Genomic DNA, 191,640 nt, shown 5'->3' with positions numbered 1-191,640 from the left:
TTAACCTGAGATCTGGTTAAGCCAACATTAGATTATTACTCTCTAAAATTTCAAGTTCTTGCGATGTTAAATCTAATGACGGCTTTTCCTCTTTTAGGCAATAGGCAATTAATCCACCAAGTAAATTTAGCATAAAGCCATGCATACTGCGGTGTCTAGAGTGTTCAATGTAAGAAATGTTTTTCAATTGATCATTCACCGTTTCGATTATAAATCGTTTTTTCAATAAAGCCCTGTCCCACAATGAAACAAATTTTTTCTTCATATTCTTTCGAACCGTCGTGATCAACTCGACACCTTTTTCTAGTAACTCACCAGAGAGCGCTTTGCTGATATAACCTTTGTCGCCATAGAGTTTTCCGAAGATAGAGTCCGCCATATCAGAAACAGGCTCTCGATCATCCACATTGCCCGTTGTGAGCTTTAGCGCCACAATCTCACCTAAATGATTAATTATTAAGTGTAGTTTGAATCCATATGACCAACCCATAGTGCCTTTTCCATGATGAGCAACGCCTTCAAACACTTTATTTCTTTTAGCTCTGATGATGTGACACACTTCTATTTTAGTGGAGTCAACAAATTGTATACCTGTGGGCTTGCCAAGTTTTGATGTGAGGTAACTGCACATCGGAACCACCACACTAGGCATAAGCGCGAGAAACCTTGCGTAACTCAGCAACTCTGGAAAATAGGCTTTAAGTTGACGGCAAACATAGTGAAGGTAGTAGTTTTTGAAATCTCTGTAATGTGACTGGTGAAAATGGATGATAATAGTCATCACCTCTGACGGAGATAAGCGGCATGCTCTTCGACGTTTAATTTCACCATTTTCGAGCAATATACGCTGCCAGCTTGGGAAAAATAACTTTGAAAAATCATCGACATCACAGTACGTTTCAACTAACTTGTTCATGCTCGTTCCTTTTTGTTCTAATCACTCTTGGTCGAATGATCGGATCATGGAACGAGCATTTAGTTCCTTTAAATTAGTAATTTCTTATCCGAAGCTCAGGTTATTTAATATAACCCCAAAGCCACAAAAAATGCGAGTGTAAAAGTCATTTTAAATGGGTTTATAAAGGGCAATAAAAAGGCGAAATGCATTACACATTTCGCCTTTGATTATCATTAACACATGTTAGAAAGTATAGGTTGCTTTAGCGTAGTAAAAGCCACCATTAATTCCGTATGGAGATGTTTCGTAGTACTTACCACCCCAGTTGTTATTTGGTGCCACTGTGAAATCAAGTTTTTCTGCTTCCTGATCCAGTAAGTTTTGTGCACCCAATGAGAAGCTAATTGAGTCATTCATGAAGTAAGTGACTTCAACATCTAACGTCATAGCTGCGTCAGCCATTTTAGCTGTTTCATCATAATCTACATGAACGCCTTGGTATTCGCCAAAGTAGTTAAGGCGAGAAAATGCTGAAAAGCTTTCCCATTGTTGTGCCCAGCTCAGTGTTGCACGGTGATTAGGTAAGTCATTTTCAAGACGGCTTACTTTAAATGCACCAGTTATATCACTTGAGCGGGTTACTTCTGTTTCATTCCAGTTGTAAGCTAAGCTAAATGTCGAGCTACCACTGAACAATTCAGCTGAGTAGTTAGCAACTAAGTCAACACCTTGCGTTGTGGTGTCAAAGTCATTGGTAAAGAAACTAACTTGCGCTAGGTTTTGTACGTTAGGTACGCCCGCAGCTTCAAGGGTGTCTTTATCTGCTTGGCTAAGTTCGATTTTATCTGATTGGCTAATACGATCATCTACTTGGATGTTGTAGTAATCAACTGTTAAGAATAAATCGCCAATGGTGTATACCGCGCCAAAGGTGTAGCTTTGTGATTCTTCAGGCTCAAGTTCAGTACCGCCTAATTGAATAGCAATTGGGTTTGTAGGTGGTAACAAGGCTGAGTCTACTAATACACCGCTGCTTAAGTTAGTTTGTACGTTACTAACATTCGCTTGGCCTACGGTAGGTGCACGGAAACCAGTACTAATTGAACCACGAATATTCAGATCATCAGTAAGGTGGTATTGACCCATTAACTTATAGTTAGTGGTTGAACCAAAGGTATCGTAATCTTCGTAGCGAAGCGCTAAGCCCATTAAGAACTCTTCAGTGAATGGCGCCTCAATATCAATGTAAGCTGCATAGTTTCGACGGTCGTATTCGCCTGCATCTGATGGTTTAAATCCAGGGAAACCGTTAGAACCAATACCAAAACCTTGATCAGTTAGTGGGCCAGCTATAAACGAAGCTTCATCGCCTGATACCACGGTAAAGGTTTCTTCATGCCACTCTAAACCACCGGCAATGTTTACATCGTAAGCTAAGTCAAAGTCAAAACCCTTTGAAATATCAAAATTAAAGTTTTTCTCTAATTGTTCATATTTACCTGGGCTAAAATCACGCGGGCTATCTGGACCCAACGATGCATTGATTGTGTCGTATATAAAGTAGCGAGATTCGTTGTAACCTACAGTACCGCTTAAATCATAGTAAGCGCCTTCTAAAAAGCCGCCAGTAAACTCACCTTTAGTACCAATAGTGAGTGACGTATCTGTGATATTACCACCAAAGTTTGGTGTAAAACCGCCCGGAAGCATTTCGTTAAATGCGAAACAATCAGGGTTGTTTGCTACACCATTAATGTAGTCAGGGTTATCAAGAACGTTGTCATCAATCATGATTGTTGGACAATTACCGCTCATATCGCCGGTTAAATCACCAACAAGGAGTGTTTCGCCACCATCGTTTGAGTATGCACCAGGGCGAGTATGTGGGTTACGGTAATAAAAACCACCACGTACATCACGCTCAGAATAGTTACCAAACATATAAAATTGTGAGTCATTAGTTAGCTCTAAACCAACATTACCAAAGATAGAGATGTCGTCATCAACCTCTGGTGCACCCCATACTTGGGTGAACGGAGCAATGTCTGGAACGCCTGCAGCATCAAGTGCTGTGGCATCGGCTCTTTGTACTGAACGGCTGGTCGCATCGGCTGTTTTGTACTGAAAACTTAAATTTGCAAAACCGCTATCGGTAAATGGTAAGCCCACATTACCTGAAATTTGGGTTGTATCGCCGTCGCCTTCGTAATATTCGCCTTTGCGAACTTCGAAAGATCCGCCTTCCGAGGCATCTTTAAGTTGGAAGTTTAAAACCCCAGCAATCGCATCAGAACCATATTGTGCAGCGGCACCATCACGAAGTACTTCTACTTGTTTCAGTGCAATACTTGGAATTACTGAAATATCAGCACCTTGCGCACCATCGTTAATACCACCACCTAAAAAGGCGATAACTGAAGCACGGTGACGACGTTTACCGTTAAGTAAAATTAGTGTGCTATCTGAAGGTAGTCCGCGTAAGTTTGCAGGGCGCACTAATGAAGCAGCATCACTGATTGGCATTGAGTGTACGTTTAAAGAAGGAATAGCCCCTTTTAATAGCTCTAGCATATCAGTGTTACCTGATTTACTTAGCTCTTCACCACCAATAATATCGATAGGTACAGGAGAGTCACCAATAGAACGAGGCGCAGAGCGCGTACCTACTACGGCAATTTTTTCTACATTTTTGTTAACTTTAACTTCGGTTTGCTCTTCTTGAGCAATTGCTGAACCAGAAACAAATAAGCCTGCGGCTGTTGTTGCTAGAGCAAATTTGATGGCCTGTTGAAGCGCATTGCTTTTTAATTTCATTCTAAATATCCCCAGTTAGAATTGATTTGTATAGTCTATTTAATGACTTTATTGTGGACGGTTCACATTCAATGGGGAGCAGATATTGCTAACTCACTCCTAAAAGCTTAATAAACTAAGCGCACCTCCTGTGAGTCCTCGAAATAGACTATAGATAAAAAAACTAAAGAGGGCAATGGGTAATTAACCACTATTTAACAAGTTGAAACAAATGATTTATCTAAAAATAACGCAGAGTTAATCATAAGTAGGGCAGGGAAAAGGGGTAAAAGCAGGCATTGATACATAGTTATTAATTAAATAAGCTATTTTAGCTACTTTCTATTATTGAATTAAACTGACCTGCTATTGATATTTTCACCATGATGTTTTTTCCACTGTGCAAGTTTTTCTTTGTACTCATCCCATACACATGGACAGCAACTACCGCCGCCGCAGCACTCATCAGATTTTGGCCTTTCGGGTTTAGTGTTGGGTATGTTTTTTTGCATGTTTTTAATTAAAACTGAGGAAAATGAACTTTAAGAATAAATGATTGAATAAAGCGTGTAAATTATTCTTTGTGAACTGAAAGCGCTGTGTGAGAATACAGGCTATGCGATTATATAAAGTTATCCATCGTGCACCCTGGCGGGTTGCTAAAATAAGTAAAAAGCGGCAACAACTACGCTTTCGTCGTGCTATGGTCGCGCTTAAAATTGCGCTTGCCCAAGAAAGGCAAGAAACCAAAGAAATGCTAATAATTTACAGGCGTTATACCCAAGGGCAAACAAATAAAGCAGAACTAAAACGCGCCAACGAGCAGTTTGTTGATATATTAAAAGGACTAGGGCTAGGCGTTTTTGCGTTATTACCGTTTGCACCATTAACTATTCCACTGGTTGTTAAACTAGGGCAGTTAGTAGGTGTTGATGTATTACCGAGTTCTTTTAGTATGAATAAGCCGATTAAAGAAATTGATAAAGAAATTGCTCAACAAAACCAAGAGCAAGACTCAACGCCCTCAAAGAAGAAGTAAGCTAGCAGAACATAATTAGCTATACCTTTTAATAGTGCTTATTGTTATGCTAAGGCATCATTTTCTATTATGTGAGTCATTTAATGAGTGCTTTACTTCGTCATACCTCTTCAGGAATTCCTCTATCTTTTATCGTTAAAAACGAACTAACCGATTGGCTTACGCAGCAACCGAGTTTTGTACAGCGCTGGCTAGCAAACACAGATTTTGAAAAATCAGGACTCGCACTAGTACCAAACCCAGAAACGGGTGAACTAAGTCAGGTATTTTGTGTAATGCAAAGCACTGATGATTTTTGGGCTGCTGGCGAGCTTGCCAGTAAATTACCTGCGGGTTGTTATCAAATTCAAGGTGATGAGTCTTTAGTTGCTCAACTTGCTTTAGGCTTTGTGTTAGGTGGTTATGAGTTTAGTGAGTACAAGCAAAAAGCCACAGCAAAAGCTCAGCTTGGCATTGCTGATAAAACATTATATGAACAAGTAAAACAACAAGCGGACGCCATTAATTTAGCACGCGATTTAGTTAATACCCCAGCTGCTGATATGATGCCGCAGCATTTATCGCAGGTAATGAGTGACCTAGCAGATACATTCGACGGTGAATTTTCGCAGTGGATAGGTGATGAGTTATTAGAGCAAAATTACCCAACTATTCACATGGTAGGGCGCGCGAGTGAAAATAAACCACGATTACTTGACTTGAAATGGGGGGCAGTCGATGCGCCACAAATTACGTTAGTCGGTAAAGGCGTGTGTTTTGATTCCGGTGGACTGGATTTAAAACCTAGTTCAGGCATGCGCAACATGAAAAAAGACATGGGTGGGGCCGCGCATGTTATTGCCCTGGCTCAGCTAATTATGGCCGCTAACTTACCAATACGCCTTCGTGTTTTAGTGCCTGCGGTTGAAAATGCTGTTTCGCGTAATGCATTTCGCCCTGGCGATGTAGTAAAAACCCGTAAAGGTATTATGGTCGAAATAGACAATACCGATGCAGAAGGGCGACTAGTGCTGTGTGATGCACTAAGCGAAGCACAAAACGATGATCCTGAATTAATCATTGATTTTGCTACACTAACTGGTGCGTGCCGTATTGCGTTAGGTACGGAGTTACCGGGGTTTTTCTCAACGGATCGCGCTGTAGCAAATGCCATTATGGACTCGGGAATGCAAGTTAACGACCCTGTTTGGCAATTGCCGTTATTCGAACAATACAAACCATTTTTGAAAAGCGATGTGGCTGATATGGCTAACTGTGCAAGTACGCCATTTGGTGGCGCAATAACCGCTGCGCTTTATTTGAAAGAGTTTATAGAGCCAAATACACCATGGGTTCACTTTGACGTAATGGCATGGAATTTACGTGCATTACCCGGGCGTCCAGCTGGTGGTGAAGCACTGGGTATTCGTGCAGTATTTACTTACCTACAAAATCGATTTAACTAACCTGAACTTGGATTAAGGTTTACCTTGAGTTATTTGATGTTAAAGTGCATATAACTCAAGGGGTAAGCCATCTGGATCGGCAAAAAAGGTGAATTTTTTGCCGGTTATTTCATCTTCTCTAATATTTTCGACGATGACATTGTGTGACTCTAAATAATGTTTAGCAGTATTAATACACCCAACTTTAAATGCTAAATGTCTAAGTCCTTGTGCTTCGGGGTAGCTTGGTCTACTTGGCGCATCATTAAACGAAAATAATTCTAACTGACTACCATCAGGTAAAGCTAAATCGAGTTTGTAAGACTGACGCTGTGCACGATAATGCTCATTAATAATCGTGAGTTTTAATATTTCACTATAAAAATGTTTAGAGCGTGGGTAGTTGCTACAAATGATGGCTACATGATGAATGCCTAGTAGTTGCATATATTTTCCTTAAAAAGCAAAAAGCGCACTAAAAGCAGTGCGCTGTTTATCAATACATGTGCATGTTTATATATTAGCTTTTAGCTAGGCTCTGCGTCTTTACACGCTTTTACAGCCGGTGCAACAAGCTCTAAACCCGTTTTATCACACGGTGGAAGCTCAGCATCACTAACAGCAATAGGCGTTACTCGCTCGCCCCATTTTATATAGCTTGCCGCCCAAGTAAGGCCAGCCCCAAATGCCGCCGACATAATGTTTGCATGCGGTTTAATTAAGCCTTGCTCAACGGCTTCACACAATGCAATTGCAATGGTGGCAGCAGAGGTGTTGCCATATTCACCAATATTGACCATTACTTTTTCGTCATCCACTTTTAAGCGATTTTGAATAGCTTGAATAATGCGTAGATTGGCTTGATGCGGAACTAGTACATCGATATCGTCTAACTTAAGATTGGCTTGTTCAAGCACGTCGTCACAGGCTTCACTCATGCCTTTAACGGCACGTTTAAATATTTCACGGCCTTCAAATAAAAGGTCTGATGGACCAATTGGCTCATATTTATTTAAATCACTGCCAAAATTAGTAATGTGTAAAATATCACGATCTTCGCTGTCACAACCGGTTTTAGTCCCTAATAAGCCTGCAGGAGTTTCTGCTGCTTCAAGCACAACGGCACCGGCACCATCACCAAATAATACTGCGCTGTCGCGTCGTGCCCAGTTTACATACCACGTCATGCGCTCAGCCGCGATAACGACAGCTTTTTTGATCATGCCAGCTTGAATTTGCGCTGTCGCAGCTTGTAAAGCATATAAGAAACCAGAACATGCCGCGTTGGTGTCCATGGCTGCAGCGCCTGTGGCACCAATATTTTTTTGTACTAATGAGGCGGTGTTTGCGACTACTGTTGAGGGGGTGCACGTTGCTAAAATAACTAAATCGATATCTTTTGCATCTACGCCAGCACAAGCAATGGCATGTTTTGCAGCCACACTAGCAAGTTCAGCAGTACTTACATGGCTAACTCTTCGTGCCTTGATACCTGTGCGTGTGGTGATCCACTCATCGGTTGTATCTACAATTTCACTTATTTCGTCGTTGCTGATGCTTGCTGGTGGAATGCATTTACCCCAACCAGTGATATGTGCGTAAGGCATAGTGTGTTCTCTTAAAAGTGGTATGACGTGTTCGTCTAATGAGGACGTTATATCAAAAATTAGCTGTTAACACTAGTTTAAAGCATGGTTTGCTTAGTAATTACTGCTATTTTACGGACTATTTGCTGCATTTTTGTTTAAAGGTAAGTGGCTTGTTTTTATTGTGTTAATTAAATGCTTTTAATGATTTTGCGTGTTTTACACGATAGCTCATAGGCTTTCTAAGCTTAATAGAATACGAATACTTTGTTGACCATATATGCTTGAGTGCGGCTGAGTGAGCAGCTAATATGGGGCGCATATTATGAAATCATTACTTAAAAAGCATTACTTAAAAAGCATTACTTAAAAAGCATTATTTATAATGGATAACAAAGCAATGTATATTCAGTCAGGTGAATCTTATTGTGTTAATTAAAACCGATCCTGCTATTAGCCGGTTATTAATGCTGCGCAGTGGCGCCATTGCTGTGCAGCTTATTGCGGTGTTAAGCGTTTATTTTTTATTAGAGCATCAAATTGCGCTCATGCCGTTGCTAGCCGTTATTACGCTTGAGGCGGTTTTTCAGTTAGCAAGTATCTTTGCTTATAGAAATGTTAGCCAAGCAAAGCCAGTTGGCATGCTGATGCAACTGACCGCTGACGTACTTTTTTTAACTATTTTGTTGTCTTTAAGTGGCGGTGCAACTAACGCATTTGTGTCGTTATTATTGTTACCTATTATGATAGCGGCAATTACATTGAGCGCTCGTGGGCTTGCCTATATTGCTGTGCTGGCTATCGCTGCCTACAGCATGCTACTGATTAAAATGCCAGAGCATAGCATGCACCAAATGAACATGAGTGGCCACTTTATTGGCATGTGGGTTAATTTTGTTATCAGTGCCTGCGTGATTGCGTTGGTTATTGGTGCAATGAACCGTGCTTTACAACAACGTGAGCGCACTATTGCCAAAGTTAGAGAGAAACAGTTGCGTAGTGAACAACTGGTTACTCTCGATGGCGCAGCGGCGCAAATTACTCATCAATTAGCAACGCCTATTGCTAATTTACAATTATTGTTTGAAGAGCTTGTAGAAGAGTATCCCAACAATGAAATTATTCAGCAAATGCAATCACCCTTGCTGCAATGCCGCACTCAGCTTAATGATTTTAGAAAGCTCTCTATGCAGCTACGAGATAAAAACACGCAAACACCTATAAAAGCAGAGCAGCTGCAAAATCAAATTCATGATACGTTGCTATTACAATACCCTAATCAACAAATAAACTGGCTTAATGAGGCGCCTAAAGCCACATTAAAAAGTGATGCCATGCTGCTACCTGCTATTTTAAACTTATTACAAAATGCAGCGCTTGCTAACGAAAAAAAAGGCCAAATGCAATTAGAGTTGAGTTGGCAACAGCCAGATGCGCAAAGTATTGCGTTAATTATTCGGGATTTTGGCGCTGGTTTTTTATCCTCAGAGTTAGCGGAGTTAGGCGGGCAGCTCATGCCCAGCGAGCAAGGCATGGGAATAGCGGTTATGCTATCAAATGTCACGTTTGAGCGTTTAAATGGTTCGTTAACTGTTTATAATCACCCCGATGGTGGGGCGGTGGCCAAGATACAAATGCCACTATTAATAACCGAGTCGGCGCTATGAAGCTGCTAATTATTGAAGATGACATTAACCTTGCTACCACTTTGGCAAGGCGCTTAACAAAACACAGCTTTAACTGTGAGGTTGCACATAACCAAACAGAGGCTTTACTTAGGGCTCGCCAGCAGCAACCTGATTGTATTTTATTAGATATGAAGTTAGCAGATGAAAATGGGCTGGCGCTTATTGCACCGCTGCGCCATTTACTCACACATGCTCATATTGTATTGCTTACCGGCTTTGCAAGTATAGCTACAGCCGTAGAGGCGATGCGCTTGGGCGCTAATGACTATTTAACTAAGCCTGTCGATATGGCAAGCTTATTAAAAGCGCTAAAAGTAGAGCCGGTATCGACAGTAACCGAAATTCCTGAAGAGGTTATGTCACCCGAGCGTTTAGAGTGGGAGCATATTCAACATGTATTACACAGTAACAACGGTAATGTATCAATGACTGCAAGGCAGCTTAATATGCATAGACGCACTTTGCAGCGCAAGCTACAAAAAAAACCTGTGCAGCAATAAGCCCTCACTTGAGCAAGCAATTAATGACTCATACCGCCGCGCTAATAAAAAGCCAAAAAATTATACTGTTCGACGCCCAGTGCAAGCTTTGTAGTGCGTGGTGTAATTTTATTATTGCTCACGATCCTCAGGCCATGTTTAAACTGTGCAGTGTACAATCGCCAAAAGGACAACAAATATTAATGCACTTTGGCTATTCGACAACTGATTTTGCCTCTATGGTTTACATTGAAAACGCTCAAGCATTTATACAAAGCCATGCATTTTTTGAGGTGATTAAACAGCTAGGCTATCCGTGGAAACTTAGTGGTATATTTAGTGTGTTGCCAAATCGTTTTAACAATTGGCTTTATGATAAAATTGCATCAAATCGATATACCTTATTTGGTAAATATCACTATTGCAGGATCCCTTCAAAGCAAGACCAAGCCCACTATTTATAAGTGCTTTAATAGATGCCTGAATGTATTGGCTGTGCTAAAATCGCGGCGTTTAAATTTAAGCATTAAAAAGGCACTTACATGGCAAATACGGCGCACGCACTGCATATTTTAGTAAAACATAAAGAGATTGCAGAAGACATCATCAAGCAATTAGGCAAAGGCGCAAAGTTTCAAACTTTAGCTAAAAAGTATTCGTCATGCCCATCGGGTAAAAAAGGCGGTGATTTAGGTGAGTTTAGACGAGGCCAAATGGTTCCACAGTTTGATAAGGTGGCCTTTAGTGGTGCAATTTTAGAACCGCATTTAGTAAAAACGAAATTTGGTTGGCATGTGATTAAGGTGCTTTATCGTACATAAACTAACGCAATTTTAAGTTGCCGCTATACTTATCATTTGTTTAGTTTGTTACATTGCTAAAGCAACTTGGAATAACTATGAAGCTTATTATTTTATGCTGCAGTTTAATTTTAATGGCAGTGTCATTTTTTGCCAGTAGCACTGAGCAAACGATCACCCTTAAGCTTGGCAAACCAAGCACCCAAGACATACCAAAAAACCACTATATTTTAACATTATTAGAAAAGAGCTTTGCAAAGGTTAATGTAAAGCTCAATATTGCTTATAGTCTTGAGCCAATGAATACTAAAAGAATTTTAGAAGAGCTCACACGTAACGATGATGTTAATTTAGCTTGGTTAACTTTGCCAAACTCCCTTGCAGAGCAAAGACATTTAATCCGCACAAGTTATCCTATTTATAATGGGCTGCATTCAAAGCGCTTGCTCATGGTTAAACAAAGCCGGTTGGGCGAATTTTCAGATATAAAAACCCTTAAACAACTAAAGCCGTTCATAGCCTTACAAAAGCAAAGTTGGTCTGATTATTATGTATTAAAGAACAATGGCTTAACAGTTAATGGTGATTTGAGTTATGAAAGCATGTTAAAAGCGTTAGATGAAGGACTTGGCGATTATTTTCCGCGTTCAGTAACTGCTATAAAAGCCGAAATACGTAAACATCCTCAGTATAACTTTGTTATTGAGCCTCATATTATGCTGCAATACGATAATTACTATTATTTTTACGCAAACGAAAATAACAAAGCAATCATTGAGTTATTAGAGCAAGGCTTAACAAAGTTAGCAGATAGCGGCGAGTTAAATGCGCTTTATGAGCACTATTATCGTGATGTTGAGGACGGGCTTAATTTAAACAACAGACAGGTGTTTAACTTAAAAAATTAATAAGGTTAGGCCGCAAAATGTAGCCTAACCCTAAAAATTATTGCTCCTGCTTGGCTTCTTCTTCACTTATTTGCTTAAGTGCTTGAATAAACGATTCACTCGGTTGCCCACCGGTAAGCGCGTACTTATCATTTATAATGAAAGTAGGTACTGAGGTTATTCCCATTTGTTTAAAGTTATTTTGCTCTTGGCGTACCGCTTGTACGTATTTATCTGAGTGTAAAATTTCTCTGGCTGTGTCTTTGTTAAGGCCGACTTTTTCTACCACATCCAGTAACGCATCTTCTTGATTTAAATATTTTAAATCGGTGAAGTGTGCTTCAAAAAACGCCAATTTCAGCTCAGTTTGTTTGCCTTCTTCACGCGCCCACATTAGCAAGCGGTGTAGATCAAAGCTGTTGATCATGATGCGTTTACCGTCAAAATTAAAGGTAAACCCAGCTCGTTCACCCGCATCCGCCATGTTTTGACGATTTCGCGCGCTTTCTTCTTCAGTTAAACTGTATTTTTGCTGCAAGTGCTCGTTTAAGTCTTGTCCTTCAAGTGGCATATCTGGATTAAGCTCAAAAGGTTGCCATGTAATATCCGCACTCATTTCGTCTTTTAATTCTGCCAATGCGGTTTCTAAGTTTTTATACCCAATAATACACCACGGGCACATTACATCTGAGACGATATCAATTTTTAAGTTTTTCATAGGGATCCTTGAAGGATTGCTTTTTTAATAACAATGGATATTGGGATGAAGTTTAGTTTATCAATCATTGAACATAAAAAGAGCAGCGAAAGTGCTGCTCGTTTATTGAATGTTTTCAGGTTAGCTGTTTAAACCAAATGGGTCGTCAATGCTGTGGCTTGGCTGGGTAAACCAACGCGGGCCGTCATCTGTCATGTAAAAGTGATCTTCTAATCTAACCCCAAATTCATCTGGAATAACCAGCATTGGCTCGTTACTAAAACACATGCCTGTGGCAAGCGGGGTTTTATCGCCGCCCACTAAGTATGGCCATTCATGAATGTCTAAGCCAATACCATGGCCTGTGCGGTGTGGGCAACCTGGTGTTTGGTATTCAGGGCCTAAGCCTTGAGCTGCTAAGTAGCTGCGAGCGGCTTGATCAACCGATTCACAGGTTTCGCCGAGAGCGGCTTGATTGAAAGCTGCTAATTGTGCCGCTTTTTCAAAATCCCAAAATAGGCGTTGGCGGCTGGTTGCTTCACCAAATACATAAGTACGCGTAATATCAGACAGGTAATCGTGCACTTTACATCCAGTATCGATAAGCACCATGTCGCCTTTTTTCAAAATTTGTGGATCTTTTACACCATGTGGGAATGAGGTAGCAAGGCCAAACAATACAATACAGAAGTAATTTCCTGGGGCACCTACTGTTTGATGCGCTTTTTTTATAAATTCTTCGACTTCTACTGTGCTAATACCTTCATAAAGCATACTAGCGGTGGCTTTATGAACCGCTAAAGTCATATCCATGGCGCATTGCATTAATGCTAATTCATTGGCTGATTTATGCATTCTACAATGTGCGGTTACAGGTTGTGCGTTAACTAGTTTTAATCCTGAACTGGCTTTATTGATGCCATCAAAAATAAAAAACTGTGCGCTTTCATCAATGCCCACGGTAGCGGTGTCGCTAATATTAAGCTGTTTCAGCACTTTAACGAATAGCTCAAAAGGGTTCTCGTGTTCTTGCCAGCCGTGTATTGGGCCATCAATGACTTTAAAGCCATTTAAAGAGCCAATTTCAAAGTGGGGGGCAATGTATTGCACCTCACCCATGGCGGGTAAAATAGCGCCGACTAGTCGTTCACTGGCGTACCATTTCATACCGGTAAAATACGTTAAGTTGGTACCTGCATTTAAATATATCGCATCAATATTATTAGCTTGCATATAAGCTTGCGCTTTGGCCATACGCACTAAATACTCATCGGCCTGAATTGGCGTTACTGAGTGGGTCATATTGCTTAAACTAGCAAGTGCTTGTTCGGGTGTGTGTGTACCAATACCAACTGTGGTCATATATTTCTCCTACAAAATTTTGCATAGTGTGTAGGCTAAAGGAGTTCAATTCAAATTAATTGCGATTAGTGAACAAGGGATTGAACAAATAGGGGGAGTTATCAAGTCCCTCATTCCCAAGGACTTGATAACCTTGGGCTATTTTTTCGCGTAGGGTAAACGATTGAGCTTATTCGCCGTGTGGTAGCTATCTAATCCGGTTACTGCAACGGTATCGATGGCTTGTAAGTCTAAAAAGCCATCACTTTGGAGTGCTGATTTATCTACATAAACATCCATTATTTCGCCAATAACCAGCTCAGTGCCATTAACAGCTAAATGCTGATTCTCGACAAATTTTACTGCGTATTTTAGTCGGCTTTGTGCAACAAAAGGCGCTTTAAAGTCGTTTAAGTACTCTGTTTTTAAACCCGTTGCATCAAACTCAGACTCATCTTTAGCGTAACGTGCCGATGTTTGGTGTGCCTGCTGGTAAATATCACTATTTACTTGGTTAATAGTATAAACGCCTGTTTCTATAATATTTTCGAATGTATGCCTTGGTACGCTGTGCGGGCGCATTATCATGCCTACTAGCGGTGGGTGTGCGCCTAAATGAATAACTGAACTGACAATGGCTAGATTAGTATTACCTTGTAAGTCTTGTGTGCCAATTAAGTTTGCACTTTTAAACCCTGAAAGTGAGTTGATAAAGTGTGTACGGGTATGTTTTTCAAGTGCGGCTATGCGGTCTTTCGAAAAATGCATGTGTTTGTTCCTTACCATTTTATGGTGTTTCCTTGCCAATCTAGGTAGGCAGGTTCGCCGTTGAGTTCTAGCTGTGGGTTTTCGTAAGTAAATTTAAATAATTGCTGAGCAACAAAGTCAGGGGTAAACAGTTTATCTGCGGGCACATTTTTTTGAAATGGCTTAGAGAGCTGTGTATCTGTAGTACCCGGGTGAAATAAAACAAGTTTGGTATTTTTAGCGCGACGAGCAAGTTCAATGGCGGCTGTTTTAAATAACATGTTCAGCGCAGACTTAGATGCGCGATAGGTATACCAGCCACCCAATTTATTGTCGTTAATACTGCCTACACGAGCGCTCAAAGCAGTAATTGAGCAGTGAGTTTTATGATTAAGCAGCGGCACTATACTTTGCAAACACAGCAGGGGTACAAGCGTATTAGAGTGCATAAGCTGCATAAAATAATCACTGTTGATTTCTTCAAGCTTTTTTTCTGGCATGTGCTGGTCGTTATGTAATTGACCATTAAATATTATTACCTGAGCAAGCTCAATTTGTTGTGACTTTAACGACTGGGTTAGCTCATTTAGGCTTTGCGCCGAGTAGTCGCTGTGGAAATAGGTTACCTTGTCATCATTATGCTCAATATTCGATGAGCTGACACAAATTATATTAAATTGTGTTGCTTGCTGATTTAAATGATTTACGTAGGACTGTGCAATGGCGCTACTGGCGCCAAATAAAATCACTGTTTTCATTTTTCACCTTTAGATTTCATATTGCATTGACCATTACTACACTGCGCATTGGGCATTAAAAAACGGCTAATGTGGTGACGATATTTTGCAAAAAAAGTGTAAGCATGATCGGCAAAAAAGCGAATTACTGGCAAACGAATTATTTTAAGCCAGCGGTATTTTCCAACGATGCGCCAAGCTTGATAAGTGACGTCTAAGCCGTAAATCATCTGCCCCTTATCAGTTTGGGCGTGCAATAAATCCATGGCATTTTGTTTATCGATTGCAGGAAAACGCTCACTAAAATCATCCGCATTTAAATCTTCTAGTGTAATTTTATGATCAACATCGGCACGTTTTAAATGTTGCATTTCTGCATTGCAAAGGGGGCAATTACCATCGTAAAAAATGATCATGTCATCGCTTTGTGTTTATTTTACATATGCTTTTTTACGACAAGGCGATGCAAATGGATCTATTAAATATTCCCGCTTAATGATATTAATAGGTCTCCAAGAAACGAAGGAGAGCTAGAAATGAGTGAACAATATGCCGCCTTGCGAGGTAATGTTAGTCTACTTGGTCAATTATTAGGACAAACTATTAAAGATGCCCAAGGCCAAGAGATTTTAGATAAAGTAGAAGAAATTCGGGCTTTATCAAAATCATCTCGCAGTGGCAATGAAGCCGATCGCCAAGCGTTAATTGATGTACTCCATGCGCTTAGTGATGAGGAGCTTTTACCGGTTGCCCGTTCATTTAATCATTTTTTAAACTTAGCTAATGTTGCTGAGCAGTTTCATACCGTATCACGTTTTAATGATGTTGGTTTTTGCCAACTAAATCCTCTCACTCAAACATTAAAAACGTTAGCAGCAAAGGCCGAACAAGGTCAGCTTAATCATAATCATTTAGCCGACACACTCTCAAAACTCCACATAAACTTAGTACTAACCGCTCACCCAACCGAAGTGACTCGACGTACTATTATTAACAAACATGTTGAACTAAGCGATTGTTTAGCATCACTTGAGCGCACCGACAACCTTGCGCAGGAGCGCGAAGCGATATTAAATCGAATTGCGCAGCTAATTAGCCAAGCTTGGCATACTGACGATATTCGTCGTTCTCGCCCAAGCCCAGTTGATGAAGCTAAATGGGGCTATGCGGTAATTGAAAATAGCTTATGGGATGCCGTGCCACGTTTTTTACGTGAGTTTAGCCAGCATGTTAAACAGCATTTGAGCCTTGAGCTACCAGCTAACTACAGTCCGATAGAATTTACGTCATGGATGGGGGGGGATCGAGATGGTAACCCGTTTGTAACCGCCGAGGTGACTAAGCAAGTACTCGATCATGGCCGTTGGATGGCGCTGGATTTATACCAGCGTGATTTAGAAACTTTGTGTGCTGAACTTTCCATGTCTGATGCCAGCGATGAGCTTATTAAGCTGGCAGGGCAAGAGTTTGAACCTTATCGAGCCGTGCTCAAAGAGCTTAAAAATCAAGTGGCTGAAACAGTGATGTACTTAAGCGCTAAAATTAAAAATAAGCGTACAGAATCACAAGATTTAATTACTGATATTAACCAAATTAAGCACCCAATTGAGGTGTGTTATCGCTCATTGTTAAAATGCAATATGCAAGTGGTTGCTGATGGCTTGCTATTAGATGTGATCCATCGTGTAAATAGCTTTGGTTTGCGTTTGGCAAAACTGGATGTGCGACAGGATTCGTCAAGACACAGCGATGTGTTTTCAGAATTAACTCGTCATTTAGGTATTGGCGATTACAATCAATGGGAAGAGCAAGACAAACAAGCTTTTTTACTGACAGAGCTAAATTCACGTCGTCCGCTTATTCCTAGGCATTGGCAACCAAGTCCAGAAGTGCAAGAGGTGCTTGATACCTTTGATGTTATTGCACAGCAAGATGAAAAAACCTTTGGTTTATACATTATATCTATGGCACGAACCGCCTCTGACATATTAGCAGTGCAGCTATTACTTAAAGAGTCTGGCTGTGGTTTTGAACTGCCTGTGGCGCCTTTATTCGAAACCTTGGATGACTTAAACGATGGCCACAACGTCATCACTACGCTTTTAAATAACGAGTGGTACCGTGGACACATCAAAAACACCCAAAATGTAATGATTGGCTATTCAGACTCAGCCAAAGATGCAGGCATGATGGCTGCTGGTTGGGCACAATATGAGGCAATGGATAAGCTCGTACAACTAGCGGATGAACGCGGTATTGAGCTTATTTTATTCCATGGACGTGGTGGTACGGTTGGACGTGGTGGTGCGCCTGCTGCACAAGCATTGCATTCTCAGCCGCCGGGGTCGTTAAAAGGCGGGCTTAGGGTAACAGAGCAAGGTGAGATGATCCGCTTTAAATTTGGCCTGCCTAATGTTGCATTACAAAGCTTAAATATTTATGCAGGTGCGGTACTACAAAGTAATTTATTGCCACCACCAGAGCCTAAATCACAGTGGCGCGAAGTAATGGCATTAATTAGCGATGTGTCGTGTGAGCATTACCGTAATGTGGTGCGCCACGATGAAAACTTTGTACCTTACTTTAGAATGGCGACACCTGAATTAGAACTGTCAAAACTACCGTTAGGCTCAAGGCCTGCAAAACGAAATCCAAATGGAGGGGTTGAGAGCTTACGTGCTATTCCATGGATTTTTGCGTGGAGTCAAAACCGGTTAATGTTACCTGCATGGTTAGGTGCATTAAGTGGACTTAAAGCCGCGCTTGAAAAATATGGGATTGAAACCTTAAGCGAAATGAGTTTGCAATGGCCGTTCTTTAGAGCACGTTTAGAAATGCTAGAAATGGTATTTAGTAAAGCGGATAGCTGGTTGAGTGAGCATTACGATAATGCGCTGGTGGAAGAGATGTATAAGCCTTTAGGTGTTGCCTTGCGAGAGGAACTTGGTGAGGCGATGACGTTAGTGCAATCATTAAGCCCACAAAAAAGCTTATTGGCTGATCAGCCTTGGATCAAAGAGTCTATTGGGCTTAGAAACCCATACACCGACCCGCTTAATGTATTACAAGTTGAGTTATTACGTCGTTCTCGTGGCGATGATAAAGGCAATGAAAATGATATAGACAATGCCTTGATGATCACTATGACCGGTATTGCAGCGGGTATGCGTAATACAGGTTAATCCAAAACTAGATTAGTTTTAGAGGGAACACACGACGTGTTCCCTTTTTTTACGTTGAATAGGCTGGTATTTAGTTTGCCAACCTTTTACACTACTTGGCCATTGAACAAATAAAAACTATTATGGCTTCAGCAACTTTTAAAGTGCAACATAATACAGCACTTAGCAATTCACACATTTCTCTAAACGTAGCGCAAACGCAAGCTCTACGCAGTCAATTAAAAACTCAACGCGGTATTTTATATTCAAGCGATATTAAAGCGCTTTGCACCGAGCTTAATGTTAGCGACGATGCATTATTACAAGGCTTAGTGCCTATGGCTTCAGAGTTTTCCGTTGCACCTATTTCCAAATTTCATGTCGGCGCAATTGTAAAAGGGCTCGATTCACAAGGAAACACTACTTTTTACTTTGGCGCTAACGCTGAGTTTGACCATCAAGCACTTAGTTTAGTGGTGCACGGTGAGCAATCTGCAATTAATAATGCCTGGTTAAATGGCGGTAAAAAAATTCTTAAAATAGCGATTAGTGATGTCCCATGTGGGTACTGTCGTCAATTTATGAATGAACTCGCTGATGCGAAAGAGCTTGATATTTTACTGCCAGCACAAAACTTTAAATTGGCAGAGTTATTACCTCATTCATTTGGACCAACCGATTTAGGCAATGAGCACAGCTTATTTAACCCAGCAGAGCAAACTAATTGTTTTGAAAACAAACAACTTGATGAAAAGCTGATGAGCTATGCTTTAGCGGCTTATGTGCCATACAGCCAAAATTACAGTGCAGTAAAAATAAGTACGTTTGAAAACGGTGATTTTTATGGCAGCTATGCAGAAAATGCAGCGTACAGCCCGAGTTTATCGCCATTACAAAGTGCTGTGAGTCAGTTGTTTTTAGCAGGACTGAGCTTTGATAAGCAAACAGTTAAATCAGTTACGTTATTAGAAACGGCTGGTCATGAAAACCAATCAGGGGTGGCAAAAGCCGTGTTAGCAAGCTTTACTGGCTTGCCAACACTTGAGGTTATTAGCGCAACATTAGCCAAGTAACACTTTAGCGGCTTCAAGTACCACGGCAACCGATTTTTTCTCAATCTCGCCGTGGTCTACGTTAGGAATTTCTTGACGTGTTCTATTTACTAATACACCTGCAACACAGGCTGCTTGTAGGCCAAGAGCGGCACACATAGTAAATAAAGTAGCCGATTCCATTTCGTAGTTCATCACGCCTAGTTTTTGCCATTCTTCACAGCTACCCTGTAATGACTTAGGAACATAACCAGAATGCGTATCGTAACGCTCTTGTCCTGGGTAGAAGGTATCGCTTGAAGCGGTGATACCGATATGAAAATCGATGTTTAGGTTTTCACAGGCTTTTACCATCGCTTGAGTGGCAAAAAAATCAGAAACAGCAGGGTAGCACAGCGGTGCAAAATGCTGACTCGCGCCATCCAAACGAACTGAGGCTTGGCTAATTAAAATATCGCCTTCGTTAATGTGCGGCTGAATCGCGCCTGTTGTGCCAATGCGAAGAAAGCTACGTACGCCAAGTTGAGCCAGTTCTTCAACCGCAATTGACGTTGAAGGGCCGCCGATACCGGTTGAACATACAACCACTGAGTGGCCGTTTAATTGGCCTAAATAAATGTGAAACTCACGCGTTTGAGCAAGGCAGGTTGGATTATCTAAGAACTGTGAAATGCGTGCTGCACGATCTGGATCCCCTGGAACAATAGCCAGTTTTGCACCTTTTAAATCATCAATACACAGTCCTAAGTGAAATACCTTTTCCATAACTAAGCCTTTTTAATAAGAGTTGTTGTCAATTTAACATGATTACGAGAAACCTAAATGAAGTACAGGACGGATGTCCGTATTGATTTATTCATCAACTCTGAATATTCAATCAATGGCTAAAATTACTAACAAAATGAGCCAGTTGACTTGTTTGCTCAGACACTATATTCATACCTCAGAGCAAACCAGTAGCTAGCCAAAAGAGTTGTTAGCTAAATTTTAAATTGTTTATATTCATAAGGTTAGTTAGTAGGTTTTGTATTGTTTTGCCACTGACCTAACCTCGCAAAACACAACGTTCAGTGATTTTTATAACCACATACAATTAATTTTTAATTTATTCAGCGTTCGTCGTTTTGCATAACTACTCAATAATAGACAAGATATTCAGATTGAAAAAGGGTTTACAATGAGCACACAATTTCAAGCATTTAAAAATAAAGTTGAACACTGTTTATGTGCACCTGGCGACGGTGTATTTACGGTTAATACGGCAAAAGAACGCAAAGCAGCACTCAGAAATAAATTATATGGTCAAACTGAAAATGTCGATGCTTTATGGCGTGACTCGCTAAATGAATTACCTAACTCACCCCACAAAGCGGTTATGCTGGGGATTAGCTCTGATTGTGGTGGTGGTATTTTACGCGGTGCAAACTGGGGGCCTTTATTTTTACGTTCAGCTTTAATTGACCAGCAAACACAGTGTCGTTCATTTGACTTAGGTGATGTGCGCGTAATACCGCATTTATTACACGATAAATACTTAAACGAGGCAACAATTACCAATTGCCAAAAAGCGCTTTATGGCAATGACAATAACGACCATTTCGTAAGTCCACTGTCTATTACCGAAGATGTATGTGACAGCTTTTATGCAACATTCCAAGATAAAGGCATTTTTGGCATTGGTGGCGATCATTCTATTAGTTACCCGCTGACAAAAGCGTACTTAAAAGCAAAGCGTAGCCAAGGTAAGCGTACGGCTATTATTCATTTCGACGCCCACACCGATTTATTGGTTGAGCGTTTAGGCATCGATTTATGTTTTGGCTCTTGGTGTACCCATATTTTAGAATTTTTACCCGCGCCACATCATTTAATTCAATTTGGTATTCGCTCAAGTGGTAAGCCTAAATCACATTGGGAAAGTACCTTTGGCGTTAAACAGCACTGGGCTGCTGAAATTATTGAGCGTGGCGCAGCCGCTGTTGCTGCCGATACAATCGCGCAACTAAAGGCTGACAAGGTTGATGAAGTGTATGTAAGCTTTGATATTGACGCACTAGATGCTCAATTTGCCTCAGCAACAGGTACACCTGAAGAAAATGGATTAACACCACAGCATGCGCTTGATATTTTGTCAGCCATTGCCGATGAGTTTCCAATAACCGGTGCAGATATGATGGAAATCGCGCCGTTTACCGACAGCTCATTAGTGGGTCAATCAAGCTCAGAGACGACGCTTAGAGAAGGCGCTAAAATTTCAGCATTCTTAATTGCAGCAATGAATCGTTAATCCTAAAGGTCAAAATTGGCTATTTGTAAATAATCCGCTATATTAAATTTGCTTTTATCAAAAAAGTAACATCTTAAATTTTATATAGTGGGTTATTGTGACTAAGTGGTATTGTGTATTATTGTTCATTGTAAGTCATCATTGTACGGCTAAACTTATTGTTGTGACAGAGAACTTTGCGCCTGCGCAGTATCTGGACGCGAATAACAATTTAGTAGGTGATGCTGCCGATAAAGTCCGATTAGTGCTTGATAGCGTAGGTATTGATTATTCAATTTCTGTAAACGATTGGAGTATGGCTTACAATATTGCACTGAGAGATCCCCAAACCTGTATATTTTCTATTTCTCGTTCGCCTGAGCGGGAACATAATTTTATTTGGTTTGCTAAGCTTGCCCAATTTGACACTAATTTTTACTCCCTTAAAAGCAAAGGTATTTCCTTAACTAATTTAGAGCAGGCAAAGCAATACCGTATTGCGGTTTTAAAAGATAACTACAGCCATCATTACTTACTTTCAAAGGGCTTTAAAGAAAACGAAAATTTAATGCTGTTTAGTAGTTTTGATAATATTTTTAAGATAATCCAAACCCGAAGTTCGAGTATTGATTTAGTTGTTATACCAGCGCAGCGAATAAACCATGAACAATCTCATTTATTAAATAAATTACAACTCGAATTACTCATGCCCATCAATGCCCATCAAGCCCCTTTATATTTCGCCTGTAATAAAAATCTACCCGATAACGTAAAGCAACAACTTAGCGCGGCTTTTTCTTCATATGAGTCTAAACTATAAATATTAAGCTTTTGATTTTTATTAGTTATTAATATTATTTAAATATCAATTGCCCTGTCTATAAAAGCGTCTATAATCCAGCTGCTTTTGCTTGTAAAAGCGATTATTTTGGAGTTATAAATGGGTGATTTAATCGGGATTGCGTTATTAATCTTGATGAGTGCGTTATTTGCGATGTCAGAAATTTCGATTGCCGCTTCACGCAAAATTAAGTTAAGAGTAATGGCGGACGAGGGCAATGTGCACGCTTTGGCTGTTTTAAAGTTGCAAGAGCAGCCAGGGGCTTTTTTCGCCATGATCCAAATTACGCTCAATGCGATTGCGATATTAGGCGGGATTGTTGGCGAGCAAGCATTGTCTCCTTACATGCAAGAAATACTACAGCTGTTTTATCAAGGTCCATTACTTGGGCAAATTAGCTTTGTATTATCGTTTTTAATTATTACCTCGTTATTTATTTTATTTGCCGATTTACTCCCAAAGCGTTTAGCGATGATTTTACCTGAGGCCGTTGCCGTGAGGGTGGTGACAATTATGCGCTGGGTTACTTTTGCGCTCACGCCACTGGTATTATTTTTTAATGGCTTAACCAATATTGTTTTACGGGTGTTTAAAGTGCCCAGTGAACGTGAAGATATTGTGACCACTGAAGATATTGTTGCGATGATGGATGCTGGTGCTGAATATGGCAGTTTACAGCAACAAGAGTATGATTTAATAGGAAATGTATTTGATTTAGAAGCGCGTTTCTTATCAAGCGTTATGTCACCGCGTGAGCAAATTGTTTATTTTGATATTGATGAATCTAGCGACGATATAGCAAATAAAATTATAGATCACCCGCACAATCACTTTTTAGTGTGCAAAGGCAATCTTGATAAGTTAATTGGCTCTGTTGAGTCTAAAGATATTTTACGCCAAGTACTCAAAGGTGAGGCGGCAAATATTAACGATGACATGCTTGATAAAGATATTTTTTACTTGCCCGAAACATTGAGTTTATCTGAAGCGTTAAATGCGTTTAAAACCGCTGTGCATCCTTTTGCGGTGGTAGTTAATGAGTATGCTTTGGTGGTTGGGATTGTTACGGTTAAAGATTTAATGAAAGGTTTTATGGGCGATTTAATTACTCATCAAAGTGAAGAGTTAATTATTGAGCGCGACGCCAGTTCTTGGTTAGTGGATGGCTTAACACCGATTGTTGAGCTGGCGAAGGTACTTGAAATTGATGAATTTCCTGATCAAAATCATTATGAAACCGTGGCCGGATATTTAATCTATACCATGAAACATATTCCTAAACGCGCAGAGTTTGTTTTATTTGCAGGTTTTAAATTTGAAGTTGTGGACGTGGAAGGAATTCGTATTGAGCAGTTACTAGTCTCTAGAGTTAATACTGACAGCGAATAATAACAGCCAACATAGCTTAAGAGCAGCCAATGAAAGTTCATTGGCTGCTTTTTTATGGGTGTTACTTAAATAACTCAGCTATTGTTTGTGTTACTTATCTATTCAATTGTAAAAATGTGTAAATGTTGCTCAGTGGCTATTTTTAATTGCTGTACTATAGTTTAGAATGATCGTTCATTCTAAACTAAAAGGTATTTGACATGCAGCGTTCCCGCATCGCTTTTTTTGTATTTTCGGCCCTCGTTGGTTCTGTTGCTTTAAGTGGTTGTGATCAGGTAGCTGAACAACCTAAGGCTTCTGCTCCTGCAGCGACACCTGTTGGTGTGGTCACCTTAACAAGCCAAGCTATTACACTTAAAAAAGAATTACCAGGGCGTGTTAGTGCGTTTCAAATTGCTGAAATTCGTCCTCAAGTCAGTGGTATTGTTCAATCTCGCTTATTTGAAGAAGGCACACAGGTTGAGCAAGGCCAAGCGCTTTATCAAATTAATCCTGACATTTTTGAAGCAGAACTCGCAGCCAGCAAAGCGGCCGTTGCGCGCGCAGAGGCTAGTATTGCAAGCAGTAAATCTAAAGCGTCGCGTTATAAAGAATTGCTAGAAATTAAAGCGGTAAGCCAGCAAGACTTTGATGAAGCCGATGCAGCATACAAGCAAGCATCTGCAGAACTATTAACGGCAAAAGCACAGTTACAAAGCGCGCAAATTAATCTTGATTATAGTCATGTTTCTTCGCCAATTAGCGGCCAAATTAGTAAATCAAGTGTCACTGTCGGGGCACTAGTTAGCGCAGCTCAAACCACAGCATTGGCAACCGTTACTCAGCTTGATCCAATTTATGTAGATTTAACCCAATCAAGCAATGAACTAACCAAGCTAAAAAGAGCATTGGCATCGGGTTCTTTAGGGGTTGATTCAACCACTCAAACAGATGTTGAACTTATTATGGAAGATGGCTCTGCGTATCCTCATAAGGGAACATTACAGTTCTCTGAAGTGACGGTTGACCCAAGTACGGGCTCGGTAACGTTACGCGCTAAGTTTCCAAACCCTGAAAAACTATTGCTCCCTGGTATGTATGTACGTGCTGAGGTTGTTGAAGGAGTGAAATCTAATGCAATACTCGCTCCTCAACGCGGTGTTAGTCGCAATACTAAAGGCGAACCTACAGCTATGGTTGTTAGCAAAAACAACACCGTTGAAAGCCGTGTATTAAAGGTAGAGCGTACTTTGGGCGCTAACTGGTTGGTAACCGACGGTTTAGCTGATGGCGATCAATTGATTGTGGAAGGGCTACAGAAAATTCGCCCAGGCGCACCGGTTGCTGCATCACAAGTACAGTCATCAGCAAATAACAGCCAATAACGGAGAATTTCATGTCACGATTTTTTATCGACAGGCCTATTTTTGCATGGGTACTGGCTATTGTGGTGATGCTTGCAGGTATTATTGCGGTTAAAAGTTTACCCGTTGCTCAGTATCCGTCTATTGCACCGCCTGCTATTATGATTACTGCTAACTACCCTGGTGCTTCTGCGCGTACTTTAGAGGACTCGGTGACTCAGGTTATTGAGCAAAAAATGAAAGGTTTAGATGGCTTGTTATATATGTCATCGACCTCTGAATCAAGTGGTTCAGCAACATTAACTCTTACCTTTGATGCAGAAACTAACCCTGATATTGCACAAGTGCAAGTGCAAAATAAACTAGCAACAGCTACGCCATTATTACCTGAAGAAGTGCAACGACAGGGCGTTGTGGTTGCTAAGTCATCGTCTAGTTTTTTACTCGTTGTTGGTTTTGTATCGCAAGATGGCAGTATGACCAACATTGACATTGGTGATTACGTATCATCAAACGTACAAGATATTGTTGCGCGTGTTGATGGGGTGGGCGAAGTACAATTGTTCGGCTCTCAATATGCAATGCGTATTTGGCTCGATCCGGCTAAGTTACAAAGTTATAAACTAACGCCAAACGATATCTCTGCGGCAATAAAAGCACAAAATGCGCAAGTGTCGGCAGGTCAGCTCGGTGGTATGCCGTCATTGGCTGGTCAACAGCTTAATGCAACGGTGACGGCTCAAAGCCGATTACAAACACCTGAGCAGTTTAAAGATATTTTAGTTAAAACCAACAGCGATGGCTCGGTAGTGCGTTTACAAGATGTTGCTGATGTGGAACTCGGTGGTGAAAACTACGGTGTTGTAGCGCGCTTTAATGGTAAACCGGCATCGGGTTTAGGGGTTAAATTAGCCAGTGGCGCAAACGCTTTGGATACAGCACAAGGTGTAAAAGATGCACTTGAAGAACTTAAACCATTTTTTCCAGAAGGTTTAGAGGCGGTTGTGCCTTATGACACCACTCCTTTTGTTGCATTATCAATCGAAAAAGTAGTACATACCCTAATCGAAGCGGTCGTTTTGGTATTTGTTGTAATGTACTTATTTTTACAAAACTTCAGAGCAACTATTATTCCAACCATTGCGGTGCCTGTCGTATTGCTAGGTACGTTTGGTATTCTATTTACCTTTGGGTATTCCATTAATACCCTCACGATGTTTGCGATGGTACTGGCCATTGGTTTACTCGTAGATGATGCGATCGTTGTTGTCGAAAACGTTGAGCGTTTAATGACCGAAGAAAAGCTCTCTGCGGTTGAAGCAACGCGAAAATCGATGGATGAAATTAAAGGAGCACTGGTAGGTATTGCGATGGTGCTGTCGGCTGTATTTATTCCGATGGCATTCTTTAGTGGCTCTACAGGGGTTATTTATCGTCAGTTCTCTATTACCTTAGTGTCGGCGATGGGGCTGTCGGTACTGGTTGCGCTTATTTTAACTCCCGCACTGTGTGCTACGTTATTAAAGCCTAGCCATGTTCACACCGATGGTAGCTTTATTGGTCGTTTTTTCTCAGGCTTTAACCGTGGTTTTGATAAAACCAATAAAGGTGCGCAAGGTTTTGTTGGCCGCATGATCAAACATTCTAAGCGCTACTTGCTTAGCTATGCATTAATTGTAGGCGGCATGGTGGCTATTTTTTCAAACTTACCAACGGCATTTTTACCTGATGAAGACCAAGGTATTTTGTTTAACCAAGTAATGCTTCCTGCAGGCTCTACTACAGAGCAAACGCTTGAAGTGGTTAAAAAAGTTGAAAACCACTATTTAGAAGATCAATCTGAAGCCGTTAGTTCAATTTTTACGGTAACAGGTTTTAGTTTTGCAGGCTCTGGACAAAACTCAGCAATTGGCTTTGTTAGCTTAAAGCACTGGGATGAGCGCCAACGTGACGACCTATCAGTGGGCGCCGTTGCAGGAAAAGGCATGGGGTATTTTTCAACGATTAAAGAGGCTTTTGTATTTGCATTTCCACCTCCGGCGATTGTTGAACTTGGAACCGCAAATGGCTTTAATATGTTTTTACAAGACCGTGTCGGTTTAGGTCATGATGAGCTACTAAAAGCGCGTAATCAGTTATTGGGTATGGCGAGTCAAAGTCCAATATTGGCAGGTGTTCGCCCTAATGGGCAAGAAGATATGCCTGAGTTACAGCTGAATATTGATCTTGCAAAAGCAGAAGCGCTTGGTGTGTCGCAAGGTGATATTAATAGTACGCTTTCGACAGCATGGGGTAGTAGTTATGTAAATGACTTTATCGACCGTGGTCGCGTGAAAAAAGTATATCTGCAAGGTCAAGCCGATGCGAGAATGGTGCCTGAGGACTTAAACAAATGGTATGTGCGTAATAAAAACGGCGATATGGTGCCATTTTCAGCATTTGCTAGTTCTTATTGGTCTTATGGTTCGCCTCGCTTGGAAAGGTATAACGGCTTTTCAGCAATGGAAATCCAAGGCAGTGCAGCGCCAGGCTACAGTACAGGTCAAGCCATGGATGAAATGGAGCGTTTAGTTAAGCAGTTACCACAAGGTATTGCTTCTGAATGGACTGGTATTTCATATCAAGAGCGATCAAGTGGCGGTCAAGCGCCGTTGTTATATGGATTATCACTGTTATTTGTATTTTTATGTTTAGCTGCGCTTTATGAAAGTTGGTCAGTACCATTTGCAGTAATGATGATTGTGCCACTGGGTATTTTTGGTGCGATTGTAGCCGCCTTTATGGGTAACTTATCAAACGATATTTACTTACAAGTGGGTTTATTAACCACCATAGGTTTAGCCTCTAAGAATGCCATTTTAATCGTTGAGTTTGCGATTCATAAAATGGAAGAAGGCTTAAGCTTAGTTGACTCGGCGATTGCCGCTGTACGCCTTCGCTTACGTCCTATTTTAATGACCTCAATGGCCTTTGTGTGTGGTGTGCTTCCATTAGCTATTGCCTCAAGTGCTGGTTCAGGTGCACAAAATGCATTAGGTATTTCAATTATTGGTGGAACACTTGCCGCCTCGTCATTGGTTGTTATTTTTGTACCGTTGTTTTTTGTTTTAGTACGTAGACTGTTTTCAGGAAAAGCTAAAACCACCTCCGAGGAGGAAGTATAATGAGTTTAAGAGCAATCAGTTTTAGTGCTTTTACTTTAGCAATTTTATCTGGATGTCAGTTAGCTCCTCAACAAGAAGCGCTAAATTTACCTGTCCCTGATGCGTATGCATCAGAGACAGGGGATGAGCAGGTGTCCTCGTTAAAATGGCAGCAGTTTTTTAATGATGAAAAACTTAAAACACTGATATCACAAAGTCTTGAACATAATAAAGACCTACAAATAGCTGCTTTAAATGTTCAGCGCGTGCGTGGTTTGTATCAGATTGAAGATTCAGCGTTATATCCATCACTGGATTTTAATGCATCAGGAAGTCGTCAGCGTTTACCCAGCGATTTATCAGCAAGTGGTCAACCACAAATAAGTTCTCAATACAGTGCAACGGTAGGCATGACGGCTTACGAGTTAGATTTATGGGGTAAAGTACGCAATCAGTCAGAGCAAGCATTACAAACGCTTTATTCAACTCAGCTGAGCCAATACACCATGCAAGTGTCGTTAATTGCAGAGCTTGCTAATGCTTGGTTAAATTACGCGACCGATCAACAGTTGTTAGCGTTGGCACAAGAGACGTTATCATCGCAGCAAGCATCCTTATCATTAACCCAAAAAAGTGTTGATTTAGGTGCCGCTTCTAAAATTACGCTGGAACAACTTAAAAGTACGGTAGCCACCGCGAAAGTTGATATTGCTAAATACCAACGTTTAGTGAAACGCGATAAAAACGCGCTTGATTTATTAGTAGGTAAAACGGTAGGTGAGGATTTACTGCCAAGTAAGTCATTAAATTATTTATTAGACTTGCCTAGTGTGCCTGTGGGTTTACCTTCTGATTTACTAACGCAGCGACCAGATATAAAAGCAGCAGAGCATCAGCTGTTAGCCGCTAACGCTAACATTGGTATTGCCCGTGCAGCGTTTTACCCGAGCATTAGTTTAACTGCCAATGCAGGAACTGCATCACGTGATTTAAGTAATTTATTTGATGCAGGCTCAGGCACATGGAGCTTCATGCCATCGGTAAATTTACCTATTTTTAATATGGGTCGAAATCAAGCAAATTTAGATGTCGCTAACGCAGAGCAACAAGTTGCTGTAGCAACGTACCAGCAAAAAATACAGCAAGCATTTCGTGAAGTTGCTGATGTACTTGCGGATAGAGAAGGCTATAACGCACAGTTAATGGCTCTTGAGGAGTTATTACAAAGCCGAAAGACAACCTTTGAATTATCGCAGGCGCGCTACGACAAAGGGGTTGATAGCTTTTTACAAGTGCTTGACGCTCAGCGAACTTGGTATAGCGCAAGGCAGCAATTGATCACGGGCCAACAAGCTGTGCTTGCAAGCCAAATCAATTTATACAAAGCGGTTGGCGGTGGCTGGCAGACCACTACTTCAACCGTTAAGTAAATTAGTACGCATAAAGCCTGTTAACAATAAAAGGTTTTATGCGTGATTAAAGTAATGCCCGTTTAGCGTTTATTTTTTGTGATCAAAGCAGTAAACGCTAAATATTTCGAGTTGAGAGACTCGATACTGGAGTTTCAAATGAAACCTAAAAATAAAAAACACCTAGATCCGGTGCAAGCACAAGCGCGTCGCGAGCAGGTATTAACCGCCGCTGCTGATTGTTTTCGTCGCAAAGGCTACCATGGCGCAGGTATGGCAGAAATAGCTAAAACAGCCGGGATGAGTGCCGGCCATATTTATAATTACTTTGAAAGTAAAGAAGCCATAATTGAAAGTATTATTGAACAAGATATGGAAGAAATGTTTTCCATATTTCAAGAGTTTGAAGATCAACCTGGCGATATTTTAACAGTGTTACTTGATGGCTTACACCATGGTGTGCAGCGTCATATGGACACGGGGGCCTGCGTAGTTGACTTAGACATGATGGCAGAGGCCAGTAGAAACAAAAAAGTCGCTTTATTACTACGCGAGGCTGATACGCAAGCACGTAACAGAATGCGTGATTTATTAGTCAGTGAAAGTAGTTTAATAAAATCACATTCAGAGCAAGAACTCGAAAGCCGCATTAATGTGATTTTCTCAGTGATGGCCGGACTGCTATTACGAAAAATGTTATTTCCTGAATTGACCGAGGAAACCGTATTGATTGCACTGCGCCCAGCGATGAAAACATTACTTATGCCATTTGATAAATAATAAGTTGAAGCATTAAATAACTATGAATATTTGACTGATATTGTTGTAAATATGAAAGAGTTATATCAATTTAGCTGCTTTTATTTAAGCGTAATCAATAAAAACTGAGTACGATGTTTTAGCGTGAAGTTATAACTTTTTATATTAAAAAAGCTATTATTAACAGCGGGTTATGGTTAAGTGATGTGGTTTCAACACCGGTGGTGCAGTGGCATCAAACAAGATAAATTGCTTTTTTGGCGTATTATTTGCAAGTTAGGACTATATTAAAGGCGCTAATATGGCGCTGCCAACTTAAAGGAGAGCACATGTGGGCTGCAGTCAGTTATCTTGTAACAGCATTAGTATTTATAGTACTGGGATTGAAGGTTAATTCTGTTTACTTCGCGGTTGCATTTTTTTGGACGGCGCTGTCGCTGATATTGGTCAGCGGTGCTTATTTTTTTAATGCGGGAAAAATATTCAGAAAGCGAGAAAATGGCGTTATCCCTTTTTACATTCGTTGGGCATTTGTTCCTTTTTTGTTAGGTGCACAAATTTATAATGCATGGTCACGCAAACACGATAAGGTACCCCCAATCCAACAAATAAACGATAATTTATTTTTAGCATGTCGTTTGTTTCCCTCTGATATAGATACATTAAAAGAAAATGGCATTACCGCTATTTTAGATGTGACTTGTGAATTTGATGGACTTGAGTGGACATCTACCCAAGAAAATATCAGTTATTTAAACATTCCTGTTCTTGATCATAGTGTGCCTACACATTCACAGTTAAACCAAGCCATTAACTGGATCCATCACCATATAAAGAAAGACCGTCGTGTTGTGGTGCATTGTGCATTAGGTCGCGGACGTTCGGTGTTTGTTATGGCAGCGTATTTATTGAGTCAAAATAAAGAAGCTGATGTACATGACATTCTTGCTCAAATCAAAGAAACACGTGAAACAGCCAATCTTAATAAACGCCAATTACGCCATTTAGTTAAGCGCCATCGCAGGGGGGAGCTACTGATAAAAAATAAAGCATATTTAATTGCTAATCCTGTATCAGGCACTAAGTTATGGTCTGAAAAAGAGCATTTAATCGTTACACGTTTATCTGCTTATTATGATTTAACCATTTTAAAAACTACACCGGAACAAAACGGCATTACATTGGCTAAACAAGCTATAGAGCACGAGCCTGATATTATAATTGCCTGCGGTGGAGATGGTACAGTCACTGAGGTTGCGAGTGTTTTAGTGGGTACGTCTTGTCGATTAGGAATTATACCGTTGGGGACAGCTAATGCGTTGGCCCATGTGCTGATGGGAATAAAATCTAAATTTATTCCTGTTGAGCAAGCGTGCGATTTAATAATTGATGGTCAGACAAACCTGATCGATACCGCATATTGTAATAACGATTTGATGTTATTGCTAATTGGCATTGGCTTTGAGCATGCAATGATTGAAAAAGCAGATAGAGAGTCGAAAAATAAATCTGGCCAGCTTGCTTATTTAAATGGGTTTTTACATTCCTTTGGCGAGAATAAAGCGCAAAAGCTGATGGTTAAATTAGATGATAATGAGCCTGAAGCTATTAATACAAATAGCTTTATTGTCGCTAATGCTGCCCCATTTACAACCCTTTTAGCCCAAGGTGGGGGACAACCCGACCACCGTGATGGATTATTAGATGTAAACTGGTTAACGCCAAACAAAGATAATGAAACGACGGTATTGAGTATTGCTGAGCTAATGTTTAGCAGTATCACGCAAACGCATTTTGCTATTAACTCGCATTATACTAACGCAAAACGTGTAGAGATAAGCGCAGATAAAACGCTAGATTATGTAATTGATGGTGAGGTTAAATCTGCCGATAAAGTGGTAGTGAGTATTCACCCTGCTTCATTGAATGTAATATGCCAAGAACAAAACTAACTGACTAAAAATGGCGTAAATATTACGCCATTTAGCACTCATTTATTTTTTAATAGAGGGCCATACAAAATCTGATGTATCAGGTTGCGTGGGCTCTGTTGGTTTTGGTTTATTTCTGGGTTTTCGTAGCGGTTTATTACTCATGGTATGAATATAAAGTGCTTCTACTTTATCTCTTGCCCATGGGGTTTTACGTAAAAATTTTAAGCTTGATTTGATACTCGGAGAATCAGTAAAGCATTTTATGTTTACTTGTTCACCCATTGCTTTAAAGCCTAAACGTTGCTCTAGTTCTACAAGAATTTGCTCTAAAGTTATCCCATGTAGCGGGTTTTTTGGTTGATTATTCATAGTCACACTGCTTTTTTAAACTGCATATATTGTAACGTATCCCACCGCATCTTAATAGTTTGGAGATGGCTGGCAGATTCCAGATTGTTAATCTTGATTAATTTACAGTAATAGTTGCAGGCTTCTTGGGGTAAATAAGGTTACCTTGCTTATCAAGCTTTAGCCAAATCAATTGACTGTTGTTATGTTGGGGGTACTTTGCAGCACAAATAAGCGTAACTGAGTGAACCTGAAGTATAGCTCCTTCGCTGTAACGTTTATTATCATACCAGCACTCAGTGCTAGTGTTTATAAGCTGGGTAGCATCAACAATAGGAAGCGTTTTTATTGTGCTAGCGAAGCTTAAAGCTGAAAAACACAAGCATAAAACAGTAATAAACGAAGTAAAATAATAACGCATCAAAAACCTCCAGTGTTTAAAATAAGTACACTTAGCAAAAAACATGCTAGGGTAAGTAAGACAACATAAGTAAAACACAGAACAATAAAAAGGTGAACAGATATGCTATTTAATCAAACAATGATTGACGAATTTACACTACTAGCAAAATTTCCACGCGAGAGCAAAATGCAGGGAATTAAACTTCATTCTGATGCTGAGCCGGCTTTGTTAAGTGCTGCACAGCGTTTGTTTAATAAGGGAGTGATAGACAGCCCAGATGGTGGCTATTTAACCGAACTGGGCTTAGATTTAATTGAGCATGTGACGGTAATACACAGTGCACTTAAAAGTTAATTTACTCTATTAGTTTGCATCAGGTTGATTTTCAGGGGCTGCATCAATAAAGGCTGCCAACTCATTACAACGCTGATATATGGCTGCTATTTTAGGGTAGGCAGCCATATCTACTTTAAAACGAATGGCATTAAATACCTGCGGTACTAAACATACATCAGCTAAGCTTGGCGACTCGCCTGCGCAAAATGTATTTTTACTATCGAGCATGCGTTCTATTTTTTCAAAACCCACTTCAACCCAGTGGCGGTACCATTTATTTTTTGCTTCATCATCAACATTGAGTTCACTACTTAAATACTTAAGCACACGTAAATTATCAATCGGGTGAATATCACACGCAATTGCATAACTTAAATTGCGAATATGTGCTTTTTGCCATGCATTACCAGGCAGTAATGGTGTTTCAGGGTATTGCTCTTCAAGGTACTCTAAAATTGCTAGAGATTGACCTAATACGCCGTCTTCCGTTTCTAAAGCAGGTAAAAGTCCTTGGGGGTTTTTCTGTAAGTAATCTGTGCTTTGTTGCTCTGATTTTAGTAAGTTTACCGGCACCAACTGGTGATCAATATTTTTGAGATTTAATGCGATGCGCACACGATACGCTGCAGATGAGCGAAAATAAGTATAAAGCTTCATAATCTAATTACCCTTGATTGCCGCTAAAGTGTTTTTTAATTGTGCGCCAGCAGTCAGTGTAATTAGCTTGGCGCTCTTTACCTTCTAATGCGTATTTAGTTGGCGATATTACATAACGTGACTCAAACATAAACGCCAGCGTATTATCGTAGCGTTGTGGTTCTAAGTCCGCGTTTGACGCTTTTTCAAATACATCCGCCTCAGGACCATGCGGCGACATACAGTTATGTAAGCTCATCCCTCCAGGTACAAAACCATGCTCTTTTGCATCATAAACGCCTTCAATTAAACCCATAAACTCACTCATAATATTACGGTGATAGTAAGGCGGGCGGAAGGTGTTTTCAGCCACCATCCAACGCGGTGGGAAAATAGCAAAATCGATATTTGCAACGCCTTCAGTGCCTGATGGCGAGGTTAGTACCGTGAAAATTGATGGATCGGGGTGATCAAAGCTAACGGTATTCATGACATTAAAGCGAGCTAAGTCGTATTTGTAAGGCGCACTATTGCCTGTCCAAGCAACAACATCAAGAGGAGAATGACCAATATCACAACGAAACATATTGCCATTAAATTTAGCAATCAGTTCAAATTCGCCTTCGATGTCTTCAAAAGCCGCTACTGGATATTGAAAGTCGCGGTCGTTAGCGTAACCATTTGCGCCAACAGGACCGCGCTCAGCAAGAACATAAGCATGGCCGTAGTTTTCACAAATGTACCCACGGGCTGTGTCAGTTAATAATTGAACCTGAAACTTAATGCCGCGCGGAATGACCGCAATTTCACCGGCTTTAATACTTAAATGCCCACACTCAGTTTTAAGTAATAACTCGCCGTGTTGTGGTACAAATAACATTTCGCCATCGGCGTTATAAAAAAAGCGTTTGTCCATTGATTTGTTGGCGACATAAACATGAATGCCAATACCGGCTTGCCCATTGGCGCTGCCATTTGCAGCCATAGTGATTAAGCCATCAATAAAATCAGTAGGTGCTGCTGGTATATCAATGGGATCCCAACGAAGCATGGTGGGCGGCGTTGGCACTTCAGTAATAGGCGCTGTTCTAATTAAGCCATTGTCTATGGCTGTGTAATCGCCTTGTACAACTGATGGACGAATACGGTACATCCACGTGCGGCGATTATCGGCGCGCGGAGCAGTAAATGCAGTGGTACTAAATTGCTCTGCGTATAAATCGTATTTTACTTTTTGCGGGCTAAATTGCCCAATCGGTAATGCACCAGGCAGCGCTTCGGTTTCAAATTCATTACCAAAGCCGGTCATATAGTTTAATTGTGTCGCCATTACTGACTCCTATGAAAGTGGGGGAGTGTTATATTTTTGTTATTTACGCTAAGATACTCTCAAGTGAGACTAATATCAAACACACTGATTATGACCCTTGTAAATAAAAGTGAACAAATAAAAGTCGTATGTAAATAAATAAGTGATTCAATATGAAAATAGATTTAACGACATTTTTGCCTTACCAATTAACACACTTAGCAACACTGGTAAGTAATGATTTTTCGAGTATTTATAAAAAAGAGTTTGATTTAACTATTCCTCAGTGGCGAATAATCGCTAATTTAGCACAATCTGGGCAAAGCACAGCAAAGCAGCTATGTACTCAAGCGGATATGGATAAGTCGACAGTATCAAGGGCAGTAAAAACGCTAATTGATGAAGGGCTTATTTATAGCGAGTTAAATAAGCATGATAAGCGCGCTGCATTTTTGATGCTAAGTGATAAGGGCATGGCTTTATATGAAAAAATAACGCCACAAGCATTGCAGTGGGAGCGTGCATTATTAAGCTGCCTGTCGGATGCTGAACAGCATCAGCTAATCGCAATTTTTGATAAATTAAAAAATAAATTACAGGCATAAAAAAGCCCACAAAGTGGGCTTTTAAATACACTAATTTAATCAATCAAATTAGAACGTGTAACGAACACCTACACGCATTTCCCATAAAGACGCATCGCGTTGTACAGACTGTTCAGCACTACGTGCACTGAAGTTTGAGTAAACGTATTGACCTTGGTCATTAATATTTACTTCAACCATCTTATTACCCACGAAAGAGCCTTTTCTTAATACACCCCAATCATCGTTTAACATATTCGTTAAGTTATCGATTACGAAGAATGCTTCACCTTTATGGCCATCCATAAAGCCAGGTACTTCTTGAGTGATTTTAAAGTTAAATTTAACGAACCAATCAGAGTTCTGTTGATTACGACCAGTGATTTCACCACGTTTAAGACCTTCAGATGCGATAAAGTCATTAAACTCATTGATTTCATCAGCACTCATGTTGTAGACAACGTTTGGATCATTTTCAAGTGGTACATACAATAATTGACGCGCGCCATTAGAGTTTCTATCACCAAATTGAATATCGCCCGCACCGGTGTCACGATTACTCTTGTAAGTAAAGCTATATGGTAAACCTTTGTATGCTTCACCAAATAGGTTAAAGCGGGTGTTATAACCATCGAAGAACTCGTGCTTATAACCTAGATTTAATGTAAAGCGATGTGGAATTTCGTAATCAGATGATGCCACGCCAGGGTTACCTGGGTTTGATGTTGCTAGGTTACCGTAGTTTGAGCTGGCTACAGAGCTAGTCATTGGGTTTACATCATCTGCATCAGTGTAAGCGTATGAGAACTGAACGCTAACGCCATTATCAAATGCTTTACTTACTGCAGCAGATATAATTGAAGACTCACCACTATCACCATTCACATTTGTTAGTAATAGTTCACCACTACGATATTTACCTGGATTTAATGGATCTTCTTTTCTTTCATAGATAGGACGACCATCAAAAGTAGTTTTACCAGAATCTTGTAAAGCAATATCTACAAGAGTCGCTGCATCTCGCTTCTTAGTGTAAAGATAATCCAAAGCAATAACATAGTCGTTTTCTGTAGTATATGTAGCACCTAAAGAGTACTTCCACTCTGATGGGATTTCAAAGTTAGGATCTACCGCGTTTGTTGTAGCATCACCCGAACCAATTTCAGTATTTGCTACTTTATCAAACATATCTTGTGGAACGTCGTAACCTGGAGTACCACCATTTACATTTGGCGTATCAAATAGGTCAACTAGAGTGACTTCATCATCACCAGAACCAACTTTATAAGAATTACTGATATCGCTGATATAAGCACCAATATTGGTGATACCATCATTTGAATATGAGTTAGACAACCATACATTAGGGTTACCGCCTGAGAACAAACCAACACCCGCACGTACTTCTAGTGCATCGGTTGCATACCACTCAAAACCTACGCGTGGTTGAATTAAATCAATACCGTCAAACGTTGACTGATTGCTAAAACCGTAACGATTAGTGAAATTCTGATTTAATGTTGGTTTGTCATCGCTTGAATAGCTGTCGTAACGAAGACCAAATGTTAATGATGCATCGATATCTGAAAAGCTGTATTCATCTTGTACATAAAATGTATTTTGTGAATAAGCAAAGTTAGCAGCTGCATCATTTGGGTTATTCGTACTTGCAGAGTTATTATAATAAACTGCATTAGCAATCCCATTTCTGTATGCGTCAATCGAAGCAAAACGCCATTCACCTTCAGTATGTTGTACGAATTGGTTAAATACTTCTAACTTTTCATACTCAAAACCAGCGGTAATCGTGTGCTGATCAAGGTAGTAGGTACCTGAGAATTTAGCTGTTGTGGTATCGTAGTTTAAATCATTTGATTGACGAGAGTCATCAGGACCAACGTACACCGTGGCATTATCTGTGCTGATTTGGAACTCACCAAAACCGCTTGCTGCGTCTAAAGATTGAACGCGAGCGTCAAGCTCTGATTTACCTAAACGAACTTCAGTTGAAAAGTTGTCATTCCAATCAGAGTAAAGTGATGCAACGATTGAAGTGAACTCTGCGCCTTGCTCATAAAAGTGGCTGTCAAATGCGAGCTCATCACCATCTGCATCTGATTGCGATAAAGTAAAGCCATCATTGTAGTTATAAATTAGGTTAGCACGGTGGTCATCGTTGATGTTCCAATCTAGCTTCACTAAGATTTTTTCATCTTCTACTGGTGAGCTAGCTGGTGTTGCACCGGCTTCGTAACCATAAACATCACGTGTAATTTGTTTAATTTCATCAATTTCTGCAGAAGACACTAAAGATGAATAGTTAAACTGTTTAACACCTTCAAGTTTTTCGTAAGAAGTGAATAAGAAAAGCGTGTCATTAATTAGCGGTAAACCAACATTAAAGCCATAACGTTTTTCACTGTAATCGCCGTTATCAACGTCATTACCTTCAATCTTATCGCCTTTCATCGAATCGTTAGTGTAATCGTAGAATACACCACCGTGAATGTCGTTGCCGCCAGATTTGGTAACTGCATTGATGTTACATGATGTAAAACCACCATATTGAACATCAAAAGGGGCTAATTCTACCGCTACTTGCTCGATTGAATCAAAAGAGAATGGAGCGCGAATAGTAGGGTAACCGTTTGAGCTTAAACCAAAGTTATCGTTCATACGAACGCCATCAAGGGTTAAGCTGTTAAAACGTGGATTACCACCACCACAGTTGATTGAACCACGGCTATCATCGATAGCAACGCGAGGGTCAATACGAATAATATCTTTTAAATCACGGTTAATAGCTGGTTGATTTTCAAGATCGCTTAACGTAAATGTTGAAGCAGGGCCCGTACCACCAGACATAGTGCTAATAGGGCGACCAGTTACTACGATTTGTTCAACATCTGAGATATTTTCAAGTGAAGTATTAACAGGGTAGTCGCTACCAATGTTCAAGATAATATTATTGAACTCTTGGTCAGCATAGATGTCTGAGTCTACGATTACTTTGTAAGGGCCGCCAACACGAAGACCTTTAGCAGTAAAGTAACCAGCGTCATTTACTTCAGTTGTTTTAACAGAGCCTGAAGGAACGTGTAAAATAGTAATTTTAGTTCATGCAGCAGGGTTACCGTTAGGACCCTTTATTTGACCTTTAATTGCAGAGGTTGTTTCGTTTGCAATTGCAGCACCACTCACACCAACACATGCTGCTATAGCAAGTGATAGAGCTGTTTTGCGAAGTTGAATTTTCATTTTATTTTCCCGTGTAGTTAAATAAACTTTTAATAGCTTTTTTATTTTAATTTTGGATTAAGCGACCGCAAAATACACTTAACCCAAAATACTTACATAGTGTACCTCATTTGTTTGTTACAAATAAAATACAACTGTAATTTTTTTATTATAAAACACTTTATTTATGAAATTTAGCATTTTATCTATGTTTCAATATTTTACCGTGCAAATAGTAAGTAGTTTTTATGACAAACAGATGAAAAGTGATTTTTTCCATAAAAAAAGCCATTACATGCATGTAATGGCTTTTTTAATTTTACGAGTTTTTGATGTACAGGCTATGTATTAAAACTTATAGCTAACACCAATTTTAGCTTGCCAAGCAGACGAGCTAGTTTGATATTGGCTATAGTTACGAACATCAGCGCCATTAAATCTGCTATCAATTATATAACGACCTTGATCGTCTAAGCCGCCAAAGTCGTAAACTGCTTGGTCAGAGAAACCTAAGCGCTTTTCTACGCCCCAATCACTGTTTAATAAGTTAGCAAAGTTATCAATCATAAAGTAAACCTCACCGCTATGACCTTTTGCAAAACCAGGGATCTCTTGTTTAACGCTAATATCCATAGTGGTAACCCATGGTTGCGTGCCTGAGTTACGATCTAAGATTTGACCTCGCTCAGAAATACCCGCTCTATTAAGTAGTGTTTCAAGTTCACTCCATGATAGCCCTGATTCATCCCAATTTACATTGGTATCATCTGCACCAGTTGGAATATACGCTAAATAAGCTGAGCTTGAATAAAAGTCACGCGTATCACCTAAGTCACTATCTTGATACATACCCATAGTATAGCTAAATGGACGACCAGAGCGACGTTCGAAATACACATTAAATCTTGTGGCATAACCACTGAAGAACTCAGTGTTATACGCTAAATTAACTTTAAAGCTATGCTCTACTTCATACGCACCACGGGCAGCAAAGTCTTCATTTCGGCTCTTAGTGATATTGTACTGATAGTTGCTTTGTGCACGTGAAGAAGAACCTGAAGACGCTTCTGTTACATCTTGATGCGCATAGCTTGCTGAAATATAAAGGCCATTTTCCCACTCTTTCGCTAGTGCTGTTGTAATAATAACAGAACGACCATCATCAGTTGAGTTAGTCATTGCTATATCAAAGTTATCAGCTAAATCACCGCTGTAAATACTTTCATAGATGATACGCTCGCCGTCGGCCGCTACACCTACAGGTTTAATGGCGGTGTTATGCCACACAGCTTCGTTTTCTTTTTTGTGATAAGCAATTTCTGCTTGCCATTTAAAGCCTTCACCTAGTAATTCAGAATCAAAGTCGTACTCAAATCCAAGTTGTGCACGGATGCTTGACGGTAGTTCAAAGTTAGGATCAACATAGTTAGTGCTACCTGCACCTTGAACTAAAGAGCCTTTTATGGCATCTGGTACTTGAGTGATATCAGCTTGATTATTAGCATAATAATCGTTAATAGCACTTTGAGGTGCATCTACAAAAGTAATGCCATCGTTTTGGAATGAGTTATTGTACCAAACGTTAGGGATACCACCTTGGAAACGACCTACACCACCGTTAACTGTTAATGCTTCTGTAGCGTAATACTTAAAGCCAATACGCGGTAGAATAATATCTAACCCATCGAGGTTTTCTTGATTGCTAAAGCCATAGGTGTTTAAAAAGTTTTCGTTGAGTGTTGGTTTATCATCAGAAGATAAACGCTCATAACGAACACCTGCCGTTACTTCTAAATCGTCACCAACATAAAAAGTATCTTCAATGTAAAGTGCTAATTGATTACGGGTTGCGTCGTAAGCAGTGTCATTAGGGTTATTTGTAAAGGCATTGCTGTAGCTAAAATCGTACTTTCCTTTGTAGTTACCTACTTCACGATTTTCGAAACCATTAAAGTTATCAAATTCCCATGAACCGAGAGAGTTAGCTGCAAAAAGGTTGTATAAGTTTAACGACTCATATTGCATACCAAAGTTAATTTCATGCTCGTCCATTAAATAAGTGGCATCAAGAGAAAGTGTTAAATTTTCTGTTGCTGAGCTATTTGCATGGCGAAACTCATCGGTACCAAAGTTATAAGAAGGCCCGCGGAAGTATTCTTCAACTTTAACGCTACCAATATCAGAATTTGTTAAACTTCTCGATGATACATCTTTGTATGCAATACCGATTTCAGTTGAAAAGTCTTCATTCCAATCTGAATATAGCTTGGTAGCAAAGTTATTAAACTTGGTTGCGTAGGTATAACGACTTGATGCAAACTGAACTGATGTGCCACCAGTACCAAAGTTTGTTTCATCTTTGTCATCTTGCCACTGATAGGTAAAATCTAAGCGATGATCATCAGCAATGTTCCAGCTTAATTTTACAAGTAATGTTTCGTTGGTGTCTTTAGGGTCGCCTCCAAGAGAGTCTGTTAAGCCGTATTCGTTATTTAGAATATTAAGGAAACGGTTATAGCTTTCTTCACTCACATCGTATTCGTTGGTTGCGCCTGAACCTTCGAAACCATAGTCTAAATCTAGTTCGCTTGACCATTTATTGTAGTTAACAAAGTAAAATAAGGTATCGTCTATAAGTGGGCCGCCAACATTAAAACCGTAGCGTTTTTCAGTTTGGTTAGGTTCTACTTGTTCAACAATGTATGTGCGGTGACCATCGTCATCTAAAACAGGGCGGTTATCAGCAAACACTTGAGATATGCTGTCTACATCGCCAGCAATATCAGGTGTTGATGTTTCGTAAAAACCAGAAAACTTAAGTTCGTTAGTACCTGACTTAGTTACCGCGTTAATAGTACCACCACCAAAGTTACCTTTAGAGGCAGAGAATGGAGAAACGTCAACAGATATTTGCTCAATTGCATCAAGGGCTACTGGAGGCTGTGAAGTAGGGTAGCCGCCGTAACTTAAACCAAAGTCATCATTTTGGCCAATACCATCTACGGTTAAACCATTCGTACGTGGGTTGCTGCCAGCAAAAGTTAGCTCACCACTGCCATTAATACTCGCAAGCGGATTTAAACGTGCGATATCTTTAATGTCACGATTAAAGCTAGGCATATTATTGATAGTATCTTCGCCAAACGTACTACTAGAGCCACCTGACTGTTGTACAATTTTATAACCAGAGACTTCAATCTTTTCAATGTTTAGCGGCGCTAATTGCGATGTTAATCGGTAAGTTTCGCCAAGGTTTAAAAAGATGTTTTCAACGGTAGTATCGTTAAACGTATCAGAGTCGATGATCACAGTGTAAGGTCCACCAACACGTAAACCATTCGCAATGAAAGTACCACTTTCATTGGTCGTTAGTTCACTAATTGTGCCGGTTGGTTGATGAACGACCTTAATTTTAACGTTTGCAGCGCTCGCACCTGAAGGTGTGGTTATTTTACCACGCATTGCAGATGAAGTGTCAGCAGCCATAGCGCTTGTTGAAACTCCTAGAGCTAGAATTACAGCCCCAGTTAATTTCGAAAGGCGAAGCTTAGTCATAATGTTGATTTCCCATGTAGATGATTTAAGTTAGAAACTAAATTTATTTTTGTGTTTGCTGTGTTAAGGCCATTTTTGATTGCGTGTTAGCAGGATCAAATAATGTATTTAACAATCCAGCCAAGCGAATTCCCGCTTGTTGCAAGCGTGTTTTCACAATAGGGGTGTTGTTGTAGATATAGTCGTAGCTAATCTGTTCTTCTGTTGATTCATATATTTTTAGGGCTAAGTTGTGCGACTCTTCAAGCCAGCTTGTTGGTGTACTTTGTAAATATTCACTAATTAGCTCGCTGTTGTTGGTATTTATAAACTGAGCGTATTCAGTAAAAGATAAGTTTTCGTTTTCTACTAACTTGGTATCCCATAAGCTATGAAGATTGGTTTGTTGGTTAAAAAAAGAAACCTTAACGCGATTGCCGCCTCTATCTTCTGCTCTTCCTGCATGAAATGGTTGATGGCTGTCACCCACTAAATGCACCAAAAAACGCAAGCTAAACTGTTTGGCCGCAAGGCTTGATTTATCATCTTTCAACACGCGGATAGAGTAGTGAATGCCTTCTAATATGTTTGTTACTGATTCTTTGTGTTTAGTGTGGTCGTGGTCAAAACTAAAGGTCGCGTTGTCATCAGCATTAATGTAATGCCAACGAGATGATTTTTTTTGCCAAAAGTCACCTGGTGCAGATCGCATTTCGTCAGGCCATGTTGAAATCTGAGCTAAAGATTCGCCGTTGAGATAGGGAATAAGTGCAGTCTTAGTAGTTTCGCTTATGTGCGACTCTGCAATTTTACCCACTACACGATGCCCGTTTTGGCCCCAAGCATTACAATCTGTGCTTGCAAATATTGCACTAATTAAAAGTGTTAAAGAAAGCGAATATTTTACATTTTTGTACATTGAAGCATCCTAGTAGTGTGACATTTATTTTGTAAACGCTGATAAGGTCAATTGTCCTCATTTTTTTAGTTGATAGAAAGGACTCAATAATATTCATATTTTCTTGTTTAAAGTTGTTTTTATTCAATGGTTTGGGTTTGACAGGTAAAATTACCTATTGTAATAAGTAATTAAAATTGTTAAAATGAGCTATTACTCTAATTTAAACGGGTGTTTTTTGAATATTAAGAAGTTAATGTTGCATAAAACAGCAATTGTTACATTTATGTTTCTGGGCGTGTTGCTAAGTTGGTTTTCAGGTCAAGTTATTGTGGGCGAAGAAGATATAACATTCCCAGTGATAATAGAGACATCAACGACATGTCAAACAACGGCAACGGCTAATAAGAGTCAACTTATAGTATTTACCCCCTCAAAATACGTTGCTCAATTACTTACTAAAAACTTGTGTGATGATAAAGTTGTGGCAAAGCAATATGGGTCTGTTATTGGCTATTGGGGCTACAGAACCGTCGATAGCTTAGAGTTTGTAGGTAAAGGCATTGCGGATTTAATTTTAGCTAAAAATAATATTATGGAAGCGTTTAGAGCCGAGACTACTTACAATTATCAGCCTGTGGTTGGCTTTTCTGATTACACTGCGTTTTTTATCTCTTCAAAAGAAAAACCAAAGATCAGCAAACAATATTTTTTAGATAAAAAAATCGGTCTGTTAGATTATCCAACGAGTCGCTCAGGACACATTTTACCCAAACAAGCCTTTAAAGAGCTAGGCCTAAACATTGCTCAGCTAAAAATAACCTATGCGAGTTCACACAATGAGTTGAGAGAATTATTGGCGAACGGGGAAGTAGACCTTATTGCCTCTTTTTGGAGAGAAAGTGACAGTCAGCGTTTTTCAAAAAATTATATTACGCCTATTAGTAGTAATGTGGCAGGCACCCGTTGGTACTTAAAAATGCAGCATAATAATACTGATTTACTCTGTGCTGTACAGTCTCACTTATTGAGTATGTCTAAAGAACAATCGTTTCAATATTATCAAAATGTTGAGCCATATTGGCAGTGCAACAGTTACCCCGTTACCTTTATAGGGGAGTCGTAATGAATAGGTTAATATGGATAATATGCACAATTTTTTTATTCTTGTTTTTCTCGTCTGTTTTTTATATTTCGACAATGCAAAAACAACAGCAAGTAAATAAATTACAAATAATACAAATAGAAAAACGAATCGCTTTAGACTTACCTTTGTTAGATTTATCTAATGAGCTGCTTAAACACTCAGGTAATAAAGCAGCTTTACTTAATTATATTCAAACCTTAAACACCTTTATTGATAGAACCGGTATTAAGGTTGTAGCTATAACGCCACTGCATGAATTTGATGCTTCTTTAAAAACTTACACAGAGTTTATTCGAGAGTTAAATAGTAATAATGGTGTGGTGTTCATCGTTTTCTCTTTGAGACAGCCGTATTTTACGGGTGATGTGGTAGCTATTTATGGGATGCTTTTTATTCTTAGTATATTACTAACGTACTTAATAAAATTGGCCTATATTAAAAAAAGTGATGAAAAACAGGTTGTTCACGCAGAATCAAATACTACAGAGTCAAAACCATTAACCCTGATTATTGATTTAAAAAGTAAAACATTATCGAGTAGCGTTTCTTTGGAGCACCAAGTAGCTTTGGCAAACAAACCGTTATGTTTTTATTTAGCGCTTGTGGAATATTGCACTAACAATCCAGAGATCAAGCTTAATCATAACAAGAATGTACCCGAGGAATTGATAGAGCTTGCCAATAAATATTTCTATCGTTTAGTTGAGCTTGGTCATACAGTAAGAAAACGTCCAAACTTTAATAACAGTCTAGAGAAAACATTGAGTGAAATTCGTGCGTCACTGGATGATGTGTTAAACGATTGCCCTGAGCAAAAGGGATTATACTACCCACCGAAAGCATTTGGAGAGGGCTCACGCTCACGAATGCACAGTTATGGGTTAGCAAATGTGGGTCAAGGAAATATAGAAATAATAGGAAAGTAATCGTGCTTTGCTACTTAACCATAACTCTGATTAAGAGAGCTTAAATTGGTTTGGTTAGCACATAAACCTCAACGATGAGTGTCATGACTATATCAATGACACTCATCACTGTTCAATACAGATTACTATTTAGGTGCAAATTCATGTGCATCAACAGGGCTGTGCTCTGCAAAAAATCGTTTTAATGCCTGAGCGTCCGTTTCATCGGTGCTTACGAATCCTTTCATGTGAGTAATTTTAGGGTAACTATCGCCACCAGAAGCATTATATTCATTAATACTCATGCGGTATGTTTTGTTTATATCAAGCGGCTTGCCGGCGATGAACACGTTAGTTACTTGGTTCTCTCTAAGTTCAAAGGCTACGTTGTGATATTGCATATAGGCACCAGAGTCTGGTGGGAAACGCGTCACGACATTTAAATAGGTTAAAATATCATTGCCTTTGAAATCGATATAAGCGACACGGTTTTTAAAAGGCTGTACTTTGAGTATGTCTTTATAACTCACGTCACCCGCATTGATGCTATCGCGAACACCGCCACCACTGATAATGCCAAAATCGGCACCTACGGTATTCATTTGCGCTTGAATAATAACGCGGGCAAGGTTAGTTTGCTCAAAGCGTACTTTATTTCGATCTCCCTCGAGTCTGTCATTCACAAAGCCAATTTTACCTTCAATTTGCTTTGCCCCTTTTTGTTGGTACGCCGCTAAAAAGGTTTGCAGTGCTGGATCTGGTTTAATGTAATTTGCAGCAAGTACGGATTTTACGCTACCGTCTTTTTGCTTTTTATCTACGTATAAATTAACGGGTAATAATTGATAACTTAGCAATGATAATTGACCGTTTTCTAATTTAAACTCCGCTTTACCCACATATTTACCCCATTCATGGGCTTGCATTATCCAGGTTCCATTTTGCTGATCAGGTTTACAAGTTAAACCTGGCTTAAAATTCTCATCTGTGACATTTTCTGCAGCCATACACACTGGCTCTTGGGAATGGCCACCAATGATCATATCCAGTGTATTTTTATCTAAAGAGCGGGCAAGTGTGACATCACCTGGGGCATTTATTCCATAATTGGCATCTACATAATGCCCCATGTGCGTTACCGCAATAGTAATATCGGGATTGTATTTTGCTTTTAATGTTTGGGTAAGTGAGGCGGTTATCTCAACCGGATCTTTAAAATCTAAGTGACCAATGTATTGCGGGTTACCAATTTTAGCGGTGTCTGTCGTTGTTAACCCAATTACGGCAATGGTTAAGCCGCCTTTGTTGAATATTTTATAACGTTCAAAGATAGTTTCATTAGTTTGTTTATCAAAGATATTAGCTGATAAAAGAGGGAAATTAGCCCATTGCTGTTGCTGTCTTAATACACTTAATGGATTATCAAACTCGTGGTTACCTAGTGCCATTGCGTCATAGCCAATTTTCGACATGCCTTTGAAATCGGGCTCAGCAAATTGTAGATCTGATTCAGGAATACCGGTATTAATATCGCCACCTGATAATAATAACACCTGATGCCCTTGTGCTTTTGCATCGGCTCTTAGCTGGTCGATTAGGGTTTTACGCGCAGCCATACCATATTCGCCTTTTTCATTATGCCAAAAGCGACCATGATTATCATTGGTATGAAGAACAGTTAAATAGTGTGCTGCAGGTTTATTGACTGAGTCACTGGCACAGCCATATAAACCAAGAAATAAAATGAGAAAAACAAGAATACGCATAAAATACCTATCGATTAACAAAACTCAGTATAGTAGGCGGCTAGTTTAAACTAGTTCGAGGTTAAAAAAACGCACTTATTAATATTTTTCAGCCAATGAGACTTCACGTTGCTGCTCTACAACCCGTTTTCTGCGTGCGAGCTCATCATGTGCGTATTGAGATTTTTGATGATTTACATCAATCATCCATTTCAAAAAGCTGACGGGAAGCTGGGTGTATGGTTCACCTCGGTGTAGCCCAAAGTCACAAATAGTCGTGTTGTTTGCCATTATATTTACTCCTATCACTGTGTAGGCTGATAATAACAAAAAAAGAGTGATTGATAAGGGGCTTTTTAAGTACCTTGCTAGGCTTAAAGTTAATTAAAAAAGAGTCACCGTGATGTACACCAAGGCACTCAGACAATTAACTCTCCATCACGTGTTTAAAATTAAAATGTAAACAGTTGTAACTACAGTGTAATTACTTTGATATGAATTGTAGCGTTAAGTGCTTATGTATCGATTTATAAAATGAATAACACTACTCTATGACGCCTAATGACAATAAAAAATAGGAATAATAATGAAGAAGCTTATCTTAGCGTCAATTTTAACTGCAGCGAGCTTTTCAAGCGCAGCAACCATAGTCGAAATGCAAACGAGCCAAGGAACGATAGAAATTAACTTGTTTGATCAACAAACACCTAAAACAGTAGAAAACTTCCTAAGTTATGTTAATGATGCAGCGTATAACCAAACAGTAATACACCGCTCTGTTGATAAGTTTGTCATTCAAGGAGGAGGTTTTACTTTTTCTGATGAAATGGATCCCATTACAACCAAGCCAGCGGTTATTAACGAACCTGTTTACTCAAATGTAAAAGGCACAATTGCCATGGCAAAGCAGGGCGGCAACGAAAACAGCGCCACTAGCCAATGGTTTTTTAATATGAGTGATAACAGCCAAAACTTAGATTTACAAAATGGTGGGTTTACCGTTTTCGGACAAATAACAGCACAAAGCCAAGAAACTTTAGATAAAATAGCGGCCTTAGTTCATTGTGCAGAGGTACCATTGGTTGGTATTACTAAAGAGCAATGTTCAGATGAAAATGTGGTTATTAGTAATCAAAACTTAGTATCAATACAAACGGTGGTTGTGCTTGATGACGATCCTAATTCAGCACAAAATTTAACACCTAAAGAGAATACATTAATTGATAACGTAGAAGTGACACCACCACAAAGTTCAGACTCTAGTGGCAGTATGGCATGGTTATTAGGCGCACTATTGCTTGTAGCACCTAGGTTAAAACGCACTAAATAAGCCGTAAAAATAACGGCGACTTATCATAGCCGTTTTTTTAGTTAGGGTCTGTTGATCTTTGCGGATTACAATTTGTTCAAACTAGGGGCGGTTTAATCGCGGCGCGAGGTTTGTAACCTAGTGGGCTAAGTAAAAACCGAGCAACAAAGAGTAAACCGCCCCTAGGCAGAACCCGAAGGGCACCGCCTGTTTGGCATTGATGCTGCGTTATCGCCTATTTATGGGGAATAACCACACCACATAGGCTCTGCCTTGCCTAAATACCAAACAGACTGCTGCAAATTTAACCTTGAAAGGTCATCAGACCCTAGTTGTAAAGTACGCTCACCAGTAACATTACCCACATTACAAACACAGCTAAGCAGCCTAGCAAAAATACTCTAAAACGGGCTCTTAAATGATTACTACCAAGGTGAATGAGGCTATGAATAATGCGTGTCGCTACAAATATACACGCCAATACTGCAATAGGGACACTCGCCATATTAAGCTGTAAAGCAAGTAAACAACCCGCATAAAAAAGCACAGGTATTTCAAATTGATTGCTAAAATTACGATCAGCGACTCTGACATGATCGCCCGCATTATCAAGTCGCATAGCAGCAAAGTCACTTAACTGTATGTGTTTGTTTTTAGCCGCCGCAAAACGTCGTTTTCCCATTACTATCATTACAACTAATGAAAGTGACACCTGAACGAACATGGCTATTATTATTATCTTTTCCATAACTTACCTTATTATTTATATTAACTATTCACAATGTGTTACACAATTAAGTGCTAATTAGTAGCATAGTATTAATTGATAATGGTAGTTTATAAGTGATTTAGTCTTTTTTATAACACTAAGCCCGTATTTAACAGCAATGGATATAACTAAAATGAAACACATCATCGGCTTAAGTGCAATTGCACTGGCAATATTAAGCGGTTGTTCGAATACCGCCACTCTTTCGCAATCATCACAAACATCACTTTTATCACCAACGCTCGTTGTCAGCCCTAACGATAACCGTGAATACAAAACACTAACACTTGCCAATGATATTGAAGTGATTTTAGTTTCTGATCCAAGCGCAGAAAAATCAGCTGCTTCATTGAGTGTCGGCGTCGGCCTGCTGCACGACCCAATGAGCCAGCAAGGTATGGCGCATTATTTAGAACATATGTTGTTTTTAGGCACTGAGCGCTACCCTGACACTAAAGGGTACTCCGATTTTATGACTAAAAACGGCGGAGCGCATAATGCCTATACGTGGCTCGATATTACAAACTACATGTTTAAAATTAATAACGATGCGTTTGATGAAGGCTTAGACCGCTTTTCAGACTTTTTTAAAGCCCCTAAGCTTTACCCAGAATACACAGAAAAAGAAAAAAACGCAGTGAATGCTGAGTGGTCAATGCGTCGTGAAATGGACTTTTTTGGCCAATTTAAACTTGCACGTAAAATGATGGGTGAACACCCAGCTAATCGATTCTTAATTGGTAACCTTGAAACGTTAGGCGATAAAGCTGATAGTTCGTTACATAAAGAAACAGTCGATTTTTACAATAAATATTATTCATCAAATATTATGAAAGTGGCGTTAATTTCTAATTTACCACTTGAAGAAATGCAGAAAAAAGCAGAAAAATACTTCGCTGATATTAAAAATAAAAATATTGAAAAGCCAAAAGTATCAGCCAAGCTAGATTTTGATAATGCCGGTGGTAAACGTGTTTTTTACTCCCCAAACGAAGACGTTAAACAATTACAGCTCGACTTTACAATCACTAATAATCAAACTGAATTTGCAGTAAAACCTAATCGTTTTGTTGCCTATTTACTTAGCAATGAAATGCCAGGTAGCCCAGCACAAATATTACGTGATAAAGGCTGGGTATCGCAGTTATCAGCATCTGCTTCACCAAATCAATATGGTAACTATGGCTCTTTAAATGTGAACATAGAGCTGACTGATGAGGGCATGAAAAACCGCGAAGCCATTGTTGCGACTATTATGCAATATATTGATTTAATTAAACGTGAAGGTGTTAATAGTAAGTACTTTAATGAAATTCGCACCTCTTTGAATAACCAGTTTAAATTTTTAGAAAAAGGCGATGAGTTTAACTACGTCAGTGCGCTGACTCAAAGCATGCAAGATTACCCGTTAAATCATGCGATAAACGCACCATACTACTACGCTAAGTTTGATGCTGATGCGGTTAATAATGTACTAAAACAACTTAACGCAGACACCTTACGTGTTTGGTATATTTCTCAACAAGAAGATACTGATTCACAATTACATTTTTATGATGGTAAATACCGAATTAATGATATTAGCGACGCAGAAATCGCCAGCTGGGGAAAACCAAGTGAATTTAATTTAGCCTTACCAAGTGTTAACAACTTACTACCAGAGAGTTTTGCAATTAAAACGCAGGCTTTTAAAGAGCAAAAACACCCAGAACTTAGCTATGATAAAAACGGTGTAAAAATTTGGCGCCAAGCAAGCCAGCAGTTTGCAGAGCAACCCAAAGGTTTAGTTGAGGTGTATATCAACACACAAACAGGGTTGCGTGATATTAACTCAACCGTCCTTTATTCTGTGTGGGCAGATTTATATAACACTCAATTAAGTCAGCTACGAACCGAAGCGGCTATTGCCGGGATGAATGTTAATTTAAGCTCAAGCAATGGCTTAGTTTTATCATTAAGTGGTTTTACCGATAAACAAGATACCTTACTTAAACAAGCGTTAGCTGGATTTGACGATAAAATTTCAGCGCAAGCGTTTAATCAAGCGATTGACCGTTATCAACGTGATTTACTCAATCAGCAAAAACAGTTCCCGTATGCACAAGCGTTTAGTGAATATTCAAAACTGACTCGAACCGGTAGTTTTGATACTGACGCGCTTATTAAGGCAGCTCAATCACTGACGCTCGCTGATTTACAAGCATTAAAGCAAAGCACATTAGCGAATAATAACTTACGCGTATTTAGCTATGGCAACTATAACCAAAAAGATATTGATGCCATTGCTGCTGAGTTAACGGCTATTTTACCAAATAATCATACAAAATCTGAGTTTGCCCGCAGTAAAGCTTGGTTACCACAACTAGGTGAAGCGCGCGTATTACACAAAGATATTGATGTAGCCGATGTAGCCGTTGTCGATATGACCATTCACCCAACGCCAGGTTACAAACAAAAAGCGCAGGCGGCGGTTTTACAAGGACACTTTAGAACAATCGCGTTTGACAAAATGCGTACCGAAGAACAACTAGCTTATGCGGTAGGGGCATTAGCGCGTCCTATTGAGGATTACTCTGGTATTGGATTGTTTATTCAAACGCCGGTTAAAGGGCCAAAAGAAATTCAAGTACGCTTTGATAAGTTCAAAAAAGAGTACGCTTCTGAGCTTAATGCCATGAGTGAAGAGACATTTGCACAGCTTAAAAATGCAACGTTGGTCTCGTTAAAAGAACAGCCAAAGAATTTAAGCGACGAAATGAGCCCATTGATTAACGATTGGTACCGTGAAAACTTTGATTTTGATTCAAAACAAAAGCTAATTGCAGAAGTAGAAAAGGTCACCCTTGCTGATATTAAAGACTACTACCAGCAAACCATGTTAAATCCACAAGCAGCCCGCTTAAATGTGCAATTACGTGGCAGTAAGTTTAGTGATAGCGAGTTTGCAGATTTGCCAAACCAAACTAAAGTGACGAGTTTAGATGCTTACTACAGCGATATAAAATTGCAAAAGTAAGTTGAAATTACTCAAAAACTAAACAAAACCCAGCCATTGTTGACTGGGTTTTGTTTTAACGGCGTTAATTATGGTTTTAGTAAAATGGCTACCATTGCCATGTTAGGCCATAAGTAAAAAGCCAATTATGGCAAAGCCTGCAGCAATTAAGGTATAAGGTAATTGCGTTACAGCATGACTGATCAAATTACAGCCAGAGCCTTGTGCTGCTAGTACGGTTGAATCAGAGTAAAAACAGGCTTGGCTACCAAATGAAGACGCTGAAAGTAATGCGCCAATCACCAATGGAATATTTGCATCAACCGCCGTCGCAAGGGGCATGACAATAGGAATTGAAACCGCAAAAATCCCCCAACTTGAACCCGTCGCAAACGCTAATATCGACATCGCAATAAATACCACCGCAGGTAAATAGCCAGCGGTCATATACGGGCTTAAGCTGCCAATCACAAATTGTGGTAAGCCAATTAAATCGCATACATCTTTAAAAATAAAGGCGGCAATCACGGTTCCAATTGCGGGGATCATACTTTTAAAACCATCCAGCATACGCTCAATCATTTCGCTAAAGCTCATTAATTTTTGTAACGCATAAAATGGCAAAGTGACAGCCATTGTCGCTAATAGACCTTTGTACACATCTATTTCAAAATATACGGTAAATGCGACTAATAAAATAATTGGCAACAAAAAGTTATATAACTTACCTTTAGGATCCGCATCTTCAAAGTGTTCCTCCGCTGCTTTTACTGCATATTCATCGGTGGTTTGTACTTGAGTATAAATCGCAGGCTCTAAAGTAGGAGCGTGAGTTAGCGCCTGTTGCTCGGCTTTTTTCATGGGGCCAAAAGTAGGGATCACGCCGGCAATAACCAGCACCACAGTCAACACCGCAAACCAGGCATAAAACATGTACGGAATGGCTTGAATATAAACGGCAATGCCTTTGCCTTCTTCTGCAATGCCGTTATCGACTAACAGGCCACCAAAAAATACAGCCCACGTTGACAAAGGGACGAGTACACAAATAGGCGCTGCCGTTGAATCAACAACGTAAGCGAGCATTTCACGACTCACTTTAAATTTGTCGGTGATCCGCTTCATGGTTTCACCCACGGTAAGCGCGTTTAAATAATCGTCAATAAATATCACGACACCCAAACAAAAGGTCATAAATAAGGAGGATCGTTTACCTCGGGTGTACTTTAAAGCCAAACTACCAAACGCAGAAGCCCCTCCAGTGCGCACTAATAAGGCAATAAGCGCACCAAAGCCGCCACACACAAGTATTAACCAACCAATGGTTTCATCAGTCATTACTTTGAGTGATGTGCTGGCAAAATTTGAGAGAACTTTGCTAGGGTCAGCTAAAACAAGGCCAACTAATGCACCAATCAGTAACGATAAAATAGGGCGGCGTAAAACAACAGCCAATACAACCACTACCGCAGGCGGCAGTAGAGTTAACGCAGAAGGTTCAAGCATTTATAAGATCACAAAATTAAAAGCAGATTTAAAAAGTAAACTGCTTATACAAAAACAAAGAAGATGATAAGTTTGTTGTTAAATCATTTTCCAAGTCACTGCTTTTGCACGCGTGGAGGGCACTTAAAAAATTATGTTAAATTAATAGTTTTAGTGAAACGCGTTGGCTTTGGCGCCAGACGGCGCAAGGAATGCATGCCGCTATTGTTGTGCCTTTAAAAACATCGGCGCAAAAATAATCTTCTTTTTTATTTCAGTCAATAAAAAAATATCGGGTCGTGAAAAATATTATCAGGAGTTATTTTGAATATTGCTTTTACAACAGAGCGCTTACACATACGCTTCGCACAAATAGCAGATGCGGCGGAGTTACTTAAGTTGGTTAATCAGGCTAATTTCACTAAATACATTGGTGATAAAGGTATTTATACCTTAGACGACGCTAAAAAATACATCAAAGACAGTTTTATATCTGCCCATAAGCAGCATGGCTTTGGGCCTTATATAATCGCATTACATGATGAAACACTAGTTGGTATTGTTGGGTTTTATCAGCGAGCTGTTCTGCAATATCCCGATTTAGGGTTTGCGCTAAAAGACGGTTTTGAAAAAAAGGGCTATATTTTTGAGGCGGCAAATACCTTGCTAAACCATAGACAAAACTTGGGGATTAACCAGGTTACGGCGATCGCCCGCTGTGATAACCGCGCATCAAAAAATGTATTACAAAAGCTCGGTTTTAAAACCCAAGGTCAAGTGTTCATAGAAAGCACTAACATTGCGGTAGATGTATTATATTTACTTAATACAGAGCGAAATTAAATTCGCGCTTTTTCAATTTCTTTTGCCGCAAGGATGTTGATTTGTTGCCACATTTTTTCAAGAGTCGCCACCAATGAATCATAGCCATCATCATCAATTGGCAAAACAGATGAGAAATTATGGATGCTTATTAAACGCCTACCCGATTCTGGGTGAGTGTAGTATAAACGCCATAGCCCTGAAATATCTGCATTACCTTGCAGATCACCGTTAAAGTGGTGTAGTTCGTATTCTAATTCGTAAAATGTTTGTTGCTGTTGGTCAGTAATAACGGGTAAGCTTTTAATAACCATCCAGTTTGTCATGGTATTAAATAATGTTTGCTGCGCGCTGGCACTGAGCATAACATCTGGCGACTCGCCCCATAGATGATAATTAGCAGCATGGATTTGATTACTATCTACTTTCATAGCAATACCCCGGTTATTCAATGCGCCTCTTAAGGTGACTGTTTGCACGCGCAGTTGTGCCTGTGTATCTTGCACATTTCGCGAAGAGTCATTAATGGGCTGCTCAAATTGGTAATACTGAATTGTTGTTTGAATAGCAGAGCTGCAACCACTGATAAAGATCACACCCGTTAAAAGTAAAAATAGTGCTTTCATTATTGCTTCCTCGGTTGTGGATCGTTAGGTAGTGATTTGTCAAAAATGAGCATATTAGGTTGCTCGTTTAAGCCACGAGTAAGAGGCTGAAACTCTTCTGTTAAACGCTTAATTTGTAGCAGTGTTTGCTCAAGTTGATAGTGCATTTGAGAGCCTGCTTGATAGCTTGCCATGGTTTTGTCAAACTGGCGCATGGTTATTTCAAACTGTTCCATGCTTTTGGTTATTTTTTCGAGATTACGATTAAAGTCACCGGGTAAATTTTGGGTATCAGGTTTACTTAATAATATGCGCATCTCGCTGGCCAATGCCTGATACTCGCTAAAGGTTGTTTGCATTTTTGCCAAGCTGTCTTCAATTTTTAAATTATTTACCTTATTCAGTACATCAGACACTTGGTCAGCAAGCACGGTTATCCCGCTCGATACACTAGGAAACACATCGTATTGAGCAAGCTTTTTAAGCTCGCTTTTAGGGGGGTCGGTATAAAAGTCAAAATCAACATAAACTGCACCGGTTAGCAAATTACCCGGTTTAAGTGACGCTCTCATGCCATTTTTTATCCACTCGATTATGCTTGATTTCCAATACTCTTTAGCTAAGGCGTTGTTGTGGTATAAACGTCCATATTCCACTTTGATCAATACCGGAACTGCGGTACTTTTAGCGCGAAAATGAGCCGGTTTTCCATCTATAATTACATTGGCGGGCGCTTCAACCACTGTGCCGACGCGTGTACCTCTATACTCAACTGGCGCACCAACACGGAGTCCTCTAATCGATTGTTCAAATTCGATAAGGTAATAATCAAAGTCATAAAAGCGCTCTTCTAGAGCTTGATTGTAATTTTGACTTAAAGAAAAGCTATGACCGTCTTTTGCCAAATCGCCGGGAGCTTGCTGGTCAGGTAAACCGACAGAAATACCACCTTTTAATAACTTGCTCAGTGAACCGGTGTTAATATTTATGCCATCAGCAGAAAGATCTATTTCTATTCCTGAGTTAACCCAAAAAATAGAGTTTAAGGTGATCAAGTTCTCGTAGGGAGCTTTAATAAAAATACCGTATTGCATTGCTTGGTTTTTCCAATCAAAGGTGGCGGTTTCTATTTGGCCTATTTTATAGTTTTTAAAAAATATGCCAGTACTCACATCGAGTACTTCTGCATTGTAACTGAGCAACTTAAAGCGTCCACCTTGTACATCTTTACCAATTAATGCGGGCTCTTCTTGCAGGGTAAAGCGCTTTTTAAGTCGGTTACTTTCTCCCGGTGAAAACTCTAAATAAACCCCTGAAAGTAGGGTACTCATACCACTGATCCCAGTTTCATCAATGCGTGGCTTTACTACCCAAATACTGGCATCTTCGGTGAGTAAATTATCATAGTTTTTATCTATTTGTGCTCGGGCTATTACACTGTCTTGGCTGTCAGAAAGACGGACGTGATCAATTTGACCTATTTTAACACTTCGCACTTTAATTTCTGTTTTACCAGCAATAATCCCCTCGGCTTGGGGCATAGTGATGTAGATCGTTTGCCCTTTATTTAATTGATACTGATAAAGCATCCAAATACCAACAAATAAGGCAACCACAGGAATAATCCAAATTGCAGAAATACTTGATTTTTGTGCTACGTTAGCTGTTTTAGTCATGCTTTATTCTCTGCGTTATTATTTTTGGTGAGTCCCACAGTAGGCGAGGGTCAAATGCGTGTGCCGCCATCATTTGGCATAATACCATAACGGTAAAAAAGACGATGCCCAAACCGGGTGTAACCGACATTAAGTTTCCTAGCTGCACCAGTGCAACTAATATAGCCACAACAAACACATCAATCATAGACCATTTACCTATAAATTCAGTAAGTTGATACACTTTTGTGTAACCTTTTGTATGCAGGTTGGCGGGTTTTGTAACCATAAAGCACAAAAAGCTCAAAATAAGCGCTTTGGCTAACGGTACCACTACACTGGCAAAAAATATAATAATTGCAATAGGATACGAGCCGCTACTCCATAACGTAATAACACCCGAAATAAGGGTTGCAGGTGTTTCATCCCCTAGGCTAATAGTGTACATAATGGGGAGCAAATTCGCAGGAATATAACAAATCAGAGAAGTAACTAACCATGCAGCCGCTTTTTGTACGCTGTAGGGGTTTCTTAAATACGTTTTACTGTGGCAACGAGGACAGATTGATTCAACGCTCAGTTGATGGCAAACATGGCAGGCTTTTATATTCTCATCAATAGCCCGCTCAGCGGTTGAAGTATTTTGAAGTGTAGTTGCAGGGCTTACTTGTGACCACAGCCTAGCACGATTTAAACGCGTTAATGCACTAACATAAAAAATAACAAATCCCACATAGGCAAAAAAACTGATACCAAAGCTAACCTCAGCCAATGACATTATTTTTACCATGCTAACTAAAACACCAATCAGAAATATTTCTGACATGATCCAAGGCTCTAGCGTTAAAGTGAATTTTAATAGTTTTCTTGCAACTGCTTGCGGCAGTGCTTTGAGTGCGCCTAAATGCAAAGGGATCAAAATAATCAGCAAACTCATAGGTAAAATAATAATGCTGATATCGATAAATAGGCCGAGTAGGTCACTATCATAGTTAAATAAAATCCGTGCTGCGTCGGGCAGGGTAATAGTTTGGGTAATACCATTACTACTAAAAGAGATAAATGGATAAAACATACTGCTGAGCAACATTAATAATGCGCTTAAACTCAGTGCGACTATTTCAGTGTCATGGTTTATATTAATACCGCGGACTTTATGGCTACAGCGTGGGCACAATGCCACTTGTTTGGCATTAATCTCGGGAATATCAATGATAAGATCACAGCTTGGGCAGGCAGTTTGCAAAATGTTAGCTTATAATTAATTCAATAATTTAAATATTGCTATAAATAATAGTTAAATACAAACGCTGCGGCTAAATTACTAAAGAAAAGTAACCCCAATAACTGAAAATAAAAACGGATTAGGTGAAAGAGTGAAAGTTGTATTTTTATTGGCCTTAGTGTGTTTATGTGGCGATAGTTTTGCATTTGTTAATGATATTAAGCAGCAACGAGTTATTATTGCGGCTAACCCTACTGTTGCGCCTTATGTAGTAAGTGAAAATGATTCAGGTATTCAGCTCGAGATTGTAAAGGCAGCACTTAACAATCAAGACATAAATGAGGTTGATGTACATTACATGTCAAATCAGCGTGCAGATGCTTTATTGAACCAAGGCCATGTTGATATTGCATTAAATTACTCGGGTATTTTAATTGCTGGCATATATCGAAGCCAATCGGTTGTTAGTTATGAGAATGTGGTGGTGAGTCTTAAAAAGAGTAACTTCACTATTAATAGTATTTACGATCTGGCGACTAAAAGTGTTTTAGCATTTCAAAATGCGCCTGCTTATTTACCCAAAGAATTTGGTCATAACTTGGAAAACTTGAGAGGCTATGAAGAAGTATTCAATCAACAAGCGCAGATACACCATTTAATGGCAGGGTGGGTTGATACGATTATTCTCGATAGGCGTATATTTCTTCACTACTTAAAGGAATATCAAAAAACTAATGCCACTAAAGATTTTGTTATTCATGCTATTTTTCCACCTGCGGCAAGGCCTGCGTATTTTAACAATGATATGCTGAGACAGCAGTTTGACAAAGGCTTAGCAAATATAATTCAAAGCGGTGAATATCGCACCATAATGCTTAATTTAGATAAGCAATATACCCAGCGCGACTTCACTGCCCTTTAATTAATCAAATAAGGCAACCGTTTGGCGGGTGAGTGCAATAAGCTCACCCGATTGTGACCAAATACAGCCATCTTCTAAGCCATAGCCATCTTTTGAATGATGAGTGATTGCTTCAAAACCCAACCATTCACCTGGCACTAAATTAGGCGCTTGTACAAATTCTAAATACCATGACATGCTACTAGCCGGTGCAGGTTGCTTAAACATTTGTAGTAATGTTGGCGGCCATGCGTCAGTAAGAGCAATAACATGAGCTTCTGTAATTTCTTCAGGCGTGTGTTTAAATCGCATCCAACCACCAAGGTGAGAGGTTTGCGCACTACTAAACGGCATGGCGCCTTGTTGCGGGCATAAATCAACATGCTGAAAAAATTCTGGCATTTTCCCAGGTACAAAGCCTAAACAATGGCCTTCGTTTACAGGGTGTAAGGTTAACGACTTTGATACCGGCACATTAATTGATGAGTTACGATTTTTTGCAAAACAGGCCTGCACGATGACACACACCGCATCATCTTGAATCGCTTTGGCGAGCACTTGGGTACTGCTTTTACCTTCACGTAATATTTCTACTGATAAAGAAAACGGTTTTTCAGCCAATAATGGCCCTACAAAGTTTGTACTTAAGGAAAGCAGTCTTCTTGATGAATCAACTTTATTGCGCATTGCTTGATAAAGTAGCGCAGCAGAGAGGCCACCAAAAGCAGTACGACCTTGGCACCAGTTAGCAGGAAACTGCATGGTATTGGTTAACGGGTCAGTTTCCTGACTCGCTTGGGCTGCTTGTTTTAATAATTGTTCAAAGTGCACAAATAATGTCCTTTTGCTGTTATTTGCTAAATTTATATCACACCCAAACTCATCAGACCAGACAATAAATAAGCTCCCAAATTACAAAAAATGAGCAATCCCTACTCTTTTTAGGGTTATTTAGTAAATAAATTAAAAAAAATGCGTTTTTTTTAATTTTTACAGTTGAATTAAGTTTGTGGCATCCCTATTAACTAGTCATCGAATGTATTAACGAATTTAGAAGTTGGAGAAGATTCATGGGTAGAATTATTGGAATCGATTTAGGTACTACTAACTCTTGTGTTGCAGTACTTGATGGTGACAAAGCACGTGTTATTGAAAATGCGGAAGGCGATCGCACAACCCCGTCTATTATTGCTTACACGCAAGACGGTGAAACGTTAGTAGGTCAACCTGCAAAACGTCAAGCGGTAACTAACCCAACAAACACGTTATTTGCAATCAAACGTTTAATTGGTCGTCGCTTTGAAGACGAAGAAGTACAACGTGATATCGGCATCATGCCTTTCAAAATTATCAAAGCAGATAATGGCGATGCATGGGTAGAAGCGGGCGGCGAAAAACGCGCTGCACCACAAATTTCTGCTGAAGTACTGAAAAAAATGAAAAAAACGGCTGAAGACTTCTTAGGTGAAGAAGTAACTGAAGCGGTAATCACAGTACCGGCATACTTTAACGATTCACAACGTCAAGCAACAAAAGATGCGGGTCGTATCGCGGGTCTTGAAGTAAAACGTATTATTAATGAGCCAACAGCTGCAGCACTTGCATACGGTATGGATAAAAACCGTGGCGAAAACGTAGTAGCGGTATACGACTTAGGTGGTGGTACTTTCGATTTATCAATCATTGAAATTGATGAAGTTGAAGGTGAGCACACATTTGAAGTACTTGCGACAAATGGTGACACTCACTTAGGTGGTGAAGATTTTGATAACCGTGTAATCAACTACTTAGTTGCTGAATTCAAGAAAGATCAAGGTATCGATTTACAAAATGATCCGCTTGCAATGCAACGTGTTAAAGAAGCAGCAGAGAAAGCAAAAATTGAGCTTTCATCAGCACAATCTACAGAAGTTAACCTTCCGTACGTAACCGCTGATGCATCAGGTCCTAAGCACATGAACGTGAAATTAACACGTGCTAAGCTTGAGTCACTGGTTGAAGACTTAGTGACTAAGTCGATTGAACCGCTTAAACGCGCATTAGCTGATGCTGACCTGTCTGTGAACGATATCAACGATATCATTCTAGTGGGTGGTCAAACGCGTATGCCACTTGTTCAAAGAACAGTTGCTGAGTTCTTTGGTAAAGAGCCACGTAAAGACGTTAACCCTGATGAAGCGGTAGCTGTGGGTGCTGCGATTCAAGGTGGTGTACTTGCAGGTGACGTGAAAGACGTACTATTACTAGACGTATCACCATTATCTCTAGGTATTGAGACGATGGGGTCAGTAATGACAGCACTGATTGAGAAAAACACTACGATTCCTACTAAGAAATCGCAAACATTCTCAACAGCAGAAGATAATCAATCTGCAGTAACTATTCATGTGTTACAAGGTGAGCGTAAACGTTCAAGTGATAACAAATCGCTAGGTCAATTTAACCTAGAAGGCATTCGCCCAGCACAACGTGGTACGCCACAAATCGAAGTAACATTCGATGTTGATGCCGATGGTATCTTACATGTATCTGCAAAAGATAAAGATACAGGTAAAGAGCAAAAAATCACTATTCAAGCCTCTTCTGGCTTAAGTGATGAAGAAGTTGAAAAAATGGTTCGTGATGCAGAAGCGCACGCTGAAGACGATAAAAAGTTTGAAGAGTTAGTAGCTGCACGTAACCAAGCTGATGCACTTGTTCACGGTACACGTAAGCAAATTGAAGAAGCGGGTGATGCTCTGCCAAGCGAAGACAAAGACGCGATTGAAGCGGCTGTTGTTGACCTAGAAGCAGCAATTAAGAGTGATGACAAAGCAGAGATTGAAGCGAAAACGCAAGCGCTTGCTGAAAAGTCTCAAAAACTAATGGAAATCGCTCAAGCTAAAGCACAACAAGCTGGTGGTGACGCTAGTGAACAACAACAGTCAGCTAAACAAGATGACGATGTTGTTGATGCAGAGTTCGAAGAAGTTAAAGACGACAAGTAATTGTTGCTAACGCTTCTCGCTAATTTAAAACACATGACCAAATCAGGTGTTTGAGTTAGGATGAACACATGAGGCGCGTAGGCTAAAGCTTAACGCGCCTTTTGCATGTAAAGAGAAGTGAATAAAACGCTTTAAAAATTCAATGATAAATCGATATGATTTATCGGTTTGTCCAGCAGCTAACGCTGTAAATAGAAAAGAGTAGTGTGATAGATATGTCAAAACGCGATTATTACGAAGTCCTCGGCGTAAGCAAAGATGCGAGTGAGCGAGACATAAAAAAAGCGTATAAACGCTTAGCGATGAAATATCACCCCGATCGTACCGCCGGTGATAAAGACCTTGAAACTAAATTCAAGGAAGTTAAAGAAGCTTACGAAATACTGACTGATGCGCAAAAGCGTCAAATGTATGACCAATACGGCCATGCAGCCTTCGAACAAGGTGGTGGCGGTGGTCACGGTGGCTTTGGCGGCGGCCAAGGTGATTTTGGTGATATTTTTGGTGACGTATTTGGTGATATTTTTGGTGGCGGCGGTGGTCGACGTCAATCACGCCAGCAACGTGGCTCAGATTTACGTTACAACATGGACTTAAGCTTAGAAGAAGCGGTTCGTGGTAAAGACGTTGAGATTAAAGTACCTACTTGGGTTAGTTGTGAACCATGTGATGGCAGTGGTGCTAAAGCGGGTTCAAAGCCAAAGACATGTACAACCTGTCATGGTGCAGGCCAAGTACAAATGCGCCAAGGTTTTTTTGCCGTGCAGCAAACCTGTCCGACGTGTCATGGCCAAGGTCAGATCATTTCAGATCCTTGTAATAAATGTCATGGGCAAGGCCGTGTAGAAAAAACTAAAACGCTATCGGTTAAAATCCCGGCAGGCGTAGATACTGGCGATCGTATTCGCTTATCAGGTGAAGGCGAAGCAGGCATGCATGGTGCACCAGCAGGTGACTTGTATGTGCAAGTATCTGTTCGTGAACACAAAATATTTGTTCGTGAAGCTAATAATTTATATTGTGAAGTACCAATAAGCTTTACCACCGCAGGCCTTGGCGGTGAAATTGAAGTGCCAACGCTTGATGGGCGTGCAAAGCTTAAAATACCGTCAGAAACACAAACGGGCAAAATGTTCCGTATGCGTGGCAAAGGTGTTAAGTCAGTACGCAGTGGCGCTCAAGGCGATTTAATTTGTAAGGTTGTGATTGAAACGCCAGTTAATTTAAACGAGCGTCAACGTGACTTACTTAAAGAATTAGATGAAAGTATGGGCAAAGACAGCTCAAAAAACCGCCCTAAAGAGCAAGGCTTTTTTGATGGGGTTAAAAAGTTTTTTGATGACTTAACTAAGTAATTAGTCGGATCAATAGACCCTAATAAAAACGGCGCTTTTTTAGCGCCGTTTTTTTATGTTTAATGTGCTAAATTATTAGGGAAATTTATTTTGGACTTTATCAGATGACCCCCGCTATAGAGCAGCTAAAAAAAAGCGATATTAAGTTTGACATACTTAGTTACGAGCACGATATAAACAATACTAATTTCGGCCTCGAAGCGGTTGAAAAGCTTAATCTTAACAGCGCCCAAGTATTTAAAACCCTAGTGCTAGAAACCTCAGAGCAACAGCTTATTGTAGCGGTGACTCCCGTCACTCAGCAGGTTAATTTAAAACAGCTTGCGAAGCTTTGTGCAGTAAAAAAAGTGATGATGGCAGACCCACAAAAAGTGCAGGCGAGTACCGGTTATATTTTGGGAGGAGTAAGCCCCGTTGGCCAAAAAAAGCGGCTAAAAACATACATACACTCCAGTGCGTTAGATTTTGAAATGATATATGTTAGTGCCGGAAAACGAGGGTTAGAAGTAACACTAAGTGCAAAAAGTTTAGCACATATAACCCAAGCTTCGTTTGCAGTTTTTTAAACTTTTGTTTAGCTAAAATAAGGGGATACAAGTATCCATCTGATTACTTGCGGCAATAGGTATTGTTAACTAATGTTGTTACTACACATAACACGTTTTTGTTAATACCTTTTAGATTGGCGTGTCGCCTTTACTTTGTTTTAATGAAAATTTGCTCGCAGCTATTTTGGTAAAACATACGCATGAAAATACTTGTTGTTGATGATATGCCGTTAATGCGTCATGTATTAATTAATATGTTAAGGCAGTTAGATTATAAAGATATTGTTGAAGCCACAGATGGGCTTCAAGCATTAAACATACTGCAAAATCAAATGTTTGATTTGGTTATAACAGATCTTCATATGCCTAAAATGGATGGCATTACTTTACTTGATAATATTAGAAAAGATGCCGAGCTGAAAAACCTTCCTGTACTTATGGTGACCTGTGAAGATAGTTCTTCGACTGTCAAAAAAGCGATTAATGCTAAAGTGTCAGGGTTTATCGTAAAGCCTTTTAATATGAATGTGTTATCAGCTCAATTAACCCGTTTATCGATAAAAGCCTAAAGCTAATCGTTTATAAAGTAGAGTTATCTACCGACTGTTTAAAAAATGTATTAGCGCAACAGCCATTCATTATTTTCTACCACTGATGTGATAGCATTATGCTATTAACTAATCGTAAAGTAATTATTGAGGAAGTATGGCTAAGCCCAATAAAAAAGGGCCTACAAAAACGGTCGATATATTTTGTTCTGCGTGTAAGGCACCGTTATTCAAATACCGTAAAGGTGGCAAAGGTGCTTTAGTAAAATGTTTTATAGAAAGAATAACCCAAGATCACACCCATACTGAATGCGTATGCCCAGGCTGTGAACGACCTTTTGCCCGCACCACAATCATAAGAGGGACCCCCGCCTATAAAATGATTGGTGGTAAAGTTACTTTTAAATAAACGTTTTGTTTATAGTCTAAAGTAGTGAGGGGCGGACATAAGCCCTTGTTTGCTTTTATTTCACTGGTAAACTTCGCTGGTTTTGCTGTTTCAATGATTGAAAAAAACCCTCCCCATGGATTGGGCCAGTCAGTTGGGTTTTAAAATGGAAAAGGATAGACGTGTGATCGCACTTTTATTTGATATTGTTGGTATGAGTGGTACTTTTTTAGTGGTTGGTTCATTTTTTTTGCTGCAACTAAATAAAGTTTCACCTAAAAGTTTAACGTATAACTTAATGAATTTAAGTGGCGCTATTTTGTTACTTATTAGCCTTTGTTATAACTTTAACTTAGCAAGCTTTGTGATTGAAATATTTTGGATTGCAGCCTCATTAATTGGCTTATACAAATATTTTAAAGACAAACCTGTCGTTGCAAAAGCGTAAATTAAGCTAAAACAGCACACCTTAAAAGGTGATTAAACCGTGGAATGTAATATTTCACGGTTTTTTAGTTTTAGTACAATTGTTAACAAAAAGTTTCTTCTGCAAAGGGGGATAACTCGTTACAATATTGGCTATTACTTATTATTGGCATCATAGTTGTCATAGGCGTTTATGTTCTCCATCCCCAAAAAAATTATTTTTGCCTGTATATTGTTAGTACTATTATTGGTGGTCACCTTTTCGTTTGGTCGTGCTTATGATTTAGGGCAAGCCAAAATTGAAGCTGATCAACAAGTCATCCAATTAAATAATTATATCGATAACGAACTCGCTCGATTTGCGGCTATCCCTCAGCTGCTAACTGAAAATAACGTATTGATTCGTTTTACTAATAATGAATCACAACACTTTAATGCAATTAACAATTACCTTGCTGATATTCAACAAGCCAGTGGTGCCTCAGATGTATACATACTAGATACTCATGGCGATGTTATTGCCAGTAGTAACTGGCAAACCGACTATACATTTTTAGGTAGTAACTTTGCATTTAGACCTTATTTTAAACAAGCGTTTGCCGGTGAAAAGGTCGCATACTTTGCACTTGGTCAGCGCTCAAAAGAGCGCGGAATTTATTTTTCTCAAGCTATTTACCTAGATGGAAAAGCCATTGGTGTGGTGGCGCTTAAAATTAATGTCGCTAAATTTGAAAACGATCGTTCGCTTTTAAATACCTCAAAAGGAAGCCATTTTTATTTGCAACTTGCCGATAATATTATTGCCATGTCAGATGAACCCGCATGGCGTTTAAATAGTTTTACAGAGCTTGATATTACCGCGCGTCGTGATATTAAACAGCGCCGTGCTTACTTAGATCATCAACCGTTACAAATTAAACAACAGCGCTACAAAAGCCAAGGCATTGAGCAATTTAAAATTGCTAAAGATGAATACGTTGCCGCCTCAAGACCCTTAACTCATCTGAATGCAACCATGACAGTGCTTGTTGATATTTCAAACATTAATGCCTTACAGGTGCCTAGATTACTATGGCTAGTGTTATTTTATTGGGTGTTTATTTTTGTTGGATATAGCTTATTGGCACGCTTTGCCGGATATAAAAAATTACTGTATTCGCGTCACAGTTTAGAGCTCGAAGTACTAGAGCGTACCCAAGCACTCGAAAAAGCCCAAACCGCATTAGTACAGTCGGCAAAATTAGCCACTATTGGGCAATTGAGTGCGGGCATTAATCACGAAATTAACCAACCGCTCAGCGCAATGAACACCTATTTAGCCAGTGCTAAAATTTTCCTAAAAAAAGGAAAGCTCAACGCATTAAATGAAAACTTAATCATTATTGAGAATTTAGTAAAGCGGGTGCATAAAATAGTGGCGCAGCTTAAACACTTTAGTAAACCGGCGACCATGCAACTGCGACCTCATCCACTGTCGGCGTTATTAAACAATGCGTTGATGATAACCCATCCGCAACTTAAACAAGACGATGTTAACGTAAGTGCACCGCAGTTTTCGCAAGAGATCACGGTGTGGGTCGATGCGTTAAAATTTGAACAAGTATTGGTTAATGTGATCACCAATGCATCACAGGCAATGAAAGGTGAGCAAGTTAGAGAGCTCAGTTTTGATGTTGAACGCTTTGAAGAGCGCGTTAAGCTTTCTATATTAGATAGTGGCCCTGGTATTGAGCATCATGTACTGGGGTCTATTTTTGAACCTTTTTATAGTACCAAATCAAGTAACGGTTTAGGGCTGGGCTTATCGATTTCAAAGCAAATTATTGAATCATTTAATGGTTACTTAACTGCACATAATCGCCCTGAAGGCGGTGCGCAATTTATTATTAGTTTATCAAGCATAGAGGCCACTAAAAATGATTGAAGCCGTTGTTTGCAAACAGATTATTGTTATTGATGATGAAGCGATGATCCGCGATTCATTGAATCAGTTATTAACGCTTGAGGGGTATGAGGTACAGTGTTTCAGTGATGCAAGTGTTGCCTTAAGTCGCTTAAATCGTAGTTTTTGTGGCATTGTACTCAGTGATATAAACATGCCCACTATGGATGGTTTAACGTTTATTGAGCAGGTAAAAGCATTTGATAGCGAACTACCCGTGATATTTTTAACCGGTTATGCTGATGTTTCTGTTGCGGTAAAAGCGATGCAACTAGGCGCGTATGATTTATTTGAAAAACCACTGAACGAAAATTTATTAGATTGTATCGCCAGAGCCTCAGATAAACGTGCTTTAGTTATGGAAAATAGAGCTCTGAAGCGTGCGGTTGAAAAGACCTCCGCGCCTGGTGTGCGCATTTTAGGCGAGACCCTTAAAATGCAGCACATGATGAACTTACTCAACACGGTGATTGATACTCCGGCTGATGTGCTGATTGAAGGTGAAACTGGCACAGGTAAAGAATTGGTTGCCCGTTATTTACACGATCATAGTAACCGTTCAAGCTGTCAGTTTGTGGCTATTAACTGTGGCGCAGTCCCAGAGCAATTAATAGAAAGCGAACTGTTTGGGGCTATCAGCGGAGCCTTTACTGGCGCAACACACGATCGCAAAGGTAAATTTGAGTTTGCACAAGGCGGCACCGTTTTTTTAGATGAAATTGAAAGCACTCCTTTATCGCTTCAAGTTAAATTACTACGGGTACTCGAGGAGAGAAAAGTAACCCCCGTTGGTGCTAATAAAGCGATAGAGCTTGATATTCGTATTGTCGCAGCCACCAAAGTCGATTTACTTTCGCTGGTAGAAAAAGGTGAGTTTAGAGCCGACTTATATTACCGATTGAGTTTAGTAAAAGTCAGTATTCCTGCATTAAGAGACAGAAAAGCAGATATTCCACTGTTATTTAAGCATTTTAGCTCTATAGCTGCGACCCGCTTTCATAAACCGTTAGGGGCGCTCAATATAGAACTACAACAACGTTTACTAGCGCACGATTGGCCTGGCAATGTGCGGGAATTGAGAAATCAAGCCGAGCGCGCGGTATTGCTAGGCCCCGATCTGGCATTTGCACAAAGTGACTCAAGCAACAGCACGCTATCATTAGATTTGAGCCTAGCCGAAAAGGTCAGCTTTTATGAGCAATCCTTAATTGAAGAGGCGCTAGAGCTTAACCATGGCAGCATTAAAGACACCATGACAACCTTACAAATTGCGCGTAAAACCCTCTACGATAAAATGAGTAAATATAACCTTAATCGAGATATGTTCACCGATTAATGGGTGGAAATGGTGATGTTGAGTGTTTTTTATGTGTGGAAACCCGCACATTTCAGTGTTTATTTTTAAACCTTTATTTTTTAACTTACTGAAAATATTTATTATTTTTAGTTGGTCATGTTCTTGCTTTGTAGGTGCAGACAACAAGTAGCATCACATAATTAGGACACATAATGAAAAACAATCTATTCCAAGGTTCAGTACTTGCTGCGTTATGCAGTGTTGCCACGTTACCTGCAACCACTTTTGCAGCAGACTACACAGTGTATGGTAAAGCCGAAGTACAAATTGCTAACACCGACACAGGCATAATGCGTTACGCTGACGAAGGCACGCAAATAGATGCCCCTTTTTCGCGTATTGGCATTAAAGGTAACCATAAATTAAATGAGTATTTTACCGCGGTATTTAAATACGAAGTTCAAGTAAAAGGTTTTGAACACGACGACACCAATGAGCCTTTCGCAGCACGTAATACTTACCTTGGCCTAAAAGGTGCGTTTGGTGAAGTGGTGGTTGGGCGAAACGACACGCGCTTTAAATATTCAGAAGGTAAGCTTGATAACTTTAACGAAACCCAAGCAGATATTTCACAAGTTATTGCCGGACAAGACCGATTAGGCGACACCATTACTTATACCTCTAAATACTGGCACAATGCACAGTTTTCATTTACCTATGCGCCAAAAGATGACAACAAAGATAACGAAGCAGGATTTGCTGCTACGCTAATTTACGGCGACCGTAATTTAAATAAAACACCTTACTCTATTTCAATCAGCCATGTTGATTCGCTTAATAACATTAAAGCAAGCCGTATTGCGGGTGTGTATAAGTTTGAAAAATTACAATTAGGGGCATTGTACCAGCATTCAGAATCGATTGACGGCGCTAAGTCTGGCAACGGTTATGTACTAAGCGCAAGCTATAAGTTAGACAAATGGGTACCTAAAGTACAATTTGCAAAAGATGATTCAAAATTGCGCCAAGATTCAGACGCTTCACAGTGGACTACGGGTGTAGATTATGTATTTGACAAGCAAACTACCGCTTACCTTTTGTACACTGACCTCGACCTAGAAGAAAATGCTGATAACAGTGTTGCGCTTGGTCTTCAATATAAATTTTAAGGGCTGAACAAATGACAAAACGTATTTTAGAAAATAACGCGAATAAAAAGCCATTTATGCAATGGCTGTTATTGTTACTTGGCCCATGTGTCATGCTACTTACTTGCTTAGTTGAGCCGCCAGTAGGTATGTCGGCGGCAGCATTTAAAACCGCAGGCTTAGCATTTTGGATGGCCTCGTGGTGGGTGAGTGAGGTAGTGCCTATTCCTGCTACTGCGTTACTCCCTTTAGTGATTTCACCTATCGTAGATATAGCCGCGATAAAAAGTGTTGCAGCGCCTTATGCGCATCCGCTGATCTTTTTATTTTTAGGCGGTTTTTTAATCTCAATAGCGATGGAGCGTTGGGGATTACACAAGCGTATTGCATTAAGAACTATGCTTTATGCAGGTAAAAAACCAAGCTTACAGATTTTAGCGATGATGTTAGTGACTGCATTTTTATCAATGTGGATGTCTAACACGGCCACAGCAGTAATGATGCTACCTATCGCTTTATCTATTACCCATTTAGTTAAAAGCTCAGATCCTAGTAATGAAGGTTTTGGTAAAGCCCTTTTACTATCTATTGCTTATGGTGCGAGTATTGGCGGTATTGCTACTTTAATCGGTACTCCACCAAATGCATTAATGGCGGCGTACCTATCAGACAGTTATCAGATTGAAATTGGCTTTGCCGAGTGGATGATTGTTGGTGTGCCTTTAGCGCTCGGTATGTTGCTGATCAGCTGGATTTGGTTAACTAAATTCACTTATAAGGTCGATGCGAATGTACAAGCGAACAAGCGAATTGATACTAAAACGGTATTTTCTTCTCAGCTAAAAGAATTAGGTGAAATGCAACGTGCTGAAAAGGGCGTGTTGTTTGTATTTGTGTTTGCAGCTGTTTGTTGGATATTCAGACCATTACTAGGCGATGTGACCGGCCTTAAAATTTCAGATACCAGTATTGCAATTGCAGCGGCATTATTATTATTTGTACTTCCTGCAAATAAAGGCAGTGATGCGCGTCTTTTAGATTGGGAAAGTGCCGCTAAAGTGCCGTGGGGTGTGTTGCTTTTATTTGGGGGGGGCTTGACGCTAGCCTCGCAAATTAAATCATCTGGATTAGCTGTCTACATTGCCAACATGATTGAAGGGGTGAGTACTATTCCATTAGTTATGAGCATTCTTGTGGTGGTGGCACTTATTACTTTCTTAACGGAAATTACCAGTAATACGGCAACAGCCGCAGGCTTTTTACCATTGCTGGGGCCTGTTGCTGAGTCAATAACTGGCAGTCCGTTAGTGTGGGTTATTCCAGCTGCGATTGCGTGTAGTTGTGCGTTTATGATGCCAGTAGCCACACCACCCAATGCGATTGTGTTTGGCTCGGGTGAAATTAAAATGAAAGACATGATCCGTGCTGGCTTTGTGTTAAATATTGTCGCTATTGTTTTAATTACCTTAGTAACAATGACCATAGCAGCTCAGGTTTTTGGTTTTTAATAACCCACTTTAATCAACTAACAAAACAGATAACCGATGCACACAAAAGCAGTGCATCGGTATGAGTTCCAACCAACCTTATGAGTGTTTTTGCAACGCTTTTCATTATGTTGCAAAATCACTCTTTATTGCTCGTGTAACAGATCAAGGTTATAGTCTTGAAAACGTTATAAATCGAGTAGCCTATTTTGACCACTGATACATTATCTACAGGGACTTTGCGTTCACAATTTAATGAACTAAAGCACTCTTTTGAAGACACCCCTTACTTACCCATTGAGCAACGCCTTGCTTTACTTAAGCAAGTACGCGCTAACATTGTAACGTTAGAGCAAGACTTAATTGCTGCAGTATCTAAAGATTTTGGTTACCGAACGGCCTTTGATACCTTAGTAGGTGATATTTTGCCCACCATGCAGGGGCTTGCGCATATTATTAAAAAGCTACCTCGCTGGTCTAAGCCTAGTCATCGCAGCGCGGGGTTAAGCTTATGGCCCTCAAAAGTAAGTGTCACCTATCAGCCTATTGGTGTGGTGGGTGTGATTGCACCATGGAACTATCCTATTCAACTAGCATTGGTACCTGTTATTACTGCGATTGCAGCGGGTAACAGGGTGATGTTAAAGCTCAGTGAATTTACGCCTAACACCAATGCCGTTATTGAAAAAATATTTGCAGGTGAATTAAGGCAACACTGCACCATTATTCAAGGTGGTAGCGACGTGGCAAGTGAGTTTTCATCATTGCCGTTTGCGCATTTACTGTTTACAGGCTCGACGGCTGTTGGCAAGTTAGTTATGGCCGCGGCCAGTAAAAATTTAACACCAGTCACTTTAGAACTAGGCGGAAAATCGCCAGTCATTGTGTTAGAAAAAGCAGACGTAAATAAAGCCGCGCGTGCTCTATTATTTGGCAAAATGGCCAATGCAGGGCAAATATGTGTGGCTCCTGACTACGTATTTGTTCCTAAAGCACTAGAACATCAGTTTATTAAAGCTTTGTGCACACTTTATAAAAAGCACTTTAAGCAAGGTGTTGAAGGGAAAAACCTGACCTCGATTATAAGCCCTGCACATTATCAACGTTTGTTAGGTTATTTAGAGCAAGCACAAGAGCAAGGCGCTAAAATTACTAAACCGCTTGAACAAAACCAGCAAGATGGCGAAAAGCATCGTATGGGTCTGCATATTGTGACGCATGTCACCGACGAGATGCAATTAATGCAAGAAGAGCTATTTGGTCCCATTTTACCCATTATGAGTTACGACAAATTAGAGGACGTGCTTAATTATATTCGATTACGCGACCACCCATTAGCCCTTTACATTTTAGGTCAAGATAAACAGGCGCAACAGTACATTATTAAGCAAACACTCAGCGGAACAGTTGCGGTAAACGACACATTAATACAAGTAGCTGCCGATGATGTGCCGTTTGGTGGCGTGGGGCATTCGGGGATGGGGCATTATCACGGCAAAGAAGGTTTTCTCACCTTTAGCCATGCAAAAAATACCTTAGTCTCTGGCTCGGTTAACCCGCGCATTGGTTTATTACTTAAACAAAATAAATTACTGATCAAAGTGCTAAAGTGGCTTTATGTAAAATAGCCTGCAACGCTTAAAACAAAAAAGCTGAATGAATCACTTCATTCAGCTTTTATAATAGCTAACTTAAAACAGGCGTCCTTCGCCAGCATAAGTACCCGCTAAAATTTTGGTATAAATTGCATCGGCTTTTTCTTTGGCCTCAGCAACCTCTTTAGGAAGCATAGTACGTTCATCAAGTTTACGGCTGTGACTGGCTTGCATGTTGCCGTTATACTCGGCAATGGTATTCCACACATACGACATTTCAAGATTTTTTGGCATTCCTAAGCCTTCAAAATACATCAGTGCTAAATTAAACTGCGCCAATGTGTAATTATTAGCAGCGGCTTTTTCATACCATGTTCTGGCGGCTTTATAATCTTGGCTAACACCATCGCCATTTGCGTACATTACACCTAAGTTATACTGTGCTGCGGGAAGGTTCTTATTTGCTGCTTTTTCAAATAAGGTTATGGCCATTTGTTTGTCTAATTTAACGCCATTGCCTTCGTCATATAAAACCGCAAGTGCAAACATTGAATCTACATGGTTCTTTTTAACGGCTTGTTGGTACAGCTCAGCTGCTTTGTAATAATCACGGGTAACGCCATGGCCACCTTCGTATAGCTTACCTAATTCGTAAATACCCGGTGCATAGCCTTTGTCAGCTAAATAATTAAACTCTTTAAGTGCTTCTTCAAATTCACCCGCATTAGCAGCTCTGATCCCTTCTTCTAGTCCAGCATAGGCAAGAGGGGTAGCGAGCATAATACCGGCCAGTAGCAGTGCTTTAAAATTAGACTGTGACATAAGCATGTCTCCAAATTAGTTGTCGTTCTATGTAAGCGCCATAAAAGTAAAACTTACCTAGTGAATCTATTAGGGATAGGTAAAAAATTATGAGCTAAATTAATAACGCCAACGTTTATAACCTAGGTATACAAACGTATTAACAAGTAGCTTTAACTATAGCTCAAAAATTCTAAACTTAAGCATATAGTCATGATATAAATTGCGTTAGCTTGCGATTCTATAGAAAAATGAAAAAAATAAAAGCGAGCAATAGCTTACATAATTACTTATGATGATTTTTGGCAACCAAAGCATCATAAAACGGGGTCTGTTAATGTTAAATAATTTAAAAAATATAAAACTAAGCAAAATTATTTTTATAACCAGTTTATTGTTTATTGCCAGTTGTTCTACCTCCTTTGCTTATAACAACCTTGGTTGGCTGTCTTCGTTTTGGATAGACGATTATGTCGACTTAAACAAAAGCCAATCAACGCAGTTAAAAGTGATTATTAATAACACCCGAGATTGGCACCGAGAGGTTGAGTTACCAAAATATAAAGCCGATTTACTCGACTTAAGGCAGTTGCTCGATAAACAAGCCGATACAGCGCAGTTAATGGCAAAAATAACGCAGGTAAAGCAGCATTGGCGCAATTTACTTTTGTACGCGAGTGATCCCTTAATCGAGCTGGCAAAAACGTTAACTCCATCACAACGCAGTGAAATGATAGAAAACATTCGCGATCAAATTAATGACGAAATAAAAGAGCACGCTTCATTAACCAAAGAGGAGCATCAGCAGTCTCGTTTAGACAGGCAACTAGACTATTACGAACAATGGCTTGGTAAGCTCACCTCAGAGCAGCGAACGCTAGTGTCACAAGCCAACAGTGAATATATCAGTACCAGAAATTTATGGTATGACTATAAACTAACTCGGTTAGGTGCACTTGAAGCGCTTTTTAATCAGCAAACCCTTGATGATGCCCAATTTGCGCAGCAGTTACGCACTATCATTACAGAAAGAGAGCTGTTTATGAGTGCTGAACTCATTGAGAGAAATGAGGAAAATTTAAGGGCATACGCACAGTTGCTGGTTAAATTAAATCAAACCTTAAGCCCTAAACAAGTCGCACATGTTGATGAGGAATTTGCTGACTTGGTTGGCACAGTTAATGAACTGCTTACAGAATAGCTGCATTTAACCAATCCTTTTTGCTTATTTTAAAGGGGGTTGTTAAGCATAAAATTGTGATTATTGCATTTCAGGGTTAATATAAACGATTAGTTTTGATTTAAGTTTTTTATGGATATAGCCGCTCTTAACAGTACAAAAATATTACGTAAGCATGTCTTAAAATGGATGTGTTTATTTTTTGGTTTGCTGTCATTTATTTTTGCTGTGTTTAACCTATCAAAAAATCATTTTTATATTGTAGGCGGCTTAGAGGTGTGTTTTTCCGCACTTTGTTTTTATATTTTTATACAATTGGTTAAAAACAAGCAACGAAACTGGTATGCCATAACGGTTTGTATGACTGTAACGCTCGTTATACTATGTGGAACCTTTTTGGCACCACTTAAAAATGGTTTGTTTTTGTGGGCGTTTTCTTTACCCATTTTGTATTATCTACTTCTTGGTCGAAAATACGGTATTGTGTTATCGGCCACACTTTTGGTTATGCAATCATCAGTGTTGCTTTATAAATTACCAAGCCCTTATTTTTCCTCTTTTAACCTAGCGATCAACTTACTGTTTATTTATATTATTATATGGGTCATTTCTCATGTTTTTGAAGGAAATAGGGCCGAATTTTCGAAGCGACTTAAAAACTTGGCTTTACTTGATCCTCTCACGGGCGCAGGAAACCGTTTATCTATGAGTCATTATTTTGAAGTGGAGATAAAAGACAAGTCACAGCTGTACTTGTTTTTAATTGATCTTGACCACTTTAAACAAATAAATGATGAATATGGCCATGATGTAGGAGATAAAGTGCTGGTTGAGTTGGCAACTCTATTTAGGATTACTTTTGCAAAAGGGTATGTGTTTAGGGTAGGGGGTGAAGAATTTTCTTTAATGGGCAATTTTGATAGTGCACAATCCGCGCTGGCAATGGCTGAAAATCTTAGACAAGCCGTTGCAACTAAATATATTGAGGCCAATGGTATAACCATAAATTTAACAGCCAGTGTTGGTGTAGTTAAGTACCAACAACAAAATTTGGCTGAATTAATAGCGCAAGCAGATAAGCAGCTTTATAAGGCAAAAGATGCGGGGCGCAATGCGGTTTTTTCTGATATTAACCTCTGTGCAGATGCGGCTTAATACATTTGATCAAAATTAGGAATACTGTTTTCCCAAATCGGTCTTTCTTTGCCAATGTATTCACGCACGGCATCAAAAAATAACCGTGTACGTACAGGTAAATCTCTGTGCGGATAAACAGCATACATAGCACTGTAATCCATTAACTTTACATCCGTTAATATAGGAATTAATTTACCCTCAGTAATTTCGTCACCGATTATAAATGCCGGTGCTACAAAATAAGCGGTGCCAGATATAGCCTTCATTAGTAGTGCTTCAGCGTCGTTGGCGCGGTATACACTTTTTATTTTTTGCTCACATGGCTCACCAGAGCTATTGTAATAATCCACTGTTTCAACTCTCATAGAGTTGCTCGCATAACTTGCCGCAGGCAAATCTGCTAGTTCTTCCATGGAGGATGGCATACCATACGTGCTGATAAACTCGGGGGCGGCAACAATTAACAAGCGATTACGTGCAATTTTTCTTGCAATGAGTGATGAATCTTTTGGCTCACCAATACGAAATGCTAAATCGAACCCTTCAGATACAATATCTACTAATCTGTCATCAAGCCTTAATTCAACTTCAACTTGAGGAAAGCGCTTTTGAAAGTCATTAAGTACTGGTTGTAAGTAGCGCCTACCAATGAGTGTTGATGAAGTAATTTTGAGGACGCCACGAGGCTCTAAGTGGTAGTTTTCGGCCATGCGCACGGTTTCGCCAAGCAGCTCTCTGAGCTCACCGGCTTTTTTTATCATTTCTGCACCAGCGGCAGTGAGTGAAAATGAGCGAGTAGTGCGGTTTAGCAATCTAACCCCTAGCTCATCTTCTAAACGACTAATTTGTTTAGAGATCACAGAGCGATCGATATTACGTAATTCGGCAGCTTTAGCAAAAGAGCCTTGCTCAACCACTTCAAGCAACATTAAAAGCCGACTTGTCGTATCCATAAAACCACCAAAACAATACTATTGATGCCATTTTGGCATTAATGAATTTAAAAATCTATGGTTTTTGTCCGCAGGTATAACCCGTAGTATGCGTTCTTAATCAATTAAAGGAGCGTCTTCATGAAAAAACACCTTATCGCTGCTGCATTTGCAGGCGCATTTTTAACACTTGCTGGTTGTGCTGATGAAAGCACACCGCCTTCGGCTCAAGCACAATTTCTTCAACCTATAGATGTTGCTAACGTACTTGTTAAACCAGTACAAAGCTGGCACACCTACACAACTCGCTTAGAGTCTCCGCAAGAAGTTGCACTTATGCCACGAGTATCTGGTGTTATAGAACAAATTACGTTTAATGAAGGCGACCTTGTTAAAAAAGGCGATGTATTATTTAAGCTTGATGACCGTCCGTTTGCGGCGGTTGTTGCTAGTTTAAAAGCCCAAGTTAACAGTGCACAAGCTGCGCTTGAGCAAGCAAAAAGCGAAGCTAAACGTGCTGAGCGTTTAACTGAACGTAAAGCAATTTCAACTGAGCAAGCAGAATCACGTACCTCTGTATTACGCCAACGCGAAGCTCAACTTGCTGCATTACAAGCACAGCTAACATCAGCTGAACTTGATTTAGAATTTACAGCCATTGTGTCACCTATCGACGGTGTGATCTCGCGTGCCAATATCACGAAAGGTAACAACATTATTGCAGGGCAAAGCGTGCTAACCAGCATTGTTTCTAACGAAAAAATGTACGCCTATTTTGATGTGGACGAACGCACCTGGAATAGCGATTTTAGTAACGTGACCTCAAAAAGTCGCCAAGCCGTTGTAATGCAAAAAGTAGGCGAGCGCGATTTTGCTTACAAAGGGTTCATTAACTTTATTGATAATCAAATTAACTCATCAACAGGTACGCTGCGTGTGCGTGCTGTATTTGATCAGGATAACAGCCAATTACGTGCAGGGTCGTTTGCGCGTATTAAGCTTGCTGCTAATTCAGTCACAGAGCAAATAATTGTGCCAGACAGAGCAATAGGAACTGATTTAAAAAACCGCTTTGTTTTGACAGTGGGTGAAAACAATGTGCTGCAGTACAAATTAGTCACAGTGGGTGAGCGTTATGGCTCTCTTCGTGCCATCACCTCAGGTCTTTCAGAGGGCGATGTAATAGCCGTAAATGGCCCTGCTCGTGTTGGACCAGGTATGCCTGTGGCACCGAACAAAGTAACCATTGATAGCAGTGATGTTGCGTTCACCATGAACAATGACGATTCAAGCTTAGTCGCAAAGCAATAAGGTTTTTTAGATGAAATTTTCACACTTTTTTATACAGCGACCCATTTTTGCGGCCATGCTGTCTTTGGTTATATTAATTGCTGGTGGTATTTCGTTATTCCAACTGCCGGTAAGTGAATACCCAGAAGTCGTGCCTCCTACCGTGGTTGTAACAGCAAGCTACCCAGGAGCTAACCCAACGGTAATAGCGCAAACGGTAGCAACGCCGTTAGAGCAAGAAATTAATGGTACAGAAAACATGCTGTATATGTTTTCTCAAGCAACCAGTGATGGTCGTATGACGCTGACGGTTACATTTGCACTAGGTACTGATTTAGACCGCGCCCAAGTACAAGTACAAAACCGTGTAAACAGCGCCTTGCCACGTTTACCTGAAGAGGTGCAACGTTTAGGTGTGGTGGCTGAAAAATCATCACCCGATTTAACGATGGTGGTGCACTTGTACTCACCAGAAAAATCGCACGATACCGCGTATTTGTCTAACTATGCCGACCTATATATTAAAGACGAAATAGCACGTTTACCGGGTGTGGGTGACTTGCGTTTATTTGGCGCAGGTAAATATGCCATGCGTGTATGGTTAAACCCAGATGCGCTAGCAGCACGCGAGCTAACAGCAACCGATGTAATAACTGCACTTCGTTCACAAAACCAACAAGTAGCAGCAGGTAGCTTGGGTGCACAGCCGGTTTCTAACGACAGTCAATTTCAAGTACTGTTAAATGTAAAAGGGCGTTTAAACAGTATTGAAGAGTTTGAACAAGTAATTATTAAAGTGGGTGATGAAGGCCAAATAACACGCCTTACTGATATTGCCCGCGTAGAGCTTGGCCAAGACAGCTATTCTTTGCGTGCTGAGCTTGACTCACAACCTGCACTTGCAATGCCTATATTTCAACGCCCAGGGTCTAATGCAATTGAGCTTTCGGACCAAGTACGCGAAACCATGGCTCGCTTATCAAAAGACTTTCCTGCAGGTGTAGAATACGACATAGTTTATGACCCTACTGTATTTGTTCGTGGCTCTATTGATGCTGTTATTGCCACGTTGCTTGAAGCTATTGTACTAGTAGTGATTGTTGTCATTGTGTTTTTACAAACATGGCGTGCTTCTATTATTCCACTTATTGCGGTGCCTATTTCACTCATTGGTACATTTGCGGTAATGCAGTGGTTAGGCGTATCTATTAACACCTTGTCGCTGTTTGGTTTAGTACTTGCCATTGGTATTGTGGTGGATGACGCCATAGTTGTAGTTGAAAATGTTGAGCGTAACATTGAGCAAGGATTATCGCCGCTTGAGGCAACACGTGTTGCTATGAGCGAAGTAACAGGGCCAATTATTGCCATTGCACTTGTATTGTGTGCTGTGTTTATTCCTACGGCATTTATTACCGGACTGTCAGGGCAATTTTATAAGCAATTTGCCTTAACAATTACTATTTCAACGGTGATTTCAGCAATTAACTCGTTAACGCTATCGCCAGCATTAGCGGCACTGTTGTTAAAGTCTCACGATACTAAGCCAGATGCATTCACACGTTTGTTAAATAAACTATTTGGCCGCTGGTTATTTAAACCTTTTAACCGTGTATTTGACCGAGGCGCCAAAGGCTACGAAAAATTAGTTAAAAAACTAATTCGTATGAGCTTTATTGTAATGATCGGCTATGTTGCCCTAGTAGGTGGAACCATTAAGCTGTTTGATGCAGTACCTGGTGGGTTTATTCCACAACAAGACAAACAGTACTTAGTTGCCATTGCACAATTACCTGATGCAGCAAGCCTTGACCGTACTGAGGATGTACTTAGACAAATGCAACAAATTGCACTTGAAGTACCAGGTGTAGCTAATACGGTTGCGTTTCCAGGTTTATCAGTAAATGGCTTTACTAACAGCCCTAACAGCGGGATTGTGTTTACTCCGTTAGATGCATTTGAAGATAGAACCGATCCGAGTAAATCAGCCATGGCTATAGCCGCGCAGTTAAATCAACGATTTGCAGCAATTGACGAAGCGTTTGTTGCAGTATTTCCGCCGCCGCCAATTCAAGGCTTAGGTACTACAGGTGGCTTTAAACTTCAAATTGAAGACAGAGCAAACAAAGGTTTTGAAGCGTTATTTAACAGCCTACAAACAGTGATTGGTAAAGCGCAACAAGATCCAGCATTAATGGGGCTTTACTCAAGCTTTAGAATTCAAGTTCCACAAATGGATATTGATATTGATCGTGAACAAGCGTTAATTCAAGGCATACCGCTTGACGAAGTATTTAATGCTTTACAAATATACTTGGGTTCTGTGTATGTAAACGATTTTAATATGTTTGGCCGAACGTACCAAGTAAATGCGCAAGCTGATGCTGATTATCGCCTAGACCCTGATCAAATTCTTAACCTCAAAGTAAGAAACCGTGAAGGTAACATGGTGCCATTAGGCTCAATCCTAACGGTTACGCCAACAATTGGCCCAGACCGTGTAATGCACTACAACGGTTACCCAAGCGCAGAGCTTAACGGCAGTCCTGCACCTGGTTTTAGTTCTGACCAAGCTCAACTGGCAATTGAGGCTATTTTGGCCGACAACTTACCCAGTGGTATTGAGTACGAATGGACTGAAGTAACGTACCAACAAGTATTAGCAGGCAACACTATGGTGTATGTGTTCCCATTAGTTGTGTTACTGGTGTTTATGGTATTGGCTGCACAATATGAAAGCTTGCGCTTACCATTGGCAATTATTTTAATTGTTCCAATGACGATATTTTCAGCATTACTTGGTGTTTGGTTTGTAGGTTCAGACAACAATATATTTACGCAAATAGCGCTTATTGTGCTGGTGGCCTTGGCCTCTAAAAATGCGATATTAATGGTTGAATTTGCAAAAGATAAAAACGATACAGGCTTATCGCATATTGATGCAATATTAGCGGCATGTCGTATGCGTTTACGCCCAATACTTATGACATCAATCGCGTTTACAGCGGGTGTTATACCACTTGTACTAGCAACGGGTGCAGGGGCTGAAATGCGCCATGCAATGGGTAATGCCGTGTTCTCTGGAATGATTGGTGTAACCGTGTTTGGTTTATTGTTTACTCCGGTGTTTTACATGCTTGTTGTAAAGAAAAAAGGTAACACACAGGAGTTATCAAATGACTAATCAAATAGCAAAGCGGTTTAAAACACAGTTAACCGTAGCTTCTGTATTAATGGTCACGCTCATATCTGGTTGTGCAAGTAAGGTTGACGTGCTTGACGAGCAAAAAACAGTTAACGAATTTGTTGCCAGTGCTGCAGTTGCTGACCAACTAAGTGGTGCAGATGAAACTAACTGGTGGCACGCGCTTAAGTCTGAGCAGCTAAATCAATTAGTATCAGATGCACTCGCTAAAAACTACGACCTAAAAACAAGTCAGCTTGTACTAAAAAGTGCATTAGCTAGGTTGGGTGAGCAAAAAGCACAATATTTACCGCAAGGTGGTGTTGAGGTAGGCGCTCAAAGAAGCGGCTTAGGAGATACAAACTCACGCCAATCAAGTGCTAATTTTGCACTTAATTGGCAGCTTGATTTATTTGGCCGAGTTACTGCTTTAGTTGATGCGGCAAATGCATCGGCTATGAGCCAAGCAGAGCAAGTTCGTTTACTCAAAATTGAAGTTGTTTCAGCGGTTGTTAAAGGGTTTGTTAGCTATCAAGGCAATGCTGAAAAACAGCGTATTATTAGCTTACAAATACAAGCGCTTGAGCAAAGTATTGATGTGTTACAAGCGCGTGTTGATGAAGGTGTTGCAAGTGAGCTTGATTTAAACCGCACCCTAGCGCAATTACGCCAGCAACAAGCGTTAATTCCTGCCATTGAGTTTGCCAAGTACAGTGATTTATCAACGCTTGCTGTTCTTACAGGGCGTTTAACTCAAAATATTGAATTAACAAATGAACTGAGTGTGTTACGCAATAAATTTGACGTAACACTTAGTAAGCCAAATGCCGCTATTGCACTGAGGCCAGATATTAGCCGTGCAATTTATGACTTTAGCCAAGCCAATAGTTTAAGTGTGGCAGCCAGTAAAGCTTTACTACCAGATGTAAGCCTAAGTGGTTTTGCAGGTGTGTTAAGTGTAGGTAGTAATGGCTTTAGCGATACACAGCAGCAATGGCAAATTGCGCCTAAGTTGCAATGGTCAATCTTAAGCTATCCTGCTCTTTTAGCACAACGAGACGCACAACAGTTTTTAAGTGAAGCCGCTTACAGCGATTATCAAAACGTGGTGCTTAAAGCACTTAGTGAAAGTGAGCTTTCGTTGCAGGGGTTAGTTAATCAGGCACAGCAAAAACGTTTTGCAGATGAACGTTATGACTTTGCTAATAAAGCCTTTTTACAAGCAGAAGCCATGTATGAAGAAGGCCAAATCCCTTATCTAGAGTTGTTAGATGCGCGGCAGGATGTTTTAATAGCACAAGAAAATGCAGTTGAAACAACCATTTTATCGTTACTTGCTAAGGTCAATGCGTACCAATCATTTAATGGGCAATGGAGCTATGCACTAAGTAACACAAATAAGTAGAGTTTAACGATGTCTGATACTGATATTTTAACGCAAAATACTATACCGCACACAATGCGTGCCATTGTATTGGAAAAACCGAATGATCAAATAAATTTAGCTGACATTGAGTTACCTGTTCCTGAGTGTTCAGATAACGAGCTACTGATAAAAGTAGAATATGTTGGTTTAAACCCCGTTGATGGGCATTTTGCAAAATCAGGTTTTTGTCAGTGGCAGTACCCTCATATTTTGGGGCTTGATGCGGTAGGTGTTGTAGTAAAAGCAAGTAAAGGGATTTTTCCTAATGTTGGCGAGCGAGTCATGTGGCACGCCAACGTAGGTGGGCAAGGGGTACTGAGTGAATACACAAAAGTGCCTAATTTTGCAGTGTCTATTGTACCGGAAGATTTAAACCCAGCGGTTGCTGCTGTGCTGCCTTGCGCCGGAATGGCAGCACTAATTAGCTTAGATAAAATTAGTATCACTGAAGGTCAAACTGTTTTTATTGAAGGTGGGGCAGGTGCAGTGGGGCAGTTTGCTATTCAGTACGCTAAACAGCGTGGCGTTGATGTATTTACCACCGCCTCTAAGCGCAATCATAAGTTAGTTAAGCAGCTTGGCGCGGATGTTGTGTTTGACTACAACGATAAAAAGTTGTGTGAAAAAATTCGTAGAGAGCTAGGGCCGCAAGGGTTCGATGCAGTAATCGATACCGTGGGTGGTGAGTCGACAGCGCGTAATATCGAACTCATGCGTTTTTGCGGAAAAATAGCGTGTTTAAATCCATTACCTTGTTTTGAACAAGATCTAATGTACCGGCGCGCGCCAAATATCAGTGTTGTGTCGCTTGGTGGTGCATGGCTCGCTAATAGTTTATGTGCGCAGCAACGCTTGAGCTTTATGGGTAATTTATTACTCGAAGGCGCCACTAATGGTGATATTAAAGCACCGACCTTAACGCCTGTTGAGTTTAACGCAAATGCTGTATCTAATGCCTTAAACACGCAGCTCGCGGGTGGTTTTACAGGCAAGCATGTCGTAAAAATAGGCTGTTAAAAAACTCTGATTAATACAAAACGCAGCCTGTTTAAGCTGCGTTTTTTTATGCCTTTTTTAGGTGTTATTCAGTTATTATTTTTTATACATTTACACTAATAAGCAAAAGCATTTTAAAAAACTTGAGTGGCCATAAATCACGTATTTAACGTGTCAACTTACCCTGTTCAATACAATAAATCAGGCTTAAATTTAAAAATTAAAACAGTCTGTATTTAAAAAAACACCCTAATTCATTACCCGCTTTGCAGATTATTTGCTTTTTGGTGCCTTTGCACGGCGTTTTATCCATCAATCTTAAAAAATTTATCATTTTCAGCGTACAGGTGTAAGCCTTTGTGTTTCAACAGTTTACGTTCGAGTAAAGAAAATAAATTGAAAAAACTGTTAATTAATTGAATAGAGTAATTGATCTAAAGCGATTTTTATGACGTAATGTAGGTATTATTTATCTGGTCGGATGAGTTCAATCATGAGTTTACGTACAAAGTTAAAAAAAGTTTTACCAAGTATTTCTATCACTGAGCAAGAAGCGCTAGACGCGGGTGATGTTTGGCTTGAAGGTTCTATCTATCAAGGTAAGCCTGATTTCAGTGCATTACGCGATGTACCAGCAGCTACACTAACAGCTGACGAACAAGCATTCCTTGACGGCCCTGTACAAGAGCTACTAGGCATGATTGACGATTCAGTAATTCAAAATGGCATTCACTTACCGAATGACATTTTAGAGTTTTTGAAAAAAGAACGTTTCTTCTCGCTTATCATTCCTAAGTCATTTGGTGGATTAGAGTTTAGCCCTTACGCAAACTCAACAATTGTTGGCACAATTGCGACTAAAAGCTCAGCGGTTGCGGTAACCGTAATGGTACCAAACTCGTTAGGCCCGGGTGAGTTACTTCTTCACTTCGGTACGCAAGAGCAACAAGCGCATTACTTACCACGCTTAGCAAACGGCACAGACATCCCATGTTTTGCCCTAACAAGCCCTGAAGCGGGTTCTGATGCCGGCGGCATTCCAGACGTTGGTAAAGTAACCAAAGGCATGCACAACGGCGAAGAAGTTCTTGGCCTAGAAATTACATGGGACAAGCGTTATATCACACTTGCACCAATCGCAACGGTTCTTGGTTTAGCATTTAAAGTAGTTGACCCAGACGGTTTACTAGGTGGTAAAGAAAACCTAGGTATCACGTGTGCTTTAATTCCAAAAGAGCACCCAGGTGTAGAACTTGGTAATCGCCACGATCCAATGGGTATCCGTTTTTACAACGGTACTACACGTGGTAACAAAGTATTTGTACCAATGGATTTTGTTATTGGTGGTCAGAAAAACATCGGCCGTGGTTGGCAAATGCTGGTTAGCTGTTTAGGTGCTGGCCGTGGTATTTCACTACCCGCGCTAGGTGTAAGTACAGCGCAAGTTGCACTTAAATCTGCATCTGAATACGCAGCAGTACGAGAGCAGTTTGGTCTATCAATCGGTCAGTTTGAAGGTATTCAAGAAAAGCTTGCTGACATTGCGGGTAAAACATACCTTCAAGAAGCAATGCGAGTATTGACAACTGAAGGTTTAGGCATGGGCTTAAAACCATCGGTAGTAACGGCAATTGCTAAATACCACATGACTGAACTTGGTCGCGACGTATTAGACTCGGCGATGGATATTCAAGCCGGTAAAGCGATTCAAAACGGTCCACAAAATACACTAGCAAGTGGCTACGTTGCACAACCTATTGCAATTACTGTAGAAGGCGCAAACATCCTTACTCGTAACCTGATGATATTTGGTCAAGGTGTTATGCGTTGTCACCCATACTTACAATCTATGGTTGAATCAATCCACAGCGACGACAAAGGCGCTGATGCAGAATTTAACGGTATTTTACGTAAAACAATTGGTTACAGTACAGCAAACAGCTTACGTGCATTCCGTTTAGGTGTATTACCATTTACTGCTGGCGCAAGCTCAGCATTACCAGAAGTACGTGACTACGAAAAAGCAGTACACAAACTATCTGCAAAACTTGCAGTATACGCTGACTTCTCGTTGTTAGTACTTGGCGGTAAATTAAAGCAAGCAGAAATGCTATCAGCACGTTTAGGCGATGTAATGAGCTTCTTGTACGCAGCTATGGCATCAATTAAATACTACGAGCAAAAAGTGGCGAGCAGCGAGCGCGAGCAAGCAGCACCTTACTTCCATTATGCAACTCGTTTTGCACTACAAAGCGCAGAAGAAGCATTGCACAAGTTCTTAGACAACTTCCCTGCAAGTGGTACTCGTAAGTTCATTCGTTTCATTACTATGAACTACTCAACTAAAATGCCAAAAATTAGCGATGATTTAATTCGTGAATTAGCAAAACAAGCTCAGCTAGATACGGCATTTAAAACGCAAATCACACATTTAGTTAAGCCAATTGAAGGTGATGGTCATCACATCAATGAGCAAGCTTACAAAGCTAAAATGGCGTCACTTGAGCTATTAGCTAAAGTGAAAAAAGCGCTACGTGCTAAAACCTTTAAGCCGGGTACGCGTTTTTCAATCACGCTTGAAAATGCACTTGCTGCAAAAGTAATTAACGACGCTGAATTTGTTCAGTTAAGTGATTACAACAAAAAGCGTGAAAAAGCGATTCGTGTTGATGAGTTCGACTTCGATATGAACATCCTAGACGACAACGCACAGCCAGTTAATCCGCTTAAAAGCGTGGTTAACCAATAAAATTCAATAATGCAAAGCGCCTGCAGTTTAGGCGCTTTTATTGATACAAAATTAGTGTGGAGTCCTGCTTGAGTAACATCAAGCGGGGCTTTTTTTATGGGTGTAATTCAAGCTCAGGGATAATGACGACTAATTTGATGGTACAGAACATTATTAAACGTTGTTTTAGTGTATTTTAACAATGATTGGTAAATAAGCTACGTAATTACTTGTTTACATTAGAGTTGTTTAGTGGAATTATTGAGCGTATATAATATACGCTGTTTTGAGGGTTATAACTCCCAAAGTGGTGTTTAATGAGCTGTTATCATCTAGGGAAAAATTATGATTTATACGACAACGGAAACTGTTCCTGGCAAGGAAATCGAAGCTGTATTGGGTATCGTTAATGGTAACATGGTTCAGTCTAAACATGTTGGTCGAGATATCATGGCTGGTTTAAAAGGAATTGTGGGCGGCGAACTCAAAGGCTATACCGAGATGTTGATGGAAGCTCGAAATGTAGCGGTAGAACGATTAATAGAAGATGCAAAAAAGTTAAATGCCGATGCAATAGTAGGAATACGATTTACAACTAGCTCAGTTACTGATGGGGCATCAGAAATATTAGTATTTGGCACAGCCGTTAAACTTCGAACATAACAAACAATTTAAGCAGATTCGAAACGCTTGTCATTTTTGGTGTTTCTTTCAAAGCCAAAAAATGAGGGCGCTTTCCTCTTTTCTGCACATTATAAAAAGAACAGCCTAACTAAAAGTTTAAAGTTGGCAATGTGTTACATGATTTGTAATTAATATTAAAAATAATGAAGAGGACATACATTGCTCATAAAAAGAGGAAAGTGTCCTTTGATAAAGTTGTTAGAGTGCGAATATGGATAGTGCCTACTTGAAAGTAAAACGTGCAGAAAAGCATTATGCTGAACTTGCACAGATGTTTAAAAAGAAAAAGCCGTTCGGTTATTTTTTAGAAACTAATTGCAAAACTGGTGGAAGAGCAACATTCGCAAAGCGAAACGAAAATGTTGCTAATGAAGCTGCCGTAATAATTGGCGATGTTCTCCATAATCTTAGAGCTGCTATTGATCATGCATATTGGAATTGTACTGAGAGGTATGCAAAATCTGATGGAGAACGAAAAAGCATTCAATTTCCAATCACCTCAACAGAGACTGCCTTGAAAGACTCTGTTTTGACTGGTATACCTTCGAGAGTTTCGAAAGATTTTGCTCACGCACTAGCGAGTTTAAAGCCATATAGAGATGGTGGGAATATACTTCTTTGTGCCATTCACGACTTGGACGTTATGGATAAACACAAGTTATTAGTCCCAACAGGTAACTTCACGAAAATTAGTAGCTCAATGATTCAAAGACTGGTTCCTGATTTTCCATCTGGTTTAATGAATTGTGGCTTTGGTAATAATTATCGCGATGTTGGTTGGCAAGTACAGCCAATGACTTGGACACAGAGAAGAAAAGCCAAAGTGCCACCATCGAACATAATTGAGCAGGAATTAGATGTGCCCGTTGAAATTGTAATTGGTGACATAGATTCAACAAAACCAGCACTTCAAGTGCTGCAAGAGTTAATAGCACTGGCAAAAAGTACAATACAAACCTTGTATTCTGCAGCAGGCATAAAAGTTGAAGAAGCACTCTAACAAGCCAATTAAACCGACCTCAATACGCTATGCTCCTTTCGGCGGCTTATTGGGGTGTTAAATACCTAAATGGAGTTTAGATGAATATTCAAGTTTTTAGACCAAAACAATTTGTGGATATGGCGAGAGACTATAAGTTGTTTGCGGATGACGTAGAAGTTGCCACTATAAAAAGAGGGGTTACGCAAACAGTAAACATCCCTGATTCAACTAAAAACATTCAAGCGAAAATAGATTGGTGTTCAAGCCAAACTTTTCCTGTAGCCTCAATTACTGACAAAGGAATTATTATTAAAAATTCTTTTGGTAGTAATATATTCAAATTGCTTTTTTTAACTATTTATTATGTCAGTTTCGGTAAAAGCAAATACTTATCGGTAACAAACGGTATTTAGTAAGAATATTCAAACGAAAAAAAACCGTTGGCTGTTTTCACACTGTTTAATATTTTAGCCAACTATTTCAAGTCTGTTTATATTGGCGTTTTACGAACTAAGGAAAGTTATGATTAAATCAATACTGATAATATTTACATTGTTTTTAGCTAGTCTTGCTACCGCTGAAGAGTTTACTGATGTGTCTGAGATCACAGAGCGCTTGGAAGATGACATACCAAAGATTTTAGATAAACACAAAGCTCCTGGTGTTGCACTTGCATTTGTCAATGGAAATAGAGTTCTAGAGTTTCGATCCTATGGTTTTGCCGACGTAGCAGCCAAAACTGAGATTACCCAAAGCACAATGTTTAACGTAGGGTCTATTTCTAAGCTGGTTACTGTTTGGGGAGTAATGCAACTTGTAGCTCAAGGCAAAGTCGATTTAGATGCGCCAATAAACCAATACCTCAAACGTTGGCAGATCCCTAAGTCTGAGTTTAACGCAAAAAAAGTAACATTGAGAAATATCTTATCTCACACTTCAGGCTTGTCACTTGGCCCATATACAGGCTGGGAGTCTCCAGAAAAGTTAACATCTATAGTTGACTCACTAAATGGCAATAACAATGGCGCCGGATCTGTTGAACTTATTCATGTGCCCGATACAAAATGGTCTTATTCTGGTGGTGGGTATTCAGTGGTGCAACTTTTAATTGAAGATGTGTCAGGCATGGCATTTGAAGACTATATGCAGCAATACGTGTTTAAGCCTCTAAATATGAAGGATTCTACTTTTAACATTACTAAAAAAGTTATCAAAAAGTCGGCAACACCTTACGATAATTCCGGCAAAGTCACGGGCATGGTTTATTTTAATGAGAAAGCAGCTGCTGGTTTACAGACAACGCCAATAGACTTAGCACGCTTTAATATGGCTGTGTTGCGCAACAACGATGGTGATTATAATGGTTTAGGGTTGCTACCAGAAAAATTAATTGATCTGATGATAAAGCCCGCGCCAAACACCAATGGGCGCTGGAGTATGAGCTATGTTGTTGACGCAAAGAATAGCAGTCTTGGCTTTGCTGGATTTAATCGTGGTTGGGTCTCGCTATCACGCTCTATCACTGACCTTAACTTTGGTTATGTGATTTTAAGTAATAGTAGTATTGGCGCAGTGAATAATGACATTGATAGTCTTATCCTTTCTATTGTTAAACAAAGCCATAACTAAAATGGATACAACAAAGTATTGCAGCGGGTAAAGCGCTCAATTCGACGATAAGTTTGTAGTGGCATAGTTAATTTTGCCACCCATTCAAAAACTAGCATTCGTTTTTTACATACAGGGTTGTGAAAAAACATACAGAGCTTTTTACTAAGACCTTTTATTAAAAACACCGTCTAATGTTAAGCTAACTAAAATTTAGCAACCTAATATGGCTATGTCTTTTTATCTTCCATTACTTACCCCGCATTTTCAACGTATAGCTATTGGCGAAACCCTAACCTCGCTTTGGAGTGGCTGTGGTCAAATTGTGAATTGTCAACTTGATGAGCAAGCCTGTGTGATTAAAGCGATTAAAGTACCCGATCATATTAATCACCCTAAAATTAAACAAAGCAGCTTTGCGCTTAATAGAAAGCGTGACTCTTACCACGTTGAATATACTTTTTATCAGCAATTTAGCCATAAACTGCCCAAGCAAGCGGCAGCTATTGAATGCATTAAAGCAATCAACAAAGGCGATGAGTTTGCCTTGGTGTTTAAAGACTTTTCAAAGCTGGGATACACCCAAGCAACCACTGAGAATATAAAGGCGATATTAAAGTGGTTGGCACAGTTTCATGCCTTTCATTTAAATGCCTTTCATTTAAATACAAAGTTTGATGGTTTATGGCAGCAAGGAAGTTATTGGCATTTAGATACACGCCCTGATGAATTTAATAACTTGCCTGAAAAGTCCGATATTAAACAGGCAGCTACTCAATTAAATAACGCGTTAAAACAATGTGACTACCAAACGTTAATTCATGGTGATGCCAAGCTTGCTAATTTTGCCGCTAATAGCCAAGGGCATATACGCGGTTATGACTTTCAATATGTGGGTGCGGGTGTTGGGGTGGTAGATGTTATGTATTTTATGACCAGTTGTATGGACGATTCTGAGCTTCACAAACACGCACAAACCTACCTCAACTATTATTTTAGCCAGTTTAAAAACGCACTCAGTCACTACCAACCAGCAGTGCATGCGGATGACGTTATTGCACAATGGGCTCATTTATGGCCGGTGGCGTGGGCAGACTTTTATCGGTTTTTACTTGGGTGGAGCCCCGAGCACAAAAAAATTAACGGCTACATGCATGCTCAGGTAAATAATTGGTTAGCCAGTAACAACTCATAAACACAAAAAGTTGAACAGTTGTGGCTAAATTAAATATTTAGGCACGAACTATGAAATCAGGGCTAAAATTAACAGTCAAACGGCCTGTTTTAATATAAAATACGTCAAATTTTTTATCACTAGGTTTATTATTATGGCTATTCACGTTATTTCTCACCCCCTTGTTCAACATAAGTTAGGTTTAATGCGCGCGCATGGAATTAGCACGAAAAGTTTTCGAGAGTTGTGTTCAGAAGTTGGCACATTATTAACTTACGAAGCCACTAAAAACCTAGAATTAGAAGATAACGAAATTACAGGTTGGGACGGTAATAAACTTAAAGTTGAGCATATTAAAGGTAAAAAAATTACCGTTGTGCCAATTTTACGCGCAGGCCTTGGGATGATGGACGGCGTAATGCAATTACTCCCAGCAGCTAAAGTGAGTGTAGTGGGGTTAGAGCGTAACGAAGAAACACTTGAGCCAGTACCTTACTTTGAAAAGCTAGTAGGTAATATTGATGAGCGTTTGAGCTTAGTGATTGACCCTATGCTGGCTACTGGTGGCTCTATGATCGCCACCATCGATATGCTTAAAAAAGCGGGCTGTAAAGAAATTAAAGTTATTGTACTGGTTGCTGCGCCTGAGGGCGTTGAAAAAACATTAGCTGCTCACCCAGATGTAGAGATTTTTACTGCCTCAGTTGATAGCCACCTTAATGAAAAAGGCTACATTATCCCAGGATTAGGGGATGCAGGTGATAAAATTTTCGGTACGGTTTACTAGGGTTTAGCAGTGCAAAATAATTCTACGTTTTCAATAAAAACCATTTTAACGGGTGCCCAAATGCTATTTGTAGCGTTTGGTGCGCTGGTATTAGTGCCTATTTTAACGGGTCTCGATCCGAGTGTTGCGTTGTTTACCGCAGGTTTAGGTACTTTGTTGTTTCAATTTGTCACTAAAGGCCAAGTGCCTATCTTTTTAGCCTCGTCATTTGCGTTTATTGCACCCATTATTGCCTCAGTGCAAATGTGGGGCATACCCGCCACTATGGGCGGCTTAATGGCAGCGGGCTTTACTTATATGCTGTTGAGTTTATTGGTGAAGTTTAAAGGCACAAAAACCTTACATAAAATTTTGCCGCCAATTGTGGTCGGCCCAGTCATTATGGTGATTGGCCTCGCACTCGCGCCAGCTGCGGTTAATATGGCCATGGGTAAAAGTGGCGATGGTGGTACACAAATTATTGCCTACGACAGTGCCATTATTATCTCTATGATCTCATTACTAGTAACTTTAGTGTTTGCCGTGTGGGGCAAAGGAGTATTTAAACTGATCCCTATTTTAGCCGGTGTTGTTGCCGGTTACACGCTATCGTTATTTATGGGTGTAGTACAGTTTGAAACAGTCAGTAATGCACAGTGGTTGGCAGTGCCTAACTTTGTACTGCCAGAGTTTAAATGGCAAGCCATTTTGTTTATGGTGCCGGTGGCAATTGCGCCTGCTATTGAACACATTGGCGACATGATGGCAATTAGCCAAGTTACAAAAAAAGACTATTTGAAAAAGCCAGGGCTACATCGCACTTTATTTGGTGATGGGTTAGCCACGTCTGCTGCGTCATTATTTGGCGGTCCACCTAACACCACTTACTCAGAGGTAACCGGTGCGGTAATGCTAACTAAAAACTTTAACCCTAAAGTGATGATGTGGACTGCCATTATTGCAATTTGTTTAGCGTTTGTGGCTAAAATGGGCGCGGGTTTGCAAACCATTCCGGTCCCTGTAATGGGCGGCATAATGATTTTATTATTTGGCTCTATTGCCGTTATTGGCTTAAATACCTTAGTTAAATCGGGCGATGACTTAAGCGAACCACGCAATTTAAGTATTGTGGCGCTTATTTTAATTTGCGGTATTGGTGGTATGCACATTGGTAGCAGCCAGTTCAGCCTTGAAGGTGTGAGCTTATGCGCTGTTTTAGGCATAGTATTAAATTTAGTATTCCCAAAAGCACAGAGCAACGAGAATTAAATTTGCACTGTGGTTAAAAATATTGCACCAAAAAAGCGCATTTTAAATGCGCTTTTTTTTTAACCTACTAAAAAGTAACAATAAATAATATTGGTCTAGTAACTGCATTTCCTTATTCATACCCTATAGTTGAATCAGGGATTGTTATATTGGAGGCCAATAGTGTGGATATAAATGCTTTTTTAGTAAAACATCAATTGCCGTTGAAATATCAATATATTAGTGAGCAGTATTTTTCTGCTATTGCTCAGGATATTTTAACCAGCAAAAAAAATGCGCCTTTATTTGTTGCCATCAACGGCTGCCAAGGCTCAGGAAAAACCACGCTTGGTGACTATTTAGTGACTTGGTTTGAGCAAAACACCCACCTAAATTGTGTCGCACTCTCTATTGATGACTTTTATTTATCAACCCAAAAACGTCAGCAGCTAGCACAAGATGTGCATTGTTTATTTGCCACCCGTGGAGTTCCAGGCACACATGATGTTGCCCTTATGGATAAAACCATTAGTCGCTTGTTAAATAAAGAGGTTAATGTACCGCTGCCGCGTTTTGACAAGCAACAAGATGAACCTGTAGCAAAAAATAAATGGTTAACCAATAGTCAGCCAGTCGATATTGTTATTTTAGAAGGGTGGTGTGTAGCCAGTGAGCCACAGCAGCCTTTTACCTTAATTGAGCCCATTAATGAGCTAGAAAAATCATACGATCAGCAAGGACTATGGCGCCGCTGTATTAATAGCTGTTTAGCCAATGAGTATAAAACCGTATTTAATAAAATTGACTACACAATTATGCTTAAAGCGCCGAGTTTTGATGATGTATTTGCATGGCGACAAGAGCAAGAGCACAAGCTAATCGCAAAACAAGGCCAAGGAACAGGTACCATGACCGACGAGCAGCTGCTTTGGTTTATTTCTCACTTTGAGCGTATTACCCGAGAAAATTTAAGTACCCTCAGTGCCAAAGCGAATGCATTAATAGAGCTTGATAGTCACCGTGATGTAGTCGCAATGCAGCTAACTAGCGACAATATTGGTCAGCCCATTATTTTTACCGATTTAGATGGTACGTTACTAAATCATAGAGACTACAATACCGAAGCGGTCGACACTTTATTACAAGAGCTGCAATACAGCGGTGTGCCGGTGGTATTTAACACCAGTAAAACGTTTAGTGAAGTGGTGGCACTGCAACAAGCGCTCAATATTAAACAGCCTTTTATTGTTGAAAATGGCTCGGCTGTCTATATTCCTGAAAATTACTTTACCCTCAGACCCATTGGCTGCAGCGAATACCAAGGCTATTGGTGTTATTCATTTGCGGCACCCATTAGCAATTTATGGGCTGATTTAACACATTTAAAAAAAGACTACAGCGACCAATATAGTTTATTCAGTGAGTTATCGTGTGAGCAGGTAATGCACATCACAGGGTTAAACGAGATACAGGCGGCGCAAGCACAGAATCGTCAATATTCAGATCCGCTCTGCTGGCATGGCGAAGAGCACAAACTCAACGAATTTATAAACGCAATAACAGTGTACGGCTACGACGTTAAAGTAGGCGGGCGCTTTATCCACATTGGTAAAAATACCGATAAAAGCATGGCGCAGCAATGGCTGGTGAAACAGTTTACTGCGCAGTTTACTAAGCCGCTAAGCATTATTGCGCTTGGGGATAGTGATAACGATAAGCAAATGCTCGAAGAGGCAGATATTGCCATTATTATTGCCAATCCAGAGAGTAAAAAGCCGGTTAAATTAACCCATAACAAAGCGCGCTATTCTCAGTTGCCAGCGCCGTTAGGCTGGGTAGAAGAAATCACTGCATTACCTTGTATTAACAGCATTTTACCCAATTTTGAGGAGTATAGTTTACATGGCTGATTTTTATCAAAATGGCATCATTACAACGTTACATAATATTGCCAACAGACCCGTAGACGATTTAGAAAAAGAGTTGCTGAGTTTTAGTAAGCAGCGACCCATGGGGCTTATTTTGCCCTCATTATTTAGTGAGTTAGAAGGCCCCGCGCTACAAAATATTGTTAAAGAGCTGCAAAAAGTACCTTATTTATCACAAATTACCATAGGCTTAGACAGAGCCGACGAAAGTCAATATCGTTATGCACTGAACTTTTTTAAAGCGCTTGATCAAAACCACAAAGTACTTTGGAACGACGGGCCACGCTTACAAGCGCTCGACAAAGAGCTTCAAGCCTTAGGTGTGGCGCCACGCGAGCTCGGTAAAGGGCGTAATGTGTGGTATTGCATGGGGTATAAATTAGCCACCGCTGAGGTTGAATCAATCGCCTTGCATGACTGTGATATTTTAACTTATGACCGAGGCTTATTAGCGCGGTTAATATACCCTGTGGCACACCCTCGATTTAACTATGAGTTTTGTAAAGGCTTTTACCCGCGTACCGCCAATGGAAAAATTAATGGCCGTGTCTCTCGGCTATTGGTTACTCCGTTATTGCGCTCGTTTAAAACCATTTTAGGCAGCCGTGATTACCTTGAGTACATGGACTCGTTTCGCTACCCATTAGCGGGTGAGTTTTCGTTTAGGCGCGATGTATTAAACGATATTCGTATTCCTAGCGACTGGGGATTAGAAATTGGCGTATTAAGCGAAATGTACCGTAACTATTCTCATAACCGATTATGCCAAGTCGATATTGCCGATAATTACGATCATAAACATCAGGAATTATCGCTCGACGACCAAACCGCTGGCCTTTCTAAAATGTCGATTGATATCACCAAAGCACTATTTAGAAAGTTAGCAACGCAAGGGGTTACCTTTACCAGCGAAACCATTCGTTCATTAAAAGCCACATATTACCGTATTGGTTTAGATTTTATTGAAACCTATCATAATGATGCACTAATGAACGGTTTAACCCTTGATATTCACCAAGAAGAAAAAGCCGTTGAAATGTTTGCGCAAAATATCATGAATGCCGGTCAGCACTTTTTAGAAAACCCAATGGAAGCCCCCTTTGTGCCGAGTTGGAATCGTGTGGCCTCGGCAATGCCTGACGTACTTGAGCGTTTAAAAGAAGCCGTTGAGCTAGATAACGAGCAATACAGTTAACATCATTAAACGAGGCGCCTGTGAGTATAGTTAAAGAACAGTTTTTTCAACGAGTTGAACAACATTTACATGCTATTTATCAAAATGTTGAATTACCGATAGCAATAAGCGAATTGACTGAAGAATTGATCACCTTAATTCTAGGTGATAACCCACTTCGCGATCCCACGCCACACACTAACCGCTGGGATGAACAAGATGTTGTGCTAATAGCCTATGGCGATTCGATAATAAACCATGAAGACAGTGATTTAGCCGTAGGCACCCCTTTAGAGGCGCCTTTAAAAACCTTGCATCGCTTTATAAAAGAGCAGTGCGATCATCAGCTTAATGCACTGCACATTTTACCCTTTTATCCGTATAGCTCAGATGAAGGGTTTGCGGTAATGAACTATGCACACGTTAATGAAGCGCTGGGCGACTGGCAAGACATTAACGCGATTGCAAAAGATGTAAAACTGATGGCGGATTTAGTCATTAATCATTGCTCTAGTCGAAGTATTTGGTTTGAAAACTTTTTAACCGACACACATCCCGGAAAAGATTACTTTAAAACAGCCTGTTTAACTGACGATTTAAGCCAAGTTGTTCGTCCTCGTACGTCGCCACTATTAAATACGGTAACAACAACCAGTGGTGAAAAACATGTATGGTGCACATTTAGTCATGATCAAGTGGATTTTGATTTTGAAAACCCCGAGGTGTTAAAAGAGTTTGTCGGCATTATTCGTCATTATCTAGACAACGGTATTCGCTTATTTCGCCTTGATGCTGTGGCCTTTTTATGGAAACAACTCAATACCAGTTGTATAAACTTACCACAAACCCACGAAGTAGTGCGTTTATTACGAACGCTGATTGAGCATGCCGAGCCAAGCGTGGTGATCATCACCGAGACTAATATTCCCAATCAGGAGAACTTGTCTTACTTTGGTAATGCCAACGAAGCCCATGCAATTTACAACTTTGCCTTGCCGCCGCTGTTATTGCATACCTTACTCAGTGGCGATAGTACGGCGCTTAAGCATTGGATGATGAGTATGCCGCCAGCACAAAACGGCACTGCGTATTTTAATTTTATTGCTTCTCACGATGGAATTGGTTTAAGGCCAATTGAAGGCTTGCTGCAACCCAGTGAGGTTGCTTCATTAGTCAGTACCACCATGAAGTTTGGTGGGCGCGTTTCAATGCGTACTAGTCACGATGGCACACATACCCCGTATGAGCTAAATATTGCCTTATTTGATGCCTTACAAGGGACGCATAATGGCGCGGATAAATTTGGCCTTGAGCGCTTTTTATGTGCTCACGCCATTATGTTTGCAATGGAGGGGATCCCAGGGCTGTATATACATAGTTTGCTTGGCACCACTAATGACTATGAACGCTTTGATAATTCGCAACACAATCGCGCCATTAACCGTCATCGCTGGCAAGAATCTAAATTATTAGCGGCAATTACAGAAAAATATAGTCATCATCATCAAGTATTCAACGGAGTAAAACAGTTATTAGCAGTGCGTAAAAGGCAAGCGGCATTTCATCCTAATGCAACACAGTTCACTTTGCATTTAGGAGAGGGGTTATTTGGTTTTTGGCGACAAAGCATTGACCGCCAGCAAAGTATTTTTTGTATTTATAATATCAGCAGTCAGCCACAAAGCTTAACCTTGGCCGATTTGAACTTAATAAATACACAGCAATGGCATGAGCTGCTCTCTAAAACAGTGCTGGATGAAGAGCTTAAAACTATGCAATTAGCACCGTATCAAACACTCTGGTTATCTAATAGAGCATAAATAACGACGTTTAAAGTAATCAATGTAACTGTAAAGGGGCTTTACAGTTACATTACTCAAGCGCGAGTAGTAAGTTTTCTATAGTAAATTCAACTTTGCCTGGGCGGGTTTTACTAAACTGCGAAAAGTCTATTTCGGCTAGGTTATTCGCATTAATTGCATTATATAAAGGCTTATTTGTATCGTTGAGTGGCTGAAAAATATCATTAGTGCTGTGAAAAAGTGGCCAACGCTTTAAATCAGTATGGTTATCAAATAAGTTTATAATTGCATTAGCCCCTAATAAAACATGACCCCCTATCGATATATCAAGCGCGTATGCGTTATTAGGCGCAGAATCCCAGTTAATCCCACCCACAATAACCTGCGATTGTTTGTTAAGTTGTGTTAATGCTCTTTTAGCACCAAACGCAATGGCATCATTAGCGCACCAAATAATGTTAATTTCAGGCGCAAGTTGCATATAGGCCATGGTTTTTATATAGCCTTCTTGTTCAGACCAATTCGCAACTTCTTTAGCGGTTAAGGTTACTTTGGGTGTTTGCGCCAAAAAGTCCATTAACCCTTGGGTACGCAAAGTGGAAGCAGGGGTTGTGTAATCCCCTAGTAAAGCTAATGTATGAGCTGGCATTTTTGTTTTATTGGTAAACTTTTTATAAAGCTGCTGCATCAATGATTTACCTGCAACACGATTATTAGGGGTAATACTGCCGACCACATTGACGCCATTTGTTTGCAATTGCTCGAGAGACGCAGGGGAAGGGCGATTTAATAAAAATTAAATGGGAACCTTGTTACTGTCTATTTTAGATAGGTATTGGCTGGTGACATTTTTTTCGTTTACTAATATCAGATAATCAGGCTTATCGTTAATGGCCTGCTGGATCAGCTCTTTCATTAAAATATGATTTCGGTTGGCGTACTTTATAGTTAATGTCACATCTAAATCAGAGGCAGCATTTTGCATAATTTTAGAAACATGAAACCAAAAATCACCGGTTTTATTGCTCTCAGCCTCAATGGAATTTGAAAAGCCAGGATTGATGAATATGATCTCTAAGGCATTAATACTGTAACTACTGAATAGCAGGCAGGTATAAGTTATCAGGCGGTATAATTTAAACAAAGGCATATGTTTCTCTATAGATTTTATAAAGCTCGATTTTTACCTTGCTAACTAGCTCCGTGGTGACATCTAAGCGTTATGCTATATAATACCCCAGTAAGTTTAGCATGTATGCAGCAATTAATTTTTTTAGGATTTATGAATGAAAGCAGTTTTATTGTTAATAGTATTACTCTTTAGTCAAACAGTTGCCGCTAATGACGTAAGTGATTTAGAAAAGACCATGAAAAATATAGGGCTGGCTTATAAACAAAGTGTTGAAGCAACCCAGCTACAAGAATTTAATGGTGCTATCGATCAATTTATTGGATTGATAGAGCAAGGTAAGAAAGCCAAATTTTATAAAGAAGCTGAGAAGTCGGTGCAAGGGCTCGATAAAGTACTGGCTCAAGCCCAGTTGGCAAAAAAAGTAGCGAATGAGCAGGGACTCGAAGCTGCAAAAAAACCACTTAAAGCCATCGATAACTTACGTAAAAAATATCATAAATTACATGAGCCTCCTGGCTTTTTTGAATTACTGTTTGGAAAATAAGGATTAGCAATGGAAATTTCAGTTTCAATGTTAGACGGTCAAAAGTGGAGTGCTAAGTTTGGTGAGCATGAAGTTATAAGCGATCAAAGCATCAATGCCGGTGGTGGGGCAGAGCACCCAGAACCATTTGACTATTTTTTGGTTAGCATGGTTTTGTGCGCTGGTTTTTATGCGCGTAAATTTTGTCAGCAAAGAGAGATCTCAACCGACGGCATGACGCTGACACAAAATAACGAGAATGTAGATGAAAACGGTAAAAAACGTTTTTCTATTGAAATTGGGTTGCCTGAAGGTTTCCCCGATAAATATAAAAAAGCACTTATTGCTGCTGTAAATACATGTACCGTGAAAAAGGTTATTCAGGCAGTGCCTGAGTTTTCTGTTGAAGTAAAGTAAATACCCTTTAACAATAATGCCGAGTAATAAACTCGGCATTATTATTTTATCTCACTATTTTTTCTTCATACCCTGTACGGCCTTAAATCTAGGGTTATCTTTACATATCACGAACACGCGCCCTTTACGCTTTACAATTTGACAACCAGGTCGTTGCTTTGCGCTTTTTAATGAACTTAATATTTTCATTTGCTTTCCTTTTTAACCGAAGATAAGTTTTTAAAACGACGATTAAATTGCGCAACGCGGCCATCAGATGCGAGCGTTTTTTGTTTGCCTGTATAAAATGGGTGTGAGTCAGATGAAACATCAATAGGCACATAGGGATATGTATTACCGTCTATTTCGATAGTGCGGTCGGTTTTGATGGTTGAACCTATAATGAAATATGAATCGGCTGCAGTATCATGAAAAGCAACCACATGGTAATCAGGGTGAATATTTGGTTTCATTAAATGCCTTTAATGTTATGTGATAGTATATCATTTAATTTAGCGCATTTAATTTCCCTTTGCAAATCATTTTAAATAGCTTGAACTTTGGTTAAATAGTCTTTAATGCACCGTAATTGCTGCGTATTTGCACAATCTAGTCAAAAAATAAGCACTTAGATCAAAAGTACTGGCTATTAGTATTTAGGCTGCTATAACTAGTTTCAGCAAAAAAAATAATAAAAATTTAAACACGTAGAATAGAGGTAGTTTATGAGTGACGCTCAAACGAAACAGGACCAAATCGACCAAGGAGTTATGGACACTCTTAGGGAGCGCGATCATAGTGTATTGGCAAAACAAGTTGACTCACTCGCATGTTCTCATAACGATATCATTGAATTGCTTGCTCATTATTTAGCATTAAGCGAACAAGAAGATGATGAGTTATTTGATGACTGGTTTGACTCTCTTTCAAAAGAACAACACACCGTGCTAAAAGTATTTGAAGTATATCGCGGACAGTATGAGCACCAAAACTAACTGTTTGTATTAGACATATTAATTAGTCATTATGCTAACACTGGCTATATGATTGTAATTTAATGTTAAAAAGGCATTGTTTTTATAGATAAGCGAAATAATTAATTACACTTATTCAATACAATAGTATGTACTTTGCCCTTGATTATTTTTCAACTAACTAATTGATGTTTAAAGGTTTATAATAAGTTAAACTACATTTAGTGTTAAAATAGTAGTTTCGGCTCGTAGTTGAACTACCATTAATAAGTTGAAATAAGAAAGGGATAATTCAGCATGCAACATTTAAATGAAATACTCAGCAGAAACAACGTCAAAATAATTGGCAAGGGTGATAAAACCTTAGTGTTGGCTCACGGATTTGGTTGCGACCAAAACATGTGGCGATTTATTATTCCTGCCCTTGAACAACATTTTACTTTAGTGCTGTTTGATTATGTAGGCTCAGGTAACTCTGATGTGTCTAAATATAATAAACAGCGCTACTCAACCCTTGATGGGTATGCCAAAGACGTACTAGAAATATGTGCCGCACTTGAACTTACCGATATTACATTTATAGGCCACTCGGTTAGTGGCACCATTGGCGCACTTGCTGCCATTGAGCAACCAGAGCTATTTTCTAAGCTGGTTATGGTGTGCCCCTCACCGTGCTTTTTAAATTTACCCCCTGATTATTTTGGTGGATTTGAAAAACAAGACCTTCACGAATTACTAAACCTAATGGATAAAAATTACATTGGTTGGGCAAATTATTTAGCGCCTCTAGTAATGGGCAACTCTCATCCAGATGAATTTATAGCGGAACTATCGGGAAGTTTTTGCTCAACAGATCCCCTTATTGCAAAAACATTTGCAGAAGCCACGTTTTTATCCGACTACCGTTTTATACTTGAACATATAAAACAGCCTACTTTAATTTTACAAAGTGAAAATGATGCTTTAGCCGCGCCTTCTGTTGGGGAGTTTGTAGCGAATGAAATTTCAAATGCAACACTTAAGGTTATTAGTGCGCATGGCCACTGTATTCATATGACGCACCCAGAAACAGTCAGCCGTTTAATTTTTGATTTTGTGAGTTAGCCACATGTCACTTGATAAAGTAGATGAAAAGCTTGCTGATTATTCCGCAGATCACTTTTTAAATGGTGCATTAGTGACAAATGCAGATAACATTATTGTTTATGCAAATACTTATTTTCAAAAGGAATTACAGTGGAATTGTAATGAGCTTATTGGCAAGTCGGTTGATAAAATTATAACTAAATCATCAAAAATATTTTTACAAAGTTATGTGCTTCCTACCTTACTGCATGAAAAAGCGTGTCAAGAAATGCAGTTAATTATGCTCAGCGCCCAAGGCGAGCGTATGGCCGTTACCGTTAATGCTCAGCTTGATGAAAAGGGCTATATATACTGGAGCTTTTTTAACGCGACTCAGCGAGATAAGCTTTACGACGAGCTGATTAAAACACGGGAAAAGTTAGAAGCGCAAACTGAACGCTTACAATCTTTAGCGTCTACCGATGAGTTAACCAATTTATTAAATAGAAGAGAGATGAATTGCCGCAGCGTGCTGTTACTCGAACAGGCTATGCGATCAAAGCAGTCGGTTGCATTGTTAATTATCGATATTGATAATTTTAAAGTCGTTAATGATACCTTTGGGCATTTAGAAGGGGATCGAGTTTTAAAAGAGTTGGGGCAACGTCTTAAACATTTTGGTCGACAAACCGACCTTATTTCTCGTTACGGCGGTGAAGAGTTTTTAATTATGGTGCCAGATACAAATAAAGCAGATACTTTGTCATTTTGTCAAAGGCTGCATTTATTAATTGCTGAAATTAAAGTAGGTAATCGCCCAGTAACCGCCAGTATTGGGGCAAGTTTGAGTACTGCGAAAACGACGTTTACTGATTTATTTGCCCAAGCCGATAATGCGGTATATGAAGCCAAAGAGCGCGGAAAAAACAGAACCCAATTATACGATAACCCCTAACTAAATAGAGGTAAACTCAACAAGGTATTGAGTTGAGTTTACTCAAAAGATGGCAGTTATAGTTGGTATTATTGCTCTACACAATTATTTTTTGCTAATGGCGATGCCAATACGGTATCGGGGTGCCAAATTCTATCCCATATTTTAGGTAGGTTGTTTAAGTTGGGTCTTTGACTTATTTTTTCAAAATTACCGACACTGATTGCTGAGCCATCTTTCTGACCGACAACAAAATTAAACACATAAGCACACTCCATGCCCATGCGTAAATCAGAGAGAATAACTTTGTCTTGCTGCTCGCGAACGGAATAAAACCCTTTTGTAAACCACTGCAAGCGTTTAACACCCCATTCATTTTTAATCTCGTTTAGTAAAGAAGGGGTTGTTTGGTATGCATTTAAGGTAACCTCGTTGGGTGTATCAAACACCGATGCATAGCCTTCATAATATTTCCCATCCGACATCACAACCACCCGCCAAAGTAAAGTAGTAAACGGTGCTGGAGTGCTAATGTATTCATTGACAGTAATGTCTCTGTTTTGTAGCGCAGTGTTGACTTTATCGTCAATAACAACTTTAAGAATAAGCGAACAACATAAATAGAGAGTACTTACTGTGAGCGTAATTGCGTTAATTTTGTAGGCGGTTGGGGCGGTTATTTTTGGTATTAAAGTGCCTATAACCCCTACTAATAACGGTAACGTGTAGAGGGGATCAATAATAAACATATTTGAAATTGCAAACGGATGCTCTGTAAGTGGCCACATTAATTGCGTACCGTACACAGTAAGTGCATCCAATAGTGCATGGGTTGATAAACACAAAAACACTAACCAAAACCAACGTGTTTTATACGCTTGCATGCCAGTGTGTATTTTTAAAATTAGCCAAACAATCAAAGGGCTAATTAACAAGTGCACAAAAAATGAATGGCTAAAGCCACGGTGATAAGTAAATGCTTCAACACTGCTGCCATAGGGTAAAAACACATCTAAATCGGGTAAAGTGCCCAAAATAGCGCCCCATAACACCGCTTTGCGGCCCACTTTGTTACCTAATACTGCGTACCCTACAGCGCTACCTAACGCAACTTGTGTTAAAGAATCCATACTACCTCATCTAAATAATGCAACTGCAATGTTTATACTCAGCTTAATCTTAAAACCGTCAATAATGTAAATTATTTCATTAAGTTGCTCTTTAAACTCAATTTAAAAGTGATTTATAAACTTAGTCGCGGTTGTATAAAATCTAAAAATGCAACGATACGGGAAGAAACCGCCTCATTTTTGTAATAAACGCCATAAATAGATTCTCGATTATTTGGGCTACTTACGCTGTGAGGTAAAACTTCTATTAATCGTTTTTTGGCTAAATCTTCTGCAATCATAAATTGTGAGAGAAGTGCTATGCCTTGATCAGCAATACATAAATGCCTAATGGTTTCGCCGCTGCTAGCCCTTAAATCAAAGTGCAGTGATAACTCATGTTTTAAGGGCCATTGATTAAGAGTATTGGGTTCACTGAAACCAATTAGGTTATGGTTTTTAAGATCTGAAACTTGCTGTAACGGTGGCGCATTTTTTAAATAATCAGTGCTTGCGACCATTTTTAATTTACTTTGGCCTAATTTTCTCGCATGCAGGTTTGAATCTTTTAAGTCTCCAATGCGAATAGCTAAATCTGTTTTGCGCTCAAGTAAATCAATAATATTGTCGTGTGAGGTAATATCGAGCGTGATTTGCGGGTATTGCTTTTTAAACTCATTAACTAGTGGCGCTAGTTGATGCAAAACAAAAGGGCTTGCTGCATCTATACGCAAGTGCCCGCTAGGTGCTTGCTTTAGTAGCTTTATTGTTTCTTCCCCTAAGAGCAGCGTGTTTAAAGCCTTTCGCGCATATTCTATGTATATATGCCCTTCCTCGGTCAGTTCTAAGCGCCGAGTTGTTCTGTTTAGTAATGTGCAGTTTAGCCTGCTTTCAAGACGAGATAGTGCTCTTGAAACTTTAGCTACATTTAAATCAAGTAAACTAGCCGCACCGGAAAAACTGCCACAATCAACAATGGTAATAAACATTTCTAGATCTTCAGTTTTAGCTTGAACAGGCATAAATTCACTCATTTATATTTGCAAAATAAACAAAAGTATTTTGCCATTTATGCCATTTATTGCAAAGGCATTTTTACTCACACTGTACATCTATTTTAAAAATGAGGATGTAACTATGCCATTGGCTTTATGGGCGCTTACCTTAAGCGCATTTGCAATTGGAACAACAGAGTTTGTTATAGTGGGTTTAGTGCCAACTATTGCAAACGATTTAGGCGTGAGCTTACCATCAGCAGGCTTACTAGTGAGCTTATATGCGGTTGGTGTAGCTATTGGCGCACCGGTTCTCACTGCATTAACGGGTCGCTGGAGCCGAAAAGTGGTACTTATAAGTCTTATGGGCTTATTTGTTATGGGTAACTTATTAGCTTGGCAAGCCCCTAGCTACGAAACGTTAATAATAGCACGCATTTTAACTGGACTTGCTCACGGTGTATTTTTCTCTATTGGCTCAATGATAGCGACAAGCTTAGTAAGTAAAGATAAAGAGGCTAGCGCCATTGCAATTATGTTTACCGGCCTTACGGTAGCGCTAGTAACGGGTGTGCCATTAGGTACTTGGATAGGGCAGCACTTTGGTTGGCGCGCTACATTTTTAGTGGTGTCATCACTTGGTATTATCGCTTTAATTGGAAGTGCTGTATTAGTACCTAAAAATTTAAAGCAATCAATACCGGCAACCTTTAAAGAGCAACTTCAAGTTGTTACTAAACCTAGATTACTGCTTGTGTATTTAATGACAATTTTAGGCTATGGCGGCACGTTTACTGCGTTTACTTACTTGGCCCCCATTTTAGAGCAGCAGACTGGATTTGCATCTTCAACAATTGGCATAATTATGCTGGTATATGGTGTCTCAGTGGCTGTTGGTAATATATGGGGTGGAAAATTAGCTGACAAGCGAGGCCCGATCAGTGCGCTGAGCATTATTTTTAGTGCACTTACTGTAATTCTACTGATATTTACTTTTACCATGGAGTCAAAGGTTGCTGCCGTATTAACCATATTAGTTTGGGGGGCATTTGCATTTGGTAATGTACCTGGTTTGCAGCTTTATGTTGTTAAGCAAGCTCAGCAACATACTCCTAACGCAGTCGATGTTGCATCTGGATTAAATATAGCAGCATTTAACATTGGCATAGCATTGGGTTCTATTACGGGGGGCCTTGTAGTAGAGCACATGGAACTAAAAGATACCGCATGGATTGGCGCCGTTGTTTCATTGCTGGCTTTAATAGTCACCCGGTACAGTGGCAGGCTAGATAAACAAAATGTTCAGGCTAAATAAAGCGAAACTTATGTAGGTTAGTCTTGAAATAAAAATGAATGACCTCAGTATTTTCATGAGGTCGAAATTTTAAATCAAAAAGTAATCGGTGTATTTAGTAAACACGACGTTTGAATTTTAAACCAATTATTTAATAAGGATAAAGCTATGACACAACGTGTAATTGAAATGCCAGACTTAGGTATGGGTACTTTTCGTTTAGAAGGTAAAACTGCTTATGAATCTGTAAAAATGGCGTTAGAAGTAGGATTTCGTCATATTGATACCGCGCAAATTTATGGCAACGAAGAGCAAGTTGGCCAAGCCATTAAAGACAGTAATATTCCCAGAGATGAGTTATTTATTACTACCAAAGTATGGAACAATAAACTCAATAAAAACGACTTTATCGCAAGTGTAGAAAAGTCATTAGAAAAGCTGCAAGTTGACTCGGTTGATTTATTGCTAGTTCACTGGCCTGCACCATCAAACAATGAGCCTATGAGCGAATACCTGACTGAGCTACTAAAAGCTAAAAAGTTAGGGTTAACCAAACATATAGGTGTATCAAACTTCACTATTGCGAACTTAAAAGAAGCGATGCAAACGTTAGACTCGCGTGAAATATTTACTAACCAAGTAGAAGTGCACCCCTATTTAACCAATACCAAACTGCGCGCCTTTTGTGCTCAACATGACATACATGTAACAGCCTATATGCCGTTTGTGGTTGGTAAAGTGTTAAACGATCAAACCATTATAGATATTGCTAATAAACACGATGCAACGCCAGCGCAAGTGGTTATTGCATGGGAAAATGCGAACGGCATGACCACAATTCCATCATCGACCAAGCGTAAAAACTTAGAAGATAACTTTAACGACAAGGTAAAACTTGATGATGAAGATATAGCGCGAATTGATGGCCTTGATTGCAACGACCGCCAAGCAACGCCTGACTTTGCACCACAGTGGGATCAATAACCAAAAAGCCAGAACTAAAACAGGTGCAGTTGAGCTGCACCTTTATTTTTGAAACAAGGAACACCCATGTTAACGGTAATTGCTACACTATCGAGTGGAAATAGGGATGCAGAGCGTCTATTAACCGAGCTCGAAAACTTACAACAGTCTTCGCGCCAAGAAGTAGGCTGCCTGCGTTACGAGCTATCAATTAAAAGTGAGGCTGAGCAAACCACCTATTTAGTGAGTGAGCAATGGGCGTCTAATGAGCATTTTGAAGCCCATAAAAACGCGCCCCACTTTAAAGCGTTTGGTGATGCAGTAGGTGAACTTATTACCTCTACCAATATTGATGTATATAAAACCATTGGTTAACTGTCACTAGGCTAATAGCAAAACAGGAGCTGTAAGTTACAGCTCTTTTTTTAATATGATTTCCAAATGCTCCCTTCAAATATAAGCCATTCTATAAGTATAATAGTGCAACTCACTCAAATCCTCTGCGTGAAGAACTGTCGCCGGAAGAGTCGAAAGAACGCTTGAAGTGTTTTTTGGAGATATTGTCTATTATTTTGATGGCAGTATTAATATCAGTAAAGAGAATGATATTGTTTCGATTACTGGAGATACCTAACAATCTGGTACTTATTTTAACTACAAAGAGCTTGCATTTTCATGTCTGTGATTTAAGTTTTGCAACGACATTTATTTAAAATTGAAACTAACCTTCTCAAATTGCAAGAAATTAAATGTAGAGTTTAATAATAGTAAGTTTTGTAGAACAATTTCAGGATCTTTTTTAGGTTGGGATCATTTAATAAAGTTAATTTATCTCAGGTTATTTATTTAACGTTTTATTTTAAAATTAATTATGCTATAAAGTTTGTGATGGACTATTTTTTAACAAGGGATTGATATGTCAGAGTTTTTCAGTAATAACTGGGTTGTGATCGCAATTGTCGTTGTTTTTGTTGTTATTTTTTATGCATGGTATGTATCAATTATTACTAAACGAAATGCGATGCAAGAGGCTTTTTCTGGTATAGATGTACAATTGAAAAAGCGAACAGAATTAATTCCTAATATTTTAGCTATCGCTAAAAAGTTTATGAGTCATGAAAAAGAGCTGCTTGAAGAGATAACACGTTTACGCAGCAACATATTACAATCAAGTAGTAATAATGATACTGATGAGCGTTTTAAATTAGAGGGACAGTTGCAAAACTCACTATCGGGTTTAATGGTTGCTGTGGAAAACTATCCAGAACTTAAGTCAGATAAAACTATGCTTGATGCACAACGTACCTATGCTGACATCGAAGAACATATTTCAGCGGCAAGACGCAACTTTAATAGTGCAAATCGAGTACTTAGAAATAGTATTCAGGTGTTTCCTGGGAATATTATTGCAAGCATAATAGGTGTTCGAACTGTTGCTTTCTTTGAGGTCTCAGAGTCTGAACGTCAACCAGTCATTGCCACAGACATATTAGATTCTTAATAAGGATTTGATATGTTGAATAAAATATCAGAATTCACTGATTATTTTGATGCTTTTAAACTACGCTTTGGGCGAAAAAATAAAGAGCTTAATAACGCTTATGCATCAGATGAGTTAAAAAATACATTTGAAAATGACATTAAGCCTCAATTAAAGTCAATTGAGCTAAATCGTGAGTCATTGCATGCAAAATTTATTAAACGTAAGCGTCAGCTAAACTTTGTAATTTTGCCTATCGCGGCTTTGATTACTATTTTTGCTTTATTTGCAGGTGAAGACGGTAGTTTCTTGTATATAATTCCAGTATCTTTTTGTATCGGAACCGGATGGGCATACAAGCCAGCGCTTGATTATGTTCGTCATTATAAACTTAAAGTAATGCCAATCCTTGTGAAAATGTATGGCGACTTTACTTATTCACTTAAATCGAATTTACAAGCAAACGACATCAAAAATTTAGCTATTGCTTCTAATTTTGATTATCTAAAAACTGAAGACTGCGTAACAGGAAAGATAGACGACATTGGATTTGAATTTACTGAGTTAACTCTTCATAAAAGAAGTAAAAATGGTAGTAATAGAGTATTTAAAGGGTGTTTAGTCTTACTTACAATGCCTTTTAATTTTAATTCACATACGCTTGTGAAACATGATCATGGCAAGGTATTAAACTGGCTCACTAAAGATAACAAAGCAACTGAGAAAGTCGCCCTAGAAAACGTCGACTTTGAAAATAAATTTGAAGTTTATTCAAATGATCAGGTTTTAGCGCGTTATATTCTAACACCGGTTATGATGGAACAACTGCTGTCGTTATTATACGCCTTTGTTATGAAAGTTAATGCTACTCAACTTGAATGTGAATTTGTTGGCAATAAAGCCGTATTTTTTATTCGGCATACAGAAAACCTCTTAGAGCCAACTTGGATCGACCAGTCAGCATTTGAAATTAATGCGTTACCACTTATTGAACAAGAGTTGGCCTTGCTCATATCAATAGCAAAACAATTGAATCTAGATCTAATGGCAGCTCGTAGAGTCTCAAAAGAAAATAACTTGGACAGTAAGTCTTAATATAGGTCCTAAAGCTCCACTACAGCTAAGTTCTTATCGATTTATGTCGAATAGAAGAAAGATAGCCATAACTTAGGGCTCTAAAACACGGTTAATATTCTCACATAATTCGTTACTGCTATAGGGATTAAAAACAATCAAGCTTGAGCAAACAATAAAAGCGCAAAAAATGTGTTCAGGGCTTTAGCAGCATTCAAATAACAACCTTAAATAGCTAAACTCCTCAGCCAAACACGACCCTTTACTTAATCGATAAATCGTATTTTAAAATAAGAGCATCAATATAGCGGCTACGTAATGTGAGTTGCTTTTCGTGATCGGCGCCATGGCTGAGGGCTTTATTTAAAAGCTTCATAGCAGGATGAATGCGGGTGCGCTCATCCTTATCTAAACTGGCTTTGCTGCGCAGTTCGGTTATATCGTCTACTAATAATCTGCCAATATCCACAGCCACAATTTCATCAATTAAGCCGTTTTGGGTGAGCACGCCATATTTGCTGCATAAAAATTGTTGCCATACTTGCTGTAAATGTTCTTCTATTTCACAGCCAAACAATTCTTCGTTAAATATAAAGCCTTGCTGTGCAAGCTTTGCCAAACATTGGGTATAGTGCTGGGTAAACAGATTAAAAGCTTGGTTAGATGATTCAATTTTTTGTTTAACTAATCCTTGCCCCCAATTTACACAACCTCGGGGATAATAATCGTCGTATTCTTCACACTCATATAAGCCTGAATAAGAGCTGCAGCTCATTTGATTTTTAATGCAATAACTGGGTTTAGGGAAAATGCTCTGTGCTTGCCAATTTTCAAGAGTTTCAGTGTCTATGTTGAGTGCTTGGCATAACTCATCAGTGTGATAAAAGTGAGTGCTTAAATAGTCAGATAAACGCATAGTGGCTCGCTTAATAGTAAAAAACAAAATACTGTTTATTTATACAGTTGTTTATTTTGTATCATCAAACTCAATAACACAAGCCATTTTATAATTAAATACTGGCTATCACTGCAAATAGCGCGGTAAATATGGTACAAATAGGGCAAGTATTAATAACAATGATTTTTTTATGCGCACCCTAGAACAAATTAAACAAGCAAGCCTTATTACTGCAATTAAAACACCTTACTTAGCCAATGGTGAGATAGATATTGCAAAGTATGATGAACTCGTTGAAATACAAATTGCAGCGGGTGTTGACGGCATAGTTGTTGGTGGCACTACCGGTGAAGGCCAATTAATGAACTGGGAAGAGCACTTAATGCTAATTGCGCACAGTGCCAATAAATTTGGTGAGCAATTACTGATTGTAGGTAACACCGGCAGTAATAATACGCGCGAAGCAATTAAAGCAACAAAATATGGTTTTGCCAGCGGCATGCATGCCTCATTACAAATTAACCCTTACTACGGGCGCACATCAATTGCCGGTGTTAAAGAGCACTTTAAACGTGTGCTTGATATTGGTCCGGCGTTTATTTACAACGTAGCAGGGCGCACAGGTCAAGACCTCACCCCTGATATTATTGAACCACTGGCCCAGCATGAGCACTTTATTGGTGTTAAAGAATGTGGTGGCAATGAGCGTATAGCGCACTATGAACGACAGGGTATTGCGTGTTGGTCTGGTAATGATGACGAAGCACACGATGCACGCCATACTCATAAAGCACATGGCGTTATTTCAGTTACGTCTAACCTGATCCCGGGTTTGTTCCGTCAATTAATGGATAGCAAAAATGATGCGCTAAATAATTCATTACAACCATTAATGAACTGGCTGTTTTGCGAGCCAAACCCAATTGCCATTAACACCGCGATGATCATGACAGGCGCGGTTAACCCAGTGTTTAGAATGCCTTATGTGCCGCTTAGCGATGAGCAACAGCAACAAGGTGAAACCCTAATTAATCAGCTTAATGAGCAAGATTTTGTCGGTAGTCGAGCGCAGTGTGTGGATATTAGTAAGGTTTTGATTTTATCTTAAACTGTTAGACTATTTATTAAATACTAAATTTTCAAAGCAGCCTACTGTATACACAGAGGCTGCTTTTTTATATCACTGCCAATAGTAGTTGAGTTTAAGCTGCCACATAGCTGAATTAGCGTGAGTGACCGCTAATCTAATATCAATATCTTGGCTTAAAGGCACTGCCATTTCTAGTTTGGTTTGCGCAGGGTTTTTGGCATTTAAGAATGACTTTTCGTAGGATGCTTTAAGTTTAATACCTGAGTCAGTACCAGTAATAACCCCCACTTCTACCGACGAATCATAAAAGTGGCTGTTTTTAGCTAAATCACCTAAATAACCATTAATTAAGCTATAGGCTAAGGTGTTGTTGCTAAATTGCCAAGCTTGTCCGGCTCCCCCCATAACAAACCTACGTTTACAGGTTCTGCACAGTGCTGGTTGTCTGTCGAATCCAACATTAATTTTCCACGACCACTTAGATTCATTAGCCCAAGATAATTGGTTTGGATTGAATGACTCCAAATCTAATAAATGAACTTTGTTTATGTAAGTTTCGCCATCAGTAAACATCAGCTCGGTATCTAACATTTCTAAATTAGAAAATGGAATGCGGGCAATATCAGAGGCAAGGGTATCAAAATAACTCAACCTAAAACCCAAAGTGTACTGTGTTTGCTCAGCCGTGTGCACCGCAGAAACTGAGCTATTAGAGGGCTTTTGCCCTTGATGTGGTGGCTGTTGGGTAAATTGAAATTTTACTTTGTTTTCGCCCATTGGCAGCTTTAAGCGCGCTTTAATAAGTGCATTCTTTAACTCACTTATTTTTACTGGGGTTTGCTTTTGAATTTGTTTTACTTGTACGAGTTCAAATAAAGCGCCAATAATGGCTTTTTGAGAGTGTACTGGCAAAGCTAAAAACGATTCGTTTTTAAGTACAGGTGATTCGGCAAAGATTTGTTTTGCAAAGCTGAGCTCTTTTTCACTTAAAGATTGAACGTGCTTGGCAAATACAGTGTCGCGCGAGGGGGTAAATGTGATATTTTTAACCGCCGATTGGCCTTGGTAAGTGGCCGTGTTTAATCTTGAAAAAATAGTGGCTGGTATTACCCAAGGAGCGCCTTCGCTGGTTAGTTGATCGCCAATAACAAGTTCAATAATTTGCGCAAGATGAAATGCACAGTTTTCATCGGCAAAGTAATAATCAAATTCAGTGCCTAAAATTTCCCATAAGTGATTAGCAATAAAAGCCACGTCGCGCTCGTTTAGATTAAGCGTATATTCCCATAAATCTCTTAATTCTATCTCACCGTAATTATGCTGGTGGCGGTAAAATAGTTGATCTGAAAAACCGGCTTTATAACCACCAAACAAGCCCTTGAGAATATACACCAAGCCGTTTTCATTATCTGGAACGTGTGCGCCATAGTTAATACTGTAATCTAATAATTTGTTTTTTGATTCGGTCGAGCGATTAAGTTTAAGTAATAAATGACCATATAATGATGCGGGATTACTCATATAACCAGATGCAAATACTAAACTAACAGAGTGAATTGCTTGTTGCTCTCGCCATTGCTTTAATTTTGGGCACTCTGCAGCTGGCATTGAAAAGGTTAAACCTTGCTCTTTGAGCCATTGGTAACGAGCAGGGTAGCGACATGGCATTGAGGGCAGGTTATTAAAAGCATGGATTGTTGCTTTTAATTCGGCAGCCGGATCAGTACGTCCGTTATCTGCAATAAAAAATGATGCGTTAGTAATATAACTGATGGTAGCTGGTTGGTTTTTGTAATGCCCTAATTTCAACCATATTGGGTGTTTGGCTAAAACAGAGATAGATTTCGTGGCAGAGCTTGAGAAAGAGATGAATAAAAAAGCACTAATTAAATAAAATAGAGGTTTCATTGTTTAACCAAAAAAAAGGGCTGTTAAGCCCTTTAATTATTAGATTGCAGCGCATTGAGATGAAAAGTTAGTTGTAATTTTACCTTCAACTAATTCATAAAATGCTTGTGCATTGTCTATTGGCGCGTTTGCGTAATCGTTACGTACCGAAGTGATAATTTGTTGATGTGCAGTTACATCACAACCACGTACGTTAAGCATTGCAGCGATATACTCGCCTTCACCCTGTGCTATTTCTTGTTCTAATACAGGAAAAGTTTGTTGAATAAACTGCGCTGTTTTTACGTTAGCGCCTTCACAACTTTCTACTGAAGAGATGTTAGAAGACACTGCAGTTGTGCCTAAATCCCAAATAATATTAGAAATTGCTGCAGCAACGCCATTATCTGGGAAAACCATCGCGCCAATACCACATTGTTGCCATGGGTTGATGCCACTTTTTGCTTGTGACGGCATTGAAACAAACGCGCTTACTAATACCGCAGCAGTTAAACATCTTTTTATCATTATTAATTTCCTTTAATTTATATTCACCCAACAAAATGGGCGGGAAAGTGTACCTGCTTTTTTTATTTAAATGCAAATGGTTATGTAACACAATGTAAAAGAACGGTGTAAAGTTTATAAAATCGCAATAAAGAAGTGAATAAGCGAGGATTAATATTGCGAGTTAAAATCATTTAGCTAATTCAAACAGCGGCTAATAATAGCTAATTACCCTGCATTTTATAAATTAGTGGTTTCTGGTGTTTAAAACTAACTGTTTAAGCGATTTTACTGTATAATTTGCGACCCTTGATAATGTGGCCGCAGGTTATACAGCAATGAATTTTAAATCTTTTAGTTTTGCCCCTGAACTTATTCAGGCGTTAGACGAACTTAATTACCACACCCTTACGCCCATTCAGCGCGCAGCTATTCCGGCTGTTCGTAAAGGTAAAGACGTTTTAGCGAGTGCACAAACCGGCACAGGTAAAACCGCTGCCTTTGCACTCCCTATTATCCAAAAGTTATTTGAGTCAGATTGCAGTACTACGAATGCGCCAAGCGCCTTAGTCCTTGCGCCTACGCGTGAGCTTGCAGAGCAAATAGCGAATAACTTTAAAGACTTTGCTAAGTACACTTCGCTAAAAGTAGTGAGTTTATTTGGTGGTGTTAATACCGCAGGACAAGAAATTGCACTCAAAGAAGGTGTGGATATTGTAGTAGCAACACCAGGGCGTTTACTTGATCATATTCGTTTAGGTAACTTAAGCCTTGCCCAAGTAAAACACTTAGTACTTGATGAAGCTGACCGTATGCTCGATATGGGCTTTATTAATGACATGCAAAGCGTGATAAAAAGCTGTGCTGATGAGCGTCAAATCTTATTGTTTTCAGCAACTTTCCCAGCAGCAATTAAACAATTTGCCTCTAAAGTGCTAAAGCAACCTGAAATTGTGCGTGTTGATCAAACTAACAGCACCGCAAGCACAGTACAACACGTGGTTTACCCGGTAGAAGAGCGCCGTAAGCAAGAGTTACTTTCTGAGCTAATTGGTAAGAAAAACTGGCAGCAAGTGCTGGTGTTTGTAAACATGAAAGAAACCGCAGATGAGCTAGTCACTGAGCTTAACCTAGACGGTATCCCAGCGGCAGTGTGTCATGGTGATAAATCGCAGGGTAACCGTCGTCGTGCGTTACGTGAATTCAAAGAAGGCAAAGTACGCGTTCTAGTTGCAACAGAAGTTGCAGCACGTGGTATTGATATTGACGGTTTACCGCGCGTTATTAATATTGATTTACCTTGGCTTGCTGAAGATTACGTACACCGTATTGGCCGTACAGGTCGTGCTGGTAACCAAGGACAAGCAATTTCGTTTGTTAGCCGCGAAGAAGAAAACATGTTGTTTGAAATTGAAACCTTAATTGGTCAAAAAATTAAACGTGTTTACTTAGAAGGTTACGAAGTAAGTAATCGTGAAGTACTGATTGATAAAATTGGTAAAAAGCCAGCGCATTTACGCCGCACCCGTGCTAATAAGCCATCAGGCCAAGCTACCGGTGAAGCGAGAGCGAAGAACCGTTCGCGTATTTCTAATGTACGTAAAAGCTTAAAAGGCGAAAAGCTATCACTTAAAAAGTAAGATAGCTAAGCCATTAAAAAAACCTGAGTTTACTCAGGTTTTTTTATGCCTAATACATTATCGATAATAGCAGCGTACGCATAAGCAGCCGCTTCAGCGTTCTGATTAGCTATAACTGATAAACCAACCGGTAAGTGGCTTACTTTACCAACCGGTAAAGTAATATGAGTTGTCCCTGCAATGGCAGGCAATGAACTACTACTGCCTTTAAAGTTATCGCCGTTAATTAAATCGGTTTTCCACGCCGGCGAAACGGTGGGGGCAATTACAATATCGAGCTTATTATTGCGGTATAAATTGCTAATAGCGCGGTTTGCAAGTGCTTGATATCGCGCTTTGGTTTTTTGATATTGTTGTTTCTCACTCAAATCAACCGCGTTGGCTTGCTGTAAAATATCTTGCTCAAAGTAGAGCATTTCTTGCTTTTTATTTGCGGTATTGAATGCGATTAAATCGTCTAAACTTTTTACCGTTACTTGCGTTGGTGTTTGGCTTAAATAGTGATTAATTTCGGCTTTAAAGTCGTAAAGCAATATAGCGTATTCATCAACGTAAAGTGTGCTTAAATCATCTTTTACTTCAACATTGACAACGGTATGACCTGCGTCTTTTAATGCTTGTAGCTGTTTAGCGTAAAGTTTTTGTGTTTCCACAGTAAACTTACTGGCAGGTAAAGCGCCTATTCTCAGTGACGGCTTAGGCGCTATACTATCAAGCTTTCTATTTACGTTGAGTGTTGATACATCATTAGGGTCTTCCCCTTGAATGACGGACAATACTGCGAGTGCATCTTTTAAAGAATGTGCCATTGGGCCTACCGAATCTTGGCTACTAGAAAGTGGCACCACGCCTGCGCGCGAAACTTGTCCCATACTGGGTTTTATGGCGTACACCCCATTAACCGAAGCAGGACAGGTAATTGAACCATCGGTTTCTGTGCCCAGCGCAATAGGCGCAAAATTTAAAGCAACCGCCACAGCAGAGCCCGAGCTTGAACCACACGGATTACGCGTTACATCATGGGCGTTATGGGTTTGCCCACCTATTGCACTCCAACCAGATGACGAATACGATGAGCGAAAATTAGCCCATTCACTTAAGTTCGCTTTGCCTAAAATAATAGCGCCTGCTTGGCGTAATTGTTTAACCACAAAGGCATCTTTATTGGTAATGTTATTTTTAAGTGCTAATGAGCCCGCTGTAGTGGGTAATGTACCTGTTGTTTCAATGTTATCTTTTAGTAATACCGCAATACCATGTAAAGGGCCTGCCCATTTTCCGGCTTTAAATAGTGCATCGAGTTGTTTGGCTTGTTCAATTGCAGTGGGCTCAATACTAATTACCGCATTACTTTTAGGATTGAGCGCGTTTATTCTGTCGATATAAGTGCGGGTAAGCTGTTCAGCTGTAGTGCTATTATTTTTATAGGCACTGTGAATGTCACTAATGGTTTTAAGCTCTGTATTGTTAGCCGCTGCGTGTAAGTTAGTTATTGTACAAACACATAATGTTAAAAGTAGCCGTTTTATACTCATTGTTATTATCTATTTTATGGAAACACAGGTTATTTTTAGCACAAAAAAACCTCACAATGTGAGGTTTTTCGATAAAGGTCGATTAAATCGAGTTAGGCGTTTTCTAGCATCGATAACGCAACCGCCTCTGCGGCTTTAATACCATCAATGCCCGCTGATAAAATACCACCCGCATAACCCGCGCCTTCACCTGCAGGGTAAAGCCCTTTAGTATTAATACTTTGGAAGGTTTTATCGCGCTTGATACTTATTGGTGATGAAGTACGCGTTTCTACCCCAGTGAGTAAGCCATCATTAGTTGAAAAACCACGAATTTGCTTGTTAAAAGCAGGAATTGCTTCACGCAAGGCTTCAATCGCAAAAGGAGGTAATACGTTGCTTAAATCAGTCAGTTTTATACCTGGCGTATACGAAGGCTGTACATCCCCTAAATTAGCCGATGATTTACCTTTTAAAAAGTCGCCAATAAGCTGTGCAGGGGCATCGTAGTTTTTACCACCAAGTTCATAGGCTTGCTCTTCTAGTTTACGCTGTAAATCAATGCCGGCTAGGGGATGCCCAGGGAAGTCTTTTTCTGGCGAAATACCCACTACAATAGCGCTGTTCGCATTTCGTTCACTACGTGAATATTGGCTCATGCCATTGGTGACGACTCGGCCTTCTTCAGATGTTGCGGCAACTACTGTGCCGCCAGGGCACATACAAAAGCTATATACAGTACGGCCGTTATTACAATGGTGTACTAATTTGTAATCTGCAGAGCCTAAAATAGGGTTACCCGCATTATCGCCAAAGCGGCATTCATCAATCATTGATTGCTTATGTTCTATTCTAAAGCCCACTGAAAAGGGTTTAGCTTCAACATAAATGCCTTTATCGTGGATCATTTTAAACGTATCGCGGGCACTGTGGCCAACCGCTAATATCACATGGCGAGTTTCGAGCTGTTCACCATTAGAAAGCGTAAGCCCAGTCACTTGGCCGTTGTCTAAATGGATATCGTCAACGCGCGTGCTAAAACGAATTTCTCCACCAAGTTCTATAATTCGGGCGCGCATTTTTTCAATCATGGTTACCAGTTTAAAGGTACCAATATGCGGCTTACTCACGTATAAAATTTCTTCAGGAGCACCAGCCTCTACAAACTCAGTAATGACTTTACGACCATAATGTTTAGGGTCTTTTACTTGGCTGTAGAGCTTACCGTCTGAGAACGTGCCTGCGCCACCTTCACCAAACTGTACGTTTGATTCTGTATTAAGGGCCTTTTTACGCCAAAAGCCAAAGGTGTCTTTGGTGCGCTCACGCACTTCTTTACCGCGCTCTAAAATAATTGGGTTAAAGCCCATTTGTGCCAACACTAAACCGGCAAATAAGCCACAAGGGCCAAAGCCAATTACCACAGGGCGTTCTTTAATACTGCTATTGGCGTGCGCTACAAATTTGTAGTTGGTGTCAGGGGAGACTTTAACGTGTTGGTCTTTTTCAAACGAGCTTAACAGTTGTGCTTCGTTATCCACTTCAACATCAAGCGTGTAAATCAGTAAAATGGCGCTTTTTTTACGTGCATCGTAACCGCGTTTAAACACATTGTAGCTGTGTAGCTGCTCTGGGCTTATATTTAATTTATTGATGATGGCTTGGCCAATGGCATTTTCGTCATGGTCAAGCGGCAGCTTTATTTCGGTTAAACGTATCATTAATATCTCTTTAGGTGTCATAGCGGGGATTAAATTCCGCTCACAATAAGGGGTGTGCACAAAGCGCTGATTTATAAGCGCCATATGTTACGTTAAATTGCCCACTTTTGGCACTTATTTATTGTGTTTTGGTAAGGGTTGGGTATGATCCGCAGCTGTTATTGTGAAACATTAGGTATTAAACCATTATGGCGTTTGTAGTCACCGAAAATTGTATAAAATGTAAGTACACTGATTGCGTATCAGTATGCCCTGCAGATGCATTTTTTGAAGGTCCTAATTTTTTGGCTATTAGCCCTATTGACTGTATTGACTGTGGTTTATGCGTACCTGAGTGTGCCGCTGATGCTATTTTTCAAGAAGATGAATTACCTGAATCGCAAAAAGAGTTTACCCAATTAAATGCGGAGCTAGCAGAAATATGGCCACGTATAACGCAAGTTAAACCCGCCCCGGAAGATGCCGATAGCTGGAATGGTGTGGCTAATAAATTAAAACTTCTCGACACATAATCATTCCACTTCGTTGTGTATTAGTTTTTTGTTAATTTTATTGCAAATAATAGCGCGCAACTATTAACAAATGTACCTGTATAATTTACACTCCTGAGCAAAGTTTACTTTTAACAAGTAAATAAACCTAAATGGATGTTTATGCAGTACTTTATACCTATAAAAATAACAACATTGCTGTTTTTTATCAGCTTCAGCCTCGGTTTAACTCTCAGCCCTAATGCACTTGCCGATAAGCTTAATTATCAACTCGCGCACATTAATAAAAATATTGATGTAGATGGCGTGCTTAACGAGCCACATTGGCAACAAGCAACACATGTTGCGGTAAATTACCAAGATGAGCCGAATGAAAAAGGCACACCGCCAGTAAAAACAGATGCATACCTTTATGACGATGGTCATAATTTATATGTGGCGTTTGTAGCTTACGACCCCGATCCGAGTAAAATTCGCGCGGCGCTTCGTGACAGAGATACCCTCTGGCAAGATGATACTGTCGGTTTGGTGATTGATACCTTTAACGATGAACGTACAGGCTATGAGTTTTATGTAAACCCACTGGGCGCTCAAGGTGACCTTCGCATGACGGATACCGATGAATGGGTGTCAGACTTATCGTGGGATGCCATTTGGGACAGTGCCGGTACCATAAACGAGCAAGGTTACGTAGTTGAAATGCGTATTCCGTTTAAAGCGCTGCGATTTGCGCAAAATAAAGATCAATCTACCTGGGGTTTTGCTGTAATGCGCAACTATCAGCGTGATGTGTTGTATCAATTATCAAGCACAGGCTTTGACCGTGATATTAAATGTAGTTTATGTCAGTTTGACAAAATAAGCGGATTTAATAATTTAGCACCAAGTAAAAACCTACAGCTAACGCCAACATTAACCGCACTGAGAAACGATCAAAAAACACAGGTACCGGGTGCGTGGGATAATGGCGATGTAGACACTGAAGTAGGGCTTGATCTTCGTTGGGGAATCACCAAAGATGCCGTGATCAATGCCACCATAAATCCAGACTTTTCTCAGGTAGAAACCGATTCGTTAGAACTGGATGTAAACACCACATATTCTATTTATTACGCAGAAAAACGCCCGTTTTTCTTAGATGGCGCGTCTTATTTTAAAAGTAATTTATTTGAACTGCTTTATACCCGTACCATAGCTGAGCCTAATATTGGTGCAAAGCTCACCGGTAAAACCGATAGCCACAGTTATGCGCTAATGTTTGCCGATGACGACAACAGTAATGTTTTACTGCCCAGCAACCAAGGCTCAGGCTTTGCCAGCCTAAATGATAAAACTAAGGCGGCGGTGGCTCGATACCAATATGATATTGGCCAACAAGGTACTATTGGTGTCACTTCAACATATAGAGAAAGTAGTGATTACCATAATACGGTGTTATCGGTTGATGGCAGCTATTGGTTTAATCAGTCAGATACGCTTAATTACCAAATAGCCCATGCTGATACCAACAACTCGCCGTTTTTAGTTGATAACTACAATTTAGCAGACACTCAGTCGGATATGGCGTATGCATTAAAGCTGACACGCGATAAGCGTGATTATAAGCTCTACGCGACCTATGACAATATTGGTGAGGATTACCGCACCGATTTAGGTTATCAAGAAAAGGTAGACTATGAAAAAGTAGGCTTTGGTGGCGGACAAACTTGGTATGGTGATGAACATGACATGCTAACAACCTGGTCATACACCGCCGATTGGGATAAAACCTGGGCGCAAAATGGCGAGTTACTTGAAGAAGAATACGAAGGTTACATGACCTTTCAAGGTCAAAAGCAGTCTGTATTTGAGCTGGGTTTATTAAATCGCTATGAAAATTATAACGGCAAGTTTTATAACCAAAATATTGGTTATTTTTATACGGCTTTTAGACCGTCAAAAGATCTGAGATTATCGTTATATGCCGAATACGCAAGCCGTATAGATTACACTAATGAGCAGCTAGGCGATGTTTTAACCACACAATCGCAGGCTGTTTGGGATATTAATAACCATTGGCAGGTCGATGTTAGGCATAATTATAGCCATTTAGATGATTACCAAGGGCGACGTGTTTTTACCGCAAACCTTATTGATTTTAGGCTTTATTATAAGTTTAGTATGCGCGCTATGCTTAAGCTGATTTTACAGTTTGAAGATATAGACAGAAATGAGGATGCTTACTTTTATCAGGTTAGCGAAATCAACAAAGATTACGGTAGTCAGCTGGTGTACTCATACAAAATTAACGCACAAACCTTATTTTACTTAGGGTATTCAGATAAAGGTTATCAGGATGACTCGTTAAAAAGCATTGAGCGAGACCAACGTACTTTCTTTACTAAAGTCAGTTATGCGTGGCAGTTATAACGCTATAAATAATATAAAAGTAAGATTTTGCTAGGCAATAAAAAAACACGCTACTGGGTAGCGTGTTTTTTTGTGTTTACTAAATGGTAAACCTAGTTATTACAAGTCAAATGTACGTGAGATAGCAAGTACAATTCGCTCATCTGCGTAATCGTAATCTAGGCTGGTATTCTCAGCAGCCACTTCAATGCCAAACCCTTCATAGCTCGTTTGGTATGCTAAGCGGTAGTGATAATACGATTTGTCGCCCTTAGCTTCATCCCATTGGAACTTATTGCCATCGAGTGAGTTTGAAATATCAAAGCTGGCACGAATCGCATGATTTGGCGCAAGCTCGTAAGTGTGCGCAATCATAGAAATCACATGGCCAGTATCGTAGCCAAAGTAATCCCAGCTGTACCAAAAGTTAAGCTCTGTTTGGCCGTAGTCACTGGTGTAACCAAATTTAGTATACGCTTCGGCGTAGTTACCATCGCTGTTATTACCTTGGTAAGTGTAATAAGCAATACCGTAATCCAGGCTTACTTGTTCGTTTAACTGAATGTATCGGCCTACATAAGCATCTAGTTCAAAGTCGGTGTCATCACCAAAATCTACGTTTGATGCCCATACACCGGCATAAACACCGTTATCATACGCGTAGTCAAGGCTTGCTTGCAGTGCCGGATCGTTATCTGTTTGTGATACACCATTAAAGGTGTAATCAGATGCAGCCGTAATCGTTGTTGACCAGTTAGCCGCTGCCGTTGTTGATAAAACGGTGAACGGTAAAGCGATAAAAAGTTGTTTTAATTTATTGTTCATGTGTTTTACTAGCTGATAGTTTCTATTTTTGTGTAATCAATTTTATTCGCTTTAGGCGATCCTTCGATATTGCTGACCGTTTTAAGTTTGCTGTAGGCAATAAAACCAAGGCAAATAAAGAATAACCCTATAACTAAAGCACCCACCCATTGAATTTGCAAAAACTCAAGCTTAAATAGCAATGTTAGTAGCGACAAAGCGACAACGTTCATGGCAATATATTTAAATTTACCAAAGCGTTTTACGGTTAGGTTTAAATTATCTGTGTATAAACGAATCAGTGAATCGAGCGAGTTAATAACAAATACGATACCTACAAACACCATAGCAAAGTTTTTGATTCCCTCGGTTGGAATACCGGCTTCATGGTAGTGATATAACACACTAAACCAGATAGCGATTGGAATCGATGGGAAAATCAGCATAGCACCAAGGACTTGATAGGTTTTTAAACCGCCCACAAAACGCGATGTAAATTGACCAATCATAATGCTCCACGCAAACCACCAAAATAAGTAAAACTCATGGTAATCATTCAGTGGTAATACAAACTCATTGATGTTGGCAAAGTAATTACCAATTAATCCAATGTTTTTAGTAAATGCAGAGAGTTCGCTATCGCCAAATAAGAAGGCATCAGCCCACATAAAACCAATTAACGCGATAAACAACCAAGTAGTAGCAATGCTTAAAAAACGAACATATTTAATATCGGTGCTTGAATACACCGCAAAACAAATAGCGGCAAGCACGATTAAGTAAAACTCAGGAATAACATTTGAGCCGTCTCCGAGTTCAGGTAAATACCACGGTAGGTTGCTCAATAGTAAGTAAGCGGTAAACGCACAAGTACCAATGATAACTACGTTGTTTAAAAATTTAACCCATGGAATTTCAAAAAATTTTACTTTGGGTTCTATTACACAGAAATAAAAGCACGTAAGAAAATAAAATCCCCAAATTAAAAATCCCCAATAACCAAACTCAATAGAGAGAGGGTTGGCAAATGCATATTCTGGGCTTGCTTTTATGTCTGCATAACCGGCAAATTCGGTTAAAGGAAACATAATGAGGCCAACGTCTAGGCCCGAGGTAAACAGGATTGCTATAAAGGTGAATGTTCTCACTGGTGTGACGCCTACTACGCGTACATTGCCCCATTTAATTAAAATAGCAACAATCGCAAGTAAGGTGAAAATAATGCCAGCATTAAGCCAAATAGTCATTATCGCCCTCCCAGAATGAATAAAAGTAACACATATATACTCCGTTTTTTATTGTGCTTGCATTAACACAGGCATAACCTATTTATGCTTGTGAGCCACTGCAAGGCGCATAAAGGCACTCCTTAAAGCATTTTGCTTAAAGGAGTGGCCTTTATGGCAGGCTAAATTAAAGGGTTTTATTTCGTTGTGTAGTTTGCCAATCAGTGGCATTCACAACATCAACTCCTGTATGAGCTAAGGGCTTATTTCCTAAAATAATATCAGCGGCTTTTTCGGCAACCATAATGGTAGGCGCATTTAAATTACCGTTAGGTATTGTTGGAAAAATTGACGAGTCAACCACACGCAAGCTTTGCATGCCATGCACTTGAGTGTTTGAATTAACCACCGCCATGGCGTCTTCACCCATTTTACAAGAGCAAGAAGGGTGGTAAGCACTTTCTACTGCTTGGCGCACAAAGGCATCAATTTGCTCATCAGTTTGAACTTGTTGCCCTGGTTGAATTTCTTCACCACGGAAATTGTCAAAGGCAGGTTGTTCAATGATTTCACGCGTTAAACGTACGCACGCTCTAAAGCCTTCAATGTCGTCTTGATGCTCAAGATAATTAAACACAATTTTTGGTGGTTGTGTTGGATCAGCTGATGCAATGGTGACACTGCCACGACTTTTAGGTTTGTTATGACCTACATGCACTTGAAAACCATGCCCTGCAAAAGCACTGCGTCCATCGTAACGCATTGCTGCCGGTAAAAAGTGATACTGAATATCTGGCCATTCAACACCGGGTTTTGAGCGAATAAACGCACATGATTCAAAGTGATTAGTTGAGCCTAAACCTTTACGGGTAAGCAGCCATTTTGCACCAATCAAGCCTTTTGAAAACAAGCCTAATTTACCGTTTAAAGTAATGGGTTGTTTACACTTATATTGAAAGTAAAACTCGAGATGATCTTGCAAGTTTTGACCAACACCTGGTAGGTGATGTTTTACTTCAACACCTGCTTTTTCAAGTATTTGTGTATCACCAATACCGGACAGTTGTAACAGGTGAGGTGAACCGATAGAGCCCGCACTTAAAATAACCTCTTTATTTGCTTTGGCTGTTTTAACTGTGCCATTGAGCTTGTATTCAATACCGGTTGCTTTTTTACCGTCTAAAATAACGCGCTGCGCAAGTGCACCGGTTACAATTGTTAAATTACTGCGATGCTTAATCGGATCTAAATATTCACGAGAGGCTGAGCTGCGCACACCGTTTTTAACGGTCATGTGCATAGGGCCAAAGCCTTCTTGTTGAGCACTATTATAATCAGCTGTAGTGGCATAACCCGCTTGAGCACCAGCATCAATAAAGGCGCTATACAAAGGGTTTTCCATGTTATTACCGTTATTAACGCCAAGGGGGCCTTTTCCACCACGATGGCTGTTTTCACCTAGGTAAAAACTTTCTGCTTTTTTAAAATACGGTAAACAGGCTTGATAATCCCAGCCATTAGCGCCATGTTGCTGCCATTCATCAAAATCTTTCGCATGACCACGTACATACACCATGCCATTAATAGATGATGAGCCGCCAAGCACTTTACCGCGTGGGCAGTGCATTTCACGGTTATCTAAGTACTTTTCTGGCTGCGTATGAAATTGCCACGCATACTTATCGGTATTCATTGGAATCGACAGAGCAGTGGGCATTTTAATAAAGATGCTTTTATCGCTGCCGCCGGTTTCAAGTAACAATACCTTGTTACTTGAATCTTCAGACAAGCGATTTGCTAACACACAACCTGCTGAGCCCGCGCCTACAATAATATAATCAAAAGAGTGGTTCATAATGATTCCTTAAAATGGGCTTTCTATGTCAGCCATACCAACATAAACAGACTTAGTTTGCGTGTAATGATCAAGCGTTTGTATGCCGTTTTCGCGGCCGATACCTGATTGCTTATAGCCACCTACAGGCATTTCTGCCGGCGAGTTACCGTAAGCATTGATCCAACAAATCCCCGCTTGTAGCTGATGAATAACGCGATGAGCACGTTTAATATCGCTTGTGAATACGCCAGCAGCTAAACCTAAGTGAGTGCAGTTAGCACGTGCAATTACATCATCTTCGTCATCAAATACTAAAACGCTCATTACTGGGCCAAAAATTTCTTCTTTAACGATGGTCATTTCATCGTTGCAATCAACAAATACGGTTGGCGCTACAAAATAACCATTTGGCGCAGATGCTGGTGAAAGCGTTGAGCCACCGGTTAATAGCGTTGCCCCTTCTTCAAGGCCTTTGTTGATGTAGCTCAGTACTAAATCTTGATGCTTTTTAGAAATAAGCGCGCCAAAGTTAGTGTTTAAATCTTGTGGATCGCCGGCAATAATATTGTTTTCGGTGCGAGTTTTAAGCTCATCAATAAACTGCTGGTACACATTTTTGTGAACATAGATACGAGTGCAATTAGTACAAATTTCACCTTGGGTATAAAAGTTCCCTAACATTGCCGCGCTTACTGCTTGCTCTATATTGGCATCGTCAAAGACAAGTAACGGCGATTTACCACCTAGCTCCATAGTCACATCTTTTAATGTACCTGCTGCACTGGCGACGACTTTCTTACCGGTACCTACTTCACCAGTAAACGATACTTTTTCAATATCTTGATGTGCAGTAAGCCATTGGCCTACTTCACCCGCGCCTTGAACTACATTGAATACGCCAGCGGGTACACCTGCTTCAATAAATACCTCGGCTAATTTAATTGCGCCAAGCGGGGTTTCTTCTGAAGGTTTAAAAATAAATGCATTACCCGCAGCAAGGGCAGGGCCAGACTTCCAACATGCAATTTGTAATGGGTAGTTCCATGCACCAATACCAGCACAAATACCTAAAGGCTCTTTGCGTGTGTAGTAAAAATCATCGCCAACCATTTGTTGTTGACCAACTTGTGCAGGGGCAAGGCCTGCAAAATATTCAATTACATCTGCGCCTGTTTCAACATCTACGCAGTTAGCTTCTTGCATTGGTTTACCGGTATCGAGCACTTCAACTAGTGCAAGCTCATCATTACGCTTGCGTAAAATAGCAACGGCGTTTAATAAAATACGGCTGCGCTCAATAGGGGTCATGGCTGACCAAACTTTAAAGCCTTGTTTTGCACTTTCAATTGCTGCGTTTTGAACGTATTCATCGGCAACTTCAACGGCATAAATTACTTGGCCGGTTGCAGGATTTACTACATCAAATGTTTCGCCGCTTTTGTTTGCAAGGAATTGACCGTTGATAAAGTTTTGATAGATAGGTGTAGTCACGTTAGGCTCCATATTGCTTGATAAGTGAATGCACGTAGTTTTTAGCCAGTGATTCACTGTGTTTAAACTGATTTTCGTCTGATTGGCTTAATACGGCTCGTAGCCATAAACCATCGATCATTGCTGCGGTTAACTCTGCCGCGAGATTTGCTTGCGCTAAAGGCATTAATTGCTTAAATGAAACGGTTAAATTGCTTTGCAAGCGTTTGCTGTTTACATTTTGTAAACGATGAAGTTCCTTGTCGTGCATTGATTGCGCCCAAAAACTTAACCACGTCCGAGTGGTGTCTTTTCGTTGTTGTACTAGCGCAAAGTTTGATTCAACAATAAACATTAACCTTTGAGTTGGCGTGGTCTTTTCATCTACTTTGCTGATCAAGTCATATTTCAAGTTAGACAGTAAGTAACGCACAGTTGCTTCAATTAGCCCCTGTTTCCCACCAAAGTAATGGCTAATTATGCCAGAAGACATCCCCGCATTTTTGCTAATACTATTAATTGTGGTTGCTTGTAACCCTTTTTGAGCAACTGACTCTATTGTTGCGTCAATTAGCTGCTGACGCCTTACAGGTTCCATTCCAACTTTAGGCATGATTTTTATTAATTGATCGTTCAATAAAGATAAGCTTAAGGTAATAGCTCTAACAATTCAAGGTTCGTGCAAATGGTGAGTGTCTGAAATGTGGATAAATAATTAATAAAATAAGTCTAAAATGAAGTTATATCAACAAGCTGGGTTTTTATAAAATATCGTTTAATAACAATTTGTTATGTGTGTTTCTTTGATTGCCTTTTGCGGTGTAATTATTTGTTTACATAATTGGCGAAACTTTTAGTGATTTATTTATTAGTGTGATAACTATTAGAGTACTAATTGTATTTTTTGTGGGCAGATTACTTTAAAAAGCGGTAAGGCGAGTTTGTGGGAAGATCCAAGAAAAAAGATTTAGGAAGTGAAATATGAGATTAATTTACAGAAATGTTAACTTAGTTAAGAGATAAATAAAGACGCTGTTTAGGTTTCAACAACGCCTTTAAAGAGCAAAGGATAACGTCTTAAACGGTTGCCAATATAATCATCAGCCATAATTTGGTCGCAAATTTCATCAATATTATCGGTCGCTTCAAATACCCAATCAAAACGTTCTATTGCAAGTAAAAATCCACGTTTTAAATGCGTTTGCGCACGGTAATAAGCAAGGTTGTTTTTGATGAGTTGCAGTTTTTCAGGCTCTGCTTTTAATTGCGCAATAACTTGATTAATAAACTGCAAATTGCGCGAACTGGTTGGTCTGTTTCTTCTATTTGTTGATCGCATCACTCTTCATTAGCTATGTTGTAAAGTTTTTTCAAAAAGTCGTCTTTGTGTTTGTCGTGTTCATAATCAAGGTGATAAGTATTATGAAACCCAAAGCGAAGTAAAACACCACTGCCTTGTAAATAGACGGTGTAGCCATCTATATCAGAATATGCAGTGATCCCTTGATAAAATTTACCTTCTTCTGTGACTTCTCCGCGTTGTTGAATGCGTTCGTAAACCGCTAGAATCTGTTTATTGTCGATTTCATTTTTCATTGTTTGTCCCTTTTATTTAATCACTCATACGCTATAGAAGTGAGGGTCGATCATCATAAAAACAATAGTCTAAAAAGTATGATATTGCTTTGTTATTTTTCATTTATAAATTATGCTCAAAGTTCACTTTTTGTTGAGCTTTTACCATGATAGACAAAGCGTTACTTTCGAAAACTCGTGAATTATCCGACCAACTCATTGCATTGCAAACACCTATTAGAATACTCGATGCAATAAATTGGGATAAACAAATTAAAGAGGAATTTTTTAGACAAAAATGTCAAAAAAATCCACTTATTGATCGTGCTTATTATCAACAGCGCGATTTAGGATTTGTTCCTAGCGAGTTGCGCCAAGCATTTTCAACACTGCACCGCAATATTATTAACCAGTTGGGGCAATTAAACCCAATTGCACAATATATGGGTAAAATGTGTACCGAATATAAAACGGTTCTGAGCATGCTTGAATACCGCGGTACGCCAGAGTTTCATGACTTATCAGTGGAGCTATTTGGTCATCCTAAAGATTTGTTTCATGCTGGTGAGCCATCGCTATCAGAACTGGCTAATATGCTTGAACAGCCTTTAAAAAATTTACTTGCAGCGGATATTTTGCCTGAAGATCCTAAAAATATTGATGCCAGCGACGCGGTGCGGATTTTATCTGAACAGGTCAATGCCAGCATGCCGGGAATAAACGTAGAAGTGATGCTAAGTGATGGTATTGTCAGCGATGCGGCAGCAGGTGCTAATAATATTAAGCTCAATCAAGATGTTAAGTTTTCTCAGCGCGAATTAGATATTTTAGAAGTGCACGAGGGCTGGATCCATGTAGGCACCACTCAAAATGGCTTAGCGCAACCTTATTTAACTTGCTTGAGTAAAGGCACACCAAGCTCTACGGTTACCCAAGAGGGGCTTGCAGTACTGACGGAAATTATTACTCTTAAATCAACACCACGTCGTTTATCAAAATTAGTAAACCGTATTCAAGCGGTGACGAAAGTGATTGATGGTGCTGAGTTTATCGATATTTACCGAGATTACGTTGCTCAAGGTTTATCAAAAGACGACAGCTATACTCTTGCACAGCGCGTTTTTAGAGGCAGTACCGCAACCGGCTTACCCTTTACCAAAGATATTGCTTACATAAAAGGCTTTGTTTTAGTTTACAACTTAATTAGGGTGGCGATACAGCTTGGTCGAATTGATCAGTTGCCATTATTGCTGGTGGGTAAAATATCAATTGATGACTTTAGATTAATATCGCAATTGCATGACTTAGGTGTCATTGAAAATCCGCAATTTGTGCCGCCTCATTTTAAAGATTTAAGAGGCCTTGCTACGTGGCTCAGCTTTGGTCGATTTATTGGCGATTTGTCTTTTGAACAATTAGAAAATGACTATAAACCGTTGTTTTTATAATATTAAAGAGGAAAGCTGCTCCTTTTTTAGTAAAAAACGCAGTGGGAATAAGCAACTGCGTTTAAGTTTACACACATAAGCCTGCATGCCCATAAGGGGGCAATTAATTGTTCTCATTTTTTATTGTTTTATCGATACATAAAATTGTTTTAAACCATTCATTAGGCATAAAAAAAGCCCAAAAGTGGGCTTTTTAAATTCAACACACTTTGGTTATCGTGCGTTGGTGCTTTCAAATATTTTGTCTGCAGAGGCAGCGACAAAACCGGTGTAAATTTCACCATCAGGTTTTGGATAACGAATAGCAAACTCGTAAAAACAGCTAGGAATGCGCATATCGCCATCGCTAAAGGTTACAGCGTATTCATCAGCTAATGTTGATGATTGCTCTAATAGTACCTCTGGTGAGCCTTTTACTTCACCCCCTGAGGTATTAAGTGAAAAACCAGCATCTTTAAGAGCTTGGTTTACATCATGGATGTTATCAAACTTAGCTAAGGTATTAATGTTCACAGTAAAGTGATTTGCACGGTAACCCCACGCAGACATCCACGCCGCATATTCGCTCTCTGCTAATAGCTTTTTGTAAGTATCAGTGCTTACTTGCCAATGTGTACCTGAATATAAAAAGTTATCGGCAGTCACCGCACTTTCGTCAATTTGTGCAACCATATCAGTAACAATTGCTTGAAGCTCAGGTGAACATTTTTCAACTAATAACTCAGAAATAAACACTTTAGGTTGCGTTGGATCGCTGTGCTCGTAGTGCTTAGCGTAGAGTTTTTTTGCTTCAAAATGGTACTCACCACATTCTTTGTAGCCAATGGCTAAAAAGTGTGCAGCTAGTTTTTCAAGGCCTACTTTTTCAATATTAAAAGTACGCAGCGCAATATGATCGTTGATTATGTCGTCTTTTTGCGTTGAGCCTAATAGGTCATGAATTTTGTCAGCCGATGGCGTTACGCTTAGGTAGTTTTGCCACAGGTTATCAAATAATGTGTTTACATCAGTATGCATGGTAAATCCTTAAATCTATTTAAATTGTTATTCAATTATTAAGCCCGGCGCGAGGGTTTGCGGTAAGTTAACTTTTTCTGACTCTACAGAGGCCACTGGGTATGCGCAATAATCTGCAGCGTAGTATGCACTGGCTCTGTGGTTGCCACTGGCACCTATACCACCAAATGGCGCTGCGCTTGATGCGCCTGTAATAGGGCGGTTCCAGTTAACAATACCGGCACGAATACGTTTTAAAAAGTGACTGTAATCATCTTCGCTATCAGCAAGTAAACCAGCAGATAAACCAAAGCTGGTGTTGTTTGCTTCTGTTATAGCGCTATTGAAATCAGTGTAACGATATACTTTTATAAGCGGGCCAAAGTGTTCTTCATCGGCAATTTCGCTTATATTAGTGACATCAATAATGCCCGGGCTTACAAACCCAGTGCCTGATTTTAACTGTTTAAGCTCAACAAGAATCTCAGCACCTTGTTTAACTAGCTCAGCTTGCGCTGCAACCATGCCTAATGCGGCTTTTTCACTGATCATGGCACCCATAAAAGGTTGATCGTCCGCAAAGCTATCGTCTACTAGGATATTTTTGGTGGCGCTGATCAGCTTTTCTAAAATAGCATCGCCATTGGGCGACTTTTCAATAAATAAACGGCGTGCACAAGTACAACGCTGACCCGAAGTAATAAAGCCCGATTGAATAATATCGTGCACGGCGGCGCTAACATCAGCAACATCTTTAACCACTAGCGGGTTATTACCGCCCATTTCAAGCGCTAAAATTTTACCTGGGTGGCCGGCAAATTGTTTATGTAATAAATGACCTGTGTTTGAGCTACCAGTAAAAAATAGGCCATCTATATCTTGATGTGAGGCCAGCGCTTTACCTGTTTCTAACTCACCTTGAACAAGGTTTATAACCCCAGCAGGTAAGCCTGCTTTTAACCATAGTTCTAGCGTAAACTGCGCTACATGAGGAGTTAATTCTGATGGTTTAAATACCACGGTATTACCGGCTAGTATGGCTGGTACAATATGGCCGTTTGGTAAATGCCCAGGGAAATTATACGGACCAAAAATAGCGACCACACCGTGAGGTTTGTGGCGAATAAAGGCTTTTGCACCAGGCATTGGGTTTTCGGTTGTACCAGTACGTTCATTGTAAGCACGGATCGCAATGGCCACTTTGCCTTTCATCGCGCCCACTTCTGTGCGTGTTTCCCATAGCGGTTTACCTGTTTCACGAGCAATAATAGTGGCAAACTCTTCGCTGTGTTCTTTTAGTTGGGCTACGAAGTTTTCTAAAATAGTAATACGTTGCTCAATTGGCATGTCTGCCCATTGAACTTGCGCGGCTCTTGCCGCTTTAATGGCACTGTCAACTTGCTCTGCGTTGGCGCCATTACCTTGCCATACAATTTCACCATTACTTGGGTTAATAGAATCAAACGCTGGGCCTTTGCCTACAAGCCATTGATTATTAATTAGTTGTGTGTTCATAAATAATGTTACAGGCGGAAAAATCGCGCTGCATCTCCTTGTTTTAAATGAAGTGCATCAGCTACTTCTTGGCTGATGATTAAGGTGTGCTTTGCCTGATTGTAATGAGCATGTTTAGTAAATGTGGCTCTGAAATCGCTAACCCCTTGATTACAAATAGCAAGGGTGTCTGAGCTTTGCTCATTGATATGTTCAAGCTCGCCAATAGTAATAGGGCACACCTGTGAATCACGAATACTGCGAATATTACCGAGCTTTGCTTCTACTGTGGGGCCTGCGTCAAATAAATCAACGTATCCGCGGTGTTCAAAGCCTTCTTTTTCAAGCAGTTTAAGTGCTGGTTTGGTTTTATCATGCACATGGCCAATCACCGCTTGTGCTTTTTTGCTCAGCAAATTCACATAGATAGGGTATTTAGGCATGAGTTCGCTAATAAACACTTTATCGCCTAATCCCACTAAATGGTCGGCTTGTGGGAATTCAATGCTAAAAAAGTGTTCCTGCAACCATTGCCAAAATGGCGAGTGACCGTCTTCATCGCTAACACCACGCATCTCAGCAATTACTGTGTCGGCAAAGCGCTCGCTGTGTTGCGCCATAAATAAAAAACGTGAACGTGATAAAAAACGTCCCGTCAGGCCTTTTCTACTGTCTTCACGTAAAAATAAAGTACATATTTCTGAGCAGCCAGTGTAGTCGTTACACATACTCAAAATATCTACGGTATTGTAAACGTTTAAAGTGGGTGAATGGTGAACGGTTTTACCTAGATGATAATGATACAAAGGTACAGATAACCCGACGGCCGCTTCAATGGCGGTAGTACCAATTACCTTGCCGGTTTCACTGTCTTCTAAAACAAATAGATAGCTTTCGTCGATGGGCTTATCTACGTTTTTAGTAAAACTGTTTTGCGCACGATCAATTTTTTCTTGTAGTTGCCCATCATCGACAGGTAAAGAGGTAAAGCCATGGCCAGACTCAATGGCAATCTCTTTAAGTGCTGCAAAATCATTGACAGTAATAGGACGTAATACTTGCATTAACTACTTGCTCCAACAACATATAAAATCCTGAGGTAAACGTGTGTTTGCCTCAGGACTTAGTTATGTTTTACTTAGTTATTAACCGTTTACTACATCGCTTACTGCTTTTTCAAAGCGAGCTAAGCCTTCTTTAATGTCCTCAAATGGAATCACTAATGAAGGTGTAAAACGAATAACGTTCATACCGGCTACTAAGTTCATTAAGCCGTTATTTGCACTTGCTACTAAAAAGTCACGAGCACGGCCTTCAAATTTCTCATTTAGTACCGCACCGATTAGTAAGCCTTTACCACGGACTTCGCTAAATACATGGTATTTTTCATTAATTGCATTTAAACCATCACGGAACATTTGTTCACGCTCTTTTACGCCATCTAATACAGCAGGCGTATTAACGGTATCAAATGCCGCTTCTGCAACAGCACAAGCCAACGGGTTACCACCATATGTAGACCCATGCGTGCCTACTTTTAGGTGTGCTGCAATTTCAGTGGTGGTGATCATAGCGCCAATTGGAAAACCGCCACCTAAGGCTTTAGCCGTAGTTAATATATCAGGAATAACATCTAAGCCTTCGTATGCGTATAAGTGACCTGTACGGCCAACGCCTGTTTGCACTTCATCAAAAATAAGTAGTGCGTTGTGTTTAGTACACAGTTCACGTACTTTTTGTGCAAATTCATTAGTTGGTGGCACAATGCCGCCTTCACCTTGTAATGGCTCCATCATTACCGCACAGGTATCATCACCAATTAAGGCTTCAAAAGCGGCAATATCATTGTAGTCACAATGAACAATATCAGCAGGTTTTGGACCAAAACCGTCAGAATAAGCAGCTTGGCCACCCACTGTTACAGTGAAAAATGTACGACCATGAAAACCTTTATTGAAAGCAATAATTTTAGTTTTTTCAGCACCAAATTTATCCAGTGCAAAGCGACGTGCTAATTTTAATGCTGCTTCGTTTGCTTCAGCCCCTGAGTTTGCAAAGTAAACTTTTTCAGCAAACGTGGCATCAACCATTTTTTTAGCTAGACGAAGAGCTGGCTCATTGGTCATTACATTTGATAAGTGCCAAATTTTTTCGCCTTGCTCTTTAAGTGCACCGACTAATGCAGGATGGCAATGCCCTAAACAATTAACTGCAATACCACCGGCAAAATCGATAAATTCGTTATTGTTCTGATCCCACACACGTGAGCCTTCACCGCGAACAGGAACAACAGCCGAAGGGTTGTAATTAGGGACCATTACGTCGTTAAATAAATCTCTGGTTACTTGCATTTTTACACCTAAATTATTCACATAAAAAAATACGTTGCTGAAAAAATAACGATAAGGTCAGGATGATTCAGCAATACAATGTGTTTTACTTATTAAAAATGTCATTATCAAAGGTTATGAATGAAATTTGCAGTGCTATTTTGTGAAAAATGATTAGAATAATAGTCAAATTAACGAATTTAATTAGCATTATGATAACTCCCCAAGATGAAAAACTACTCTCAGTATTAAAAACGAACGCCCGCGCTAGCATTTCTGACTTAGCAAGGCATTTGAGTTTATCTCGTTCAACGGTGCAAAGCCGAATGCTAAAATTAGAGCAAAGTGGGATCATTAAGGGTTATAGCGTTGACTTTGGAGATGACTTTTTAAATAGCTTGGTCTCTGCGCATGTTTCAATAAAAGTAAAACAGAAGCTAACAACAAAAACTAATATTGAATTAAAGCAAATTGATGCGATTTCTCAGTTGTATGCAATCAGTGGAGAGTTTGATTTAATTGCTATTGTAGAAGCACAGAACCTTGAGCAGTTAAGCCACTTACTTGATGATATTGGTAACTTAGATGGGGTAGAGCGTACCCGTTCATCGGTTATTTTAGAGACTAAATTTAAGCGTTAATTCGATTTATTTAGTACATTCAGTGAGCATTAATTATTTGCATTTAAGCTAACTTGATTGTAGTCTACTTGATATTAGGAACAAGGAATGTTTTTAACCAAATCAATAGGCTTATTGCCCTACATTTGTTGCAATCCTCCAGTACTTAAAAAATCTCATCAATACAGTTATTAATCTTATTAGCATTGGCTAATAAGGTGTGAGTGAAATAGGACGTTTTTGGCACCACTGGGCTAAGACTTTACAAGGAAATGTTATGAAATACACAACAATGGCTGCTGTGGCATTATTAATAGCTGGCTCATATTTAAGTGCAAAAGCGACTTTATTTGACCCTGCACAGAGCATAACGGTTGAAACTTACAGCGATATATTCTTCAAATTAGAATCCTCTCCTGTCAGCATTAATGAAATTATTACCGGGGCGAGTCAATTTGCCGATAGCTTGTGTGATGAAAGCATCTACCAAGAAGTAATTGGCGAATCGGTAAACTCATGTAAGCAAAAATTCAAACAATCTCAAGCACAATGTGCTGAGTTTATAATAAAAAATAACGAGCCTATGTACACTGATAAAGTGGCAATAACACAGCTCTCTGAGAAGTTTATTAATTGCATGACCAATAGCTAAAATAGCGCTTACAGTTCTTAATTTATTAAAAATGCGGCTCCTAAACTGGATGAGCATTGATGCTTTAATTTTTATTTAGCATATTCCACTGCGTGGTCTATGCTAAATTTTATTAATGCTCAAACGCCCAGTTTGCTTTAGGGAGTACAATGCAAGAAAATTTACTGAATTCAGTCATCAAAATAACAAAAAATAGAGATGTAGATTCTCTTGAATATAGTTTGATATCGACCATCCAAGAATTTATAGGCTGTAAAGAAGTCTCAGTTTATAAAGATATAGAAGTTCAAGGCCAACTGACTATTGAGCAAAGTCTTTGCTTAAAAGTGACGGGTGAAAAGCAATTCGAGTGGGTACAACGACAAATTGTTGCACAGCCTGAGGATGAACTTCTATCGTGTTTACGTTCTGCCTGTATTATTACTGTTCAGTCTGCCGATGGAATTGAACGCCGTTGGCTCCCCATTACCCGCCAAGAAAAAACAGTTGCTGCCATTTTTGTGGTTTCAAAAAGTTTGATAGTTCGGCTCAAGTGATGCTAAATGCTTTTTGCCGCATATTTGAAAACTATTTAACCTGAACTCTGGTTAAGAGATTTACTAACATATTGAATCAAAATGATATTTATTTTTATTTTCTCAAGCTAGAGATTTTTAGTGAAAACAAGGCGAAATTACGCGTCAATAGCTAGCCTATTGCAAGTAAATTCAACGCAGTTAGCGCTGAAAATAGCTGCTTGAGATGGATTTATTATCCGGAGTTCAGGTTATTTAGTGATACTCCATGAAAAACGAAAGAGACAAATTAACGGGTCTGTTAAATAGACAGACCTTTGAGAAAAAAATAAAACAGCTAATTGAAAAACAAGTATTAAAAATGCACGGCTCATCCCGAGATAAAGATAAAAGGCAACAAAAGCAGGCATCAACATCTTGGCTGGCTATTTTAGATATTGATCATTTTAAAAATATAAATGATCAATACGGTCATATCTGTGGAGATGAAGTGTTACTCGTATTAGCGCAAAAAATGCGTCACTTTTTTCGCTCAACAGATTTAATTTTTCGTTTTGGTGGGGAAGAATTCGTGATTGTTTTTGAGCCCACAGATGCTGACTCAATCAGTAATAAAATGGCTGAATTTATACAGCTCATTAGAGATACATCGTTTCCTTTTGTTGAAAATATGACGATCAGTGCTGGTTTAGCGCGTATTAGTCCTTATGATTTTCCAATTGCAGTGCTAGAAAGCGCAGATAAAGCGCTTTATTATGCAAAAAATAATGGCCGAGATAAATTTTGTATCTATGAAGATTTACTTGCCGAGAACTTAATCAGTGTACAAGTTAATTCCTCAGAAATAGATTTATTTTAAACTACTGCGGCTGAGGATGGCTTCGCTGCACTTTCACTTTGGTTACTTGGTCGAGCTTTATAAAATAAACATTGCCGCCAATGCCTTTAAACTCCTCATCGGTAAAGGCGATTGTATTGTCATCATAAAAGGTGATTGCCTCTTTTTGGGTTACAATACCTAAGTCAATTTTAAATACATCGCCAGAGAAAAACTTATCGCCTTTAAAGTTTTCAAACAGCCAAATACTGGTTGAATCTAATAGCGCGAGCTTTTTTCTATCTGGGCTAAGTGCTGCGGATGTGATCCAGCAAAGCTTTTCCATGGTGGTGCACGTTTTAAATGAATCTATCAGCTGGGCATCAAAATTCGCTGCATGGTCACCTACTTTGTAAACGTTAGTAATTCCATCGAATGGCTCTGTGCGATTTTTAGTAAACAAGTATAAATGTCGACCAAAAGCCACAAACGCTTCTAAGTCATAATTACGTTGATCAGGTTGTATTGGGCTGCCATCTAATTCTGGGTAGGTAAACTTTATAATTTCAGCTTCTGTTGTATTGGTTTTTATATCTATAGGGTTTTCTATTTTATAAATTGTTAGCCATTTACGATCATTTTTATTATTACCAAAGTCGCCTAAAAAGAAATGACCAAACTTATTTTGCGTCATGTCCTCCCAATCAATGTTTTTTGCGTTGCTGACTAAAATTTCTTTAGCAATAGAGCCGTCTTTATTTAGACGATAAAGCTTTGGCTCATCACCGCTGTCGTTAATAGCCCAAAGCCGTTTATGTTTATCAAACTCAATGCCTGAAATTTCTTTTAGTTTTGGGTCTACAGAGACCACCTTTTTACTATATAGTGTATAAATTGAACTGCCTACAACAGCCGTAATGATGCTAAAGACGATAACAGAAGTAATAAGGATGCTTTTTTTCAACATTGTATTTAAGTGTTCATCGGGTTGGCTGAGTAGATAGTTATTATCGCTGATGATGTTGTTAAGCTAAAGGTTTTTATAGTTTTAATGTAGTAATAAAAATTAATAAGTATGTGTATAAGGACAAAAGCAAATTAATTAGCTGTTATGGTGTAGTTGGTTTAAAAGTTGCTCAGTTGCAGTGCTTACTTAAAAATCAGTTTTAATGGTTAAAATTGCACCAAACCAGTGCGGTAAAATAAATAACGCACTGTAATAATGCGTAAATAAAGTTTTGATTAACTTTAAAGCTGTTTTTATGTGAATGAATGGATTCCACATCGCCTTTTTAAGCTGTTTGGCCTGTGGCAAAGATGAATAACCCTTATGGTTTAGTTGGAGCCTATTATGTTGAATAAACGCTTTTTTAAAACAAAAAATGAAGCAGAAGTAACCTTTGAATTTTCTCACCCAGATGCAGATGATGTCTGTTTACTTGGAGAATTTAATGATTGGCAGCCGGTGCCAATGAAGCACAACAAAAAGCTTGGCGTATTTAAATGCAAGCAACGTCTTCCCGTTGATAAAGAGTTTCATTTTCGCTATTTAATAAATGGTAAACAGTGGGATAACGATCATCAGGCTGATGGGTATATTGCTAATAATTTTGGTACAGAAAATAGTATAGTAAATACACAACGCATTAATTAAGGTCGCTGAATGGACGCACTATCGCAATTGTTTTATTTGCATGGTATTGGTTACGAATACACTAAGTATACGGGTGAACACGTTATATTTAGCGAAGACACCCGTAAATCTGCTTTGCACTGCTGTGGCGTTGACACACGTGATACGGCGCAAATAACCCAGTTAAATTATCAATTGGATGCGGCTACATGGTTAACACTCGCACCTGCTGTTAGCATAATAGATCAGGCTAGTAATGTGCTAAAGGTGCGTGTTAATGAAGCTGATACGCATCACAAAATTACATTAACTGTGGCAGAATTAAATATAAAGCTGCAATTTGAACACATTGCTCAGTATGCAGCATTAGGTGAGTACTTTGTAAATGGGTGTCGTTATATAGAAATAGCGCTACCACTGACGCATTTACCAACCGGCTATTATGATGCGTTATTAACGATGGGTGAGCAATCAGCTAAAACACAAATTTGGTCGACCCCTGAACAAGCCTACCAAATAGCGGATAAAAAACGCTTTGGCTTATCAATTCAGTTATATACATTAAAAAATAAAGCCGGACTCGGGATTGGCGATTTTAGTGATTTACTTGAGTTGGCAACCTTATGTGCAAAGCAAAATATGGACTATATTTTACTTAACCCATTGCACTTATTGTTTGTAGATAACCCTGAGTGCGCCAGCCCCTACAACCCAAACAATCGTGCCTTACTCAATCCGCTATATATCGCAATTAATTTATCGCCAGACAGCTTTAACAATCCGGATTTAACTAAGTTGTTATCTGCTAATACCTCAAGTAAATACAGCGACCAAGGTGTAGCCTTTATTGATTATAAAACGGTTACTAAGTGTAAATATGCTGCTTTTAAGCTGCTTTTTAAGCATTTTCAACAACAGGGCAGTCAAGCACGGCAAAACGAATTTAGTGCGTTTTGTAAACAGTACAGTGATGTACTGGCTCTGTTAGAAACCACAGAACCCACATTTGAATATTACCTCCAATGGCAAGCACACAGCCAACTTACGCAATGCCAACAGCATTGTATTGACCAAGGGATGGCGATTGGTTTAATCAATGATTTAGCGGTGGGCTGTGCTAATGAGGGCACTGAATTTAAATATCAGCAGGGATTATTTAGTCAAGATGCAACCCTTGGTGCACCACCAGATCCTTGGGCACCTAACGGCCAAAATTGGGGGCTGCCAGCAATAAACCCGCAGCGCCTTGCTGACAATAACTATCAGTTTTATCGCTCACTTATACGCGCCAATATGGATGCTGTAGGCGGGTTACGAATCGACCATGTAATGGCGATTAGGCGTTTGTGGTGGTGTTTCATAAACAATGATACCCAAGATGGCTGTTATGTGTACTACCCATTTGAGCATTTATTAGCAATTTTAAAAATTGAATCTCATCTTAATCAGGCCATAGTAATAGGCGAAGATTTAGGGGTTGTACCACCGGAGGTAAAAGAGGCACTGGTTGATAGTGGCATTTTCTCAAACAGCTTATTTTATTTTGAAAAACAACAAAATGATGAATTTGTAAATAGCGATGATCTTAGCGAGCAATGCCTGCTAATGATAGCCAATCATGATGTACCGCCATTTGTGGGCTGGTGGCAGCATAGCGATTTAAAAATTAAACAGCAGTATGGGCTGATTGATACTGATGAGTATCAGCAGTTAGTTCAGCAGCGAGAGCAAGAGCAACACCGGTTATTACGCTTTTTAAATCCACAAAACACTTCCTTTTCACTTAACACGGATGCTTTTGACGTTTATAGCGCTTTGGCTGTATGTTTAGCTAAATCGCCGTCTCGTTTATTTGCATTACAGCTTGATGATTTAGACAAGCAACACTACCCAGTCAATATTCCTGGCACCGATAAAGAGTATCCTAATTGGCGACGGGTACTCACACATACGTGCGACGATATTTTTAAAGATAATGCTGCTCTTTTGGCTGCAATACATTCAATAAGGAATGCGTAAATGGGCAGTACTAAAAATAGGGTATCAACGCAATTAGTTGATTATGACGCACAGGTAAACGCATTAACTGCAGGGCGATTTAAAGACCCGTTTAGTTTTTTAGGCGCGCACAACACCCAAAGTGGCACTGAAATACGCGTGTATTTGCCAGCGGCATTACGCGTCGAACTGTTAATTGATGGTCAAGTTATTAGCGCGTTACGCTATAAACACAGTGATTTATTTATCGCTGAGTTATCAAGCATGCCTAGCAGTATTTACCAATGCCAAGTTAGTTATGAAAATAGCGATGTTATATTTTACGATGAATACAGCTTCAGCAGTACATTGGATGAACAGGCTATGTATTTGTTTAACGAAGGTAGCCTTGAGCATGCTTATACTCACCTAGGTGCGCAATTTACTACACAACAAGGGGTAGATGGTGTTCGTTTTTGTGTGTGGGCGCCTAATGCCGCCAGTGTATCGGTTATTGGTGAGTTTAATTTTTGGCAAGCGAATCGCCATTTTATGCGATTTCATCCGGCAAGTGGGGTATGGGAATTATTTATCCCGGGTTTAAGTGCAGACATGTGCTATAAATTTGCTATTACTACGCTCAGTGGCGAGGTTTTAGATAAAGCCGATCCTTTTGCATTTAAAATGCAGCAAGCACCGGGCACTGCCAGTATATTACAGTACAAACCAGCGCCTATTTTACTAAGTGAACAAGCGATTATAAATCGCCAAAAGCGTAATCATATTGATGCGGCTATCAGTATTTATGAAGTGCACTTAGGCTCCTGGCAACGCGCTGAGCATAACCGTTACTTAAGCTACACCGAGCTTGCAGATAAGCTTGTAGGTTACGTGATTGAAATGGGGTTCACGCATTTACAACTTATGCCGATCAGTGAATACCCGTTTGATGGCTCTTGGGGTTATCAGCCAGTAGGGCTGTTTGCCCCTACGAGCCGCTTTGGTGATTACAACAGCTTTAAATACTTAATTGAACAATGTCATAAAGCTAACATAGGCATATTACTTGATTGGGTTCCTGGGCACTTTCCAAGCGACCCACATGGCTTACATTGCTTTGATGGCACCCATTTATACGAACACGCTGATATGCGCCAAGGGTTTCATCCTGATTGGAACACCTATATTTATAATTATGACCGCCCTGAAGTAAAAAGCTTTTTAATTTCTAATGCGATGTATTGGCTTAGCCAATTTGGCATAGACGGACTGCGTGTGGATGCGGTGGCGTCAATGCTTTACCTTGATTACAGTCGTAAAGAAGGACAGTGGGTAGCTAATTGTTATGGCGGTCGAGAAAACTTAGGGGCGATAGAGTGCCTAAAACAAGTGAACTTACGCAGTTATAAAAATAACCCCGGCATTATGATGGTGGCTGAGGAGTCAACGGCTTGGCCTGGGGTCACGCAAAGTGTTGAACACAATGGCTTAGGTTTTGGCTATAAATGGAATATGGGCTGGATGAATGACAGCTTAGATTATATGCAGCAAGATCCGTTATTTAGAAAATATCACCATCATAAAATGACATTTTCTATGGTGTATGCATTTAGTGAAAATTACATTTTACCGCTCAGTCATGATGAAGTGGTGCATGGCAAGGGATCACTACTAAACAAAATGCCCAGTGACGATTGGCAGCAGTTTGCAAACTTACGTGCTTATTATGCGTTTATGTGGGCACACCCAGGTAAAAAATTACTGTTTATGGGCGCCGAAATAGCACAGCGTAAAGAGTGGGATCATGACCATTCACTAGACTGGCACTTGCTTGAGCATCAAAGCCATCAAGGGATTCAGCATACGGTTAAACGCCTTAATCAAGTGTATCAAGCGCATCCATCTTTATATGAGCTCGATAGCTGTGCAACGGGCTTTTCATGGATAGATAATAATAACAGCCAGCAGAGTATGTTTAGCTTTATTCGTTATGCTAAAAATGCTGACCACTTTATGGTTATTGTCGCTAACTTTACACCAACGGCTTATCAACACTACACCTTAGGTGTGCCAGCGAAGGGCACATATAAAGTGGTATTAAATACCGATGAGGTCTGCTTTTTTGGCTCAGGTTATCTTGTCACAGAGGATAAAAACCAGCTTATCCATTCAGTCGTTCAGCCAAGTCATGGGTTTGATCACAGTATTACAGTTAATATTGGCGGCTTAACCACACTTTACTTAGAAAAGGTGAATGATGAGTAATTGCTTTGAGGTTACTCAGGGTGTGCCTTTGCCACTGGGTTCGAGTGTACAAAACCAAGGCGTTAATTTTGCCTTGTATGCCCCTAATGCAAGCCAAGCTTTTGTGTGCTTATTTGATAAAAGTGGTCATACAGAAATATTAAAAATAGCCATGAATATTAATGAAGGCGGCGTATGGAGCATTCACATAGCCCCATTAAGCACAGGCGCATTGTATGGCTTTAGGGTTGATGGCGAATACAGCCCAGAAAAAGGCATGTTATTTAATGAGCATAAATTACTGATTGATCCGTATGCAAAAGACTTGTTTAACGAATTTACTTGGAGCGAACGTCATTACGGGCAAATGCCCATTGGCACTAAAAGCGTGGTTAATAATGCGATAGATATGCCTAAATCAAAAGTGACTGCGCCGGTTGCTTATTCAAATAATAAGCCACAGCATAGTTGGGCCAATACCGTTATTTATGAGTGCCATGTTAAAGGTGCCACCTGTCGCCATCCTGATATCCCTAAAGCGCTACAAGGGACATTTTTAGGTTTGAGTCATCCCAGTTTTATTGATCATTTAAAAAGTTTAGGGGTAACGGCTATTGAGCTTTTGCCTGTGCATGCTTTTATAAGCGAACAGTTTTTAACCGCTAAAGGACTGCAAAATTATTGGGGCTATAATAGTCTTAATTTTTTTACTCCTCATAAAGACTATTTGGTTAATGACGATATAAACGAATTTAAACAAATGGTTAGTGAGTTACATCGCGCCAATATTGAAGTTATTTTGGATGTGGTATACAACCACACCGCAGAGGGAGGAAATGATGGCCCTATTTTATCTCTGCGAGGGCTCGACAACCTGACATATTATCGCACCATTGAGGGGCAACCCAATGTTTATATTAATGATACAGGGTGTGGCAATACGTTAAATATCGATCACCCTAAAACCTTACAATTGGTACTCGACAGCTTACGTTACTGGGTTGAAGTTATGGGCGTTGATGGCTTTCGATTTGATTTAGCCACCATTTTAGCGCGTTCAAATACGGGCTTTAGTGCGTCTCACACCTTTTTACAAGCAATTGCCCAAGATCCTGTGTTAAATAAAGTGAAACTGATCAGTGAGCCGTGGGATATAGGCCCTGGTGGTTATCAGCTTGGTGCATTTCCTTCACCTTGGCGAGAGTGGAACGATCAATATCGTGATGTGATTAAACGCTTTTGGCAAAGTGAAAAAGGCATTATTAGTGATGTGGCAAAGCGTTTACATGGCTCGTTTGATATTTTTGAACACAGTAACCGAGGCCCGCTAAATAGCATTAACTTTATTACCAGCCATGATGGGTTTACGTTAGCCGACTTAGTCAGTTATGAGCAAAAACATAACCAGGCCAATGGTGAAAACAACCAAGATGGCCATAGCGCTAATTATTCGTTTAACTGCGGGGTTGAGGGATTTACCAGCGACCCAGAAGTAATGAGTTTGCGCTTACAACAACAAAAAAACTTTCTACTCACCTTATTACTCTCCAAAGGCGTGCCAATGATAGCCGCTGGCAGTGAGATGGCGCACTCGCAAGGCGGTAATAATAACGCTTATTGTCAAAATAATCGCACCAGCTGGCTTGCCTGGAAAGACTCACAACTGAATCATACATTGATTCAGTTTATTGATGATGCGCTAAAAATCAGGCGTGGCCACAGTGCATTTAAACACAGTGTGTTTTTGGATGATATTGATGAGCGCTTCACCGTTAAGTGGTTTACCGAGCAAGGTAAAAAAATGGATGAAACACATTGGCATGAAGATACACGGCAATTTTTAATGTATAGCTTACTTGATAAGCAAAATAAGCATGCGTTATTGATTATTCTTAATGCTAGTAAACAGCCTGTGGTCTGCCAATTACCACAATCGCCCATTATCGCGCCATGGACGTTAGTGTTATCAAGTGTAAATAACGCATCATCTGTTATTCAAGAAGATGCAACCGTGAATATTTCAGCACAAAGTAGTTGGGTTTTTAGTGCCAATTTAGAAGGCGATGATTATGACTAAGCAAGACGAGCAAGTGTGTGTAGTAAAAGGCTGGCAAGCAGGCCCAGTGATAGACGAAAGTACTTTAAGTGATGATTTAACACGGCACTTTTATTACACCTTAGGGCGTGATGTGGTGGGCGAGTCACAGCTGTATTTGTATCATGCATTAGCACTGACGATCAGAGACCGATTAGTGGCACGCTGCAGGGAAACCAATCAACAAATAAAACAACAAAAACGCCGTAAAACAGCCTATTTATCGTTAGAGTTTTTAATGGGCAGAGCGCTGGGTAATGCAGTATTAAATCTAGATTTAGAATCACAAGTTACAAAGGCACTGCAAGCTTACTGTACTGAGCTTGAAAGTGTGGAACAAGCTGAGCATGATGCCGGTTTAGGCAATGGCGGTTTAGGGCGACTAGCGGCTTGTTTTTTAGATAGCTGTGCCAGTTTAGCGCTGCCAGTGGTCGGTTACGGTATTCGTTATGAATATGGTATGTTTAATCAGTCAATAAAAGAGGGTAATCAGGTTGAGCAACCAGATAACTGGTTACGAGAAGGTCATCCTTGGGAATTAAGCGCACCGGAGCAAGCTAAACGGGTTAAGTTTTCTGGTTATGTACAAAGCTACACCGATAAATTTGGCCGTGAGCATCGCCAATGGATCAGTTCTCAAGATGTATTAGCAGTGCCTTATGATGTACCTATTCCGGGCTATAAAAATAATATTGTTAATACCCTTAGACTTTGGAAGTCTGAAGCAACGGACGAATTTAATTTAACAGAATTTAATGCCGGAAGTTATTCTGAAGCAGTAGCACAAAAAAATCTCGCTGAGCAAATAACCATGGTGTTGTACCCTAACGACAGCAGTGAAAATGGTAAAGAGCTGAGATTACGTCAACAATACTTTTTATCATCTGCAAGTATTCAAGATGTACTTACACAATGGATTGAACAATACGGTAATGATTTTACTGAATTTGCTCAGCATCATGTGTTTCAGCTTAACGATACCCACCCAAGTATTGCGGTTGCCGAGCTGATGCGAATTTTAGTTGATGACCATGAACTGGATTGGGATCAGGCATGGAATATCACCACCAAAACCATGGCTTACACAAATCATACCTTACTACCAGAGGCATTAGAGAAGTGGTCGGTATCGTTATTTGCTAAATTATTACCGCGTATTTTAGAGATTATTTATGAAATTAATGCCCGCTTTTTAGCCGAGGTGGCCATGCATTGGCCAGGTGATGTGCAAAAACAACGGGATTTATCATTAATTGAAGAAGGGGGCGAGCCGCAAATACGTATGGCCTTTTTAGCCATTGTCGGCAGTTACTCTGTCAATGGTGTGGCAGCGCTACATACGCAGTTATTAACCGCGGGTTTGTTTAAAGATTTTTACGCGCTATGGCCTGATAAATTTAACAACAAAACCAATGGTGTTACTCCACGGCGCTGGCTTGCATACTGCAATCCGAGTTTAAGCCAGATCATTAGCGAAAAAATAGGCAAAGACTGGATAGGTGATTTTGCACAAATTGGCCAATTACGTCGTTACTACGATGACCCGCAGTTTCATATAAAGTGGCAGCAAGCAAAACAGCAAAACAAACAACGCTTAGTTGATTTAGTAAAACAAAGATGTGGCGTAGAGTTTGATATCAATATGCTATTTGATGTGCAGGTAAAACGTATTCACGAATATAAGCGCCAGTTACTTAACATTTTACACGTTATTCATTTATATGACCGCATACGCCGTGGCGACACACAAGGCATGGTGCCTCGTTGCGTTTTATTAGGTGGTAAAGCAGCACCGGGTTACATGATGGCTAAAAAAATCATTAAACTCATTAATAATGTTGCTGAGGTGATCAATAAAGACCCACAGGTATCTGCTTTTCTAAGAGTCGCGTTTTTACCTAATTATAATGTCACCGCCATGGAAACCATTTGCCCTGCAACGGACTTATCGGAGCAAGTATCAACCGCTGGCAAAGAGGCTTCAGGTACCGGCAACATGAAGTTTATGATGAATGGCGCGCTAACAATAGGCACCCTAGATGGCGCTAATATCGAAATACGTGACGCTGTTGGGGCTGAGAACTTCTTCTTATTTGGCGCACAAGCTGAGCACATTGACGACATAAAAGCACATTATAACCCCAGTGAAATAATTGCGAATAACCCTGATTTGAATAGTGTGATGCACTTACTCGAAAGTGGCCATTTCAATCTATTTGAACCTGGCTTATTTGACGATGTGATTAATGGCATTAAAAGTAACAACGATCCTTGGTTAACCGCCCATGACTTTGCCAGCTATATAGCTGCGCAACGTGATGTTGATAAAGCCTATGCAGATCAAACCTACTGGACTCAAATGAGTATTTTAAATACTGCCGCCAGTGGCTCATTTTCTAGTGACAGAACAATTAGTCAATATTGTGATGATATATGGCATTTAACTCCATTAGATACCACACACCAAACAGTAAAAACAAACACTGACACTAACAGCTGACACTAAACGGAGAGAGTAATATGCCCAGTTATGCAAATCGTTATATAAGTAATTTAACAAGAGAAACCTACGCTTTAATTCTTGCCGGAGGTCGCGGTTCTCGCTTGCATGAGCTAACCGACTGGCGTGCTAAACCCGCCGTTTATTTTGGTGGTAAACATCGTATTATTGATTTTCCACTATCAAATTGCATTAACTCAGGTGTAAGACGTGTCGGAATTGCAACGCAATATAAATCACACTCACTGATTCGCCATGTAAATCGAGCGTGGGGGCATTTTAAAAAGGAATTAGGTGAGTCAGTTGAAATATTACCTGCGTCACAGCGCCATGGTGATGAATGGTATTGCGGTACTGCCGATGCGGTATTTCAAAATATGGATATTATTCGCCATGAGTTACCTAAATATGTAATGATTTTATCTGGCGACCATGTGTATCGTATGGATTATGGCGGGCTGTTGGCAAAGCATGTAGAAAATGGCGCCGACATGACGGTATGCTGTTTAGAAGTACCGGTTGAAGAAGCTGCGGGTACCTTTGGTGTGATGACGGTTGATGAAGAAAGTCGTGTACGTCGGTTTGACGAAAAACCTGCCGAGCCCAGCTCAGTGCCTGGTAAACCAGGCACCTGTTTAGCATCAATGGGAAATTATGTATTTAATACTGAGTTTTTATTTGAGCAGCTACAAAAAGATGCGCAAACAGAGGGCTCAGGGCGTGATTTTGGCCATGATATAATTCCGGCTATTATTGAAGAGCATAATGTGTTTGCCTACCCGTTTAGAGATCCCGCACAGGTAGGACAACCCTATTGGCGCGATGTGGGAACTCTAGATTCGTTTTGGGAAGCAAATATGGAACTGGTTATGCCAGAGCCTCAACTGGATTTGTACGATCCTACTTGGCCAATTTGGACTTACCAAGAGCAACTTCCTCCTGCCAAATTTATTTTTGATGATGATGATCGCCGAGGGATGGCGGTTGACTCAACGGTGTCGGGTGGGTGTATTGTTTCCGGCTCTTTAGTGAGAAAATCATTATTATTTTCTAATGTACATATTCGTTCATATTGTACCATTGAGGAGTCGGTCATTTTACCCGGTGCTATTGTAAATCGAGGGTGTAAAATTAAGCGAGCAATTATAGATAGAAGCTGTGAGATCCCACCTGGATTAGAGATTGGTTTTGATCGTAAAACCGATGAAGCCAATGGATTTCGGGTATCAAAAAAAGGGATTGTATTGGTCACCCGCGATATGCTGATGAAGTTAGACAATAAGTCACATCGTTAATAAATAATAATTAAAAGAGCAAGGCGAAAGCCTTGCAGCAAACTATAAGAGTAAATTAATGCATGTATTAATGGTTGCTGCAGAGAATGATGCGTTACCTAATGCCAAAGTTGGTGGTGTTGCTGATGTTATTCGTGATGTACCAAAGGCGTTAGTGGCGCAGGGGCTGACGGTAGATGTGGTTATTCCTGATTATGGTTTTGAACTAGGTGAGCGCTGTTTTATTGGTGAAGTGAGTGTGGCATTTAAGTCAGAGACACACGTTTTATCTTTGTTTGAAATTACACAGAATCAAAAAGGGGTGAGGCAAATAGTTATAAGTCATCCTCTTTTTAGTCAATCATTGAGTGTGTATTGTAACGACAACGATAATAGACCATTTGCTACCGATGCAACCAAGTTTGCACTGTTTAATGCCGCTATTTGTGAAGCCCTGATACAGGGCGTATTAACACAACCCAACACTTTACATTTGCATGATTGGCACAGTGCCTGTGTGGCCGTGTTACTTAAATTTAATCCTCGTTATGGCAAGCTTGCTAAGCTGCGCTTGGTATATACGGTGCACAATTTAGCTTTGCAGGGAATTCGTCCTTTTAAAGGGGATGATTCAAGCTTAGAAGCATGGTTTCCCTCGTTAAGTTACGACGGGCAACGATTATGTGACCCTCGTTATCCGCATTGCTTTAACCCTATGCGCAGTGCCATTAATTTAGCCGACAAAGTACATGTGGTTTCACCGAGTTATAGCCAAGAAGTGCAAATAGCAAGTAATGACGCCCACGGATTCTTTGGTGGCGAAGGACTTGAACGAGATTTACAACAAGCGGCTGAGCAAGGCAAATTAATTGGCATACTCAACGGCTGTGATTACGCAATTCAAGACGAACATGAAGCAACCTATAGTCAGCTATTAGAGCAAATAGAATCGACTTTGTTTAGTTGGATGGCAAAAAGCGCGCAATTACACAGCAGCCACTACATCGCCCATCAGCGTGTTTTACAATTTATGGCGTGTGATAAGCAAGGGCCACTTGTAACAAGTGTAGGGCGGCTCACTGAGCAAAAAGTATTGTTACTTTGCCAGCAACAAAGCAAAGACCTGACTATTGATTCAGTGTGTCAGATCATTAATCAATTTAAGGGGCGTTTACTTGTGCTGGGCTCAGGCGATAGTAAACTTGAACACCTTTTTACCTGCGCCATGGCACGTAATAACAACTTTTTGTTTTTAAAAGGCTATGGGCAAGATGTTGGCGATTTAATGTATCAATTAGGTGATTTATTTTTAATGCCGAGTTCTTTTGAGCCCTGTGGAATTAGCCAGATGCTCGCAATGCGAGCCGGCCAACCTTGCTTAGTGCACAGTGTCGGAGGTTTAAAAGATACCGTAGAGCATAATGTCAGTGGATTTTGTTTTAACGGCGATACGCTAAGTACACAAGCTGATGCACTCTTGCAGAGTTTAACTGAGGCACTTAGCCTATATCAAACAAACCCTAAGCAATGGCAAGCAATAAAAAGGCGAGCTGCTGATGCACGATTTAGTTGGGATAGTGTGGTAACTGATTATATAACATACTTATATTAAAAAATTTTATAAAGTTCAGTGACATCCGTTCTTATTTACGCTTTAATTACTTAGTCTGGTGGAAATAATATAAAGTAGGTAATGTGTCTGTATTTGTGGCAAGGCAAGCAATACTAAATCGGAATCAAAATGTAGTTGCTTATGAACTGCTATTTCGCGATAGTCCTGAAAATTGCTTTCCTGGTGTATCTGATGGTCAAGCAACGGCGAGGCTTATCATGGAAAACCAGCTTAACCTAGGTACTCGTCACATTACCTCGGGTAAAAAAGCATTGATCAATATTGGCCCTGAGTCGTTAAAACTTGATTTGTGTGATTTTTTACCTTGTAAAGATGTTGTAATTGAATTACTTGAAACCATAGAGCCCACCGACGATACCTACGAGCTATGTCGCAAGCTATTTCACAGTAACTACAAATTAGCCCTGGATGATTTTGTTTATACGCCGCAGTGGGAGCGCTTTTTAAAGCTGGTCAACTTAATTAAATTTGATATTCGCCTTACTCCACTTGCTGAAATTCCGCTGGTGGTTAATAAGCTTAAAAAGTACAAAAATATTAAACTACTAGCCGAAAAAATAGAAACCGATGAAGAATATAAATTGGCCCGTAAAATGGGCTTTGATTATTTTCAAGGTTATTATTTTGCGCGCCCAGTGATGATAGAACAAAAAGATATTCACTATAATTACGGCCTAGTGATCGCTATTTACTCAGAAGTAATGAAGCCAGATCCTGATGTTAAAGTGATCACCGGTTTATTTGAGCTTGATGCGGCATTGGCCTACAAGTTACTGCGTTTATTAAATAGCGGTGTGTTTCCGCTACAAAGCCAAATTTCGTCGTTAAAACAAGCGTTAGTTTACCTCGGCCAAGCACGTTTAAAAAAGTTTGTTAGTTTAATTGTCACTGCCCATACAGCACGCTCTAAGCCTATAGAGCTCATGCAGATGTGCGTTATTCGCGCACGGTTTTGTGAATTAATAGCCGCTAAAGTTGCTAAGCAGGTTCAAGGTGAAGCATTTTTAACGGGGCTTTTTTCACTGCTCGATGCTATTTTAGACAAGCCAATGGACTTGCTGGTTGATAAACTTCCATTCCCGGAAGATATAAAAGCAGCGTTAACTGGTGAAAAAAATAACTTATATTATATCCTTGAAACAGTAAAAGCCTACGAAACAGGAAGCTGGTGGGCGCTTGAGAATGCAGTATTACTGATTAATTTAGACAGTGCTTTTTTACCAAAATTATACAAACAAGCGGTACAATGGGCCGATAGCTATAAAGATAATATTTAGGGAATTCATGCTTTGCGCAATTATAATATGGACTTTATAAGGGGCATAGCCGTACTTGGTCTGGTATTTATTAACTGTTTTTCCTTCGCTATTTTCGAGCTTAATTATACGCCACTCACAACACCACCACCTAGTGATCAGTTTCTAAACATACTAAGCCTTATATTTGTTGAAGGGCGGTTTCGCACTTTATTCACTTTACTGTTTGGTGCGGGTCTTTATATTCAGTATCAGCGATACCAATGCACTGAGCCACTAAAAAAACGATTACATTGGCTAATTGTGTTTGGCTTAATACATGGTTTTTTATTGTGGGCGGGCGACATTTTGTTTTTATATGGGGTGTCAGGTTTATTTATATTGCGCTATTTAGATTACACGAATGAAGAGCTTAAAAACAAAGCTGCGCTTTTTACTTTTATTTCTTTAATGACTATTGCCATATTTATGTTAGGACTTAATGAGGCGCCATTATACAGAGATTCCCCCGAGTACTACGAAATATACACTAGTTACTACCAAAGCATCGGTGCTCACTTTAGCCAAAATATAGCAATGAGCGCCTATATGTTGTTGGCTGTGCCTATTTTATTATTGTGGGCTAGTGCTGGGTTTATGCTAATTGGTATTTTGGCTTACAAATACGGTGTGTTTAGTAAAGGGCTTAGTAAGGCGCTGCTTATTAAGCTTATTCTATTAAGTGCGTTATTTATTAGCTTAAGGTTAATGTTAGTGCCATACAATCAAGGTATTGGTTATGCCTTACAAGAGCCTGTTAATGAACTTGCTGCCTTATGTGTTGCACTGCTTTATATTCATTTAATCGTTAAACTTTGTGACAACAGCGCCCACATAGGGGGGCTTATCCAACAAGTTGGACGCTTAGCGTTTACTTTATACATAAGCCAAACCATTATGCAGTTATTATTGTTTAAAGTGTTTTTTCCGCAGTGGACGCTCAAATTTAACCGACTCGATTATTGGCTCGTCGCTATTAGCTTAGTGATTGTACAGCTTATATTTACAGCTATTTATTGCCGGTATTTTAAGCAAGGCCCGCTTGAATACCTATGGCGTAAATTAGCGAAAATTAACCGCGAAAAAATAGCTTGAGTAGTTTAAACTATGCGCCTTTATATTTAAGAAGATTTGCCTGATGACAGACTTGAAGCGTTTAAATAAATTTATTAGTGAAACCGGGTTTTGCTCTCGCCGCGAAGCCGATAAATATATTGAGCAAGGTCGTGTTACCGTTAATGGCGAATTACCAGAAATGGGTGTTAAAGTTGCCCAATCAGATGTAGTTTTGGTTGATGGTAAACCATTAAAAGCACCACCTAAACGTGTGTATATTGCTTATAATAAACCTGTGGGCATTACCTGTACCACAGAGCGTAAAATTCAAAGTAATATAGTTAAAGCCGTTAATTATCCTGAACGTATATTTCCGATTGGTCGTTTAGACAGACCCTCAGAAGGGCTGATTTTTTTAACCAATGAAGGCGATATCGTTAATAAAATCTTACGAGCTGGCAATAACCACGAAAAAGAATATGTGGTTACTGTAGACAAACCACTTAATCGTCAGTTTGTAAATAAAATGGCGAACGGTATTCCTATTTTAGATACCGTGACTAAAAAGTGTAAAGTTACTCAGACTGGTGCGCAGCAATTTAGCATTATTTTAACCCAAGGTTTAAACCGTCAAATTCGCCGTATGTGTGAATACTTAGGTTACGAAGTGGTTACACTAAAACGTGTGCGTATTATGAACGTAACTCTCAAAGGCTTAAAAGTAGGGCAGTGGCGACATTTAAGCGACGCTGAAATGGCGGTCATTAACGACTCAATTGCTGATTCAGGTAAAACGCAAGAACACTCACTTTATGATGATACTGAACAGCGCAATTACACTGAACAAGCTAAAAATAGTGGCGCTAAATCTGCTCATAAGCGTGACTTTCAGGGCGGGAAACTACGTCGTGAAAATAATGACGAGCAACAAAAGCAAGCTAAAAAAAGTAGTCGAAATACGCCTTATCAAAAACGCTCTACTACTTATGTGGGTAAATCAAATACTCACAAAGCAAATACTGCCACAGGAAACAAAACCCGCAGCAGTGGCACGTTAAGCTTAAAAAAGTAATTAAGCTTGTGTAAAAAAGCAAATAAAAACGCAGCCTTAGCTGCGTTTTTTGTTAGCCTACTGTTTAGGGTAATCAATCCTAAATACCACAGTGTATAAAACCGGCACTACAATTAGCGTCAGTATGGTGGCAAACCCTAAGCCAAACATAATGGTGACCGCCATCGACTGAAAAAATACATCGAATAGTAATGGGATCATGCCAAGTATTGTCGTGATAGCGGCCATGGCTACAGGGCGCACACGGCTTACGCCTGAGTCAAACACTGCTTGATATGGCGATTTACCTTCACTCAGTTCTAAGTTTATTTGATCAACCAGTACAATGCCGTTTTTAATTAGCATGCCGCTTAAGCTTAATAAGCCCAGTAGCGCCATAAAGCTAAACGGCGCATTCATCACTAATAAGCCTGCACTAACACCAATAATAGCCAGCGGTACAGTTGCCCAAATAACCAAAGGTTTTTTCACTGAGTTAAACAGTAATACTGTTACTGCAAACATTGCTAAATAGCCCAGTGGTAACGAGCCAAAAATAGCCTTTTTCGCTTTGCTTGATGATTCGAACTCGCCGCCCCATTGCATTTCATAGCCACGGGGTAAATCAATTGCTTCAACCTCAGCGCGAACCCGAGCAAATAATTTTGCAGGCGTTTCATCACCCAAAACATCATGATCTGCCATCACAGTAATGGTGCGTTTACGATCGCGACGCATAATTAAGCTGTCTTCCCACTCAACAATAAATTCATCAACCACTTGGGTAACCGGCACAAACACGCGTAAAACAGGGCTATAAATTTGTAAATCGTGAACACTGTCTACATTTAAACGCTCGCTTGCCGGTGAACGGGCAATAATAGGCAATAATTGCGTACCATCACGATATACACCTACTTGCTTACCCGACAGGCTCGTTAACAGAACTTGGTCAAGATCAAATTTGGTGATCCCTAAACGGCGCGCTTTTTGTTCATTAAATTGCGGACGAATCATTTTAGTGCGTGCACGCCAATCATCTCGAATGTTAAAGGCACCGTCGTCTTTAGCGATAATCTCTTTAGCCTGTGATGAAAGCTGTCTTAAAACAACCGGATCGGGGCCTGAGAACCGCGCTTCTATTTTGGCATCAGTTGAGGGGCCAATCTCCATTGGTTTTACTTTTAACTTTGCTGACAGTGGATGTTGCTTTGCGTAATCGCGCACTTTTTGCATGACTTTTGCGACGGCTTCACGATTGGTGACACGAATAATTAACTGTCCATAAGCAGGGTAGGATTTTTCAGGCGCGTAAGTCAGCATAAAACGCGGCGCACCTTGGCCAACCGTACTGGTGATTTCTGTGACCAGTTCATTCTTTTGTAAATAAGCTTCTAGCTGCTTAATGCCCTCAAGGGTTGCGCGAATATCAGCGCCTTGATCTTGCCAGTAATCGACATAAAACATCGGGGTATTCGAGGCTGGAAAAAATGATTGCTTCACAGCACCAAACCCCACTACAGCGCTGCATAAAAGAGCAACCATAAGGACTAAGGTTGTTTTTCTAAAGCGCATAGCTAAATTTAATATCGCTTTATAACCATTGAATATGATGCCTTGGTAAGGGTCTTCATGCTCTTGATTATGTTCGTGTTTAAATTCGGTTTCTTTAAACATCAAGTGGGCAAAAAACGGCGTGAGCGTAATTGCGGTGATCCAGCTCAAGAGCAAAGAAATAAACAGCACCCAAAATAAGCTACCAGCAAATTCACCACTGGCATCTGAGCTTAAACCAATCGGTGCGAAAGCGGTTATGGCAATAACTGTTGCGCCAAGTAGTGGCCACTTAGTTTGATCGACAATATTAACTGCCGCTTTAAGCTTTGTTTGTCCGCGCTTGAGGTTGATGAGAATACCTTCGGTCACAACAATGGCGTTATCGACCAGCATACCTAGTGCAATAATTAGCGCACCTAATGATATACGTTGTAAGTCAATCGCAAACAGCTTCATAAATATAAAGGTGCCTAATACGGTCAGTAATAATATACCGCCGATTAAAACCCCACTTTTAAAGCCCATAAAAATAAGTAGTACTACAATAACTATTGCAATGGCCTCTATTAAACTAACAATAAAGCCATCTACCGACTGCTCTACTTCTTTAGGTTGGTTATACACTGAGCTAATATCAATACCATGCGGGCGTTGATACTCAAGAGATGCTAAGTGCTCATCTATGTGTTTACCCACATCAACAACATTGACCCCAGACATAAACGACACACCAATAAGCAGAGCCTGTTGTTGATTGTAATGAATCACATTGGTCGGTACTTCAGCATATTCACGGTAAACCTTTGCAACATCGCCTAGATAAATGAGTTCGCTGGCACCTGATTTTGAAATTAGTAAGGTTTCAAGTTCTTTTACATCTTTAAATTCACCAGTAGGGTGCAAGCGAATAGACTCATCACCCACGCGAATACGTCCAGCGTTAGATACGGTGTTTTGTGATTGCAGTAAATCATAAATATGACTAGGCGCAATACCGAGTTGGGCAAGCTTTTGCGTCGATACCTCAACCATTACTTGTGGCTGCTGTTGTCCCGCAATTGTAACTTTACTCACTCCTTTGACTAAAACAAGTTCTCGTTTTAAATAATCAACATAGTCTTTTAATTCATCATACGAGTAGCCATCGCCCGTGACGGCAAACATAACGCCGTAAACATCGGCAAAATCATCAATCACATTACTGGGGTAAACACCACTTGGCAGCGACGGGCTAAGGTCGTTAATTTTACGACGCATTTCATCCCATATTTGTCTAAGCTCTTGTTTACGATAGGTGCTTTTCATTTCTACGGTAATTTGTGATTTACCATTGGATGAAATAGAGGTGACATAATCAACATAAGGGAGCTGTTGAATGGCATTTTCAATCGGAAATGTGACTTCTTCTTCTACTTGCTGTGGAGAGGCGCCCGGGTATAAAGTGATCACCATGGCTTTTTTTAAAGTGAATTCAGGGTCTTCCAGCTGGCCTAAATCAAAATAAGACACACTGCCGCCAATTAACAGCAACAGCGTAAACATCCAGCTAATGACCTTTTTCTCAATAGATAGTTGCGCAAAGCCCATAATTATAAGCCTCGCTCTTTATTCCAAGGGCGAACAGACATGCCCTCTTGTAAAGAGTGAACACCAGCAGAGACAATTTGTTGGCCTTCTTTTACGCCGCTAAGAACTTCAATAGTGTCGTGATGCAATTGGCCCACTTGTACTGCTTGTTTATGCACAGTGCCAGTTTGCTGATTAAAAACCCACACATAGGCATTATCGCTTAGGCTTTTATTAGGATCTGAAAATACCGACTCAATAGGTAAAATAGTGTAGGGGGTTTGTGAGCGTGTAACTTTGCTCAAATCTATCATCACTTGTCCCGACATACCCGCAAGTAAGTTAAAATCTTCTGGCACCGGTAATGAAAACACCACTTTATAGGTGAGTGTTGCAGGATCGGCTTGGGTATCCCATTCTTTAAGCGTGAGTTTGTATTGCTTGTCGTGATAGCCATCAAATTCAACCATAGGTTGATATTGGGTATCTTTTTGAATACGTGCCACGATTTTTTCAGGAACCTGTATTGCTACATCCATAAAATCACGGGTTTCTAAGCGCAAAACATTTTGTTTTGCTTTAATACTTTCAAAGTTTTTTACAAACACTTTGGCTACTATGCCAGCAAAAGGAGCACGAAGTTCACTGTACTCTAAATTTGTTTCTGCAATTTTAAACGCTGACTCAGCGACTTGTTCATTGGCAACCGCTTGATCAAGCTCGGATTGACTGGTGATATTTTTATCAAATAGTTGTTTAATACGTTTTAGCTGCGACTTAGCCAGTTCATAGCGCGCTTTGCGCTCATTATATTGTAATTGAAAATCTTCAGGGTCTAATTTCGCCAATAGTTGCCCTTTTTTTACCTGCTCACCGGCTAATACAGGAAATTCAACCAACTCACCATTGACCCTAAAAGCCAGGTACGAGCCCTGGTTTGCAACGACTTCCGCAGGAAAACTGCGTATGTTTGTTTGCGAATCATGACCAATACTAAATAATTTAACAGGGCGAATCGGCTCTTCTTTAACTATTTTCTCTGGCTCCGAGCAGCCTATTAAACTTAGTAATGTCGCAGATAGTAAACATAAGCGAAACAGTGGCATGATATCTCCATGATAAAAAAAGGCTAAATAAGTCAGTGCAGCATACGCTGCAAACATATAAAATAAAATTCATTAAATTTTAGAAACTCAATAAGTTTTACTTATAATGTGCTGGGCTGACTATGAAACTTAATCAATTACAAATTTTAGATGCTATTGTGCAAAGTGCGAGCTTAAGTGGCGCTGCATTAAAGCTACATAAAACTCAGCCTGCATTGACACTGGCGATTAAAAACTTAGAAGCGAAATTAGGTTTTGATCTACTCGACCGTTCTAAATACCGATTACAACTTACCGAAAAAGGACGTATTTTTCATCGTGAAGCTAAACAGCTTTTAAACGCGAATGAGCAGCTTACACAGCTTGCAACCGAGCTGGCGCTGGGGAATGAAGCGCAATATAGAGTTTGCTATGAGCAAATTTGTCATGTGCAAAGTTATAACGAGATCATAAGTAATACTTTTAAGCATTTTTCTAGTACAGAATTTCGTTTAACCAGTGGTAAACGGTTTGTATCTTTAGAGCAAGTGAATACCGGCCAAGCCGAGCTTGGGATTGGCCCATGGTTTGATTTATTTCATGCCACCGGCGATTTAGAAAGCTTACCGATAGGCAAGCTAGATATAGGCATTGTTGGCGCAAAAGGGATTTTACCTAAGCAGCTTACCTACGATGAGTTACAACTTTACCCGTGTTTAGCGATGTTTGAAAGTGGCTTGAGCATAGACAGCGACAGGTTGTCTTATTCTAAAGGGGCTGCGGTAATGAAAATAGATGACATATCTACCCTAAAGTCGTTTTTATTGTCAGGTGCAGGATGGGCAATGATGAGCTTAGGCCACTGTAAAAAAGAAATTGCCGCGGGCTCATTACAGCAAATAATAGTAACAGACAGAGAGCATCAGTTTAGCGCGCAAATTCGTGCTTTTCGTCAACATGCCATGCACCATGGTCCTGTTGCCCGTAAAATTTGGCAGCAATTTGAATTACTCAGTCAGGAGTACTTAAACAATAATGGACGTTAATAAAGAAACGGTTATTTATACTATTATTGCGAGTATACCCTCAGGGTGTGTTGCCAGTTATGGCCAAGTAGCGGCGCTTGCAGGGTATCCTAATAATGCAAGGCTAGTTGGCCGATTATTAAAAGAGATGCCAAAAGATTCGACGATCCCTTGGCATAGAGTGGTTAACAGCCAAGGTAAAATAGCGTTTGCACAGGGCAGTGCGCTGTATCAAACGCAACGAGAAAAGCTACTTTCTGAGGGTGTTACTTTTAACAATCAACGAATCAATATGGCAAAACACCGCTGGCAATAAACTAATTATCCATTTTATGTAAGTCAGTTAAAGCCCAAATTTCATCTGCGGTCCATTCGTCTAGCCAAATAGGAATATCTTCGGCTTTCATTGGCTTAGCAATACCATAGCCTTGTGCTAGATAACAGCCAAGTAGCATTAGTGTTGCTGCATGCTCAGGGGTTTCTACGCCTTCAGCTATAACGCTTCGTTTAAACGAATTAGCCAGTGCAATAACGCCTTTTACAATTGCTAAATCGTTCGAGTCTTCAAGCATATCTCTAACAAAGCTTTGATCTATCTTTATTAAGCTTGCAGGTAAACGCCTTAAGTATGTGAGTGAGGAGTAACCCGTACCAAAGTCATCTAGTGAAAACTCAACGCCCAAAGCTTTACAATCTTGCATGGTTTTAGATACGTGGGCCACATCTTTAAGTGCACTGGTTTCAAGTACTTCTAGCTCTAGGTTTCTAGCATCGACCTGTGGATGAGCCAATAGTAATTCAGTTAGCCGCGCTTTAAATTCAGGCTGCTGTAATTGAACTGCGGCAACATTAACGCTCACTTTTATGTTTAAACTAGGTGTTAAAATTTGCCATTGGTTAATTTGAGATAATGCAGCGTTAATAACCCATTCGCCAACGTCTATCATTAGCGCATTGTTTTCAATTACCGGTAAAAATTCAATAGGGCTAAGCAGGCCGCGCTCTGGATGTTGCAAGCGTATTAATGCCTCAACACCAATCATACTGCCCGTTCGCATATCTACTTTTGGTTGATAATAAAGTACAAACCAATTATTGGCTAAGGCTTCACGGATAAGTGTAATGCCGGTTTGCTGTAATTTAACTGTATCTCCTTGACTCGTATCGAATAAATGATAACGATTTTTGCCCATTTGTTTGGCAATATACATGGCTTGATCGGCATGGCGCATCAGTTGTTCAGCATCTAAATTATCTTCTGGGTATATTGTTACGCCAATACTGGCAGAGACATTCAAAACAATATCGTTAACAGTGACAGGTTTAGCTGCTGCGGCCAGAAGCCTCTCAAGTACGGGCACGCAATCGGCAACTGATCCTAAATTAGTCAATACAGCAACGAATTCATCGCCACCAATACGGGCCAAGCTATCACCTTCACGAAGTGCATCTTTTAAACGAATAGAAAGTGCAATTAATAATTTATCGCCAATATCATGGCCATGAGAGTCATTAACATGCTTAAATCCATCTAAATCAAGAAACACCACAGCCAGAGAATTGTTAAGGCGACGGCATTGCAACATGGTTTGACTGAGTCTATCGGCAAGCAATACGCGGTTTGGCAAGTTAGTTAATAAATCATAATGTGCAATACGACTAAGTTGCTCTTGTTGGCGTTTAGCTTGGGTGATATCGGTAAAAATTCCTAAGTAAAAAGTAACGTTGTTGTCGTCTTTTAAAACTGAAATATTGAGTAGCTCAGCATACAGTTCACCGTCTTTTTTGCAGTTCCATACTTCACCTTGCCAATGACCATATAGGCTGAGCTGTTTCCATATGTTTTTATAAAATGACTCAGTTTGTTTGCCCGAATTTAAAAATGATGGATTGCGACCTATAACTTCATCATGGCTATAACCGGTTATATGACAAAAGGCAGGATTGACATCAACAATAACTTTATCCGCATTTGTAATAATTATCCCTTCGTGGGTATCTCTAAAAACCCGAGAGGATAAATGCAGTTTTTCTTCAATTAATTTACGTTCAGTAATATCAACCGAGACACCCAACATGGTAATTGCGCTGCCAGAGCTGTCTCTAACAAGAGTCCCTTTAGTATTAAACCAACGAACGTTACCCCGTTTAGTAATAATACGGTGATCAACATTATATTCTTTCGCCGCGTCAATACATTGATTTATATCGCTTACTATATTGGCGCGATCATCTGGGTGAATACTGGCTAGGTATTCATTTTTAGTCATTTCTAATTGTTTAACATTGCCGGTAATTAGTCTTATACCATGTTCAGAAAAGCGGATTACATTGGTTTTTATGTCCCATTCCCAAGTCGCAATTCCCCCCACTTTTTGGCTTAAAAGAAGTCGTCTTTCGGTATCAGTTAGTGCTTTAATGTTATTTTGTAATGCATGAGTACGTTGCTCTACTTTTTTTTCTAATTTTAGGTGGCTCGCTCTTAATCGGGTTATCAGATAAGATGAAAGTGTAGTTAAAAAAGTAAACACAACCGCAATAGCAATACCAAGTAACAGCATACTATTGTCTTGCCAGCCCCTGATAGGGTAGGCTTTAAATACCCAAACGCCGTTTGGCACTTGTATGTTAAAGTCGACCGTGTTTTTTGTTATTTGGTTGTCTGAGGTAGCAATGATTTGCACATCATTTGTATCGGGCATGACTTTTGAAAGCTCATAACCAATGCCTGCCTGTGGCAGTTGAGCTAAATTAACGCTTTGAAGAATATCAGGAAAACGAATAAGCGCAGTGGCAAATCCCCAAAACTGGTTTCCCTGTGAGGTATCTAGATACACAGGCAGCCTAGCCGCTGTACCCATACCACCTTGAAATAATTCAAAAGGGCCAGCAAGGGTTAATTTACCTGTTTTTTTGGCTAAAAATGCCTCTTGCGTTCGCAGTGGGTTCTCTAAAACATTATTACCGATAGCACTTTCATTGCCCTTAAGTGGAACAACGTGTGTAAGAATACCGTTTTTATGAAGTTGTAAGGCGTCAAGACCAGGATAAAGACTTAACATTTCAGAAGCGAGTTCTTCAAAGCCTTTAGTCTCGCCATTTTGAGTACGAATTAATGCCGCAATAGGATAGGCTGCAGAAAGTGCTTGGTTAAGATTATTTCTAATATGGTTAACGTAGCTACCCGCCACCTTTCTGATAGAGTTTTGCTTTTGCTGATAAATGTATTGATCGAGTAGATAAATTGAATACACAGATGCAAGCGTTGAGATTAACAATGTGATCAACACCAGTCTTGCTTTTATAAACAAGCTCAGTATCTGTGGTCGAGTATTAGATGGTGACAATGTAAATAACACCTAGCGTTGTTTAAGCCGCGTCCATTTAGAACAATGGCGTTTTAAGTTCCTGAAACAGTATAGCAAACAGTCATCTAAAGCATTAGGGAGATTTAATTATACTTTAAAATAACCACCGTGATTTACTAAAGCTTGAGTAAAATAATAGGCTACATTGTGAGATTAGCTAGGAAGGCACTATGTGTATTTAGTTAATACACATAGTGAGTAATGGCAATATAATGACTTACACAACCGCCAATGACAAAAAGATGCCAAATAGCGTGGCTATATTGAGTGTTTTTAGCGCTGTAAAACAATGTACCCACGCTATAAAATAAACCGCCAGTAAGTAGCCAGTATAGTGCGTTGATAGGTAAGTTTGAGTAAAGTGGGTATATAATTGCCAGTGCAAACCAGCCCATTAATAAATAGGTAGCGAGTGACACTTTTTTATTGCCATTTTTAACAAGCAGTTTATAAGCAACACCGGCTAAAGCTACTGTCCAAATAAATACCAAGGTAGCCCAAGACCAAATCCCAGATAAAGAGAGTAATAAAAAAGGGGTATATGTGCCAGCAATAAGCATGTAAATAGCACAGTGGTCACATTTTTTATAAAACGCTCTTAATTTAGGGCGAACACTGGCGTGATAAAGTGTAGAGGACAAAAATAAAATAAATAAGCTGCTGCCATAAACGACTGTGCTGGCGTAACCTTTTACAGAGTTAGCTTGATTAAATAAATCCCAAATTACAAACGTAGCAAATAAAATACCTAAAGCATGGCTAACAACATTTAATAGCTCTTCTTTTTTAGAATAGGGCGCTTCAACAGACATAACAGATCTTACCACTTATAATTTGGTGTTTAGTGTACAAGTGTGCGCTGAAATTATCAATTGAGAATTGATTGACATGGTGCTGCCAGTTTATGGATTACGGCATGTTAAAAAATACACTACTATTTGGTTATATTTTTTAAATTGTTAGTTAAATTAACTAACACATATTTTGCAAATCTTAACATTTTTATTTTATATCTTTATAAAACAAAGGTTTATTGATTTTTTTCTTTATGGCACAGCCCTTGATTGTATCTAGGTGTATTAACCAATAAACAAACAAGGAATAACATTATGAAAACTTCAATTAACATGACACTGGCTAGTTTACTTTTATTAGGTTCATCTCAAGTACATGCAACAGAGGTCGATTTAGATATTACAGATATGTTGACTAAAACGGTGACAACTTATGTATCACAAGCAACCCATGAACTTGAACAGTCAGTAAAAGAAGCCGTTTCTTTTGATGCCCAAGCTATTTTAGATGGTTTACTACAAACCAACCCAGTTGTTGATAATAGTGGCATTGATGAAAAGCAACTTGTAGTAAAAACACAACAAAAGCAATAAAAATAGGGAATAAGTGATGAACAGCGAGTTCGAATTGTTAGCCCTGATGTTGGCGCCAGTGGCAAGTGTACTGAGTGTATATTACATCGCTTACATGATAAAAAATGTGGGAACGAGGTTTAATTAGCGAATGCACTTACACGGTAAAACAATCGATGTAACTAAAGCTGATCGACTTCAATAGAGCGCACGTAAATAAAGGCAGAGTGTTTGAAAGAAGTAGACTTTATGAAACGTGCGATTTTCCCATTACCGATTTTTATATTACCTGAAGGCTATACGCGATTACGTATATTTGAGCCTCGTTATTTGACGATGGTTAGAAACGCATTAAAAACAAACAGCGGTTTTGTACTTTGCACCTTCGAACACGACACACCATTTAATATAAGCGCCCAAGGGTGTTTAATGGATATTATTGATTTTGATCAAGACGAAAGCGGTATGCTGTTGATTGATGTTTTTGCATCAAAAAGTGTGCAACTAGATAACGTGTACCAAGACGAACAGGAGTTACGCCATGGCGAGGTCTCTGCGTGCAATACACCTTATTGGTACAATAGCAGTAATCATGACATTGGTGAACATCAACTACTTCAAGTGGCACTAGAAGAAGTATTCTCTAATAACCCACAGCTACAGTCTCTTTATAAACATACCCAGTTTAATCAACTTACTTGGGTTGTTGCCAGATGGCTTGAGCTTCTCCCTATTTCTATTGAGAAAAAACAACAACTTGCATTTGAAACTAATTTTGATAACTTGCTGAATTTCCTCCATACTGTGATTAATAACGAATTTGCCTAAAATAATTTTGATCCGCTTACATTCTTAGCTCGTAATGGTACTTACAAAAGCTATAACGGGACATTTTACTATGGTAAGTCAACAACAAACATTACGTTGTGAACCTAACACAGGTAAGTATACTGCCATGCCAGAAACGCCAAGTACGGAACTCAGGGAAGCATTAGTTAATGTAGCCCAATCTCGCGATAAAAAATCTTTCGCGTACTTGTTTGAATATTTTGCACCAAAGATCAAACGCTTTGGCATTAAGCAGTTTGGTGTAGAAGCCCAAGCAATGGAGTTGGTGCAAGAAACGCTCACTTCAGTGTGGCGAAAAGCGCATTTGTACAACAGCGACAAAGGCGCAGCCACTACGTGGGTTTATACGGTAATGCGTAATGCGTCCTTTGATATGCTTCGAAAAATGAAAAGTAACAAAGAAGAAAATATCAGCGAAGACATCTGGCCGTTATTGAATGAATCAGAAGATACACATCACGAATACAGTGACCACCTTGAAGATAAACAAATTAAGCGCTACCTAGATAAACTGCCACAAGCACAAAGAGAAGTGGTACGCGGTGTTTACTTTCAAGATATGTCGCAAGAGCAGCTTGCTCAACAATTAAACATTCCAGTAGGCACGGTAAAATCACGATTACGTTTAGCCTTGCAGAAATTACGTAATGAAATGGGAGATCAGCATGATTAAACATCACCCGAGTGAAACACTACTGACACAATACTGTGCAGCAACACTTCCCGCATCACTAAGCTTAGCCGTATCTATTCATGTAGATATGTGCCCAATATGCCAAGCTGAGGTTGAAAAACTCGAGGCAAGTAATGCAAAAGCAGTGTTTAGTGACAACATGAATGTTAATAACGATGAGCAAAGCGACGATATAGCGGACTCAGGGTTGCTTGAATTAATCACGTCAGACGATTCGATTGATGAAGTTTATGCCGTTGAACCTGTCACTATTGAAGTGAATGACTATAATTACAGCTTACCAAGAGCATTAACACGTATTTCTCATAGCAAATTTACACAAGTAGGTAAGCTTGCTCGTTCACGTATAGCGCTTGACGATGGGCATTTGCGCTCGAGTTTATTGCACATAGACGCAGGCGGTGAAATTCCTGAGCATACACATACAGGTTTTGAAGTTACGCTACTTCTTGATGGCGAATTTACAGATGAAGAAGGCAGTTATGTACCAGGTGATTTTATTTGGCAAGATGGCCGTCATCAACATACTCCTTTAACAAAAGAGGGATGTTTGTGCTTTACTGTAGTCAGTAGTGCGCTACATTTCAATAAAGGACTTAGCAAGTTGCTTAATCCAATTGGCAGCTTGATTTATTAAGAGAATCTATGCAAACAGATACAATAAAAATAGGTATTAGCGCCTGCTTAGCAGGCGAAAAGGTAAGATTTGACAGCGGCCACAAAAAATCTAACTTTTGTATGGAAGAGCTGGCAAAACATGTTGAATATAAAATGTATTGTCCTGAGGTTGCGGTTGGCTTACCTATACCGCGCCCGACAATTCGTCAAGTAAGAACTGCTGATACAATTAAAGTGTGTCGTCCAGATGGTACAGGTGATGTTGGCCCTCAGCTAACAGAATACGGCAAAAAAATAGCCACCGAGCAAGCTGGTCATTTAAGTGGGTTTGTTTTTTGTGCTAAAAGCCCGAGTTGCGGCATGGAGCGCGTTAAAATTTACAATGAAGCAGGAACCGGTAACACCTCTGAAGGGATTGGTTTTTTTGCAGAACAAATCATGAAACACAATCCATTACTGCCCTGTGAAGAAAACGGTCGTTTGAACGACGTTCATTTACGCGAAAATTTTGTTATGCGTGTTTATACATTACATAATTGGCAGCAGTTGGTGAAAGAACCCATTACAGTTCATCGGTTAACTCAGTTTCACGCGCAATACAAATACTTGTTGATGGCTCATAACTATCAAGCTTACCGTGACTTAGGCCACTTGCTTGGTACTTATTTAGGTGATGATATAAACGCATTAGCCGATGAGTATATTCTCGGTTTAATGACCGCGTTGAAACGTCCTGCGTCAAGAAAAAACAATTCAAATACTTTAATGCACTTGCAAGGTTACTTCAAAAGAGATTTATCGAAAATCGAAAAAGAAGAAATGCGAGATGCAATAGACGAATATCGCCAAGGGTTGGTACCGCTTTATGTACCACTAACCTTGCTTAAGCATCATTTAAAGGTTCATCCTAATGAATATTTAAGCAAGCAAATATACTTTAACCCTTATCCTAATGAATTAAAGTTACGTTACGGTTTGTAATGAATACACTATTTTGGTTTAGGCGCGATTTGCGCCTTTTTTCAAACGAAGCGCTTATTGAAGCGTTAAATAATGGTGCTAAACACACCATTTTTTTTGTGTGCGAAAAACAATGGGCACAGCATAACACTGCACCAATTCAAATTGATTTGCTAAAACGCAGAGTCAGTTATATCCGTGAAAAATTAGCTGAGTATGGCATTAATTTACACGTGATAGAGGCTCCTTATTTCACAGACTGCCAAACTAAGCTTCTCGAATTTTGTCAGCAGTATGAGATTAAACACATAATAGCCAATAAAGAATATGAGCTTAATGAGTTTAATAGAGATAAAGCGATTCAAGCGCAATGCGATCAACAGCAAATAACATTTACTTTATACGAAGGTGACATCATTGCACCTGTTGGCAGTGTACGCACACAAAACAATGAAATGTATAAAGTGTTTACGCCCTTTAAGCGGGCGTGGTTAAAACAGTATCAAGATACTCACTTTAGCTTGGTGTCGTGGCCATTATCTTCAAACCCTATTGAGATTGAATCGTGTGAATTACTCAGCAGTGATGACAGTTCAAAAAAATGGCCGGTTGATGACGACACTTTAGCGAATGTGGTCGATAATTTTATCCATGATAAATTAGCAAGTTATGATGATGTACGCGATATACCTAGTGTAAAAGGAACATCAGGTTTAAGCCCATATTTAGCATTAGGGGTTGTTAGCAGTAAGCAGTTAATGGTCAACATACAACAGCAGTATCCAGATATTTTGACTACCTCAAAAAGTAAAACCTTTACGTGGGTGAACGAGCTGATTTGGCGTGAATTTTATAAACACCTCATTGCCGAATTTCCTAAATTATCGCGCGGTGCTAATTTCAACGAAAAGTACGATAGTGTTGTTTGGCGTGATAATGAGGCTGAATTTAAGCTTTGGTGTGAAGGCCGCACTGGCTATCCACTTGTTGATGCTGCCATGCAACAGCTATTGCAAACTGGTTGGATGCATAACCGTTTGCGAATGGTAGTGGCAAGTTTCTTAACTAAACATCTTTTAATCGACTGGCGTAAGGGCGAGCAGTTTTTTATGCAGCACCTTATTGATGGTGATTTAGCCTCGAATAATGGCGGCTGGCAATGGGCGGCAAGTACAGGCTGTGATGCACAGCCTTATTTTAGAGTGTTTAACCCTATTACTCAAAGTGAACGCTTTGATCCAAGTGGTCAATTTATTCGTAAATATCTGCCTGAATTAGAAAAAGTCCCAGATAAACACATTCATTTTCCTCATACCTATTTAGCAGCAACGGGGCAAAGTGAACACTGTTACTGGCCGGCAATTGTTGATCATAAAGCAGCACGAGCTAGGGCTTTAGATGCATTTAAGGTGTGATATGGATAACCAATTATCAGTCGATAAATTTGTAGAAATATATCAAAAGCTTGATAAAAATAACCTTGAGTTATTAACCGAAATTTATGCAAAAAATATACAATTTATAGATCCGCTGCACGAAATTAATGGTCTAGAAGATTTAAGGCGTTATTTTTGTGGTTTATACAGTAATGTTAAGGATTGTCGATTTGACATAACCGATTCATTTACCAACGATAATAACGCATTTGTGTATTGGACAATGTATTACTCTCACCCAAAACTGAATGCCGGTAAAACCATCACAGTGCAAGGGCACAGCAAGTTGGTATTTGAAGGCGACAAGATTGTAAAACATCGAGATTACTTTAATGCTGGTGAGCTGTTATACAAGCATATCCCATTACTAGGTAATATCATTAATTTTATTGATAAAAGGGCTGGTTAACTATGATTACCCTTATTACAGGTGCAACGTCGGGTATTGGTGAGAAACTTGCTATTAAGTATGCTGAGCAGGGTGATACAGTCATTGCGTGTGGACGAAATACGCAAAAGCTCGCTGAACTTGCCAAACATAACAACATAGAAACCTGCCAGTTTGATGCAACCAATTTGCAAGATATAAAAGCTGCCACTCTCGGCTACCCACAATTTGACCGCGTAATTCTTAATGCTGGCAACTGCGAGTATGTTGACGATGCACGTAATTTTGATAGCGCCTTATTTGAGCGCGTTATTAACGTTAACTTGTTATCAATGGGTTACTGCTTAGAGGCGCTTTTACCAAAAATAGTCTCTGGCGGGCAATTAGTAATGGTTAGTTCAAGTGTTACTTATTTACCATTACCACGTTCAGAAGCCTACGGTGCATCAAAGGCAGGCGTTAGTTATTTAGCTAAGAGCCTAGCGATAGATTTAACCGATGTTGATGTGACATTAGTACACCCTGGTTTTGTAAAAACCCCTTTAACTGATAAAAATGATTTCCCTATGCCGATGGCTGTTACAGCCGAAAAAGCGGCTGACTATATAATAAAAGGCGTCGCTAAACGCCGCAAAGAAGTTCATTTCCCCTATCGTTTTATACTTATACTTAAAGCATTGCGAATATTGCCACTTTCGCTTTGGCTTAAAATTGCAAAAGGATTAACCCGTTGAAAAAAATAGCAATAATTGGGACTGGCGTATCAGGTTTAACCTGCGGGCATTTACTGCACAAGCATTACGATGTCACATTATTTGAAAAAAATGATTATATTGGTGGTCACACCGCAACTGTAGATGTAGAGCACAGCGGTATTAATTACGCGGTAGATACGGGGTTTATTGTATTTAATAATAGAACGTACCCTTATTTTGAAAAGTTGCTTGAACGCATTGGTGTAAAACGTAAACCGACACAAATGAGTTTTAGTGTGCATAACGAAGCAACCGGCTTTGAATACAATGGGCATACATTTAGTAGTTTATTTGCTCAGCGCAGAAATATAGTTAGACCTAAATTTTGGCGTTTATTGTATGACATCGTGCGTTTTAATAAGTTATGTAAGGCTTTGCACGCAAAAGGTCACTACACAGAGCAATCACTAGGTCAATTATTACAACAACATCGTTTTAATGATTTCTTTAAATACCACTACATTTTACCTATGGGTGCTGCCATTTGGTCTACTAGCATTAAAGAAATGGAAAATGTAGGGGTTGAGTTTTTTGTAAAGTTTTTCTTCAACCATGGTTTGCTAGACATTGCCAATAGACCTCAATGGTACGTTATTCCCGGTGGCTCGCGAGAATACATTAAGCCTTTAATTGCCGGTTTTGCCGACAATATAAAACTTAACAGTCACATTAAGTCTGTCACTAGAAACGCAGAAGGCGTAACAATTACCTTTGCAGATGATCAGCAAGCACAGTTTGATAAAGTCATTTTTGCCTGTCACTCTGATCAAGCTTTAGCTTTGCTTGGCGATCCTTGTGAGCAAGAAACCACTGTTTTGGGTGCTATCCCGTACACAGAAAATTCAGTAGTACTTCACACTGATGAATCATTATTACCGGATAGAAAAGCCGCATGGGCAAGTTGGAATTATTTGCTCAATAATAATACCGATAAAGCGGCGGTGGTTACGTATCAAATGAATATACTTCAAGGGATCAAATCAGATACACAGTTCTGCGTTACCTTGAACCACTTAGAAGGTATTAATCAGAGTAAAATTTTACGTGAATTTACCTATCATCATCCTGTATTTAACCAAGAGTCTATTGCCGCCCAACAGCAAAAACATACCGTTGATGGACAAAATAACACGTACTTTTGCGGAGCGTATTGGTACAACGGTTTTCATGAGGATGGTGTGCGCAGCGCCGTTGATGTGGCCAAGCAACTTGGAGTAGAGTTTGACTAATGCAGTGTATTTAGGCGATGTTAAACATCGCCGTTTTGCTGTTAAACACCACGCGTTTAATTACCCGCTTTATATGATGTGGGTTGACTTAAATAACATCGAAGCACTTAACGGGGTACATAAACAACTTGGTACCACAGGATTTAAGGCTTTAAAATTTAAACAGTCTGATTATTTGAAAGGATTGCCGAATACTGACAATAACCCCATTGTAGAGCGTGCTCACGCTCAGTTAGCTGCGCTAGGGGTTACAGAAAAGTTCAGTCATGTTTATATGTTAGGGCAGTTACGCTGCTTGGGTATTTACTTTAGCCCCGTTAATTTTTATTTTTTTGGCCATTATGATAATCAATTTAGCTACATGGTCGCTGAGGTGAGTAATACCCCATGGAATGAACGACATTACTACTTGGTTCCACTACAAAAAAAAGTGAACTTTAAGAAAGTTTTTTCCGTATCACCTTTCATGAACTTAGATATGAACTACCATTGGACTGTTCGACAAAAGCAAGACAATATACTGATACGTATAGAAAATAAGCGTGATGACGAATTACTTTTTGACGCATCACTAAGGTTACAGCGTCAAACACTGAGCTGTGAACAAATGAGTAAATTGCTTAAGCGTTTTCCAGCAATGACATGGTCTATTTTCAAAGGTATTTATTACCAAGCGTTTAAACTATTTGTTAAAAAAGTCCCATTTTTAGGTCATTCAGGTAGATCATAATTTTTTATTAATTTATGTTGTTTAACAAGTAATAACAATAATATAGGTAAGTGTATGGAAAAGGTATCGAGCTTACGCGTTCAAGAACGCACAAGTTGGTTTACTAACTTATACAAGAAGTTAGTATTCAAAGCGTTCTCGTCTATTGAAACAGGCCAAATAGTGCTTGTAGATAATAATCAGCAGTCTGTATTTGGCGATATGTCATCAGAGCTTAAAGTAACGGTAACCGTTAATGATACTGCTATGTATAAAGCATTTGCGCTCTCGGGAAGTATTGGCGCGGGAGAATCTTACATATTAGGACAGTGGCAGTGTGATAACTTAACTCGGTTGATAGAAATTTTTGCAATTAACCAAGACCAACTAGACGCATTTGAAAAGAAATTCGCTTTTTTTAGTAACATTGCTCATCGTATAAACCACATTAAAAATAAAAATTCTCACTCGGGCTCTAAAAAGAATATTGTTGCGCACTACGACTTAGGCAATGACTTATACGAGTCTTTTTTAAGCAAAGAAATGCTTTATTCAAGTGCCGTATACCCAAGTAAAGACGCCACCCTTGAGCAAGCACAGCAATACAAACTACAGCGTATTTGTGAACAAGTCGAGTTACAACAAGGCGACACTGTCATTGAAATTGGTACAGGTTGGGGAGCATTTGCAATTTATGCGGCTACTCACTACGACTGCCATGTAACAACCACTACCATCTCTGATGAACAGCACGATTATGTTGCAAATAAAATTAAAGAGCTTGGGCTTGAAAACAAAATAACCTTGCTCAAACAAGATTACCGTTTACTAACCGGTAAATACGATAAGCTAGTATCAATTGAGATGATAGAAGCGGTTGGTCATGAGTACTTGCCTAGTTTTTTCACTCAGTGCGGTCAGCTATTAAAAGACGACGGTGCTATGCTTATTCAAGCAATTACAATTAGCGACCAGCGTTACCAGCATTATTTAAAAAATTCTGACTTTATTCAGCAATATATTTTCCCTGGTGGGTGTTTGCCTTCGCTCAACGAAATGAGTGAGCAAATAAAAAATCATACCGATATGAATATCCACACAGTTAGCGATATTGGTGCTCACTACGCAAGAACCCTTGCTGATTGGCGAGATCGTTTCATTGCAAGTTGGCCAAACCTCGATAGTAATAAATTTGATGAGCGATTTTATCGTTTATGGCTATTTTATTTTGCTTATTGCGAGGGCGCATTTAGAACTCGCGCAACAAGCACCGTGCATTTAATGGCACGCAAACCCCGTTTTACGAGTAGTAATGATGAGATTGCACTCGCTTATTAATTTTGTACTGTTTCAAGTAGTGTGGTTTTTATGCCTACTGCTTGAACAGCATTCAATTGTCTATTCAACAGTAGTCATTGCATTAATGTTTTATTTGTCAGCGCAAAAAAAACAGGATGCTTTTTTGCTTCTAAAGTGCTTACCACTAGCCTTACTAAGTGAATTTATCGCGGTTAAGTTCGGTCTGATTGAATTTAAAGTAGCGCCATTTCCGCTTTGGTTAGTGTTTTTATGGGCTGCTTTATTGCTATGTATTAACACCTCAATGTCGTTTTTAACAACCATCAAACCTTGGCAAGCGTTTATTGTATGCTTAGTGTTTGCACCAGGAAGTTACTGGGCGGGGGCGCGATTCGATGTGTTAGAGCTCGGCTTGCCGTTATGGCAATTTTGGCCTTTATACGGTGCTTTATGGGCTGCAACGTTTAGCGTTATTTTATTTATTAACGGTAAAATTGGCGCGTTTATTAAGCAATAAAACAATTGTATTTACTGCTTGGAGCTGATTATGAAAACGCTTTTAAATTTAGTACTAATTTATGCCCTGTTTAACCATGCTGCTTATGCTGATACCCAGTTTAACAAAGTGGGCGAGGCACGTATGGAATACCTTTTTTGGGATGTTTATGATGCAACGCTTTTTACTCCCTCTGGATCTTATAGTCCCAAGCAAACGCCGGTTAAATTTACTTTAACTTACCTGCGCGACTTTGATGCTAAAGACATTGTAAAAGCCACTAAAGAGCAATGGCAACATTTAGGTAAATCACAATTATCAGCTCGCTATGCAGATAAATTATTAGCCATATGGCCAGACATTAAAAAGGGTGAATCGTTAACCTTACTGACCGATCAGCAAGGACACAGTATTTTCTTTCACAATGACAATGAAATAGGCCGCATAGAAGACACCACTTTTGCAGATGACTTCTTAGCTATTTGGCTAAGTGAGAACACCTCAGAACCATCGATTAGAAATCAACTTTTAGGGATTTAATATGATTAATCTAAAACGCATCAAAGTAACTTTGCTACTGGTAGTAAGCTTCTTTATTGCAAGTTGTTCTGCGCCGAGTGTAGAGCATTACAAAGGCTCAGAACCTAATTTCGATTTTAAGACTTTTTTTAGCGGCGATTTAAAAGCCTACGGTGTTGTACAAGACTTTAAAGGCGAATTAACCCGAAAGCTTGTTGTAGACTTGAGCGCTACGTGGGATGGCAACCAAGGCGTTATTGAGGAAGACTTCGTTTATGATGACGGCGAAACCCAAAAACGTATTTGGAAAATAACCTTAAACGACGACAACACGTTAACCGGTACTGCTTCTGATGTTTTAGGCACGGCCACAGGCAAAAGTGATGGCAGTGTTTTTCATTGGAACTACAATGTAAAAATTCCTTACGATGGCAGCACTTTTGAAGTTAACTTTGATGATTGGATGTATTTAGTCACCAATACGCGCTTGATAAACCGCACATCTATTGTTAAGTTTGGCGTTGAGGTCGGGGAAGTGACTTTAGTAATAGAAAAAATATAGCGACTCATCACAGTGCATAGCTGCACTATATTTGTGCTTAAATTAAGTTTTTGTTAACTCAACTCGCTGTATTTTACAGTGAATTATTATAATTTTACTAATTTTTTAGTATTTTAGATAAAAAACGTAATTTGCTGTTGCTAACTCTTCGAAAATGCATAAAGATAGGATTTGCGAAGGCAAAATAATAACGAATAGGAATCTAATAATGAACAAAGCTCAACTAGTTGAAAAAATCTCTACTGACGCAGAAATCTCTAAAGCAGCCGCTACACGTGCACTTGATGCATTCACAGGCGCTGTAACTTCTTCACTAAAAGAAGGCAACTCTGTTGCATTAGTTGGTTTTGGTACTTTTTCAGTTAAAGAACGTGCTGCTCGCACAGGTCGTAACCCACAAACAGGTGCAGAAATCCAAATTTCAGCAGCGACTATTCCAAGCTTTAAACCAGGTAAAGGTCTTAAAGACCAAGTAAACCTATAAGGTTTAGGTTTATAAAAATAATAAAAGGGCTATTAAGCCCTTTTTTTTGCCGTAAATTTAACGCTTATTTAGCTTTAAGCGCCTTATCTCCGCGACCAATGCCGACCGCGCCAGAGCGAACCACTTCTATAATGTCTGTTTCATGACGTAAGGTATCTAAAAACGACTCTATTTTATCGGTGCTGCTTACCAATTGTAGGCTGTAACTTTGACGCCCCATATCTAAAATAGCGCCCTGAAATACATCTACAACCCGCGTTACAGCAGCTCGCGTAGCTTCATCTTGAGCAAATACTTTTACTAGTAACAGTTCGCGCTCTATGTGGCTCATTTCGGTTAAATCAATCACCTTAAGTACATCGACCAGTTTATTTACCTGTTTGGTGATTTGCTCAACAATTCTATCATCGCCTTTAGTGGTGACAGTAATACGCGAGAGTGATTCATCATCAGTGGTTCCAACAGTTAAACTATCAATGTTGTAAGCTCGTTGAGAAAAAAGCCCCACTATACGTGATAACGCACCGGGTTCATTTTCTAATAATATAGATAATATACGACGCATTATGCCTTTACTCCTTTTCTTAACCACATTTCATCTATGCCACCGTGCTTAATTTGCATCGGGTAAACATGCTCTTTTTCATCTACTAAAATATCTAAAAACACTAATCTATCGGTTATCGACATGGCTTTGTCTATTGCTGGCTGTAATTCATCCAGTGTATTGACTCGTATTCCTACATGGCCGTAGCTTTCTACAAGTTTTACAAAGTCAGGAAGTGATTCCATATAGGAAGAGGAGTGTCTGCCGCCATAAATCATATCTTGCCACTGTCTAACCATACCTAGTGAACGGTTATTTAACGAGATCACTTTTACCGCTAAGTTGTATTGTAAACAGGTCGAAAGCTCTTGAATGTTCATTTGAATAGAGCCATCGCCAGTCACACATAAAGACTCTTTATCCGGAAAGGCGAGCTTAACCCCCATAGCTGCTGGTAAGCCAAAGCCCATGGTGCCTAAGCCACCTGAGTTGATCCACTGACGAGGGTGCTTAAATGGATAATACTGCGCCGCAAACATTTGGTGTTGGCCCACATCTGAACTGACATAAGCATCACCATTAGTCGCTTTATAAATAGCCTCTATAACTGCTTGAGGCTTAATTTTATCGCCATCGGTATTGTAGTTTAAGCATTTTTGTTCGCGCCAACTGATCACCTGTCGCCACCAATCTTCTTGTGCACTGCGGTCTATTTTTATTGGGCTTTTATCTATAGCAGTTTGTAACTGTTCAAGTACCGTGGCTAAACAGCCAACAACCGGAATATGTGCTTTTATGGTTTTGGAAATTGAAGTCGGATCGACATCTACATGCACGATAGTGGCATTAGGGCAAAACTTTTGTACGTTATTGGTAACCCGATCATCGAATCGTGCGCCAAGGGCTAAAATAACATCAGCATTGGCCATGGCTTTATTTGCTTCTAATGTACCGTGCATACCCAACATACCAATAAAGTTAGGGTGAATGCCTGATATACCGCCTAGTCCCATTAGGGTATTGGTAATAGGGGCATTAAGCGATTCGACTAAGTGGGTTAGTTGCTCTGATGTATTTGAAAGCACAATTCCGCCACCAGAATAAATAATCAGCTTTTTCGCTTCTAAAATAGCAGTAACGGCCTTACGAATTTGTTTAGAGTGACCCTTGGTATTAGGGTTGTAGGTTCTGAGTTCTGTTGCCGCTGGAAAGTTGTAAGCAAAGGTTAGCTCAGGGTTAAGCATGTCTTTAGGAAGTTCAACGACAACTGGGCCTGGGCGACCTGAGCTGGCAATATAAAAGGCTTTAGCAAGAATATTGGGAATTTCACTAGCGCTTCTACAATTAAAGCTATGCTTTACAATCGGACGAGAGCAGCCAACAATATCCGTTTCTTGAAACGCGTCATCGCCAATTAAGTTGGTTGGCACTTGACCTGATAACACCACCATCGGAATAGAATCCATATACGCAGTTGCTATGCCTGTTACACAGTTTGTTGCCCCTGGTCCAGAAGTGGCAAGTACAACACCGACTTCACCGGTTGCTCTTGCGTAACCATCGGCCATGTGTGTGGCGGCCTGTTCATGACGGACTAAAATATGTTCAATATCATCTTGCTGAAATAGCGCATCATATAAGTCTAATACTGAGCCACCGGGGTAACCGAATATATACTTAACGTTTAACTCTTTTAATGACTTAACAACCAATTCAGAGCCATTATATTCTTGTTTACTCATCCTCATTCCTCTGTTGACTGATTTATGCAAAAAAAAACCCCCGCGTAGTGCGAGGGTTTTAAAAAGCATGTTTCACCTTTTAATACATCCCCGCTGGGCTTATCACTAAGACCAGTACGAGTAAGACTAAAAGACGAAATTGTGTGTTCATGATGTTTTGCTCTTTAAAATAAAATGCTGTTTAAATTACAATTTTTGTATGTGGTTATTTTTAAGGCTTTTGCGCGCTCATGTCAACCCAAAACTAAAGTTTTTGGATTAAAAATTCATTTTTATATCTTTTTTAATCTTAAATTCTAATTGTTGTGAAATATTCTCACGTTAAAAGCAGAAATTATGCATTTTTAATTTTAAGGAGTAGGGGGCTTAAATACACATTAATTACATTAAAGTGATACAAGCGGTTTTGAGCAGGCATAAAAAAAGCCAACAGATGTTGGCTTTATAATTCAATTATACTGTTACAGACGGTCGATTACTGACTGAGTGAAGTCAGTTGTACCATGGCTGCCGCCTAAATCGCGAGTAGTACGGTCGCCTGATTTAATTACATCAGCCACTGCGCTACGAATGCGCTCTGCCGTATCGCCCATATTTAAATGTTCTAGCATTTGAATAGACGCTAAAATAACTGACGTAGGGTTTGCTAGGTTTTTACCTGCAATATCAGGTGCGCTACCGTGAACAGCTTCAAAGATAGCCGCATCTTCACCAATATTAGCACCAGGCGCCATGCCTAAACCACCAACTAAACCAGCACATAAATCAGATAAAATATCGCCGAATAGGTTAGTCGTTACAATTACGTCAAACTCTTCCGGTGTCATTACTAGTTTCATACAGGTTGCATCAACAATCATTTCAGTTGATTCAATCTCAGGGTAACGTTCAGCCACTTCACGAGCAACTTTTAAGAACAAACCCGATGTTGATTTTAAAATATTTGCTTTATGAACAGCGGTTACTTTTTTGCGGCCTTCGCGTACAGCTAGCTCGTATGCAAAAGTAACGATTTTTTCAGCGCCTTCACGGGTGATCACAGACATTGCCTCAGCTTCGTTGCCATCAGCACTCACTACTTGACCTGCACCTGAATACATACCTTGGGTATTTTCACGAACAGTAATAATATCAATGTCATCGTAACGTGCTTTAGTACCTGCGAACGACTTCACAGGACGAACATTAGCGTATAAACCAAACTGCTTACGAAGTGTTACATTGATTGATGTAAAGCCTTCGCCTACAGGGGTCGTTAATGGACCTTTTAAAGTGATTTTATTTTTAGCAATCGTGTCAATTGTTTCTTGTGGAAGCAATTCGCCCGTTTTTTCAAGCGCAGCGAGGCCAGCGTCAACAAATTCATAATCAAAATCGCATCCTGCGGCTTTTAGTATTTCAAGTGCTGAGTCGATAATGCTTGGGCCGATGCCGTCGCCTTTGATCACTGTTATGGTTTGTTTGGCCATGAACTTTTCCTTTAAAGATTTGGATACACACATAAATAAAAAATACTCACAGAGTTTAGACTACTTATATGACAGGGGTGCTAAATTTAAGCCGGCATTTATACCAATTTATTGAACATTTTGCCAGTTTATACTGCAAATACAGGGTATAACTTTAATTTATAGTGATAATAAGTCAGCTAAATACTATTGTGCAGACCTAATTGCTGCAGGGATTGATAAAAAATAACCTCACTTTTCCAGCCATGGCGGGTGAGTTGTTGATTTAATATCTGCTGTTGCCATGCTGTTAATGGTTGGTTAGGTTTAAGTACGCGCTGGGCTACAACTTTCAAAGCTGCCCACAACTTAGCGCTATCATCGAGCTGCTTTTTAGGCAATGTTTCAGCTTTTAATAACGCTATTGCCCAGGGGTCGCTACTAAGTAATTCATTAAGCTCATTAGTTAAATGAGGGGTATCAACATTGTTTATGCCAAAAAATGTGCATATTGGCGTATCTAAGGATTTATTCGGTGTTTGGTCTAAGGTGATTTTTCTAGAAACTTCTGGGCTGTAATTAATTAATAGATAATATAAATAGGCATATAGGCTCAAACTAATGCGTTCACTTTGCAAATTTTTATCGTGTTTTACTAACAGCTCTACAATGTTGACTAAACAACCCATGCGAGTACACAAAAATGTATGTAAAGGATGGGCAATACTATTTACTAACTGCTCGAAAACCATGCCTTGAATAATCGCAGGGGCCTTATCGTAACCTACCATAGACAAGCTATGCCTTAAATCTTTTGCCGGCTGCAGCTCTTTATTATACTGTTTTACTGCATGGCACACTGATTTTATAACATTAGGATAAGGGGTAAGTAATGTATTTAATGCTTTGTAACTGTACTCTTGTTGGTTTTTTATTTGTTTAACTAATTCGTACAAAGAGGACTGTGTATTGTCACTCTTATGAACAATATGCAGGTATTCACTGTCCCAAACTTTTAAAAACAAGCGATCGTCATTACACGGCCATGCCTTTAAGCCATCCTCTAATGATGCTTTTATTCGATACCAGGCCATTTTTGTATTGGCATTATTAACGATAATATGACGGCCTGCCGAATCTGTAGCCAAATAAATCATTGTTTGGTCAGCATAAACCACTTGGCTACCTGGTACATATTGTCCAACGTGTGCCACTAAGTCTTTTAATAGTCCCTGTGCAAATGAGTTGGGGGTTCTTATGTACAAATCAGCTACTGCTTTATAAAAACTAATATGCTGCTGTTTTGCGTTGCAGGTTACGTTAAGCGCCAAAATATTTGCCAAAGCAACCAATACACTGGCTCCGTCATAAAGCATGACTTTAGGCGTGTTTAATAATGCGTGTTTGTATTTGGCTAGTTTAGCTAAAATATGGGCAATTTGATGTGCTGGTTGTTGTGATGTCAATATCACTTTGGCAGCGAGTTTATGGCGTAACTGCCACATTTTAGTGTCGGTATTAGTAAATGCTTGCTGTTGGGCTAGTTTATTCAACTGATTAGCAACACAAAGGTGTTCCACCAATGAGGCACTGATATAAAGCTCTGTTAAGTGTTTATCGTAATTTTGGCTAGCACTTAATGCACAAGTTAAAACACATTGATTAACCACTAAATTGGTTGCAAAGCTATAGTGTGTTTTATACAAATTGAGCTGAGCTTGTAACGCCGCTGGGTTTTGTTTATATAACGCTGCGTATTGTTCTGCAAGTTTACAAACAATCGGGTAAAAAGTATGCCACTGGTTTTTATTATTATGTGAACCTAAAAGCAACTGTGTGCTTTCGAGTAGCTTTTTTAGGTTACCCGACAGTGGTGCTTCCATTAAATTGTTCCATCATTTTGCTCAAGGTATTTTTCATAAGCACTTGGGCCCCACATTATTAGTTGGCCGTTTTTAAATAATAACCCGGTACATTCATCCATGGTGGTAATGCCATCCGAGGTTTTATGTTGTGTACGATAAAATATAACTTGCCACACCTGTTCACCATCGCGCTTGGCGTAGGTTAAATCTGGGCTGCCTAAATATTCAAGCACAGCGTTTAGCGTAAAAGCATCTTCTAAGCGCAGTTTTTCAATATAGCGTTTATTGAATGCTTCGCGGTCTTGCCAAATCATTGCTTGTGGGTCGTCTTTATAAAACATAATAACCGACGTGGCTATCAGTGCATATAAACCTAATCCCAATATCAAATACCTAAAAAACTTTTTAAACATTGCCTACCCAGACCAATATAACTATTACTAGTATACGTATTGCGATCGTTCAGTGCCATTAACTTGCGACTAATTAAGCCTTAACTGCTTTAAACTAAAGCCTAAGTGGATATCAGTACGCAAACTCACCAGTTGTTTAGAAATAACAAACATATCCATATCATCAGCAAGCTTTTTTTGTAAGCGCGCACTTAATGATTCATCGCTTAATGCCTCTTCGAGAGTGTTGTACTGATTCACCAATTGTTGCGCCGATTTAACACCAATGCCTTTAACACCTGGAATGTCATTGGTTTTGTCTCCTGCCAGGGCCCAAAAGTCTATGAGTTTGTGTTGTGCCACGCCAAAACGTTCTTGGATATGCTGCTGTGTGAGCTGTTGTTTTTTAAAGTAATCATACACTTCAATTTGCTCATTTAAATGCGGTAAAAACCCTTTATCGGTAGAGACAATAGTGTTATTTATCTGATTGTTGGCGGCTTTATGGGCTAATGTTGCAATAATATCATCGGCTTCATCGTTAGTCGGCTCAAATACCACAATGCCGGTTTCTTCAATGGCCGCTTTAAAATGTGGCAAGGCTTCTTTTAACGTTTGTGGCATCGGGGCGCGCGAATGTTTGTAATCTTTGTAAAAGTGATAGCGCCAACTTTTATCGCCATCAAATACAGCAATTGCATGGGTTGCATTAGTGGTTGTTATAAGTTTTTTGCAGGCATGTGCTACTCGAGCGCAGCATGCTTTTAACATATGTTCGTCGCTGTGATGCGTTTGGTTAGCATCAACAGCATAGATGCGCCTAATTAAATTAAGCGCATCAATAAGAAGTAAATGGGGATTCAATTATAAACTCACGCTTTTATTGTATAACAAGGAATATACTTACTGCCAGGGAGCTTCATTCTACCTTGTTCTACAAACGCTTGTAAAAGTGTGTCCATTGCTTTCATTAAATCAGGCTCGCCACTGAGGACATACGGGCCGTCTTTTTTAATCGCATTTAAACCTTCTTCTTTTACATTTCCCGCCACTATTCCCGAAAACGCACGGCGTAAATTAGCCGCTAACTGTTGTTTGGGTTGATCAAGGTGTAAATCAAGCGACGCCATAGCCTCATGAGAGGGGTAAAAAGGTTGCTGAAAATCACTGTCTATTTTCAAGGTCCAGTTAAAGTAATACGCATCTCCTTGGCTTTTACGGTATTCGCGTACACCATTCATTGCCGACTTTAACTTTTGGCTTACTAATTGAGGGTCATCAATAATTACTTCAAATTTATCTAGGGCTGCATCGCCTAAAGTCATTTGAATGAATTGACACAGCTCCTCAAAGTAAGCTTCACTTTGTTTTGGACCGGTAAGAATAACAGGTAAACATTGCTTTTCGTTTTCAGGGTGCAACAAAATACCTAATAAATACAATAGTTCTTCAGCTGTGCCTGCACCACCAGGAAAAATAATAATGGCATGAGCGGTGCGAACAAAGGCCTCAAGTCGCTTTTCAATATCGGGTAAAATAACCAGTTCATTCACAATTGGGTTAGGTGGCTCAGCTGCAATAATACTGGGCTCAGTTAAACCTAAATAACGGTTGTTAGTTATACGTTGTTTGGCATGACCAATAGTGGCGCCTTTCATCGGGCCTTTCATTGCACCAGGCCCACAGCCAGTACAAATATTTAACCCGCGTAAGCCTAATTCGTAACCTACTTGTTTAGTGTATTTATATTCTATTTCGTTAATAGAGTGGCCGCCCCAGCATACAATCATGTTAGGTTCACTATTTACTTTAAGAGCGTCGGCATTTCTAAGCATGTCAAAAACCATGTGGGTAATGGCTTTAGTTTCTTGGAGATTTTTTTCATACTTTTGGCAAATAAATAAGATATCGCGAATAACCGAAAATATGTGCTCATGTATGCCGGTGACTATGTGGCCGTCAACGAAGGCCGTTTGCGGCGGGTTCTCTAATTCAATTTTAATACCGCGTTCACGGCTTACTAAACGAATATCAAAGTCTTTATGTTTTTCGTATATATCGTTACTTACATCGGTATGGCTGCCTACATTAAGCACAGCTAAAACACAATTTCTGAATAACCTGTAGCGTTCGCTTGTTGATGACTGTTCTAGTAGGTCTACTTCTAGCTGCGATAATAAATCTAATACCCCTGTTGGGTTTAACTGTATTAGCATCGGCATTCTCCTTGATACTTCTTGGGTAAATTTACTGCGTAATTATGCCTTGTACTCAAAGGTAGAAATGCATAACACTATTTACTAATGCACAGACGATCCCGGCCTGAATTTTTAGCATCGTATAAAGCTTGATCGGCTCTATCAAATGCTTTTAGAGGGGTATCACCCTCTTTAAATTGGGTTGCGCCTAGCGAAACAGTAATTTCAATTTGTTTGTCTTTAAATTTAAACGGTATCTTTTTAATAGACTGTCTTAATTTATTGAGGTGTGCTGTCGCGTTTTCAAGTGAAGTGCGTGGCATTAATAGCACAAACTCTTCGCCGCCATAGCGTGCAATAAAGTCTGATTGCCTAATCGACTTTTGCAGCGCTTTGGCAATAACTTGTAAAGTAATATCGCCCGCAGTATGGCCAAATCGATCGTTGATTGATTTAAAATGGTCGACGTCTATAACAACTAGCGTTATGTCTGACGGTTGTTCGTTAAATAAATTAATTTCGTGGTTGTAACGCTCATCAAATGCCGCGCGATTAGGCAGTTTTGTCAGGCTGTCGAGTAAGCTTTTAAACCGTTGCTCATTTAAACGTTTTTTATAGTTACTGACTTTGTTTTCTAAGCTATTAATTCTTTCATTTATTTGCGTAAAGCTGGCAACTAAAATTCTGCGATCTTTTTGTTCGAGTTGCTCTTTTTCTAAAATATCTGCACTGAGTGAGCGTAACTCGTTTTCAACTAGCTGCTTTAACGCTGTGATTGAGGTCGCATTTTTTGTTTGTGTATTTAAACTTTCTAGCTTTTCACCAATACGTTGATTTATTGAGTCAAATTCAACATTCATTGATTCAGAGTGTTCACTGGTTGATACCAATGAGCGATGCAGCTCCTCAAGTGTTTGGTTTAATGAAGCTAAAAAGCTTTGCGCTGATTCACGTTCAACGTGAATACTTTTAACAATTAAAGTAATCACATCTATTGCGGCATCAAGTAACTGGTCAACGGCTTTATTTTTAGCAATGCGTTTTTTTATTAAATACAGTGATTCGTTGGCTTCTTCTAGTACAAGCTCACTAACTAATTTAAACAGCTTTTCAGTGAGTACACTTAGATTGGGTGGTTCAAAGGTATTATTGCTTTTAGCAATTAAAGCTTGATGATAAAAGGTGATCAATTGGTTTAATATTGGGATAAACCCATGCACCGATTGTATATCGTCAAGTTGGTTATCTAATAAATGACGCAGCGTTCTGCGGGTTTCGTCAGGCAGGCCTTTCGTTTGTTGTAACTGTTTTCCTGCATTTTGTACGCTGGTTAACAGGTCGCGTTGATGCGCTAGTTGAATCGCTTCCTGATTTTTTAGCAAGGCCAAAATATCATCTACCAAAGGAGAGAAGTCTTCAAAATCCATTCCTTTGTTTAATGCGCTACGGAACTTTGCTAGGCGGTTATCAAGCTCAATATCAAGTCCTTTACAGCTTAAAGATAACTTAGCCGCAAAGTTAGAAAGGGTGTCAACTTGATGTTTACGAGCGCTTTCTATTACTTTTCTACTGTCAATTGCTTGTTTTAGTTTTTGTTCCACCGTATTGGAGCTCCTAGACACCTACACACCATTATTTTAATACCTTTATTGGTTTAGTTTACAACAAAAACATATTAATAGTAGGTATGAGATCAAAAACTTAATGTTTTTAGCAACAAAATACGAACGATCTTAAATATAAGTGTATTTATCGCTTTTAATTCACTTTTAAAATGGGTCTTGTTAACCTTGGCACAACAATACGTTATATAAAAAAGAGCCTTTATGAAAAAGCTACTTGCCTTATCAATTTTAGCTGCCTGTTCAGCACCGGTATTTGCCGACGTTAATTACGCTTTAAACATTTCTCAGCCAGAGCATCATTTAGGTGATGTGAACGTAGAATTTCCTAAAACGGCGCAGTCTTTCTTAGATGTGAAACTTCCAGCATGGCGCACTGGTCGTTATGAAATTTTAAATCTTGCCAATGGCGTTCGCTACTTTAAAGCCAGTGATGATGAAGGTAATGCATTAAAGTGGGAAAAGATTGACCACAGCACATGGCGCGTTCATTTAAATGAACCCACTGAAGTAAATATAGATTACCAAGTGTATGCCAATGAGCTAGGTAAGCGCGCCCGCCATATTGACGACAGCCATGCCTTTATTGATGCATCAGGCTTTTTTATGTTTAGCGAATCATTTCGCCAAGAGCCAGTAACGGTTGAATTAAACGTCCCCAAAGCATGGCGCTCTGTGTCAGGCATGGAAAATTATAAAAATAAGCACAGCTTTAAAGCCAGTGACTACGATGTATTAGTTGATTCGCCAATCGAAACCGGTATTAACGAGCTACGTACTTTTGAAGTTGATGGCCGTGAGTACGAACTGGTGGTATGGGGTGAGGGCAATTACGATATTGAACTGATGCTAACCGATTTGAAAAAGCTAGTGGCTACCGGCAATGTAATTTGGGACAACTACCCGTATGAACGTTATGTATTTATGGTACATGCTACATCAGGCGCAAGCGGGGCAACTGAGCACTTAAACTCAACGATTATTCAGCGCCCACGCGATCGCTTTGCTAAACGTGAAGACTATTTAGGTTTTATAAGTACTGCAGCTCATGAGTTTATTCATACCTGGAATGTAAAAGCGTACCGTCCTAAAGGGCTTGCGCCATATGACTACACTAATATTAATTATTCAAAATTGCTATGGATAGCAGAGGGCTCTACCAGCTATTTTGAAGATCATTTATTAGTGCGTTCGGGTATTCAAACTAACGATGAGTTTTTTAAAGTATTAAGCAAAACCATTAACCGCCACCTCACAACACCGGGGCGTGAAGTGCAAAGTGCCAGCGAAACCAGTTTTGATAAATGGATAAACCAAGGCGGCGATCACGCACGTAACTACAGCACTAATATTTATCTTGAAGGTTCATTATTGTCGATGGCGTTAGATATCGACCTACTTGAAAATAGCCAAGGTAAAATTAGCTACAGAGATGTACATAAAGCGCTTTATAAACAGCATAAATTACCGGCAGGGTTTACTGAGCAAGACGTACTGGCTATTTTAAAACAACTATCAGGGCGTGATTACAGCGCGTGGTGGCAGGCAAATGTTAGCTCACCAGCCAACCTTGATTTTGATGCACTGCTAGCAAAAGTAGGTTTAAGCTTTGAATTACCAGAAAAAGCCAAGGCCACACCAAGCTTAGATGCATTTACTAAAAATACTGGCGAGTTACTTACGCTTACCCATGTACGCCGCGATGGTGCAGCATGGCAAGGCGGCTTAACCACCGACGATAAACTCGTCGCTATTAATAAAAAGCATATAGGTAAAGACTTAACAGCCAGCCTAGAGACCTTTAAAGCAGGCGATAAAGTCACTGTTGATTTTATTCGTCGTGATGCATTAATGTCGACTGAGCTTGTGTTGTCTGAAGATTTCGACAAACCTAAAAAAGTGGTTGCGAATAAAAATGCCACTGATGAGCAAAAAGCATTATTTAAAGCATGGATGGGTGTAGCGCATCCAAATGATGTGAAAAAAGACGACTAACATCGTTTATCATTTTGTTTAAAAAGGAGCTTAGCTCCTTTTTTGTTTATTGGGCGCTATATTGTAACAATTTATCTCAGCGTAGTTGACCTTACTCATACTTAATGAGTAATCTGCAGGTTCAATAATAAAAGGGATTCTATAATGCGTTTAAAACCTCTTGTTGCCACTTTGGTAGCAACCTGTTCACTGGCACTTTCTTCTGCGGCCAATGCCGATGAAGGTATGTGGCAACCTCATCAGCTACCAGAGCTGGAATCAATTTTAAAAGCCAAAGGCCTTGAAATCAGTGTTGATTCAATTTCAAAATTAACCGAATTTCCAATGAATGCGGTTATTAGCTTAGGCGGATGTACAGCCTCGTTTGTTTCGCCAAAGGGCTTAGTTGTTACTAACCATCACTGTATTTATGGCTCAGTGCAATATAATTCAACGCCTGAAAACAACATACTTGAAAACGGCTTTTTAGCAAAAACACCGGCTGAAGATTTACCTGCTGCGCCAGGTTCACGTGTGTACGTTACAGAAACAGTGACCAACGTGACTGATAAAGTAATTAGCGGCACTAACGAGCTAAGTGCAAAAGCACGCTACGATGCGTTAGAAAAAAATCAAAAAGCCCTCGTTGCAGAGTGTGAAGCTGATGCTAGCTACCGTTGTAATGTATATTCGTTTCATGGTGGTTTAGAGTTTTACCTTATTAAATCGCTGGAAATTAAAGATGTACGTTTAGCGTATGCACCTGCTATGGGCGTAGGTAAATACGGTGGCGATATCGATAACTGGATGTGGCCGCGTCACACAGGCGATTTTGGTTTTTACCGCGCCTATGTAGGTAAAGACGGCAAACCAGCAGAATACAGCGAAGACAACGTACCGTACGTGCCTGAGTCTTACTTAAGTGTAAGTGCTAAAGGCGTGCAAGAGGGTGATTTTGTCATGGTTACTGGCTATCCAGGACGAACCAATCGTTACCGTATTGCGGCAGAGGTCGATTATGTATTTAACGACAGCTACCCTAAAGCGCGCATGCACAATACTAAATACGTGTCATTAATTGAAGAAAACTCAGAAGATGGCAGTAAAGCGCGTATTGCTTACGAAAGCACCATAGCTGGTTATAACAACTACATTAAAAACTATGGCTCGATGATCGAAAGCTTTAAAAAAGGCACCATGTTTGAGCGTAAAAAGCAGTTTGAACAAGAACTTACAAGCTGGATAAACAGCGATAGCGAACGTAAACAGCGCTACGGTAACGTACTTAATGAGTTATCAGCACTTGTTGCACAATCGCAAGAGCACAGTGAGCGCGACCGTATGGTAGGCTATGTTCACCGTTCACAAATGATCAGCACGGCACGTCGTTTATACCGTTTAGCTTATGAAAAACAAAAGCCAAATAGCGAGCGTGAATCGGGTTATCAAGAACGTGATTTACCACGTATTAAATCGGGTTTAGAGCGTATGTCACGCCGCTTTGACGCAAACGTAGATAAAGCCATATTACTGCACTTTTTAGAGCAATATGCAGCATTACCTAAAGCAGAGCGTTTTAGTGAAATTGATAAAGCTTTTGCTTTAGAAAACGGCTTTGATAAAGCAAAACAAAGTGCATTGCTAGATGAAATGTACGCTAAATCAAGACTAGATAATGAAATTGTACGTAATTCATTATTTGAACAAACACTAAGTCAGCTTAACCAAAGCCAAGACCCGTTTATGCAATATGCAAAAGCTATATTTGCTGTGATGAAAGCCGAAGAAGATAAGTCAAAAGCCTTGGCTGGTAAGTTACAAGCTGCTCGCCCAGAGTTAATGAGTGCAATTATTGCCTTTAACAAAGCGCAAAACAAACCGGTTTACGCCGATGCAAACAGCACATTACGTGTAACTTACGGCACGGTAGGCGGTTATTCTCCGCAAGATGGTTTAGTGGCCACGCCGTTTACCTCACTTGAAGGGTTGCTTGCTAAAAACACCGATGTTGACCCATTTAATGCGCCTAAAAAGCTGCAAGAGCAAATTAAAGCGAAGCTTTATGGTGATTACACAGGTGGCATGAATACCGTACCGGTTAACTTTTTATCAAACGTAGATACAACTGGCGGTAACTCAGGTTCACCAACACTAAATGGTAAAGCTGAGCTGGTGGGTTTACTGTTTGACGGTGTGTACGAAAGCATTATTGGTGATTGGGATTACAACCCAGATCTAAATCGCTCAATCCATGTAGATTCACGCTACATGCTGTGGGTTATGGATAAAGTAGATAACGCCCAAAACTTATTAGACGAAATGAAAATCGTAAAATAAGAAGCAGTTAAAATAACAAAAAGGCGCTCACCTTAATCGGAAGCGCCTTTTTTTGTTTAAACATTTTCGGCGATTAATTTAACTTAGGGTACGGGCTACGGGCTACGAGGTTTGGGCTGCGGGCTACGAGCTACGAGGTTCGGGTTACGGGAGGAGCTAATTTGTTTTTAGCAGTAAGTATCTTTAGTAGCAGCGATTTTATATCGCGTCAGAGTTAAGCCTAAATAAGTATTTACCACCGAGAACACAGAGTTAACAGAGAAATACTTAAAAGATATGAATCCATCTCTGTGCAGCGCAAAGCGCCTCGGGATTCTCTGTGGTGAAAAAACTGTTTTTAGCAGTAAATGTCTTTCGTAGCAGCGACTTTATATCGCGTCAGAGTTAAGCCTAAATAAGCATTTACCACCGAGGACACAGAGTTCACAGAGAAATGCTTAAAAGATATCAATCCACCTCTGTGTAGCGCAAAGCGCCTCGGGATTCTCTGTGGTGAAAAAACTGTTTTTAGCAGTAAGTATCTTTAGTAGCAGCGATTTTATATCGCGTCAGAGTTAAGCCTAAATAAGTATTTACCACCGAGATGTATGGACTCCCCTCCCATCGAGGGGTAACGTAATAAGTGACAAAACTTTTACTAAAGGAGTCCATACATGATGAATCTTAACGTTATTGCGATTGATTTAGCAAAAAATAATTATCAAGTTTGTAAAATAGGTCAAGATCGACAGGTTATATACAACAAAGAAGTATCGCGACAAAAGCTACTTCAATTATTGGCGTCAGAAAAGCAGTCATTAGTGGCGATGGAGTCATGTGGTGGCACGCATTATTGGGCAAGAAAAGCGAAAGAGGCAGGCCATACAGTTAAGCCAATGTCTGCACGGGTTGTAAAAGCATTTAGACAAGGCCAAAAAACGGATGCGAATGATGCTTTAGCTATTGGTATTGCAGCTCAACAACCAACAGTTAAACCGAGTAGATTATTAAGCATAAATGAGCAGTGCTTACAAGCCATGTCAGCAATGAGAGAGCACTTTGTAAAGCAAAAAGTAGCCTTGGGGAATCTGCAACGAGGTTGCTTGTTGGAACTTGGTATCCCAATAGCTAAATCAGATAATAAGTTGATTGATGCAGTGGAAAGTCTGCTCGAAGATACAAATTTAGATGTACCTATGGCATTTAGAGCGTCTCTAAAAATAATGAATGAACAATTCAAAAGTGTTATGAAAGAAATTAGAGAGCTAGAAAAGCTCATTGAAGAAGAAATCAAAAATGATGAGGTATGCGAGCGACTTCAAAAACTGGAAGGTGTTGGGCCTGTAGGTTCAATGATGTTGAAAGTTTACTTTAGTTGTATAGAACACTTTAAAAATGGGCGGGAAGCATCAGCCTGCGCTGGTTTAACGCCAGTTCAGCATAGCTCTGGTGGCAAAGAAAGAATTGGCTCAATTTCAAGAACATCGGCAAATAAAAAGTTACGTAGCACGTTATATCAAGGTGCACTAGCTGTTGTCACACATGTTGTAAAAAGAGCGAGCCGTACAGAAAAAGACGAATGGCTTAAAAAGTTAATTGCAAGGCGTGGTAAAAAAGTGGCAGCGATAGCATTGGCTAATAAAACAATCAGAACCGCATTTGCAATGCTAAAGAAAAACGAATGTTATCAGCCAACGTTATTAACGGCTTAAATTTTTGTCAACAAAGAGCGTTTAAAATCAGGGTAAGACTGACCTTTAAGAGACTGTTCCGTGCCTAGGTATAAAATACCGCCACCGAGAAAAGTCATAAAGGGGCGAATACATTAAAGTGACCAGGGGTAGCTCCCCAAATAGAGTCCGTATATAAGCCAGCATCTAATCTTTATTTAATAAATACTTCGTTGACAAAAAACGGGGAGTCCATATAAG

The 191,640-nt window shown here is 39.7% G+C and carries 163 protein-coding genes and 2 pseudogenes; 102 read left to right on the top strand and 63 right to left on the bottom strand.

What is annotated here, in order from left to right; genetic code table 11:
• Nucleotides 1–16: 16 nt before the first annotated feature.
• From L641_RS0101700 to L641_RS22710, 3 genes are all read right to left on the bottom strand, one after another.
• On the bottom strand, nucleotides 17–916 hold the full coding sequence (locus L641_RS0101700) for an IS982 family transposase (RefSeq protein ID WP_024600952.1): 900 nt from the start codon (nucleotides 914–916) through the stop codon (nucleotides 17–19).
• Between the two features lie 225 nt (nucleotides 917–1,141).
• Nucleotides 1,142–3,712, bottom strand: a complete 2,571-nt coding sequence (locus L641_RS0101695; protein ID WP_024600951.1) for a TonB-dependent receptor — start codon at nucleotides 3,710–3,712, stop codon at nucleotides 1,142–1,144.
• 332 nt (nucleotides 3,713–4,044) lie between these two features.
• A complete protein-coding gene (locus tag L641_RS22710) occupies nucleotides 4,045–4,203 on the bottom strand; it encodes an oxidoreductase-like domain-containing protein (RefSeq protein WP_076916046.1) in 159 nt (52 codons plus the stop codon).
• A gap of 104 nt (nucleotides 4,204–4,307) precedes the next feature.
• Between L641_RS22710 and L641_RS0101685 the strand changes: the two genes are divergently transcribed.
• Nucleotides 4,308–4,730 (top strand): hypothetical protein, encoded by a 423-nt coding sequence (locus L641_RS0101685; RefSeq protein ID WP_016899164.1) that lies wholly within the window; start codon nucleotides 4,308–4,310, stop codon nucleotides 4,728–4,730.
• Nucleotides 4,731–4,813: 83 nt separating this feature from the next.
• Nucleotides 4,814–6,175: a leucyl aminopeptidase family protein gene (locus tag L641_RS0101680; RefSeq protein WP_013463121.1), complete on the top strand. Its 1,362-nt coding sequence runs from the start codon at nucleotides 4,814–4,816 to the stop codon at nucleotides 6,173–6,175.
• A gap of 39 nt (nucleotides 6,176–6,214) precedes the next feature.
• Here L641_RS0101680 and L641_RS0101675 read toward each other — a convergent pair whose 3' ends face one another.
• On the bottom strand, nucleotides 6,215–6,601 hold the full coding sequence (locus L641_RS0101675) for a VOC family protein (protein WP_008464296.1): 387 nt from the start codon (nucleotides 6,599–6,601) through the stop codon (nucleotides 6,215–6,217).
• 80 nt (nucleotides 6,602–6,681) lie between these two features.
• Nucleotides 6,682–7,761: a ketoacyl-ACP synthase III gene (locus tag L641_RS0101670; protein ID WP_013463122.1), complete on the bottom strand. Its 1,080-nt coding sequence runs from the start codon at nucleotides 7,759–7,761 to the stop codon at nucleotides 6,682–6,684.
• Nucleotides 7,762–8,168: 407 nt separating this feature from the next.
• Here L641_RS0101670 and L641_RS0101665 point away from each other — a divergent pair, with 407 nt between their 5' ends.
• The 5 genes from L641_RS0101665 to L641_RS0101645 all read left to right on the top strand — a co-directional run bounded on the left by L641_RS0101665 (nucleotide 8,169) and on the right by L641_RS0101645 (nucleotide 11,615).
• Nucleotides 8,169–9,407 carry an ATP-binding protein gene (locus tag L641_RS0101665; RefSeq protein ID WP_013463124.1) on the top strand — a complete coding sequence of 413 codons (1,239 nt, stop codon included), beginning with the start codon at nucleotides 8,169–8,171 and terminating at the stop codon, nucleotides 9,405–9,407.
• Nucleotides 9,404–9,928 (top strand): response regulator, encoded by a 525-nt coding sequence (locus tag L641_RS0101660; protein WP_013463125.1) that lies wholly within the window; start codon nucleotides 9,404–9,406, stop codon nucleotides 9,926–9,928. The genes L641_RS0101665 and L641_RS0101660 overlap by 4 nt, the downstream gene beginning before the upstream one ends.
• Before the next feature lie 23 nt (nucleotides 9,929–9,951).
• On the top strand, nucleotides 9,952–10,371 hold the full coding sequence (locus L641_RS0101655) for a DCC1-like thiol-disulfide oxidoreductase family protein (RefSeq protein WP_013463126.1): 420 nt from the start codon (nucleotides 9,952–9,954) through the stop codon (nucleotides 10,369–10,371).
• Nucleotides 10,372–10,449: 78 nt separating this feature from the next.
• Entirely contained in the window at nucleotides 10,450–10,728 is a 279-nt protein-coding gene (gene ppiC, locus L641_RS0101650; protein ID WP_008464312.1) for a peptidylprolyl isomerase PpiC, read from the top strand.
• A gap of 77 nt (nucleotides 10,729–10,805) precedes the next feature.
• Entirely contained in the window at nucleotides 10,806–11,615 is an 810-nt protein-coding gene (locus tag L641_RS0101645; protein ID WP_024600950.1) for a transporter substrate-binding domain-containing protein, read from the top strand.
• Between the two features lie 37 nt (nucleotides 11,616–11,652).
• On the opposite strand, the gene L641_RS0101640 is transcribed toward L641_RS0101645, so the two are convergent.
• From L641_RS0101640 to L641_RS0101620, 5 genes are all read right to left on the bottom strand, one after another.
• The gene (locus L641_RS0101640) at nucleotides 11,653–12,312 is read right to left on the bottom strand and encodes a DsbA family oxidoreductase (RefSeq protein ID WP_024600949.1); all 660 of its coding nucleotides are present in this window, start codon (nucleotides 12,310–12,312) and stop codon (nucleotides 11,653–11,655) included.
• A 120-nt stretch (nucleotides 12,313–12,432) separates the two neighbouring features.
• The gene (locus L641_RS0101635; RefSeq protein ID WP_024600948.1) at nucleotides 12,433–13,653 is read right to left on the bottom strand and encodes a Xaa-Pro peptidase family protein; all 1,221 of its coding nucleotides are present in this window, start codon (nucleotides 13,651–13,653) and stop codon (nucleotides 12,433–12,435) included.
• A 138-nt stretch (nucleotides 13,654–13,791) separates the two neighbouring features.
• Nucleotides 13,792–14,400, bottom strand: a complete 609-nt coding sequence (locus tag L641_RS0101630) for a flavin reductase (protein WP_024600947.1) — start codon at nucleotides 14,398–14,400, stop codon at nucleotides 13,792–13,794.
• 11 nt (nucleotides 14,401–14,411) lie between these two features.
• Nucleotides 14,412–15,137 (bottom strand): SDR family NAD(P)-dependent oxidoreductase, encoded by a 726-nt coding sequence (locus L641_RS0101625; RefSeq protein ID WP_024600946.1) that lies wholly within the window; start codon nucleotides 15,135–15,137, stop codon nucleotides 14,412–14,414.
• Nucleotides 15,134–15,532, bottom strand: a complete 399-nt coding sequence (locus tag L641_RS0101620; RefSeq protein ID WP_024600945.1) for a DUF393 domain-containing protein — start codon at nucleotides 15,530–15,532, stop codon at nucleotides 15,134–15,136. The genes L641_RS0101625 and L641_RS0101620 overlap by 4 nt, the downstream gene beginning before the upstream one ends.
• Before the next feature lie 120 nt (nucleotides 15,533–15,652).
• Between L641_RS0101620 and ppc the strand changes: the two genes are divergently transcribed.
• Nucleotides 15,653–18,298, top strand: a complete 2,646-nt coding sequence (gene ppc, locus L641_RS0101615; protein WP_024600944.1) for a phosphoenolpyruvate carboxylase — start codon at nucleotides 15,653–15,655, stop codon at nucleotides 18,296–18,298.
• Nucleotides 18,299–18,420: 122 nt separating this feature from the next.
• On the top strand, nucleotides 18,421–19,350 hold the full coding sequence (cdd, locus tag L641_RS0101610; RefSeq protein ID WP_024600943.1) for a cytidine deaminase: 930 nt from the start codon (nucleotides 18,421–18,423) through the stop codon (nucleotides 19,348–19,350).
• On the opposite strand, the gene udp is transcribed toward cdd, so the two are convergent.
• On the bottom strand, nucleotides 19,339–20,094 hold the full coding sequence (gene udp, locus L641_RS0101605; protein ID WP_008112319.1) for a uridine phosphorylase: 756 nt from the start codon (nucleotides 20,092–20,094) through the stop codon (nucleotides 19,339–19,341). The genes cdd and udp overlap by 12 nt on opposite strands.
• 412 nt (nucleotides 20,095–20,506) lie before the next feature.
• Between udp and L641_RS0101600 the strand changes: the two genes are divergently transcribed.
• The 8 genes from L641_RS0101600 (at nucleotide 20,507) to L641_RS0101565 (ending at nucleotide 32,431) form a co-directional block, all read left to right on the top strand.
• Complete coding sequence (locus L641_RS0101600; protein WP_008464328.1) at nucleotides 20,507–21,616, top strand: arginase family protein; 1,110 nt, start codon at nucleotides 20,507–20,509, stop codon at nucleotides 21,614–21,616.
• Between the two features lie 97 nt (nucleotides 21,617–21,713).
• Entirely contained in the window at nucleotides 21,714–22,415 is a 702-nt protein-coding gene (locus L641_RS0101595) for a transporter substrate-binding domain-containing protein (RefSeq protein ID WP_024600942.1), read from the top strand.
• Nucleotides 22,416–22,535: 120 nt separating this feature from the next.
• Complete coding sequence (locus L641_RS0101590; RefSeq protein ID WP_024600941.1) at nucleotides 22,536–23,825, top strand: hemolysin family protein; 1,290 nt, start codon at nucleotides 22,536–22,538, stop codon at nucleotides 23,823–23,825.
• A gap of 200 nt (nucleotides 23,826–24,025) precedes the next feature.
• On the top strand, nucleotides 24,026–25,189 hold the full coding sequence (locus L641_RS0101585) for an efflux RND transporter periplasmic adaptor subunit (RefSeq protein ID WP_013463138.1): 1,164 nt from the start codon (nucleotides 24,026–24,028) through the stop codon (nucleotides 25,187–25,189).
• A gap of 11 nt (nucleotides 25,190–25,200) precedes the next feature.
• Entirely contained in the window at nucleotides 25,201–28,332 is a 3,132-nt protein-coding gene (locus L641_RS0101580; protein ID WP_024600940.1) for an efflux RND transporter permease subunit, read from the top strand.
• Entirely contained in the window at nucleotides 28,332–29,741 is a 1,410-nt protein-coding gene (locus L641_RS0101575) for an efflux transporter outer membrane subunit (RefSeq protein WP_016899150.1), read from the top strand. Before L641_RS0101580 ends, L641_RS0101575 begins: the two co-directional genes overlap by 1 nt.
• Before the next feature lie 138 nt (nucleotides 29,742–29,879).
• Nucleotides 29,880–30,500: a TetR/AcrR family transcriptional regulator gene (locus tag L641_RS0101570; protein ID WP_008464339.1), complete on the top strand. Its 621-nt coding sequence runs from the start codon at nucleotides 29,880–29,882 to the stop codon at nucleotides 30,498–30,500.
• Nucleotides 30,501–30,808: 308 nt separating this feature from the next.
• Entirely contained in the window at nucleotides 30,809–32,431 is a 1,623-nt protein-coding gene (locus L641_RS0101565; protein WP_024600939.1) for a diacylglycerol kinase family protein, read from the top strand.
• 42 nt (nucleotides 32,432–32,473) lie between these two features.
• Here the strand turns inward: L641_RS0101565 and L641_RS0101560 are convergent, their stop codons facing one another.
• Both L641_RS0101560 and L641_RS0101555 read right to left on the bottom strand, forming a co-directional pair.
• Nucleotides 32,474–32,782, bottom strand: coding sequence for a VF530 family protein (locus tag L641_RS0101560; RefSeq protein WP_013463143.1), 309 nt, complete (start codon nucleotides 32,780–32,782; stop codon nucleotides 32,474–32,476).
• Between the two features lie 97 nt (nucleotides 32,783–32,879).
• Complete coding sequence (locus L641_RS0101555; protein ID WP_008112332.1) at nucleotides 32,880–33,182, bottom strand: DUF1496 domain-containing protein; 303 nt, start codon at nucleotides 33,180–33,182, stop codon at nucleotides 32,880–32,882.
• 102 nt (nucleotides 33,183–33,284) lie between these two features.
• On the opposite strand from L641_RS0101555, the gene L641_RS0101550 reads away from it, so the two are divergent.
• Nucleotides 33,285–33,518: a TIGR02647 family protein gene (locus tag L641_RS0101550; RefSeq protein WP_024600938.1), complete on the top strand. Its 234-nt coding sequence runs from the start codon at nucleotides 33,285–33,287 to the stop codon at nucleotides 33,516–33,518.
• Nucleotides 33,519–33,527: 9 nt separating this feature from the next.
• Here the strand turns inward: L641_RS0101550 and maiA are convergent, their stop codons facing one another.
• Together maiA and hmgA are read right to left on the bottom strand one after the other, a co-directional pair.
• Nucleotides 33,528–34,157, bottom strand: a complete 630-nt coding sequence (gene maiA / locus L641_RS0101545) for a maleylacetoacetate isomerase (RefSeq protein ID WP_016899147.1) — start codon at nucleotides 34,155–34,157, stop codon at nucleotides 33,528–33,530.
• 7 nt (nucleotides 34,158–34,164) lie between these two features.
• A complete protein-coding gene (hmgA, locus tag L641_RS0101540) occupies nucleotides 34,165–35,466 on the bottom strand; it encodes a homogentisate 1,2-dioxygenase (RefSeq protein WP_024600937.1) in 1,302 nt (433 codons plus the stop codon).
• Between the two features lie 152 nt (nucleotides 35,467–35,618).
• On the opposite strand from hmgA, the gene L641_RS0101535 reads away from it, so the two are divergent.
• Complete coding sequence (locus tag L641_RS0101535) at nucleotides 35,619–36,050, top strand: MarR family transcriptional regulator (protein ID WP_016899145.1); 432 nt, start codon at nucleotides 35,619–35,621, stop codon at nucleotides 36,048–36,050.
• Nucleotides 36,051–36,098: 48 nt separating this feature from the next.
• On the opposite strand, the pseudogene L641_RS22105 reads toward L641_RS0101535, so the two are convergent.
• The 3 genes and pseudogenes from L641_RS22105 to L641_RS0101515 form a co-directional block, all read right to left on the bottom strand.
• Nucleotides 36,099–39,287: pseudogene (locus tag L641_RS22105) on the bottom strand (TonB-dependent receptor).
• Nucleotides 39,288–39,614: 327 nt separating this feature from the next.
• On the bottom strand, nucleotides 39,615–42,821 hold the full coding sequence (locus L641_RS0101520; protein WP_013463149.1) for a TonB-dependent receptor: 3,207 nt from the start codon (nucleotides 42,819–42,821) through the stop codon (nucleotides 39,615–39,617).
• A 43-nt stretch (nucleotides 42,822–42,864) separates the two neighbouring features.
• A complete protein-coding gene (locus L641_RS0101515) occupies nucleotides 42,865–43,719 on the bottom strand; it encodes a S1/P1 nuclease (RefSeq protein WP_024600936.1) in 855 nt (284 codons plus the stop codon).
• Nucleotides 43,720–43,954: 235 nt separating this feature from the next.
• On the opposite strand from L641_RS0101515, the gene L641_RS0101510 reads away from it, so the two are divergent.
• Nucleotides 43,955–44,824 (top strand): hypothetical protein, encoded by an 870-nt coding sequence (locus tag L641_RS0101510; RefSeq protein ID WP_024600935.1) that lies wholly within the window; start codon nucleotides 43,955–43,957, stop codon nucleotides 44,822–44,824.
• Nucleotides 44,824–45,771, top strand: a complete 948-nt coding sequence (locus L641_RS0101505) for a hypothetical protein (protein WP_024600934.1) — start codon at nucleotides 44,824–44,826, stop codon at nucleotides 45,769–45,771. Before L641_RS0101510 ends, L641_RS0101505 begins: the two co-directional genes overlap by 1 nt.
• 125 nt (nucleotides 45,772–45,896) lie before the next feature.
• On the opposite strand, the gene ushA is transcribed toward L641_RS0101505, so the two are convergent.
• Together ushA and L641_RS0101495 are read right to left on the bottom strand one after the other, a co-directional pair.
• Nucleotides 45,897–47,516: a bifunctional UDP-sugar hydrolase/5'-nucleotidase UshA gene (gene ushA / locus L641_RS0101500; RefSeq protein ID WP_024600933.1), complete on the bottom strand. Its 1,620-nt coding sequence runs from the start codon at nucleotides 47,514–47,516 to the stop codon at nucleotides 45,897–45,899.
• Between the two features lie 78 nt (nucleotides 47,517–47,594).
• Nucleotides 47,595–47,786 (bottom strand): hypothetical protein, encoded by a 192-nt coding sequence (locus tag L641_RS0101495; protein WP_024600932.1) that lies wholly within the window; start codon nucleotides 47,784–47,786, stop codon nucleotides 47,595–47,597.
• Nucleotides 47,787–48,081: 295 nt separating this feature from the next.
• Between L641_RS0101495 and L641_RS0101490 the strand changes: the two genes are divergently transcribed.
• Nucleotides 48,082–48,825, top strand: a complete 744-nt coding sequence (locus tag L641_RS0101490) for a peptidylprolyl isomerase (protein WP_008112351.1) — start codon at nucleotides 48,082–48,084, stop codon at nucleotides 48,823–48,825.
• 307 nt (nucleotides 48,826–49,132) lie between these two features.
• On the opposite strand, the gene L641_RS0101485 is transcribed toward L641_RS0101490, so the two are convergent.
• Complete coding sequence (locus tag L641_RS0101485) at nucleotides 49,133–49,552, bottom strand: MAPEG family protein (protein WP_024600931.1); 420 nt, start codon at nucleotides 49,550–49,552, stop codon at nucleotides 49,133–49,135.
• A gap of 154 nt (nucleotides 49,553–49,706) precedes the next feature.
• Between L641_RS0101485 and L641_RS0101480 the strand changes: the two genes are divergently transcribed.
• Nucleotides 49,707–52,589, top strand: a complete 2,883-nt coding sequence (locus L641_RS0101480; RefSeq protein WP_024600930.1) for an insulinase family protein — start codon at nucleotides 49,707–49,709, stop codon at nucleotides 52,587–52,589.
• Nucleotides 52,590–52,691: 102 nt separating this feature from the next.
• Here L641_RS0101480 and L641_RS0101475 read toward each other — a convergent pair whose 3' ends face one another.
• Entirely contained in the window at nucleotides 52,692–54,074 is a 1,383-nt protein-coding gene (locus L641_RS0101475; protein WP_024600929.1) for a Na+/H+ antiporter NhaC family protein, read from the bottom strand.
• A 303-nt stretch (nucleotides 54,075–54,377) separates the two neighbouring features.
• On the opposite strand from L641_RS0101475, the gene L641_RS0101470 reads away from it, so the two are divergent.
• Entirely contained in the window at nucleotides 54,378–54,896 is a 519-nt protein-coding gene (locus L641_RS0101470; protein WP_024600928.1) for a GNAT family N-acetyltransferase, read from the top strand.
• Here the strand turns inward: L641_RS0101470 and L641_RS0101465 are convergent.
• Genes L641_RS0101465 through L641_RS0101455 form a run of 3 tightly spaced genes read right to left on the bottom strand, consistent with a single transcriptional unit; the run spans nucleotide 54,893 to nucleotide 58,318 of the window.
• On the bottom strand, nucleotides 54,893–55,501 hold the full coding sequence (locus L641_RS0101465) for a PqiC family protein (RefSeq protein ID WP_024600927.1): 609 nt from the start codon (nucleotides 55,499–55,501) through the stop codon (nucleotides 54,893–54,895). The genes L641_RS0101470 and L641_RS0101465 overlap by 4 nt on opposite strands.
• Nucleotides 55,501–57,156, bottom strand: coding sequence for an intermembrane transport protein PqiB (gene pqiB, locus L641_RS0101460; protein WP_024600926.1), 1,656 nt, complete (start codon nucleotides 57,154–57,156; stop codon nucleotides 55,501–55,503). The genes L641_RS0101465 and pqiB overlap by 1 nt, the downstream gene beginning before the upstream one ends.
• Entirely contained in the window at nucleotides 57,149–58,318 is a 1,170-nt protein-coding gene (locus L641_RS0101455; protein WP_024600925.1) for a paraquat-inducible protein A, read from the bottom strand. The genes pqiB and L641_RS0101455 overlap by 8 nt, the downstream gene beginning before the upstream one ends.
• Before the next feature lie 193 nt (nucleotides 58,319–58,511).
• Between L641_RS0101455 and L641_RS0101450 the strand changes: the two genes are divergently transcribed.
• On the top strand, nucleotides 58,512–59,282 hold the full coding sequence (locus tag L641_RS0101450) for a transporter substrate-binding domain-containing protein (RefSeq protein WP_024600924.1): 771 nt from the start codon (nucleotides 58,512–58,514) through the stop codon (nucleotides 59,280–59,282).
• Here L641_RS0101450 and L641_RS0101445 read toward each other — a convergent pair whose 3' ends face one another.
• Nucleotides 59,283–60,092, bottom strand: a complete 810-nt coding sequence (locus L641_RS0101445; RefSeq protein ID WP_008464384.1) for a thioesterase family protein — start codon at nucleotides 60,090–60,092, stop codon at nucleotides 59,283–59,285.
• 239 nt (nucleotides 60,093–60,331) lie between these two features.
• Here L641_RS0101445 and dnaK point away from each other — a divergent pair, with 239 nt between their 5' ends.
• From dnaK to L641_RS0101390, 11 genes are all read left to right on the top strand, one after another.
• The gene (gene dnaK, locus L641_RS0101440) at nucleotides 60,332–62,248 is read left to right on the top strand and encodes a molecular chaperone DnaK (protein WP_024600923.1); all 1,917 of its coding nucleotides are present in this window, start codon (nucleotides 60,332–60,334) and stop codon (nucleotides 62,246–62,248) included.
• A gap of 215 nt (nucleotides 62,249–62,463) precedes the next feature.
• Entirely contained in the window at nucleotides 62,464–63,603 is a 1,140-nt protein-coding gene (gene dnaJ / locus L641_RS0101435) for a molecular chaperone DnaJ (RefSeq protein ID WP_013463168.1), read from the top strand.
• 104 nt (nucleotides 63,604–63,707) lie between these two features.
• The gene (ybaK, locus tag L641_RS0101430) at nucleotides 63,708–64,169 is read left to right on the top strand and encodes a Cys-tRNA(Pro) deacylase (protein WP_024600922.1); all 462 of its coding nucleotides are present in this window, start codon (nucleotides 63,708–63,710) and stop codon (nucleotides 64,167–64,169) included.
• Nucleotides 64,170–64,351: 182 nt separating this feature from the next.
• Nucleotides 64,352–64,720, top strand: a complete 369-nt coding sequence (locus tag L641_RS0101425; RefSeq protein ID WP_008112370.1) for a response regulator — start codon at nucleotides 64,352–64,354, stop codon at nucleotides 64,718–64,720.
• A gap of 136 nt (nucleotides 64,721–64,856) precedes the next feature.
• Nucleotides 64,857–65,108 carry a hypothetical protein gene (locus tag L641_RS23515; protein ID WP_008112372.1) on the top strand — a complete coding sequence of 84 codons (252 nt, stop codon included), beginning with the start codon at nucleotides 64,857–64,859 and terminating at the stop codon, nucleotides 65,106–65,108.
• Nucleotides 65,109–65,271: 163 nt separating this feature from the next.
• Complete coding sequence (locus L641_RS0101415) at nucleotides 65,272–65,535, top strand: hypothetical protein (RefSeq protein ID WP_008112375.1); 264 nt, start codon at nucleotides 65,272–65,274, stop codon at nucleotides 65,533–65,535.
• Nucleotides 65,536–65,706: 171 nt separating this feature from the next.
• Nucleotides 65,707–67,437, top strand: coding sequence for an ATP-binding protein (locus tag L641_RS0101410; RefSeq protein WP_024600921.1), 1,731 nt, complete (start codon nucleotides 65,707–65,709; stop codon nucleotides 67,435–67,437).
• Nucleotides 67,430–68,791 (top strand): sigma-54 dependent transcriptional regulator, encoded by a 1,362-nt coding sequence (locus L641_RS0101405; protein ID WP_024600920.1) that lies wholly within the window; start codon nucleotides 67,430–67,432, stop codon nucleotides 68,789–68,791. Before L641_RS0101410 ends, L641_RS0101405 begins: the two co-directional genes overlap by 8 nt.
• 173 nt (nucleotides 68,792–68,964) lie before the next feature.
• Nucleotides 68,965–69,921, top strand: a complete 957-nt coding sequence (locus L641_RS0101400; RefSeq protein WP_024600919.1) for a porin — start codon at nucleotides 68,965–68,967, stop codon at nucleotides 69,919–69,921.
• An 11-nt stretch (nucleotides 69,922–69,932) separates the two neighbouring features.
• Entirely contained in the window at nucleotides 69,933–71,408 is a 1,476-nt protein-coding gene (locus L641_RS0101395) for an SLC13 family permease (RefSeq protein WP_024600918.1), read from the top strand.
• A 188-nt stretch (nucleotides 71,409–71,596) separates the two neighbouring features.
• Entirely contained in the window at nucleotides 71,597–73,015 is a 1,419-nt protein-coding gene (locus L641_RS0101390) for a coniferyl aldehyde dehydrogenase (RefSeq protein WP_024600917.1), read from the top strand.
• A 63-nt stretch (nucleotides 73,016–73,078) separates the two neighbouring features.
• Here L641_RS0101390 and L641_RS0101385 read toward each other — a convergent pair whose 3' ends face one another.
• On the bottom strand, nucleotides 73,079–73,804 hold the full coding sequence (locus L641_RS0101385) for a tetratricopeptide repeat protein (protein ID WP_008112386.1): 726 nt from the start codon (nucleotides 73,802–73,804) through the stop codon (nucleotides 73,079–73,081).
• A gap of 316 nt (nucleotides 73,805–74,120) precedes the next feature.
• Between L641_RS0101385 and L641_RS0101380 the strand changes: the two genes are divergently transcribed.
• Both L641_RS0101380 and L641_RS0101375 read left to right on the top strand, forming a co-directional pair.
• Nucleotides 74,121–74,984 carry a DUF6279 family lipoprotein gene (locus L641_RS0101380; protein ID WP_008112388.1) on the top strand — a complete coding sequence of 288 codons (864 nt, stop codon included), beginning with the start codon at nucleotides 74,121–74,123 and terminating at the stop codon, nucleotides 74,982–74,984.
• A 111-nt stretch (nucleotides 74,985–75,095) separates the two neighbouring features.
• Nucleotides 75,096–76,118 carry a GGDEF domain-containing protein gene (locus L641_RS0101375; RefSeq protein ID WP_024600916.1) on the top strand — a complete coding sequence of 341 codons (1,023 nt, stop codon included), beginning with the start codon at nucleotides 75,096–75,098 and terminating at the stop codon, nucleotides 76,116–76,118.
• Here the strand turns inward: L641_RS0101375 and L641_RS0101370 are convergent.
• Nucleotides 76,115–77,053, bottom strand: coding sequence for a LysR family transcriptional regulator (locus L641_RS0101370; RefSeq protein ID WP_024600915.1), 939 nt, complete (start codon nucleotides 77,051–77,053; stop codon nucleotides 76,115–76,117). The two genes, L641_RS0101375 and L641_RS0101370, sit on opposite strands and share 4 nt — an antisense overlap.
• 120 nt (nucleotides 77,054–77,173) lie before the next feature.
• Between L641_RS0101370 and L641_RS0101365 the strand changes: the two genes are divergently transcribed.
• The 15 genes from L641_RS0101365 to L641_RS0101290 all read left to right on the top strand — a co-directional run bounded on the left by L641_RS0101365 (nucleotide 77,174) and on the right by L641_RS0101290 (nucleotide 98,040).
• Nucleotides 77,174–78,343, top strand: coding sequence for an efflux RND transporter periplasmic adaptor subunit (locus tag L641_RS0101365; RefSeq protein ID WP_024600914.1), 1,170 nt, complete (start codon nucleotides 77,174–77,176; stop codon nucleotides 78,341–78,343).
• Between the two features lie 10 nt (nucleotides 78,344–78,353).
• The gene (locus L641_RS0101360) at nucleotides 78,354–81,506 is read left to right on the top strand and encodes a multidrug efflux RND transporter permease subunit (RefSeq protein ID WP_024600913.1); all 3,153 of its coding nucleotides are present in this window, start codon (nucleotides 78,354–78,356) and stop codon (nucleotides 81,504–81,506) included.
• Nucleotides 81,499–82,911 (top strand): TolC family protein, encoded by a 1,413-nt coding sequence (locus tag L641_RS0101355; protein WP_024600912.1) that lies wholly within the window; start codon nucleotides 81,499–81,501, stop codon nucleotides 82,909–82,911. The genes L641_RS0101360 and L641_RS0101355 overlap by 8 nt, the downstream gene beginning before the upstream one ends.
• A 9-nt stretch (nucleotides 82,912–82,920) precedes the next feature.
• The gene (locus L641_RS0101350) at nucleotides 82,921–83,949 is read left to right on the top strand and encodes a zinc-binding dehydrogenase (protein ID WP_024600911.1); all 1,029 of its coding nucleotides are present in this window, start codon (nucleotides 82,921–82,923) and stop codon (nucleotides 83,947–83,949) included.
• A gap of 472 nt (nucleotides 83,950–84,421) precedes the next feature.
• Nucleotides 84,422–86,677 (top strand): acyl-CoA dehydrogenase, encoded by a 2,256-nt coding sequence (locus L641_RS0101345; protein ID WP_024600910.1) that lies wholly within the window; start codon nucleotides 84,422–84,424, stop codon nucleotides 86,675–86,677.
• Between the two features lie 324 nt (nucleotides 86,678–87,001).
• On the top strand, nucleotides 87,002–87,319 hold the full coding sequence (locus L641_RS0101340) for a heavy metal-binding domain-containing protein (RefSeq protein ID WP_008112402.1): 318 nt from the start codon (nucleotides 87,002–87,004) through the stop codon (nucleotides 87,317–87,319).
• A gap of 232 nt (nucleotides 87,320–87,551) precedes the next feature.
• Nucleotides 87,552–88,340, top strand: a complete 789-nt coding sequence (locus tag L641_RS0101335) for a hypothetical protein (RefSeq protein ID WP_008466160.1) — start codon at nucleotides 87,552–87,554, stop codon at nucleotides 88,338–88,340.
• Nucleotides 88,341–88,420: 80 nt separating this feature from the next.
• The gene (locus L641_RS0101330; protein WP_016899706.1) at nucleotides 88,421–88,735 is read left to right on the top strand and encodes a hypothetical protein; all 315 of its coding nucleotides are present in this window, start codon (nucleotides 88,421–88,423) and stop codon (nucleotides 88,733–88,735) included.
• A gap of 109 nt (nucleotides 88,736–88,844) precedes the next feature.
• Nucleotides 88,845–89,951, top strand: coding sequence for a serine hydrolase domain-containing protein (locus tag L641_RS0101325; RefSeq protein WP_024600909.1), 1,107 nt, complete (start codon nucleotides 88,845–88,847; stop codon nucleotides 89,949–89,951).
• 211 nt (nucleotides 89,952–90,162) lie between these two features.
• A complete protein-coding gene (locus tag L641_RS0101320) occupies nucleotides 90,163–91,125 on the top strand; it encodes an oxidoreductase family protein (RefSeq protein ID WP_024600908.1) in 963 nt (320 codons plus the stop codon).
• Nucleotides 91,126–91,258: 133 nt separating this feature from the next.
• Nucleotides 91,259–91,891 (top strand): uracil phosphoribosyltransferase, encoded by a 633-nt coding sequence (gene upp / locus L641_RS0101310; RefSeq protein WP_008115315.1) that lies wholly within the window; start codon nucleotides 91,259–91,261, stop codon nucleotides 91,889–91,891.
• A gap of 9 nt (nucleotides 91,892–91,900) precedes the next feature.
• The gene (locus L641_RS0101305) at nucleotides 91,901–93,139 is read left to right on the top strand and encodes a uracil-xanthine permease family protein (RefSeq protein ID WP_024600907.1); all 1,239 of its coding nucleotides are present in this window, start codon (nucleotides 91,901–91,903) and stop codon (nucleotides 93,137–93,139) included.
• A 146-nt stretch (nucleotides 93,140–93,285) separates the two neighbouring features.
• Complete coding sequence (locus tag L641_RS0101300; RefSeq protein ID WP_024600906.1) at nucleotides 93,286–95,028, top strand: HAD-IIB family hydrolase; 1,743 nt, start codon at nucleotides 93,286–93,288, stop codon at nucleotides 95,026–95,028.
• Nucleotides 95,021–96,241 (top strand): glycosyl transferase, encoded by a 1,221-nt coding sequence (locus L641_RS0101295; protein ID WP_013463199.1) that lies wholly within the window; start codon nucleotides 95,021–95,023, stop codon nucleotides 96,239–96,241. The genes L641_RS0101300 and L641_RS0101295 overlap by 8 nt, the downstream gene beginning before the upstream one ends.
• Before the next feature lie 20 nt (nucleotides 96,242–96,261).
• Nucleotides 96,262–98,040 carry a sugar phosphorylase gene (locus L641_RS0101290; RefSeq protein ID WP_024600905.1) on the top strand — a complete coding sequence of 593 codons (1,779 nt, stop codon included), beginning with the start codon at nucleotides 96,262–96,264 and terminating at the stop codon, nucleotides 98,038–98,040.
• A 52-nt stretch (nucleotides 98,041–98,092) separates the two neighbouring features.
• Here the strand turns inward: L641_RS0101290 and L641_RS23510 are convergent, their stop codons facing one another.
• Both L641_RS23510 and L641_RS23505 read right to left on the bottom strand, forming a co-directional pair.
• Nucleotides 98,093–98,758 carry a substrate-binding domain-containing protein gene (locus L641_RS23510; RefSeq protein WP_253944039.1) on the bottom strand — a complete coding sequence of 222 codons (666 nt, stop codon included), beginning with the start codon at nucleotides 98,756–98,758 and terminating at the stop codon, nucleotides 98,093–98,095.
• A gap of 60 nt (nucleotides 98,759–98,818) precedes the next feature.
• A complete protein-coding gene (locus L641_RS23505; RefSeq protein ID WP_253944038.1) occupies nucleotides 98,819–99,172 on the bottom strand; it encodes a hypothetical protein in 354 nt (117 codons plus the stop codon).
• A 136-nt stretch (nucleotides 99,173–99,308) separates the two neighbouring features.
• Here L641_RS23505 and L641_RS0101280 point away from each other — a divergent pair, with 136 nt between their 5' ends.
• The gene (locus L641_RS0101280) at nucleotides 99,309–99,698 is read left to right on the top strand and encodes a cytochrome b562 (RefSeq protein WP_024600904.1); all 390 of its coding nucleotides are present in this window, start codon (nucleotides 99,309–99,311) and stop codon (nucleotides 99,696–99,698) included.
• A gap of 9 nt (nucleotides 99,699–99,707) precedes the next feature.
• A complete protein-coding gene (locus L641_RS0101275) occupies nucleotides 99,708–100,094 on the top strand; it encodes an OsmC family protein (RefSeq protein WP_024600903.1) in 387 nt (128 codons plus the stop codon).
• A 54-nt stretch (nucleotides 100,095–100,148) separates the two neighbouring features.
• On the opposite strand, the gene ykgO is transcribed toward L641_RS0101275, so the two are convergent.
• Together ykgO and L641_RS0101265 are read right to left on the bottom strand one after the other, a co-directional pair.
• Nucleotides 100,149–100,283 carry a type B 50S ribosomal protein L36 gene (gene ykgO, locus L641_RS0101270; protein ID WP_024600902.1) on the bottom strand — a complete coding sequence of 45 codons (135 nt, stop codon included), beginning with the start codon at nucleotides 100,281–100,283 and terminating at the stop codon, nucleotides 100,149–100,151.
• Nucleotides 100,280–100,546, bottom strand: coding sequence for a type B 50S ribosomal protein L31 (locus L641_RS0101265; RefSeq protein ID WP_024600901.1), 267 nt, complete (start codon nucleotides 100,544–100,546; stop codon nucleotides 100,280–100,282). Before L641_RS0101265 ends, ykgO begins: the two co-directional genes overlap by 4 nt.
• Before the next feature lie 252 nt (nucleotides 100,547–100,798).
• Between L641_RS0101265 and L641_RS0101260 the strand changes: the two genes are divergently transcribed.
• The 3 genes from L641_RS0101260 (at nucleotide 100,799) to L641_RS0101250 (ending at nucleotide 103,067) form a co-directional block, all read left to right on the top strand.
• Complete coding sequence (locus L641_RS0101260) at nucleotides 100,799–101,068, top strand: hypothetical protein (RefSeq protein ID WP_013463206.1); 270 nt, start codon at nucleotides 100,799–100,801, stop codon at nucleotides 101,066–101,068.
• A gap of 276 nt (nucleotides 101,069–101,344) precedes the next feature.
• Nucleotides 101,345–102,151 (top strand): alpha/beta hydrolase, encoded by an 807-nt coding sequence (locus tag L641_RS0101255; protein ID WP_013463207.1) that lies wholly within the window; start codon nucleotides 101,345–101,347, stop codon nucleotides 102,149–102,151.
• Nucleotides 102,152–102,155: 4 nt separating this feature from the next.
• Complete coding sequence (locus L641_RS0101250; protein ID WP_013463208.1) at nucleotides 102,156–103,067, top strand: diguanylate cyclase; 912 nt, start codon at nucleotides 102,156–102,158, stop codon at nucleotides 103,065–103,067.
• A gap of 68 nt (nucleotides 103,068–103,135) precedes the next feature.
• Here L641_RS0101250 and L641_RS0101245 read toward each other — a convergent pair whose 3' ends face one another.
• Nucleotides 103,136–104,176, bottom strand: a complete 1,041-nt coding sequence (locus tag L641_RS0101245) for a metal-dependent hydrolase (protein ID WP_024600900.1) — start codon at nucleotides 104,174–104,176, stop codon at nucleotides 103,136–103,138.
• Nucleotides 104,177–104,289: 113 nt separating this feature from the next.
• Entirely contained in the window at nucleotides 104,290–105,177 is an 888-nt protein-coding gene (locus tag L641_RS0101240; protein WP_024600899.1) for a LysR family transcriptional regulator, read from the bottom strand.
• A 115-nt stretch (nucleotides 105,178–105,292) separates the two neighbouring features.
• On the opposite strand from L641_RS0101240, the gene L641_RS0101235 reads away from it, so the two are divergent.
• The 5 genes from L641_RS0101235 (at nucleotide 105,293) to L641_RS0101215 (ending at nucleotide 109,982) form a co-directional block, all read left to right on the top strand.
• Nucleotides 105,293–106,465, top strand: a complete 1,173-nt coding sequence (locus tag L641_RS0101235) for an MFS transporter (RefSeq protein ID WP_024600898.1) — start codon at nucleotides 105,293–105,295, stop codon at nucleotides 106,463–106,465.
• A gap of 147 nt (nucleotides 106,466–106,612) precedes the next feature.
• Entirely contained in the window at nucleotides 106,613–107,428 is an 816-nt protein-coding gene (gene dkgB, locus L641_RS0101230; protein ID WP_013463211.1) for a 2,5-didehydrogluconate reductase DkgB, read from the top strand.
• Between the two features lie 66 nt (nucleotides 107,429–107,494).
• Complete coding sequence (locus tag L641_RS0101225) at nucleotides 107,495–107,782, top strand: putative quinol monooxygenase (protein WP_024600897.1); 288 nt, start codon at nucleotides 107,495–107,497, stop codon at nucleotides 107,780–107,782.
• 541 nt (nucleotides 107,783–108,323) lie between these two features.
• Nucleotides 108,324–108,908 carry a LemA family protein gene (locus tag L641_RS0101220; RefSeq protein ID WP_016899715.1) on the top strand — a complete coding sequence of 195 codons (585 nt, stop codon included), beginning with the start codon at nucleotides 108,324–108,326 and terminating at the stop codon, nucleotides 108,906–108,908.
• A gap of 12 nt (nucleotides 108,909–108,920) precedes the next feature.
• Nucleotides 108,921–109,982 (top strand): DUF3137 domain-containing protein, encoded by a 1,062-nt coding sequence (locus tag L641_RS0101215; RefSeq protein ID WP_016899716.1) that lies wholly within the window; start codon nucleotides 108,921–108,923, stop codon nucleotides 109,980–109,982.
• A gap of 241 nt (nucleotides 109,983–110,223) precedes the next feature.
• Here L641_RS0101215 and L641_RS0101210 read toward each other — a convergent pair whose 3' ends face one another.
• Nucleotides 110,224–110,877 (bottom strand): DUF6058 family natural product biosynthesis protein, encoded by a 654-nt coding sequence (locus L641_RS0101210; protein ID WP_016899717.1) that lies wholly within the window; start codon nucleotides 110,875–110,877, stop codon nucleotides 110,224–110,226.
• 172 nt (nucleotides 110,878–111,049) lie between these two features.
• Here L641_RS0101210 and dapA point away from each other — a divergent pair, with 172 nt between their 5' ends.
• Nucleotides 111,050–111,967, top strand: coding sequence for a 4-hydroxy-tetrahydrodipicolinate synthase (gene dapA, locus L641_RS0101205; protein ID WP_016899718.1), 918 nt, complete (start codon nucleotides 111,050–111,052; stop codon nucleotides 111,965–111,967).
• Nucleotides 111,968–112,039: 72 nt separating this feature from the next.
• Here the strand turns inward: dapA and L641_RS0101200 are convergent, their stop codons facing one another.
• Both L641_RS0101200 and L641_RS0101195 read right to left on the bottom strand, forming a co-directional pair.
• A complete protein-coding gene (locus L641_RS0101200) occupies nucleotides 112,040–113,857 on the bottom strand; it encodes a DUF4105 domain-containing protein (protein WP_016899719.1) in 1,818 nt (605 codons plus the stop codon).
• Between the two features lie 39 nt (nucleotides 113,858–113,896).
• Nucleotides 113,897–114,364, bottom strand: a complete 468-nt coding sequence (locus L641_RS0101195) for a DUF3015 family protein (RefSeq protein WP_008115277.1) — start codon at nucleotides 114,362–114,364, stop codon at nucleotides 113,897–113,899.
• 317 nt (nucleotides 114,365–114,681) lie between these two features.
• On the opposite strand from L641_RS0101195, the gene L641_RS0101190 reads away from it, so the two are divergent.
• Complete coding sequence (locus L641_RS0101190) at nucleotides 114,682–115,983, top strand: DEAD/DEAH box helicase (protein ID WP_016899720.1); 1,302 nt, start codon at nucleotides 114,682–114,684, stop codon at nucleotides 115,981–115,983.
• A gap of 29 nt (nucleotides 115,984–116,012) precedes the next feature.
• Here L641_RS0101190 and L641_RS0101185 read toward each other — a convergent pair whose 3' ends face one another.
• Both L641_RS0101185 and L641_RS0101180 read right to left on the bottom strand, forming a co-directional pair.
• Complete coding sequence (locus L641_RS0101185) at nucleotides 116,013–117,518, bottom strand: amidase family protein (protein ID WP_024600896.1); 1,506 nt, start codon at nucleotides 117,516–117,518, stop codon at nucleotides 116,013–116,015.
• Nucleotides 117,519–117,610: 92 nt separating this feature from the next.
• Nucleotides 117,611–119,218: an NAD(P)/FAD-dependent oxidoreductase gene (locus tag L641_RS0101180; protein ID WP_024600895.1), complete on the bottom strand. Its 1,608-nt coding sequence runs from the start codon at nucleotides 119,216–119,218 to the stop codon at nucleotides 117,611–117,613.
• A 188-nt stretch (nucleotides 119,219–119,406) separates the two neighbouring features.
• Between L641_RS0101180 and fdxA the strand changes: the two genes are divergently transcribed.
• Nucleotides 119,407–119,730, top strand: coding sequence for a ferredoxin FdxA (gene fdxA / locus L641_RS0101175; protein ID WP_008114035.1), 324 nt, complete (start codon nucleotides 119,407–119,409; stop codon nucleotides 119,728–119,730).
• A gap of 141 nt (nucleotides 119,731–119,871) precedes the next feature.
• Nucleotides 119,872–122,118, top strand: coding sequence for a carbohydrate binding family 9 domain-containing protein (locus L641_RS0101170; protein ID WP_024600894.1), 2,247 nt, complete (start codon nucleotides 119,872–119,874; stop codon nucleotides 122,116–122,118).
• Nucleotides 122,119–122,217: 99 nt separating this feature from the next.
• On the opposite strand, the gene L641_RS0101165 is transcribed toward L641_RS0101170, so the two are convergent.
• The 7 genes from L641_RS0101165 to L641_RS0101135 all read right to left on the bottom strand — a co-directional run bounded on the left by L641_RS0101165 (nucleotide 122,218) and on the right by L641_RS0101135 (nucleotide 129,030).
• Nucleotides 122,218–122,922 (bottom strand): TorF family putative porin, encoded by a 705-nt coding sequence (locus tag L641_RS0101165; RefSeq protein ID WP_008111449.1) that lies wholly within the window; start codon nucleotides 122,920–122,922, stop codon nucleotides 122,218–122,220.
• An 8-nt stretch (nucleotides 122,923–122,930) separates the two neighbouring features.
• Entirely contained in the window at nucleotides 122,931–124,148 is a 1,218-nt protein-coding gene (locus L641_RS0101160) for a BCCT family transporter (RefSeq protein WP_008111451.1), read from the bottom strand.
• Nucleotides 124,149–124,314: 166 nt separating this feature from the next.
• Nucleotides 124,315–125,982 (bottom strand): choline dehydrogenase, encoded by a 1,668-nt coding sequence (betA, locus tag L641_RS0101155; protein WP_008111455.1) that lies wholly within the window; start codon nucleotides 125,980–125,982, stop codon nucleotides 124,315–124,317.
• Between the two features lie 9 nt (nucleotides 125,983–125,991).
• Nucleotides 125,992–127,455, bottom strand: a complete 1,464-nt coding sequence (gene betB, locus L641_RS0101150; RefSeq protein ID WP_024600893.1) for a betaine-aldehyde dehydrogenase — start codon at nucleotides 127,453–127,455, stop codon at nucleotides 125,992–125,994.
• A 1-nt stretch (nucleotide 127,456) separates the two neighbouring features.
• Nucleotides 127,457–128,032, bottom strand: coding sequence for a transcriptional regulator BetI (gene betI, locus L641_RS0101145; protein WP_024600892.1), 576 nt, complete (start codon nucleotides 128,030–128,032; stop codon nucleotides 127,457–127,459).
• 438 nt (nucleotides 128,033–128,470) lie between these two features.
• On the bottom strand, nucleotides 128,471–128,773 hold the full coding sequence (locus tag L641_RS0101140; protein ID WP_024600891.1) for a hypothetical protein: 303 nt from the start codon (nucleotides 128,771–128,773) through the stop codon (nucleotides 128,471–128,473).
• A complete protein-coding gene (locus L641_RS0101135) occupies nucleotides 128,773–129,030 on the bottom strand; it encodes a DUF3081 domain-containing protein (protein ID WP_013463225.1) in 258 nt (85 codons plus the stop codon). The genes L641_RS0101140 and L641_RS0101135 overlap by 1 nt, the downstream gene beginning before the upstream one ends.
• A gap of 146 nt (nucleotides 129,031–129,176) precedes the next feature.
• Here L641_RS0101135 and L641_RS0101130 point away from each other — a divergent pair, with 146 nt between their 5' ends.
• Nucleotides 129,177–130,457 (top strand): flavohemoglobin expression-modulating QEGLA motif protein, encoded by a 1,281-nt coding sequence (locus tag L641_RS0101130; protein ID WP_024600890.1) that lies wholly within the window; start codon nucleotides 129,177–129,179, stop codon nucleotides 130,455–130,457.
• Nucleotides 130,458–130,670: 213 nt separating this feature from the next.
• Here the strand turns inward: L641_RS0101130 and L641_RS0101125 are convergent, their stop codons facing one another.
• The 4 genes from L641_RS0101125 to L641_RS0101110 form a co-directional block, all read right to left on the bottom strand.
• A complete protein-coding gene (locus L641_RS0101125; protein WP_013463227.1) occupies nucleotides 130,671–131,474 on the bottom strand; it encodes a DUF1338 domain-containing protein in 804 nt (267 codons plus the stop codon).
• A 27-nt stretch (nucleotides 131,475–131,501) separates the two neighbouring features.
• The gene (gene astD, locus L641_RS0101120; protein ID WP_024600889.1) at nucleotides 131,502–132,968 is read right to left on the bottom strand and encodes a succinylglutamate-semialdehyde dehydrogenase; all 1,467 of its coding nucleotides are present in this window, start codon (nucleotides 132,966–132,968) and stop codon (nucleotides 131,502–131,504) included.
• Nucleotides 132,969–132,976: 8 nt separating this feature from the next.
• On the bottom strand, nucleotides 132,977–134,011 hold the full coding sequence (gene astA / locus L641_RS0101115; protein WP_013463229.1) for an arginine N-succinyltransferase: 1,035 nt from the start codon (nucleotides 134,009–134,011) through the stop codon (nucleotides 132,977–132,979).
• Nucleotides 134,012–134,092: 81 nt separating this feature from the next.
• Nucleotides 134,093–135,298, bottom strand: coding sequence for an aspartate aminotransferase family protein (locus L641_RS0101110; protein WP_024600888.1), 1,206 nt, complete (start codon nucleotides 135,296–135,298; stop codon nucleotides 134,093–134,095).
• Between the two features lie 191 nt (nucleotides 135,299–135,489).
• Here L641_RS0101110 and L641_RS0101105 point away from each other — a divergent pair, with 191 nt between their 5' ends.
• From L641_RS0101105 to L641_RS22090, 4 genes and pseudogenes are all read left to right on the top strand, one after another.
• Nucleotides 135,490–135,918: an Lrp/AsnC family transcriptional regulator gene (locus L641_RS0101105; RefSeq protein WP_013463231.1), complete on the top strand. Its 429-nt coding sequence runs from the start codon at nucleotides 135,490–135,492 to the stop codon at nucleotides 135,916–135,918.
• Between the two features lie 256 nt (nucleotides 135,919–136,174).
• Nucleotides 136,175–136,549 carry a hypothetical protein gene (locus L641_RS0101100; RefSeq protein ID WP_024600887.1) on the top strand — a complete coding sequence of 125 codons (375 nt, stop codon included), beginning with the start codon at nucleotides 136,175–136,177 and terminating at the stop codon, nucleotides 136,547–136,549.
• A 149-nt stretch (nucleotides 136,550–136,698) separates the two neighbouring features.
• Complete coding sequence (locus L641_RS22095; protein WP_249362401.1) at nucleotides 136,699–137,085, top strand: hypothetical protein; 387 nt, start codon at nucleotides 136,699–136,701, stop codon at nucleotides 137,083–137,085.
• A gap of 231 nt (nucleotides 137,086–137,316) precedes the next feature.
• Nucleotides 137,317–137,923, top strand: a pseudogene (locus tag L641_RS22090) (GGDEF domain-containing protein); the annotation flags it as partial.
• A gap of 1 nt (nucleotide 137,924) precedes the next feature.
• On the opposite strand, the gene L641_RS0101085 reads toward L641_RS22090, so the two are convergent.
• Entirely contained in the window at nucleotides 137,925–138,848 is a 924-nt protein-coding gene (locus L641_RS0101085) for a hypothetical protein (protein WP_024600886.1), read from the bottom strand.
• Between the two features lie 384 nt (nucleotides 138,849–139,232).
• Here L641_RS0101085 and L641_RS0101075 point away from each other — a divergent pair, with 384 nt between their 5' ends.
• The 10 genes from L641_RS0101075 to rluF all read left to right on the top strand — a co-directional run bounded on the left by L641_RS0101075 (nucleotide 139,233) and on the right by rluF (nucleotide 154,660).
• Nucleotides 139,233–139,535 (top strand): isoamylase early set domain-containing protein, encoded by a 303-nt coding sequence (locus tag L641_RS0101075; protein WP_013463235.1) that lies wholly within the window; start codon nucleotides 139,233–139,235, stop codon nucleotides 139,533–139,535.
• 9 nt (nucleotides 139,536–139,544) lie between these two features.
• Nucleotides 139,545–141,533, top strand: coding sequence for a 4-alpha-glucanotransferase (malQ, locus tag L641_RS0101070; RefSeq protein ID WP_024600885.1), 1,989 nt, complete (start codon nucleotides 139,545–139,547; stop codon nucleotides 141,531–141,533).
• Nucleotides 141,534–143,756, top strand: coding sequence for a 1,4-alpha-glucan branching protein GlgB (glgB, locus tag L641_RS0101065; RefSeq protein ID WP_024600884.1), 2,223 nt, complete (start codon nucleotides 141,534–141,536; stop codon nucleotides 143,754–143,756).
• Complete coding sequence (gene glgX, locus L641_RS0101060; RefSeq protein ID WP_051385847.1) at nucleotides 143,749–145,812, top strand: glycogen debranching protein GlgX; 2,064 nt, start codon at nucleotides 143,749–143,751, stop codon at nucleotides 145,810–145,812. Before glgB ends, glgX begins: the two co-directional genes overlap by 8 nt.
• Entirely contained in the window at nucleotides 145,805–148,330 is a 2,526-nt protein-coding gene (locus tag L641_RS0101055; protein WP_024600882.1) for a glycogen/starch/alpha-glucan phosphorylase, read from the top strand. The genes glgX and L641_RS0101055 overlap by 8 nt, the downstream gene beginning before the upstream one ends.
• A 20-nt stretch (nucleotides 148,331–148,350) precedes the next feature.
• Complete coding sequence (gene glgC / locus L641_RS0101050) at nucleotides 148,351–149,625, top strand: glucose-1-phosphate adenylyltransferase (protein WP_013463240.1); 1,275 nt, start codon at nucleotides 148,351–148,353, stop codon at nucleotides 149,623–149,625.
• Nucleotides 149,626–149,683: 58 nt separating this feature from the next.
• Complete coding sequence (locus L641_RS0101045; protein ID WP_024600881.1) at nucleotides 149,684–151,216, top strand: glycogen/starch synthase; 1,533 nt, start codon at nucleotides 149,684–149,686, stop codon at nucleotides 151,214–151,216.
• A gap of 83 nt (nucleotides 151,217–151,299) precedes the next feature.
• Nucleotides 151,300–152,514 carry an HDOD domain-containing protein gene (locus L641_RS0101040; RefSeq protein ID WP_024600880.1) on the top strand — a complete coding sequence of 405 codons (1,215 nt, stop codon included), beginning with the start codon at nucleotides 151,300–151,302 and terminating at the stop codon, nucleotides 152,512–152,514.
• 27 nt (nucleotides 152,515–152,541) lie between these two features.
• Nucleotides 152,542–153,627: a DUF418 domain-containing protein gene (locus tag L641_RS0101035; protein WP_024600879.1), complete on the top strand. Its 1,086-nt coding sequence runs from the start codon at nucleotides 152,542–152,544 to the stop codon at nucleotides 153,625–153,627.
• Between the two features lie 43 nt (nucleotides 153,628–153,670).
• Nucleotides 153,671–154,660 (top strand): 23S rRNA pseudouridine(2604) synthase RluF, encoded by a 990-nt coding sequence (gene rluF, locus L641_RS0101030; protein ID WP_024600878.1) that lies wholly within the window; start codon nucleotides 153,671–153,673, stop codon nucleotides 154,658–154,660.
• 57 nt (nucleotides 154,661–154,717) lie between these two features.
• Here the strand turns inward: rluF and L641_RS0101025 are convergent, their stop codons facing one another.
• Entirely contained in the window at nucleotides 154,718–157,783 is a 3,066-nt protein-coding gene (locus L641_RS0101025) for an efflux RND transporter permease subunit (protein WP_013463245.1), read from the bottom strand.
• A gap of 2 nt (nucleotides 157,784–157,785) precedes the next feature.
• Complete coding sequence (locus L641_RS0101020) at nucleotides 157,786–158,868, bottom strand: efflux RND transporter periplasmic adaptor subunit (protein WP_024600877.1); 1,083 nt, start codon at nucleotides 158,866–158,868, stop codon at nucleotides 157,786–157,788.
• A 122-nt stretch (nucleotides 158,869–158,990) separates the two neighbouring features.
• On the opposite strand from L641_RS0101020, the gene L641_RS0101015 reads away from it, so the two are divergent.
• Nucleotides 158,991–159,893: a LysR family transcriptional regulator gene (locus L641_RS0101015; RefSeq protein WP_024600876.1), complete on the top strand. Its 903-nt coding sequence runs from the start codon at nucleotides 158,991–158,993 to the stop codon at nucleotides 159,891–159,893.
• The gene (locus L641_RS0101010; RefSeq protein WP_013463248.1) at nucleotides 159,883–160,188 is read left to right on the top strand and encodes an MGMT family protein; all 306 of its coding nucleotides are present in this window, start codon (nucleotides 159,883–159,885) and stop codon (nucleotides 160,186–160,188) included. The genes L641_RS0101015 and L641_RS0101010 overlap by 11 nt, the downstream gene beginning before the upstream one ends.
• Nucleotide 160,189: 1 nt before the next feature.
• On the opposite strand, the gene L641_RS0101005 is transcribed toward L641_RS0101010, so the two are convergent.
• A complete protein-coding gene (locus L641_RS0101005; RefSeq protein ID WP_253944036.1) occupies nucleotides 160,190–163,219 on the bottom strand; it encodes an EAL domain-containing protein in 3,030 nt (1,009 codons plus the stop codon).
• Nucleotides 163,220–163,422: 203 nt separating this feature from the next.
• Nucleotides 163,423–164,052: a hemolysin III family protein gene (locus tag L641_RS0101000; protein ID WP_024600874.1), complete on the bottom strand. Its 630-nt coding sequence runs from the start codon at nucleotides 164,050–164,052 to the stop codon at nucleotides 163,423–163,425.
• 297 nt (nucleotides 164,053–164,349) lie between these two features.
• Here L641_RS0101000 and L641_RS0100995 point away from each other — a divergent pair, with 297 nt between their 5' ends.
• The 15 genes from L641_RS0100995 (at nucleotide 164,350) to L641_RS0100925 (ending at nucleotide 175,605) form a co-directional block, all read left to right on the top strand.
• On the top strand, nucleotides 164,350–164,628 hold the full coding sequence (locus L641_RS0100995; protein ID WP_013463251.1) for a hypothetical protein: 279 nt from the start codon (nucleotides 164,350–164,352) through the stop codon (nucleotides 164,626–164,628).
• Nucleotides 164,629–164,856: 228 nt separating this feature from the next.
• Entirely contained in the window at nucleotides 164,857–165,435 is a 579-nt protein-coding gene (locus tag L641_RS0100990) for an LON peptidase substrate-binding domain-containing protein (RefSeq protein WP_029750255.1), read from the top strand.
• Between the two features lie 70 nt (nucleotides 165,436–165,505).
• On the top strand, nucleotides 165,506–166,129 hold the full coding sequence (locus tag L641_RS0100985; RefSeq protein WP_013463253.1) for a sigma-70 family RNA polymerase sigma factor: 624 nt from the start codon (nucleotides 165,506–165,508) through the stop codon (nucleotides 166,127–166,129).
• Complete coding sequence (locus tag L641_RS0100980) at nucleotides 166,122–166,787, top strand: ChrR family anti-sigma-E factor (protein WP_013463254.1); 666 nt, start codon at nucleotides 166,122–166,124, stop codon at nucleotides 166,785–166,787. Before L641_RS0100985 ends, L641_RS0100980 begins: the two co-directional genes overlap by 8 nt.
• Nucleotides 166,788–166,795: 8 nt before the next feature.
• Entirely contained in the window at nucleotides 166,796–167,749 is a 954-nt protein-coding gene (locus L641_RS0100975) for a DUF523 and DUF1722 domain-containing protein (protein WP_024600872.1), read from the top strand.
• On the top strand, nucleotides 167,749–169,143 hold the full coding sequence (gene phrB / locus L641_RS0100970) for a deoxyribodipyrimidine photo-lyase (protein WP_024600871.1): 1,395 nt from the start codon (nucleotides 167,749–167,751) through the stop codon (nucleotides 169,141–169,143). Before L641_RS0100975 ends, phrB begins: the two co-directional genes overlap by 1 nt.
• 1 nt (nucleotide 169,144) lies before the next feature.
• A complete protein-coding gene (locus L641_RS0100965; RefSeq protein WP_013463257.1) occupies nucleotides 169,145–169,573 on the top strand; it encodes a nuclear transport factor 2 family protein in 429 nt (142 codons plus the stop codon).
• A gap of 2 nt (nucleotides 169,574–169,575) precedes the next feature.
• Nucleotides 169,576–170,286 carry an SDR family NAD(P)-dependent oxidoreductase gene (locus L641_RS0100960; RefSeq protein ID WP_024600870.1) on the top strand — a complete coding sequence of 237 codons (711 nt, stop codon included), beginning with the start codon at nucleotides 169,576–169,578 and terminating at the stop codon, nucleotides 170,284–170,286.
• Nucleotides 170,283–171,536, top strand: coding sequence for an FAD-dependent oxidoreductase (locus L641_RS0100955; RefSeq protein WP_024600869.1), 1,254 nt, complete (start codon nucleotides 170,283–170,285; stop codon nucleotides 171,534–171,536). Before L641_RS0100960 ends, L641_RS0100955 begins: the two co-directional genes overlap by 4 nt.
• Complete coding sequence (locus L641_RS0100950) at nucleotides 171,529–172,266, top strand: DUF1365 domain-containing protein (RefSeq protein WP_024600868.1); 738 nt, start codon at nucleotides 171,529–171,531, stop codon at nucleotides 172,264–172,266. Before L641_RS0100955 ends, L641_RS0100950 begins: the two co-directional genes overlap by 8 nt.
• A 54-nt stretch (nucleotides 172,267–172,320) precedes the next feature.
• The gene (locus L641_RS0100945; RefSeq protein WP_024600867.1) at nucleotides 172,321–173,583 is read left to right on the top strand and encodes a cyclopropane-fatty-acyl-phospholipid synthase family protein; all 1,263 of its coding nucleotides are present in this window, start codon (nucleotides 172,321–172,323) and stop codon (nucleotides 173,581–173,583) included.
• Nucleotides 173,561–174,061, top strand: a complete 501-nt coding sequence (locus L641_RS0100940) for a DUF2878 domain-containing protein (protein ID WP_013463262.1) — start codon at nucleotides 173,561–173,563, stop codon at nucleotides 174,059–174,061. Before L641_RS0100945 ends, L641_RS0100940 begins: the two co-directional genes overlap by 23 nt.
• 30 nt (nucleotides 174,062–174,091) lie before the next feature.
• Nucleotides 174,092–174,580: a chalcone isomerase family protein gene (locus L641_RS0100935; protein WP_013463263.1), complete on the top strand. Its 489-nt coding sequence runs from the start codon at nucleotides 174,092–174,094 to the stop codon at nucleotides 174,578–174,580.
• Between the two features lies 1 nt (nucleotide 174,581).
• Nucleotides 174,582–175,121 (top strand): DUF3833 domain-containing protein, encoded by a 540-nt coding sequence (locus L641_RS0100930; protein ID WP_024600866.1) that lies wholly within the window; start codon nucleotides 174,582–174,584, stop codon nucleotides 175,119–175,121.
• A gap of 208 nt (nucleotides 175,122–175,329) precedes the next feature.
• A complete protein-coding gene (locus tag L641_RS0100925) occupies nucleotides 175,330–175,605 on the top strand; it encodes an HU family DNA-binding protein (protein ID WP_008112559.1) in 276 nt (91 codons plus the stop codon).
• Between the two features lie 64 nt (nucleotides 175,606–175,669).
• On the opposite strand, the gene ilvN is transcribed toward L641_RS0100925, so the two are convergent.
• The 8 genes from ilvN to L641_RS0100885 form a co-directional block, all read right to left on the bottom strand.
• Nucleotides 175,670–176,170: an acetolactate synthase small subunit gene (gene ilvN / locus L641_RS0100920; RefSeq protein ID WP_013463265.1), complete on the bottom strand. Its 501-nt coding sequence runs from the start codon at nucleotides 176,168–176,170 to the stop codon at nucleotides 175,670–175,672.
• On the bottom strand, nucleotides 176,170–177,894 hold the full coding sequence (locus L641_RS0100915; protein ID WP_024600865.1) for an acetolactate synthase 3 large subunit: 1,725 nt from the start codon (nucleotides 177,892–177,894) through the stop codon (nucleotides 176,170–176,172). Before L641_RS0100915 ends, ilvN begins: the two co-directional genes overlap by 1 nt.
• 461 nt (nucleotides 177,895–178,355) lie before the next feature.
• A complete protein-coding gene (locus L641_RS0100910; RefSeq protein WP_013463267.1) occupies nucleotides 178,356–179,363 on the bottom strand; it encodes an isocitrate dehydrogenase in 1,008 nt (335 codons plus the stop codon).
• Nucleotides 179,364–179,542: 179 nt separating this feature from the next.
• Nucleotides 179,543–181,225 carry a hypothetical protein gene (locus L641_RS0100905; RefSeq protein WP_024600864.1) on the bottom strand — a complete coding sequence of 561 codons (1,683 nt, stop codon included), beginning with the start codon at nucleotides 181,223–181,225 and terminating at the stop codon, nucleotides 179,543–179,545.
• Nucleotides 181,225–181,620 (bottom strand): DUF3192 domain-containing protein, encoded by a 396-nt coding sequence (locus L641_RS0100900; protein ID WP_024600863.1) that lies wholly within the window; start codon nucleotides 181,618–181,620, stop codon nucleotides 181,225–181,227. Before L641_RS0100900 ends, L641_RS0100905 begins: the two co-directional genes overlap by 1 nt.
• Before the next feature lie 69 nt (nucleotides 181,621–181,689).
• Nucleotides 181,690–182,463 (bottom strand): flap endonuclease Xni, encoded by a 774-nt coding sequence (gene xni / locus L641_RS0100895; RefSeq protein WP_013463270.1) that lies wholly within the window; start codon nucleotides 182,461–182,463, stop codon nucleotides 181,690–181,692.
• An 8-nt stretch (nucleotides 182,464–182,471) separates the two neighbouring features.
• Complete coding sequence (gene ppnN / locus L641_RS0100890; RefSeq protein WP_013463271.1) at nucleotides 182,472–183,815, bottom strand: nucleotide 5'-monophosphate nucleosidase PpnN; 1,344 nt, start codon at nucleotides 183,813–183,815, stop codon at nucleotides 182,472–182,474.
• 77 nt (nucleotides 183,816–183,892) lie between these two features.
• The gene (locus tag L641_RS0100885; protein ID WP_084298543.1) at nucleotides 183,893–185,398 is read right to left on the bottom strand and encodes a GGDEF domain-containing protein; all 1,506 of its coding nucleotides are present in this window, start codon (nucleotides 185,396–185,398) and stop codon (nucleotides 183,893–183,895) included.
• A gap of 225 nt (nucleotides 185,399–185,623) precedes the next feature.
• On the opposite strand from L641_RS0100885, the gene L641_RS0100880 reads away from it, so the two are divergent.
• The 3 genes from L641_RS0100880 to L641_RS0100870 all read left to right on the top strand — a co-directional run bounded on the left by L641_RS0100880 (nucleotide 185,624) and on the right by L641_RS0100870 (nucleotide 191,421).
• A complete protein-coding gene (locus L641_RS0100880) occupies nucleotides 185,624–187,414 on the top strand; it encodes a M61 family metallopeptidase (RefSeq protein ID WP_024600861.1) in 1,791 nt (596 codons plus the stop codon).
• 144 nt (nucleotides 187,415–187,558) lie between these two features.
• A complete protein-coding gene (locus L641_RS0100875; RefSeq protein ID WP_024600860.1) occupies nucleotides 187,559–189,730 on the top strand; it encodes a S46 family peptidase in 2,172 nt (723 codons plus the stop codon).
• A gap of 653 nt (nucleotides 189,731–190,383) precedes the next feature.
• A complete protein-coding gene (locus L641_RS0100870) occupies nucleotides 190,384–191,421 on the top strand; it encodes an IS110 family transposase (protein WP_024600855.1) in 1,038 nt (345 codons plus the stop codon).
• Nucleotides 191,422–191,640 lie beyond the last annotated feature (219 nt).

This window comes from Pseudoalteromonas sp. TB41 (assembly GCF_000497975.1).
Lineage (GTDB): Bacteria > Pseudomonadota > Gammaproteobacteria > Enterobacterales > Alteromonadaceae > Pseudoalteromonas > Pseudoalteromonas tetraodonis.
This window is presented reverse-complemented; position numbering and strand designations above follow the sequence as displayed.

Coding starts and splice junctions, on each gene's coding strand:
- L641_RS0101020 (WP_024600877.1), bottom strand. CDS start 158,868: ATGCCACTGTTTCGCTTATGTTTACTATCTGCGACATTACTAAGTTTA.
- L641_RS0101220 (WP_016899715.1), top strand. CDS start 108,324: ATGTCAGAGTTTTTCAGTAATAACTGGGTTGTGATCGCAATTGTCGTT.
- L641_RS0101195 (WP_008115277.1), bottom strand. CDS start 114,364: ATGATAAAAAGATGTTTAACTGCTGCGGTATTAGTAAGCGCGTTTGTT.
- maiA (WP_016899147.1), bottom strand. CDS start 34,157: ATGAAGCTTTATACTTATTTTCGCTCATCTGCAGCGTATCGTGTGCGC.
- rluF (WP_024600878.1), top strand. CDS start 153,671: ATGACAGACTTGAAGCGTTTAAATAAATTTATTAGTGAAACCGGGTTT.
- L641_RS0101655 (WP_013463126.1), top strand. CDS start 9,952: ATGACTCATACCGCCGCGCTAATAAAAAGCCAAAAAATTATACTGTTC.
- L641_RS0101200 (WP_016899719.1), bottom strand. CDS start 113,857: ATGAAACCTCTATTTTATTTAATTAGTGCTTTTTTATTCATCTCTTTC.
- L641_RS0100925 (WP_008112559.1), top strand. CDS start 175,330: ATGAACAAAGCTCAACTAGTTGAAAAAATCTCTACTGACGCAGAAATC.
- L641_RS0101670 (WP_013463122.1), bottom strand. CDS start 7,761: ATGCCTTACGCACATATCACTGGTTGGGGTAAATGCATTCCACCAGCA.
- L641_RS0101575 (WP_016899150.1), top strand. CDS start 28,332: ATGAGTTTAAGAGCAATCAGTTTTAGTGCTTTTACTTTAGCAATTTTA.
- L641_RS0101320 (WP_024600908.1), top strand. CDS start 90,163: ATGTCTTTTTATCTTCCATTACTTACCCCGCATTTTCAACGTATAGCT.
- L641_RS0101130 (WP_024600890.1), top strand. CDS start 129,177: ATGATAGACAAAGCGTTACTTTCGAAAACTCGTGAATTATCCGACCAA.
- ushA (WP_024600933.1), bottom strand. CDS start 47,516: ATGCGTATTCTTGTTTTTCTCATTTTATTTCTTGGTTTATATGGCTGT.
- fdxA (WP_008114035.1), top strand. CDS start 119,407: ATGGCGTTTGTAGTCACCGAAAATTGTATAAAATGTAAGTACACTGAT.
- L641_RS22095 (WP_249362401.1), top strand. CDS start 136,699: ATGCAAGAAAATTTACTGAATTCAGTCATCAAAATAACAAAAAATAGA.
- L641_RS0100870 (WP_024600855.1), top strand. CDS start 190,384: ATGATGAATCTTAACGTTATTGCGATTGATTTAGCAAAAAATAATTAT.
- L641_RS0101675 (WP_008464296.1), bottom strand. CDS start 6,601: ATGCAACTACTAGGCATTCATCATGTAGCCATCATTTGTAGCAACTAC.
- glgX (WP_051385847.1), top strand. CDS start 143,749: ATGAGTAATTGCTTTGAGGTTACTCAGGGTGTGCCTTTGCCACTGGGT.
- L641_RS0101255 (WP_013463207.1), top strand. CDS start 101,345: ATGCAACATTTAAATGAAATACTCAGCAGAAACAACGTCAAAATAATT.
- L641_RS0101485 (WP_024600931.1), bottom strand. CDS start 49,552: ATGGAAAAGATAATAATAATAGCCATGTTCGTTCAGGTGTCACTTTCA.
- L641_RS0100985 (WP_013463253.1), top strand. CDS start 165,506: ATGGTAAGTCAACAACAAACATTACGTTGTGAACCTAACACAGGTAAG.
- L641_RS0101330 (WP_016899706.1), top strand. CDS start 88,421: ATGAATATTCAAGTTTTTAGACCAAAACAATTTGTGGATATGGCGAGA.
- L641_RS0101105 (WP_013463231.1), top strand. CDS start 135,490: ATGATAACTCCCCAAGATGAAAAACTACTCTCAGTATTAAAAACGAAC.
- L641_RS0101465 (WP_024600927.1), bottom strand. CDS start 55,501: ATGAAAGCACTATTTTTACTTTTAACGGGTGTGATCTTTATCAGTGGT.
- L641_RS0101350 (WP_024600911.1), top strand. CDS start 82,921: ATGTCTGATACTGATATTTTAACGCAAAATACTATACCGCACACAATG.
- L641_RS0101495 (WP_024600932.1), bottom strand. CDS start 47,786: ATGGCAAACAACACGACTATTTGTGACTTTGGGCTACACCGAGGTGAA.
- L641_RS0101535 (WP_016899145.1), top strand. CDS start 35,619: ATGAAAATAGATTTAACGACATTTTTGCCTTACCAATTAACACACTTA.
- L641_RS0101565 (WP_024600939.1), top strand. CDS start 30,809: ATGTGGGCTGCAGTCAGTTATCTTGTAACAGCATTAGTATTTATAGTA.
- astA (WP_013463229.1), bottom strand. CDS start 134,011: ATGCAAGTATTACGTCCTATTACTGTCAATGATTTTGCAGCACTTAAA.
- L641_RS0101580 (WP_024600940.1), top strand. CDS start 25,201: ATGTCACGATTTTTTATCGACAGGCCTATTTTTGCATGGGTACTGGCT.
- pqiB (WP_024600926.1), bottom strand. CDS start 57,156: ATGACTAAAACAGCTAACGTAGCACAAAAATCAAGTATTTCTGCAATT.
- L641_RS0101135 (WP_013463225.1), bottom strand. CDS start 129,030: ATGAAAAATGAAATCGACAATAAACAGATTCTAGCGGTTTACGAACGC.
- L641_RS0101160 (WP_008111451.1), bottom strand. CDS start 124,148: ATGACTATTTGGCTTAATGCTGGCATTATTTTCACCTTACTTGCGATT.
- L641_RS0101695 (WP_024600951.1), bottom strand. CDS start 3,712: ATGAAATTAAAAAGCAATGCGCTTCAACAGGCCATCAAATTTGCTCTA.
- glgB (WP_024600884.1), top strand. CDS start 141,534: ATGGGCAGTACTAAAAATAGGGTATCAACGCAATTAGTTGATTATGAC.
- L641_RS0101395 (WP_024600918.1), top strand. CDS start 69,933: ATGACAAAACGTATTTTAGAAAATAACGCGAATAAAAAGCCATTTATG.
- dnaK (WP_024600923.1), top strand. CDS start 60,332: ATGGGTAGAATTATTGGAATCGATTTAGGTACTACTAACTCTTGTGTT.
- L641_RS0101625 (WP_024600946.1), bottom strand. CDS start 15,137: ATGAAAACAGTGATTTTATTTGGCGCCAGTAGCGCCATTGCACAGTCC.
- L641_RS0100995 (WP_013463251.1), top strand. CDS start 164,350: ATGAAAACTTCAATTAACATGACACTGGCTAGTTTACTTTTATTAGGT.
- L641_RS0101180 (WP_024600895.1), bottom strand. CDS start 119,218: ATGATACGTTTAACCGAAATAAAGCTGCCGCTTGACCATGACGAAAAT.
- L641_RS0100915 (WP_024600865.1), bottom strand. CDS start 177,894: ATGAGTAAACAAGAATATAATGGCTCTGAATTGGTTGTTAAGTCATTA.
- L641_RS0101380 (WP_008112388.1), top strand. CDS start 74,121: ATGTTAAATAATTTAAAAAATATAAAACTAAGCAAAATTATTTTTATA.
- L641_RS0101660 (WP_013463125.1), top strand. CDS start 9,404: ATGAAGCTGCTAATTATTGAAGATGACATTAACCTTGCTACCACTTTG.
- L641_RS0101245 (WP_024600900.1), bottom strand. CDS start 104,176: ATGGATTCTTTAACACAAGTTGCGTTAGGTAGCGCTGTAGGGTACGCA.
- L641_RS0101210 (WP_016899717.1), bottom strand. CDS start 110,877: ATGCGTTTATCTGACTATTTAAGCACTCACTTTTATCACACTGATGAG.
- L641_RS0100900 (WP_024600863.1), bottom strand. CDS start 181,620: ATGTTTAAAAAGTTTTTTAGGTATTTGATATTGGGATTAGGTTTATAT.
- L641_RS0100880 (WP_024600861.1), top strand. CDS start 185,624: ATGAAAAAGCTACTTGCCTTATCAATTTTAGCTGCCTGTTCAGCACCG.
- L641_RS0101635 (WP_024600948.1), bottom strand. CDS start 13,653: ATGACCACAGTTGGTATTGGTACACACACACCCGAACAAGCACTTGCT.
- udp (WP_008112319.1), bottom strand. CDS start 20,094: ATGGAAAAGGTATTTCACTTAGGACTGTGTATTGATGATTTAAAAGGT.
- L641_RS0101700 (WP_024600952.1), bottom strand. CDS start 916: ATGAACAAGTTAGTTGAAACGTACTGTGATGTCGATGATTTTTCAAAG.
- L641_RS0101295 (WP_013463199.1), top strand. CDS start 95,021: ATGGCTGATTTTTATCAAAATGGCATCATTACAACGTTACATAATATT.
- L641_RS0100990 (WP_029750255.1), top strand. CDS start 164,857: ATGAAACGTGCGATTTTCCCATTACCGATTTTTATATTACCTGAAGGC.
- L641_RS0101125 (WP_013463227.1), bottom strand. CDS start 131,474: ATGCATACTGATGTAAACACATTATTTGATAACCTGTGGCAAAACTAC.
- L641_RS0101275 (WP_024600903.1), top strand. CDS start 99,708: ATGGAAATTTCAGTTTCAATGTTAGACGGTCAAAAGTGGAGTGCTAAG.
- ppnN (WP_013463271.1), bottom strand. CDS start 183,815: ATGCTAATACAGTTAAACCCAACAGGGGTATTAGATTTATTATCGCAG.
- L641_RS0101630 (WP_024600947.1), bottom strand. CDS start 14,400: ATGCATTTTTCGAAAGACCGCATAGCCGCACTTGAAAAACATACCCGT.
- betA (WP_008111455.1), bottom strand. CDS start 125,982: ATGAACCACTCTTTTGATTATATTATTGTAGGCGCGGGCTCAGCAGGT.
- L641_RS0101680 (WP_013463121.1), top strand. CDS start 4,814: ATGAGTGCTTTACTTCGTCATACCTCTTCAGGAATTCCTCTATCTTTT.
- L641_RS0101170 (WP_024600894.1), top strand. CDS start 119,872: ATGCAGTACTTTATACCTATAAAAATAACAACATTGCTGTTTTTTATC.
- L641_RS0101260 (WP_013463206.1), top strand. CDS start 100,799: ATGAGTGACGCTCAAACGAAACAGGACCAAATCGACCAAGGAGTTATG.
- L641_RS0101240 (WP_024600899.1), bottom strand. CDS start 105,177: ATGCCTGTTCAAGCTAAAACTGAAGATCTAGAAATGTTTATTACCATT.
- L641_RS0101280 (WP_024600904.1), top strand. CDS start 99,309: ATGAAAGCAGTTTTATTGTTAATAGTATTACTCTTTAGTCAAACAGTT.
- L641_RS0101110 (WP_024600888.1), bottom strand. CDS start 135,298: ATGCAAGTAACCAGAGATTTATTTAACGACGTAATGGTCCCTAATTAC.
- L641_RS0101035 (WP_024600879.1), top strand. CDS start 152,542: ATGGACTTTATAAGGGGCATAGCCGTACTTGGTCTGGTATTTATTAAC.
- L641_RS0101570 (WP_008464339.1), top strand. CDS start 29,880: ATGAAACCTAAAAATAAAAAACACCTAGATCCGGTGCAAGCACAAGCG.
- L641_RS0101550 (WP_024600938.1), top strand. CDS start 33,285: ATGCTATTTAATCAAACAATGATTGACGAATTTACACTACTAGCAAAA.
- ykgO (WP_024600902.1), bottom strand. CDS start 100,283: ATGAAAATATTAAGTTCATTAAAAAGCGCAAAGCAACGACCTGGTTGT.
- L641_RS0101385 (WP_008112386.1), bottom strand. CDS start 73,804: ATGTCACAGTCTAATTTTAAAGCACTGCTACTGGCCGGTATTATGCTC.
- L641_RS0101225 (WP_024600897.1), top strand. CDS start 107,495: ATGTTAACGGTAATTGCTACACTATCGAGTGGAAATAGGGATGCAGAG.
- L641_RS0101640 (WP_024600949.1), bottom strand. CDS start 12,312: ATGAAAAACTTAAAAATTGATATCGTCTCAGATGTAATGTGCCCGTGG.
- L641_RS22710 (WP_076916046.1), bottom strand. CDS start 4,203: ATGCAAAAAAACATACCCAACACTAAACCCGAAAGGCCAAAATCTGAT.
- L641_RS0100910 (WP_013463267.1), bottom strand. CDS start 179,363: ATGGCCAAACAAACCATAACAGTGATCAAAGGCGACGGCATCGGCCCA.
- L641_RS0101015 (WP_024600876.1), top strand. CDS start 158,991: ATGAAACTTAATCAATTACAAATTTTAGATGCTATTGTGCAAAGTGCG.
- L641_RS0101340 (WP_008112402.1), top strand. CDS start 87,002: ATGATTTATACGACAACGGAAACTGTTCCTGGCAAGGAAATCGAAGCT.
- L641_RS0101510 (WP_024600935.1), top strand. CDS start 43,955: ATGTTGCATAAAACAGCAATTGTTACATTTATGTTTCTGGGCGTGTTG.
- hmgA (WP_024600937.1), bottom strand. CDS start 35,466: ATGGCGACACAATTAAACTATATGACCGGCTTTGGTAATGAATTTGAA.
- upp (WP_008115315.1), top strand. CDS start 91,259: ATGGCTATTCACGTTATTTCTCACCCCCTTGTTCAACATAAGTTAGGT.
- ppc (WP_024600944.1), top strand. CDS start 15,653: ATGAGTGAACAATATGCCGCCTTGCGAGGTAATGTTAGTCTACTTGGT.
- L641_RS0101490 (WP_008112351.1), top strand. CDS start 48,082: ATGAAGAAGCTTATCTTAGCGTCAATTTTAACTGCAGCGAGCTTTTCA.
- L641_RS0101185 (WP_024600896.1), bottom strand. CDS start 117,518: ATGAGTATAAAACGGCTACTTTTAACATTATGTGTTTGTACAATAACT.
- L641_RS0101250 (WP_013463208.1), top strand. CDS start 102,156: ATGTCACTTGATAAAGTAGATGAAAAGCTTGCTGATTATTCCGCAGAT.
- L641_RS0101480 (WP_024600930.1), top strand. CDS start 49,707: ATGAAACACATCATCGGCTTAAGTGCAATTGCACTGGCAATATTAAGC.
- ybaK (WP_024600922.1), top strand. CDS start 63,708: ATGACCCCCGCTATAGAGCAGCTAAAAAAAAGCGATATTAAGTTTGAC.
- L641_RS0101010 (WP_013463248.1), top strand. CDS start 159,883: ATGGACGTTAATAAAGAAACGGTTATTTATACTATTATTGCGAGTATA.
- phrB (WP_024600871.1), top strand. CDS start 167,749: ATGAATACACTATTTTGGTTTAGGCGCGATTTGCGCCTTTTTTCAAAC.
- L641_RS0101365 (WP_024600914.1), top strand. CDS start 77,174: ATGAAAAAACACCTTATCGCTGCTGCATTTGCAGGCGCATTTTTAACA.
- L641_RS0101400 (WP_024600919.1), top strand. CDS start 68,965: ATGAAAAACAATCTATTCCAAGGTTCAGTACTTGCTGCGTTATGCAGT.
- L641_RS0100960 (WP_024600870.1), top strand. CDS start 169,576: ATGATTACCCTTATTACAGGTGCAACGTCGGGTATTGGTGAGAAACTT.
- L641_RS0101370 (WP_024600915.1), bottom strand. CDS start 77,053: ATGGATACGACAAGTCGGCTTTTAATGTTGCTTGAAGTGGTTGAGCAA.
- L641_RS0101620 (WP_024600945.1), bottom strand. CDS start 15,532: ATGATCATTTTTTACGATGGTAATTGCCCCCTTTGCAATGCAGAAATG.
- L641_RS0101000 (WP_024600874.1), bottom strand. CDS start 164,052: ATGTCTGTTGAAGCGCCCTATTCTAAAAAAGAAGAGCTATTAAATGTT.
- L641_RS23515 (WP_008112372.1), top strand. CDS start 64,857: ATGGCTAAGCCCAATAAAAAAGGGCCTACAAAAACGGTCGATATATTT.
- L641_RS0100945 (WP_024600867.1), top strand. CDS start 172,321: ATGGAAAAGGTATCGAGCTTACGCGTTCAAGAACGCACAAGTTGGTTT.
- L641_RS0100980 (WP_013463254.1), top strand. CDS start 166,122: ATGATTAAACATCACCCGAGTGAAACACTACTGACACAATACTGTGCA.
- L641_RS0101585 (WP_013463138.1), top strand. CDS start 24,026: ATGCAGCGTTCCCGCATCGCTTTTTTTGTATTTTCGGCCCTCGTTGGT.
- L641_RS0101405 (WP_024600920.1), top strand. CDS start 67,430: ATGATTGAAGCCGTTGTTTGCAAACAGATTATTGTTATTGATGATGAA.
- L641_RS0101165 (WP_008111449.1), bottom strand. CDS start 122,922: ATGAACAATAAATTAAAACAACTTTTTATCGCTTTACCGTTCACCGTT.
- L641_RS0100905 (WP_024600864.1), bottom strand. CDS start 181,225: ATGGAAGCACCACTGTCGGGTAACCTAAAAAAGCTACTCGAAAGCACA.
- dkgB (WP_013463211.1), top strand. CDS start 106,613: ATGACACAACGTGTAATTGAAATGCCAGACTTAGGTATGGGTACTTTT.
- L641_RS0101375 (WP_024600916.1), top strand. CDS start 75,096: ATGGATATAGCCGCTCTTAACAGTACAAAAATATTACGTAAGCATGTC.
- cdd (WP_024600943.1), top strand. CDS start 18,421: ATGGCTTCAGCAACTTTTAAAGTGCAACATAATACAGCACTTAGCAAT.
- glgC (WP_013463240.1), top strand. CDS start 148,351: ATGCCCAGTTATGCAAATCGTTATATAAGTAATTTAACAAGAGAAACC.
- L641_RS0101055 (WP_024600882.1), top strand. CDS start 145,805: ATGACTAAGCAAGACGAGCAAGTGTGTGTAGTAAAAGGCTGGCAAGCA.
- L641_RS0101190 (WP_016899720.1), top strand. CDS start 114,682: ATGAATTTTAAATCTTTTAGTTTTGCCCCTGAACTTATTCAGGCGTTA.
- L641_RS0100930 (WP_024600866.1), top strand. CDS start 174,582: ATGATTAATCTAAAACGCATCAAAGTAACTTTGCTACTGGTAGTAAGC.
- L641_RS0101045 (WP_024600881.1), top strand. CDS start 149,684: ATGCATGTATTAATGGTTGCTGCAGAGAATGATGCGTTACCTAATGCC.
- L641_RS0101360 (WP_024600913.1), top strand. CDS start 78,354: ATGAAATTTTCACACTTTTTTATACAGCGACCCATTTTTGCGGCCATG.
- L641_RS0100940 (WP_013463262.1), top strand. CDS start 173,561: ATGAGATTGCACTCGCTTATTAATTTTGTACTGTTTCAAGTAGTGTGG.
- L641_RS0101555 (WP_008112332.1), bottom strand. CDS start 33,182: ATGCGTTATTATTTTACTTCGTTTATTACTGTTTTATGCTTGTGTTTT.
- ppiC (WP_008464312.1), top strand. CDS start 10,450: ATGGCAAATACGGCGCACGCACTGCATATTTTAGTAAAACATAAAGAG.
- L641_RS0100875 (WP_024600860.1), top strand. CDS start 187,559: ATGCGTTTAAAACCTCTTGTTGCCACTTTGGTAGCAACCTGTTCACTG.
- L641_RS0101560 (WP_013463143.1), bottom strand. CDS start 32,782: ATGAATAATCAACCAAAAAACCCGCTACATGGGATAACTTTAGAGCAA.
- betI (WP_024600892.1), bottom strand. CDS start 128,032: ATGGAACCTGTAAGGCGTCAGCAGCTAATTGACGCAACAATAGAGTCA.
- L641_RS0101425 (WP_008112370.1), top strand. CDS start 64,352: ATGAAAATACTTGTTGTTGATGATATGCCGTTAATGCGTCATGTATTA.
- L641_RS0101265 (WP_024600901.1), bottom strand. CDS start 100,546: ATGAAACCAAATATTCACCCTGATTACCATGTGGTTGCTTTTCATGAT.
- L641_RS0101645 (WP_024600950.1), top strand. CDS start 10,806: ATGAAGCTTATTATTTTATGCTGCAGTTTAATTTTAATGGCAGTGTCA.
- malQ (WP_024600885.1), top strand. CDS start 139,545: ATGGACGCACTATCGCAATTGTTTTATTTGCATGGTATTGGTTACGAA.
- L641_RS0101085 (WP_024600886.1), bottom strand. CDS start 138,848: ATGTTGAAAAAAAGCATCCTTATTACTTCTGTTATCGTCTTTAGCATC.
- ilvN (WP_013463265.1), bottom strand. CDS start 176,170: ATGCGTCGTATATTATCTATATTATTAGAAAATGAACCCGGTGCGTTA.
- L641_RS0101685 (WP_016899164.1), top strand. CDS start 4,308: ATGCGATTATATAAAGTTATCCATCGTGCACCCTGGCGGGTTGCTAAA.
- L641_RS0101335 (WP_008466160.1), top strand. CDS start 87,552: ATGGATAGTGCCTACTTGAAAGTAAAACGTGCAGAAAAGCATTATGCT.
- L641_RS0100975 (WP_024600872.1), top strand. CDS start 166,796: ATGCAAACAGATACAATAAAAATAGGTATTAGCGCCTGCTTAGCAGGC.
- L641_RS0101100 (WP_024600887.1), top strand. CDS start 136,175: ATGAAATACACAACAATGGCTGCTGTGGCATTATTAATAGCTGGCTCA.
- L641_RS0101600 (WP_008464328.1), top strand. CDS start 20,507: ATGAGCACACAATTTCAAGCATTTAAAAATAAAGTTGAACACTGTTTA.
- L641_RS0100965 (WP_013463257.1), top strand. CDS start 169,145: ATGGATAACCAATTATCAGTCGATAAATTTGTAGAAATATATCAAAAG.
- L641_RS0101345 (WP_024600910.1), top strand. CDS start 84,422: ATGAGTTTACGTACAAAGTTAAAAAAAGTTTTACCAAGTATTTCTATC.
- L641_RS23505 (WP_253944038.1), bottom strand. CDS start 99,172: ATGCCTTTGTTTAAATTATACCGCCTGATAACTTATACCTGCCTGCTA.
- astD (WP_024600889.1), bottom strand. CDS start 132,968: ATGAACACACAACTAATTAATAATCAATGGCTTGTAGGCAAAGGCCCA.
- L641_RS0101325 (WP_024600909.1), top strand. CDS start 88,845: ATGATTAAATCAATACTGATAATATTTACATTGTTTTTAGCTAGTCTT.
- L641_RS0101505 (WP_024600934.1), top strand. CDS start 44,824: ATGAATAGGTTAATATGGATAATATGCACAATTTTTTTATTCTTGTTT.
- L641_RS0101515 (WP_024600936.1), bottom strand. CDS start 43,719: ATGTACAAAAATGTAAAATATTCGCTTTCTTTAACACTTTTAATTAGT.
- dnaJ (WP_013463168.1), top strand. CDS start 62,464: ATGTCAAAACGCGATTATTACGAAGTCCTCGGCGTAAGCAAAGATGCG.
- L641_RS0101075 (WP_013463235.1), top strand. CDS start 139,233: ATGTTGAATAAACGCTTTTTTAAAACAAAAAATGAAGCAGAAGTAACC.
- L641_RS0100935 (WP_013463263.1), top strand. CDS start 174,092: ATGAAAACGCTTTTAAATTTAGTACTAATTTATGCCCTGTTTAACCAT.
- dapA (WP_016899718.1), top strand. CDS start 111,050: ATGCGCACCCTAGAACAAATTAAACAAGCAAGCCTTATTACTGCAATT.
- L641_RS0101215 (WP_016899716.1), top strand. CDS start 108,921: ATGTTGAATAAAATATCAGAATTCACTGATTATTTTGATGCTTTTAAA.
- L641_RS0101025 (WP_013463245.1), bottom strand. CDS start 157,783: ATGGGCTTTGCGCAACTATCTATTGAGAAAAAGGTCATTAGCTGGATG.
- L641_RS0101140 (WP_024600891.1), bottom strand. CDS start 128,773: ATGCGATCAACAAATAGAAGAAACAGACCAACCAGTTCGCGCAATTTG.
- L641_RS0101355 (WP_024600912.1), top strand. CDS start 81,499: ATGACTAATCAAATAGCAAAGCGGTTTAAAACACAGTTAACCGTAGCT.
- L641_RS0101475 (WP_024600929.1), bottom strand. CDS start 54,074: ATGCTTGAACCTTCTGCGTTAACTCTACTGCCGCCTGCGGTAGTGGTT.
- L641_RS0101235 (WP_024600898.1), top strand. CDS start 105,293: ATGCCATTGGCTTTATGGGCGCTTACCTTAAGCGCATTTGCAATTGGA.
- L641_RS0101410 (WP_024600921.1), top strand. CDS start 65,707: ATGTTCTCCATCCCCAAAAAAATTATTTTTGCCTGTATATTGTTAGTA.
- L641_RS0101520 (WP_013463149.1), bottom strand. CDS start 42,821: ATGACTAAGCTTCGCCTTTCGAAATTAACTGGGGCTGTAATTCTAGCT.
- L641_RS0101590 (WP_024600941.1), top strand. CDS start 22,536: ATGGGTGATTTAATCGGGATTGCGTTATTAATCTTGATGAGTGCGTTA.